This is a genomic window from Flavobacterium sp. FlaQc-52, assembly GCF_044007495.1.
GTDB classification, from domain to species: domain Bacteria; phylum Bacteroidota; class Bacteroidia; order Flavobacteriales; family Flavobacteriaceae; genus Flavobacterium; species Flavobacterium cupriresistens.
The window spans coordinates 288,357-519,042 of the sequence record NZ_JBIPCV010000001.1 but is presented as its reverse complement, the minus strand read 5'-3'; the positions used below and the strand labels follow the sequence as shown (position 1 = coordinate 519,042).

214 protein-coding genes, 2 tRNA genes and 1 pseudogene are annotated in these 230,686 nt (G+C 37.6%); 92 read left to right on the top strand and 125 right to left on the bottom strand.

Features of this window, described 5'->3' with window-relative positions; translation table 11 throughout:
- Positions 1 to 276: 276 nt before the first annotated feature.
- Positions 277 to 1,458, top strand: a complete 1,182-nt coding sequence (locus ACHRV5_RS02335) for a sodium:proton antiporter (RefSeq protein WP_395425593.1) — start codon at positions 277 to 279, stop codon at positions 1,456 to 1,458.
- A 472-nt stretch (positions 1,459 to 1,930) separates the two neighbouring features.
- Here the strand turns inward: ACHRV5_RS02335 and ACHRV5_RS02330 are convergent, their stop codons facing one another.
- Both ACHRV5_RS02330 and ACHRV5_RS02325 read right to left on the bottom strand, forming a co-directional pair.
- Positions 1,931 to 4,297: an AAA family ATPase gene (locus tag ACHRV5_RS02330; RefSeq protein ID WP_395425592.1), complete on the bottom strand. Its 2,367-nt coding sequence runs from the start codon at positions 4,295 to 4,297 to the stop codon at positions 1,931 to 1,933.
- Between the two features lie 633 nt (positions 4,298 to 4,930).
- Positions 4,931 to 5,623: a hypothetical protein gene (locus ACHRV5_RS02325; RefSeq protein ID WP_395425591.1), complete on the bottom strand. Its 693-nt coding sequence runs from the start codon at positions 5,621 to 5,623 to the stop codon at positions 4,931 to 4,933.
- 423 nt (positions 5,624 to 6,046) lie between these two features.
- Between ACHRV5_RS02325 and ACHRV5_RS02320 the strand changes: the two genes are divergently transcribed.
- The 10 genes from ACHRV5_RS02320 (at position 6,047) to ACHRV5_RS02275 (ending at position 20,685) form a co-directional block, all read left to right on the top strand.
- Positions 6,047 to 9,733 carry an HYR domain-containing protein gene (locus tag ACHRV5_RS02320; protein WP_395425590.1) on the top strand — a complete coding sequence of 1,229 codons (3,687 nt, stop codon included), beginning with the start codon at positions 6,047 to 6,049 and terminating at the stop codon, positions 9,731 to 9,733.
- Positions 9,734 to 10,181: 448 nt separating this feature from the next.
- The gene (locus ACHRV5_RS02315; protein WP_395425589.1) at positions 10,182 to 11,606 is read left to right on the top strand and encodes an amino acid permease; all 1,425 of its coding nucleotides are present in this window, start codon (positions 10,182 to 10,184) and stop codon (positions 11,604 to 11,606) included.
- 258 nt (positions 11,607 to 11,864) lie between these two features.
- Positions 11,865 to 13,274 carry a P-loop NTPase fold protein gene (locus tag ACHRV5_RS02310; RefSeq protein WP_395425588.1) on the top strand — a complete coding sequence of 470 codons (1,410 nt, stop codon included), beginning with the start codon at positions 11,865 to 11,867 and terminating at the stop codon, positions 13,272 to 13,274.
- A 539-nt stretch (positions 13,275 to 13,813) separates the two neighbouring features.
- Positions 13,814 to 14,524 (top strand): hypothetical protein, encoded by a 711-nt coding sequence (locus ACHRV5_RS02305; protein ID WP_395425587.1) that lies wholly within the window; start codon positions 13,814 to 13,816, stop codon positions 14,522 to 14,524.
- 264 nt (positions 14,525 to 14,788) lie between these two features.
- Positions 14,789 to 15,274: a hypothetical protein gene (locus tag ACHRV5_RS02300; RefSeq protein ID WP_395425586.1), complete on the top strand. Its 486-nt coding sequence runs from the start codon at positions 14,789 to 14,791 to the stop codon at positions 15,272 to 15,274.
- Between the two features lie 182 nt (positions 15,275 to 15,456).
- The gene (locus tag ACHRV5_RS02295) at positions 15,457 to 16,263 is read left to right on the top strand and encodes a tetratricopeptide repeat protein (protein ID WP_395425585.1); all 807 of its coding nucleotides are present in this window, start codon (positions 15,457 to 15,459) and stop codon (positions 16,261 to 16,263) included.
- Between the two features lie 330 nt (positions 16,264 to 16,593).
- The gene (locus ACHRV5_RS02290; RefSeq protein WP_395425584.1) at positions 16,594 to 16,725 is read left to right on the top strand and encodes a M13-type metalloendopeptidase; all 132 of its coding nucleotides are present in this window, start codon (positions 16,594 to 16,596) and stop codon (positions 16,723 to 16,725) included.
- Between the two features lie 177 nt (positions 16,726 to 16,902).
- Positions 16,903 to 18,033: a DUF3696 domain-containing protein gene (locus ACHRV5_RS02285; RefSeq protein ID WP_395425583.1), complete on the top strand. Its 1,131-nt coding sequence runs from the start codon at positions 16,903 to 16,905 to the stop codon at positions 18,031 to 18,033.
- On the top strand, positions 18,017 to 19,093 hold the full coding sequence (locus tag ACHRV5_RS02280; protein WP_395425582.1) for a hypothetical protein: 1,077 nt from the start codon (positions 18,017 to 18,019) through the stop codon (positions 19,091 to 19,093). Before ACHRV5_RS02285 ends, ACHRV5_RS02280 begins: the two co-directional genes overlap by 17 nt.
- On the top strand, positions 19,090 to 20,685 hold the full coding sequence (locus ACHRV5_RS02275) for a DUF262 domain-containing protein (protein WP_395425581.1): 1,596 nt from the start codon (positions 19,090 to 19,092) through the stop codon (positions 20,683 to 20,685). The genes ACHRV5_RS02280 and ACHRV5_RS02275 overlap by 4 nt, the downstream gene beginning before the upstream one ends.
- Positions 20,686 to 21,141: 456 nt before the next feature.
- On the opposite strand, the gene ACHRV5_RS02270 is transcribed toward ACHRV5_RS02275, so the two are convergent.
- Both ACHRV5_RS02270 and ACHRV5_RS02265 read right to left on the bottom strand, forming a co-directional pair.
- Positions 21,142 to 21,546, bottom strand: coding sequence for a helix-turn-helix domain-containing protein (locus ACHRV5_RS02270; RefSeq protein WP_395425580.1), 405 nt, complete (start codon positions 21,544 to 21,546; stop codon positions 21,142 to 21,144).
- A gap of 117 nt (positions 21,547 to 21,663) precedes the next feature.
- Complete coding sequence (locus tag ACHRV5_RS02265; protein WP_395425579.1) at positions 21,664 to 22,293, bottom strand: nitroreductase family protein; 630 nt, start codon at positions 22,291 to 22,293, stop codon at positions 21,664 to 21,666.
- 268 nt (positions 22,294 to 22,561) lie between these two features.
- Here ACHRV5_RS02265 and ACHRV5_RS02260 point away from each other — a divergent pair, with 268 nt between their 5' ends.
- From ACHRV5_RS02260 to ACHRV5_RS02215, 10 genes are all read left to right on the top strand, one after another.
- Positions 22,562 to 23,614, top strand: coding sequence for a DUF1852 domain-containing protein (locus ACHRV5_RS02260; protein ID WP_395425578.1), 1,053 nt, complete (start codon positions 22,562 to 22,564; stop codon positions 23,612 to 23,614).
- A 30-nt stretch (positions 23,615 to 23,644) separates the two neighbouring features.
- A complete protein-coding gene (locus ACHRV5_RS02255; protein WP_047775357.1) occupies positions 23,645 to 24,676 on the top strand; it encodes a methionine synthase in 1,032 nt (343 codons plus the stop codon).
- Positions 24,677 to 24,842: 166 nt separating this feature from the next.
- Entirely contained in the window at positions 24,843 to 25,835 is a 993-nt protein-coding gene (locus ACHRV5_RS02250) for a bile acid:sodium symporter family protein (RefSeq protein WP_047775356.1), read from the top strand.
- Positions 25,836 to 26,190: 355 nt separating this feature from the next.
- Complete coding sequence (locus tag ACHRV5_RS02245; protein ID WP_047775354.1) at positions 26,191 to 26,643, top strand: Lrp/AsnC family transcriptional regulator; 453 nt, start codon at positions 26,191 to 26,193, stop codon at positions 26,641 to 26,643.
- A 446-nt stretch (positions 26,644 to 27,089) separates the two neighbouring features.
- Positions 27,090 to 27,632, top strand: a complete 543-nt coding sequence (locus ACHRV5_RS02240; protein ID WP_395425577.1) for a cysteine hydrolase family protein — start codon at positions 27,090 to 27,092, stop codon at positions 27,630 to 27,632.
- 174 nt (positions 27,633 to 27,806) lie between these two features.
- Positions 27,807 to 28,679, top strand: a complete 873-nt coding sequence (locus tag ACHRV5_RS02235; RefSeq protein WP_047775339.1) for an AraC family transcriptional regulator — start codon at positions 27,807 to 27,809, stop codon at positions 28,677 to 28,679.
- Positions 28,680 to 28,946: 267 nt separating this feature from the next.
- Positions 28,947 to 29,537, top strand: a complete 591-nt coding sequence (locus ACHRV5_RS02230) for a TetR/AcrR family transcriptional regulator (protein ID WP_230001997.1) — start codon at positions 28,947 to 28,949, stop codon at positions 29,535 to 29,537.
- Between the two features lie 150 nt (positions 29,538 to 29,687).
- A complete protein-coding gene (locus ACHRV5_RS02225) occupies positions 29,688 to 30,389 on the top strand; it encodes an SDR family oxidoreductase (RefSeq protein ID WP_395425576.1) in 702 nt (233 codons plus the stop codon).
- Entirely contained in the window at positions 30,346 to 31,221 is an 876-nt protein-coding gene (locus ACHRV5_RS02220; RefSeq protein WP_395425575.1) for an SDR family oxidoreductase, read from the top strand. The genes ACHRV5_RS02225 and ACHRV5_RS02220 overlap by 44 nt, the downstream gene beginning before the upstream one ends.
- A gap of 17 nt (positions 31,222 to 31,238) precedes the next feature.
- A complete protein-coding gene (locus ACHRV5_RS02215; protein ID WP_395425574.1) occupies positions 31,239 to 32,240 on the top strand; it encodes an NADP-dependent oxidoreductase in 1,002 nt (333 codons plus the stop codon).
- Positions 32,241 to 32,662: 422 nt separating this feature from the next.
- On the opposite strand, the gene ACHRV5_RS02210 is transcribed toward ACHRV5_RS02215, so the two are convergent.
- The 38 genes from ACHRV5_RS02210 to ACHRV5_RS02025 form a co-directional block, all read right to left on the bottom strand.
- On the bottom strand, positions 32,663 to 33,280 hold the full coding sequence (locus ACHRV5_RS02210; RefSeq protein ID WP_395425573.1) for a GNAT family N-acetyltransferase: 618 nt from the start codon (positions 33,278 to 33,280) through the stop codon (positions 32,663 to 32,665).
- Positions 33,281 to 34,194: 914 nt separating this feature from the next.
- Positions 34,195 to 35,391: an alginate export family protein gene (locus ACHRV5_RS02205; RefSeq protein WP_073414691.1), complete on the bottom strand. Its 1,197-nt coding sequence runs from the start codon at positions 35,389 to 35,391 to the stop codon at positions 34,195 to 34,197.
- Between the two features lie 464 nt (positions 35,392 to 35,855).
- Positions 35,856 to 36,644 carry a cation transporter gene (locus ACHRV5_RS02200; RefSeq protein ID WP_035691042.1) on the bottom strand — a complete coding sequence of 263 codons (789 nt, stop codon included), beginning with the start codon at positions 36,642 to 36,644 and terminating at the stop codon, positions 35,856 to 35,858.
- A 4-nt stretch (positions 36,645 to 36,648) separates the two neighbouring features.
- On the bottom strand, positions 36,649 to 38,829 hold the full coding sequence (locus tag ACHRV5_RS02195) for a TonB-dependent receptor plug domain-containing protein (protein ID WP_008463705.1): 2,181 nt from the start codon (positions 38,827 to 38,829) through the stop codon (positions 36,649 to 36,651).
- A gap of 73 nt (positions 38,830 to 38,902) precedes the next feature.
- Positions 38,903 to 39,226, bottom strand: coding sequence for a DUF6660 family protein (locus ACHRV5_RS02190; RefSeq protein ID WP_012025079.1), 324 nt, complete (start codon positions 39,224 to 39,226; stop codon positions 38,903 to 38,905).
- 563 nt (positions 39,227 to 39,789) lie between these two features.
- Complete coding sequence (locus tag ACHRV5_RS02185) at positions 39,790 to 39,996, bottom strand: GDCCVxC domain-containing (seleno)protein (protein WP_012025078.1); 207 nt, start codon at positions 39,994 to 39,996, stop codon at positions 39,790 to 39,792.
- A complete protein-coding gene (merTP, locus tag ACHRV5_RS02180) occupies positions 39,993 to 40,592 on the bottom strand; it encodes a mercuric transport protein MerTP (protein WP_072953533.1) in 600 nt (199 codons plus the stop codon). Before merTP ends, ACHRV5_RS02185 begins: the two co-directional genes overlap by 4 nt.
- Positions 40,589 to 40,963, bottom strand: coding sequence for a metalloregulator ArsR/SmtB family transcription factor (locus ACHRV5_RS02175; protein WP_008463711.1), 375 nt, complete (start codon positions 40,961 to 40,963; stop codon positions 40,589 to 40,591). Before ACHRV5_RS02175 ends, merTP begins: the two co-directional genes overlap by 4 nt.
- Before the next feature lie 384 nt (positions 40,964 to 41,347).
- A complete protein-coding gene (sigZ, locus tag ACHRV5_RS02170) occupies positions 41,348 to 41,911 on the bottom strand; it encodes an RNA polymerase sigma factor SigZ (protein ID WP_072953532.1) in 564 nt (187 codons plus the stop codon).
- 33 nt (positions 41,912 to 41,944) lie between these two features.
- Complete coding sequence (locus tag ACHRV5_RS02165) at positions 41,945 to 42,508, bottom strand: hypothetical protein (protein ID WP_072953530.1); 564 nt, start codon at positions 42,506 to 42,508, stop codon at positions 41,945 to 41,947.
- Between the two features lie 73 nt (positions 42,509 to 42,581).
- Positions 42,582 to 43,154 carry a Crp/Fnr family transcriptional regulator gene (locus tag ACHRV5_RS02160; protein WP_072953528.1) on the bottom strand — a complete coding sequence of 191 codons (573 nt, stop codon included), beginning with the start codon at positions 43,152 to 43,154 and terminating at the stop codon, positions 42,582 to 42,584.
- Between the two features lie 21 nt (positions 43,155 to 43,175).
- Positions 43,176 to 43,910 (bottom strand): metallophosphoesterase, encoded by a 735-nt coding sequence (locus ACHRV5_RS02155; RefSeq protein WP_129053267.1) that lies wholly within the window; start codon positions 43,908 to 43,910, stop codon positions 43,176 to 43,178.
- A 6-nt stretch (positions 43,911 to 43,916) separates the two neighbouring features.
- Positions 43,917 to 45,002 (bottom strand): ACR3 family arsenite efflux transporter, encoded by a 1,086-nt coding sequence (gene arsB / locus ACHRV5_RS02150; protein WP_395425572.1) that lies wholly within the window; start codon positions 45,000 to 45,002, stop codon positions 43,917 to 43,919.
- Between the two features lies 1 nt (position 45,003).
- Positions 45,004 to 45,618 (bottom strand): low molecular weight phosphatase family protein, encoded by a 615-nt coding sequence (locus ACHRV5_RS02145; protein ID WP_395425571.1) that lies wholly within the window; start codon positions 45,616 to 45,618, stop codon positions 45,004 to 45,006.
- Positions 45,619 to 45,660: 42 nt separating this feature from the next.
- Positions 45,661 to 46,134, bottom strand: a complete 474-nt coding sequence (locus tag ACHRV5_RS02140; RefSeq protein ID WP_395425570.1) for a DUF6428 family protein — start codon at positions 46,132 to 46,134, stop codon at positions 45,661 to 45,663.
- A 33-nt stretch (positions 46,135 to 46,167) separates the two neighbouring features.
- Entirely contained in the window at positions 46,168 to 46,674 is a 507-nt protein-coding gene (locus tag ACHRV5_RS02135) for a GNAT family N-acetyltransferase (protein ID WP_395425569.1), read from the bottom strand.
- Positions 46,665 to 46,997: a helix-turn-helix transcriptional regulator gene (locus ACHRV5_RS02130; RefSeq protein ID WP_041515706.1), complete on the bottom strand. Its 333-nt coding sequence runs from the start codon at positions 46,995 to 46,997 to the stop codon at positions 46,665 to 46,667. The genes ACHRV5_RS02135 and ACHRV5_RS02130 overlap by 10 nt, the downstream gene beginning before the upstream one ends.
- Before the next feature lie 465 nt (positions 46,998 to 47,462).
- Entirely contained in the window at positions 47,463 to 49,967 is a 2,505-nt protein-coding gene (locus ACHRV5_RS02125; protein WP_041515707.1) for a multicopper oxidase domain-containing protein, read from the bottom strand.
- A 28-nt stretch (positions 49,968 to 49,995) separates the two neighbouring features.
- Positions 49,996 to 50,490, bottom strand: a complete 495-nt coding sequence (locus tag ACHRV5_RS02120) for a DUF305 domain-containing protein (RefSeq protein ID WP_072953514.1) — start codon at positions 50,488 to 50,490, stop codon at positions 49,996 to 49,998.
- Between the two features lie 149 nt (positions 50,491 to 50,639).
- Complete coding sequence (locus ACHRV5_RS02115; protein WP_041515901.1) at positions 50,640 to 51,512, bottom strand: DUF2911 domain-containing protein; 873 nt, start codon at positions 51,510 to 51,512, stop codon at positions 50,640 to 50,642.
- An 11-nt stretch (positions 51,513 to 51,523) separates the two neighbouring features.
- Positions 51,524 to 52,768, bottom strand: a complete 1,245-nt coding sequence (locus tag ACHRV5_RS02110) for a hypothetical protein (protein WP_041515709.1) — start codon at positions 52,766 to 52,768, stop codon at positions 51,524 to 51,526.
- A gap of 29 nt (positions 52,769 to 52,797) precedes the next feature.
- Positions 52,798 to 55,335, bottom strand: a complete 2,538-nt coding sequence (locus ACHRV5_RS02105) for a heavy metal translocating P-type ATPase (protein ID WP_041515710.1) — start codon at positions 55,333 to 55,335, stop codon at positions 52,798 to 52,800.
- A gap of 178 nt (positions 55,336 to 55,513) precedes the next feature.
- Entirely contained in the window at positions 55,514 to 56,053 is a 540-nt protein-coding gene (locus ACHRV5_RS02100; protein WP_072953512.1) for a DUF3347 domain-containing protein, read from the bottom strand.
- 18 nt (positions 56,054 to 56,071) lie between these two features.
- Positions 56,072 to 57,286 (bottom strand): efflux RND transporter periplasmic adaptor subunit, encoded by a 1,215-nt coding sequence (locus ACHRV5_RS02095; protein WP_041515712.1) that lies wholly within the window; start codon positions 57,284 to 57,286, stop codon positions 56,072 to 56,074.
- Between the two features lie 3 nt (positions 57,287 to 57,289).
- Positions 57,290 to 58,630, bottom strand: coding sequence for an efflux RND transporter periplasmic adaptor subunit (locus tag ACHRV5_RS02090; protein ID WP_041515713.1), 1,341 nt, complete (start codon positions 58,628 to 58,630; stop codon positions 57,290 to 57,292).
- The gene (locus ACHRV5_RS02085; protein WP_041515902.1) at positions 58,608 to 59,855 is read right to left on the bottom strand and encodes a TolC family protein; all 1,248 of its coding nucleotides are present in this window, start codon (positions 59,853 to 59,855) and stop codon (positions 58,608 to 58,610) included. The genes ACHRV5_RS02090 and ACHRV5_RS02085 overlap by 23 nt, the downstream gene beginning before the upstream one ends.
- Entirely contained in the window at positions 59,842 to 61,776 is a 1,935-nt protein-coding gene (locus ACHRV5_RS02080) for an efflux RND transporter permease subunit (protein WP_008463755.1), read from the bottom strand. Before ACHRV5_RS02080 ends, ACHRV5_RS02085 begins: the two co-directional genes overlap by 14 nt.
- Positions 61,763 to 63,073, bottom strand: a complete 1,311-nt coding sequence (locus ACHRV5_RS02075; protein WP_008463756.1) for an efflux RND transporter permease subunit — start codon at positions 63,071 to 63,073, stop codon at positions 61,763 to 61,765. The genes ACHRV5_RS02080 and ACHRV5_RS02075 overlap by 14 nt, the downstream gene beginning before the upstream one ends.
- Positions 63,074 to 63,077: 4 nt before the next feature.
- Positions 63,078 to 63,548: a heme-binding domain-containing protein gene (locus ACHRV5_RS02070; protein WP_008463760.1), complete on the bottom strand. Its 471-nt coding sequence runs from the start codon at positions 63,546 to 63,548 to the stop codon at positions 63,078 to 63,080.
- A gap of 1 nt (position 63,549) precedes the next feature.
- Positions 63,550 to 64,062: a DUF3347 domain-containing protein gene (locus ACHRV5_RS02065; protein ID WP_008463761.1), complete on the bottom strand. Its 513-nt coding sequence runs from the start codon at positions 64,060 to 64,062 to the stop codon at positions 63,550 to 63,552.
- Between the two features lie 239 nt (positions 64,063 to 64,301).
- Complete coding sequence (locus ACHRV5_RS02060; protein WP_008463762.1) at positions 64,302 to 64,994, bottom strand: DUF3347 domain-containing protein; 693 nt, start codon at positions 64,992 to 64,994, stop codon at positions 64,302 to 64,304.
- A gap of 131 nt (positions 64,995 to 65,125) precedes the next feature.
- Entirely contained in the window at positions 65,126 to 66,196 is a 1,071-nt protein-coding gene (locus tag ACHRV5_RS02055; protein WP_008463763.1) for a hypothetical protein, read from the bottom strand.
- 14 nt (positions 66,197 to 66,210) lie between these two features.
- Positions 66,211 to 67,062 (bottom strand): DUF3347 domain-containing protein, encoded by an 852-nt coding sequence (locus tag ACHRV5_RS02050; RefSeq protein ID WP_008463764.1) that lies wholly within the window; start codon positions 67,060 to 67,062, stop codon positions 66,211 to 66,213.
- Between the two features lie 149 nt (positions 67,063 to 67,211).
- The gene (locus ACHRV5_RS02045; protein WP_035690951.1) at positions 67,212 to 67,583 is read right to left on the bottom strand and encodes a hypothetical protein; all 372 of its coding nucleotides are present in this window, start codon (positions 67,581 to 67,583) and stop codon (positions 67,212 to 67,214) included.
- 274 nt (positions 67,584 to 67,857) lie between these two features.
- Positions 67,858 to 69,165: a PcfJ domain-containing protein gene (locus ACHRV5_RS02040; protein ID WP_008463765.1), complete on the bottom strand. Its 1,308-nt coding sequence runs from the start codon at positions 69,163 to 69,165 to the stop codon at positions 67,858 to 67,860.
- Positions 69,162 to 69,545 (bottom strand): PcfK-like family protein, encoded by a 384-nt coding sequence (locus tag ACHRV5_RS02035; RefSeq protein WP_395425568.1) that lies wholly within the window; start codon positions 69,543 to 69,545, stop codon positions 69,162 to 69,164. The genes ACHRV5_RS02040 and ACHRV5_RS02035 overlap by 4 nt, the downstream gene beginning before the upstream one ends.
- A 23-nt stretch (positions 69,546 to 69,568) precedes the next feature.
- A complete protein-coding gene (locus ACHRV5_RS02030; protein WP_395425567.1) occupies positions 69,569 to 69,931 on the bottom strand; it encodes a hypothetical protein in 363 nt (120 codons plus the stop codon).
- A 44-nt stretch (positions 69,932 to 69,975) separates the two neighbouring features.
- Entirely contained in the window at positions 69,976 to 70,368 is a 393-nt protein-coding gene (locus ACHRV5_RS02025) for a single-stranded DNA-binding protein (RefSeq protein ID WP_041515717.1), read from the bottom strand.
- 601 nt (positions 70,369 to 70,969) lie between these two features.
- Between ACHRV5_RS02025 and ACHRV5_RS02020 the strand changes: the two genes are divergently transcribed.
- From ACHRV5_RS02020 to ACHRV5_RS02005, 4 genes are all read left to right on the top strand, one after another.
- On the top strand, positions 70,970 to 72,061 hold the full coding sequence (locus tag ACHRV5_RS02020) for an AAA family ATPase (protein ID WP_008463771.1): 1,092 nt from the start codon (positions 70,970 to 70,972) through the stop codon (positions 72,059 to 72,061).
- Positions 72,062 to 72,068: 7 nt separating this feature from the next.
- Positions 72,069 to 74,441: a S8 family peptidase gene (locus ACHRV5_RS02015; RefSeq protein WP_041515718.1), complete on the top strand. Its 2,373-nt coding sequence runs from the start codon at positions 72,069 to 72,071 to the stop codon at positions 74,439 to 74,441.
- 251 nt (positions 74,442 to 74,692) lie between these two features.
- Positions 74,693 to 75,412, top strand: coding sequence for a multiubiquitin domain-containing protein (locus ACHRV5_RS02010; protein ID WP_008463773.1), 720 nt, complete (start codon positions 74,693 to 74,695; stop codon positions 75,410 to 75,412).
- Positions 75,387 to 76,163 carry a ThiF family adenylyltransferase gene (locus ACHRV5_RS02005; protein WP_395425566.1) on the top strand — a complete coding sequence of 259 codons (777 nt, stop codon included), beginning with the start codon at positions 75,387 to 75,389 and terminating at the stop codon, positions 76,161 to 76,163. Before ACHRV5_RS02010 ends, ACHRV5_RS02005 begins: the two co-directional genes overlap by 26 nt.
- 137 nt (positions 76,164 to 76,300) lie before the next feature.
- Here ACHRV5_RS02005 and istB read toward each other — a convergent pair whose 3' ends face one another.
- From istB to ACHRV5_RS01990, 3 genes are all read right to left on the bottom strand, one after another.
- Positions 76,301 to 77,038, bottom strand: coding sequence for an IS21-like element helper ATPase IstB (gene istB / locus ACHRV5_RS02000; protein WP_041515719.1), 738 nt, complete (start codon positions 77,036 to 77,038; stop codon positions 76,301 to 76,303).
- 12 nt (positions 77,039 to 77,050) lie between these two features.
- Positions 77,051 to 78,370: an IS21 family transposase gene (gene istA, locus ACHRV5_RS01995; protein ID WP_395425834.1), complete on the bottom strand. Its 1,320-nt coding sequence runs from the start codon at positions 78,368 to 78,370 to the stop codon at positions 77,051 to 77,053.
- Between the two features lie 371 nt (positions 78,371 to 78,741).
- A complete protein-coding gene (locus ACHRV5_RS01990; protein ID WP_395425565.1) occupies positions 78,742 to 78,975 on the bottom strand; it encodes a DNA cytosine methyltransferase in 234 nt (77 codons plus the stop codon).
- Between the two features lie 511 nt (positions 78,976 to 79,486).
- On the opposite strand from ACHRV5_RS01990, the gene ACHRV5_RS01985 reads away from it, so the two are divergent.
- Both ACHRV5_RS01985 and ACHRV5_RS01980 read left to right on the top strand, forming a co-directional pair.
- Positions 79,487 to 80,302: a hypothetical protein gene (locus ACHRV5_RS01985; protein ID WP_129022522.1), complete on the top strand. Its 816-nt coding sequence runs from the start codon at positions 79,487 to 79,489 to the stop codon at positions 80,300 to 80,302.
- Between the two features lie 189 nt (positions 80,303 to 80,491).
- On the top strand, positions 80,492 to 81,874 hold the full coding sequence (locus tag ACHRV5_RS01980) for a hypothetical protein (RefSeq protein WP_395425564.1): 1,383 nt from the start codon (positions 80,492 to 80,494) through the stop codon (positions 81,872 to 81,874).
- Between the two features lie 205 nt (positions 81,875 to 82,079).
- On the opposite strand, the gene ACHRV5_RS01975 is transcribed toward ACHRV5_RS01980, so the two are convergent.
- From ACHRV5_RS01975 to ACHRV5_RS01955, 5 genes are all read right to left on the bottom strand, one after another.
- Positions 82,080 to 83,153, bottom strand: coding sequence for a mechanosensitive ion channel family protein (locus ACHRV5_RS01975; RefSeq protein ID WP_395425563.1), 1,074 nt, complete (start codon positions 83,151 to 83,153; stop codon positions 82,080 to 82,082).
- A gap of 109 nt (positions 83,154 to 83,262) precedes the next feature.
- On the bottom strand, positions 83,263 to 84,312 hold the full coding sequence (locus tag ACHRV5_RS01970; RefSeq protein WP_395425562.1) for a succinylglutamate desuccinylase/aspartoacylase family protein: 1,050 nt from the start codon (positions 84,310 to 84,312) through the stop codon (positions 83,263 to 83,265).
- Positions 84,309 to 84,452, bottom strand: a complete 144-nt coding sequence (locus ACHRV5_RS01965; protein ID WP_395425561.1) for a hypothetical protein — start codon at positions 84,450 to 84,452, stop codon at positions 84,309 to 84,311. The genes ACHRV5_RS01970 and ACHRV5_RS01965 overlap by 4 nt, the downstream gene beginning before the upstream one ends.
- 230 nt (positions 84,453 to 84,682) lie before the next feature.
- Positions 84,683 to 85,045 carry a hypothetical protein gene (locus tag ACHRV5_RS01960; RefSeq protein ID WP_129022518.1) on the bottom strand — a complete coding sequence of 121 codons (363 nt, stop codon included), beginning with the start codon at positions 85,043 to 85,045 and terminating at the stop codon, positions 84,683 to 84,685.
- 210 nt (positions 85,046 to 85,255) lie between these two features.
- Positions 85,256 to 85,645, bottom strand: coding sequence for a hypothetical protein (locus ACHRV5_RS01955; protein ID WP_129022517.1), 390 nt, complete (start codon positions 85,643 to 85,645; stop codon positions 85,256 to 85,258).
- A 267-nt stretch (positions 85,646 to 85,912) separates the two neighbouring features.
- Here ACHRV5_RS01955 and ACHRV5_RS01950 point away from each other — a divergent pair, with 267 nt between their 5' ends.
- The 11 genes from ACHRV5_RS01950 (at position 85,913) to ACHRV5_RS01900 (ending at position 99,468) form a co-directional block, all read left to right on the top strand.
- Entirely contained in the window at positions 85,913 to 87,334 is a 1,422-nt protein-coding gene (locus ACHRV5_RS01950; RefSeq protein WP_052480037.1) for a DUF6602 domain-containing protein, read from the top strand.
- Between the two features lie 83 nt (positions 87,335 to 87,417).
- The gene (locus ACHRV5_RS01945; protein ID WP_041515724.1) at positions 87,418 to 87,876 is read left to right on the top strand and encodes a GNAT family N-acetyltransferase; all 459 of its coding nucleotides are present in this window, start codon (positions 87,418 to 87,420) and stop codon (positions 87,874 to 87,876) included.
- A gap of 275 nt (positions 87,877 to 88,151) precedes the next feature.
- The gene (locus ACHRV5_RS01940; RefSeq protein WP_368656264.1) at positions 88,152 to 88,475 is read left to right on the top strand and encodes a DUF6660 family protein; all 324 of its coding nucleotides are present in this window, start codon (positions 88,152 to 88,154) and stop codon (positions 88,473 to 88,475) included.
- A gap of 173 nt (positions 88,476 to 88,648) precedes the next feature.
- Positions 88,649 to 92,965, top strand: coding sequence for a CusA/CzcA family heavy metal efflux RND transporter (locus ACHRV5_RS01935; RefSeq protein WP_041515725.1), 4,317 nt, complete (start codon positions 88,649 to 88,651; stop codon positions 92,963 to 92,965).
- 65 nt (positions 92,966 to 93,030) lie between these two features.
- Positions 93,031 to 94,320, top strand: coding sequence for an efflux RND transporter periplasmic adaptor subunit (locus tag ACHRV5_RS01930; RefSeq protein WP_041515726.1), 1,290 nt, complete (start codon positions 93,031 to 93,033; stop codon positions 94,318 to 94,320).
- 279 nt (positions 94,321 to 94,599) lie between these two features.
- A complete protein-coding gene (locus tag ACHRV5_RS01925; RefSeq protein WP_084607884.1) occupies positions 94,600 to 95,016 on the top strand; it encodes a Fur family transcriptional regulator in 417 nt (138 codons plus the stop codon).
- Between the two features lie 54 nt (positions 95,017 to 95,070).
- Positions 95,071 to 95,952: a bestrophin family protein gene (locus ACHRV5_RS01920; protein WP_041515728.1), complete on the top strand. Its 882-nt coding sequence runs from the start codon at positions 95,071 to 95,073 to the stop codon at positions 95,950 to 95,952.
- Between the two features lie 32 nt (positions 95,953 to 95,984).
- Complete coding sequence (locus ACHRV5_RS01915; protein ID WP_041515729.1) at positions 95,985 to 96,437, top strand: MgtC/SapB family protein; 453 nt, start codon at positions 95,985 to 95,987, stop codon at positions 96,435 to 96,437.
- An 85-nt stretch (positions 96,438 to 96,522) separates the two neighbouring features.
- Positions 96,523 to 98,586: a heavy metal translocating P-type ATPase gene (locus ACHRV5_RS01910; protein WP_041515730.1), complete on the top strand. Its 2,064-nt coding sequence runs from the start codon at positions 96,523 to 96,525 to the stop codon at positions 98,584 to 98,586.
- 215 nt (positions 98,587 to 98,801) lie between these two features.
- On the top strand, positions 98,802 to 99,122 hold the full coding sequence (locus ACHRV5_RS01905) for a hypothetical protein (RefSeq protein WP_395425560.1): 321 nt from the start codon (positions 98,802 to 98,804) through the stop codon (positions 99,120 to 99,122).
- A 121-nt stretch (positions 99,123 to 99,243) separates the two neighbouring features.
- Entirely contained in the window at positions 99,244 to 99,468 is a 225-nt protein-coding gene (locus tag ACHRV5_RS01900) for a hypothetical protein (RefSeq protein WP_041515732.1), read from the top strand.
- Between the two features lie 86 nt (positions 99,469 to 99,554).
- On the opposite strand, the gene ACHRV5_RS01895 is transcribed toward ACHRV5_RS01900, so the two are convergent.
- The 8 genes from ACHRV5_RS01895 to ACHRV5_RS01860 form a co-directional block, all read right to left on the bottom strand.
- A complete protein-coding gene (locus ACHRV5_RS01895; protein ID WP_395425559.1) occupies positions 99,555 to 99,977 on the bottom strand; it encodes a diacylglycerol/lipid kinase family protein in 423 nt (140 codons plus the stop codon).
- Positions 99,934 to 100,434, bottom strand: coding sequence for a diacylglycerol/lipid kinase family protein (locus ACHRV5_RS01890; protein ID WP_395425558.1), 501 nt, complete (start codon positions 100,432 to 100,434; stop codon positions 99,934 to 99,936). Before ACHRV5_RS01890 ends, ACHRV5_RS01895 begins: the two co-directional genes overlap by 44 nt.
- 3 nt (positions 100,435 to 100,437) lie before the next feature.
- Positions 100,438 to 102,396 (bottom strand): LTA synthase family protein, encoded by a 1,959-nt coding sequence (locus tag ACHRV5_RS01885; RefSeq protein WP_395425557.1) that lies wholly within the window; start codon positions 102,394 to 102,396, stop codon positions 100,438 to 100,440.
- A gap of 167 nt (positions 102,397 to 102,563) precedes the next feature.
- Positions 102,564 to 103,829, bottom strand: a complete 1,266-nt coding sequence (locus ACHRV5_RS01880) for a sensor histidine kinase (protein ID WP_395425556.1) — start codon at positions 103,827 to 103,829, stop codon at positions 102,564 to 102,566.
- Positions 103,826 to 104,500, bottom strand: a complete 675-nt coding sequence (locus ACHRV5_RS01875; RefSeq protein WP_041515737.1) for a response regulator transcription factor — start codon at positions 104,498 to 104,500, stop codon at positions 103,826 to 103,828. The genes ACHRV5_RS01880 and ACHRV5_RS01875 overlap by 4 nt, the downstream gene beginning before the upstream one ends.
- 309 nt (positions 104,501 to 104,809) lie before the next feature.
- Positions 104,810 to 105,460, bottom strand: coding sequence for a DUF1345 domain-containing protein (locus ACHRV5_RS01870; RefSeq protein ID WP_084607887.1), 651 nt, complete (start codon positions 105,458 to 105,460; stop codon positions 104,810 to 104,812).
- A gap of 39 nt (positions 105,461 to 105,499) precedes the next feature.
- Positions 105,500 to 107,020, bottom strand: a complete 1,521-nt coding sequence (gene eptA, locus ACHRV5_RS01865; RefSeq protein ID WP_041515739.1) for a phosphoethanolamine--lipid A transferase EptA — start codon at positions 107,018 to 107,020, stop codon at positions 105,500 to 105,502.
- Positions 107,007 to 107,906: a phosphatase PAP2 family protein gene (locus ACHRV5_RS01860; protein ID WP_084607888.1), complete on the bottom strand. Its 900-nt coding sequence runs from the start codon at positions 107,904 to 107,906 to the stop codon at positions 107,007 to 107,009. Before ACHRV5_RS01860 ends, eptA begins: the two co-directional genes overlap by 14 nt.
- A 358-nt stretch (positions 107,907 to 108,264) precedes the next feature.
- Here ACHRV5_RS01860 and ACHRV5_RS01855 point away from each other — a divergent pair, with 358 nt between their 5' ends.
- The 3 genes from ACHRV5_RS01855 to ACHRV5_RS01845 all read left to right on the top strand — a co-directional run bounded on the left by ACHRV5_RS01855 (position 108,265) and on the right by ACHRV5_RS01845 (position 112,123).
- Entirely contained in the window at positions 108,265 to 108,510 is a 246-nt protein-coding gene (locus ACHRV5_RS01855) for a hypothetical protein (RefSeq protein ID WP_041515741.1), read from the top strand.
- A gap of 125 nt (positions 108,511 to 108,635) precedes the next feature.
- Positions 108,636 to 109,682 (top strand): MBL fold metallo-hydrolase, encoded by a 1,047-nt coding sequence (locus ACHRV5_RS01850; RefSeq protein WP_041515742.1) that lies wholly within the window; start codon positions 108,636 to 108,638, stop codon positions 109,680 to 109,682.
- Positions 109,679 to 112,123 (top strand): ATP-binding protein, encoded by a 2,445-nt coding sequence (locus ACHRV5_RS01845; protein ID WP_395425555.1) that lies wholly within the window; start codon positions 109,679 to 109,681, stop codon positions 112,121 to 112,123. Before ACHRV5_RS01850 ends, ACHRV5_RS01845 begins: the two co-directional genes overlap by 4 nt.
- Here ACHRV5_RS01845 and ACHRV5_RS01840 read toward each other — a convergent pair.
- From ACHRV5_RS01840 to ACHRV5_RS01820, 5 genes are all read right to left on the bottom strand, one after another.
- Positions 112,047 to 112,700 carry a hypothetical protein gene (locus tag ACHRV5_RS01840; protein WP_395425554.1) on the bottom strand — a complete coding sequence of 218 codons (654 nt, stop codon included), beginning with the start codon at positions 112,698 to 112,700 and terminating at the stop codon, positions 112,047 to 112,049. The two genes, ACHRV5_RS01845 and ACHRV5_RS01840, sit on opposite strands and share 77 nt — an antisense overlap.
- A gap of 15 nt (positions 112,701 to 112,715) precedes the next feature.
- On the bottom strand, positions 112,716 to 112,934 hold the full coding sequence (locus ACHRV5_RS01835; RefSeq protein WP_395425553.1) for a PRTRC system protein C: 219 nt from the start codon (positions 112,932 to 112,934) through the stop codon (positions 112,716 to 112,718).
- Positions 112,935 to 112,952: 18 nt separating this feature from the next.
- Positions 112,953 to 113,600, bottom strand: coding sequence for a PRTRC system protein E (locus ACHRV5_RS01830; protein ID WP_395425552.1), 648 nt, complete (start codon positions 113,598 to 113,600; stop codon positions 112,953 to 112,955).
- Between the two features lie 90 nt (positions 113,601 to 113,690).
- Entirely contained in the window at positions 113,691 to 114,764 is a 1,074-nt protein-coding gene (locus ACHRV5_RS01825) for a DUF932 domain-containing protein (protein ID WP_395425551.1), read from the bottom strand.
- Positions 114,765 to 114,810: 46 nt separating this feature from the next.
- Positions 114,811 to 115,203 (bottom strand): single-stranded DNA-binding protein, encoded by a 393-nt coding sequence (locus ACHRV5_RS01820; protein ID WP_129022498.1) that lies wholly within the window; start codon positions 115,201 to 115,203, stop codon positions 114,811 to 114,813.
- 622 nt (positions 115,204 to 115,825) lie between these two features.
- Here ACHRV5_RS01820 and ACHRV5_RS01815 point away from each other — a divergent pair.
- Positions 115,826 to 117,421 carry a phospholipase D-like domain-containing protein gene (locus ACHRV5_RS01815; RefSeq protein WP_395425550.1) on the top strand — a complete coding sequence of 532 codons (1,596 nt, stop codon included), beginning with the start codon at positions 115,826 to 115,828 and terminating at the stop codon, positions 117,419 to 117,421.
- A gap of 60 nt (positions 117,422 to 117,481) precedes the next feature.
- Here the strand turns inward: ACHRV5_RS01815 and ACHRV5_RS01810 are convergent, their stop codons facing one another.
- Positions 117,482 to 118,318, bottom strand: coding sequence for a serine protease (locus ACHRV5_RS01810; protein ID WP_089054017.1), 837 nt, complete (start codon positions 118,316 to 118,318; stop codon positions 117,482 to 117,484).
- Positions 118,319 to 118,383: 65 nt separating this feature from the next.
- Complete coding sequence (locus ACHRV5_RS01805) at positions 118,384 to 118,719, bottom strand: hypothetical protein (protein WP_089054018.1); 336 nt, start codon at positions 118,717 to 118,719, stop codon at positions 118,384 to 118,386.
- A 312-nt stretch (positions 118,720 to 119,031) separates the two neighbouring features.
- Here ACHRV5_RS01805 and ACHRV5_RS01800 point away from each other — a divergent pair, with 312 nt between their 5' ends.
- Positions 119,032 to 119,202: a hypothetical protein gene (locus ACHRV5_RS01800; RefSeq protein WP_165765108.1), complete on the top strand. Its 171-nt coding sequence runs from the start codon at positions 119,032 to 119,034 to the stop codon at positions 119,200 to 119,202.
- Positions 119,199 to 120,749, top strand: a complete 1,551-nt coding sequence (locus ACHRV5_RS01795) for a recombinase family protein (protein WP_395425549.1) — start codon at positions 119,199 to 119,201, stop codon at positions 120,747 to 120,749. The genes ACHRV5_RS01800 and ACHRV5_RS01795 overlap by 4 nt, the downstream gene beginning before the upstream one ends.
- On the opposite strand, the gene ACHRV5_RS01790 is transcribed toward ACHRV5_RS01795, so the two are convergent.
- The 6 genes from ACHRV5_RS01790 to ACHRV5_RS01765 form a co-directional block, all read right to left on the bottom strand.
- A tRNA-Arg gene (locus ACHRV5_RS01790) sits at positions 120,715 to 120,788 on the bottom strand. The genes ACHRV5_RS01795 and ACHRV5_RS01790 overlap by 35 nt on opposite strands.
- A 186-nt stretch (positions 120,789 to 120,974) precedes the next feature.
- Positions 120,975 to 121,889: an N-acetylmuramoyl-L-alanine amidase gene (locus ACHRV5_RS01785; RefSeq protein WP_047775332.1), complete on the bottom strand. Its 915-nt coding sequence runs from the start codon at positions 121,887 to 121,889 to the stop codon at positions 120,975 to 120,977.
- Between the two features lie 557 nt (positions 121,890 to 122,446).
- A complete protein-coding gene (locus tag ACHRV5_RS01780; protein WP_395425548.1) occupies positions 122,447 to 123,238 on the bottom strand; it encodes a polysaccharide lyase in 792 nt (263 codons plus the stop codon).
- A gap of 429 nt (positions 123,239 to 123,667) precedes the next feature.
- Positions 123,668 to 124,153, bottom strand: a complete 486-nt coding sequence (locus ACHRV5_RS01775) for a YybH family protein (RefSeq protein WP_395425547.1) — start codon at positions 124,151 to 124,153, stop codon at positions 123,668 to 123,670.
- Between the two features lie 10 nt (positions 124,154 to 124,163).
- The gene (locus ACHRV5_RS01770) at positions 124,164 to 124,835 is read right to left on the bottom strand and encodes an NADPH-dependent F420 reductase (RefSeq protein ID WP_395425546.1); all 672 of its coding nucleotides are present in this window, start codon (positions 124,833 to 124,835) and stop codon (positions 124,164 to 124,166) included.
- A gap of 117 nt (positions 124,836 to 124,952) precedes the next feature.
- Positions 124,953 to 125,528, bottom strand: a complete 576-nt coding sequence (locus tag ACHRV5_RS01765) for a Crp/Fnr family transcriptional regulator (protein WP_047775321.1) — start codon at positions 125,526 to 125,528, stop codon at positions 124,953 to 124,955.
- A gap of 185 nt (positions 125,529 to 125,713) precedes the next feature.
- Here ACHRV5_RS01765 and ACHRV5_RS01760 point away from each other — a divergent pair, with 185 nt between their 5' ends.
- The 6 genes from ACHRV5_RS01760 (at position 125,714) to ACHRV5_RS01735 (ending at position 130,444) form a co-directional block, all read left to right on the top strand.
- Positions 125,714 to 126,412: a DUF1826 domain-containing protein gene (locus ACHRV5_RS01760; protein ID WP_395425545.1), complete on the top strand. Its 699-nt coding sequence runs from the start codon at positions 125,714 to 125,716 to the stop codon at positions 126,410 to 126,412.
- 151 nt (positions 126,413 to 126,563) lie between these two features.
- Complete coding sequence (locus ACHRV5_RS01755) at positions 126,564 to 127,352, top strand: SDR family NAD(P)-dependent oxidoreductase (protein WP_395425544.1); 789 nt, start codon at positions 126,564 to 126,566, stop codon at positions 127,350 to 127,352.
- A gap of 219 nt (positions 127,353 to 127,571) precedes the next feature.
- Entirely contained in the window at positions 127,572 to 128,378 is an 807-nt protein-coding gene (locus ACHRV5_RS01750) for a phytanoyl-CoA dioxygenase family protein (protein ID WP_230001983.1), read from the top strand.
- Positions 128,379 to 128,531: 153 nt separating this feature from the next.
- A complete protein-coding gene (locus ACHRV5_RS01745) occupies positions 128,532 to 129,218 on the top strand; it encodes a CDP-alcohol phosphatidyltransferase family protein (RefSeq protein ID WP_395425543.1) in 687 nt (228 codons plus the stop codon).
- A 1-nt stretch (position 129,219) separates the two neighbouring features.
- Positions 129,220 to 129,651, top strand: coding sequence for a GtrA family protein (locus tag ACHRV5_RS01740; RefSeq protein WP_395425542.1), 432 nt, complete (start codon positions 129,220 to 129,222; stop codon positions 129,649 to 129,651).
- Positions 129,652 to 129,865: 214 nt separating this feature from the next.
- Positions 129,866 to 130,444, top strand: a complete 579-nt coding sequence (locus ACHRV5_RS01735) for a DUF4833 domain-containing protein (RefSeq protein ID WP_395425541.1) — start codon at positions 129,866 to 129,868, stop codon at positions 130,442 to 130,444.
- Positions 130,445 to 130,508: 64 nt separating this feature from the next.
- Here the strand turns inward: ACHRV5_RS01735 and ACHRV5_RS01730 are convergent, their stop codons facing one another.
- The 6 genes from ACHRV5_RS01730 to ACHRV5_RS01705 all read right to left on the bottom strand — a co-directional run bounded on the left by ACHRV5_RS01730 (position 130,509) and on the right by ACHRV5_RS01705 (position 136,288).
- Entirely contained in the window at positions 130,509 to 130,757 is a 249-nt protein-coding gene (locus tag ACHRV5_RS01730) for a type II toxin-antitoxin system ParD family antitoxin (RefSeq protein ID WP_395425540.1), read from the bottom strand.
- A complete protein-coding gene (locus ACHRV5_RS01725; RefSeq protein ID WP_395425539.1) occupies positions 130,754 to 130,879 on the bottom strand; it encodes a hypothetical protein in 126 nt (41 codons plus the stop codon). Before ACHRV5_RS01725 ends, ACHRV5_RS01730 begins: the two co-directional genes overlap by 4 nt.
- Positions 130,880 to 131,184: 305 nt before the next feature.
- Positions 131,185 to 132,219 carry a hypothetical protein gene (locus tag ACHRV5_RS01720; protein WP_395425538.1) on the bottom strand — a complete coding sequence of 345 codons (1,035 nt, stop codon included), beginning with the start codon at positions 132,217 to 132,219 and terminating at the stop codon, positions 131,185 to 131,187.
- Between the two features lie 164 nt (positions 132,220 to 132,383).
- Entirely contained in the window at positions 132,384 to 134,288 is a 1,905-nt protein-coding gene (locus tag ACHRV5_RS01715; RefSeq protein ID WP_395425537.1) for a DUF262 domain-containing protein, read from the bottom strand.
- A gap of 85 nt (positions 134,289 to 134,373) precedes the next feature.
- Positions 134,374 to 135,075 carry a hypothetical protein gene (locus tag ACHRV5_RS01710; protein WP_395425536.1) on the bottom strand — a complete coding sequence of 234 codons (702 nt, stop codon included), beginning with the start codon at positions 135,073 to 135,075 and terminating at the stop codon, positions 134,374 to 134,376.
- 193 nt (positions 135,076 to 135,268) lie between these two features.
- The gene (locus ACHRV5_RS01705) at positions 135,269 to 136,288 is read right to left on the bottom strand and encodes a hypothetical protein (RefSeq protein WP_395425535.1); all 1,020 of its coding nucleotides are present in this window, start codon (positions 136,286 to 136,288) and stop codon (positions 135,269 to 135,271) included.
- 748 nt (positions 136,289 to 137,036) lie between these two features.
- Here ACHRV5_RS01705 and ACHRV5_RS01700 point away from each other — a divergent pair.
- The gene (locus ACHRV5_RS01700; protein WP_395425534.1) at positions 137,037 to 137,795 is read left to right on the top strand and encodes a DUF2971 domain-containing protein; all 759 of its coding nucleotides are present in this window, start codon (positions 137,037 to 137,039) and stop codon (positions 137,793 to 137,795) included.
- Positions 137,796 to 137,956: 161 nt separating this feature from the next.
- On the opposite strand, the gene ACHRV5_RS01695 is transcribed toward ACHRV5_RS01700, so the two are convergent.
- The gene (locus ACHRV5_RS01695; protein ID WP_395425533.1) at positions 137,957 to 138,364 is read right to left on the bottom strand and encodes an XRE family transcriptional regulator; all 408 of its coding nucleotides are present in this window, start codon (positions 138,362 to 138,364) and stop codon (positions 137,957 to 137,959) included.
- Positions 138,365 to 138,546: 182 nt separating this feature from the next.
- Here ACHRV5_RS01695 and ACHRV5_RS01690 point away from each other — a divergent pair, with 182 nt between their 5' ends.
- The 8 genes from ACHRV5_RS01690 to ACHRV5_RS01655 all read left to right on the top strand — a co-directional run bounded on the left by ACHRV5_RS01690 (position 138,547) and on the right by ACHRV5_RS01655 (position 145,931).
- Positions 138,547 to 139,107 carry a hypothetical protein gene (locus ACHRV5_RS01690; RefSeq protein WP_395425532.1) on the top strand — a complete coding sequence of 187 codons (561 nt, stop codon included), beginning with the start codon at positions 138,547 to 138,549 and terminating at the stop codon, positions 139,105 to 139,107.
- Positions 139,108 to 139,432: 325 nt separating this feature from the next.
- A complete protein-coding gene (locus ACHRV5_RS01685) occupies positions 139,433 to 140,737 on the top strand; it encodes a M20/M25/M40 family metallo-hydrolase (RefSeq protein ID WP_395425531.1) in 1,305 nt (434 codons plus the stop codon).
- A 766-nt stretch (positions 140,738 to 141,503) separates the two neighbouring features.
- Positions 141,504 to 141,794 carry a hypothetical protein gene (locus ACHRV5_RS01680; protein ID WP_395425530.1) on the top strand — a complete coding sequence of 97 codons (291 nt, stop codon included), beginning with the start codon at positions 141,504 to 141,506 and terminating at the stop codon, positions 141,792 to 141,794.
- On the top strand, positions 141,745 to 142,311 hold the full coding sequence (locus ACHRV5_RS01675) for a helix-turn-helix domain-containing protein (RefSeq protein WP_395425529.1): 567 nt from the start codon (positions 141,745 to 141,747) through the stop codon (positions 142,309 to 142,311). Before ACHRV5_RS01680 ends, ACHRV5_RS01675 begins: the two co-directional genes overlap by 50 nt.
- Positions 142,312 to 142,378: 67 nt before the next feature.
- The gene (locus ACHRV5_RS01670; protein WP_395425528.1) at positions 142,379 to 143,434 is read left to right on the top strand and encodes a serine hydrolase domain-containing protein; all 1,056 of its coding nucleotides are present in this window, start codon (positions 142,379 to 142,381) and stop codon (positions 143,432 to 143,434) included.
- 53 nt (positions 143,435 to 143,487) lie between these two features.
- On the top strand, positions 143,488 to 144,273 hold the full coding sequence (gene bla / locus ACHRV5_RS01665; RefSeq protein WP_395425527.1) for a subclass B1 metallo-beta-lactamase: 786 nt from the start codon (positions 143,488 to 143,490) through the stop codon (positions 144,271 to 144,273).
- A gap of 38 nt (positions 144,274 to 144,311) precedes the next feature.
- Positions 144,312 to 145,154, top strand: coding sequence for a prolyl oligopeptidase family serine peptidase (locus tag ACHRV5_RS01660; RefSeq protein ID WP_395425526.1), 843 nt, complete (start codon positions 144,312 to 144,314; stop codon positions 145,152 to 145,154).
- A gap of 114 nt (positions 145,155 to 145,268) precedes the next feature.
- Positions 145,269 to 145,931: a dienelactone hydrolase family protein gene (locus ACHRV5_RS01655; RefSeq protein WP_395425525.1), complete on the top strand. Its 663-nt coding sequence runs from the start codon at positions 145,269 to 145,271 to the stop codon at positions 145,929 to 145,931.
- Between the two features lie 619 nt (positions 145,932 to 146,550).
- Here the strand turns inward: ACHRV5_RS01655 and ACHRV5_RS01650 are convergent.
- From ACHRV5_RS01650 to ACHRV5_RS01605, 10 genes are all read right to left on the bottom strand, one after another.
- Positions 146,551 to 147,735, bottom strand: coding sequence for a DUF3570 domain-containing protein (locus ACHRV5_RS01650; RefSeq protein ID WP_395425524.1), 1,185 nt, complete (start codon positions 147,733 to 147,735; stop codon positions 146,551 to 146,553).
- 18 nt (positions 147,736 to 147,753) lie between these two features.
- Entirely contained in the window at positions 147,754 to 147,987 is a 234-nt protein-coding gene (locus tag ACHRV5_RS01645; RefSeq protein ID WP_072965097.1) for a DUF4266 domain-containing protein, read from the bottom strand.
- Complete coding sequence (locus ACHRV5_RS01640; RefSeq protein ID WP_395425523.1) at positions 147,984 to 148,877, bottom strand: FAD:protein FMN transferase; 894 nt, start codon at positions 148,875 to 148,877, stop codon at positions 147,984 to 147,986. Before ACHRV5_RS01640 ends, ACHRV5_RS01645 begins: the two co-directional genes overlap by 4 nt.
- 40 nt (positions 148,878 to 148,917) lie before the next feature.
- Complete coding sequence (locus ACHRV5_RS01635; RefSeq protein ID WP_395425522.1) at positions 148,918 to 149,352, bottom strand: thioredoxin family protein; 435 nt, start codon at positions 149,350 to 149,352, stop codon at positions 148,918 to 148,920.
- A gap of 105 nt (positions 149,353 to 149,457) precedes the next feature.
- A complete protein-coding gene (locus ACHRV5_RS01630; protein ID WP_395425521.1) occupies positions 149,458 to 150,147 on the bottom strand; it encodes a VIT family protein in 690 nt (229 codons plus the stop codon).
- A 9-nt stretch (positions 150,148 to 150,156) separates the two neighbouring features.
- Complete coding sequence (locus ACHRV5_RS01625; protein WP_395425520.1) at positions 150,157 to 150,555, bottom strand: hypothetical protein; 399 nt, start codon at positions 150,553 to 150,555, stop codon at positions 150,157 to 150,159.
- A gap of 224 nt (positions 150,556 to 150,779) precedes the next feature.
- Positions 150,780 to 151,217, bottom strand: coding sequence for a hypothetical protein (locus ACHRV5_RS01620; RefSeq protein WP_395425519.1), 438 nt, complete (start codon positions 151,215 to 151,217; stop codon positions 150,780 to 150,782).
- 26 nt (positions 151,218 to 151,243) lie between these two features.
- The gene (locus ACHRV5_RS01615) at positions 151,244 to 152,371 is read right to left on the bottom strand and encodes an efflux RND transporter periplasmic adaptor subunit (RefSeq protein ID WP_395425518.1); all 1,128 of its coding nucleotides are present in this window, start codon (positions 152,369 to 152,371) and stop codon (positions 151,244 to 151,246) included.
- Positions 152,372 to 152,378: 7 nt separating this feature from the next.
- A complete protein-coding gene (locus ACHRV5_RS01610) occupies positions 152,379 to 156,719 on the bottom strand; it encodes a CusA/CzcA family heavy metal efflux RND transporter (RefSeq protein ID WP_395425517.1) in 4,341 nt (1,446 codons plus the stop codon).
- Positions 156,720 to 156,812: 93 nt separating this feature from the next.
- Positions 156,813 to 157,109 (bottom strand): hypothetical protein, encoded by a 297-nt coding sequence (locus ACHRV5_RS01605; RefSeq protein ID WP_395425516.1) that lies wholly within the window; start codon positions 157,107 to 157,109, stop codon positions 156,813 to 156,815.
- A gap of 445 nt (positions 157,110 to 157,554) precedes the next feature.
- Here ACHRV5_RS01605 and ACHRV5_RS01600 point away from each other — a divergent pair, with 445 nt between their 5' ends.
- The 8 genes from ACHRV5_RS01600 to ACHRV5_RS01565 all read left to right on the top strand — a co-directional run bounded on the left by ACHRV5_RS01600 (position 157,555) and on the right by ACHRV5_RS01565 (position 164,075).
- A complete protein-coding gene (locus tag ACHRV5_RS01600) occupies positions 157,555 to 157,989 on the top strand; it encodes a hypothetical protein (protein ID WP_395425515.1) in 435 nt (144 codons plus the stop codon).
- Positions 157,990 to 158,060: 71 nt separating this feature from the next.
- Positions 158,061 to 158,477, top strand: coding sequence for a hypothetical protein (locus ACHRV5_RS01595; protein WP_395425514.1), 417 nt, complete (start codon positions 158,061 to 158,063; stop codon positions 158,475 to 158,477).
- Positions 158,478 to 158,794: 317 nt separating this feature from the next.
- Positions 158,795 to 159,718, top strand: coding sequence for a hypothetical protein (locus ACHRV5_RS01590; protein ID WP_395425513.1), 924 nt, complete (start codon positions 158,795 to 158,797; stop codon positions 159,716 to 159,718).
- A 4-nt stretch (positions 159,719 to 159,722) separates the two neighbouring features.
- A complete protein-coding gene (locus tag ACHRV5_RS01585; protein WP_395425512.1) occupies positions 159,723 to 161,702 on the top strand; it encodes a TonB-dependent receptor plug domain-containing protein in 1,980 nt (659 codons plus the stop codon).
- A gap of 5 nt (positions 161,703 to 161,707) precedes the next feature.
- Positions 161,708 to 162,070, top strand: coding sequence for a hypothetical protein (locus ACHRV5_RS01580; protein WP_395425511.1), 363 nt, complete (start codon positions 161,708 to 161,710; stop codon positions 162,068 to 162,070).
- Positions 162,071 to 162,128: 58 nt separating this feature from the next.
- Entirely contained in the window at positions 162,129 to 162,350 is a 222-nt protein-coding gene (locus ACHRV5_RS01575) for a hypothetical protein (protein ID WP_395425510.1), read from the top strand.
- On the top strand, positions 162,347 to 162,994 hold the full coding sequence (locus ACHRV5_RS01570) for an MbnP family protein (protein ID WP_395425509.1): 648 nt from the start codon (positions 162,347 to 162,349) through the stop codon (positions 162,992 to 162,994). The genes ACHRV5_RS01575 and ACHRV5_RS01570 overlap by 4 nt, the downstream gene beginning before the upstream one ends.
- 64 nt (positions 162,995 to 163,058) lie before the next feature.
- A complete protein-coding gene (locus ACHRV5_RS01565; RefSeq protein ID WP_395425508.1) occupies positions 163,059 to 164,075 on the top strand; it encodes a cytochrome-c peroxidase in 1,017 nt (338 codons plus the stop codon).
- 861 nt (positions 164,076 to 164,936) lie between these two features.
- Here the strand turns inward: ACHRV5_RS01565 and ACHRV5_RS01560 are convergent.
- The 9 genes from ACHRV5_RS01560 to ACHRV5_RS01520 form a co-directional block, all read right to left on the bottom strand.
- Positions 164,937 to 165,845, bottom strand: coding sequence for a GTP pyrophosphokinase family protein (locus ACHRV5_RS01560; protein ID WP_395425507.1), 909 nt, complete (start codon positions 165,843 to 165,845; stop codon positions 164,937 to 164,939).
- A 50-nt stretch (positions 165,846 to 165,895) separates the two neighbouring features.
- A complete protein-coding gene (locus ACHRV5_RS01555) occupies positions 165,896 to 166,228 on the bottom strand; it encodes a YegP family protein (protein ID WP_395425506.1) in 333 nt (110 codons plus the stop codon).
- Between the two features lie 428 nt (positions 166,229 to 166,656).
- Positions 166,657 to 167,019 carry a hypothetical protein gene (locus ACHRV5_RS01550; RefSeq protein WP_395425505.1) on the bottom strand — a complete coding sequence of 121 codons (363 nt, stop codon included), beginning with the start codon at positions 167,017 to 167,019 and terminating at the stop codon, positions 166,657 to 166,659.
- Positions 167,020 to 167,052: 33 nt separating this feature from the next.
- Positions 167,053 to 168,033, bottom strand: a complete 981-nt coding sequence (locus ACHRV5_RS01545) for a putative phage abortive infection protein (protein WP_395425504.1) — start codon at positions 168,031 to 168,033, stop codon at positions 167,053 to 167,055.
- A gap of 299 nt (positions 168,034 to 168,332) precedes the next feature.
- Positions 168,333 to 169,439 carry a hypothetical protein gene (locus tag ACHRV5_RS01540; protein WP_395425503.1) on the bottom strand — a complete coding sequence of 369 codons (1,107 nt, stop codon included), beginning with the start codon at positions 169,437 to 169,439 and terminating at the stop codon, positions 168,333 to 168,335.
- A 184-nt stretch (positions 169,440 to 169,623) separates the two neighbouring features.
- Complete coding sequence (locus tag ACHRV5_RS01535; RefSeq protein ID WP_395425502.1) at positions 169,624 to 171,534, bottom strand: ATP-binding protein; 1,911 nt, start codon at positions 171,532 to 171,534, stop codon at positions 169,624 to 169,626.
- Between the two features lie 161 nt (positions 171,535 to 171,695).
- Complete coding sequence (locus ACHRV5_RS01530) at positions 171,696 to 172,259, bottom strand: hypothetical protein (RefSeq protein ID WP_395425501.1); 564 nt, start codon at positions 172,257 to 172,259, stop codon at positions 171,696 to 171,698.
- Positions 172,260 to 172,427: 168 nt separating this feature from the next.
- A complete protein-coding gene (locus ACHRV5_RS01525; protein ID WP_395425500.1) occupies positions 172,428 to 172,733 on the bottom strand; it encodes a hypothetical protein in 306 nt (101 codons plus the stop codon).
- A gap of 23 nt (positions 172,734 to 172,756) precedes the next feature.
- Positions 172,757 to 173,104, bottom strand: a complete 348-nt coding sequence (locus ACHRV5_RS01520; RefSeq protein ID WP_395425499.1) for a DUF4160 domain-containing protein — start codon at positions 173,102 to 173,104, stop codon at positions 172,757 to 172,759.
- 679 nt (positions 173,105 to 173,783) lie between these two features.
- Between ACHRV5_RS01520 and ACHRV5_RS01515 the strand changes: the two genes are divergently transcribed.
- From ACHRV5_RS01515 to ACHRV5_RS01480, 8 genes are all read left to right on the top strand, one after another.
- Positions 173,784 to 174,182 (top strand): single-stranded DNA-binding protein, encoded by a 399-nt coding sequence (locus ACHRV5_RS01515; RefSeq protein ID WP_395425498.1) that lies wholly within the window; start codon positions 173,784 to 173,786, stop codon positions 174,180 to 174,182.
- Between the two features lie 56 nt (positions 174,183 to 174,238).
- The gene (locus ACHRV5_RS01510) at positions 174,239 to 175,312 is read left to right on the top strand and encodes a DUF932 domain-containing protein (protein ID WP_395425497.1); all 1,074 of its coding nucleotides are present in this window, start codon (positions 174,239 to 174,241) and stop codon (positions 175,310 to 175,312) included.
- Positions 175,313 to 175,431: 119 nt separating this feature from the next.
- Entirely contained in the window at positions 175,432 to 175,806 is a 375-nt protein-coding gene (locus ACHRV5_RS01505) for a hypothetical protein (RefSeq protein ID WP_395425496.1), read from the top strand.
- Positions 175,790 to 176,470, top strand: coding sequence for a PRTRC system protein E (locus ACHRV5_RS01500; protein WP_395425495.1), 681 nt, complete (start codon positions 175,790 to 175,792; stop codon positions 176,468 to 176,470). Before ACHRV5_RS01505 ends, ACHRV5_RS01500 begins: the two co-directional genes overlap by 17 nt.
- 18 nt (positions 176,471 to 176,488) lie before the next feature.
- Positions 176,489 to 176,707: a PRTRC system protein C gene (locus ACHRV5_RS01495; RefSeq protein ID WP_395425494.1), complete on the top strand. Its 219-nt coding sequence runs from the start codon at positions 176,489 to 176,491 to the stop codon at positions 176,705 to 176,707.
- Positions 176,708 to 176,722: 15 nt separating this feature from the next.
- Entirely contained in the window at positions 176,723 to 177,898 is a 1,176-nt protein-coding gene (locus ACHRV5_RS01490) for a hypothetical protein (RefSeq protein WP_395425493.1), read from the top strand.
- On the top strand, positions 177,891 to 178,619 hold the full coding sequence (locus ACHRV5_RS01485) for a PRTRC system protein B (protein WP_395425492.1): 729 nt from the start codon (positions 177,891 to 177,893) through the stop codon (positions 178,617 to 178,619). The genes ACHRV5_RS01490 and ACHRV5_RS01485 overlap by 8 nt, the downstream gene beginning before the upstream one ends.
- Positions 178,616 to 179,419, top strand: coding sequence for a PRTRC system ThiF family protein (locus tag ACHRV5_RS01480; RefSeq protein WP_395425491.1), 804 nt, complete (start codon positions 178,616 to 178,618; stop codon positions 179,417 to 179,419). The genes ACHRV5_RS01485 and ACHRV5_RS01480 overlap by 4 nt, the downstream gene beginning before the upstream one ends.
- Before the next feature lie 232 nt (positions 179,420 to 179,651).
- Here the strand turns inward: ACHRV5_RS01480 and ACHRV5_RS01475 are convergent, their stop codons facing one another.
- From ACHRV5_RS01475 to ACHRV5_RS01405, 15 genes and pseudogenes are all read right to left on the bottom strand, one after another.
- Positions 179,652 to 180,209, bottom strand: a complete 558-nt coding sequence (locus ACHRV5_RS01475; RefSeq protein ID WP_395425490.1) for a hypothetical protein — start codon at positions 180,207 to 180,209, stop codon at positions 179,652 to 179,654.
- Positions 180,210 to 180,393: 184 nt separating this feature from the next.
- Positions 180,394 to 181,287, bottom strand: a complete 894-nt coding sequence (traN, locus tag ACHRV5_RS01470; RefSeq protein ID WP_395425489.1) for a conjugative transposon protein TraN — start codon at positions 181,285 to 181,287, stop codon at positions 180,394 to 180,396.
- Positions 181,288 to 181,310: 23 nt separating this feature from the next.
- Positions 181,311 to 182,591 (bottom strand): annotated as a pseudogene (traM, locus tag ACHRV5_RS01465) (conjugative transposon protein TraM).
- Positions 182,588 to 182,866, bottom strand: coding sequence for a nitrogen regulatory IIA protein (locus ACHRV5_RS01460; protein ID WP_395425488.1), 279 nt, complete (start codon positions 182,864 to 182,866; stop codon positions 182,588 to 182,590). The pseudogene traM and the gene ACHRV5_RS01460 overlap by 4 nt, the downstream one beginning before the upstream one ends.
- Positions 182,867 to 182,885: 19 nt before the next feature.
- Positions 182,886 to 183,314: a hypothetical protein gene (locus ACHRV5_RS01455; RefSeq protein ID WP_395425487.1), complete on the bottom strand. Its 429-nt coding sequence runs from the start codon at positions 183,312 to 183,314 to the stop codon at positions 182,886 to 182,888.
- Between the two features lie 9 nt (positions 183,315 to 183,323).
- Positions 183,324 to 183,947 carry a conjugative transposon protein TraK gene (gene traK, locus ACHRV5_RS01450; protein ID WP_395425486.1) on the bottom strand — a complete coding sequence of 208 codons (624 nt, stop codon included), beginning with the start codon at positions 183,945 to 183,947 and terminating at the stop codon, positions 183,324 to 183,326.
- Positions 183,948 to 183,966: 19 nt separating this feature from the next.
- The gene (traJ, locus tag ACHRV5_RS01445; protein ID WP_395425485.1) at positions 183,967 to 184,962 is read right to left on the bottom strand and encodes a conjugative transposon protein TraJ; all 996 of its coding nucleotides are present in this window, start codon (positions 184,960 to 184,962) and stop codon (positions 183,967 to 183,969) included.
- Position 184,963: 1 nt separating this feature from the next.
- Complete coding sequence (locus tag ACHRV5_RS01440) at positions 184,964 to 185,596, bottom strand: DUF4141 domain-containing protein (protein WP_395425484.1); 633 nt, start codon at positions 185,594 to 185,596, stop codon at positions 184,964 to 184,966.
- 41 nt (positions 185,597 to 185,637) lie between these two features.
- Positions 185,638 to 188,142, bottom strand: coding sequence for a TraG family conjugative transposon ATPase (locus tag ACHRV5_RS01435; protein WP_395425483.1), 2,505 nt, complete (start codon positions 188,140 to 188,142; stop codon positions 185,638 to 185,640).
- Positions 188,139 to 188,471: a DUF4133 domain-containing protein gene (locus ACHRV5_RS01430; RefSeq protein ID WP_318800609.1), complete on the bottom strand. Its 333-nt coding sequence runs from the start codon at positions 188,469 to 188,471 to the stop codon at positions 188,139 to 188,141. Before ACHRV5_RS01430 ends, ACHRV5_RS01435 begins: the two co-directional genes overlap by 4 nt.
- A gap of 8 nt (positions 188,472 to 188,479) precedes the next feature.
- A complete protein-coding gene (locus tag ACHRV5_RS01425; RefSeq protein WP_071637840.1) occupies positions 188,480 to 188,785 on the bottom strand; it encodes a DUF4134 domain-containing protein in 306 nt (101 codons plus the stop codon).
- 234 nt (positions 188,786 to 189,019) lie between these two features.
- Positions 189,020 to 189,658, bottom strand: coding sequence for a conjugal transfer protein TraD (locus ACHRV5_RS01420; protein WP_395425482.1), 639 nt, complete (start codon positions 189,656 to 189,658; stop codon positions 189,020 to 189,022).
- A 2-nt stretch (positions 189,659 to 189,660) separates the two neighbouring features.
- Positions 189,661 to 189,933 carry a DUF3408 domain-containing protein gene (locus ACHRV5_RS01415; RefSeq protein WP_395340429.1) on the bottom strand — a complete coding sequence of 91 codons (273 nt, stop codon included), beginning with the start codon at positions 189,931 to 189,933 and terminating at the stop codon, positions 189,661 to 189,663.
- 10 nt (positions 189,934 to 189,943) lie between these two features.
- The gene (locus tag ACHRV5_RS01410) at positions 189,944 to 190,381 is read right to left on the bottom strand and encodes a DUF3408 domain-containing protein (protein ID WP_395425481.1); all 438 of its coding nucleotides are present in this window, start codon (positions 190,379 to 190,381) and stop codon (positions 189,944 to 189,946) included.
- A 4-nt stretch (positions 190,382 to 190,385) separates the two neighbouring features.
- Positions 190,386 to 191,153: a ParA family protein gene (locus tag ACHRV5_RS01405; protein WP_121321465.1), complete on the bottom strand. Its 768-nt coding sequence runs from the start codon at positions 191,151 to 191,153 to the stop codon at positions 190,386 to 190,388.
- A 747-nt stretch (positions 191,154 to 191,900) separates the two neighbouring features.
- Between ACHRV5_RS01405 and mobA the strand changes: the two genes are divergently transcribed.
- Positions 191,901 to 192,338 carry a conjugal transfer protein MobA gene (mobA, locus tag ACHRV5_RS01400; protein WP_395425480.1) on the top strand — a complete coding sequence of 146 codons (438 nt, stop codon included), beginning with the start codon at positions 191,901 to 191,903 and terminating at the stop codon, positions 192,336 to 192,338.
- Positions 192,339 to 192,340: 2 nt separating this feature from the next.
- On the top strand, positions 192,341 to 193,627 hold the full coding sequence (mobB, locus tag ACHRV5_RS01395) for a conjugal transfer protein MobB (RefSeq protein WP_395425479.1): 1,287 nt from the start codon (positions 192,341 to 192,343) through the stop codon (positions 193,625 to 193,627).
- Between the two features lie 60 nt (positions 193,628 to 193,687).
- Here the strand turns inward: mobB and ACHRV5_RS01390 are convergent, their stop codons facing one another.
- A complete protein-coding gene (locus tag ACHRV5_RS01390) occupies positions 193,688 to 193,975 on the bottom strand; it encodes a hypothetical protein (protein ID WP_395425478.1) in 288 nt (95 codons plus the stop codon).
- Positions 193,976 to 194,163: 188 nt separating this feature from the next.
- Between ACHRV5_RS01390 and mobC the strand changes: the two genes are divergently transcribed.
- Positions 194,164 to 196,182 carry a conjugal transfer protein MobC gene (mobC, locus tag ACHRV5_RS01385; protein ID WP_395425477.1) on the top strand — a complete coding sequence of 673 codons (2,019 nt, stop codon included), beginning with the start codon at positions 194,164 to 194,166 and terminating at the stop codon, positions 196,180 to 196,182.
- Positions 196,183 to 196,277: 95 nt separating this feature from the next.
- Here mobC and ACHRV5_RS01380 read toward each other — a convergent pair whose 3' ends face one another.
- The 6 genes from ACHRV5_RS01380 to ACHRV5_RS01355 all read right to left on the bottom strand — a co-directional run bounded on the left by ACHRV5_RS01380 (position 196,278) and on the right by ACHRV5_RS01355 (position 204,660).
- Positions 196,278 to 197,156, bottom strand: coding sequence for an ORF6N domain-containing protein (locus ACHRV5_RS01380; protein ID WP_395425476.1), 879 nt, complete (start codon positions 197,154 to 197,156; stop codon positions 196,278 to 196,280).
- Positions 197,146 to 199,239 (bottom strand): DNA topoisomerase, encoded by a 2,094-nt coding sequence (locus ACHRV5_RS01375; protein WP_395425475.1) that lies wholly within the window; start codon positions 199,237 to 199,239, stop codon positions 197,146 to 197,148. Before ACHRV5_RS01375 ends, ACHRV5_RS01380 begins: the two co-directional genes overlap by 11 nt.
- A 6-nt stretch (positions 199,240 to 199,245) precedes the next feature.
- Positions 199,246 to 200,664, bottom strand: a complete 1,419-nt coding sequence (locus tag ACHRV5_RS01370) for a DUF3945 domain-containing protein (RefSeq protein ID WP_395425474.1) — start codon at positions 200,662 to 200,664, stop codon at positions 199,246 to 199,248.
- An 81-nt stretch (positions 200,665 to 200,745) separates the two neighbouring features.
- Complete coding sequence (locus ACHRV5_RS01365) at positions 200,746 to 201,054, bottom strand: helix-turn-helix domain-containing protein (protein WP_281233665.1); 309 nt, start codon at positions 201,052 to 201,054, stop codon at positions 200,746 to 200,748.
- Positions 201,055 to 201,280: 226 nt separating this feature from the next.
- Complete coding sequence (locus tag ACHRV5_RS01360; protein WP_395425833.1) at positions 201,281 to 202,129, bottom strand: RteC domain-containing protein; 849 nt, start codon at positions 202,127 to 202,129, stop codon at positions 201,281 to 201,283.
- Between the two features lie 104 nt (positions 202,130 to 202,233).
- On the bottom strand, positions 202,234 to 204,660 hold the full coding sequence (locus tag ACHRV5_RS01355; protein ID WP_395425473.1) for an aminotransferase class I/II-fold pyridoxal phosphate-dependent enzyme: 2,427 nt from the start codon (positions 204,658 to 204,660) through the stop codon (positions 202,234 to 202,236).
- A gap of 245 nt (positions 204,661 to 204,905) precedes the next feature.
- Between ACHRV5_RS01355 and ACHRV5_RS01350 the strand changes: the two genes are divergently transcribed.
- The 4 genes from ACHRV5_RS01350 (at position 204,906) to ACHRV5_RS01335 (ending at position 208,253) form a co-directional block, all read left to right on the top strand.
- Positions 204,906 to 205,289, top strand: a complete 384-nt coding sequence (locus ACHRV5_RS01350) for a hypothetical protein (RefSeq protein WP_395425472.1) — start codon at positions 204,906 to 204,908, stop codon at positions 205,287 to 205,289.
- 46 nt (positions 205,290 to 205,335) lie between these two features.
- A complete protein-coding gene (locus tag ACHRV5_RS01345; RefSeq protein WP_395425471.1) occupies positions 205,336 to 206,271 on the top strand; it encodes a helix-turn-helix domain-containing protein in 936 nt (311 codons plus the stop codon).
- A 90-nt stretch (positions 206,272 to 206,361) separates the two neighbouring features.
- A complete protein-coding gene (locus ACHRV5_RS01340; protein ID WP_395425470.1) occupies positions 206,362 to 207,900 on the top strand; it encodes a MauE/DoxX family redox-associated membrane protein in 1,539 nt (512 codons plus the stop codon).
- A 92-nt stretch (positions 207,901 to 207,992) separates the two neighbouring features.
- A complete protein-coding gene (locus tag ACHRV5_RS01335) occupies positions 207,993 to 208,253 on the top strand; it encodes a DUF6520 family protein (RefSeq protein ID WP_395425469.1) in 261 nt (86 codons plus the stop codon).
- Positions 208,254 to 208,326: 73 nt separating this feature from the next.
- Here the strand turns inward: ACHRV5_RS01335 and ACHRV5_RS01330 are convergent, their stop codons facing one another.
- The 3 genes from ACHRV5_RS01330 to ACHRV5_RS01320 all read right to left on the bottom strand — a co-directional run bounded on the left by ACHRV5_RS01330 (position 208,327) and on the right by ACHRV5_RS01320 (position 215,396).
- Positions 208,327 to 210,906 (bottom strand): S9 family peptidase, encoded by a 2,580-nt coding sequence (locus ACHRV5_RS01330; protein ID WP_395425468.1) that lies wholly within the window; start codon positions 210,904 to 210,906, stop codon positions 208,327 to 208,329.
- Positions 210,907 to 210,998: 92 nt separating this feature from the next.
- Positions 210,999 to 212,390, bottom strand: coding sequence for a RagB/SusD family nutrient uptake outer membrane protein (locus ACHRV5_RS01325; RefSeq protein ID WP_395425467.1), 1,392 nt, complete (start codon positions 212,388 to 212,390; stop codon positions 210,999 to 211,001).
- Positions 212,391 to 212,402: 12 nt separating this feature from the next.
- Complete coding sequence (locus ACHRV5_RS01320; RefSeq protein ID WP_395425466.1) at positions 212,403 to 215,396, bottom strand: SusC/RagA family TonB-linked outer membrane protein; 2,994 nt, start codon at positions 215,394 to 215,396, stop codon at positions 212,403 to 212,405.
- Positions 215,397 to 216,016: 620 nt separating this feature from the next.
- On the opposite strand from ACHRV5_RS01320, the gene ACHRV5_RS01315 reads away from it, so the two are divergent.
- The 8 genes from ACHRV5_RS01315 (at position 216,017) to ACHRV5_RS01280 (ending at position 227,331) form a co-directional block, all read left to right on the top strand.
- A complete protein-coding gene (locus ACHRV5_RS01315) occupies positions 216,017 to 216,247 on the top strand; it encodes a helix-turn-helix domain-containing protein (protein WP_395425465.1) in 231 nt (76 codons plus the stop codon).
- Positions 216,248 to 216,699: 452 nt separating this feature from the next.
- Positions 216,700 to 219,279, top strand: coding sequence for a type I restriction-modification system subunit M (locus tag ACHRV5_RS01310; protein WP_395425464.1), 2,580 nt, complete (start codon positions 216,700 to 216,702; stop codon positions 219,277 to 219,279).
- Positions 219,272 to 220,504 (top strand): restriction endonuclease subunit S, encoded by a 1,233-nt coding sequence (locus ACHRV5_RS01305; protein ID WP_395425463.1) that lies wholly within the window; start codon positions 219,272 to 219,274, stop codon positions 220,502 to 220,504. The genes ACHRV5_RS01310 and ACHRV5_RS01305 overlap by 8 nt, the downstream gene beginning before the upstream one ends.
- Before the next feature lie 28 nt (positions 220,505 to 220,532).
- A complete protein-coding gene (locus tag ACHRV5_RS01300; protein ID WP_395425462.1) occupies positions 220,533 to 223,664 on the top strand; it encodes a type I restriction endonuclease subunit R in 3,132 nt (1,043 codons plus the stop codon).
- A 39-nt stretch (positions 223,665 to 223,703) separates the two neighbouring features.
- Entirely contained in the window at positions 223,704 to 224,675 is a 972-nt protein-coding gene (locus tag ACHRV5_RS01295) for a hypothetical protein (protein WP_395425461.1), read from the top strand.
- Positions 224,672 to 225,295, top strand: a complete 624-nt coding sequence (locus ACHRV5_RS01290) for a hypothetical protein (protein ID WP_395425460.1) — start codon at positions 224,672 to 224,674, stop codon at positions 225,293 to 225,295. The genes ACHRV5_RS01295 and ACHRV5_RS01290 overlap by 4 nt, the downstream gene beginning before the upstream one ends.
- A 318-nt stretch (positions 225,296 to 225,613) precedes the next feature.
- A complete protein-coding gene (locus tag ACHRV5_RS01285) occupies positions 225,614 to 225,784 on the top strand; it encodes a hypothetical protein (RefSeq protein WP_395425459.1) in 171 nt (56 codons plus the stop codon).
- Positions 225,781 to 227,331 (top strand): recombinase family protein, encoded by a 1,551-nt coding sequence (locus ACHRV5_RS01280; protein WP_395425458.1) that lies wholly within the window; start codon positions 225,781 to 225,783, stop codon positions 227,329 to 227,331. Before ACHRV5_RS01285 ends, ACHRV5_RS01280 begins: the two co-directional genes overlap by 4 nt.
- On the opposite strand, the gene ACHRV5_RS01275 is transcribed toward ACHRV5_RS01280, so the two are convergent.
- Positions 227,297 to 227,370: transfer RNA gene (locus ACHRV5_RS01275), tRNA-Arg, on the bottom strand. The two genes, ACHRV5_RS01280 and ACHRV5_RS01275, sit on opposite strands and share 35 nt — an antisense overlap.
- Positions 227,371 to 227,486: 116 nt before the next feature.
- Here ACHRV5_RS01275 and ACHRV5_RS01270 point away from each other — a divergent pair.
- Positions 227,487 to 227,999, top strand: coding sequence for an adenine phosphoribosyltransferase (locus tag ACHRV5_RS01270; RefSeq protein WP_395425457.1), 513 nt, complete (start codon positions 227,487 to 227,489; stop codon positions 227,997 to 227,999).
- A gap of 27 nt (positions 228,000 to 228,026) precedes the next feature.
- A complete protein-coding gene (locus ACHRV5_RS01265; protein ID WP_395425456.1) occupies positions 228,027 to 228,791 on the top strand; it encodes a hypothetical protein in 765 nt (254 codons plus the stop codon).
- Between the two features lie 3 nt (positions 228,792 to 228,794).
- On the opposite strand, the gene ACHRV5_RS01260 is transcribed toward ACHRV5_RS01265, so the two are convergent.
- Complete coding sequence (locus tag ACHRV5_RS01260) at positions 228,795 to 229,445, bottom strand: response regulator transcription factor (protein ID WP_047775285.1); 651 nt, start codon at positions 229,443 to 229,445, stop codon at positions 228,795 to 228,797.
- Entirely contained in the window at positions 229,429 to 230,220 is a 792-nt protein-coding gene (locus tag ACHRV5_RS01255) for a sensor histidine kinase (RefSeq protein ID WP_047775283.1), read from the bottom strand. The genes ACHRV5_RS01260 and ACHRV5_RS01255 overlap by 17 nt, the downstream gene beginning before the upstream one ends.
- Between the last annotated feature and the right edge of the window lie 466 nt (positions 230,221 to 230,686).

Here is a 230,686-nt window from a genome sequence, read left to right as displayed (position 1 = left end):
TTTGCCGTGGTTTCTTTCTCCTTTTTTATTCTTTGGCAGTATTTATTTATCGCTTTTATAGATTTATTTATCGTAAAACCAAATAGAAATCAAACGATATAACTCTTCAGATTACCACTAAAATGGGCATATCACAGGATTTAAACTGAACTTTACAACAGTGTCCCTCATTTTTTTGTATATTGAATTTTAAAGTTGTGCTGCCGTGTCTTTTTTGCATTTCCTAAAAACGGCAAAATTTTGAATTCCACATCACTGGAAAAATATTTTGTATTTATGATAATCTCCCTTTGTTTACTTGTTTTAGTTGCCTATGCTTTTGACCTAAGTTCAAAGCGAACCAAGATACCAACCGTAATTATATTGTTGCTTATGGGGTATTGTTTGCGTTATGCAGCACTTTTTTTAGAAATAGAAATCCCTAATCTGGAACCCTTATTACCTGCAATAGGAACCCTCGGATTGATTTTAATCGTATTGGAGGCGGGATTGGATTTAGAGCTTAATAAAAATAAAAAAGCGATGATTTCGAAGTCCTTTTTATCTGCTTTAATCCCTTTATTGTTTCTATTTCTGATAATTGGTTTTGGAATCAACTATTTTACGGGTGCCTCCATCATTAATAGTTTTATAAATGCCATTCCGTTTTGTATTATCAGTAGTGCTATCGCGATTCCTAGTGTTCAGAATCTTTCAGACGACAAAAAAGAATTTGTAGTTTACGAAAGCAGTATGTCTGATATCTTAGGGGTTATTATTTTTAATTTCTTCTTATCAAATGACACTATTGGATTAGGGTCATTTATAACTTTTATTGCTCAAGTTGTGGTTATGCTGCTCATATCCTTAATAGCAAGCATCGGTTTAGCTTTTGTGATCAAAAAAATTGACCATCACGTTAAATTCATCCCCATTATGGTCATGATAATTTTGATCTATGAAGTTTCTAAAATTTATCATTTACCGGCTCTTATTTTTATCTTAATCTTCGGTCTCTTTTTGAATAATCTGGATGAGCTAACGCATTTTTCATTTATAAAAAAACTGGAACCCAAACGATTGAATATAGAAGTACACCGATTTAGCAAATTAATCGGTGAAGTTGCTTTTCTGATCCGAACGATATTCTTTTTGCTTTTTGGGTATACTATTACTACTGAAACGGTATTAAATACCAGTACTTTGCCTTTCGCTGTTGGCATTGTAGCAGTCATTATTTCTATTCGGTTTATTCAACTTAAAGTTTCAAAAACACCGATTAGTCCTTTACTTTTTATAGCACCACGAGGTTTGATAACCATTATGCTTTTCTTGTCGATACCACTTTCTAAAAAGGTTGGTTTTATTAGTAACTCCTTGTTGACACAGGTGATTATTTTGAGTGCTATCGTAATGATGTTGGGGTTGATGTTTGCGAAGGAGGATAGGGGTGTGGGGGAATCCTGTAACTCATATTAGACAATTAACGAGTCTTTTTATTTTGAAAAACATTTAAAAATAAATTACGGATCGAGCAGCTTGAAAAGTTTTATTATCCTATGATGTAGATGATAAATGGGGAAACTTTAAAAACATTTTAATTCACGATTATCGGTATTCGGTAGCATTAAGCATGCTTACAAACAGGGTTTGTTCTTTACCAAATACGACCTTATACCGCCAAAATAAAGAAGTTTCGAGAGCAATATAAGATATTGAAGAAGTTTACATAAAACACAATGTTATTCCTCAAAGATCTGTAGCAGTATTAACCTCTGAAATAGCTTATTATAACAACATATCTTTATAAATAAATAAATAAGTCATTTATTTATATGATAATGCCTTATTCAATAGTATCCTATTTTTCAGTTGGCAATGTAGGAAGCTAAATCTATTTAATATATTACATCTTCCGTGTTAACTCCAAGACTAAGTTTGATATCTTTTTTTACTCTATACTTTCAACTAAAGCATCAAACTGATCCGAATCACTCTCTTTTATTTTTTTAATTATTATCTTGGAAATTTTAGAAATTTCATCAATGTCTACCGGTTCCATTCCTCTTTCGAATTGCTCTCCGATGTGTGAATATTCATTAATTACTCGATTTATCAAAGTAATTGAAATATTGTTTTCATTTAAAAATTTGCGTAATCGCTGGTCATTCGATAATTTGTGGCTAGGGTATTTATAAAACAAATAAGCTTCCAGGAATTTGCGCATATTATTACCGAAATTATATTGATATTCATATGATATTGTGGCTGAATTTGATAAAGCACATTCATAAATTTGCTTAAATAAGTAATTGAATTCCGTTATATAATGTTTTAAATAATCGGGTGATGATTTTAATAATGTTCTATCTCTATTTTTCCTGTCAATTATAAAGTGTTTTAGATCTGCTTTATCATTACTATTCTCTTGCGGCTTGTATTTTGGAATTGTTAGTTTTTTCAAATACTTTAAAAAATCAAGATTATGTGTTGAAATAAAAAGCTGGCCATATCTGCCTGGCTTAGCGATAATACTTTCAATTAAACTAAACATGAAGAAAATATGATTACTGTCTAAACTTGATATTGGATCGTCTATGTAAATTATAAGTTTACTACCGTCAGCTTCTTTTAGTTCATCTTCCATTTTTGCTACAAAATAGCAAAAAGAAATTAAGCTAGATTCTCCCTCACTTAAATTACTTGCATCTTTTTCTTCCCTTTGAATTTTAAATCTCACATTTGGCGCTTCACCTTCCGCTTTTAATTTCAATTCATTATGCCCAAAAAAATGAGTTAAATGCTGGTTTACCAGCTCCGCACCTTTACTTTCATCTTTAGCCTGAGTTTCTAAGAATCTTTTCTCTTCAGATAATTTCTCTACACTTTCTCTTATTTCGGACAGTTCCTTTTCTGTTTTTTTATAAGTTGTTTCTGTGTCTTGTATTTTTAATAGTTCTGCATTGTAATTTATATCAGTTAAAAACTGACTGACAGTTGCTTCTCTTAGGGATTGCCTCGCATTATGCTGATCTGTTGATAATGTTTCTGTTTTGATATTATGTTCTTTTATTAAAACATTAAATTCTTTAATACATTCAAGTATATTATGAGAAGTGTCCTGTATATCTGAGATTGAATTTTCAACAAATATATTTTCTTTACGATTGTTGAGTTCAGTGGCAATCTGTTTTAAATTATTGCCGTATAATTTTACTATAGCTTGCCATCTTATGTGAACTTCTTCCAATTTAGAGTGTAGGCTTGGATAAAATTGATCTTTGTTTAGTTTGATAAAAGAGATTAAATTTTCTTCTGCTTTTAATATCTGCTCATTCTGATTTTCTATACCTGTTCGTAATTCCTCAGATTCTTTACTAAAATGAGCATCTAACTTATCCCAAAGATCTTTTGGTAAGGTATTTCCGCAGAAACCGCATGTTGTTCTTTTGCCTTTATGTTTGTCAATTCCGTGTCTGACCCATTCCTGCAGTGTATTGTCCAACAATAGTTCTGTTATCGGTTTATTAGGTTTAATCTTTTTCTCGACGAGTTCTTTAGCGTTATTATAGTAAGACGAGAAATTTGGCTTAGATTCAGAAATAGAATTTATATTAGGCATAAATACTTCTTTCAAAAATTGTTTTTTTTGGTCTGTATCTTCAGGTGAAAGAATATAATTTAAAGGATCTGGGGCGATTTTCGCAATTTCATTTTTAATATCTGTAATGGAATATGTTTTTTTTATCGTAGTGGCGATAAATAAATTAGTATCAACTTTTATAGTGTCATTAGCTTTTTTTCTTAATTTTTCTTCCAGAGCATCGAAGAGCAATTTGTGGTTTGCCATTTCTTTGCTGAGTTGCTTTTCTTTTTCGGTACATTCAAAGAGAAGACCTTTTTCAATAGTAATGTTGCCTAAAAGCGATTCAATATCCTTTATCTGTTTGTCAATTTCAACATTTTTTGCTCCTAGAATAGTAAATGGATTTATAGTTCCGTCGTCGTTGTGCAGCCAGCTTAAATTAGCTTTGACAAAGTCAGAATTGTAAACACGTATTTTAAAATTATTTTCTAAGTTGGTATGTGATGATAAACTTCCGTCAGAAAAACTTACTGTAAAACCACAACCTTTATAATTTTTATGAACTGCATTATCTTCAAGACATTTAAAAACCCTTGATAAAGTTGTTTTTCCTGAGTAATTTCTACCGTATATAATATTTAATTTCTTGAAGGTTTCATTATTTCCAATTTCGGCATTCCAACTATAATTATTATAAAGTCCGAATTTTTGAATATCAACTTTTGTAATCATATTTTTAATATAATTTAAGTTATTATCTATTAATAATATTTATAGAAGCATTCGCATCTCCTAATAAGTGAAGATAATTTATTTTGATATCTAGTACTTTAAAATTATTTGATGAAGATTATGTCAATTGCGAGCTTTTATTTTCTAGATACAAATTTTGCTCTAATTTAATTTTATTCATTATGGTAAACCATATTCTAACTCAAATACATGTTTTATTGAATATCTATGAGTGAGTGAATCTATCATGATTCTTAAAAAGTTCTGTTTTTACAACTTTTTAGCTTTTGGTAGAGTTAATTCTATGTATTTTGATGCTAGTTTATAAAGCAGTTATATATTATTAAGTTTGATCCCAAATTAGTAAATTTTACTCTTCAAATTAATTTTAAAATCAACAGTAATTATATTGGAATGTCTTAAGTTAATTATGAATTTAAAGTAGTTGTTAAATATATGTAGTTTACATTAGTTTATAACCAAGTAGAAATACTGTTTTTTTTATGAGTAATGAATACAGGTTTATTTTAAGATAAATGGATAAGGAACTATTGGGCTAGCAGCAGCCATTTTTTGTTTAAGATGAATTAATCTTTTGAGTATTAATCCAACCTAACAACCCCCAAAATTTCCTTAGATTTTTTCAAGCACTAAATTGCTATGAATTGTTACTAATTCCTGTAGCGCTATTTTTAGCTCAATATTCATTTCTGTGATCAATTTTTGCTTTTTTTCGTATTCAGCGAAATCCTTATATTTTGTAATTGTTACCAAAAGATTTTTATCCTGAAAAACTGGGAGTCTCGGGAAATCATTTTCTTGCATTTCGCTGACCCAAAGGGATAGGTCGCTAATATTCAAAGATTTTAAAAACGGAATGTATGTAGTTTTAAATAGATCAATAACCTTATTTAAAGTGCTATTGCAGATATAAAAATCTATAAGTACTATCCCTTCATTTATGTCTAAAAAGTCAAGAGTGGTGCTTTTTTCTAATGGCTTCAGTAAATGCACGTGATCTGAATTTAGCATCATAGCATTAGCTCCTTGTCCAAAATTTTTCCATGTTGGACTGTTGATATAAAAATCATTTAAGAAGTTTACTCTCGTTTTCATATCTGTAAACCCACGTAGCCAAACAAATCGATCATTTACATTATTAATTTTAAATTGCCCCAGAGTAAAGCCATCCAGTTCAGCCATTGGGGTTACAAAATGATTATTGAAATATTCTTCAAAATCGTTCAGTTTATTGGGCTTTAGTAAATAATTACGAAGTTCTAAAACAGTAATTTGCTTATCGTTTTCTTGTTGTGTATGCTTCATTTCGTTTTTTTATTTTTTAAAATTTATGGAACTTGATTTGAAAGAAAAAAATATTTACCTGATGACAGTCTTTAGCGCAGATTAGAATTCTGTGCACACAAAGTTAGGAAAGAAAGTATAAAAAAAGCGAACAAAAAAGCCTCAGATTTCTTTGAAAATTTTGTCCTTCGCAGTGCTAAAGGGATTAGAACCGTTTTTAAGCAAGTTATAATTTGATTTAACCATTGCGTATCTATAACGGCTGCTAGATTTAAGAAAGAATAAGTTAAAACACTTATCTATCTAATGCAAAATGTTTGTTTTTTAACAAATTATTTATCAATATAAAATCTAAAGAAAAGTTTTTTCTTATGTTTGTTAGTTTTTTAAGATTCATCTTTTGAACCTATTGTTTTAGCTATAACATTTTAAAAACCTATTTAAGTGAAAAAAACTCTACTCTTTTTTTTTATTCTAAAATCTTTAATACTATTTGCTCAAAACGCCGCTGATGTGGAGCACCATTTTGGACCTTCACCCGGATTTGGCGGTTTGGTAGAATGTATCGTAACACAACCTGACGGTAAAATAATCATAAAAGGAGCTGCTGTCTTTAGGAGTAAGAGAACTAATGGATTGGTTCGTATTAACCCTGACGGAAGTCTGGATCCGACTTTTGTTTATAACGAGGATATTACTCGTTTTACTGTAAAATCTATCGCTTTGCAGTCTGATGGAAAATTACTGGTTGGAGGAAACGATAACGTTGAACAATCTCGTGTAATACGTTTAAATGCAGACGGAAGTAAAGATACTTCTTTTCTATTTGGAGGAGGTGTGGGCGAAAGTTCGGTTTCTGTGAATGCTATAACAGTTCAATCTGATGGAAAAATACTTGTAGCTAATAAAAAGATATATTCTACGCCACAGAGACGATTGATTCGTTTGAATGCCGATGGAAGCCTTGATACAGCCTTTAATATAGGCAACGGATTTGATAATGATATTACTGCTGTCGCCGTTCAATCTGATGGAAAAATAGTTGTAAGTGGCAAGTTTAGTACGTTTCAGGATGTGGCTCAGCAATATTTAATTCGTTTGAATGTAGATGGTTCCAAAGACACTTCGTTTAATACAGGAACTGGCTTTGTTGGTAATTACGTATATTCTGTTTTAATACAAAGTGACGGAAAAATAATCGCTAGTGGTGGCTTTAGAACTTATCAGGGAGTGGCTCAGAAATATTTAATTCGTTTAAATCCCGACGGCAGCAATGACACTTCATTTACTAATCCAATTAATTTTGCATATATGAATAATGAATATGCAAGTAATATGTCCCTCCAGCCTGATGGAAAACTAATTGCAAGTTTTTATAAGCCTAATAATTCTTCCGGTGATGATGGTGTCTATCGTTTTAATTCGGACGGAAGTCTAGATAGTACTTTTTCAATCGCTTCTTTTGATGATGGAGCAAATCTTCTTACAGGAAAAGGAAATGCAGACGTTTTGGCTACAGCTATTTTAAATGATGGAAGAATCCTTATTGGCGGTAAATTTAACTATTGCAATAAGATTATTGAGAAAGGTATAGTTTGCTTAAATGCCAATGGAAGCAGAGATTCTTCTTTTAACAAAGACACAGGTTTTGACGCAGCTGTGCAGTGCTCAGCCGTGCAAGGTGACGGAAAAACCTTGATAGGAGGATATTTTGACAATTTTCAGGGAGTTACACAAAAAAAACTGATTCGCATAAACCTTGATGGAAGCAAGGACACTTCATTTAACCCGCCGGCTGAATTCAATGATGAAGTTCAATCGATACTATTACAGGCTGATGGAAAAATATTGATAAGAGGTAAATTTACTAACTTCGGGAATTCAGGCAGAAATGCTCTGGTTAGATTAAATCCTGATGGTTCCCGTGATACTTCTTTCCTTAGATCATCTGAATATGATGTTGACGTTATAGCTTTGCAGCCCAATGGAAAGATTATCATAAGTGCTTTTGTTGATAGTTACCCGTATCTCCCTGTTAGAAGATTATTTCGTTTGAATATTGATGGTACTAACGATGTTTCTTTTACAGCCGGAAATAGTTTTGATTTATCTAAAGGAATAATTTCTTCTATAGTAGCACAACCCGATGGCAAAATACTGGTAGGAGGGTCATTTACTACTCTTAATCCAATTCCTCAAAAATATTTGGTTCGTTTAAATCCGGATGGAAGCCAAGACACTTCGTTTGATATCGGAACGTTATATAATTTGGCGATTAATGTTCAAAAAATAACTTTGCAGCCTGATGGAAAAATACTGGTGGCCGGTCTTTTCTCACCTACTACCGGAAATTATCAAAATTACCTCGTTCGTTTAAATTCAGATGGGAGCAAAGACCCTTCTTTTAATCAGTCCATTGGATCTGAAAGTGTACGAACAGGATATGGTATTGAAATTAGTTCTTTGGTTTTACAACCTGATGGAAAAATAATTGTAGGAGGGGAGTTCGATACTTTTCAAGGAATTACGCAAAGCCGTTTAACCCGTTTAAATTCTGATGGAAGTATAGACGCTTCCTTTGATACAGGAAACCAATTTGTAGCTCCGATTTACTCTATTTCATTATTTCCAGATGGAAAAATTAATGTTAGTGGCGTGTTTTCTTCTTATAAGAGTTTTACTTCCTCTTATTTCATTCGTCTGAAGGGTACCTATTTTACGCCTCTAAACGCAACAACGATCCAAACCAATGTTACTTGCCTTGGTAGTGCTACAGGCTCGGCTTCTATAGTTTCTGTTAATGAAGGAAAAGCACCTTATACCTACCTTTGGTCTAATGGAGCAACAACACCGGAAATTACCGGATTAGTGGCTGGAAATTATTCTTGTAAAATAATAGATAGTGAATCGGCAACGATAACTAAGAACTTTATAATAATCACAGATTCTGATATTGAAAGACCGACTATAACTGCTCCGGCAGCTGTAACAGTCAACGCCAATTTAGATTGTACAGCAACAGCTGTTGTACTGGGAACTCCCATAACATCAGACAACTGTAACGTAGCTTCAGTAACCAATAATGCTCCTGAAGTTTTCCCTGTAGGAAATACAACAGTGATCTGGACCGTAAAAGATGCAAGCGGTAATGTTGCAACAGCTGCTCAGACCATAACGGTAAAAGACGTTACTTTACCTACTATTACAGCTCCAAGTGCTGTAACGGTGAATCTGACTGCTGCAGGTTGCACACTATCAGCAACGGATGTCGTATTAGGAACTCCGGTAACGGCAGATAATTGTTCGGTAGCTTCTGTAACTAGTAATGCTCCAAAATTTTACTCACTAGGAAGCACAATCGTAACCTGGACCGTAAAAGACAAAAGCAATAATAGTGCAACGGCCACCCAAATAGTAACAGTAAAAGATGTAACACCGCCAACAATTACTGCTCCTGCGGCAATAGTATCAAATACCACGTTTAACTGTAAAGCAGCAGGAATCGCATTGGGAAATCCAATAACTGCCGATAATTGCTCAGTTGCTTCAGTTACAAATGATGCACCGGCAAATTTCCCTATAGGAAACACAACTGTAACCTGGACTGTAAAAGACAGAAGCAACAATACAGCCACAGCAACACAACTAGTAACAATAAAAGGTCTTGATGTAACAGTTTCTTACAATGAAGGTAAATTAACTGTTGCCGAAACAGCGGCAACTTATAAGTGGCTGAGCTGTAATAATGGAGTATTTACAGCCATCCCAAACGAAAATAATCCCACTTTTACACCTAAGCAATTAGGAAGCTATGCTGTAGAGGTTACTAAAAACAGCTGTACGGCTACAAGTACCTGTTTTGATGTTGCAGTTCTGGCAACAAAAGATTTTACTTTCCAAGACTCATTCAAATTGTATCCAAATCCGGTTAAAGATTTCATAACAATTGACGTGAATATACTAAATAGCGCAAAATTGGACGTTTTTGATGTAACGGGGAATCTTCTTATTACAAAAGAATTAAAAACGATATCTACCAAATTAAATGTATCTAATTTACCAGTTGGTGTCTATTTATTTCGAGTTTCAAATGATATGGGAACTGTAACGAAAAAAGTGATTAAAGATTAAATAACGGTCTCAGATCAACTGTTTTTGCACAATAGCCATGTAAATCAGTAAAAGAGAAAATAAATTATAATTTTTTAAATAGTATAAAGAGACGATCTGCTGGTCGTCTCTTTTGTTTTTAATACCCACTATTTGAAGTCACCCGACTTCGTAGGAGCAACAGAAGTTAAAGGTCTAAACATGAAATCTTAAATGATTCTCAAGAAAATTTTGCAGGATAATTTATTAAATGTTGACTAGAATTAAAGCAGCATATAAGTACAAATAATCAATTAGTTAGATAGTAAAAAAAAATATTTTAACCATTCTGTAAATGGGCAGTTTGACTTTTTAAAATATTTGATTCTGACAGCTGCGACACAACGATGTTTTGTAGGATTCCTTTTTTAACTTATCTTCGCTTTTTATACATTTCTGAATACATCTAATCCCTTTAAAAATCTAATTTGTGAAAAATAATCAAGATACTGTACAAGAGAATCAACTTAAACGCGGACTAACTAACCGACACATTCAGTTAATTGCCTTAGGCGGATCGATAGGGACAGGTCTTTTCCTCGGTATTGGTCCGGCAGCCGTATTAGCAGGGCCATCTGTCATTTTAGGATATGCTATTGCCGGAATCATTGCTTTTTTTATAATGAGACAACTTGGTGAAATGGTTGTTGAAGAACCGGTATCAGGAAGTTTTAGCTATTTTGCCTATAAATATTGTGGTTCTTTTGCAGGTTTTGCATCGGGTTGGAATTATTGGATTTTGTATATTTTAGTCAGTATGGCTGAACTTACAGCTATTGGAGTTTATGTGCAGTTTTGGTGGCCTGAAATTCCGTTGTGGGCATCCAGTTTATTTTTCTTCCTGATTATTAATGCTTTAAATTTTGCTTCCGTAAAAGTGTATGGAGAAACTGAATTTTGGTTTTCAATCATAAAAGTGGTCGCTATTATAGCCATGATTCTTTTTGGTATTTATCTACTAGTAAGTGGAACAGGAGGAGAGCACGCTACGATTCATAATTTATACAACGATGGAGGTTTCTTTCCAAAAGGTTTCTTTGAAAAAACAGGAACTGGCGATTTTCAAGGTTTATTGGCTGCAATGGCACTGATAATGTTCTCTTTTGGAGGTTTAGAACTAATTGGAATTACCGCTGCAGAGGCCGAAAATCCGGAAAAAAACATTCCAAAAGCAACCAATCAGGTTATTTATAGAATCCTTATATTTTATGTTGGGGCATTGGTCATTTTATTTGCTTTGTCGCCTTGGCAGCAAATTACTACAGACAGTAGCCCGTTTGTAATGGTTTTTCAAAATTTAAACGGAATGGAGTTTGAGCTCTTTGGCAAGAAAATATTTTTCACCAGCCTTATAGCCAATGTGCTTAATTTAATCGTATTAACCGCCGCTTTATCTGTATACAATAGCAGTGTATACAGCAACTCGCGAATGTTATTTGGTTTAGCAGATCAAGGCAATGCGCCAAAATTTTTAAAGAAGCTAAACAAACAATCAGTACCTGTCAATGCCATTTTAATTTCTTCCTGTTTTGCAGCGATCTGTATAGTAGTAAATAAAGTAATTCCAGAAGAGGCTTTTAGCATTCTAATGTCTTTAGTGGTGTCTTGCTTAATTATTAACTGGGTTATGATTTCGTATACCCATCTGCAATTTAGACGCGCGAAAGACAAAGAAAACACAAAAACTAAATTTGCGTCTATATTTTATCCGGTAAGCAATTACATCTGTTTCGTGTTTTTATTAGGTATTTTAGCCATTATGTGGATTACGAATATGAAGATATCTGTAGAATTAATTCCTATTTGGTTGGGGATTTTATTTGTTTTTTATAAGGTTTTTAAAGGGAAAAAATAGGTAGTTTTTACTATATTTCATTAAAAAGTATTAATGCTGGCGCGAGCGGGACGCTCGTGCGCTCGATGCAGAAAATCATGTACATTATTACCCAGAGATAATTATCTTAAATGTATTTCTGAATTCAAACGCATGTTCACTAGCGAGACGCTCGCGCCAACGGAGAAGTTTTAGGAGATTAAATAAACCCTTTTTTGTATAATTGTGACAGTAACAAATGATCATTTTTTGATGTTTGAGTAAAGAAAAAAGTAAACTATGATAAGACACAACGAAATAGATATTGATCCCGCTGATCCTTTTAGGAAATGCCAATTGGATAGAAAGAAATATGCTGATGTTTTAACCAGTATTGTTTCTACTTATTCTAGTGGATTTGTATTGGCTATCAATAATAAATGGGGAGCAGGGAAAACGACATTTGTTAAAATGTGGGAGCAGGATTTAAAAAACAAAAAATATCAAACCGTTTATTTTAATGCGTGGGAAAATGATTTTGAAAATAATCCTTTAACAGCATTAATGGGAGAGTTGAAAACATTAACAAAAAAAGATGTAGATCCTAATTTTGAAAAAGCATTAAAGAATGCAGCTCTTTTTACTAAAAACATTGCACCAGCCTTAATAAAAATATTGGCAAAGAAGTATATAGGCGAAGGTATTGAAGATATAGCTGAGGGAGTTACAAAGGGAGTTACAGATATTTTTGAAAACGATGTAAATGAATATACGTCTAAGAAAAAGAGTATAAAAATTTTTAAGGAAAGCTTGTCTAAGTTCATAGCTGATACTAATGAGGGGCAACCCTTAATTTTTATTGTGGATGAATTAGATAGATGCCGACCTGATTACGCCGTTGCTATATTAGAACAAATAAAACATTTTTTTTCAGTTCCTAATATTGTTTTTGTTTTGTCAATAGACAAAGAACAATTAGGCAATGCTATACGAGGTGTTTATGGTAGTGAATTGATTGATGCTGAAGAATATTTGAGACGTTTTATAGATATGGAATATTCAATTCCGGAACCTGAGGTAGAAAAGTATTGTGGTTATCTTTATAACTATTTTGGATTTAAAGATTTTTTTGAATCTATTTCAAGACTAAATAGCTGGGATTTACGGAAAGATAGTTCAGATTTTATTACAATCGCAAATATTTTATTTAAAAAATCAAATATTTCCTTACGCCAACAAGAAAAAATATTTGCTCATGCGCGTTTAGTTCTGAGGTCATTTTCAGAAAATAGTTATGTAATACCAAGTTTATTTCTTTTGTTAATATATATTAAAGTTAAAGACATCAATCTTTATAATAAGATTAGATTGAAAAAAATATTGATTCAAGATTTACAGGTAGAATATTTTAATATCATAAAGTCAGATAATAATGAAGATGACAATGGAATTGTTCGTTTAGAAGCTTATTTAATGCACTATTATAATAACTATCAAGTGCCTACTTATGAAAGAACTAAACTTTATTATTATGACAATGTTAGTGAAGAAAGAAAATTACTAATATCTTCATTGACTGATAAAACAAAAGACCATGAAGATTTTTTGCAAATACTTATGGAAATGTCATCTGTAAGAGGAAATGGAAGAGAATTAGATATAAGCCATTTGTTAAAGAAAATTGACCTAACGGAAGCTGTTAATTTTTAATAACCTAATCTCACCACGTAGTTTTCTAAATTTTTATTTTACCTTCTTCGTAAAGCATTATTAGCATCAATCCAGAAGCTGTTGCTTGACTATTGGTAAATACTATCAGATTATTGTATTTAACCTCAGAAATAATACTAAATGCAATCATTCTATCTTTACATCGCCTCTTTCTATTATTAACTAAAACTGTTTTTTTAAAAAAATTCGTTAAGATATACTTTGCGGGTAAGGATTAAAAATTCGCGTGATCTAGATATATACAAGAATTATTAGCTCATCAAAGCAACAAGACTGCCGAAATTTACACTCATGTTAGTACGAAAAGTATTAAACAAATAAAAAATTCGTTTAATGATTTATGAAATAAAAATCCTATTTTTGAAAGTGTATAAATACGGATATTTATCAGACATATCGACCCAATTTAGAGTAGATAAGTCGGATATTGTCAGGTATATATACAAGTTACCTGCAATGCGATCGCAGAGTCAAGAATCTAACAATATTAAAAAACAACTAAGAAGAAAAATAAACAAATGGACTTAGATAGAACTTTAGCAAGAGGTATTGGGGGATGGTTGCAGTTTGAGCACGCGTGCCATCGTTCATCAATTTTCTCTGAAAAATATTTGTCTGTTCCTATTGCCCAAATTTTAAATACCAAGTTTGGAAAAAATGTTCACGCTGAAGTGAGGCATCCTATACTTGGTGACTTATCACCTGGACGAGGCAGACCCCCAGAAATAGATTTTGTAGTTACGGATGAAAAACAAAATATGAAAGTTGCCATTGAAACAAAATGGGTAGGTAACACGGTGACAAAACAGACAGTTGAAAGGGTTATATGGGATTTAGTAAGATTAGCAATGATTGGAAACAATGATGATATAGAATGTTACTTTGTTCTCGCAGGGAAGAAAAAAGATTTGTGGAAACTTTTTAATAACAAACATTTCAATGGAGAATTAGATAAAAATAATATAAATAGGCCAATTCTTAAAGTTCGTCCCTCAGATTATATGGATTTTAGAATTGATTCTCCAAGACAAGACCGATTGGAATTACTAAAACCTATTTTTGCATTATGTCAAGATGTTGCTCTTCCGATGAGATTAGGAACAGGACACACAAGAGTTTATCCTGAAAATGCTTTTAACTATGAATATCAAGTTTATGTTTGGGAAGTATTACCTAACAAACAAAAAATAGTTTTTAAACCAAAAAATCATTCTCATTATAAAATATAACATACTTTAAACGATATTAGATTTTTATCTTTGTCTTTTTAAATCTTTTATTTAGGCAAATCTTCCGAGTTAAAGAAGTACTACCGCTAACAGCCGTTAAAAGAGATTCGAGCATTTGACTGAATTTAAAGCTGGTTTTGTACTTGTAGAATTTGTTCATAATGGAAAAATCTCGCATCTTTAATCCCAAACCTATTGTAGCGCCAGGACGTTGATTGCAATGTTGCGTTAAAACGCTAAAAATCTGTAATTTAATTAATTTTAATGAAGTCAAAGCTTAATATAACTGAATTTAGAAATAGACTAAAAGAGAATACGAAAATTGGGAGAGCTGAATTACAATTATCACTTGGAATATTTTCAATTTTTTGTCTAAGTTCAAAAAGTTTTTATGGAACCTTTGACGATTCATCTTTCAGACTAACAGAAAATTATAATTTTACTTCAGGCTTATATTTGCTTAAAGGAAAATATCAAAATATTAACAACAAAGTAAAACTAAATTATACTATTGAACCTATGAGTAAAATAGGAATGATTTGGCTAAAATATTTTCCATTTGTTGCGATAATTGGTTTCAATTCCTTTTTCTTTTTTAATTTTAAAAACGCACCAAATGACATATATATAGTTTTTAATTTATTCTTCGCCTTTATAATATTCCATTCGAGATGGAATATAAAAAGGAAAAAGAAAAACTTGGAACAAAAATTTATTGAAATATTTGAAATAGAAAATATTGATAAATAAAAACACAGCCACCAACAGCCATTACAAGAGATTTGGGCTTTTGGCTGAATTTAAAAATGGTTTTGTACTTGTAAAATTTGTCCATAATGGAAAAATCTCGCATATTTAATCCCAAACCTATTGTAGCGCCAGGACGTTACCAACTATTTTGCCAAAAAATCTCAGAAATTGAATAAATAAAAATGAAAAAAATATTTACAACATTACTTATAATAAGCTTTAACTTAACTTTTTCTCAAAATTATTTTGAAGGTAAAAAATTGTATTGCAAATCTGAAAACACCGAAGCTATGAAGCTTTTTAATTTAGGTATTGAAACATTATATTTAAATAAATCTTTAGACCAAAAATATCTCAAAATAACTTCAAATATTTTCTTTAAAGCATACAAAACTGATACAACATTTTGTGATGCAATTTTTTTTACAGGTTATACTTTGAGTTTATTGAATGACAAAAAAGCTATTGCTTGTTACATAATGGCTGACAGCTTATCAAAAAACACATTAGAGTTTAAAATAAATTTAGCCTCAGAAGGATTAAGAGTTGGTAATGAAGAATCACTTAAAATTGCACGAAAAAAATATAATGAATTAATTAATTTATTTCCTGAAAACCCAGAAGGTTATTATGGATTTGCATTAACCTCTCCTATTTTTGGAGATGTAGATAAAGGATTAGAAAATATAAATATCGCAATTGAAAAATATAAATTATTAAATTTAAAATTGAAAGACGAAGTTATTTTCTTAAAAGGAGTTTTATTATCTAAAAACAAAAAATATGATGAAGGTTTAGAGTATTTAGAAAAATGTTATTCAACATACAAAAAAGACGAAAACTTTAAAATCCATTATTCATTGTGCTTACTCAAAGTTTCTGAAATTAAGAATGACCAAAAAATGAAACAAAAAGCTTTTAAGTTTTATGAACAAATTGAAAACAAAGAGCAAATACCTGAAGACATAAAAGCCTTATTGAAATTCTAAAAAAAAACAGTTGGTAACAGCTGTCACAAAAGATTCGGGCATTTAGCTTAATTTAAAGATAGTTTTGTACTTGAAAAATTTACTTCCTCTCGCTGGCGCGAGCGTCCCGCTCGTGCGCTCGATGCTGAGAAAATCATTTACATTATAACCTAGAGATAATTATCGTAAACGTATTTCTGAATTCAAACGTATGTTCACGAGCGGGACGCTCGCGCCAGCGGGGAAAAAATAGTAGTTTTAAAAAATCCCATTTCGTTTGAAATGGGATTTTGTTTTTTGTAAGTTAGTTAAAAACTGTATTTTCTTTTCTTAAATCTGTTAAAATATACTTTGCTGGCACGGATTACAAATCTGCATGATCGGGTTAACAATAATCCACATTCTCCACCAAATTGTCTTGTTAATGGTCCTCTAATGAATACGCCACCTTTTTATGAAGCATTTAATGTACAGCCTGGATAAAATGTTTTTATCTTAGTACTCAATAAATAATAACTGTCAAATTATTTAATCGAAGGTTTGCAAAATCTTCCTTTGGTGCATAGATTAGAAAAAAAATATTTAATTGAAAAAGGGAATAACAGGAAAAAATAGGAAGCAGTTAAATAAAAAACTAAATTTGTATAAATTGTAATTTAAATGGTATCAAAAATCAGATTTAAAAACTTCAAGTTATTCAAAAACTGGCAAGAGCTAGAAATAAAACCTATAACAGTATTAATTGGAAAGAATAATACAGGTAAAAGTGCTATTCTAAAACTACCAACAATGATCAGCGAAAGTTTGAAAGGGGAGATTCATGAACCAATCTCACTAAATAGCAAAATCAGCGTTGGGAAAAGATATGAGGAATTATTTTATAATAAAGAAATATTCGCTGATACAATTGATTTCGAAATTTCTGACGAAAAGGAAAAATTAAAGATCTCTATCAAAGGAATTAACAGAGGTGAAAATATAGAAATTAAAAATTATAATTTAAACGATGAGGATATTAAAATTACTAAATCAAATGTAAAAGGTTTTAAACATTCGAAAGTAAAATCTTTGAAATTAACCTTTGATTATATAGATGCCTTTAGGGAGTTTCCTAAAGGGGGATATATAACCGATATTAATGGTAAGATTGATAACATTGGAATTTCAGGACTAAATGCCTTTAAACTTTTAGCACAATATCGTAAAGAAAATAATCTGTTACTATCTTCGATTTCTAAATGGTTTGAAGCAAATTTTGAAGGATGGAAAATTGAAATTAATGAGATAGCTGCTTCCATAGAGGGGTTTGATTTTGTATTGTCTAATGATAAAATTAAGAATATAAATATTATCAATACGGGTTCTGGCATCAGACAAGTATTGCCCCTTATCGTAAGAAGCTATATGCCGGTTGAGGAAGAAACTCTTATTATTATAGAAGAACCTGAAAGCCATTTACATCCAGCCGCACATGGAAATTTAGCACAACGATTTGTGGATTCATTTTTGGAAAATAAGAACAAAAGATATTTGATTGAAACTCATTCAAAAAATTTTATTTTACGACTGCAGGCTTTGATTGCTGATCCAAAAGTTAGCTTTTCAAATAAGGATATTGCTGTATATTATGTGGATTATAAGGAGGATCAACAGCTGAGTATATTAGAGCGATTGGAAATAGATGAAGATGGTGAATTCACAAAATGGCCCGAAGAAATTTTTAATGAAAGCTACAGAGAATTATTACTATTAAAGCAAAACCAATCCGATAGAGATGATAGTATCAATTAAAGCTGACATTTTCAATAATGATAAAAATTCCTCTGATTTAAGTGATCTAATGCATTTTTTTAAAAAAGGTAGACACAGGATGAATTTAAGAAAAATTGATGATTTTAGTGCATTTGAAAATTCGCAATGGAAACAGACTTTATCAAGAAGTGATATCGATTTTTTAAAAGAAGGGATGACAATAGTTGATAAAAAAGAAATTATAGTTTCTGAATCTCCTTCTGATAGTGAATTTAGAATTAAAGAAGCATATTGTTATTTACAGCAACCTCTATCAATTGTAGTTGAAAATTATGAATATGAGCCGGTATTTATTAATTGTATTTTCAGAAATTTTGGAAATGAATTAATTACAGCCAAGGACAGACATTGGTTAAAATTTGAAAATGGGGGCGGAGCCAGTGATAACACAATTAAAGGGATGATTAAAGAATTGTTCAATGATACAGTTTTTACAAAAAGCAAGGAAAAGTATTTAAGATGTTATATCATAAAAGACAGTGATAGAGAATACTGCACAATTAATCAAGATGACACAATTAGTATTAAAAAACTGCCAGAAGCGAAATTCCGTTTTTTAAAAGATATGCAGATTCCTTATCATATTCTTTACAAGAGAGAAAAAGAAAATTACATGCCGGATTCAGTTTATAATAATTTTCTTCAGACAGCAAATAAAAATGATAAAAAAAAAGAATTTTCACGAATATATCTGGAGTTTAATGCTCATCAAAAAGATTTTTTTGATATAGAAAAAGGATTTTCCCATAAAGGTAGGCTGAAAAATAGAAAATCCCTGCAGGCAGATGTTCAAACATTATTTGAAAAGCTTAAAGATGGAAAGGATTTAAATGACAGGCAATATACTTTGATAGGGAGTGGATTACCATTTCCAAATTTAAAATCAGATTTTTCAGAAAAATTTAATGCTGTAAACCGGAATGATCTCGAAAAAAGAATAGAACATCAACCTTTACTAAGATCAGAGGTAAATCCGGCAGATCAAAATGAACGTAATGAATTCGAACACATTATCAACGAAATAAAATATCTATTATGAGCCAGGTTTCAGTCTCAACCAGGGTTTTTCGTCTCTTAAGAATTATAAAGGATTTTGAATCGGGAATTATTCGTGTGCCTGCTTTTCAAAGAGACTTTGAATGGGATTATGCTAAAAAAGTACAGCTTTTTGAAAGTATTTTAAAGGGGCTTCCGATTGGAACTATATTTCTGTGGAGACCAGACTTTATTGATAATGAAAATTATAGACTTTTTGAGTCTAATTCCATTGGAGGATATGATTTACCCAATAGAGCTATCGACTACTATTATGTTTTAGATGGATTACAGAGGCTATCGACACTTTTTGGATGTTTAATAGATGAGAATCAAACGCCATTAAAGAAAAATAATAAGCTATGGACAAAACAGGGATTTAATTTAATTTATAATTTAGAGAGTAATCAGATAGAGAAAGGGAAGAGAAATCTACAAATATTTGAAGTTGAATTACACAGATTTATTGATCATGATTCCTATGCTGACTTTATTGATAAAATGCAAAATATCGACATTTTTCCAGAACAAAAACAATTATTTAGAAATCGATATGTTCATTTTCAAAAGCAGATAACTACGTTCGATTTACCAATCGTAGAGTTGACTGGAGCGAATATTGAGGAGGCTGTAGAAATTTTTGATAAATTAAATTCTACTGGTGCAAAAGTGACTTCTGAATGGAAGCTAAATGCACTTTCTTTTAACATTGAAAAGGGGTTCAGATTAGGAAATGAGATTGACAATCTGCTTCTTGACCTTAAAAATTATAATTTTGATAGATTAGATAGAAAGGTAATTTTTAACTCTATAATAAACTCTTTTGGAGTAGTGTTCTTCGATAAAAGTTCTGAAAATGATAATAGGAAAATAGAAAAACTAGCTAATGACTATAGTTTTATTGAAAATACTAGAGATACCATTCAAGCGATACAAAAAGCTGTTAAATTTTTGTATTTTGAGCTTTTGGTAGTAGATAGTAAACTCCTGCCTTATAACAATCAGCTCATTTTTATAACAGATTTTTTTAATAAAGTCGTTAGTCCAACCAAAGAGCAGTTGGAAGAATTGAAGCATTGGTTTTGGATTACCACATATTCCAATTATTTTACAATTTATAATTTAAGTAAACAAAGAAAAGCGTACGATACATTTCAAAATTTTATTCGATTTGATGATGATCCAGTATATTTTGATGATTCAAGGAAAAAATTTACTACCGAGAGATTTCCTAAAAAAATATCCATGGGAAGTGTTAGAGGGAAAGCTTTAGCATTATTTATGCTTAATTTTTCGAACAATTTTAAACCTTTGGATGCGCAAGAAGAAGGAATAGGACTTAGGTTGGAAAAAATCATTTATTCTTCTGATAAAGATGATTCAGAACGCACTTTTATTAATTCGTCTGAAAACACTATAGTTTATTATAAAGTTAACAATCAGAAAAAGGACCCGTTCACTGAGGAAAAAGATTTTATGCTAGGTATCGGTGAATCTCTTGAAATCTTTTTAAAACGAAGAAGAGAGAGCATTGTTGAAAAGGAAATGAATTTTGTTAAATCATTAGGAATCGAATATTACGAAGACATTTTTTAATTACTCAGAATTTGAAATTAGATGGTTTTAAATATTGTTTTGACCATCTATTTTTATAGTAACATTTCAAAATTATTTAGATTGACGTAAAATACTTTATAATGCCTAATTTTTTTAATAACTACGTGAAGAATTTACGAGCACATTCGCAACTTTGAAAGTCGTTCCTCCTAATAAAGTTTCTAAATTGCTCCTCTACTAAATTCCCAAGGGTTTCACTATTTTAAAAACCAATTAATTTAGCCATATTCACAGTTTTTCAATATTGCCAAGTTATTTTTTTTACTAAGAATTTTTATAGTATTACCATAAAGATTAAGTATTTCGGTTTGAATTAGAAGTTAAAATTGTAACATTAAATTTAAGTATAGATAGTTTTTCTAAAAGTGAATAGTGCTTAAAACAAAAAAGAGACTTCGATAGTCTCTTTTTTGTTTTAATATATCTTCTAAATAATTATTTATTTATCAATTTCTCAAGCCTCATCATCATCTCATCTTTCTCTTTCAACATACGCTCGTACAACGCAATTTTTTCTTCGTGCATCTTTAGCACTTGCTCTATAGGATTAAAAGTAGGATTATCATTTTTCTGATATCCAATACTATTATCCCCAAAAGTATTAGAAATAACATTAACCGCCTGTTCCTCATCAAAATTCTGAAAAGCTTCAACAGGAATTTTTAATACCGCCGAAATTTGTTTCAACAGATTATCTTCAATTACATCTTTTTGCTCCAGCATAGAAATTTTCTTTTGGTTCCAGTCTTCGCCCAGATCATAAGCCAATGCTTCCTGCTTTATGTTAAGCATTTCTCTAAAACGTTTTACGTTTCTTCCCTGATGTATTTTCTGTTCCATAACGAATATCTATTTTTCTAAAAGCTCAAAGATAAAGCCATTTGGATTAAAAACCCTGAATTTCAAAGATAAAAAAATATCCCATAAAACATCCTTTTTGTCAGATATCGAATAACATTAATATACTTTCGTTATCATTTCATCTATAGGCAAACGAACTTTTTTCGTAGTTGCCATATAGTCTTTTTCTAAATCACGGTATCCTAAAGCAAGGATAACTGCGGAATGCAGCCCTTTCTCTTGTAAACCCAAAACTTCATCGATAAGAGAAGCATTAAATCCTTCGATAGGAGTGGCATCCACTTTCAATTCTGCCGCAGCAATAAGTGCTGTTCCTAGTGCAATATAAGCCTGTTTGGCCGCCCAAAGTACTTTTTGCTCTGTGTTAATAGCGCTAAAATAGGAATGCAATCCATTTCTAAATCCTGATAAGGCACCAGCTTCAAGACCTCTTTGTTTTTCTGTCATTGCTATGTAATCGTCAATGTAAGTTGGAGTCACGTCATTAAATGCAGCAAAAACCAACAAATGAGAGCAGGAGCTAATCTGTCCATTATACGAGTCAGCGCCTAATTTTTTTTGGATTTCCGGGTTGCTTACAACAAAAATACGGTAAGACTGCAGACCACAAGAAGATGCTGAAAGATTTATAGCTTCTAATATCTGATCAACCTTTTCTTCTGTTACTTTAAGGGCGCTGTACGCTTTTGCGGCGTAACGCCATTTTAAATTTTCTATCAAATTCATTGCAATATCTATCTTAAGTTTTGCCAAAGATAAATTATATTGTTTTCTTTTTCGAGTCTTGAGTTGCTGTAGGAAATTTCAAATCAGTCATATCCTGGTTCTCTAAAGAATAATTATCTGTTTTCCTTCATTATTATATTTACATAAAGATTAATAATCTTCAAAAGTATATTGAAAAAGAATTATTATCTGAATTTTTGGTTTATATAAAATATTAAATCTTTTATTTTCAATTTTGCAGGGTAAAAAAACTAAAAGTTGTCATCAGATGAAAGCGAACATACAAGAAAATAGCGGAATACACGAAAAGCAGGATATTGAAAACACCCAGAATACAATCAAGAATGATTTTGCATTCACACTAGAGAGTACTTGTTTAGATGAAAACTATCACCCCTCAAGTCAAACGCGTTTGACTACCAATTTTGCCAACTTGGCTAGGGGAGCTAATCGTCAACAAAACTTACGCAATGCCTTAAATATGATTAACAATCGATTCAATGCATTGGCTCATCTGGATAATCCAAAAGCGGATCGTTACCTTGTAGAACTTGAAATCATCACAGTAACGATGCGTATTGATGATACTAATGGTATTAACAATCTGCCGTTGATTGAAGTTTTAAAAACGAATATTTTTGACCACAAGACGGGCCAGCAGATCGAAGGTATTGCCGGAAATAATTTTTCTTCTTATGTTCGTGATTATGATTTTAGTATTTTATTGATCGAACACAATAAAGATAAATCTAATTTTTGTATTCCTGAAAATTTTGGTGATTTGCACGGAAAACTTTATAAGTCCTTTGTGAATTCAGCCACTTACAAAGAACACTTTAAGATGTCACCGATCATTTGTCTAAGTGTATCGACTAACAAAACTTATACGCGCACGGAGTATCAGCATCCGGTACTGGGTTTTGAGTATCTGCAGGATCAGTATTCAATCACGGATGAATATTTCTCTAAAATGGGCTTGAAAGTTCGTTTTTTCATGCCTTCGAATAGTGTGGCACCAATGGCTTTTTATCATTCCGGAGATCTACTTGCTGATTATACTGATCTTGGACTAATCAGCTCAATCAGCACGATGGAGACTTTCCAGAAGATTTATCGCGCTGAAATTTACAATGCAAATTCAGTGGCAGGGAAAATCTATCAACCCAGTCTTAAACACGAAGATTATTCACTGACTCGCGTGGTTTATGACCGCGAAGAGCGCAGCCAATTGGCTGTTGAACAGGGTAAATATGCAGAAGAGCATTTCATTAAGCCTTACAAAAATCTCCTGGAACAATGGTCTGCTAATTTTACCCTTTAATTGATTACAACGCATTAAAATTATACTATTATGAAGAAATTATTATTGCCTACCTCTATTGTTGGAAGTTTACCGAAACCTGCCTGGCTTGCACCACCAGAAAAACTTTGGTCACCATGGAAATTAGAAGGTGATCAGCTACTTGAAGGGAAACAAGATGCTTTACGCATTTCTCTGCAGGAACAACAATTGGCAGATCTGGATATCATTTGTGACGGCGAGCAGACACGCCAGCATTTTGTAACGACTTTTATCGAGCATTTAAGCGGTGTGGATTTTGAAAATCGTAAAACAGTAAAAATCCGTAACCGTTATGACGCGAGTGTTCCAGTGGTTGTAGGTGAGATTGCACGTCAAAAAGCAGTTTTTGTTGAAGATGCTAAATTTTTACGTAAACAGACTAATAAGCCTATAAAATGGGCATTGCCAGGCCCGCTGACAATGGTAGACACCTTGTACGACGACCATTATAAAAGCCGGGAAAAATTGGCGTGGGAATTTGCCAAAGCACTCAATGAAGAAGCAAGAGAACTTCAAGACGCAGGGGTGGACATTATCCAGTTTGATGAACCTGCATTTAATGTGTTCTTTGATGAAGTAAACGATTGGGGAATGGCTGCATTAGAAAGAGCCATTGAAGGTTTACATTGTCAAACTGCGGTTCATATTTGCTATGGTTATGGAATACAGGCAAATACGGATTGGAAAAAGACATTAGGTTCAGAGTGGCGACAATACGAAGAAATTTTTCCAAAAATTCAAAAATCTAAAATTGATATAGTGTCTTTAGAATGTCACAACTCCAATGTGCCTTTAGATTTAATGGAACTTGTTCGCGGTAAAAAAGTGATGGTCGGTGCTATTGATGTAGCAACCAACACTATCGAAACACCGGAAGAAGTAGCGGATACCCTGCGTAAAGCGCTTGAGTTTGTAGATGCCGAAAATCTTTACCCTTCAACAAACTGCGGTATGGCCCCGCTATCTCGAAACGTAGCTAGTGGCAAGTTAAGTGCTTTAAGCGCAGGAGCAGAAATTATACGAAAAGAACTTGGGATTTAGTCTCCATGTATTAATTTGAATAGGGTTTCCTTGTTTGAAGCCTGCTGTCCGTATAATTTAACAGAGCGACTCTGCGGACAGACTAATGAATCTGGAGAATCCACGTTTATCTGCGTAAGCTATTTTTGTAACCTTGACTCTACGGAGGAATAATATTTAAAACAAATTGAAGAAATTATTAGAAGTATTAAAAAAAGCAGGTTTCGACGGTTTCCTGTTAATGATAGCCACCATGATTCTGATGGCTTATTTTTTGCCAAAGCCAGGTATGGTCAAAGAACCTGTTTCACTGGAAGAGATTGCCAATGCCGGCGTTTCCTTGATTTTCTTGTTTTATGGCTTACGACTGAGTGTCGAGAAACTAAAAGCCGGACTTTCCAACTGGAAAATGCACATTGTCGTTCAGTTGACAACCTTTTTATTTTTTCCGCTCATTGTTTTGGCATTTCGCCCGTTGTTTGTCAATAACGGCTTCGAACTGCTTTGGCTGGGTGTATTTTTTCTGGCAGCTTTACCGTCTACAGTATCGTCTTCGGTGGTCATGGTTTCCATCGCCAAGGGAAACATTCCCGCAGCCATTTTCAATGCGAGTATTTCCAGTTTGATTGGAGTAGTGGTTACGCCGCTCTGGGTCGGGCTGTTTATAGCTTCTGCAACTGGCGATTTTGATGTCACTCAAATCGGCACAAAGTTGATTCTGCAAGTCTTGCTGCCCGTCATCATTGGCATAAGCCTCAATTCCCGTTTCGGTGCCATTGCCGAAAAATACAAGAAGCAGCTCAAATATTTCGATCAGGCAGTTATTCTAACGATTATTTATACGTCGTTTTGCAAGTCATTTTCCCAACATCTTTTTGAAGGCTTCACCGCCCTTGAACTTGCCGGATTGGCTGCAGGGATGATGGTATTGTTTTTTACCGTATTCTTTTGTGTCGGACTACTAAGCCGCCTGTTTGGTTTTTCAGATGAAGATCGTATTACAGTCTTATTCTGTGGGTCTAAAAAGTCATTGGTACACGGCACTGTTATGTCAAAAGTACTTTTTCAACACAGTACCATCACCGGCATCGTATTGCTGCCACTCATGCTTTATCATGCCTTGCAATTGATTGCCGCTAGTATCATCGCTCAGGGTATGGCTCGCCGAAAAGAAGTATAATTTTATTTATGACGTGACCCTTTATCTTTTTATAAAGTGTGCCTAAGGATAAAGATAGATTTTAAAACGACGTCAAGCGATGACAATTTTAATACAAATAGTATTTGATCATCAAAATCATAGCTGTCATCACGATTAAGATATTTTTAGCTTTGAACAGCTAAAAGGCATCAACTCCATCATTCCCTGTGATAAAATAGTGTATTTTGGATTTTTATACTGTGAAAATAAACTTTGCAGTATGGTATGTTTTTAATTTACACAGAATAAGATTTTTATGTTGTTTTGAGTTATATTTGAAGAATTTTATTCTGTTATTATAAATAAATTAAACTTGTTTAAAGTAAAACATTCAATGGAACAAATAGACGATATTGATCTTCAGTTATTAAATATACTTCACGATAATTCTAAATACACTGTAAAAGAGCTTGCTAAAATGGTAAATCTTTCGGCATCGCCTGTTTTTGAGCGGATTAAAAGATTAGAGAATAATGGTTATATTAAGAAGTATATAGCACTACTGGATGCAGAAAAATTAAACAGAGGATTTATCGTTTTCTGTAACATCAAACTGAAACAGCACGATCGTAATATCGGGAATCAGTTTGTTAGTGATATTATGAAAATAGAAGAAGTTGTGGAATGTTACAATATCTCAGGAGATTACGATTTTTTAATGAAAGTTTCTGCCAAAGACATGAAGCATTATCAGGATTTTGTGTTTAATAAATTGGGATCAGTTGAAAGCATAGGGAGTACCCAAAGTACCTTTGTTATGTCGGAGATAAAAAATATGTATGGATAGTTCCGCGATGGTTTATTTAAATCGAACCATGAAATGTTAGGTTGTAAAGGCTTCATAAATCTACATATTAATGCATAAAAAAAGAGACAACTATTTGCTAGTTGTCTCTTTTTTGTACCCTTAAAGGACAAATTTTGCACCATTTTATGCAGGATTTGAAGAGATTGGCTTACTGGAAGTAGAGGCTGTCTTTGAATGTCTTCAGTATTTTGGTTTGCTTGTCCTTTCGGGGATTGATGTAAAAATGTTATCTAAATTTGAGTTTGTTTAATATAGTTTATCATTCCAAACCAAAACCGTGAGTCACTTTTTATTTTTAATTTCAAATCAGATATTTATAAAAACCTTTACTTATCAAAATGGTATCTATTGAGAGTGCTTTGGTATCTGGTATCATTACTCTAAGTTTTAATTTTGTCAGATATAAATTTTAAAATTAAAATAAAATGAATAAGGCACTATTATTAATTGATATACAGAAAGAATATTTTGAAAATGGGGCATTAGAACTTGTAAATCCTATTGGCGCAAGTAAAAACGCAAAGAAACTATTAGAGCATTTTAGAAAAGAAAATGGGACTATTGTTCATGTTCAGCACCTATCGGGAGAAGGTGTTCCCTTTTTTGTTCCAGGTACAAAAGGGGCGGAAATTCATGAAAATGTAAAACCGCTGGAAGAGGAGAAAGTAATTACGAAACAGTTCCCTAATAGTTTTAGGGATACTGATTTATTGGAATATCTGCAGTCAAAGAAGATAACACATTTGGTAATCGCGGGAATGATGACTCACATGTGCATTGACGCAGGAACAAGAGCTGCTGTTGATTATGGATTTGAATGTACAGTAATTGGAGATGCCTGTGCTACAATGAATCTTCAAATAAATGATCAAGATGTAAAAGCTGCGGATGTTCATAATGCATTTTTGGCGGCATTAGAATTCTTTTACGCAAAAATTACTACAACAGAAGAATATCTGCTTTCGTAAAATTAAAGATAAATAAGAAATTACTTTTATGAAATGGGCCGTAATTAATTACTGCTCATTTTTCTGGTTTGAAGTAATTTGTAAATGAAGTTGTAAATTTGCTTTAATTATAATGTTAGAACAAATCTTAAAAGTAAAAGAAACGGATTTCAATAGGTTAACTAATTAGAAAAAATGAAAACAGTTAAATTTCATAAAACAGAATGTGGTGTTGAAGTGCTTCTCAACGTATTGCACGGCGATATGCTGAGTGAGAGATATTTGGAGCGAGATACTTACAATACTGATTTTTTTGAAATATTACTTTTTAAGACTGCCAAGGGATCCCTGATTTTAAATCAGCAGAAAATCAATATAACTGACAATACAATTGTTTTTATTTCTCCTTTTCAAAAAAGGCAATGGGCTTTGGAAAGAGAGGGATTGGATTATACTGTTCTGGTTTTTCAGGAAAATTTTCTTAATGATTTTTTTTCGGACAAATTCTTTACGTATCGGCTTCTTTATTTTTATCAATTAAATTATCCTTTAAATATTAGTATTGGAAGGGAAGAAGTTCAAAAAGCATTTGACCAGCTTATGGAAATCAAATACGAACTTGTTAATAGCAAAACAGACAGTATTCATATCATACGATCTCTTACTTATTATTTGCTTTTGAAGTTCAACAGAATGTATGCTGGTGCAAATAATCTTTCCATAGATAGGGCAGAAAATAATTTCGCTTACCAGTTTAAACAATTAGTAGAAATACATATCAGGCAAAAGCAACGCATTGACTATTATGCAGATTTATTAAATGTTAGCAGGATTACAATTAACTCTTGTGTGAAAAAGCAGTTTAATGTTACCGCGACAGAGCTCTTAAAACAGAGACTGCTTTTTGAAATAAAGAATGACCTGATACATTCTGGAAAAACTATTGCTGAGATAGCCTACGATCTTCATTTTTCAGAACCTGGACATTTGATGCGATTTTTTAAAACTCAGACAGGAATAACCAGCAGCCAGTTCCTCTCAGATTACCAAAATGGTATATTTTCATAGCATTTTAGTTATCCAAACTATCAAAATGTCATCAAGTTTATTTATTATTTATAACTTTTTACTCCTTAATAAAACCAGCTGCAAATAAAAAAAACTCATTTCGAAAGAAATGAGCTTTAAATTTTGTGACGTCTAGTTTGCAATTTACAAACCATTTTATGAATGATTTAAGGAAATTTGAGAACCTATCGGTTGTATGTTAAAAAAATCTGAAAATGTATTTTAAAATATACTTTTTAGTATATTTGTACTCTAATTAAAAGAGTAATGTTAACTAAAGCGGAAAGAACAAAGCAATTTATACTTGAAACTGCGGCTCCTATTTTTAATCAAAAAGGAATTGCAGGCGCGAGCATTGATGATGTACTTGAAGCTGCTAAGTTGACAAAAGGCTGTCTTTATGGGCATTTTGAAAGTAAAGAAGATTTGTCTATTCAGGTAGTAAATTACATGCTTGATTATAACGGATTGAGATTGGTAGCGGCTATTAATAAAGCTAAAACGGCTAAAACTAAGGTTTTTGCTTATTTGGATTTTTATAAAGATCCATTAGAAACCAATATAAAAGGCGGATGTCCAGTGTTTAATATGGCCGTAGAGTCAGATGATACTTTTCCAATAATCAAAGAAAGAGTGGCTGGCGTGATCAGAAATGGACAGGATTTATTTGTCGAAATTTTAAACAAAGGTATCTTAGATGGTGAGTTTACAAATAAGTTAGAACCCGAAATCTATGCTTTTAAAGCAGTTGCAGCCGTTGAAGGCGCTTTAGTTTTATGCAGAACTATGAATACTGCTAAACCTATGCAAGGCCTTATTAAAAATTTGAAGGAAGAATTAGAGCAGTTTGTAATTTGACTTTTTTTTTGGCTTAAAATAAACTTTTTAGTATATTTTATAGTTTTTAAATGAAGAAAAATTATAGCCTTCAATCTTTTTTTGAGTATAAAATATACTAAAAAGTATAAAATTATAATTTAAATATTTAACAATTAAATAAATAACAAAATGAAAACAACTAATAATACAATATTTATTTCAGGCGGTAGCGCTGGAATTGGATTAGCATTTGCAAAAAAATTAAGTGCCGCAGGAAATAAAGTGATCATCAACGGGCGTAATGAAGAACGTTTACAAAACGCATTGAAAGAATTAGACAATGCTGTTGCAATACAAGGAGATTTATCTGTAGCAGAAGATCGTATTCGAATTGCAAAAGAATTAACAACACAATATCCTGAGGTAAATATTATCATCAATAATGCCGGTGCTGCCTTTATGAATGATTTAAGCGACAGCAAAAACAATGCTGCCGAAAAAGCATTTCAGGAAATTAATACGAATTATTTAAGTGTTATCGATTTTACACAATTGGTATTGCCTCATTTAGTACAGCAAAAAGATGCAGCAATTGTAAATATTACTTCGATTGCAGTTTTTAGAGGAAATAAATACCTGCCAACTTATTCTGCAAGTAAAGCTGCATTACATCTTTATACACAAGGTTTAAGAGATTCATTTGAAGAAAATCCTAATCTAAATGTTTATGAAGTTTATCCACCTTTGGTAAATACAGAATTTTCTGCTGAGATTGGTGGTGCAAACGGGATTCCACCTTCAGAAGTTGCAGATGAATTATTCTTGGCATTAGAGAAAAATCAATTTGATGTTTTGGTTGGAGAATCAAAAAAGTTCGCAGATAAATTATAAAACTGAAAATAACTTAGATCTAAATCTTTCATTAGAGATTGAATTAATAGGAAAATGTAAAATTATGGTACTAAAGGATAAAGTGATATTAATTACCGGCGGAGGTTCTGGAATAGGTCTTGAGGCTGCAAAACAATTCTTGCGGCAAGGCGCAAAAGTTATTATTACGGGTAGAAATCAAGAGAAGCTTGATAGTGCAAAAAAAGCGCATTCAAGTTTAATTACTATAAAAAGTGATGCCGGAAAGGAAGAAGATGCGATTGCTCTTTTCAATCATATAAGAGGATTGGGCGGAATTGATATTTTATATCATAATGCAGGAGTGTTAAGTCCGCTTTTAAATTTAGCTCTTACAGATGAAAGACATAGCAAGAATGCTGCCTATGAAATTGAGGTTAATTATCTTGGCGTAATTCGCTTAAATAATCTTTTTATGGATATGCTCCAATCACGAAGAGAAAGCGCCATTATTACTACAACCTCGCTTCTTCGTTATGTACCTTCAATTGTAGAACCAACGTATTCTGCGAGTAAAGCGGCATTAGCTTTTTATACAGAATCGCTGCGTAAACATTTACAGATTTTAAACAGTCGTGTAAAAGTATTTGAACTTCTTCCTCCAGTTGTTGCTACCGAAATGACTGCAGATAGAACAGGTAAAAAACTAACAACAGAAGAGTTTGTGAAAGAGTTTATTAATGCTTTAAAGAAAGATCATTATACGATTCGAATAGGAGATACAAAAGTTTTGTATTTGTTAAATAGATTCTTTCCTCAATTAGCATATGCTTTAGTTAATCCTAAAAACAGCTATAAATTATTACAAAAATAATCACTTAATAAAATCATATGAAAGCATTTATAATAAAGAGTTATAAACCTAAAGACGGTATGACTCTGGTCGAAGTTCCGGAGCCAAAACTACAAGAAAACGATATTTTGGTTAAAGTAAGTGCAGCCGGAGTTAATCTGCTAGATTCTAAGATTAAAAGTGGTGAATTTAAAGCTATGCTTCCTTACAAAATGCCACTTATTTTAGGTCATGATGTGGCAGGAGTTGTGGTAAAAACAGGTTCTGGAGTAAAGAAGTTTAAAATAGGAGATAAAGTTTATTCGCGTCCAGCCGATTTTAAGATAGGTACTTTTGCTGAATTTATTGCCATTAATGAAAATGATGCTGCACTAAAACCAACAACTATTTCGATGGAAGAAGCGGCCTCAATTCCGTTAGTTGGGTTAACAGCTTGGCAGGCATTAGTTGAAATAGCCGCTTTAAAAAAAGGACAAAAAGTATTTATTCAGGCAGGTTCTGGCGGCGTAGGAACCTTTGCGATTCAGCTGGCCAAACACTTAGGAGCTACAGTTGCCACGACAACCAGCACTACAAATATTGAATTGGTAAAAAGCCTTGGTGCAGATATTGTTATTGATTACAAAAAAGAAGATTTTGAAACCATTCTTAAAAATTATGATGTTGTTTTAAACAGTCAAGATGCTGTCAGTCTGGAAAAATCCCTTCGGATATTAAAACCAGGAGGAAAACTAATATCAATTTCAGGTCCGCCAGATCCGGAATTTGCAAAAGAATTTAGACTCAATGCCGTATTAAAAATAGTGATGTTTTTTCTGAGTTACAGTACTAAGAAAAAAGCAAAACGATTAGGAGTATATTATTCGTTTCTTTTTATGAAAGCAAGCGGGGAGCAACTTCATCAAATTACAGAACTCATCAATTCTGGAATTATACGCCCGGTAGTAGACAAAGTATTTCCATTTAATAAAGCTAACGATGCTATGACTTATGTAGAAAGCGGGCGTACTAAAGGGAAAGTTGTGATTAAGGTTAATTAAAATTGACAACAGTTTATTATAATACATAAAACAAAAGCTCAATTCTTTCGAATTGAGCTTTTGTTTTTGTGACCTCTACGGGACAAATTACAATAAATTTTTTGGAAGATTTGAAGAGATTGGCTTACTACATGTAAAGCCTGTCTTTCATTGGCTTTATAATTTTGGTTTAGATGTACCGTTGAGGATTGATGCAAAAATTGTAAAAACTCAATTGATTTATCGCATTAAACTGATATATAAATTTACAAAATTTATGGAGGATTTTAAAAGAATGTTCTAAGTTAAGGCAGGATTGTCTTTCTTTGGCTCTATGAATTACTTTATGCGATTTAGGATTTGTGTCGCAAAAGTCGTCCCTTTCGCTTATTAAAAATCTATCTTAAGGTTAAAGTAAAAAGGTGAAGATAGTGTTTACCTTTTTACTTACAAATGTTCTTTTTTTTTGGAATTGAATTAAATACTTCATCCTTTTTAATTTTTTCCCATTCATCTTTTAACATGCTGTAAGAAACGGTATTTCGTCTAAATCCGTCAGACATTAGCGTATGGTTCCTTAATATTCCTTCAAATTTTCCTCCTATTTTTTCAATCGCTGTTCGAGATGCTATGTTCCTTTCGTCAGTTTTGAATTCAATTCTTTCAGCTCCAAGGATCTCAAAAGCATATTCTAACAGCAGGAATTTACAATTTCTGTTTAAACCTGTCTTTTGAAATTCTTTGGCATACCATGTGCCTCCAATCTCCAGTCTGTCATCTGCATTGGAAATATTAAGATAACTTGTACAGCCTGCATATTTATTTCTAATTTTATCAAATACGCAAAACGTATAACGATTTTTAGATAATCTATTTTCTAACGCTTTTCCAATATATTTTTCTAATAACTCTTTATTATAAATAGGAGAGGGAGAATATTGCAGTAAAACTGTATCAGCTGTAGCAGCAGCAAAAAGATTTATTAGATCATTTTCCATTAATGGTCTTAGTAGCGCAAAGTCGTTCTCAAGCTGTATATCGTTTTCAAATAAAAAATTCACGGTTTTTGGAATTACAGTTTTGCAAAAATATACAGTAAAAGTATGAATATATAGTGAGATTTTTTAATTTTTCAGATAACCATAATATGAAATAAAAGCTAAAAATACGAATCTTAGCTACTTAGCTTTTGTGTCAAATTATAAGTTAATTAGTTTAATATTTTGGGCTTTATTTTTTTGTTTTAACATTCTTGTTGAAAAATTGTTATCGTTTTTTTATAAACTCCTCTGAGGATAAAATATCAAAAAAAAACTAGGCAATAGTCTTTTTTTTAATCAGAAATAAATCAACTTTTAATCTATGTTGCGCAACAATATTTAATATCAAAAAATTACGATAAACCAAAAGAGAAAAAAATCCTATATCCTTAATGGGATTTCGAACCACCGTTCAGCTTCGATTAAATCTCTGATAGCGCCACTTTAAGACTGTTTATTTCAAACAGACTAAGAATTTCTTGTGAAAAAATCGAACCGCAAATATTAGGCTGTGAAGGCTTGAAAAATCTATATGTTTGGGCATAAAAAAAGAGACAACTATTGTCTAGTTGTCTCCTTAAGTGACCCTTACTGAACAATTTACAAACCATTTTATGAACGATTTAAAGAAATTGGCTTATTTTCAAGTGAATTTGTAAGATAATTTTTTGATTTTTTGTTTTGAAGCGGTTTGCATGTATCGTTAGGGTATGTATTGAAAAACGTTAAATAACTTTATGCTTTTATCTTTTAGCTGTAATAATTATTTGTTGGGTAGATACTTGCATATCCAGATAAAATATAGTGATTAAAAATAAAATATTTATTTAAGAAAATGAATATCAAAATTTGTTGATGATATAATTCAACCTTTCAGATAAAACAAACTTTAGATTTTTTAATTGTGTAAGATTTAATACAGGATATTATTTTATTTAATTTTTATAATGCTTTAAATTGATCGCGTTAAAAGAATATGAAATCATTAAGTAGCTCCAAATAGCAAGTTTATTTTCATCTTGTATTTTTGGCAGATATTGCATTGCGTTTGTTGATTTATAAAAAGAAAAGGCATAATTAATTTCCAGTTCTTTGACAGGTAAGTACTTCAAAGAAAAATCATTTTCATATCCAAGAAACTTTGTCATTTTTTGACCCAAATTATTTAAAAGCGGGTATCGAGTATAAAAAAGGTGAAAATCAGAACGAAGAGATAGTTTACTATTTAAGGGAATTACGGTAAATAGATAAGGATTTACTAAACCTTTTCCGTTAACGTCGGAGGGAAAACGGGTAAAGACATTCATATTTCCATTGAACTTCCATGTCACGCCATATAAGACATCAAAATCTCCCGAACTATTATCTGATAGATTAGGACTGCTGCCACTAATTATTTCTGCACCTAAACGCCAAGTAGATTTCAATAGAGATAATTTAACTTCAGGTTGAAAATAGTAAGCAAATAATTTTTGACCTTTTGAATTACGTCCAAACTGCCAATATGAATTTAAAGTATAATACCATTGTTTCGTTTTAAATTCTATTCTTCCGCCTGCTGTTGCACGAGTATACAATTTCCCTGAACTTGAGTTTTCTAAAAAATCAACAGCATTCAATGAATTAAATGAAAATCCATGATTGTTATTGTAATTGAGACTATTTACCAACAGGTATTTATACCTATTTGATGCAACAGGAGAGTAGGCTGACTCAAATTCAGTGCTGTAGTTTCTGGTAAACAAAAAGAAAAAATCATTAGAGAAATATTTTGAGTATTTCATTATCCGTATTCCTTCATGGGCTCTCCCTTGCTGTGCCCAAGGAGCATCAGAAAATAATCTGCCATTATCTAATAAAACACTTTGCCTTCCCAATCGTACATTTAGAGATTTAATCTTAGTCTCAAAATACAATTGATAAAAATTAATGCTTCCAACTTTGGAAGCTTTGCTGTTTTCATCCCAAAGATGAATTTCCTGTAAATCGGATTTAATAAGCCATTTTTCTCTAGCATACTGCATAGAAATTCTGTTTCTCTGGGTAATAATAAAATAAGGATCAATTGAATCGTTGGGAGGAAGAAAATAATTTGAAGTATATTCGACTCTTGGTCTGATTTCAATATTCATTAGAAACTGTTGGGATAAGCTATTTTTTTGCTGTGCGTATAATTGAAATACACATAAATTAATAAAAAGTAATAAGATTTTTTTACTCGCAAGTATTTTGACTATCATACTTCTAATATCCTATAGAATTAGTGTATAAAAGTAATAATAGTATTCATATTTACAATATTATAATTACGTTTGATAATCCGCATTTATAATTTGTTCTGTTAAATCAGTAATGCGATTAGAGCCGGCACTTCTACCAAAGAATCTATGACAAATGCAAAAGCCTGAACGATGATTATTACCAATACTCCATGCATGCAGCAATGTTAAGCTGGAAAATACTGCCCGTCGCTGTTAAAGAAGATCAAAATCTGTCTCACAATTTGTGTGAAACAGATTTTTTTTGGTTTCTCTATTGGTGCAGCGATAAAAAAAATAATTTTGAAGAACATTCTATACTTTTAAATTACCAAATATCATAACTGTAATATTTTTAATGCTCCTCTAGCGACTATGAAAAACACACAAACACCAATAATAAGATCGGGTACCATTGAATTAGTAAAGTATACTAATATACCAGCAATTATGACTCCCATATTAATTACAATATCATTCGAAGTAAAAATCATACTAGCTTCCATATGTGCCTCTTTACTTTTAGATTTTTGAAGCAGGTAAAGGCATAACGAATTACCTACAAGTGCAAATAATGAAACTATTATCATAGTTCCGTATGCAGGAATATGGTCTGAGTCTACAAATCTTCTTAAAACTTCAATAAGTCCCAAAACTGCAAGACCAATCTGAAAATAACCACTTATTTTTGCTACACTTCCTTTTCTTGAAGCTGTGCTCCCGACAGCAAACAGAGCTAAACCATATACAATGCTATCGGCGAACATATCCAAACTGTCGGCAACCAATCCCATCGAATTGGATATAAAACCTGTAATTATCTCTATTAGAAAGAATGAAAAGTTTACAATGAGAACCTGCCATAATAACTTACTTTGCTGTGAGTCACTGTTTGTCTCTACATGTTCTGATGTATGTTCTGATGCCAGCAGAGTGCTGTCCAGATTAAGAGTATCAATTGCATTTGTTATAAGAGTGTCGTCGTCCGTATGATAGATCTTTAATCTTCTGTTTGCAATGTCAAAATCAAGCTGTTTGATTTGTTCTAAACCAGCGAGCTTCATTCGTATTAATTGTTCCTCACTGGGACAATCCATTTTTCTTATATTATATATACTTTTTTTCATAAGACTATATTTTAATCTTAATACCTGCATTTACAACAAATCCGTCTAACGGTGCATAAATATCTTTGAAAACAGGATTTGAAATTGGTCCTGTGTAGATACTTCCAAATTTTGTCTGTCTGGTATCAGTAAAATTTTCAAAATTGGCAAAAATTGAAAAATTTTCCCAAAGCTTTTCTACCATGAAGCCGAAAATCCAATATTCCCTTCCAGTTGTACCATCACTTAACTTTTGAGGACTGTAATAATAAGCTTCTAAACCAGCTTTCCATTTATCTTCGACTTCATACATCAAAACATTATTTAATCTGTGTTTAGCAGTTAAAGGATTTTGAGATTTTATGCCATTGTTGTCTATCGAAGCATCAGTAAAAGTGTACCCAACAAATAGTTTAAAATCTTTATAGCCTAATTTCACATTTGTTTCTGTTCCTTTTGTATCTAAATATCCATTAATATTTACAAATTGGTAAAGGTCATTAGGAAGCGAAGTTAAAATCAGTGGATTATCAACATTTGTATAAAAGAATAATTGATTCAATGATAATGAAATATCTTCGGTAATTTTAGTTTTATAATTCACATCAAAGTTAAGTCCGTAACTTTTTTCAAGTTTATTGAAATCACTATTAATAGGGAGTACATTTTGATATTGAATACGCTCGCTTTCTTCGGTAAAAATAGTTGGTGTTTTGTAGCCTAAACCGCCACCAAGTCGTGAAGTAAGTTTGGAATTAATTTTAAATAAAGCTGAGATTCTAGGTAATAATGAGAATCCGTAATCAACAACATAATCACCTCGAAGACCAGTCTCGATATCCAGCCATTCTTTAGCTTTGACGGTATTCTGAACAAAAGCACCATAAGTGATCTGATTATAGTTTCTTAATGGAAAAGCTGTCTGGCTGTTTTCAGTAAACTTGTCAGTATATAAATTTCCACCAGCAACCCATTCTGCAATTTCTCCATTTTTAGAATAGCTGATTTCTGAGAAAGTACTGTTCTGCAGGCCATCAAAAATATAGTCAGGAATAGTTATAATGCGGCTGAAATTATTAAAACTGTTTTTAATGGTAATAGATTCCTGATCATTAAATTTATGAGTAAGGGTGAACTGAGTGCTTATTCTCTGCGTTTTATTTTTTTCGAAATAACTGTCAGGGTATTTATTTTCGTCTTTTATATAGTCAATATTCCCGCCGATACGATTTTCAAAAACTGTATTAATGCCAAAATTTAGTTTAGTGTTTTCATTAAAATTGACAAAAAGTTTTGGATTAAAATTAAAGCGTTCGAATTTTGGAATCGCAGTAAGCTGTATATCAGCAGGGTCATAAGGAGCGTTTCGGTCATGAGATGCAAAAACAGTCAATCCAATTTTATCAAACTGCTGGGAATAAAAACCATTAATATTCAAACCAAGAGCGGAAGTCCCATTAATTAGAAATCGCAATTCTCTTTCTTCGGTAGGGGTTTTAGATACAAGATTAACCAAACCTGCAATTGCACCACCTCCGTAAAGGGTAGAGGCAGAACCTTTAATTATCTCAACCTGTTTTAAATCTAACGGAGGAGTCTGCAGCAATCCCAGTCCGCTTGATGCACCTGAGTATACAGGAAAACCATCTTTTAAGATTTGTGTATATCGTCCGTCTAGTCCCTGAATTCTGATTGAAGAATTTCCAGAAGTAGCTGAAGTCTGCTGGGTCTGGATTCCGGTACTTTCATTAAGCATCATACGGATATCCCCCGGTTTCATATTTGCTTTTTCTTCAAGTTCTTCTCCTGCTATAAACTCAACTCTGGTTGGAATATTGCTGATTGTTCTTGTACCTCTTGTAGAAGTTACCACTATTTCTTTCATTTCTTCGGCTTCTTCTTCCATTTCACTTTGCAATGCAATTTCTATAAAATTGACAGCTGCAGGCACTTTAAAAAGTGTTTTATTGGGAGCATAACCCTCTATTGAGATCGATAATGTGTAGTCTCCATTTTTAAGGTTTTCGATAATGATGTTACCATTATTATCTGATGACAAAACTTCATTGGTTTCTTCAATTTTAGCTGAAGCACCTTTTACAGGTTCATTGGTTGATGTATTTTTTATATGGAATGTGATTTTATTCTGTGCCTGTACAGTGCCAATAGATGCTATTGCCACAATCAATAAAATATATTTAAACATTTGTGATTTCTTAATGTTAATAAAGGTGATAAGCCCGCTTAATTGAAGTTAAGCAGGTAAAAGCGGTATTTTATTAAGAAATTTTAGGAGGCTGCCAGATTTTGCAGATGAAAGAAGAATCGACAAATTTATAGTATGATAGTGTCTGTGAAGCTTCTTCAATTGTGAATTCTAATTTTTCGGTAATAATTGAAGAATTAAAGTTTATTGTAAAACCAATACAGGTTCCACAGGAATAAAATGGCGAACATTTTCCATTGCATTCATCACCGCAGTCATGAGACTCACCCTTGCAGTTTTTTTCCACTCTACACTCAGAGTGTTTAGCAAACGCAGAGCAAGGTACTGTCGAAAGAAACAGTACAATGAACGATAATATTGTTACCCATATTTTCACGCGTCAAAATTATAAATATTTTACTTAGTAATTTCATGTAATTGTTTTTCTTTCGGCTAAGTTTTCTGTTTTTTTGTTAATATAAATATAAAATTATTGTGCTAGTCTTATATAACAAGGATTAAAGTGATTTGTATTCTGTCAAGTCACCTTTTAAAATATTCAAACCATATATATTTATAGGTAAAAGTCTGGTTAAATACAATTTAAAAGCATAAAAAAAACGCTAATTCCTCGGAATTAACGTTTTTTTAAGAAGTGACGTTTAGTTCACAATTTACAAATCATTTTATGAACGATTTAAAGAAATTAGCTTATTTTCAAGTGAATTTGTAAGATAATTATTTTAAAAGTTTGTTGATAAGCGGTTTGTATGTATCGTAAGGGTTAAATGTTAAAAATCGTTAATTCAGTAATAGATGTGATTTCTGTCATAATAACTTATAGATTTAAGTTGAAGAGAGCGAAAAAAAATGTCATCAGTAAATTTAAATTATTATTCTTAAAATTTTATAATCAAAATTTGTATATGATAATCTATTGTCCATTAGAAATTATTCAATTTAGCAACATTTTTTATCTTGCTGAATTGGTGGACATGGCACAGTTCCATAACTGCAATATACACAGCAATCACCTTGATTTGGTTTAAGAGTTTGTTTGCAGTTCTCACATTCGTAAAAAAATTGGCATGCATCAGTTGGCATAGTTTCTTCTTTACTGTGGGAGCAAAGGGGGCAGGTTATTATTGATTGTAGAACGATTTTCATTTTAATTTTTTGTTAGTTACTGTATAGCCTGTTGAATTTATTGCTTTTTCAATTTCATTAATAGTAGTTTTGGAATTATCAAATTCTACAATTGCGTTACCATTAGTATAATTTACATTTGAATTTATTATTCCAATCAATTTATTCACTTCGTGATTCACGTGTTTTTCACAGCTGGCACAAGTCATTCCGCTTATTCTAAACTCAGCTTTTTGAGTGCTGGTCTTTTTCACGACCAAGACTTTCTTTTCTGTATTTGGATAAAAAATGCTTGAGTAGTAAGGAAACGAAAGCATGAGGGCTGCAATTACTGTAATTATTCCTAAAAACATTTTTGAATTAACGAATTTCGGATTTTCTTCTCTATCGCAGTTACAGTCTATCAGCTTTTTAGTTTTCAGCTTTTGATACCAAGATAAACCAATAATTATAACAGTCAGGCCGATGAAATAAGGCCTCATTGGTTCAAGCCATGAAAAAGCAGAAGCAATCCCGCTTGTTCCGGCAACTAATGCTAATATGGGAGTAATGCAGCACAATGAAGCAGCTAATGCTGTGAAAAATCCGGCTCCGATCATTTTATTCTCTGTTTTCATATTTTTTCTAAAATTTCATTTTGTGCTAAAATTTCGAAGAAAGGTTTCAGCATTTTTTCATATTCCTTTGTCAATGAATAGAAAATGGTCTGCGCTTCCCGTTTAGTTTCAATAAGTTTTCTGTCTTTTAGTTTCCGTAAGTGCTGTGAAATTGCAGAAATACTCATTTCAAGAATATCACTTATGTCACAGACACAGAGCTGTTTTTCTTCATAAAGTAAAAAGAGAATTCTTAATCTCACATTATTGCCAGCCAATTCAAGCCCACTTGATAAATAGTCAAATGAGGTATTGAGTTCTGATACTCTGTCTTTACAGCGGATTATTTGTTTAATATCTGCTTGCTGTCGTATACAAATTATATCTTCCATAATGCAAATTTATACTTTTTGCTTATTTAAGCAAATGCTAAAATACAAAATAATTGAATTAAAATTTTGAATGATTCCTGCCCATAAAAAAAGACAACTTTTTGAGTTGTCTTTTAAACAGTAAAGCGAAATATTACTTATTGCAATCTTTCGGAGCACAAGTTCCCGAATCGTCACTACAGCAATGCGTAGAACATTTTTCAGTGCAGCAGACAATACCAATGCTGCAAGAGTAATGTACATTTTGTTTTTCATAATTTTAATTTTAATGATTAATACTACTTAAGACGCACTAATCTAAAAATGATGCAGGCTTTGCTGATTTTTTTTTTTTAACAGCCTGAATTTTCTATATATGAAGTTTTCAAAAATGATTCGGTGTTATCAGCATTTTCCTCCGCTGCATGATTTTTTAGAGGTAACGTTCATAATATTTCCACGGCGGTCTAATTCAATACTGCAGCAATCCAGAAGCATTTCCTTTAATTTGGATCTGCCTCTTTGCACTCTAGAACGGATGGAAGGGTAGGCAAGGCTGTATTTTTCTGTTAAGTCTTTCTGTTTAATTCCATGTATTTCGCTATCCATGATAATGTCCCGATAGTCTTCCGGCAGCCGCTCAATGAATTTTATTAAACAGCAGTCCAGACTTTCCGAAGTATCAAAATCTGTTTCATGCATAATCTTTTGCATCATACATTCGGTCAGCTCTGATTTCTTATGATTGGAATCTTTTCGGTAATAATCAATAATGGAATTTCTTGTGATTGTGAAAATCCAGCTTTTTAGTTTGCCTTCGTCGGTAAGTGATCCTAAATTCTCGTTTATCTTTATAAAAACTTCCTGCAAAACATCGGATGCATCGTCGGTATCATTTATACGAGCCTTTATATATCTGCCCAAGATGATATAAAACTGATTGTGAATAGTATTTATTTCCAAATTCATAAAATTTATCTTCTGCTTATGCAATAAGATGGATTAACAACAATTGATTTTACTTCTGAAATTATTCCATAAGTTGGCCGTTTTTGGAATGCATAAGAAAAGATGAAGAATTGCCATTAGGATAGCTCCCGGCAAAAGATTTACAATTAACAGATTAAAGAATCCTGGAGATTGATTTATATTGTAAATCATAATTTCCCCATTTTGAAAAGTAAACCTGATGGAGAGATAAACTGCAATTGACGCAAAATGAAAACCATTTACAAATAAATGGACAATGTATTCCCAGCGGGGAAGCCCTCCCATAAACTGCCTGCTGTCTTTTTCTATAAAAGCATCGTAACCGAGAACCAGTATATCCAGAATGACAATGGTCAAGCCTATTACAAAACTAGTATGATTATCCTGTTTCAAGAACAGAAAATAAAGGATTGCCGGAAAGAAGACAGCTCTCAAAGTATGGGTAATGTGCTCGGTTTTACTTTCTTCTCGATCGTGAAGCTGGTATTTGAAAATATGCAGATAAAAGCCGTCATATAAGGCCAAGACCGCAAATAGGACAAGAAAGAAGGATGAAATGATAATTGCTGTTTCCATTTTATTTTTGATTGATTATAAAAGCAAAACTATTGGAAAGTATAATTAGCAAAAAGGACAAATGTCCTCGAATTTACAGACTAATTTCTTTTCTGATCCTGCTCAGCGTCCTGCGTGTTATTCCAAGATAGCTTGCAATATCATTTACTGAAGCCTTGTTTACAACAGCAGGCTGTTCCTTAAGCATGCGCATGTATTTTTCCTTTGCAGTTTCATTGCACAAAACACTGGCATACTGTTCCATTACCATATACTGCCGTTCGGCAATTGTCCTTCCGATATTCTGCCAGAGAGGGCTCTTTTGATAGAGATTCTGCAGGTCATTGTAACTGATTGTTATAAGTTCCGTATCTTCCACTGCCTGAATGGAAAGTTCCGAATGCTGCTGCGAAATAAAGCTTTTATATGAAGCTGTCAGATTATTTTCTGCACAGAAGCAGGAAGTCACTTCTTCGGATTTTTCATTTATGTAATATGTCCTTAGCAAACCTTTTTTAATAAAAGCCGCTTCATGAGAGGTTTTGCCGATCTCTGCAAAATAACTGTTTCGGGCTAATGTCCTTGTTTTGAAATACTGACTGTACTTTTCAAATTCCTGATCGCTTAGAGGGACAATGCTCTTTAAAAATAATTTAAAACTTTCCATAGCAGGTTTTATTTCAATACATTAATATGCTTTTCTAAGCATAAAGGCGTAAATGTCCGGAAGAGGACTCTCTTCAATAGCGCGGGCTGCTTTTTCAATATCATACGGAACTCTTATGAATTCTACTTTAATGCCGTCTTTTTTGGAAATATTGCTGCTTTTTTCAATTGTTATCACAGCATAACAGCAGTGTGGATTTCTATCTTTAGGTTTTCCAACCGACCCTGCATTAATGGCGTGAAAATAAGTGCCTTTTTTATTTGGATTTTCCAATATGCGATGATACGGCAGATGAGAATGTCCGCAGATAAGAATGTCCGTATTGGAATCAAGAAAGATGTCGGTAAAATCTTTCTCATTTTTATCCTCAAGCAAATATTCCCTGTTGCTGTAAGGACTCCCATGGACCATCAAAATTTTTATAAGTCTGCTGGCCGTCTGGTATTCAAGTTTAATATGGGCAGGAAGAGCAGAAAGATATTTGATCTGCTCTTTGCCCACAATCTGATATGCGTAGCTTTGAATGTCATTTGAACCGTCATTATGTATCTCGACAGCTTTGACATCGTGATTTCCTGCAAGGGTAGGGATATGCTTTTTACGAATCTCATTGATCACGGCATTGGGGCATAAATTGTAGCCTACTAAATCTCCTAAGCAGTAAACGGCATCAATATTCTGCTCTTCAATACTTTTTAGGGTCTGCTCCAATGCGGGGAAGTTCGCATGTATATCCGATATTATTGCAATTCTCATATTTTCTTAAGCAGTTTCTGCAGCTACCTGTTTTGTGAAATACTTCTTTCTGAACCAGAATGCAAGGTTTACCAGTGCTATAAGAGCAGGTACTTCTACCAAAGGGCCTATAACACCTGCAAATGCCTGGCCGCTGTTTATTCCAAACACGCCGATTGCCACAGCAATGGCAAGCTCGAAATTATTGCCGGTGGCTGTAAAAGCTATAGAGGTTGCCTTTGAATAGTCAGCCCCAAAATATTTTCCTGTAAAAAAGCTGATGACAAACATTAAAGTAAAGTATATGACAAGCGGTATTGCAATACGCACGACATCCATAGGGATCTGAACAATAAGTTCCCCTTTCAGACTGAACATTACAATGATCGTAAAGAGCAATGAAATAAGAGTAATTGGCGAGATAAACGGTACGTACTTATTCTCAAACCATTCAGAACCTTTTAAAGCTATCAAAGAATAGCGGCTTATGATTCCCAGAGCAAATGGAATACCTAGATAGATACCGACGCTCTCGGCAATTTGAGCAATGCTGATGTTCACCTCAAAACCATCATATCCAAAATAGGGAGGGAGGATGGTTATAAAAATGTAAGCGTATACACTGTAAAGCAGCACCTGAAAAATACTGTTAAGGGCAATAAGTCCTGCTGCATACTCACGGTTTCCGTCTGCCAGATCGTTCCATACCACAACCATTGCAATACAGCGTGCCAGACCGATCAGGATCACCCCAATCATGTATTCAGGATATCCGTTCAAAAACAGGAGCGCCAGTAAAAACATCAAAACAGGGCCTACGATCCAGTTCAGGAATAAAGAGGCACCTAAGACCTTTGTGTTTTTGAAAACCTGCCCCATCTGCTCGTATTTTACTTTTGCCAGAGGCGGATACATCATAAGGATAAGTCCTATTGCCAATGGAATGTTTGTTGTTCCGCTGGAGAAAGAATTGATAAAATCTCCGCTTGAAGGAATAAAGTATCCTATTGCCACGCCTATAGCCATGGCAAGGAAAATCCAAAGGGTTAAGAAGCGGTCAAGGAAGCTTAACTTTTTGCGTCCGACGGCTGGTGCACAGTTATTTGCTGACATTTTATTTTTTTATTTGTGAGAATACGTAAAACATTTCAGTTCCTATCTGCAGGCTTCGCTCCAGATAAGTTTCTTTCTGCTGAGGCGTTCCGTCAGAGATTTTTGGATCTTCAAAGGTAATCGGGATTCTTTTCTCAGCGCCTGCTATAAACGGGCACCCGCCGTCAGCCTGCGAGCAGGTCATTATTGCTGCGAAACTGCTTTCAGGATTGAAATCATCATCATAGGTTTTGGAAAAACCGATAACAGGAAGCGCGTCAGCTGAATATTTTATGGAATAAACCGGGTTTGAACCCTCTGAAAGTGTTTTGATGTTGAATCCTGAATCCTTCAAAGTCTCCGCTGCCATTGGGAAAAGGGCGGTAGCCTCTGTTCCTCCTGAATAGCATGAAACGTTTTTGATGCCGTAATAGGCGGCCGCAGTCTGCGCCCAAACCTGCGAGAGGTGGCTTCTTCTGGAATTATGTGTGCAGATTAGGTTCAGTCTGGTTTCCAGATTGCTGTCCGCTTTTGTCTGAATGAAGTCGATTAATGGCTGCAGGACTGCTTTGCGATCTTCGGAGATCTGCTTAAAATCAAATGATTTAACGGTATTCTCAATTTGTGGATACAACATAGTTTTTTGGCTGTAAAGGGTTATTGATTATCTGTTTAATGATTAGCAGCATCCTCCGCCCGGAGTGCATGAAGAAGCATTATCAGCATTTAGCTGAGATAATTTTACTTTAAGCTTATCAGATGGGATTCCGCACTGCTCCTGAGCAAGGCACGCTGTCTGTTTATTAAGCAGAGTGAAGTTTTTACCGTTAAAATCCAAATCGTATTTACCGATAGTGGTGTTCTGGTATTCCACTTCAATTTCATGGTCTTCAATTCCCAGGACTTTTTCTGAAAGCTCAATGATGTGGATCAGTTTCTGAGGTTTAAGCCTGTGCTCGTAGTCGTTGGCATCCCAAAGCTGGAAGTTTACAACTGTTTCTTTTCTTACTGTTCCTCCGCAGTCGATGAAGTTTTTGGTAACCAAGCCTACTTCAGTTACGTGAAAATATTCCGGTACAAATGTGCCGTCCGGTAGTTCAAAATTTACAGCTTCCACTGTTTTAAGCACTTCTTTAATTTCTGAAAGTTTCATAATTTTTTATATTTAGTAAAACTATATTTTTTATTAATTAATAACGGAGCTTCTTCTTTCAAGAAGCGCAGTATTTCTCCAGATACCATTCTGTTTTCCGATTTTTTCTCTTGTTCCAAGTATTCGGAAGCCTGCTTTTTCATGGATGCGGAGACTTGCTGTATTCTCAGGAAAGATTCCTGCCTGAAGCGTCCAGATTCCTTCTGTTTCGCTCTGTCGGACAAGTTCATTTAAAAGGGTAAGCCCGACTCCTTTTCCTGAATGTGCTGGATCCACATATACGCTCACCTCTGCAACCCCCGCATAAACGCAGCGTGAAGAAACAGGGGTAAGGGCAGCCCAGCCAATTACATTGCCATCTTCCTGCATTACAACTCGGCAGGACTTAAGATGTGACTGGTCCCAGTCTTCCCATGAAGGGGCGCTGGTCTGGAAAGTGGCATTGCCGGTATCTATCCCTTTTTGGTAAATTATTTTTACCTGATCCCAGTGTTTATCCGAAAGTTTTCTGATTTCCATATTTTTATAGATTAGCAGCATTCACTTCGCTTTTTTGCCAAATGATCTGATATATGCTCAAAGAAACCTTTTATCTTTTCAAGTCCAGGTTCGTTGATGCAGTAGCAGATAGAATTTCCTTCGATGCTTCCTTTAATCAGTCCCGCATTTTTCAATTCTTTCAAATGCTGTGAAACGGTCGGCTGTGAAAGGGGAAGTTCGTTTACAATATCTCCGCAGATGCAAGCATCCACTTTTAATAAATATTCCATAATAGCAATACGCGCAGGATGGCCTAATGCTTTTGCTAAAACAGCCAGCTCGTTCTGGCTTTCTGTAAAGTGATCTGTTTTTGTTGCTCCCATCGTTTTATATTTATATTGCAATATTACGATAATAATTTAAATAAAAAAAAATATAAAGATTTATTTTTATGAAGATGAAGGCATCGGCTAAGAAAAAGATTCGATGCATATGGTTTTATAATATTGTTTGTTACCCGAATGCTAGTTTTATCAAACCAATGTATAAAGCAATAATTACATGGTTTATCGTTAGCTGATATTATATAAATACAATACAAACTGAACAACCCATAATTAGAAAGATGTTCAGCATTTGCAGTTATTTGTTATTAATAATACCAATTTTAAATTTAAAATTGGTATTATTAGATTTTCATACTGGTTCAATTTCGATCATTAATTTGAATGGACTTCCACACCGTTCAAATGAAAGACAATTTAAAAAAATTGATATCCTTCAATATTAACCGATTAATCTTAATTCTAGAATTTGGTCTTACAATAATTTACTATTGTACTTATAAGCTAGTAATTTAAAATAAATCCTGCACCAAAGCCCATATCACTGTCATAGTGTGAAGACAAAGAACCCCATCTGGTAATTATATAGCGTAGTCCTGCCATATATTCCTTGTCTGTATTCCACATCAAATTCATTCTAAGCCGTTTAGAAACGGGAATGTCTTTACGTTCAAATTGTAATCTGACTTTACCATCGGTAAAAACTTCAGCTTGTGCTACTATTAACATAGGTAGGATGTAGTTAACCCCTAGACTTACCACTGCACGTTTATCCTTAGTATTGGTTTGTCCAAAAAGATTATTTTCTTGTATATCTTCTCCCATTCTTCTATATCTCCAGTCAAATCCTATAAAAGGCATTAACCATTGCATTTTTCCAATATATCGACCAATATGTGTTTCTGTTTCATAACCATGCATGTCATTGTATCCTAACCTCCATTCGGTTCCAATGCTCCAGCGTGTACTTTGATACATTGCTTCACCGTCATTTCCATTGGTGGCAAAATCATTTTCTGCCATAAAGTGGAATTTTCTGTCGTCGGCAAAAAGTTTTCGCTGTGCTAGTTTTGGGTTTGGTATTTCAGGATTGGCCGGCTGATTTTCATAAGTAAAAACCCTGCCCATTCCGCTCATCATATGATATAAAATATGGCAGTGAAAAAACCAGTCTCCATCAACATTGGCATTAAATTCCAAAGTATCGGTTTCCATAGGCATTATATCAATCACATTTTTTAATGGTGCATATTCTCCTTGTCCATTAAGAACCCTGAAATCATGTCCATGCAAGTGCATTGGATGGCGCATCATAGAATTATTATGCAAAATTATACGTACATTTTCACCTTTTTTAATTAATATTTTATCAGCTTCTGAAACCACCTTATTGTCCAGACTCCATACATATCGATTCATATTCCCCGTAAGTTCAAATTTTAGTTCTTTAACAGGGGCATTTTCGGGAAGCGTAGTTTTTGTAGGTGATTTAAGCATTGCATAATTTAGTGTTGTAATATCCGAAAGTGCATTGGCATTATATTGCTCAGCATCCATTTTCATTCCTTCCATCTTTGTACTGGTTTTAGGCTTTGTTTCACCTGTAATCTCAGGATACATTACTACATTCATATCCATCTTATTAAGGCTCATGCTCATTCCCATGTCATCCAGATCGCCATTCATTTTCATCATGCCGTTCATCATTTTCATTCCTTCGAAATATTTAAGTTTTGGCAAAGGAGCTACTAATTGCTTAATTCCGCTTCCGATGTAAAGGGACGTAGATTTTGTTCGGTCTTCGGGTGTTGCTAAAAATTCATAAGCTGTTTTATCAGCTGGAATAGTAACAACTATGTCATAGGTTTCAGAAACTGCAATAATTAGTCGATCAACCTCAACGGGTTCTACGTCATTCCCATCATTTGCCACAACCGTAATTTTCCCACCGGCATAGGTTAACCAAAAGTAGGTTGATGCACCTCCATTGGAAACCCGTAATCGGACCTTATCACCTGCTTTAAATTGGGAAAGCTGATTTTCATTTTTCCCATTGATTAAAAATTTGTCGTAATAAACATCACTGACATCCATGGCATTCATTCGCTTCCATTCATTTTTTATTTTGTCGCTGAAATACCCCTGTTTTATAGCTTCTGCATAACTTTGTGTAGTGCCCTTTTTAATAGCAAACCAGTCTGATGCATTGTGCAGTAATCGATGTACATTTTCAGGTTTCATATCTGTCCATTCACTTAGTATTATGGGAACGGAAGGCAAATCATCGATTCCCTTGCGAAAGGTCGGATCATCTGTCCTTTTATTCATAATGAACGAACCGTACATGCCTATCTGTTCCTGAAGTTCCGTATGGCTATGATACCAGTGTGTGCCATGCTGAATAATGGGAAAAGTATACAGATGCGTCGTATGGGGTTTAATTGGCATTTGAGTTAGATTTGGCACACCATCATATTGATTGGGTAAGAATAAGCCATGCCAATGCAAGGAAGTATCTTCATCCAGCTCATTGTGAACATAGATTTCCGCAGTATCTCCTTCTGTAAAGGTCAAAGTAGGCATAGGTATTTGTCCGTTAACGGCAATGGCCCTTTTTGCTTTTCCTGTAAAATTTACAATTGTGTCTCTTATATACAGGTCATATCGGACTACACGCGGTGGCGAAGTATTTTCTTCAGCTCTTTTCTGAGAAATAGAACTACTATTGCCGTCCTGAAGTGTCTTATTACCTTGGTCAGTTTGCTTGGTGGCTTTATTTTCTGCTGTTTTTGTTTGCTTGTCTGACTTTTCCGGAACTAGTTTCATACCGCACTTGGGGCAGTTTCCTGGTTTGGCTTCATGAATTTCGGGATGCATTGGACAAGTATACGTAGTGGGATTTGACTCTTCTTTCGAAGGCTTTTTATCCATTTCCATTGTTTTCATATCCTGAGCATAAATTAGGACAGGAAGCATGATAAAAACTAGTATTGTAAGTATATTTTTCATATTGCTATTTTTATAGAATATTGTTCTGTTATTTTTTTTTCATTTCACCCAACTTGGCTTTCATCTGCGCAATTTCAGCTTCTTGTGCTTTTATAATGTCTTGTGCAAGCTGACTTATTTCTGGATCTTGAAGGGAAGCCTCTTTGGCCATGAGGATTGCCGCTGCATGGTGTGGAATCATTGATTTTAAGAACTCTTTATCGTCAACAGCCGCTTGCAGTCTGATGCAGGAAAAAAAAATAATTGCAGCAAGGCCGCCTATGGCAAGTAATGCCATGTTCCACTTTTTATTCATATACATACTGCCCATTACAATAATCTCAATTATGAGCATCGGCATAGTCATTAGTCCTGCCATGTAAAATTGATTTACATTGGGAATGACATTAGCAAAAACATCTACCATCGAGTACATTAGGATGTACATAGCAATAAATGACAATACGATCATAAATGCTAATTTTTTGTACATTTTTGGGTTTTTCTCTTTTGAATGCTGCTGTGTTGTGTGTTCCATTTTCATGATTTTTTTCCTTTAAAAGTTATTTAGATTAATAAATTTTCCTCCAAAACAAATCTAATGGCACTATAATATAATACAGCATTAGCTTAAGTGGCGGGGATTTTTTCTGCGCTTGTATTTTTCAATGTGATATTGTAATAGCTTAATATTTATTTGCTTTTAAGTAATAATTGTAACTCTTCAAGCTGGTTTTTTAATTTTTCCGTGCCTTTCATTTTTTTCTGTTCTGCAATTGCAAGGGCTTTTTTTGCAGCCTCGATGGCATTGGGATAATCCTTGAGTTCTACTGAGATTTTCTGTCTTAAAGTCGGATAATAAAAATTTTCAGGATCTAATTTTTCAGCTTCAGCTAACCACGATACTGCTTGGTTGTTTGCTCTGCACGTGGCTGAATAATAATTTGCTGCCTGAAACAATAAAGTAGCATTTTGACTTTTTTCTTTAATAATATATTTGTCAATTAGGGCTAAAATTTCTTTGTCAGCTTTGCTTTTCATAGGTATTTTAACCATTGTGTTTTCCCATTCTATTTTAAGGAAGCCTTCTCCTTTACTGTTGATGTCATTTAATTCAATGGTAAAAGTTTCATAAAAACCAATCGTTTTTTCTGTGGGAACGGTAAAACGCATAACATCTTTTTTCTCATCATAACCAGTTTCGCCATGTAAAGTAATATCACTATTGATAATTATAGTCCACTCATTTTCTGAAGGAATTGAGAATACAGAATAAGTTCCTTCTCTTAAAATATTGTTTCCAAAAGCAATATCTTCATTAGTACTTATGGTCGTACAATCGCTGGCGCCTGTTCGCCAGAGTTTACCAAAAGGCACTAATTCGCCAAATATTTTTCGCCCTCTTACTAAGGGTCTGCTATAGGATATTTTGACTGTAGAACTTCCGATTTCTTGTTGAAATGATGCAGAGGGACTTGCAGGGGTAAGTTTAATTTGAATTTTTTCTTGTGCAGAAATTGATAACGATTGCATAATAATGAAGCTTAGCAGAATTATTTTTTTCATAGTTTTTAATTTTAAATTGATTTTGATATTTTTTCCATTATCGAATGGTCGCTGCCAAATTTGCATATAGCATCACAATTGGCTCTTAGTTCAGAAAACAGGATATACTTAATATTCATTTTAGAGTTTTTTATAACAGGTCTATTGAGTTGAAGGACTAAATCCTTTTCCCGATTATTTGGAATTATAATATAAAAAACTTCCTGTCCGTTTGAAATAGTAAAGTATAGGTCAGACAACCGTAGTATGCCCGAATAGATACTAGTGCTCTTTTCTACTTCAAAGGCTCCTATAATTTTGTTTGTGCCTTTTTCGAACCACAACACATCAATTAACTTGATGGTATTTTGAGTGTCCTTGTCAGTAGGCAGCTCAGGGAATTTTCCAAGTGAAATAAAGGAGAAATTCTGCCCATCAAACGATTTGCTTTTATCATTGCTTGCCGGAGTAACATCGAAACCCAATGAAACTCCAATTTTTAATAAATGGTACTGCATTTCACTATGCAGATTTTCTTCTAGTTTTTCGTCAAGTATTTCTTTCTGACGTTTGTGTACGTTTTTTTCGAATCTTGCACGTTCTACTTCGCTTAAATATTCATCATTGCCTATTAGCATTTTCTGAGTTCCAATTTCAAAACACAATCCAGCGATGGCACCCAAATCATTTGAGAGCTGAGATTTATGCAAACTGTTAGTTTCCATTAAAACTTCTCTTATTTTAAGATATTCTGTCCAGCTTCCCAATTTTTTTTTGTCTTTAAAAAGAAAATTAAAACCATTTAGAATAGCAGTGTTGAATGGTGGGAACCAGGTTGGGTGTATGAAATATAGAATACTGGCAACCGCTGGCCCTAAGCCTTTAATTTTTAATTCATCGAGTCTTATGATTTCTTTTACAACCTGTTCTTCAGACTTGGCATTGATACAATTTTCAAGAAACTGACCAAAAGCCAATTTATTGTTTTGATTTTCATAGATATCTGGAATGCGTAATTTGGGTTTCCAGTAAAACGGATGTGAAACTCCGGCAAAGACTTGTTTTTGTTCAGCAATGCAGCTCAGTACAAATTCTAGGCTGCTTTCTTTGAAATCATTAGGAAAGGTTTTGCTTTTAATATCCTCAATGACTTGCAGAACACCGCGTCTTATAGTGCGAAATGCCTTTAATCGTTGATCGTTATATATAAACCAGGTATTGTAGACACTTTCGTTATCAATTTTATACTGCAGAATAATTTGTCCTAGATTGGTCATCTTTGTTTGTATAGTAAATTATTTATTCTTTAGAGTTTTAAACTTCTTAATCGCAATGCATTGACAATAACAGATACAGAACTAAAGCTCATTGCCAGGGCAGCAATCATAGGAGAAAGTAATATTCCGAAAAACGGATATAAAACTCCAGCTGCAACAGGAACCCCTAATACGTTGTATATAAAAGCAAAGAAGAGATTTTGTTTTATATTGCTCATTACAGCATGGCTCAGGTTTTTAGCTTTTACAATTCCTTGCAAATCTCCTTTTACCAATGTAATCTTGGCACTTTCTATTGCAACATCTGTTCCTGTTCCCATCGCAATTCCGATATCCGATTGTGCCAAAGCCGGCGCATCATTTATACCGTCACCCGCCATAGCAACAATTTTTCCTTCAGCTTGTAATTTCTCGATTACTTTTAATTTATCCTCTGGTAAACAGCCTGCTTGAAAAGAAGTCAAATGCAATTCGTCGGCAACAGCCTTGGCAGTATTTATATTATCTCCCGTAAGCATGATTACTTCAACTCCTTGACGCATTAATTCTTTTATAGCAGCAGCACTGGTTTCTTTTATGGCATCGGTTATCGTTACAAATCCCACCACGTTTTTATCTACAGCGATGTAAGAAACCGTCTTTCCTAATTTTTGCTCGGCAATAATTTTCTCTTCTATGACAGCAGAAACAATTGCCCCTGCTTGCTCCATTAATTTTTTATTGCCTAATGCCGTCTTCTTACCAATAGCAGTTCCAATCACTCCTTTACCTGCGATGTTTTCAAAATCATTGACTTTTGTCAAAGAGACATTTTTCGCTTTTGCAAATTTCACTACGGCCTGTGCCAAAGGGTGTTCGCTATATTGATTTAAAGAAGCAATAAATTGTAACAGTTCCTCTTCTGAATACTCGAAAGCAACAATTTTCTCTACAGAAGGTTTTCCTTCGGTAATTGTCCCCGTTTTATCAGTAATCAGAACATTTACTTTGTTCATATTTTCTAAGGCTTCGGCATTTTTTATGAGAATTCCCGATTGTGCTCCTTTACCAACCCCTACCATTACAGACATCGGTGTTGCTAAACCCAGTGCACATGGACAAGCAATTATCAATACGGCAATGGCGTTGATAAATCCGTAAACCATTGCCGGTTCCGGGCCAAATTTTGCCCAAATGAAAAAAGTAAGAACAGAGATAACAACAACAATCGGCACAAAATATTTGGCGATACTATCTGCTAGTTTCTGTATTGGTGCTCTGGAACGGCTTGCATTATTGACCATTTGTATAATTTGCGAAAGCAAAGTTTCCGAACCTACTTTTTCGGCAATCATAACAAATGATCTGTTTCCATTGATGGTTCCTGATGATACCGCATCTCCCATTTTTTTATCCACAGGAATTGGTTCGCCGGTAATCATCGATTCGTCTATTGTGCTTTCACCATCGGTTATCTTCCCATCCACAGGAATTTTGTCTCCGGGTTTTACCCGTAATAAATCACCTTTTTTGATATCATGGATTGAGATTATTTTATCGACTCCTTCAAGAACCAAAGTAGCTTCGGTAGGTGCTAATTTCAATAATTCTTTTATGGCACCACTGGTTTGACTGTGCGCTCTTGCTTCAAGCAATTGTCCTAGTAATACCAGTGTAAGAATTACCGTTGCCGCTTCAAAATAAAGATGAATTGTTCCGTGTTCCGATTTAAACTCCTCCGGAAATACATCCGGAAAAAACATTCCAACAATACTAAACAAAAATGCTACCCCAGTACCAATTGCGATAAGGGTAAACATATTTAAATTCCAAGTTACAATTGATTTCCATCCGCGAACGAAAAACATCCAACCGGCATAAAACATCACGGGGAGTGAGAAAATCAGCTGAACCCAATTCCATTTTTGAACGTCCATTATTTTCAATAATGGATTGTCATGCATCATCTCTATCATAGCAATAAAAAAGATAGGCACCGTAAAGAGTATTGCTATTTTCATTTTTTGCAGCAACTCCTTATATACTTTGTTCTCCTCTGTATCCGTTGGCTCCATAGGCACTAAGTCCATTCCACAAATTGGGCATGAACCAGGCGCATTGGTAATAACTTCCGAATGCATCGGACAGGTATATTGCTGTACTTGAATAGCTGCTGGCTCTTGTATCAAATCCATTCCGCACACAGGACAATCTCCGGCTTTATCATACATTTTATCACCTTCACAATGCATTGGGCAATAGTATTTTCCACCGGCATGATTATGAGGTACCGCTATTTTTTTATGATCCTTGTTGTGTTGATGATCATTAGCAGTACTACAGCATGATTTCTCAGCTGTTTTTTCGTGGGAATGAGTAGCATGAGTCATTTCAATGGTGTACTTTCCAACGGCAGTTAATGCGGCTTGAAGTTCTTCGGTGGCAATATGTTTTTCCATCGTAATGGTTGCCATCGGTGGATCTAATGTGACATTTGCCTTTATTCCTTCGACTGCATTTAATGTTTTTTCTACTTTGGTGCGGCATCCATCGCAAGTCATTCCTGATATTGTATAGGTATGTGTCATAAGGTTGTTTTTTTAGATACGATGTGTTATTTGTTTAGTATATAGAAAGTTAGTGTTTTTTTTTGAAGCTAATATGTATTTTAAACTTGTTTCAAATGGCTTGTTTCTCATCAGCTGTTTCAACCAATTGTTTAACACTAAAAAATAATTACAAACCGTCTTCAATCTTAGATTCTGATTATTTAATTGTTTCTTTCACCTCACCACATTTAAGCATTTTTTCTCCAAAGTAAGGGTTACGCACTTCTTTGGTAGTACTAATCCATACTGCCCCTTTATTATCAAAAGCCATTGGACAATAGTGCACATACAGCTCAGCGTCAGCCATTCCTGCTTTCTTCAGCAAGCCAACCATTTCATTACTTAGTTGAGAATAAGCTACTCGCTGCTTTTCAATATCCGGAGCTGAAACGATTGCCCCAGCACTTGTAACAAGATTACTGTTGGCGCTGATTTTTTGCGCTCCCGCCTCAATCGCATTAGCTGCCAGTTTTGCCTCTGCGATATTACCTTGAGTAAGGGCAACTGTTAAATGAGTATACTGGCTGTAAATTGCGTTTAAAAGATCATCATTTATCTTTACTTCGGATTCCTTAGTAATTGCGACTGACGTTTTCTTATTCTGTGGAATCTCTTTCTTTTTGTTTTCATTATTACCACAGGCAATAAGCAACAAGATTGATAATATGGAGATTCCTGATTTGATTAATTCTTTCATTATTTGCTTGATTAATTATTACATTTTCATTCCTGACATTGGGTTTTTGCCTTTTTTTAATATAAATTCACTGTACAAGAGATAGGCGCCAGTTGCAACCACAATATCACCTTTTGTTAAGCCACTGGTAATTTCGACTTCATCGAAGGTTTCAGAACCAATAGCCACCATTCTAGGCTGATATTTGCCTTTTTCAATTTCAATCCACACATGTGTACCGCTGCCGTCTCTTATTACGGCATCTACAGGTATGGTTAATTTCATTTTTTGTTCTGATGAAGGCAGTAAAACAATTGCCTGTTGACCTGCCTGCCATTGCTTGTTTGGATTGGCAATAGCACCTCGCAGCTGTATGAGCTGTTTGCTTGTCTGCAGGGCAGGATTTATAAAATCTACTGTCATTGTTTGGGGCTGATCTTCATAACCCGAGACTATAACTTTTACTTTTTGGCCTATTTTAACTTTACCAGCATCTGCGGGATAGACATCAGCTTCGACCCATAAACGGGTATAATCTTCCAGTTTCATAATAGAGCCTCCTTCTGCTACATATTGGCCTTCTGTTATGGAAAGTTCTGCAACTATTCCTGAATCCGGGGCATAATAAACAACATAAGGAGAAGCTTTTTGTTTTTTTAATAATTCATTAAGCTGTGCTTCAGATTGTCCATATAATAATAGTTTTTGTTTTGCAGCATTTTTTATTTGGGCAAATCGTTTATCCTCAGTAAAGCTTGCAGCCTGTGCCGTAGCTAGAAGGTACTCCTGCTGCAGGGCTGAAAGCTGCTCTGAATATATTTTGTACAAAGGCTGGCCTTTTCGAACGGGAACACCAGTTTCTTTTACATACAACTCTTCAATCCTTCCTGCCACACGACTTGAAATGTAAATAGTTTGCTCAGGGTCAGTAACCAAACGTCCGTTAAGATGAGAAGAATTTGAAAATTCATTTTCCCCAGCAGTTATTGTAGTCAGATTAGCTAGTGCCTGCTGGCTGGGTCCCAAGGTTAGAAAGTCCTGTGCGTTGTTTTTTTCGAAAGGCACTAAATCCATTCCACAGATCGGGCATGAGCCGGGGCCATCTTTTACAATTTGCGGATGCATGGGGCAGGTATAGGTTTGAGCTTTTTCCTGACTGGTTTTTTTTTCTTCTTTTTGGGCACATGCTGTAAATAGAAGTGGAAAAACCATTGCAATGAGCAAAATAGTACGAATTATTAGTTTATTGTTCATGGCTTAATTTTTTAATTTATTTTCTGAAGCTGTCTTGATAAAACTCTCACTGTCTATCATATAAGCCGCATTACTGGCGATATTCCAATTATTGATGTCTTGGTCTATTAGCACCATTCCATCACCATTATTTTTCGTTTTAACTTCTCTGGGAACAAACACGTCCTGCTCTTTTTTGAAAACGATGGATTTATTTCCTAAATTAAGAACGGCGCTTTGTGGAAGCCACCAGCCTTTACTGACAATAGGAATGGCTGCAGTTACTAATTTTCCGGTCTGAAATTTATTATCCTGCAAATAAATTCGGGCTATGGTAAAGTTGCTTCCCTCTTTAAAGACGGGTTGAATGAGTCCGATAGTACCAGTATACACGGTTTGCTTATCTGAGGGTTCATAAAACACCAACTTTTGTCCTTTTTTAATCTGGGATGATACCGATGGATCAAAAGCAAACTCAGCGATAAGGTTTTTGTTGGTATATATTGTAAAAAGAGATTGTCCTGCACCAACATATTGTCCTTCTCTTAGCATAATAGCAGAGGAAGCAGGGGCAGATGCGCTGCTATTTGATGCTGCACTGCTACTTGAACCCATTGCGCCCATACCATCATCTGACGGTGCGCTTTGAGGCGAAGCCGCAGGAGCTGTTGCAGAAGCATTTGCCGCTCCCGTGTTGTCTAAGATGTACCCGGTGGCATTACTGTAAACAGGAATGCGATAGGAGATTTTACCTGTTTTTAATACCTGTTGAATTTGCCCCTGTTGCATACCCAGCAGAGAGAGTCTGTCTTTTGCTTTTTGAAGCATCGGATTGTTTGGGTCAGATTGATAAATAAATAACAACTCTCTTTGCGCGGCAGCCAGATCAGGGGAATAGATTTCCATGATTAACTGTCCTTTTTTTACGGGCTGATAATTGTACTTAATCAGCAGACGCTCAATCCTTCCGCTTACCCTGCTGGAGATACTGGTCTGCTCGCGGGTATCGTAGGTAATAATTCCCTGTACCTGCATAGAGAATATTTTAGTACCCTCGTCAGGTTTTATGACAGATATGTTTGAAACAACTTGTTCGTTAACTGGTTTTAAAAGGTGTTTCAGGCTGCTGTCTATAGCTGTTTCCGTTCCAGGAGTGTGTCTTGCAACCAATTCCATCCCGCATATTGGGCAGCTACCGGGCTTATCCTGAATAACTTCGGGATGCATTGGACAAGTATATTCCTGATTTGTACTATGCTGATGTGCGGGCTTACTGTTATGCTCTGTTTTCTTGTTACAGGCTGTCAATACTAATATCGAAACGAATAACAATCCGACTAACTTAGCGATAGAGTTCTTTTTCATAATCGACAATCATTTGATATAGTTTTAATTTTTCATCTAATAAGTTATTCTGCAGCATATTTAAAGCTTCCCAGGAGTCAATTACTACAGGAATCTGCAGTTTGTTTTCCTGATAGTTCAGAAAGTTTACATCCAGCGATTTTTGCATTGAAGGGATTATTTTTGTTTCGAGTCCCTGGATTCTTTTTTGCATGGTCAGTATTTCATATTGCATACCATATAACATACCCTGGGTTTCCTGCAGCATGGCGGATTTCTCTTTCTCCATTGCCTGTACATTATATTGCATTGCTTTAACATCTGATTTATACATTTTTGATGACCATGGAGCAATAGGAATAGACATCATTGCCATTACCGAATAGGCTTTGGGCATCATTTTATCGAAAGAATTCATGTGGTCAAACTGGATTTTAAAAGAGGGATTTTTCTCCGCTTTCATCGCCTGAATACTGAGCTGCATCGATTCAATTCCCGCATCCATCTTTTTAATATCTCCCCGCACAGCAGCAAGACTTGTGGTGTCGTGCAAAGCAGGGTTGAAGACAGGAATAATACTTGTGTCGATTGAAAAATCAGCATTGCCAGGCTGGTTCATCAAGCTGTTGAGCCATGCTCTTGCTTTTGCGATTTCACCTTCCTGCATGCGGATCATATTTTTGTTCTCTTCAATCCTTGCGTCAATCTTGTATACATTACCCAATTGCGACTGATTGTAAGGATAGCGTACTTCCTCAATCTTTTTCATGGTCAACATTATCTTTTCGTTCTGATCCAAAACTTTCATTCGCTCTTCGGCTACCATCCAGCTGTAGTAGAGCTGTTTGGCCTGCGCTTTATAGTCGTTAAGGGTAACGGTCCGCGTAGCGTTCTCAATATTTCCTTGGGACTGGATAAATTTTTTCTTCTTGTTTAGCTTTCCTATATTGGGGATATCTTGTTCAACTCTGAACATTAAAGATCCTTTGTCGCGGTCATCCATAACTTCCTGAAAAGGATAGGGTGTCATAAATGTCCCAACACCCACCATTGGTGCCATCCATGCCGTTGCGGCATCAGCACTATATTTGTACCCTTCAGCCTTTAGGCTATAGCTTTGCAGGAGCACGTTTTTTTTATCAATCCTGTGAAGGATTGTATCAAGAGACAAGACCTGTTGGGTCTGGCTCAATAGCTGTAATGGCAGTAAAAGCAATAGTACTGCCAGTATTTTAATGTTTGACATCATGTACTTCAAGTTTGCCATATTTTCGTAATTCATATTCTTTAGACATTAGGAAAATAAGCGGGGTTACTAATAAGATATGTACGGCAGAGGTAAATACGCCGCCAATCATAGGCAATACGATTGGTTTCATTACATCCATTCCGACACCATTGGACCAAAGGACAGGCACTAATCCAAATAATGAGACACAGACGGTCATTAGTTTTGGGCGTAATCTCTTTGCGGCGCCGTGTACCACATATTCTCTGAGATCGTCTTTAGTAATGGTTTCTCTTGAATTACCTTTGGCCTTGATAAGCTGCTCCATTGCATCATTGAGATAGATAACCATCACAATTCCGGTTTCCACGGCAATACCAAACAAGGCTATAAAACCTACAGCTACTGCCACTGATAGATTGACATCCCAGAAAAAAATTATATAGGCACCTCCAATCAAAGCAAAAGGCACTGTTATAAGACTTAAGAAGGCTTCTCTAAGGGAATTAAAGGCAAAATAGAGGGAGAAGAAAATAATAAGCAATACTATCGGTGCAATGATTTTAAGGGTCTTTTCTCCGCTGATCAGGTTCTCATATTGTCCGCTCCATTCTATAAAGTACCCTTCGGGAAGTATATTTTTGGCACTTTCTAATTTTTTCATAGCTTCCTGTACGGTTCCCCCCATATCACGATCACGTATGTTGAACATGACTGCCCCGCGAAGGAGTGCATTTTCTGAACTAATCATTGGAGGGCCATCTACGAATTTAATATCGGCAACAGAAGATAGGGGCACCTCTCCAAAGGTTGGAGACTGCAGGGGAATGCGTTTAATGCGTTCTACGCTATTTCTATAGTCCTGTGCCATACGAACGCTTATTGAAAATCGTCTTCGTCCTTCAACGGTATTGCCGATGGACGCTCCTCCTAAGGCAAATTCCACGGTTTGGTTTACGTCATCTACAGTGAGTCCATAACGGGCCAGTTCGGAACGATTGACATCAACATCCAGGTATTTGCCACCAGTAATAGGATCCACAAATAAGTCAGACACTCCAGGGGTTCCCTCTAAAGCCATTTTTACTCTTTCTGATACTCGCGCAATGGTATCGAGATTTTGACCGTAGACTTTAATACCCACGTCGGTACGAATTCCTGTAGCGAGCATATTGATACGGTTGATGATAGGCTGTGTCCAACCGTTTACCACACCCGGGATCTGCAGTTTGGTATCGAGTTCCTTAATAATGTCTTTTTTGTCTATTCCTTTACGCCATTCTGATTTTGGTTTTAGCATGATAATGGTCTCAATCATGCTCATTGGGGAATTATCGGTAGCTGTATTAGCCCGTCCGGCTTTGCCTAAAACACTTTCTACTTCGGGAACTGATTTTATTATTTTATCCTGTACCTGCAAGATGCGTTTGATTTCTCCATTGGATACATCAGGCAGGGTAACAGGCATAAATAAAATGCTCTGCTCATCCAGTGGGGGCATGAACTCTGTTCCCAGCCGCATCAATAATGGAATGGAAATCAATAACGCCAAAATATTAACCGTAAGGGTTGTTTTTCTCCATTTTAGGACCCAGCGTATGATAGGCTCATAACCTTTTTCCAAAAAACGATTTACGGGATGTGCATCAGTTGGACGGAATTTCCCTTTCATAAAAAAAGAGATCAGTACCGGAGCTAATGTAAGTACCAACAAGGCATCCACAATCAGTATGAAAGTTTTTGTATAAGCCAAGGGATGGAATAGCTTTCCTTCCTGTCCGGTAAGCATAAATACAGGCAGGAAAGAAGTAATTATAATTATGGTGGCAAAGAATACCCCGCGAGAAACCTGCTTGCTGCTTTTCTCAATTACTTTAAGCCTTTCCTCTTCGGATATCCACTGTGTTTTTTTGCGAAATATATTTTTAATTCTTTTCATCAGAGTTTGTTTCAGTTTTTTGTTCGGATTCCCATTGTGCATACCGTTGTGAGAGATGCTGGTAGGCATTTTCACTCATAATAATACCGTTGTCAACTATTACCCCAATGGCAAGTGCGATACCGGTAAGGGACATGATATTGGAGGATATTCCAAAGGCATTTAGAAGTATGAAACTCGCGGCAATTGTAATTGGGATCTGGATTATGATACTTAATGCGCTGCGCCAATGGAAAAGAAAAATAATAACGATAAGCGAAACCACAATCATCTCTTCAATTAAGGTGCGCTTAACCGAATCAATAGACTCTTTGATCAGATGCCCTCGGTCATATACAATATTGAATTTTACCCCTTTAGGAAGCCCTTTTGCGACTTCTTTCATCTTTTCTTTCACATTATCAATAACGGCATCGGCGTTTTCACCGTAACGCATCACGACGATGCCTCCAACAGCTTCGCCTGTACCATTATGATCAAAGATTCCCAATCGGGTTTCTCCGCTCATCTGGACTGTTCCTATATCGCTGACTTTTATAGGGATACCATTCTGGTTTTTCAGTGGAATATCCTCAATTTCTTTTATGGATTTCAGATAACCGGATGTCTTAATGATATAGCCAATATCACTCATGTCGAATTTTCTTCCGCCGCTTTCGTTATTATTGGCTCGTACGGCGCTTATAACCTCAGGGACAGACAGCTTATAATATAGCAGTTTGTTTGGATCAATGGTAACCTGGTATTCTTTTTGAAATCCTCCAAAAGAAGCAATTTCACTTACTCCGGGGACATTTTGCAAAGCAAATTTGACATACCAGTCCTGCAGTGCCCTTTGTTCGCCAAGGTCAATGCCGGGAGCGTCCAAAGTATACCAGAGTATATGGCCAACTCCGGTTCCATCGGGTCCCAATTGCGGTGCAACTCCTTTGGGCAGGGTGCTGCTAATTGTACTGAGCCTTTCCAGTACTCTTGATCTTGCCCAGTATACATCAACATCATCCTCAAAAATGACATAGATAAAACTCATTCCAAACATGGAAGCAGCCCTTACATATTTAATTTTAGGCAATCCCTGAAGGTTGGTAACCAAGGGATAGGTGATCTGGTCTTCAACGAGCTGTGGAGCACGTCCCATCCATTCTGTAAAAACGATTACCTGATTTTCAGATAGATCTGGAATAGCATCAATAGGATTTTTTTGAATAGAGATAATACCCCAAACAAATATTCCTGCTGATAATAGTAATATGATGAAACGGTTGCGCAGGGACCATTCTATTAATTTGTGTACCATAGATTTAATTTATTTTTGAAAGACTATCACTTACTTTTTCAATCCAATTGAGTAGCTGTTCTTTCTGAACAGTATTCAGTACTGCATCTTTATGGATCAGCGTATAGGAAGCCAAAGGCATTTGATTGGCTTTTATCTGCTTGGCAATTCGGTCTAATTTATTTTCCTGTTTTCGTTTCGAATAACTTCCCCATTGGCTGAAATTCAAATTTTCTTTTCCTTCCTTGATATGTCCTTCCATAAAGGTACGTGCCGGCTGGATGTAGGAGTACCATGGATATTGCGTGTTGCTGCTGTGACAATCGTAACAAGAAGTCTTAAGAATCGTTTGTATATTTTTGGGAATGGGATAGACTTTTGAAATGTGAATTGGTAAAACCTGCCCGTAATCGGAATTGCGGGCAGGCTGATACAATTGCATCAGTAGAAAAATAATTAACCCAATAAAAAGAATCTTTCTGATGAACCGTTTCATTTTACAATTGTTTTTTCATTGAACCGCAGGTAAGCATTTTAGAACCATAGTAAGGGTTTTTTATCTCTTTTGTTTCACTGATCCAGATAGCTCCTTTTCCACCATCATACATAGGGCAAGAATCCTGATATAGTGTTTTTGCAGCTCCAAAAGTTTTGATCAAATCATTTATGTCTTTACTCAATAGAGCGAAATGCTCTCTTTGATGCTCAATATTACCGCCATTGGCCCCAATATGTTCTGCATGCTCTTTGGCATCGTCAGCTATATCAAGATATTCAGCTTTGGATTTTGGATTTATCGATTTTACATTTGTGGTTTTGAAAGCCGAATACAGTGCCTTGCCAGCTTTAGCGGCCCCGTTGCTGTCATCTTTTGCGAGTGCATTTTTTAACGCTAAATAATCTGCAACAATTTGCTGAGTTGAAAATTTTGCTTCTGTTTTTTTGCTTTGCGCATTGCCAGAAACCATTACGCATACCATTAATATGGCTGAAAGAATTGTATTTTTCATTTTAATTATATTTTAAATTGTTTAAAAAATAGGTTGCTATTGATTTTTTTTCTAAATATCTATTGGACTGTCTACACAATAAACACATGGGAAATAAGTGAATATTCAGCAAAGAGTATCGCACGGCGTAGTCTAAAAAAATTAGATACATTTCAATAAATTATGAACATCATTAGTCACGAGAAAATTGAGTGGTCATTATGTAAACAGCCCGATAAATTTATTAGTACTTAGCTGTACTATAGTTCTTTTTTCATAGAACCACAGGTTAACATTTTTTTTCCTTGATATGGGTTTTTGATCTCCTTGGTTTCGCTTATCCAAATAGCTCCTTTTCCGCCATCATACATAGGACAAAAGTCCTGATACAATTTTTGTTCTGATTTGAAAGATTTTATCAAATCATTCATGTCTTTACTTAACACGGCAAAATGCTCTCTCTGGTGTTCAATATTTCCGCCGTTAGCTCCAATATGTTCTGCGTGTTCTTTGGCATCATCAGCAATATCAAGATATTCTGCTTTTAATTTCGCATCTATCGAATTGGGATTTACACTGTTAAAAACTGCATATAATGCCTTGCCTGCATCTGCAGCTCCTTTTGTATCATCTTTGGTTAATGCATTTTTTAGGGACAGATAATTACTCACGATTTCGTTTATAGAAAATGTTCCTTGAGCAGTCTGGGCTGTTTCTACTTCTGCACTTTTTCCGGCCGTTTCCTTTACTGGCTCGGTTAATTCCATTCCGCATTTGGAACATTTGTCTCCTTTTTTTCCTGTAATTTCAGGATGCATGGAACAGGCATACAATTGCGAGTCATTCTGAGCTGTCCCGGAAGCCGCTTCAGGAGCTGCAGTTTCTTTGTTTTTTGAATTACAAGCTGTAAGTACAATTGCCATTACAAGGGTTGAGAAAATTAGTTTTTTCATTTTTTTTAGTTTTTATCTCTAATGAATGTTTTTTTGTCTAACATTCCTTTGTTTGAGTGTTATAAGAATTATTCTTTTTTTGATTGCAAATCCAATCTCTATTTTGCCTTTTAAATGCCTTTATATCAGATTTATATTTTCAGCACCAATCCGTTGGGTTTTCTACCGACATTAATCGTTTTAGAGACCGTATGGTTTGATACATTAACAACAGAGACCGTATTGGCGGTCTGATTGGTCACATAGGCAGTATTTCCATCTGCTGTAAATGTTATAGCATGTGCACCGGCACCAGTAGTGAATACACCTCCATGAACCCACATCATCTTAGTCTGGTCCCAGGTCCAATAATGGACTTTTGCATTGACAGGATCACTTACCCAAAGTTCTTTCTTATTTCCATTGTGAGACGCTATTCCAGGCATAAATCCTAGATCAATGGTTTGGCCTACGGCATCGGTTGCCACATTGATTACCGAGATAGATTGCCCGTCTTCATTATCAACATACATTCTGGCGTCAGTTCCTGTCCAGGCACCCACAGGGTTTTTTCCCACAGCAACTGTGGCTGTAACCTGCTTGGTTGCGGTATTTATAACTGACACAGTATTGTCATCTCCATTAGCAATATAAGCCTTAGTCCCATCAGAAGAAAAGGTAAGCTCAGCGGGCATCATGCCAACTGCAATGGTGCTTTTCAATGCGTATGTTAAGGCGTCATAAACCAGAACTTTTCCATTGATGTCCATTTGCGGCACCCAGATTTCTGAACCATTTGGGCTGTATATTGTGTTGTGGTTCATCATTGGCAGGCTGATATTTTTTACTGTTGCCCCACTGGCTGGGTCAATTACAAGGAGTTTACCTGTCATTCCTCCCATACCTGCGGTATGGCCTGCAGAGAAGTCCATTCCGGGTACACCGATAGCCAGATGATTGGAATGTAAAGAAATGTGGTGCGGCCACATGATCATATCGTTGCCGCTGCCCATTAGGCTTAAGGTTTCTGTAACTTCATTAGTTTCCAATTTGATTACTGAAATTGTGCCGTCCTGACCATTGACCACATAAGCGGCAGGATAGTTTATATTCAGTTTTGGATCGGACATATTCATATCATCCATTTTACTGCAAGAAAACAGCGAAACGGTCCCTAAAATTAAAACTCCAAGCATTGAACTAACGGTTATTATATTTTTCATTTTTTGATTTGGGATTATTTGATTGTTTCTATAGTTGATCCACAGCTTAACATCTGTGAACCGTAATACGGATTCTTGATGCCGCTTTCTTTGCTGAGCCAATTCGCATCAACCATTGGACAATGATTATAATAAACCGGCTGCGGCTGATCAGCAGTTTTTATAAGATCGTACGTGTTTTTGGAAAGGCTTTTAAAGGATTCCCTTTGCTTTTTTACATCTTGGTTTTCAGAAATATTTGTGGCATCTGAAGCTAAACTTTTCATTGCATTCATCCATGCAGTATGTTCTTTTGGCTTTAGGTTCTCCATTTTAATAGCATTGATTGCAGTAAGGAGCTCTTTAGATTTCAATGCGGCAGTTTTAGCATCTGTTTTCACCAAAGCATCTTTTACATCAAAGTAGCTGTCGAAAATTGCTTTAAAAGGACTGTTTTCTTGTGCATCTGCAGGAACTGCGGCTGTATGCTGTGAATGATCCATTTTACCCATATCCATTTCGGATTTTTTTATTGGAGCCGCCATATTTGTTCTTTCATATTGGCAGCATTGTGGAAGTTTTGCATAGGCGTCACCAGGAGCTAAGAACTGGTCGCTGTCATATCCTGCTAAGGCAATTCTTTTCAGGACTTCATCCTGATTTGTTTTCTTCTCATCATAGGTAATAGCCGCTATTTTGGTGTTTTCATTCCAGTTTACCGAAGCGATATTTTTGATGTTTCCTGCTTTTTCAATAGCAGTTTTGCACATTAAACAATTACCATAAATTTTTGCATTTATGTTTTTTGCATTTTTTATAGGTGCGCCAAACACTATGACTGACAGCAATAGAGTGATTGCCATCAATCCTTTTTGAATTGATTTCATTTTAAAATGTATTTGAAGTGAATATTGCTTTTGAGAAATAATTGCATACAAGAACTGTATAGAGAATTATTCTACAAAAAGCGAAAAATAAAAAAATGAAGCAGTTAGGCTTCCTTTTTTGACACACGTATGGCTGTCAAAAAAGGTATTTAGCTTATTTTAGGGATAAGCCAGATAGTATAGAAACCAGAGAGAATGGAGGTTTCTGAACTGTGGAATTTTTGTTTTTTAGAAAAAACACTTATAGTGATGTTTTTAAAGTCAAGTTGGTTAAAGAAAGTAATTCCTCCGTTACAGATTGAGACACAACCGCATGACTTGTGCCCACATTTATGACCGCAGCAGCCATCATTATTTTTTTTGGAATGACTGCCATCTTTCGAGCAGCAATCATTGTCATGATTTTTGGAAGCTTCTTTAGTATAAGAAATCTTTCCAGAAAGTTTTCCACAAGCAAAAGTAGCCATTGGCATCAAGAAGAAACCTAAGGTAATAATTACTATGATGTGGAATCTTTTCATAAGACATGTAAAATCGTAAACAAAGATAATTATAAAAATATCTCTGTTTATAAATGAAATGTTAAAATTGTTATTTTTTCATAGTTTATTTAGAAATGGATTTTTCTTCCCCTGTTTAATAGTCTGCATTGAAGGCAGTACGCTATTGAACAGTAATTATTTTTTTTTGATTTGAACAATCTAAGAGGAAGATTGCTATAAATCAGCAAGGAAAATTTCAGTGTCTGAAATGTTATAAAGCGGAAAAACCGAAAGTTCTTCGGTTTTTCCGCTTTTAGCATTGTTCTGCTTTCTTCTTTTTCATTCGGGAGCGAATCTGATAAAGGTTTTTTTTCATCAAACTGAAAATAGCTTTATGATGTTTTGAATTGTGATTCCTCAAACCACGGCACTGTGCTATTTCCATTTTAGAAAGAGAAACCTCTATAGTTTCGATTGGTTTGTTGTCAATGCGTGCAGAGAAGAGCAGGGAATCTATCTTTTTGAAATACTCATTGGTAAAAACACAGTGTCTCAGGCTGTCGCCTTCGGTCATAAATTCAGAAACATTCTCCAATACTGAAATAGTAATTCCTGCCCCTGAAAAGCATAACCCGAAAAACTGTTTTTTCTCCTCAGCATACAGACCTTGCGCTTTTTCTATTTCCGCACGCATTTTCACAAGATATTTTTTTCTCAGCAACTGCTGTTTTTTCTCCACCAATCTGTCATGCTCCAAGTGTAAATCAGCAGGACAGACGAGCAGGGCGGAGGTTATGTCTTTTTTAAACCAACGCAAAAGTTCGATATAATCCTCCCAAATTCCAAAATCGGAAACTGTATAATTCTTTTTAAGACATATTTTTACGGCCTGCCAGTTGCGCAGGACATGCTGATGGGGAGATTCAAGGTAATAGCGGAGCCATGAAATCTGCCTAGTTTTCAGCAGAGTTTCAGCACAGTGGTCTTTTAATAATGATGAAAGCAACACCTGAGGTGCTACCTCATAAAAACTTGTCTTAAAGCCATTTCGTTTCAATACGGGAAGCACTTTCAAGCGTGGATAAAACCTGTAGGGGTTGATTCGGTACTTGGGAGAGTTCTGAAAATCCTTTGGGCGGATTTCAAGGGGCGAATAGTACTGCCATGCATCGTATGCGTGCGAAAAAACATTTGTACTGCGTGACATGGTGCGCACTTCGCCTTTTGGGTTTATCCAATGCTGCATCACTTCGGTATGGGAATAGGAGGGCAGACAGTTCTTCTTCATCTGTTTGGTCGAACAAATGATGCGCACTATTTGAAAATCCGAAAGACAAGTTACTACTGCGCTGTATTCTATTTCCTTGAAATGCACTTGATTGCAACCGTGCATTTTAAGTTTTCCTTTACAGGCTAAGCAAGCCGTAAATTTCGCAGACTGTTTTTCGGATTCGGGTTTCCAAGCGTTTCCACAGTCCAGACAGTGAAATTTTCCACGTGATAAAACGCCCCATTTCAGAAAAATGGTCTTTTCTGCCCATGAGTGTATTTCGGGGGTAATGGGCGCAAGGGATTCGCTTAATGCGACTATCTGTTTTTCTATGGCGGTATGCGGTTTCATAAGTCAAAAAGTGTTAAGGTTTGCTGTACGGGTTTCGCTGTATGCAACACTACAGTTTCAGGTCTTGCGACCTGCGGAGTCATTTCAGGAGTAGAGCTGAATAAATCAGCCTTTACAGGCTGATTTACCACCACTTTACAGTTGATTGGTGCAGGCGCACCAATACTGTCATCGTTATAATATTTGAGTGCCATATCAAAGATTTCCTGATTGTCAAAGGCGCACAATCCTGTTTTTTTGACCTCGCCAAAAATGTAACTGCAACAGCTCTCGATGTTTTTGGTTTCTTTGGCAAGGCTTTGGGCAAAGGCTGAATCGCCCTGCGCAGTTGTATTGAGATAATTCTCTATAGCAGTTTTAAAGTCTTCAGATGGTTTCATGATGGAAAAAGTTTGATTAATAGCTATTGTTCAAAGACATCTCTGTAAATGCCGTAGCAGTACTCCTCAAAGCAGAGCCAGCATAAAAAAGTATAGTGGGGCAGTTTATAGCGGTTGGCTACAGGCTCTCCGAATGCTTCTTCCAAGTCCTCTTTGATGCCTTCCAAATCTTCAATGTGTTTGATGTAAAAAGCTTTGCAGTCGTTGTGGTAGATAAATTCCCCTATCATACCGCTGATACAGCCCCCTTTCTGTAAGTCTTCGAGGAAAGACTTCAACTGCTGTTTTTTCTTTCCGTTATAGCTATCCAAATGGCTTAAAATGATTTCGTTGAATACATGGCTTACATCGTAGTCCGTATACTTGTTTTTGTCTAAGGCTTTCATAATGTGATTTTTTGGCGTTTATAAATACAATCCTAGTATCTGCCTTAGAAAGGCAGGTCATCGGGATCGTCTGAGGAATTTTGTTTTTTAGGTGCAGAAACTGCGCTCGCAGATGTGTCCTCTTTTTTGGCAAAAGCCAAAATCTTAAGGCTGTTGATGTGAAAGGTTAAAGACCCCATAGCCGAGCCGTCGTGACCGATATAAGTACTCAGCCCCACACGCCCGAAGAGCTGAACTAGCGCCCCTTTTTTAAGCCATTCGGCAAGTTTGGCATTGAGCCAATACGAGCAGTCGATAAAAGTTGTAATCTGTTTGTACTCGGTGCTTCCTTTGGGTTTGTAGCTATCATTGATGGCAATGGAGAAGTTAACGACCTGTTTTTTATTTCCCACTTTACGGGCTAATGCATCTTTTGTAATACGTCCTGTGATTTCCATGATTTTAAATTTTAGCGTTACTGTTATTTAAAATTTCTTTCTCCCTGCACTCCCAAAAATTGTTTTCAAAAGAAAAAACGGGAAAAAAGAAAGCAAGAATCAAGTGACCGGTTATGAGGATGCGGAGTGCTATAAGTCCCGAAGGGTGGCAAGCGAAAGCGGCGCCATTATGCGCATGCAGCATACGGCGGGCACTATCTTGGCTGCCTTTTTATGCCGTTTCGAATGAAAATGAATACTTATCTATTTGCTGATTTTTAAAGTTTTATGCAGTTGGTTTTACTACAACAAATGTGGCAGGACTTGAATTCTCATCTTTAGGGTACTGGCTGGATTCGTTATTAGGATGGGTTATGGTCAGCTAGCTATATGGGAGTTATTTTGAAAGAGAATTGATTGTAATCTTTAAGTAAATTTTTTAGATATGCTCTGAATACTGCTGAAGTCCAATATTAGCGAGGTTTTATAGGTTTGTTTGTGTGGTAATATTACGGTTAACCGTAAAAAAAATACGATTTTTTAAAAAAATATTACACTTTTTGTGTTTTGAATATCAAAATTTATTAAATTTGTACCATAACCTACAATAAAAAAACAGAAAATGTACACTGAAATATTAAGAATCATAGAAGGAGGATTGTCGAAAGACTCTAGCAAAGTTTATAGTTATGCTAAGCTTCTTGCTGATAAAGTCATGAAAGACGGTGATGAAAAGATGTCAAAAATGATTTTAAAAGTAATCGAGAAAAAAGAGCCCAGTGTGGCTGTGACTATGGATGAGTTATTGACTGTGCCTGTAGATCATGAAAGCAGAATGAGTATTGTTGATATTGAGATTCCAAATAAAAACGCCAGTCCAATTGTGCTGCCCCCATTGATGCACAATAAAATTTTGGATTTTATAAGTGCAGTTAAGCATCAGAATAAGTTAATTGGACACGGAATCGAAACTTCTAATACTTTGTTGTTGTATGGTATGCCTGGAGGCGGAAAGACAACTCTTGCGAGATATATTTCTCAGCAGACAGGCCTGCCTTTAGTTATTGCAAGATTTGATGCAATTGTATCTTCTCTACTTGGGAATACCGGAAAAAATATCAGAAAAATATTTGATTTTGCTGATAATAAACCCTGTATTTTGTTTTTAGATGAATTTGATGCAATTGCAAAAGCACGAGACGACCAGCATGAACTTGGTGAGTTAAAAAGGGTAATAAATAGTTTATTACAGAATATTGATAGTTTTTCATCAAGTAACATACTTATTGCGGCAACAAATCATCCTGAATTATTAGATAAAGCGATTTGGAGAAGATTTAATCATGTAATAGAGGTCGGAATGCCAAAGGAAAATGAAATCAGTGAATTATTAAAAGAGTTTGTAAACGATTTTAAAACTGATTTTTTTGATGATAAAAAGAAATACGACAGACTAATAAAATTATTGGAGGGTAAATCCCCATCAGATATAAAAACAATAGTTAATAATTCAAAGTCACAGGTTATTATTCATGAGAAAGAGGTACTAACTTATGATGAGCTACTTTTTGAAATTTTTGAATTTAATAATCACGGATCTTTTTCTTATGACAAAATGATTGAATTTTTAAATGATAATGGTATTTCACAAACAGCAATTGCAGATAAAATGAATGTTTCATTAAGACAGGTAAGAAATTATCTAAATAAATAATTAAGATATGGCAACCGAAAGAAATTTACCAATTAAGTTTTTCCAGAAAAGAGAAAAAGATGAATCCGGAACTGAAGGTGCCGGAGGAGGTCCTATGCCTAAATGGGTAAATAAGGACAACATCGCTGGAAAATCTATAATTTTTAGAGAGAAATTGATTGAGGTTGACCAGCTTTTGAAACGAAAAGTAAGTTCGGATAATTATACTCCAACTGTTTTAAGACTTAAAGTCAACGAAGACGCACTTGCCAAGAGATTTCGTAAAGAAATAGCTTTGATCTTCAATGTGGATAAAAAACTTAATTTAATAGGTTTCAATTCAGAAAGTGAATTACTGGTTAAAGTGGACAATGCACGTGATGTTAAGAAGATGATCGATAATTTTGCAAAAGCAGATCAGAATTTTATTTCAGATTCAATTATAATGGGTATCGATGCTATTGAGAATATTGAAGTTTATCATCCATTAATTAATGTTAATCCAAATACCGAATCTAAGATAAAAGTTAAGCTGTTTAATTATGGAGACAGTGAATTAAATAGAATTCTTATCCAGAACTTTGAATCTTTCTGCCAAAACAATGATATTGATGCAGAACAAACTGTTTATTCTGCAGACCTCAACATATATAGTATCGCTTCTATTACTGAAGATGCTCTTGATTTGCTGCAGGATTTCGATGGAATACAAATGATAACAGAAATGCCTACTTATGACATTACTTTTGATGAAATGATCGGTGAAGACGAAATTCCCATAAAATATCCAAAAGCTGGAAAAGAATATCCGATAGTAGGGATACTGGATTCGGGTGTGGCAAACATTCCGCATTTCGAGCCATGGTTGGAGAATGACCGCAGCACTTATTTTATTGATGATGTTATTAATAAGGGGCATGGAACTTTTGTTGCAGGCGTACTGTTGTATGGAGATGATTTCCAGGGTAATAAATATACCGGTCTTGAAGGGTGCAAAATTTATGAGGCTATCGTTATTGCAGATAAAAACAAACAGGCTATTTCTGAAGATGAGCTCATTGAAAACATCAGGGATGCGGTAAGCAGAAATAATCATATAAAAATTTGGAATCTCTCACTTGGTACTGCTACAGAAGCAGATTTATATGAGTTTTCAGATTTTGGAAAAGCATTGGATGAAATTCAGGATCACAACGATGTGCTGATTTGCAAATCGGCAGGAAATTGTGAAAATTTTAAATTCAAAGCACCAAAATCAAGAATCGCTAATTCAGCTGATACGGTTAGAGGGCTGGTAGTGGGATCGATTTCACATGATCAGAATGCAACGGATCAGGTAGGAAAGCATAATCCTTCGCCTTTTTCCAGAAAAGGTCCCGGGCCTTCCTATACGATAAAGCCTGATCTTACTCATATTGGAGGAAATGCAGGTTTGAATTCTAGAAATACTGCAATTTACAATACTGTTAAGTCATTTTCGACCTCTGGAGGGGTAGCTCATAATGTCGGTACAAGTTTTTCGACACCGCGTATTACAGCTATTGCTGCGGGTTTAAATTTTAAGCTAAACGAAGTGTTTAGCCCAACGCTGCTTAAGGGCTTAATCATACATTCTGCGAAATATCCAGATGAGATGAAGATGGAGCTTGCGGAAAAATTAAATCATGCCGGATTTGGTCTGCCTACCAATATTGATGATATCTTGTATAATGAACCAAATGAGATTACATTAATTCTGCAGGATAACTTAGAAAAGGGAAGCTTTATTGATATTTTGGATTTTCCATTTCCTCAGAGTATGATTGATGAGGATGGATATTATTATGGAGAAGTTACAGTTACGCTGGTAACTTCTCCAATTCTCGAAGTTTCACAAGGAGTAGAATACTGCCAAAGTAATATAGATGTTATGTTTGGCAGTTATGATACTAAAGTAGCCAGGGACATTACCCAGAAAACGATTAAAAACCCAATTGGAGCAGATAATCGACAAAATCTTTTGGCGCCTAATCTTTATTCACGAAAAACGCATAAATCTGTAACGGATAAATTTTCAACAGAGCGTATGCTTATTTCTTACGGAAATAAATTTCAGCCGGTCAAAAAGTGGTGCGTTAATTTTGATGATTTCACTCCTGCCAATAAAGAGCATTATTTAAAAGGCCCTAAAAACTGGTATTTAAAACTCGAAGGTTTGTTCAGACATTATACCGAGGCGAAGGCAGAAGCTCAGAATTTTACACCTAGTCAGGAATTTTGCTGCATAATAACAATAAAAGACACAAAGAAGCGCGGTAATATTTATAATGAAGTTACTCAGCTATTGAATAGTTTTAGCTTTATCCATGGCAATGTTAAAATTAGACAAGAAGTTGAAGTGAGAGTTGATAATAAAAATTAATAAAATGAGATAATTGATAAACATAAAAAAACCCAATCAGAACTTGGCGGTGCGGATTGGGTTAGGGAATAAGTTTGTTCGACTTCTATATAGAGGCTTATCACCTCTGTATCCCTGCATTTGTTGTGTAAAACTAAGTTGTTTTTTTATCAAAAACAAAATTTTAACAACAAAAGTCTGGTTCTTCCACCTCTTGGAAGTTCTTAAAGTCTTTAGAGGAAATTTTATATAAATAATAAAACACAAGTACAATGGAAAACTCCAATAATAAAAGCGGTCATGTAGAACCAAATAAGCATGAGGATAAAAACTCAGGCTCTGTCCTTAAATATGTAATTGAAGGAAAAGACTATTTCACAAAAGACCAGTATAAGACCGGTAAGGAATTAAAAGCAGAAGCAGGTATTCCTCTTGAAACAGAACTTTACCTGTCCATACGCAAGCCTTACAGTGATGAATTAATTGATAACGATACGAAGGTCAATCTTGCCAGACCAGAAACAGAGTATTTTTTTGTGAAGAAGAAATTGCATTTCACCATAAACAAAATACCCTTTATTTGGTATAAGCAATTTATCAATGGTGCCAAGATTAGGGAATTAGGCAATATTGATCCCAATGACGATTTGTATCTCGACATCAAAGAAGGCTATGAAGATGATTTTATTACTGATGATGAGATTGTAGATCTTGCGCGCCCTGGTGAGGAACATTTTTTTTCCAAGCCAGCAAAGGCTGATTTCATAATTATTGTAAATGCAGCTCCAAAAGAATGGAAAAAAAGAACCATATCCTTTCAGGAAGTTGTTGTGCTGGCATTTGGATTGTATGATGATAATCCAAATAAGGGATACACGGTTACTTACAGTAGAGGTCATGATCCTAAACCAGAGGGAACGATGGTTAAGAATTCGGTGGTTAGGGTTAAACATAAAATGATTTTCGATGTCACAGCAACTGATAAGTCATAGTGTAGATCTGAAGCGTCTTAGAGACGAAGGATATGAAATTGAAGTAAATGGTGGATTTTTATTAGTCCACCATATACCTTATTTGAATGATAAGAGGGAACATCTTTTAGGAATATTGGTAAGTACATTGACCTTAAAGAACAATGAGACTACTGGCGTGCCTGATAATCATGTGATTTACTTCATTGGTGAGAACCCATGTAATGAAGACGGCTCCCTAATAACGGCTATTCAGCACAGTAACGTTGATGCAACGCTCCGTGATGGAATAACGGTGAATCGTTCTTTTTCTAATAAGCCTGCCGCAGGTTATCCTAATTACTATGAGAAGGTAAAACGTTATGCGGATATTATTTCGGCGCCAGCTAAATTTTTAAACCCCTCGCTTACCGAGAAGACATTTAAAGTTATAACTGATCATGATAATCAGGGTGTATTTCATTATTTGGATACTAATTCAAGCAGAGCAAATATAGATATGCTTAATAATACATTCTCTAACCAAAAGATAGCCATTATTGGTTTAGGCGGTACCGGAGCGTATATTTTAGATTTGGTAGCCAAAACACCAGTAGCCGAAGTGCATATCTATGATGGTGACAGTTTTGATCAGCATAATGCTTTCCGCTCGCCTGGTGCAAGCTCCATTGAAGATCTTCGTGCAAATTTGAAGAAGGCAGAGTTTTATGGTACAACCTATTCTAAAATGCACAGGAGAATAATTTCTCACCCTTACTGTAAAACTCAGTGATATTGACCACTGTTTTCCAATTTAAAGTGACCACTTCGTTTCGGTTTAAAGTGACCATCTAATTTCGGTGCAAAGTGAGCACCTAAAAAACTACTTTTTTTCGTGTGTTAATTATTGTTTCAAATATAAATAAATAATTATTCCTTGATTATGCTTTTTTTCTTTCTCATTGATTCCCCATGCAGCTCAACCCTGTGGGCTTGATGTATTAATCTGTCCAGGATTGCATCTGCTATGGTTTTCTCGCCTATTATGTCATACCATCCCTGAACGGGGATCTGCGAGGTTACAATAATAGAACCATTGTTGTGCCTGTCCTCGATGATCTCTAAAAGTGTGATTCTGTTCTGGCTGTCCAATGCCTGGAGTCCAAAGTCATCTAGTATGATAACATCCTGCCTTTGTATTTTCATCAGTTCTCTCAGGTATGTGCCATCTGCCTTGGCCATTTTCAGCTTTGCAAATAATTTTGCAGTATTAAAATAACTTACTTTATACCCTTCGATACAGGCCTGATAACCAAGTGCTGTTCCTAAAAAACTTTTACCAACCCCTGTGCTTCCTGTGATTAGTATATTTTCATTCTTTTCTACAAAACTGCATTCTGCAAGCCGGAGTATAAGATTTCTGTCAATGTTCCGGGACTGGTCAAAATTGATGCTTTCAATATTTGATTTGTAATGGAAGCGTGCATTGGCAATACTGCGTTCAATACGCCTGTTGTGGCGTTCATCCCATTCGGCATCTATTATCATTGACATAAACTGGTCAATGGTATAATGATCGGTTTTACCGCTTTCGATAGCTGTCATGAAGGCGTTATGCATTCCATGAAGCTTCATCTGTTTCATTTTTGCTACAGTAGATTCATTCATTGTAAATTGATTTTAGTTATAATAATTTTTTCCTCTGATATTGCCGTGGTCGGGAAGATCCTGATCTTCTTCCTTTTCGTGTTCCATGGGTATCTTATCCAGACTGTTTTCTAAGATGTTCTGTATGGTTTTAAAATTATAAATCTTAAAATCCAGAGCACGTTTGCAGGCATTTGCTAATCTTTCTGCACCTACTTTCTTATCAAAAGACAATATGCCTAAACAGCTTTTATAGGCCTGTTCGGGGTGGTTCCTGCTTTCTATTATCTGCATGATATATTCTCCTACTGCCGGATCAATACTATTGGCCCAGTCAATAAACCTTAAGGCATTCCACTGTGCTACAAACTGATGTGTGCTTGCCATATGTTCGGGATTTGTGGTATAGATATAGGGCTTGGGATTTCTGATATGAGTGGCTATACGGTTGTATTTGAAGTATATTTCAACAGTAGAGCTTGTGTAGAGCAGCTTTACTTTTTTCTTTAAATATTGATAGGGCACGCTGTAGTAGTTTTTATCCTGGCTTAACTGGACGTGCCCATTCTGCATTACTGTTGCCAGAGACTGGTATTTAATCTCAAAGCGTTCCAGAGGAAGAGGCTGCAGTTCATGTCTTTCATCTTCCATAAAGAGTTCAAAACGAGAGTATGGTCTTCCGGTAAGTTTCTTGTTGTTATGTGCATCGAGCAGATTCCATATTTCCTGGTTCAGTTCTTCTATGCTGAAGTATTTAGAGTCTTTCAGATTTGCATAAATTCTTCTGTAAAGTATCTTAACCGCACCCTCAACTAAAGATTTGTCTCTGGGTCTGTATGCTCTTGCAGGCAGAATAGTAGTTTCATAATGTTCAGCTAAATCAGCCAGAGTTTCATTAATGGTGGGTTCGAAGCGGCTGGTTCTGACTACGGCAGATTTTAAGTTGTCAGGCACAATTGCGGCAGGTGTTCCTTGAAAAAAACGCATTGCATTTTCTACCGAAGCTACAAAATCTTCCTTCTGCTGGCTCATTGAAGCTTCTGCGTAAGTATACTGGCTGGCACCGAGTATGGCAACAAAAAACTGTACTTCCTGAACCTCGGATGTGCTTTTGTCTATGATTGAAAGCGTCTTTCCAGCATAGTCAACATACATTTTATCGCCAGCCTTGTGATTCATATGCATCACAGGGTTTACCTTGTTGCTCCAGTCTCGGAAGCGATGCCTGAACTGTGTTACTCTAAGACCGTCAGGATGGGTTTCAATATATCTTTCCCACATAGTCTGTATGGTGATGCCTACCTTTTTTAATTCACGTTCCATCTGAGGAAAATAAGCATACAGATCTTCGATTCTTGAGGAAATAACTTCTGTTGGACCCTGAGAAAACAGTTCGTCTAATTAGGTGTCAGTTTTCTTGTTTACGGTTTCCAGGCTTAATCCAAGAACTTCAAATAAAGAGATATATTTTTTTACAGTATTTCTGGATAAAGATAAATATCGGCTTATAAACAGCTTGCTTTTGCCGTTGCAGTGCAACTTAATGACTTTTCTAATTTTGTTCATGTCTAGTTTGTTATTTGCCATAGTCTGTAGTTTTTATACAGATCCATGGTTTAACAACATGAAAAGAAGTAGTGTTTGGTGGTCAATTTAAACCGAGACAAGGTGGTCAGTTTAAATTGAAAAGTGGTGGTCAGTTTGATCCGAAAGCGGTGGTCACTTTATATTGAAAAAGCGTGGTCAATTTGACCGTTTTTTCCAGCCTTGTCCCATTCGCTGGAATACACGCATCTTCCGCCAGCAGACTGCATTGCCATTCGGAAACCTCCAATGCCTGCAAATAGGTCTATAAAGGTAAAAGAGGTTTTCTCAGATGACGAAAAGGGAAAAGACTTTACCTCAATTGATTGTTTTGGTAAGGCATTATTTTTACCAGCGGAATTAGAGTATATCATATCTGCATTTTTTTCAACACTTCGTTGTCAATTATGAATTAGACGATGATTCAAACTTATTTTGTTTTATGGCTCAAACGATATGATGTCTTTAATTGTCTCTAATTTCCGCCATTTGGCGGCAATAGAGTTCGACCGCAAGAATTGCAGTAAATTTAATGGTAAATTTGAAAATAATGTATTGGATATTCTGCGGGCATCCTAAAGGAATAATTATTATAACCTGTTAAATGCAGCAAGCACTGCCGATACCTCGAGCAGAGAAATTTCTGTAGGCTGTTTAGTTAGACGAACTGCTTTGCAGGCAGCCGATGCCGCTCATTTGTTCTGGAAATTTTATTAACGCAGCTGACAGCGTAAAAAAGAACGAGAGCCAATTTATTTTTTTTATTTTTATTATTTTTATTGAATTGGCTGCACAAAGCATTTGAGCATAAGGGTTTCAACGAAAGTTAAAAATCATCAATCAGATCTAGTATGATAATTTTTTTTTTAGTTAATTTTTTGCGATATGAAAACACCGGAAGAATTATATAGAGAGCTTCAATTAATGAGTCTGGGTTCAATGAGGAACTACACATGCATTCTTCTCACTGATACCTCCAACTATAAAGTTCATGGGACAGGTGTGTTTATACAGATTCAAGAGCATTATTTTCTTGTATCAGCCGCTCATGTTTTTGACAGGTACAGGGATTTATTTATTTTCTTATCGGAAGATTATGAAACGATCAGGCCAGGCGGGACAACTTTTTATATTGGTCCTGCAAATAGGGAGAGAGATGGAGTAGATGTGGCGGTCTTGAAACTCAATGATAATTGCGTCCAGCATATTTTAAGAAGATACAGTTTTGTCCAGGCAGATGATCTTGCAATCAACCACACATTCAAAGACGGGGAGTGCTACACTTTTCTTGGTTACCCTGCAACAAAGTCTAAAGTTTTGTACAAGACCGATATTTTTGATGCCACCACGTTTTTTCATTTTACTTCGCCGGCGAAACTCGACCAGTATTCTAATTTAAATCGAAATCCGGCAGTTAATGTAGTTGCCCACTATAATAAAAAATCTGCGTATAACAGCAGGAATGGTACCTTTGGAACTGGACCAGACCTTCACGGAATCAGCGGGTGCGGCTTGTGGTATACGGATCCTTCGCATTTGATTTCGGGAACTGTAAAGCCAAAATTAACTGCAATAATGACCGATTGGCCTGTCAAAAACCGATCTGTGATTATCGGGACCCGCATTGATGTTATAACCGGAATCATAAAGAAATATCTTGACGTCGATTTTCCCGAATCTTCGGTTGTAAGGGTACATTAAAATGTGGTGTAAAATATTGATTTTAGCAAAAATCTTTAGATTGATTGGCTCTCCAGAAATAAGAGAAATTGAGATATCAGGTAATTCTACCTGCGTTTTTTTCTGTTTTATTTTAATAAATTTGGCTGGCTGCATATTTTATTCTGCGCCGTCTAAACTTAAATAATGCTTTAATTATAATTTATAATAATGAAAGACTACTTTCAAAATGATGTGCCCATACTGCTAAAGCTGTCAGAGCATAAAGAACTGCTGGACGGCTTTCCCGGTGAAAGCGGAGATTCGCAGTTTGATGCGAGACTGATATATAACCAGAGAAGACCTGAAGAGGCGCAGCTGATTATTTATTATAAGCCCTCTGATCATCTGTACGAGAAATTCAGAGCACTTGCAGAAGCAGGAACCAGCATCCTGGACTTGGTAAATCCTGCATTATCGCCATATAAATGGGTGAACCCGGAGTTTTTTGAGTTTTCTGAAAGCTCTCTGATAGATTTTCATGGAACTAATTATTTCGATCATGACAAGAAATCCGTCATACTGGTTATTCGAAATTTCTGTCTTTTCCAGAATGGAAGGTATGCCGCTGACGCAAGATTCAGCCTGGCAGACAATGCCATTTCCCATCTCACAGGATATATCCAGTACGGCCAGCTTGGAACTTATGATTCAGATGACAAATTCATTGAACGGAACCATAACAGATGGACCAGGTTTGGTCCTGTCGAATTTATGCTTTCATTAAGCCATTCCTATAAACAGGGCGAACCAAAAAAGGATTTTGTAATAACCAGAGATGCACAGCTGGCTCTAAGGGATGACAGCGAAAAAGTTAAAGATCTGGAGCTGCTTTCCCTCGGAGAAGACTTATGCTTGCTGATGTCCCTGTACTGGGAGAAGAACATTGATTTTTTCAATGCCCTGCTCAGGGTGAATGATAGGGATAATTTTGGCACCAGAGAAGTCTTTAAGCTTTCCGGCGAAAACTTTGATTCCTCGCAGGAATTTCATTTGAAGGACAAATATCAGAATATTTACGATTTTGCAGATTCGGTAAATTTTGAGAAATTCCAAACTTTCAGGGAGCTTATACAGGAGGCTGTTCCCAGACTCGTAAGGATAAAGCACCTTGATGATATTTCAGCTTTCATGGTCCTTTACAACATCGTTGAAAAGTTCAGAAACTATTTCTTAAATGAGCCCTTGGACGGCAGTGCTTTCACTGTCAAGGAAGAATATGCTTTTACAGGATCAGAAAGCTCTATTAATAAGTTCATAAAAAAGAAGATAAAAGAAATCGGTGAAATAGTCGCGGACGCAGATAAACAGGAATTTGATTCTAAAGCTTTTGAGAAAGTATCCTTTATTAAAAAGACCGGCCTTATCGATCAGTTTGAGGGTTTTATAAAATATCTCCATCTGGATCCGGACGATTATGATGTGGAATTTGGCCAGCTTATTAAAGTCAGGAACCTGATTTATCATGGAAATCCGCCCGACAGGGATTTATCGCTCTGTAATAAGGAGCTTAAAGCGCTTGTCTATGATATCATACTTGCCATTATTGCCTGATACTTTTTAGCATTCCGCTTGTGATGCCTTGGGAGCTTATTTTAAATATCGGAGCAGCCAAAATGGACGGGAAAACGATTATTGACCATCAAAACCATTCGCCTGCGCTTTATGTCAGCAGAAAAAGAGACAATTATTGGTTAATTGTCTCTTTAATAAATGTCTAGATTTTTCAGCGAAAGAATATCGCCTAGTATGTTGTTATTTAGTTCCTTGCAACTGAGAATACCGGAAGGCTTTCAATCTGTATGGTCTGCGTTGGATATGCAAGCTCAATTCCTTTTTCTGTAAAGGCACTGAAAATTTCAAGATAGACGGCCTGCTGGGCGTCCATATAGAAATTGTAATCCGGGTCATCGACGTAGTAGACGAATTCAAAGTTAAGGCTGAAATCTCCAAAACCTGAAAAATGCCCCCTGTCATAGCTCAGTTTATCTTTCGAGGCTATTATTTCTCCAACAATACCGGGAATGTCCCTAAGCTGTCTGTTAGTGGTCTGGTAGGTGACACGGATTGCGAAAACAATCCTTCTTCTTTCCATCCGCTTGAAGTTGCGCAGCCTGGAGTTGGTCAGGTCTGTATTGGAACAGACAAGCTGTTCTCCGTTCAGGGTTCTGATTCGGGTGGTCTTAATCCCGATATATTCGATAACGCCGCTGTCTGTGCCCACCGTTACAAAATCTCCGATTTCAAATGGACGGTCAAAGAAGATGACAAAATAGCTGAAGAGATCTCCAAGCACGGTCTGTGCCGCAAGCGCGATAGCGATACCTCCGACACCCAGACCCGCTACAATGGTTGTCACATTGTAGCCCATATTATCAATCAGAAATACGGCGCCTAATAGCCAGATGATGATATTGACTATGGCGATAAGCCCGCCTGCCTGCTTTTCTTTGCTTTCGCTGTCCTGGTCGCGTTTGATAAAGGACAGCACGAATTTTTTGAAAGCGGCAATTATTATTTTGATTACAAAAAAAGTGATGGCAATCATATATGCCGTATGAAGAATATTTTTTGCCCTTAGGCCCAAGGCCAAAGTCTGCAGGGCAAAATAAACGGTGCTTATGTACAGCAGGGGAAGAATGTTCTTCTCAATGACTTCCATTGCGAATTCATCCCAGGATGTGGCGGTTGCAGCTGCCCATTTTTTGAGCCGCTTGAAAATGTACACTTTGAATATTTTTATAATCGCGAAAAGGACAATTATAATTATCAGTGCTGTGAGCCATTTATATATTGTGTTTCCCCAAAGTGGGGTGCTTAAAATCTCATTCATGATCTTTGATTTAATTGTGTTAAAGAAATGGATATATGCATGCAGTGCGCAGCGTAGTTATCTGTCTTGGCAGAAACTGCTCCAAATCGAAATCCAGCAGATATTTCTGCTATTGGATCCTGTATCCGATGCAGATTACAGTTTCGTCAGCATTTACAGCATCTGCATCTGTTTTGTAAAGTACGGTGCCCGACTCGGGCGCTCTGAGAGTTTTTTTCCTGTTGCCGAAAATATCGGTCAGATAGCCTATCTTCTGGCTTTCTTTGATTTTATCCTCTGGCTTAATGGAGCTGCAGAATATGCCCTGAAATGGAACCTTTATACAGGCCTTTCTGTTATACCTGGATTTCTTTGTGCGGGAAGGCTTTGTTGTGCCATTATTGTAGATTTCCAATTTTGCCATAATCCTGTAAAGCGCTTCTTCATCCGATGGCTGGCTGGAGGATCCCTGTTTTTCATATCCGCCTAATGTCATGCTCAATGAGGGAATTCCCAGCCTGACCGCCTGCTTCACGGCGCATTTTGAAGGCTCTCCTGATGAGAGCGGGTACGGATGGCTCAGGATGGTGCCGAGTCCGCTTGCTTCGCTCAGGCGGTACGCCAGCATTGTCTGCTGCATGAATTCCGCATTGTCGTAGTAGCACATAAAAGCTATCGGATCACTGCCGGAATAGCAGCCGTTCAGCTCCAGAAATACATCAGTTGCATCAAAGACATCAGTCGAAATAAAATCGGCGATCAATTCTGCCGCGGTTCTCTTGGCGCTGCCCGGAAAAGCATCGGAAAGATGGGACATTCGGATGTTGTCGGATTGGGAGCTGCGGCCGCTGTAGCGCTGTACATCAGCGTCGGGAATTATAATGAGGTTTCCCTTGAGCTTTTCAGGCATTATCTCACGGCGAAGCTGCAGCAGGGAAGCGGCGGCGGAAAATCCGCCTTCGCGGATTCCGGCGGCTAGGGTAAGGGTTGGACCTTTTTCACGCCCCCTGATTAGGGTCACGGGAAGATCAGCCCAGACCGAATCCGAGGATTTCAAACAGATGACCGTATCGGTTGTGGAAGCATCCTGTTTTTCGAGGTATCTCTTAAGCGCGTTTTTTTGTGACTGGGCGCTATGGACTGCCAAAAGCGATATAAAAGAAAGAATTAAATTTTTCATTGCATTAAATAATCGATGATTATTCCGGCTGAATACAGAATAGCCATACTGATTTGCAGACCGTCGGCGGGTCTGGTTTTAATTGGTTTAAACAGGTTTTCAGCTGTATTGGAAAGCGCAGCGGGAGTGCGGGCTGCCATAGTTTTACAGGGCATTTCAGACTCTTGAAGCCGAATGCTAAATAATGGGCTTTTCTCGTAAGCCGGCACTTTTTATATATGGTCTTGCAGCTGGATAGGTCGCTGTTTTACAGGCTGGCAATCGCAGGTGGCAGCAGAGAACATAAAAAACGGCCTTCTTTTACGATGTGATGAGCGTACTATCGATAGTTAAGCCAGCGAATCGGTAAATTTGAAACTGAATTTTGAGTCTAAAAGAAATGGAGTCTGTAGAGGGAGTTTTTTGAAGCGTCTGCAAATGCAGTGTTCAGCTTAAAATAGGCGGTGCTTTTGCTGTGAGGGAGCGATAGCGCTTCATCAGTAAATTTTTCTGATAGCGATTTTAATAGCGCAGGGGTTTTATGCTTTTCTTTTTTGTCCTGGGAAGAAGCGCTTATGCGGATTTTCTTTTTGCTATGGGGCGCATCTACGGCGCACTGGTGGGCTTTCCTGCCTGAAATATTCTGCATCTCGGCGCAATCGGCAAGCACGGAAGAGACGCTGTGGATTTCAACGCCGTAAAGCATTCGCATGGCAAGGAGCGCCATTATCAATATGCCTTTAAAATGCTTCATGCGTAAGGGGAAATGCTGATTTAATTGTTTGTTCCGGCCAAATATAACGCATTTTAAAGAAAATCAGCCGGCATAAAAACAAATATAGCAAAGATTTAACTTCGTCCATTTGTGCAGTAATGCCTATCCAATATTTAAATGCAGTGTCCGCAGCAGAGTGCAAAAATAATGCTGCGGACCGATAAAGGAAAATGCTTTTTCGTCCTTTTTCTATTCTATGGCTAAAATGGCGCGCTCTTCGGGTTTGCTTGACCACTGCACCTGCCAGACACGGCCGTCAAGCTGGTCCAGCAGAATGAAATTGTATATATTGGTGGTGGGGCTGAGGACAAATCTGCTGTTTTTTTCCTGATCGGGTGCGGCGAGCGCCTTGAGCGAAAGGGGAGACTCGAACCTGTTTTTTCCAGTGTCCCACTGGACCTGCCACATCTGTCCGTTTCGGGTGTTGAGTTTGATATAGGTCCACATATTGTTTGTGCTGTAAAGCCTGTATGCAGCATCGATGCAGGGAAATGCATTTGTGCCGGAAGAAGGCTGGTTCTGGGCGGATGCGCTTATAGCCATTGCGAAGAACAGAAGAGAAAATAAAGTTGTTTTCATAATTTTCAGATTAGTTAATCAGCGGTAAATTAATGTTTTATAAAAAAAAAACAAATAACGTGCCGAAATTTGAGTGATCTCCAAATGCAAGAGGCTCAGGTGCGCTTTACGGTCTGAGCCGATAATTAGCGGCAGTATCTGGCCTGGGGCGAGAAATGCTAAGAAAAAAAATGGTAAATTCGCCTTGCACTGCAGCATTCACTAGTGTATAAACTTGAAGAAAAACTGTAATGTCCAGTTTTAAATATTAACCTAAAAAACATCACATTGCCGACAAAAGATTATTTAAAGTTTTTATTGGAAGGGAAACATCTTATTGTAAATAAGAACGACCATTATAACACTGCCATGCTTGGGCAGATTTCGGAAATAGAGGAAAATGCAGTAAAATTTTTGTGGCACTCAATAGCTCCGGACGCCATGGCAAAAGGAACGGTCAGATATACAATAGAGGAGTTTGAGCAGCAGGTCGATCCGTTTTTAATTGTTGACAGGCGCCGTTCATTCGATTCGGGTCCATATCTTGATCTGCAGAAGAAGATCAGAAAAAATTGGCATATATTTATCAATACGCTGCATTTCTCTGACCAGTACCGATTAAAGACCGCTGACTGCATCAATGTATTGGTTAAAGAACTAGGGGTTTCCGTGTCGGATGCAGAGGGAATAATTAAATCGCATATCGCACTCAATTCATTAAGATATGTCAAATTGAAGAGGGATGAGTATATTGCTTTGAGTCCCGACAGGATCGAACTAGAAAACAAGAAAAGATATCTTTCCTCCATCTCAAATGAAATAAAGAGCCAGAGCGACAGGATCAATTATGTAATAAGCCACGGACAGACTGTTGGAAATTATAGAGAGCAGCTTTTTATTTCCGTACTTCGAAAATATGTGCCAAAAAAGTTTCATGTGGCTACAGGATTCATCGAGGGCAGCAGCAAGCAGATCGATATCATAATTTACGACCAGCATAATTATATTCCGGTTTTTAGAGAGGATGATCTGGTCGTGGTCAAAAAGGAGGCCGTGATTGCCGTAATCGAAATTAAGACGACCCTTGATTCCGGTACACTGGCAGATTCGCTGGAGGGAATAGATAAAATATTCGACTCAGGTATGAGCTCCGTACCTTTCTTTAAAGGCATATTTGCATTTAACACTGATTTGACAAATAAATCGGCGGCTGTAACTATAGGCAATTTCTACAAAAAAAATGAAATCGCTGCTATCCATCATCATCTGGATGTGGTGTGCGTTCCCAATGCAGTTTGCGCGTATATTGATTACAGCGGGATCGATGCAGAGCAGTGTTCTTCTCCAGTATTATATACAGTTGAAGATACAAAAGGATTCAGCGTTGGGGAATCTTTTTTCCTCCAAAGGCTTTTTGCCTTTCTTGAAGTTGAGAATTCGGCAAAAAAAATCAACGGATTATACTTTAGCGAACTTCGCGAGACCGCGGAGTCATCTCCATACGGAAGGCTGACGGAGGAGAATTGGCTGCCGTACAAGACTTTTTTTACAGAAGACAGGAGCACCGCTCATCTGGATCTCGATGACAGTGAAATAATGGAGATCCAAATCAAAAACGTTAAAGAGCGCATCAGAGATGTCAGGAAATGGATGGAAGGAGCCGTTGACAGGGAGTATTTGATTGAAAAATATAATAACATTGCTTACTAGCTTTGCAGGCGTATTGTGGGAACTACTGCACTTAAAAGGCAGTTTAATCTCCTAAGAAGTTTATTTTAAATCAATTAAGCAGTATGAGTTTAAAGTTTAGAAGAGCAGAAGCGCACGATCTGCCCGAAATCATCAGGCTACTGGCGGATGATGCCCTTGGCCAGAACAGGGAGGACTACCAGATCCCCCTACCTGAAGCTTACTTAAGCGCGTTTGAAAATATATGCGCTGATTCCTCGCAGGAGCTGGTCGCCGTCACTAATAAGGCTGGAGATCTGGTCGGAACCATGCAGCTGAGCTATATCCAGTATCTTACCTATCAGGGCGGAGTAAGGGCGCAGATAGAGGCGGTCAGGATAAGGAGGGAAGACCGAGGAAAGGGATTCGGAAAGCTTATGTTCGAGTGGGCCATAAAGCGTTCAAAGCAGAAAGGGGCACATGTGGTCCAGCTGACCACAGACAAGAAAAGGCCAGAGGCTTTGAAGTTTTACGAGAGCCTGGGCTTTATGCCGACACATGAGGGAATGAAGCTTCATATATAAATATTGCATTGCCGGCATGAAGGCAATTATGTCTTCATTAAGCGGAAGAAAAGAAGAAAAGCAATTTTTTTTTACCTAATCTGTCGAAAATTCAGAATGTCTACAATATTGGGTTGTTACTTTGCGTAACATAAAATTATGAAGGAATTAATCCTTGCCTTGCAATCTATATATACGGCAGCGGGTAAGTTTTTAGTTTGCTTACAATGAGTATTTTACAGTGTAGCGGGTCACTTTGCAATCGGATTGCATAAACTATTTTATACATTTGTCCCATGAGATGGAAAACAACAATATTATTACTTTACATTCTAGGGCTGCTTGCAGTTCCATGCAGTGATGTATACAATAGCTGTATTTCCTCTAAAACTGCGCAGAAGGAGCTGTCGCATAATCACAGCAGTGATAATGACGACCACTGCTCGCCATTCTGCCAGTGTTCGTGCTGCAGTGTTTCGGTAATAAAGTTCAGCTTTAAGATGCCGGACTTTAATCTTCCCCAGCAGCCTATCAGTTCAAGGAATACTTTCCTAAAAGAATGCCAGGTAAATTCAAGCTATACCGGCAGCATCTGGCAGCCGCCTAAATTTTCCGTTTAGATTTTTTCGTAGTGCGCATACCGCGTAAAGTGATTTCCGGCAGGCATCTAATGTCCTGCAGGGATTGACAGTGCTTTTCCGTAACCATTCGGAATGCCCGTGCGCACTTCATACTTTCCCCATACAGCTATGGGTGAACAGTCTATTTTCTAAACGTTAAAATTAAATGCATAGTGTTAGATAGTATAATTAAATTCAGTATTAAAAACAAAATCATTATTGGCCTAATGACTTTGGTCCTCATATTATGGGGCTCATGGAGCGCAACCAAACTGCCCATAGATGCCGTTCCTGACATCACAAACAATCAGGTTCAGATTTTCACAAGCTGTCCTACGCTTGCAGGCCAGGAGGTTGAGCAGCTGGTGACATTTCCAATTGAGCAGAGCATTGCCACTGTTCCAAAAATCCAGGAAATCAGAAGCATATCAAGATTCGGGCTTTCGGTAATTACCGTTGTGTTCGATGATGAAACGGATATCTACTTTGCCAGACAGCTTATCAGCGAAAGATTAAAGGAGGCAACCGACAGAATCCCCCAGGGGATAGGAACTCCGGAAATGGCTCCCGTGAGCACGGGTCTGGGCGAGGTGTACCAGTATATAATCCATCCTAAAAAAGGAAGCAAGAATAAGTATAATGCCAAAGACCTGCGCACGATGCAGGACTGGATTGTGGCAAGACAGCTCTACGGAACACCCGGCATTGCAGAGGTAAACAGTTTCGGCGGCGAGCTGAAGCAGTACGAGGTTGCCGTTAACCCGGAAAGGCTCCGCGCCATGGGGGTAAGCATCCCGGACATCTTTACGGCACTTCAGAAAAACAACCAGAATACCGGAGGAGCATATATCGATAAAAAACCAAATGCCTACTTTATCAGAGGCATAGGTCTTGTGACTTCGTTGGACGACGTCAAAAAGATCGTGGTTAAAAATACAGGAGCCGCTCCGATCTATGTGAGCGATGTTGCCGAAGTGAGATTCGGAAAAGCTGTGCGCTACGGTGCCCTGACCTATAATGGGGAGGTTGATGCCGTTGGGGGCGTTGTGATGATGCTGAAGGGAGAAAACAGCAATGAGGTGGTGAAACGCATCAAAGAGAAACTGCCTACGATCCAGAAATCGCTTCCTGCCGATATTGTAATCGAGCCGTATCTTGACCGTACGGATCTTGTGGGCCGTGCGATCAGCACCGTTGAGAAGAACCTTGTTGAGGGAGCCCTGATCGTAATTTTTGTACTGGTTTTATTCCTTGGAAATTTCCGTGCCGGGCTTATCGTGGCATCTGCCATCCCTCTGGCCATGCTTTTTGCTCTCGGGCTTATGAATGTATTCGGGGTGAGCGCCAATCTGATGTCGCTTGGAGCAATTGATTTTGGTCTGATTGTCGACGGTGCGGTCATCGTTGTGGAAGCTACGCTGCATCATCTGGCCATGCGCAAGTCGCTGAACAGCCTGACGCAGGAGGAGATGGACGACGAAGTTTTCGAGTCGGCATCCAAAATACGTACAAGCGCGGCCTTTGGAGAAATTATCATTTTAATTGTATATATCCCGATTCTTACCCTTGTGGGCGTTGAGGGGAAAATGTTCCGTCCGATGGCACAGACCGTAGGATTCGCAATCTTTGGAGCCCTGATATTGTCTCTGACCTACATCCCGATGATGTGCGCGCTGTTCTTGTCTAAAAAGCCGCAGCACAAGGAGACCTTCAGCGATAAGATGATGAACAGAATCCAGAATATCTACCAGCCGCTGCTTGCCAAAGTAATTGAAATTAAATATGTTATTGTTGGAGCAACTGGCGTTGTATTCCTTGCCGCTATATTCTGCTTTACAAGAATGGGAGGAGAGTTCATCCCGCAGCTGCAGGAAGGGGATTATGCATTCCACTGCATCCTGCCGCAGGGAAGTTCGCTGAACCAGAGCATCGAGACCTCAATGCAGGCTTCTAGGATCATCAAGCAGTTTGACGAAGTCAAAATGGTGGTCGGAAAAACCGGTGCTGCAGAGGTTCCCACAGACCCGATGCCACCTGAGGCTACCGATCTGATGGTTGTGCTAAAACCTCAGAAAGAATGGAAATCGGGCAGGAATTATGCCGAACTAGCAGATGCGATAATGGAAAAGCTTGAAGTGATTCCCGGGGTTTTCTTTGAGAAGAACCAGCCGATCCAGATGCGTTTCAACGAGCTTATGACCGGTATCAGGCAGGATGTTGCCGTAAAGATATTCGGGGAGAATCTCGATACGCTTTCACAGTATGCCAAGGAGGTCGGACAGGTTATCCAGAGCGTCCCGGGAGCAACCTCGCCGCAGATTGAAAGGGTGAGCGGCCTTCCGCAGATCAATATAGAATATGACAGGACCAGAATTGCCAATTACGGGCTTACCATCGAAGATGTAAATGACGTTGTCAGCACCGCATTTGCAGGAAAAAGCACCGGACAGGTTTATGAAAACGAAAGACGTTTCGACCTTGTTGTGCGTCTTGACAGCGTGCACAGAAGCAGCATAGACGATGTCAGCAACCTTATGATTCCAACCAACACGGGAGTCCAGGTGCCTTTGTCGCAGGTTGCTAAAATCGACTATAAACTTGGGCCTGCACAGATCAGCAGGGAAGCCGGCAAGAGAAGGATTGTGATCGGATTCAATGTCAAGGGCCGAGATGTGCAGAGCGTAGTGCAGGACATCCAGAAAAAGCTTTCTGAAAAAGTGCAGCTGCCTCCGGGGTATTACTTTACCTATGGAGGACAGTTCGAGAACCTTCAGGCGGCCAGCGCAAGGCTTATGATTGCGGTGCCGGTGTCGCTTCTATTGATTTTTGGGCTGCTTTATTTCACATTCCGTTCATTTAAGCAGGCTATGCTGATCTTTACTGCAATACCTATGAGTGCAATTGGGGGGATTTTTGCCCTAATGCTCAGAGGGATGCCGTTCAGCATCAGTGCCGGAATCGGGTTTATTGCATTGTTCGGGGTGGCGGTTCTGAATGGAATCGTGCTTATCGGAACATTCAACCAGCTTGAAAAAGAGGGTATGAGCAACATTTTTGAAAGGGTAAAAGAGGGCACCATCACAAGGCTTCGTCCCGTGCTTATGACCGCTATGGTGGCATCGCTGGGATTCCTGCCGATGGCTATCAGCAGCAGCGCCGGAGCAGAGGTGCAGAAGCCGCTTGCCACCGTTGTAATCGGAGGTCTGGTAACTGCCACGTTCCTAACGCTTTTTGTCCTTCCCCTTCTTTATATCATTTTTAATACAAAGTTTGACTTTAAAGGAAAATTTAAATTGAGAAACACAACTGCCATTATTATATTGTTTATCGCGGGTCTCGGCTCTGCAAATGCGCAGCAGAGAATCCCGATTGAGAGGGCTGTCGAAACCGCACTGCAGAGCAACCAGCAGCTGGACATCAATAAATCTGAAATCCAGGCTGCCGGGCTGAATGTAAAAACGGCCGTTGATATCCCTAAAACAGGCGTTTTCGCTGAGAATGAGGATTTGAGGCCGTCGGACAGGACAGGGATTCTGAAAATCGGAATCTCACAGAGTTTTGCGTGGCCGGGCCTATATGCAGCCAGAAAAAGCTATTTCAAGAACCAGCTGCAGTACAGCCAGCTTAATACAGCGCTTTTGAACGCAACGATCAAAAGGGATGTGCGCACTGCCTATTACAAGCTCTGGTACCTTCAGGACAAACAGCTGCTGTACAAGCGTCTGGACAGCATCTATACGCAGCTTTCCAAAACTGCCGAGGTGCGTCTTAAGGCCGGTGATGTGGCGCAGCTGGACAAGATTGCGGCCGAGGCCAAACTTCTGGAACTAAAGGCCTTTTCGGACCAGAACAGGAAAGACATGAGCGTGCAGCAGCAGCAGCTGATGATGCTCATGAACCTGAACGAATGGCTGCTTCCGGTGGAAGCTCCGCTGGGCAAAGCGGAAGTCAGCTTGTCTGAGGGCGGGGGACTGCATCCTCTGCTTACCCTTCAGGAGCAGAATGTGAAGATTGCCTCGTCAAATATTTCGGTAATCAGAAACAGCAACATGCCTGAGCTGTCGGGAAGAGTCTTCAGCCAGAGGCTTTATGGGCTGGATGATCCATATACGGGATTTTCGGCCACTGCATCATTTCCGCTTTTCGGAGCCGTATCTGCCCATAACAAGGTAAAGGCGGCAAAGGCGGAAAAGGAAGTGCAGGAAAAGAATCTTGCCTACCAGACCCAGCTTCTGGCTACGCAGAAGAATTCTTCTGCCGCAGAGATTGAAAAAAACCTGTCGTTGCTTAATTTCTATGAGACTTCAGGGCTTAAGCAGGCAGAGGACATCATCAAAGCTTCGACACTGAGCTACCGCTCGGGGGAGATCAGTTTTGCCGAGCTTGGTCAGTTTCTGACCCAGGCAGTGGGAATCCGCCAGAATTATCTTGATGTATTGAACCAGTATAACCTTTCTGCAGTGCAGTTTGACTATTTCAACAATAAATAAATAATATAACAGCCTGTGGGACAGGTACATTCTTCCCACAGGATAATTTTAAATATAGAGCATAGATGAAACTCAAAATCCAATTATTAATCGCGGCCGCTGCAATCTTCTCGCTTGCAGGCTGCGGACAAAAAAGCAATGAAAGCGAAACTGGAGCTAAAACCGAAAAGGCCGAGGGAGCAAAAGAAGAGGAGCACGGCGAGGAGGAAGCTGCCACAATTGCGGTGCTGACCAAGGAGCAGATGAACTCTGTAGGGGTTGAGCTGGGCACTATCGAGAACAAGAACCTGACCGCAGCCATTAAAGTCAACGGCGCGTTAAGGGTTCCCAACAATAACAAGGCCAATGCCACCTCTCTGTACGGAGGCGTGATCAAGACCCTTAAAGTGCAGCTGGGCGACCAGGTGCGCAAGGGCCAGGTGATTGCCACTATCGAGAACCCGCAGTTTGTGCAGCAGCAGGAGGAGTATATCACCATCAACAGCCGCATCACCAATGCGGAGCAGGAGCTGCAGCGCCAGAAAGACCTTCAGGCGGGCAATGCCGGAGCCTTAAAAAATCTTCAGAATGCCACTGCCGAGGTAAGTGCGCTGCGCGCCCGCAAGGCTTCGCTGGCCAAGCAGATCCAGCTTATGGGGATCAATCCGGCAGCGATCACCCCTTCGAATTTAAGAGCGGCATTAACGGTTACAAGTCCGGTTACCGGCACGGTAAGTGCGGAATTTGCGAAGATCGGAAGCTATGTTGACGTTTCATCTCCTGTTGTGGAGATAGTGGACAACCAGCTGATCCATCTTGACCTTCAGGTTTTCGAGAAGGATCTTCCCAAGGTAAAGGTGGGGCAGAGCGTAAGCTTCACCCTGACCAATAACCCGGCGGTTTCCTACACGGCTAAGGTGTTCAATATAGGGTCATCTTTTGAGAACCAGAGCAAGAGCGTTGCAGTGCACTGTACGGTTACGGGCAGCAAGACCGGGCTTATCGACGGAATGAATATCACTGCCCTTGTAGGGGTGGGCACTGCACTTACAGCAGCAGTTCCCAATGATGCCATTGCTGAGGCGGACGGTAAATTCTACATTTTCGTGAAAACGGACAAGAAACCCGAGGAGCATGAGGAGTCGGAAGCTGAGGGAGGCGCCGACGAGGGGGAAAAGCACAGTGCCGAAGAGGAGAAGAAAATCGATGCGGCAAGCATGAATTTTGAAAAAGTGGAGGTCACCAAAGGGGTTTCAGAAGTGGGCTATACGGCAGTTACGCCGGTTAAGGAAATACCTGCCGGATCGCAGATTGTGACCAAAGGAACCTTTTTTGTAAATGCCAAACTGAGCAATTCGGGAGGCCACGAGCATTAAGAAATTGAAGGATTTAATGCAGGTTCCTGTTCGACAGCGTGTGTTTGCCTGTGATTAACCCGGATAATTGGAGACCCTCCCCCTTGGTCTTTAATTGATGGTCTCGAACGGGGAAACCTGCATTAATTTAAAAAATGCCGGCAGTCAGGGCCGATTATCAAGTATCTGCCTGCTGAAAAGTGAATCCGAATGCTGAATTTAAAAATAAGCTTCGTAAATTTACTGTAACTGCCCAGCCGATAGGCCTTGCTGCCGGTTTATTTTTAATGTAAAAATTATATGAAGAAAACAACGGAAGAAGCCTTTAACAGCAAGAACATACGCCTGACCACGATGCGTATCCTGATCTATGAGTACATGCAGACGCTGAGTGAGGCTCTGTCTCTGGCCGATATCGAGAAATATTTCCATAAGGCCGACAAGGTGACCATCTACAGGACGCTCCAGACTTTTCTGGAAAAAGGCCTCGTGCATAAGATCATGGATGAAAACCAGGCCAGGTACCGCTTATGCGCAGATTCATGCGAGCAGGAAGAGCATAACGACAGGCATCTGCATTTCTACTGCAGGAAGTGCGGGCAGACCACCTGCAGGGAGGAGATCATTCTTCCCGAAAGCCTGACAGGCAGCCTTCGGATCGACGAGATCCAGATTCTGGCCAAAGGAATCTGCGAGAAGTGCCTCACTGCATCATAATTCAAATCAGATAATTGTGAACAAAGGATAATTGTAAAATTTTAATTTTAAGCTATGCTGTTAAACCGCAGAATATCAGTGCTGTACTTTGTGAGGGAAATAAGATCCCAGATTATTCTCATTGTCATTTTTGCCGCTGCAATCGGCATGCTGGATATGCTTCCCGTTTTCAGGAAAGTATCCCTTCCGCTCAGCATTCCGGCTCTTGTCGGAACCGCAGTCTCGCTGCTGCTGGCCTTCAGGACTGCGCAGTCCTACGAGAGGTGGTGGGAAGCCAGAATGGTATGGGGTGCGATTGTAAACGATTCGCGCACCCTTGTCAGACAGGTGATGCAGGCCGCATCCAAAGAAAACAGCCAGATTGCAGACCAGTTTGCCGAAAGGCAGATCATATGGGTGTATGCCCTTGGAGAAGCGCTGCGCCGCCAGCCCTTCAGCCCGAAGGTGGAGGCCTATCTGAAGTTCCATAAAATTACCGGGACAAACATCCCCAATGCCCTGCTGGACAGGCATTCGCAGGGCGCTGCCGAAATGGAGCAGAAAGGGATCATAACGGATTTCAAGACCGTGCAGCTCAATGAAACCATTTCACGGCTCTGCGACCATATGGGAAAATGCGAACGGATCAAAAATACGGTCTTTCCAAAGTCATACAGCCTTCTGGTGCACACGCTGATCTATGTTTTTGCGGCCATACTGCCCTTCGGGCTCGAGGATTCCCAGCTGGCGGTTGAACTGCTGCTTACCATCCTGATTCCGCTGCTGTTCATTGCGATCGAATCAACTGCCATCATCATGCAGGATCCTTTTGAGAACACGCCTGTGGATACGCCGATGACTTCGCTGGCACAGACCATTGAGATCAATCTCCTTGAGATGACCGGCGCGAAGGATATTCCCGTAAAACCTAAGAACAGCCTTTATTATGAAATGTAGCAATTGGGCTTTCTGCCAAAAATCAGAATCCAATGGATATCGGGGTTGAACTTTATATGTCAGCCAAGCTGCTGCTGGCTGCTGCCCTGGGCGGCCTGATCGGGCTTGAAAGGGAAAGGGAACAGCAGAATACGGGCGTGAGGACTTTTGCATGCATCTGCGCGGCCTCCTGCCTGTTTGTTTCCATTGCGGCCCATCTTACGGAAGATGTCTCGGCTGTGGCCCGAATGCTTGCCGCCATTGCGACCGGGCTGGGATTCATAGGGGCGGGAATAATTTTCAGGGACCAGAGGAACCTGCCCAAAGGCATCACAACCGCCGCGGGCCTTTGGACCACATCAGCGGTTGGAATGGCCATAGCACTGGATATGCTTGTAATTGCCGTTTCGGCGACACTCATCATACTGCTAATTTTCAGCGTGAACCATTTTTCTTGGTACAGAAGACTGGTAGATAGATTAATTAAGAGCAAAAAAAAGGACTAACTAAACCAATGGACTGCCTTTTATCGGCACCGGGACACTTCAGGGAGAATGGTGCCGAATTTTTTAACCTTATAAATTATATATCATGGAACACAAACATAAATACGATAAGAACGGGAAACAGATCTGCTGCACGCAGACCGAGAAGGTGTATGTGCAGGCCGGCGCAAAGGAACTTCTGAAGGGGCACACTCCCGGTGACGGCCACAACCATGCGCACAGCAGCGACGACGGGCACAGCCATGCCCACACCGATGATGACGGCCATAACCACAGCACTGCCGAAGGCGGAGCGTTTAAGATGTTCCTTCCTTCGATAATTTCACTGGTGCTGCTGCTTCTTGCCATTTCTTTTGACAACTGGATCAAGCTGCCGTGGTTTTCTGGCACCCTGCGGTTCGTGTGGTACCTGGTGGCCTATCTGATCGTCGGATTTCCGGTTATCAGGGATGCCTTCAAAAGCATCACCAAAGGGGAGATATTTTCCGAGTTCCTTCTGATGAGCATAGCCACAGTCGGCGCCTTCATCATTAAGGAATATCCCGAAGGGGTTGCGGTAATGCTTTTTTACGCCGTAGGGGAAGTTTTCCAGACCCTTGCCGTATCAAGGGCACAGCGCAACATCAAAAGCCTTCTGGACCAGAGGCCCGATGAAGTGACCATCGTCGCAGACGGAAAGACCAAAACAATCAAAGCCGAACAGGCCCAGATTGGGGATATCATCCAGCTGAAACCAGGAGAAAAGCTTGGGCTTGACGGGGAGCTTCTAACCGACAGCGCCTCATTCAATACGGCGGCCCTTACAGGGGAAAGCAAACCGGACACCAAATCCAAAGGCGAGGCGGTCCTGGCGGGAATGATAAATCTCAACGTGGCGGCACAGGTGAAAGTCACCGCGGCCTTTACCGACAGCAAGCTCAGCAGAATACTGGAACTTGTACAGAATGCGACCTCGCAGAAGGCTCCGACAGAACTGTTCATACGCAGGTTCGCCAAGATCTACACGCCTATTGTGGTTTTTCTGGCTATCGGAATCTGCCTTCTGCCTTATTTCTTTGTGGACAATTATGATTTCAGCAGCTGGCTTTACAGGGCTCTTGTCTTTCTGGTAATTTCCTGTCCGTGTGCGCTTGTCATTTCCATACCGCTGGGCTATTTCGGCGGAATCGGTGCGGCCAGCCGCAACGGGATACTGTTCAAAGGGAGCAATTTCCTTGACGTGATGGCCTCGATCCAGAACGTGGTGATGGACAAGACCGGAACGATGACAGAAGGGGTTTTCAAAGTGCAGGAGACTGTCTTCAAGCCGGAGTTTGACAAGGATGAGATCCTGAAAATGGTCAATGCGGTGGAGAGCCAGAGCTCGCATCCTGTTGCTACGGCAATCCATGAATACGTGGGTGAGGTGGACAGTTCGATAAAACTGGAAAGCACCGAAGAAATTGCGGGCCACGGACTGAAGGCATTAATCGGCGGAAAGGAGCTGCTTGCGGGGAACTTCAAGCTGATGGACAAGTTCGGCATTTCTTATGATGTCGATCCGGCTTCGATAGTATACACGACCATCGCGGTAAGCTATGACAAAAAATATGTCGGGTATATCACCATAGCGGACAGCATCAAGGAAGACTCGCAGCTGACCATCGACCTGCTGCACAAGATGAATATAAAAGCGACGATGCTCAGCGGGGACAAGGGAAGCGTAGTGAAATTTGTAGCAGACAAACTGGGGATTGACAATGCCTACGGAGATCTTCTGCCGGAAGACAAAGTAAACAAAGTGAAGGAGATCAAGGCGCAGTATGGAACGGTTGCCTTTGTCGGTGACGGAGTGAACGATGCGCCTGTGGTAGCGCTCAGCGATGCGGGCATCGCAATGGGCGGGCTGGGAAGCGATGCGACCATCGAAACGGCCGATGTCGTGATACAGGACGACAAGCCTTCAAAAATACCCATGGCCATCAATATCGGCAGGCAGACCAAGAAGATCGTATGGCAGAACATCACCCTGGCTTTCGTAGTCAAGGGCGTAGTGCTCGTTCTTGGAGCAGGCGGGCTGGCCACGATGTGGGAAGCCGTATTTGCCGATGTCGGCGTATCGCTGATTGCGATTCTGAATGCGGTGCGCATCCAGAAAATGAAATTCTAAATTGGATAATTCAAAGATTCTAAAGGCTTAAATCCAAAAGATTTAATGCTGCTGTTTAGCTGCCGGCCAGATGATATCCGCTTACGGATAATCATCTGGCTCAGACGGCAGGGATTCTTTGTGCCCTTATCCAATCGTAATATCCATCAGAAATGCCTGCCGCAACCGCACAGGCAGAAATATCAAACGTGCAGTTTTACCGGCAGTTACTGGTAATGCAATGCCGTATCTGCAGGTATAGCGCATTGAATCGAATTTTATGCGAAATGAAAAAACGAAAGAAGAAATACTATCCCAACATACAGAAGACCTCCAGGGGACAGAAGGGCAGGCCGGTTAGAAAGAAGAACAGGTATTCGGCTGTCAATATCGGAAAAACGATCATACTGGCAATTCTGGGAATTGTGATTGTACTTGGAATTTTTGCAAGGGCAAGACATTTTATCCTGTACCACGTGCAGGACAGGCCGCATGAGCAGGCCAATGGGAAATTGACCAATGAAGGCGCAGGACGCCTTCCTGAATCCCCGAAATGAAATATATAAAAAAAAATATAAAAGGCGATTGTTAATTCAAAACCGCAGGCTTTTTCTAAGGTTCTGCGGTTTATTCTATAAAAAAATAAACCGGGCATTTAAACCAAATGATTAGCAGAATATGAAAAAGTATGCCAATATTTCCAATGTAATCCTTACCATTCTAAGGGACAATCCTGATCGTGATTTTGCTCTGGAGGAGCTTTCGGGCTTAATTTTTCCGACAGATCCGATACAAGAGGAGAAGCATAACCAGGCTGCCGTTCTGGATGTGCTGATTTTTCTGGACGACCAGAAAATGATCCTTCTGGATTTTGAGACGGACCGCTCAAGGCTTGCCAAATAGAACTGATAAGATCAAGCGCGGCAGCCCGTATTTCCGGAGAGCCTTCCCCGAAGGGAAGGCAGTTCCGGAAAAGCCTAATTAAGCGTTCAGACCAGCACGCTGAGTGCGGCAGGCTCTGCCGAAATTCTGCAGGTGTTGGTCCTTAATTTATAATGCTCCCCGTCGATCTGCGCATCGGTGAATATATTCGTGGGCATTTCGATCTGCAGGCTCTGCACCAGATGGTGCTGGGCCTTCTTGAATCTGCTGACTGAGCGGGTGAGAATATGGTATCCAAGGGCTATCTTTTCGAAAAAGGAAAGCTCGGGAATGAGAACCAGATCCAGTTTTCCATCCGTCAGCAGTGCGCCTGGGGTAAGGCTCATGCTGTAGCCCATTTCATTTGAATTGGAAACAAAGACCATAAATGGCTTTATTGGTATGACCCTGTCGTCGAAATATACTATGGCGGGCTTCGCCTTATACTCAAAGGCTGCCACAACTGCAGCCTTGATATAGGCAAAAAGCATCCTTTTTTCCCGAATTCTCATACTTTTTTACAATCATCGCGTCAATTCCGATGCCGGTGTTGCTGAAAAAGTAATGCTGGTTGATTCTTCCGGCATCGATCCGCAATTTTCTTCCTTCCCTGATAATTTCAAGAGATTTTCCGATATCGCGCGGAATGTTCAGATGCGATGCCAGTCCGTTTCCCGATCCCACGGGGATGATTCCAAGCTTCACATCGGTTCCGATCAGACGCGAAGCCACCTCATTGATGGTTCCGTCGCCTCCGCATGCCACGATGATGTCGGGATTCTGCTCCAGCGCTTTTTCGGTGAGGATCAGGGCGTGCTTTCTGCTCATGGTGTAATCAGTGCTGATCTTATACCGGTCAGCGGGAAAGAACTGCCTGATGTAAAAATCCGGCAGGCTGTGGCGCCCTGCGCCGGAGACAGGGTTAATGATGAAATGTATATAGGTCATTGCTTATTTTAAAAGTTTGTTTGTAAAAAGGTAGTCAGCGGTCTGGTACCATGCGATGGTCTCTTCAAGAAAGGGCCTGTCCATCGGAAGGGGCGTGAGGCTGTTGTCTGATTTTTTCCAGCTGTAGAAGGCCTGCTTCTTCTGGTCGGAAAGTATCATAACCCGGCTGCCTTTCATGAGCGCGAGCTTGCGGTATGTCCCCAGAAACGCCCGCTGCTCGAAATCCGGGTCAAGGATGTCCCTGCCGAAGAAATCGGATTCGTAGTGCCATTTGAACATCGAAAATACGGTAGGCCAGAGATCGATCTGCGAGCACTGCTTATCCACCTTGCGGCTGGCCGTTTCGGGCATATTGACGATAAAGGAGGGGATATGGTAGTTGGCAATGTCTATCTCATCCTTTCCTGCGCTGCTGGCGCAGTGGTCGGCAACGACAATGAAGACGGTATTCTTGTACCAGGGCTTTTTAGACGCTTGGGCAAAGAGCCTTTTCAGGGCATAGTCGGCATACTTGACAGCCCCCTCGCGTCCCGTTCCCGACGGGATGTCTATCCGGCCCGAAGGATAGGTGTAGGGCCTATGGTTGGAGGTGGTCATCACGAAATTCAGGAACGGCTTTCCTTGCTTATGCTTCTGGTCGGCAGTGCTTAGCATTTTATTGAATATGTCCTCATCGCAGATTCCCCATGCATTTTCAAATGTGACCTCGCTGTCTGCGATATTATGCCTCACTGTGCTGATGCGGTCGCTGAGCACGCTTCCGCGCCCGCGGTCATAAATGCTGAAGCCGTTGCCTCCGAAGTAGGAGTTCATGTTGTCGAAATAGCCGTCGCCGCCGTAAAAAAAGCTGCAGTCATAGTTCTTGGACCTGAAGACATTGCTGATGGTGTAGAGGTCCCGGTTTTCAGGCCTTTTGACAATCGACTGTCCCGGGGTGGGAGGTATGCACAGTGTCAGCGCCTCCATGCCGCGCACGGTTCTGGTTCCGGTGGCGTACATGCCGGTGAAAAAGACGCTTTTCTGGGCAAGGCTGTCCAGGAAAGGGGTCAGGTTCTGCCTGTTTCCGAATTGGGCCATAAAATCCGCACTGAAGCTTTCCATGAGGATAAAGACCACGTTGCTGCGCTGCAGCGGCGACTGGACGTCCTTTATGCTGCGGTGGATCGAGTAGCCTGTAGTGGCAAAGGATACCGTGCTGTCTGCCAGTTTTGATTTGACGATGCTGAACGCGCGGTCATTGCCGATGGAGGTGTAAAACTGCTCGTACTTCATCTGGTTATTGCGAAAAGCGGCAAAAAAGGAATAGATGCCCGATTTGGAAATTTCGGAATTGTAGCGGTTGGGCGACCATTCGGCCAGGCTGCTGGAGATAAAAGTGATATAAAAGGATGCCGCGGCCGTGAAGAGCAGCAATATGGAAACCCTCTTCACTATGTCCGTGTTGTGGGCGAATGCGGCGGCAAAGGCTCTTGATCTGTAAAAGGCAAAAAGCACAAGTGCGGTAACTATCACGACAGCTGACACGAGAAGCGGCAGAGGATAGGACTCCTGTATATTGGCAATGACCTCGTAGGTGTAGATCAGGTAGTCCACCGCAATGAAATTGAAGCGGGTCCTGAATTCCTCCCAGAAGGTGATTTCGGCCAGAAAGGTGAAAACCAGTATGAAAACATTCAGCGCCGTAAAGAACCAGATTACGATCCTGTCGGCCATCGAGCCGGTCCATCTTCCCGCAAATACGGTATAGTATAGAACGGCAGGATAAGAAATCAGCGCGATGGTTCCGATATCAAAAAAAAGCCCTGTAAGGAGCGTGCGGATGACATCAAAAATGCTTTGCGAGACCTGGCCATGCTGCCAGATAAAAAGGATGATGCGCAGCAGCTGCGAAAACAGCAGAAACCATGCAATAAAATGAACCAGCAGTGCGTATCTGCCGGTTCTGATAGACAATTTACCCATAACTCAATAATAACTCAGCAAAGTTTACATTGCAATGTTGTAGTCATTCTGAATTTTTGGTTTTTATTAAGAAATATTAACCCTGTTTATGAAAAAAAAGCGCATTGCAGCCTGGCGCAGCTATGCTGGATCCGAGCGGAAGCTTCCTGCGCGATCAGGTGCCGCCGCTAGAACTTTACGCTGAAGCAGTGGAAATCATTATAATAGGAGTAGGAGATCTTCCATCCGCTTATCTCGGTTATCTTTTTGATGATGGCCAGACCCAGCCCGCTGCCGTTTGCCGAGGTGCCGCCGCTGAAGAAACGTCCGAAGAGCTTCTCGATGGGAAGCGGTTCGGCCGTACCAGTGTTGAGGACCATCAGCTCGCGATCCAGGGTCCTGATTATGATATTTCCCTCGGTGCGGTTATGGCGGATGGCGTTAAGCACCAGGTTGTTGATAAGGATTTCGGCAAGGACAGGGTTGGCTTCTATTTCAAGCTTTTCGGACAGCTGCACATTAATGGCGACCCATTTCTGGCCGGCCTGCTCGGTAAAGAAGTCCAGATGCTTTTCTATCTGCTCATTAACCGAGATGCAGGTTTTTTCCAGATAGATCTCATGCTCTATTTTGGAGAGCAGCAGCAGATTTTTGTTGAGCCTGTTGAGTTTTGCGACATCCCTACTCAAGGCGCCCAGCACCCGAGTCTGGTCCTTGTCGAGCCGCATCTGGAAAAGGGTGTCGATCTTGTTCTGGAACAGCGCGAGGGGCGTCTGGAGCTCATGTGCGGCGTTTTCCACAAACTCGCGCTGGCTTTTGTAGATGGCCGTATTTTTTTCGATCAGCGCCTCAAGGCTTCTGTTCAGGCGTTCAAATTCATCGATTCCAGACTGGATAAAGTGCGGGGGCTTGCTTTTGTCGATCTCAAACTCATGGATCTGGTCCAGGGTATTGTAAAAGGGCTTCCATCGTTTGGATGCCGTTTTCTTGGACAGCCAGACTATGCCGATAAAAAGCACCAGAAGGATAAAGGTGAACATGCCAGCTATGGTGAACACCATCCTTTCCATTTCCAGCAGGTGGATCTTTTCGGTGTAGGTGTATTTTCTGCCGGCAATTTCCACTGGGGCGTAAATGATGCGGAAAGGCTCTTTTTCCTCAGCCGTGGAGTCTTCGATCATGGTGCCGACTATGGAATCTTTTTTTACGCCCATATCGGGCATAATGGTGAAATGCAGGTTGTACCTGTTCCAGGTCTTGATGTCTTCGGGAGTGAAATTGCGGCTGGATTGGTTAATGAATGCATTTTTATGCTGCACGAGCACCTCTTCGGTTTCGTAGATAAAAAGCCACTGGCTCACAAAGTAGAATATCGGAGCGCAGATTGTGAGAATTACGGCAGCGAGGATAAGAAAATCGCGCGTGGTTTTGCTGAGCAGTTTTTTGGTATTCATTTTTCCCATTTGTATCCTTCGCCGTAAACGGTTTTAATATAATCTCCCGAACCTGCTTTTGAAAGCTTCTTTTTCAGGTTTTTGATGTGTGCGTATATGAAATCGTGGCTGTCGAGCATATCGGCCATGTCGCCCGATAGGTGTTCGGCGATGGCGGCCTTTGACAGGACCTTGTCATTGTTGCCGATTAGGAACAGAAGAAGGTTGAGCTCCTTTCTGGTCAGCTCGATTTTCTGTTCATTTACAAGGACCGTTTTGGTGAACACCTCGATCCTGATCTCCTGGAACACCACGCTGTTGCTTCCCCTGAAGTTCCTGCGTCTTACCAGTGCCTGCATCCTTACCAGCAGTTCGGCAAGATGGAAGGGTTTTGTGAGGTAGTCGTCGGCTCCCAGACTGAAGCCCTCCAGCCTTGTTTCCAGGGTCTCTTTTGCCGATATGATTATCACCCCGTCGGTTTTGTCCTTGCTTCTCAGCTCCCTGAGGATGTCAAAACCGTTGCCGTCGGGAAGGCTAAGGTCAAGCAGTATGCAGTCGTAATCGTAATTATCGATCTTATGCACGGCCTGCGCATAATTGTGCGCCGTTTCGCATTTTACGCCATTGTCCTTGAAATAGCTCTGTATGCTTTGAGCGATATCCTGTTCGTCTTCTATGATTAAAATTTTCATGATGCCATTTTCTTACCGCCCCATGACAGTGCATATGCCCACTAAATTTAAGAATTTATGGCAATATATGCGCTGCGGGGCATCATTTTTATAAAACGGCTGTGCCGTTTATATTACAGTCTGTAATAATACGGCTCAATTTTGAATTAATTCTGAATTTTTGCCTGCAGCACGTTTTTTTAGCAAAATCTGCCTTAAGATTTCGGGGCTTTGATAAAGATTCCCCCAGCCATGAAAACTGGATGCCGGGAGAATCACATCAAAAAAAAGAGTCTGGGAGCGTATAAATGCCCTATAGGGTTTAATTGCTCAGCGCTGCACCATGCTGGAAATAATATTGATGCTCAATGCCAGTATGGTGGTGTTGAACATAAAGGAAAGCACCCCGTGCACCAGCGCGGTCCTCCTTATCTTCCTGTCCAGTATGGCGACATCGGACACCTGAAAGGTTGTGCCGATCACAAATGAGAAATAGACAAAGTCGAGATAGTCAGGTTCGCCTTTTCCGGGAAAATCAAGGCCGTTGAGCGAATAATGGAGATTGGCGTATTTGAAGGCGAACGTGGTATGGACCACCGCCCAGGCCGTTCCCACCGATGAGAGGGTCATCACCACATGCAGCGCCAGCTCGGAACCGGTCTTCTGATCGGCTGAAACATACAGCAGCAAGATGCCCAGAAGGCTTACGGCCGTTGTAAGGAGCATGAACAGGGACAGCACAGCGCGTCCCGAGTCCTGGTCTTTGGCACTTTTCTTGAGCTCATCCACGCGGCAGGTCAGGATGGTGAACCAGGAGAAGAACAGCTGGGTTAGGGAAAAAGCCAGCCATACCGCCATGATGTGCACCGAGGGCCTGCTGGTTCCGATCTCAAGGACAACGGCGGTGAGCAGTCCCGCCGAAGCGGAAATTGCCAGCCTTGACCTGTTGCTGAGCCGGTTTATAAATACTGTTCCATTCATAAGAAATTATTTTTATGGCTTGTGCCGGTTGTTTGAATGCTATTGGTAAATGTTCATATTTTCATCATAGATGGGACTTTCTATATTCAGAAAGTTCAGCACACTGTGGAAGACATGGTACTGGGATGCGGTTTTATCGGCTTTCAGTTTTTTTGAGCCGGGCGAAACCCAGACAATAAAAGGAATCTCAAACTGCTCCCTTGAAGCAATGCTCATCGGCAGGCCGTGCATGTAGAGATTTTTTTCGCCGAGCGACTCTCCGTGGTCCGAAACAAAAATCATAGTGCTGTCAAATTCCTTGAGCTCTTTCAGGTTCTGGATCACGCGGCTGAGCAGGTAATCGGTATAAACTATCGTATTGTCGTAGGCGTTCATCAGTTCCTGCTTTGAGCAGTCAGCAAGCTCGACGCTGGTGCAGACCGGATTGAAATACTGGAACGCCGGAGGGTACTTTTTGCTGTAGCTGGGGCCGTGGCTGGTGCTGGTATGCAGCACCAGAAATATCTTGTCCCTGCTGCTGGCCAGGATCTGCTCCCGGAAAAGGTTAAGCAGGACCTCGTCGTATGCGCATTCCCTGCCCGGACATGCAGCGCCTAGGTATTTCCGGTCCTGGTAATTTTTGATATGAAGCGGCGGCTCTCCCCAGTTGGCGGTCCTCCAGATGACCTCGACATCGTTACGGTACAGGTAGTTGGGCAGAATCTCATAAAGCTCATCGGTCTTTTTATGGTCCAGTATCGCCTTCACGCCGCCGGTGGTATAGGTTGCCGAGGAGACAGCATTGAAGATATGCAGGTTTTCAGTTTTGGAAAGCAGCGGATTGGTGTTCTTCGGATAGCCGTACAGCGAGAAATTGGCCCTTCTTGCGGATTCCCCGATGACCAGCACCACAATGGATTTCTTCCTGTCCCTGATGCGGGCATCGGGAAGCAGGATTTCCTTCTGGTTTTTATTGTACTGGTGCACGTAAAACAGGGAGGTGTTGACCGCATAAGACCATGGCATTGCAAGCCCTCCCAGCTTTTTGGAATTCTTGTCGATCCAAAGCCAGCCGGCTGAATTGATAAATACCAGCGCCAGCGCAATGAGCAGGCTGCCTGAGCAGAGCGCCGCAAACCTTTTAAGAGGCTCCTTTATGATCTTTATCCTCAAGAGCGCGGCCGAGGGAACTATCCCGAGCACGAGCACATAAAGCGCCAGCCTGATCGAAAAATAGGCGCTTGATTCAGCATAATTGGTGTTGAGGATATTCCCCACCATGCTTTCGTCTATGATCACGCTGTAGGAATTGATGAAATACAGGGCTGCCGCGCTGAGGGCAAAAAAGAGCGAAATGAGAATTCTGCCGAAAATTCCGGTAAGGTAAAGCAGCAGGTAAAAGACCAGGAAATCCAGCACCAGCATCAGCGCGATGAGGCTGGCGATGGTCATAATGCCGCTGAAACCCGCGTAATTCAGGTTCCCGACCACAAAAGAGAAGAAGGGGATATGGAAGAACAGGCAGTTGGCCAGGCTGATTAAGGCTGCCATGCGGGCTGCCGGTAGTTTACCTTTTAACATATGCGGCGGTAATTTTATATAGTGATATGGTCAAAACGAATAAAGACAGGCAGAATATGAAAAGGTGCTCCTGCATGATCCTGAAGGCCAGCGCAAGCCAGCATCCCGTGAAGGCAATGATGAAAAAGGGGTGGTATTTCCTGTTTCCGATCCATTTCCAGATGCGGTACCTTGTTGAGATAAATATGCCGGCAAGGGCGCAGAAGTAGCCTATGATGCCCCCGACAAGAACATCAATGGGGTAATGCGCTCCTAGGGCAACCCTTGTGAGGACAAGCGCGAGACCTGCTGACACAAAAAGTGTGCACCAAAAGATCCTGTTTATCAGCCTGGCAGGCATAAAGGCAAACATAAGGATGGAAAGCGCCGTAAAAATGGTGATGGAATGCCCTGAGGGCAGGCTGTTGTGCCCTGAGAGGGTTCTTCCGATTATGATAAAGCTGCCGTTGTCAAAAAAAGCTGCCGGCCTTGGGACATGAAAGAGCTTTTTCAGCACGCTGGAAAACAGGCAGGAAACCAGAAGGGCAGAGGCAAGAGACTCCCATATCTTAGGCGCGTGCAGCACAAAAATGCTCAGCAGCGACGCCACCACCAGCGTATTTCCGGTTTCGGTGAGATTGTACTGCATTTCAGGATATTGGGACAGGGTGGCATTCAGCATAAAGAAATATTCCCTCTGGATCAGGATATACGATTCGGCGCGCAGCGCATCGAGCATGAAAAGGAACGCGGCGATTAGCAGCAGCAGCACCGCAGGCAGGAAAAAAAGGGTAGGCCGCAGCCTTGAGAAGTTGAATGAAACATAAAGATCCAAAAGGGGATTGGCCTTTTCGGACGTGATTTTTTCGATGCCCCCATCGGCATTTTCGAGGAATAATTGGCGCATTTTCTAGGACTTTGTTAATCATTGTTTTACACTGGCTTAACCAGGGCAAAACATATCGATTCTTTTTTCCCGAAAGTTTACAATCCAATTTTGTAATCATCCTGAATTTTCATTTCACAGACTTTTATTTTGGATAATTTTAGTGTTTATTTGTTTGTATATCAGATTATTAAAAATATTTTAAAATTTTCAGAAGAGCAGCAAGTCTCTCAATGCGAGCAGTTTTTTTTCTGCCGATCCAATGCGTTTTAACATTCGCCGGCGCATTATTTTAACACTGAAATTTTGCATGCGCCGAATGTAAATAGGTATATTTGGATTTAGAATCCACCCAAGACCAACGGTCAGATCTTTCAAAATGGAAAAAGCGATACGACTAAAAGTGAGAAAAGATTTGGATGCCCGCCAGCAGCATACCATCCTTAGGCTCAAGGGCAGCCTGATTTCCAAAGGCTATACCGAGATTATCCACATCCTGGACAAGGATGAGGAGTTTCATATCAATACCTTTGAAACGCCATCTGAAAAGCAAGTCGAAGTTAAGCAGTATATCGCTGCATTTATAAATCAGGAAAACATCCTGGATACTGTAACGATCGAATAGGTTCAATTTTCAAATAAAAGCTGCTTCGGTTGTGAAGGCAGAAGCACTTTTTGGTTTTAAGGTTGCACATGCTGCAAATAATTGTAATTTTATAAAAAATCTTACTAAAAACTTTTGGCGCATTGATGAACATTGATTTTCTGGATGCAGGCTGTGCGGATGCCATCCATATTAATTTTAAAGGCACTGATGATAAAACGCACAACATCATAATTGACGGCGGCAGCGAGAAGAGCCGCCTTTATGAGTCAGGGCTCAGAAAGAGATTGCATGAAATAGCCAACGTCAGAAAAGAAATAATTGATATATGGATCATCACCCACATTGATGATGATCATATAGGCGGAATTCTCCGTCTTCTTAAAGATGCTGACCTTCTGAAAGCCGTGGATCTCTCCAGAACCACTTTCTGGTTCAATTATTCCAACTGGGACTATGACACCGGCATCCGGAGCAATAACTTAAAAAATGTCAAGCAGGGCATTACCCTTAGGGAGTACCTTGCAGCCCATTCACATGTAAAACAGGACATAACCGACAGCCACCCCCTGATTGATTTATGGGGAGCCAAATTGATTATCCTGTCTCCCGACAATGCAAAATACAATTCGCTTCTCAAGCTGTGGAAAAATGAGGAAGTGAAAATGAGGGATAAGGAGCCTTCATCTTTAAAAAGCATTAGAAATAATGACTACGGCAGGAGGATTGAAGATTTCGACACTTCCAGGGAAGTGAAGGATGTTTCGGTGGAAAACGGATCAAGCATAAGTTTTATGCTGCAGTTCAACGGCGAATCATTTCTGTTTACTGCCGACAGCCATCCTGATGTACTTGTCTCGGCTATCAGGAGAAAATTCGGAGGGCAGAAGATCAAGCTAAAGCATATGCAGATTCCCCATCACGGAAGCAGGTATAATACAAGCAATGCTCTACTGGAGCTGGTTGACTGCGAAAATTACATTATTTCAGCAGATGGATATAACCGTTCAAATCTGCCCAACAAGGAAACTTTAGTGAAAGTGCTTCGCGCCAATCCCGATAAAAACATCAATTTTTTTATCACGCAGGAAAATGAACTTACAAGGAACATTTTTAAAGCAGATCCAGAATTTAATACTAATCTAATATTTCCCCAGCCGGGAAACAGCCACCTTCACTTTGAAATAGGATGACAGCAGAGAAAGATTTTATAGTAAGAATTGAAAATCCCCAGGGATTCAGCAGCGGACTTATATATTCGCCGGCCGGCCAATCAGAAGAGGCCTATGTTTTTACGGCAAGACATGCTCTGGTTGGGGATAATGGGATTGCATGGGATTGCAATGAGCTGTCAGTCGGATTTCTTACTGATAATGGATGGTCTGAGTATAAGCTGCATGATGGGGATGTAATATTATTTGGCGAAAACAATGCAAGTGAAGATATAGGAGTACTGATAGTCAAAAAGCAATTCCTTCCCGTATCGCTTAACTATGATAAATGCCCTGAAATCTGCCTGGTGCCGGCTAAAGTCCATGAGCTTGAGATAACAGGTTTTCCTAAAGTGGTTCTTAATCAATTAAAAAGAACGCTGCACCATTTGATGCCCCTTAAGGATAGAGATTACGAAAGGCAGATACAGATTGAAGTATCAGATCCCCTGACCGGGGAGTACAATGACGACAACCTTGTGGAAGGCTATTCGGGAAGTCCGGTATTTGTTAAAGTGAATGACAGATATTTCTGCTGCGGCCTATTTCTTGCCTATGAGACAAAAAATAAAAGAATATTGGGGATCGATCTTTCTCTGGTAAATGATCTTCTGGCGTCAAGATCGCTGCCCCTTTTATCATTGCTGCAGATAGAGACAGACCCTACTGTGCTTGAAGCAGCTGAAAAGCTTAATGAAAATTCTTTCAGGGTGCTTTCAAGAATACGAGACAGCGTTGGAAAAGTCAACCTGCCGAGGACCGAAATTTCAGCCGCTGCTTTGGAAGTTATAAAAAACGGCAAGCTGGCAATATTTACAGGAAAGCCGGGAAGCGGAAAATCGGCGATGGTTAAGAAGATTTTGGATGGACTAAAAAGCGATTTTGAAATATTTGCTTTTCAGGGCGAGCAGCTGGACAAAAAAAGCATCGAGGAGATATTTGCAGATAAGCCCTTCTGCTTTGGCATATCCCTTTCAGAGGTTCTTGATTCCCCGCAATTCGGTAAAAAGAAAATTTTCCTTATAGATAGCATCGAAAAAATACTTGAAACGGATAATGCTGAGACAATATTGGATTTTTTTGAACTGCTTTTTAAAAGAGAGAATATTACATTAGTGTTTACCTGCAGGAGCTATGCGGCCGAGCATTTAAAAATCCGTTTTTTAAGGCAGTTTCCCGCTTTTCCCGATTTTGATGTGCCTGCGCTTGATGCAGCGGAGCTGGAATGCATCGCTGAGAGCTATCCGATGCTGAGAACGTTAGCAAAAAATAAATCCCTTTTGAAAGTTCTCCAGATTCCCTTTAATCTGGATAAGGCAGTGTCTTTACCTCAGAATTCGGTAAAAGATGATATTGATACTGAAGCAAGGTTCAAACAGATCATGTGGGAATATGTGATTGAAGGGCGCGAAAAGGAATCAGATCCCCGAAAAAGACAGCTGCGCGGTGAGACATTTATGGAAATTGCCCTGAAGAGGGCATCGGCAATGAGCGCATATGCAACTGTTGAGCACGCACGTGCTGACATACTTCACGAGCTGACCGCTGACCATATTATTGATCCCGAACCGGTATACAGAAGAAGCTTTGCGGCAGCTCATGACATCTATGAGGACTGGGCATTGACAAGGCATATTGACAGCAATTATCTGCAGTACATTGCTGAAGAGGACAATTACGGCGCTTTTTATGATGCAATAGGAACCGCTCCGGCAGTCCGGCGAGCCTTCAGAATCTGGATATCAGAAAAAATACAGGCAATGGACGGATCTGCAGGCCAGCTCGTAAAATCAACCCTCAACGATTCGGCAATCCAAAACTACTGGAAGGATGAAATATTAGTTGCTGTCATGCAGTCGCATTACAGCAGTGATTTTCTGCGGGAAAACAAGGATTTTCTATTTTTAGATCAGTTTAAATATTTCATAAGGATAATTTTTTTAGTTCGGGTTTCTTGCCAGAAGCCGGATTTTTCCCTCCTGAACGCATTGGATGTGGACAAAAGGACTCAGGTATATCACAATATCAATCTGGTTCCCTACGGTGAAGTATGGGCCAATCTCATTGAATTTATTTTCTTAAACCTGAATCTGCTGCAGCCACAGATGAGATTGATACTATCAATGCTGCTGCAGTGGGAGAAAGGCCTGAAAAAAAACGGACCGTTTCCTGCCGAGGCCGAGCATGCGGCTAAAATTTTAATATGGTTTTACAGTAATTTTACATCAGGTGTCCCATCTGGCCAGGGAAGGGCTAAAACTGAGAATCTTGAAAATGGAATATTAATGCTTTTCCGTCTGTCTGACTTTGTCAAAGATGAATTGAAATCATTAATAGAGGATGCGTTTAGAAATAAAAACAGGGATGCTGATTTTGAAAGTACAGATAGCTGTCCTGCTGTCTGTGGTATGGGACGTCCGTGATATGGTAGAGGTAGGAAAACACGCTATAAAGCAGTTTTGCATTTCTTTTGTACTTCGCATCGTGGCTCATCCAATAAAGCGGTTCGACGGGTATGTAATACAGGGTCGTGCCTGTATCGTGGGTCTCCTCGCTGACAAGGCAGGTTTCCGCCCCTTCCTGCATCAGACTGATTTCGGGGCAGTCCGTGAACTGCATTTTCAGCTTTCGCTCTGCATCCCACAACGACAGTGCTAAATTGTAAGGGTATTCAAAGTATTCGGTCTGCATGGGAATGATGCCGTAATGGCTTGTGAGATGCGCAAGGGATTTGTAGAACTGCGGCTGCATTTTGCTGAGTTCCGTACGCGGCTGTACAGTTTTGGTCTGCTCCAGTTTGGGCAGGAATGTAACTCTCAGAAAATTATCGGAAGCATTCCGATAGGGACTGATTTTGCTCTGTCTTTCTGAATTTCGCCCGCATCTTTGGGTCTGTGCATCCAAGCCATGAAATTTCCCAGCTGTTCGTGCAGCTGTCTTTGTCTTTTCTGCCGTGGAAGGCTTATTGTGCCTGCTATCGTTTTTTTCTGCATGGTTCATTGTCTTTAATTTAGGTTATCCTTTTGTTCCCATTACGGTTTCGAATCTGTATTCCACCGCATCGTCCCTGATGACTGGCGCTGAAATTTTGCAGGTTGTCAGGATAGGGTATGTCGGGGCGTAGAAATTCAGCACCGCCTCGACGCTCCATCTAGGTTCGGGGTCGCTCAGCCTTATCTGCTGACCCTTTTCGATGATTATAAAAACCCGCTGTAAGTGTGTTGCTAGTAACATATCGCTGTATTTTTAGTATTAGTATTGCTCTTGGTCTTCTTCGTCTTCCTCATATTCCTGCTCCTCAAAGGACATTTCCTCATCGGGCTGAATCTCTGCATGTTCTGGATAGAGCGCCTCTTTGGGCGGTTCAGGCTTTTCCTGCCCAGCCTCGAAGAGGCTTGGAGTTGAGAACCTGTCGGACAGGGAGGTTCTCTTTCTGCGTATCTCGTCGGCTTTGTCGGGAAACTCCGCCGCTTCGGGAACTTTCATCCATGCCTCACGGAATCTTCCCTGCTTCTCGAGTTCCTCTGCCTTTGCCATTGCATCGCTGAACTTTTTGTCTTTTGCTTGGTGCTGTTTTCTCTCCGCATCGGCTTTTTCCTTCTCCTTTGCAGAATGCTTTTTTGCCTGCTCCAATTGTTTCATAAAGGATTCCATATCGGTCATCAGTCCCGAAGCGCTCTGCATCGGGGCGGTGATGGTCTGAAAGAAACCGCTGTCGAGTTCTTCCGCTGTTCCCCTCAGGTTGAGCGGGGGGATGATGTTTTTAGCATTGTCCCCGCAGGCTTCGTTTTTAAGCATGACCGATACGACAAGGATGCCGTCGGTCGATTTTGCGATGGTCAGGTGCAGATCCCCTGCAATGTCCATCTGTCTTATCTGATTGAAAAAATTGCTGTTCATGGCTGTAGATTTTTAATGTCCGTATTTTGTCGGCTTCACATATTGAGAAACTGTAAGGCGACTGCTTTGCAGACAGTCGCCCATCTTTTTTTAATTCAGCATCAGCGCCTTATCGCCGTCCACGGCAAAAGAGGTGCATAGTTCGAAGGCTTTCTGCGATTTCAGCTGTGCCGTTCCGCCCATCATGATGGACTGCAGTTTGGCTTCATCGTCCTTGTAGGTGCGCACGTTCTGATAATATCCCGTCACGGCATTGTAAGCACCGTAGAGCGTGCCTTTTGCGGTTTCCATCTGTTGGGTGTCGCTTGCCATGGCATAGGCAAAAGCATTTTCCACGGTGTTTCTGAAAATGGCGGAGACGGCATCATCTGCGCCAGTTTTAAGCATTTCCAGAGTTTCCCTGTTCGGGCATAATGCCAACTGAATCAGCTTTTTGACCTCTGAATCCGTAACTTTTACTTTAGCCCAATGGTTGAAGATGTCCTGCAGCTGAATGCTTAGCGTGTTTGCCAGTCCCATGACCTTGTGCGCATCATCAAGGCGCTGTTTTGCTCCCGAAGTGTGTCGGATGCGCACCACGTTGCTCATGTTGCGGAGCGAGGCGTTAAGGGTGTTTTGGCATACGATTCGTATAGGCGTGAAGGCTGCGGTAATGCTTCCGCTTCCATCGTGGGAGGTGGTCAGGAAAATATACTTTTCTGTCACATCATCCCCGCTGCCGACCCTTATGTAATCGGGAAGCTTTGCAGTTATGAAAATGCGTTCCCCGTTGCCCAAAGCTCCTGCGGTCTCGTACAGGATGCCTTCGCTGCCGCCGACTATGGCGTCAAAGAAGCTGAACGCTTCACGGTTCTGTACGATATGGTAGTCTTTGCCGACTACACCCAAAACCGTATTGCTGTCGGTGCGGATGGTGGAAAAATAATCGGGAACGTGCAGTTCTGCGCGTGCCGTCACAGTACCGTCCTGCATTTCCTCCTTTGCCAAGGCTTTGGTGTATAAAGGCGTTTTGGCGACCTCGTAATCCAATTGGGCGTGTCTGATGGCTTCTGCGCTTGTCGGATATTCCTGCACCGTCTTTCCGAGATTGTGCCATGCTTTCTGCTTTACGCTGAAAAATGAATAATTCCCTGTGCTGCTGTTGTAATTGATATTGTGTGCCATGATAATTGATTTAAAGTTAAACTTGATATTAATTCCTATGTGCGCCTTAAAATGGAAGGTCTTCCTCAGGCTCCTGCACCGTAGGTTTACTGCTTTGGGTCTGCGTTGTCGTTTCCGCGGTCTGCGCTTTTTTTACTCCTCCGTGCAGTTTAATCTGCGAGGTGTTGAAATTCAGACCCGCATGCAGTTCCCCGTCGCTTCCTTTCCACGCTCTTGCGCTTACCCTGCCTGACAGTTCTACAAGCGTGCCTTTCGTCAGGATGTCCGCTACCTTCGGGCTAATCCAGTAGGCGCAGTCGAAGTAGGTGGTCTGTTCCACTCGTTCGCCCTCCTTGCTTCTGTAGCTCTCGTTGGTTGCTATTGAAAAATTCACGACCTGTCTGTTTCCTGACAATGTTCTTACCTCTGCGTCTTTTGTTAATCTTCCGATGATGTTCATGATTTCTAATTTTTAAGGATTATTTTTTTTAAATTTTATTTATTCGGCAATGACGAGGTGGAGCTGTTTTGTTTCATTTTCCGCTTTCAATATTTTATTTCTCATTGCTGACATTTTTTTTATTCGTTTAAAGAGCCGGTGTATGCTATGTTTTGTTTCATGAGCATAAAAAGGTTAGTGTTTAGCAGAAGCAAGGCTTTGATGAAAAATACGACCCGCACGGGTGGAGATTTTATATCAAATCCGCTGGACATGGCCTTGCTTCTGGGTTAAGAACACGGAGATACCTTTGCTCCTGAAATAAGACAGAAGCATACGGGCTTTTGAAAAAAAAATAGAAGGGAAGCCATGAGGTTTGGATGTTGAATGGGGATTTAATGCTGTTTACTATTTATAATTAAATTATGTATGGTATCGTTTTGAAAAACAAGTATTTATACCTGTTGTCTGTTTGTTGTTTTCTCTATATTTATTGTGTGTTTTGCGTTTGCCATTTTTCTTGATTTAGAATTATTAATAATTGGGCGCAGATTTGAATTCCTAGAGATTCGATACCTGAATTAACCTACAGATGAATATTGGTTGCATCATAAATTTTAAGTGTCTTTTAATCTGATTTGTTATGGGAGAAAATTATAAAATAGAACTGGCGGAAGCTGTTGAGATGGCTAAACATGAACTTTATGGTATTCCTGGAGTCATAAATATTGAGCAGGGCTTTAGATTTAAAAATGGATGGATTACGGACGAAGAGGTGATTTCTGTGGAAGTTGCGGAAAAAATCAATGAAAAGACGCTGCTTGAACTGGCAGTGAAACCTCTGCCTGCAGAGTTCAAGGGATACGGAATTGATGTGGTGGAGGCTGGATTCGAACAGCAGCTTAAATATCTGGGTGTGGATGTAAGCTTTTGGGCTGCGCCAAAGCCAGGCAATTATCGTGAGCCTGTAAATGTTACGCTGCCCCGCGTTGTTGAGTATATGGAAGCGGTTTTTCATGTTAGTCCTGATTCCGGATGGCCAAATCTGAAGAATTTTCTTAAAAGAGTAAGCAGCAGGCTTACTGCAACCATGTACGAGTGGGATGCTGACCACATTACTTCGGCAATTTTTGAGGCTGTGCAAAACTGCAACGGGACCCTTAGAATGGTTACCCAAAATGATGGCACTGATAAAGCTGTGAATAATATGAAGAGCCGTCTAGGGAGTAAATTTGAGCATGTTTGGTCATCTGTAGGAAGCGGCAAATTAATTGCGAGCGACTATCATATAAAAGTAGCCGCGCGAGATGATGAGGAGTTCTGGCTGAGCAGCGGAAATTGGAAGAATTCGAACCAGGCAGATATTGATCCGGCAGGCAAGGGCGTGACCATTCCCGGACCGCTTTCCAAACATAACCGGGAGTGGAATGTGGTAATAAAAAATTCCACACTGGCTACCATTTTCAGAAAGTACATAGATTGGGATTATCAGGAAGCGCTGCGTGTTCCTTTCGATGTAAAAGAAAAGCTCGCAAATTCCTATGTCTTTATCCCTAAAGGGCTCTGTCCTCCTGTACCGCCAGTAGTAAGATATTTTAATCCGTTGACAGTTAAGCGTGTACTTGATGTGCAGCCTTTACTGACTCCGGATAAGAATTCTGAGGGCCAGCGCATGTTCCTCTATCATGCGACAGAAATGGTTAAAAGCGCAAAGATTAGCATTGATATTGAAAACCAATCTTTTTCATTATTGGAGAACAACGATCCAGTTTATGAAAGCTTTTACAGGGCGGTTGTCGAAAAGCAGAACAGTGGTGTGGCTGTGAGGATAATTTTCAGGGATCCGCGGGAATTTGGTCCTAAAGGCCAGGCTGGTCTGGTTAAAACGCTTACAAGGCTTAAAAAATTTGGCTTTAATACTGATAATATAAAAGTACAGTGCCGATGCCATACCAAAGCAATAATTGTTGATTCTTCTGACGAGGCCAATGCTCAGGTTTTGTTCGGAAGCCATAATTTAACCACTACGGGAGCCATGTACAACAGGGACGCCAGCCTATTGATAAGAGACAAGGCAGTGGCGTTCTATTTTCAGGAGATTTTTGATTTCGACTGGAGTACTTTAGCGGTTCAGCAAACTGGCGAAAGCCTGACTGCTGTAAATCTTGCTTTAGCATCAGAAGCGGCGCCGGAAGGATTTAGAAAGGTTCTGCTTTCTGAAATTTTAGGAGAAGCTTAGGTAAATTAAGCAGATTTATGATTTTTCAAAATCTAAAACTTCGCAAGACGATTACCTTTACTATAAAAGCCTGGCAAAATCCAGGATCTTGCCGCCGTTTATAGCTGCTCCAAGGTTAATTGGCAACTGCGTCTTTACAATCTTTTTCTTTTTGATCGGCACTCTTTCTATTTCTCCTTCAGCGGTGTATTGCGGTCCCTCGTATAAAATCCCAAGCAGGATTACCCGATATTTTAGAAGATAATGGTTTTCATTTCGATCCATATATTGGCCGATATTGTAGATAATGATTGGCGAACCGCTTGAACCAGGAAAGCACGCTGCGTCAATTAAAAATTCATCACAGCCAAGATAAGGGAGTCTGGGGCTGGTTGCAGTAATTCCTTTTCTGACAATGGGTTTATTGTTATGGTCATCCCAAATGTTTTCAGGATATCCTACCATAATTATTTCTTCGATGGCGCATAAGTTTTCAATTTCCTGTTTAGAGGGGATATGGCTGGAGTCGAAAGCTCCGTAAAAAAAATCTTCTTTTAATAAGTGTTTGATTGATTTTATCGGCAGTATGCATAAATCGACCTCAGGGTCGGGATGGGCAATCCAGTGCGATTGGAAGTCTTCAAGGAAAATTGTCAAATGTTCAGTGTTAATTGGATCTCCATTTTGGTCTTTTTTGGTTAAGGTAAACTGACCGTTCTGGACTCCATCTACCACATGCCAGTTGGTTACTATTGCCAGGCTGTCCAGTGTTTCTGGAGTTTGCGGATCGAAATCAAAGAAAAAACCGGTACCGGTTCCGCCATTTTGGTCAAAAGTTTCTATTCTGACAGTTGCAGACGTGATTAGATCGGCAACTGAAAGATCGTTGGAATTCTTGTTTGAAGTTTCTTTTGTCATTTATTTTAAAATTTCATAGGGATTGGTTATTTGCAAAACCGCTGAAGCGATCAGCTGTAAGCAAGCTAGTTGTGGCTGGAATATTTAATGTAGGCTTCAACTTCATGATGGAGCCTAATTATATCTGCGATGAATTTGGATGCTGTTGAATTCCGCTTTCCGAGCAGTGATCTGGCTATTGAACCTTCCGCAGCGCCTCCTTCACCTTGTCCGCTGTAAAGCAGATTCTTTTTTATCTTATTTTTCAAAGATATTAATTCATCTGGAACAGGAGCGCGCAGAGCGCACCTTATCTCAAGTTCAGATTCAATTAATCTTTCCTTTGCGTTGCCTTTTCCAATGCAGATTTTATAAATTGCTGCGGAGCTTTTGCCAATAAAATAATTAAAACTCGGATTCATAATACCATAGCTATTCCGTTTAAAAAAATAAATTGCTGATTATTGTGTTTTTAGAATCGTTTAAAGATATTAAGCAACAATTCGGGCCTGCATTATGTATTGATCATGAGCCGCAGCTTGGCCAAAACTCAAGAGGCTGTTTATCTGCTGGATTCTATTGTAAATATACTTTTTATAAATTACAAAAACAGCTATCTCTCGTTCATAGACAAGAACTTCCGTATTATGCCAGAGAAAGCCGCAATAGGCATCATCTCATTTTATTAAAATAAATTTCTTCCTAGTGTATTTATAATCTAAACGGATAGGAAGATGGAAAATGAGACTGGTTACAATGAATCGAAAATTACAACAGAAAAAGCACTACAAATGCTTAAATCTGAAGGCTTGGAGGTGACTTTTGAACAGGCGGAGGAAATCTTGTATTTCTTGAGAAAAATTGCTAATATCGCTGTGTTGAAACATTTAAATAAAACAGAATGAGTAAGATAGCAGATTTATATATCAGAGTGAGCACCGATGAGCAGGCTGAGAAAGGCTTCTCGCAGCGCAATCAGGAAGAGATGCTTAGAAAGTACTGCAGCATCAACAGAATTCAGATACGCAATGTGATCTACGAAGACCATTCGGCAAAAACTTTCAACAGGCCGCAATGGAAAAAATTTCTCGCCGACATAAAAAAGCACAAAAATAAAATAAGCCTGGTTCTTTTTATGAAATGGGACAGGTTCAGCCGCAATGCGGGCGATGCTTATCAGATGATAAATCAATTAAGGGTTTTAGGGGTCGAACCGCAGGCAATTGAACAGCCGTTAGATTTAAGCGTTCCGGAAAACAAAATGATGCTCGCCTTTTATCTCGCTGCGCCTGAGGTTGAAAACGACCGCAGGGCATTAAATACGTTTCAGGGGCTAAGAAGAGGAAAAAAAGAGGGCAGGCATATGGGGATGGCGCCTTACGGTTATACAAATAAGGTAACCGAAGATGGAAAAAAGTACATTGCAGTTGTGGCGGAAAAAGCTGCGAACGTAGTTTGGGTATATGAACAGATTGCTAAGAATATTTTCAGTACCGAATCAATATATCAGACTGCCAAAGAAAAGGGCATGGGAATCTCCAAGAATAACATGTGGCTGATTATAAGAAATCCGCTGTACTGCGGAATGATAGTAGTTCCAAAGTATCGCGATGAGGAGGAAAGGCTTGTTAAGGGGCAGCATGATGCAATAATCAGCCAAGATCTGTTCTATAAAGTTCAGGATATACTCAACAGTAAAGCACGGACCTACAGGCCAAAAATCAAGACAATTGAGAATTTTCCGCTCAGGGGCTTTTTTGTCTGTCCTGAATGCGGGCAGAAATTGGGAGGCAGCAAGTGCAGGGGGAGAAGCAGAGACTACTACTATTACCACTGCGATAAATTATGCAAGTGGAGGGTAAATTCCGAAATGGCCAATAGTGTATTTAAAGGGCATTTAAATAAGTTCAAGCCTTTGGTCGAAGTAAGAAAATTATACAGTGCAGTTCTGCTTGAAGCATACAGAGAACATACAGGATTAGTTATAAATGAGAAAAAGAAATCCTTGGAACAGATTGGGGTTTACGAAAAAAAACTGGCTGTTGCCAGAAACCTGCTGGTTACCGAGAAGATAGATGCCGATGACTATCATTTAATGAAGACAGAATACAATGCTGAGATCAGCAGGCTTGAAAATGAGATTGGAAATGTGGATGAAGACAGAGCCAATATTGAATCTTTAATGAACACAGGACTGCAAAACCTAATAAAACTCGGCGAGGCCTTTGGTGACGGGTCTTTAGTGGATTCCAGAGAGATAATCGGTTTAATTTTTCCTGAAAATTTCACATTTCAAAACAATAAAATCCAAACCGGTAGGGTCAACGAAATGTTCAAGTGTATCTATCTGGTAAACAATAGATTACGGGCAAAAAAAAACGGAACAAAAGATGATATTTTTCTTTTGTCCCGAGTAGTGACCTCGACTGGATTCAAACCAGTAACCTCTTGAGCCGTAATCAAGTGCGCTATTCAGTTGCGCCACGAGGCCTTTTTTCTCAGTTAAACTACATTTAGTAGCTTTACTTGAGCGCTTATCGCGGCTGCAAAGATAGACATAAATGTGAGATAAACAAGGAAAACAGCCCTGATAGGACAGATTTTTTTTATGTGGTTTTGAAACAGGATTTTCTATAAACGTTTATCATGATTAATGCTTTGAAAAGCAGATAAATAGCTAAATATCCTTTAAAACCAATAAGGAGTTATGTATCCATCCAATTTCTTTTTTACTGCCACCATCCGAATTAACGACGTCTTTTTTATCATTTACCAGATAAACTTTGTTCCAGGAACCGTTGGTTTCAATGAGGCCTACCTCATAATCCTTTTTCAGACTTTTTATAGGCGTATTTTCTTTTGAGGGACCACTTCTAAAATTAGTTCCGTTTTCTGTGACCTTAAAGATTTTTCCAACAGTATCTGTTTTTCCAAATACGGCAATTTTAAAGTCGTCCCATGGGAATGCCGGTCCCGGATCGGGTTTTCGAGCCGGTGAAATATCATCGTGACCAATAGCCGTAGTGAGTTCATATTGACTGATCAGTAAGCCGGATAGTTTGTATACGGCATCTAATTGTGCTTTGGGGAATTTAAACCAAAGATGATTGTCAGGATCGGTCCAAAATTTGTGTTTATGGTTACCCACATGCAGTTTTGATGCAATAGTAGCGGGGTAGGTCTTGTAAACCGGTTTTTTATTTTTGTCTGTCCCAACACGTCGGCGGTAGCTGCCGTCGGTTAATTTTTCTAAGTAGCCGGGATTAACAATTTCGATCCCTATGGAATGATCATTAAATCCGGATACTTTATCCCACACGCTGTAACCGGCATGATTGGCTCTTCGGTTAAAGGGAACCAATTGTGTAATACTACCATCAACATCTACCACAATATGCGCTGCAATTCGGTCCGGATTTCCTTTGTCTTGCGGGGTCATAAACCAATTTAAAGCAGATTCTGCAGTATCGCCGGCAGTATAATGAATAACCAAAAACTTAGGAACAATAGTATAACGGGCGTTTGGAGAAACCAGTTTTTTTATTTTATCTGTGACTGTATCGGGAACCAGCCAATCTTTTTTTATTTCCATGATCACTTTCATTTTTAAAATTAATACTGTTTTATTTGTCTAACATTCAGTTCAGGGTATAAAAAATAGAATATGAGTATTTCTAATCAGCATATTTGAATAGTTGTATTAGCAGTTTAGGGTAGGGGCGTGCAGCTTTTACGTTTTACTTTTTCATTAAAACTTTACGATTTTGCAACTCTTAGAGATTTTTACTTCTCCACAACTTTTGGACTTGGTCCACAAAAGACTCAAAAGGAAGGCGTATAGTGTATTTTCTTTCTCTTTATAATACGAAAGAAAAAAGATTCAAAGAAGAATTTACAGTTTACAGATTGCGATCGAGCCATCTGTAACTTATTCAAAAATAACACTATACAAGAAATTATAAAAGGGGGTTTATACCCTTTTTAACTTACTTCATTCAAAAAGAGGCAAAAAAAAGGAACATCTTTTAGAATGTTCCTTTATAAAATGCCTTTTTCTCAATAAAGCCAGACCGATGTTAGTGGTAGCAGCCTTGTTTGTATTTGAGATTTTTATTTATTTTGGCTAAAATGACTTAAAGCCTATAACTACTATTGCGCATCCCAAGACGCACTAGGATAAGAAATAGAGCTCGTCACAGGAGCTGTCCAGTAACTCTGGCTACCACCACGGAAGGTGTGAAGACTTACTGCATTAACATTTCGTTTAGCGTCGCTAGTTACCCAGCGAATGCTTTGATTCAACACCTCCGTACCATTTACATAATATTTGACGTATCCGTTAGTATTGGATCCGGTATTCAACTTAACTGATATTTGACAGTTGTATGTCACGCCTTCTTGGATGTAATATTTTTTCCCAAAATCATTCCCAAATTGTCCGGGTTGATCTTTATAGTAAACGTAAGGCTGAAGATAAGCCCCACTTCCCTTAGCAGTGTTCGATCCGCTAGGGCAGTACCACATAAATCGGGCACTACCGCCATTCCCGTCCCAGCCTGGGTCACCACCTGTATTCTGATCCCCAATTAGGATACCGTATCCGCATTTACCGCCTCTGCTCCAATAAAATCCGGAATTAAATTTCATTGTAAACCACACCGAGTAAACATCACCCGACCAAACACCATACGAGGTACACAAACCACCGGGACATGATAGTGTATTGGTTTGCAAGGTAATCGTTCTGGCTCCTGCAGAACCTTGCAATACTGCGCCATCTGTGGCATCTTTGCTAACAATTTCCGGTTCGCTTTTGTTACCGTTTCGCGACATCTCCTTGTTAGTACTTTGAGGCTCACTTGAATCTTGTTCCTTTTCGCAGGAAGTAAAAACTACTGCTGTAATAAATAATAAACTTGTCAATTTTAAGATTTTTTTCATTTTTAAAGGTTTAAGGTTAGTAAATAATTAATGGTTAATAGGTTAATTTTATGCTTGTTACGTATCACATTTACGCTCATCACGCAATGAAGTGATGTTGCAAAGTTGCTTAATAATAGTTCTCAGGGGGAGCAATAAAGTACGATTCTGGGTACAGAAAAATCCTATTTATATATTTGTAGTATACTTTTTAAGTGCTAAAGAAGTATTGCTAAAAAAAAGCATAAAAAAAAACGCAAAATTCTAATAATTAAAAAAATTTGCGTGTTATTGTTGGTCGGATAAACTTGATTGAAAATACAAACCTCTCTTATGCAGAGGTTAAAGCAGGTTAAATTGCATAAAAAAGAGTATTTAAGTTGATATATCTTCACGCCAAAGGGAGTAGAATTGTCCTTTTGGCGTAAAGATGTTAGTATTGGACTCTTATTATTTTATTTTATTGAACATATAGCGAGCAATCTTCCATTGTCCGTTTACTTTTTCAAATACAAATAACTCTCGATTCTCCTCTGGAACCGTTTGTGCATTGGCGTGAATTAAAGTGGTTCCTCTTGATGTTGTTTGAGCAAAAGCAAAGTCACCATTGACTTGGATTTCGTCAATGTAAAACTGAATGTTTAGTTGAATTGTCTTGAAAACGAACTCATAAGAACTTTTTATTTGTTCCTGTCCAATTGCCGATGGTGCGCCTGAAGGCATAAAAACGCCATCATTAGTATAAAGCGGTAACACCTTATTAACATCTGATGCATTCAGCGCATCACGATAAGAGAAAAGCACTTTCTCAATTGCTGATTTTTCTATTTGAGTATTCATGGTAATTTTATTTAAATTGTTTGAATTATTTTTTACTTTGTTTTCACAGGCTACGAGCGCTACCAAAAGCACTACACTAATTGCAATTTTCTTCATTATATTATTTTTATAGTTGTGATTTTGTAACTGCTACTTTTGCTTCTTCAAGTGAAATAGTTTTCCCTAATGCCCCAAACTGATGCAGATCACCAAAGACTTCAATGCGTATGCTTTGGTCAATTCCACCAATATGCAGAGGTTCAAAACCGGCACTTGAAATGAGTTCTTCAATTTGAGAATTACTGTTTGTGTTGTCTGAAGCATAAAATAAAGTCATTTTCAAAGGATCTTTAAATGCATCGTTCTTAAGTGACCCAGCACCCAGCGTTCCGAATGCTTTTACCAGTTTGGCATTTGCAGGTAATAAAGCAGAAAGAATTTTTGCCGCCGATTCATTCTCATCAATAATTTTTTTGAAACCACCATTTCCATCTGGCGCAATAGGATTCGAAACGTCGATAATTATTTTTCCTGAAAGCGCATCATTATAGTTTTTAAGAAACTCTTTAATGAGATTGAAACCGATTGAAGGAATAATTACATCGGCTTCATTAATGGCTTCAGTAATCGTTTTGGCAGTAGCGGTAGCTCCAAGAGTAGTGGCAATTTTTTTAGCTTTTTCGAATTCTCTTGATGCTAAAATTACATTGTGATTGCCTTTAGTAAGGTTTGTTGCAAGAGCTATGCCTATGTTTCCAAGTCCAATTATAGCTACTTTAGTTGGTGATGAATTTTTCATTTTATCTTTGTATTAAATTGTTATGTCATTATTAACAATACAAAGATGCGATGATGTATTCGCTCATGTCTATGAACTACTTTAAGAAATAGTCTTAATGTAGCTTAAGGGTAAGTGTTATTTCCCCGCTCTATCGTTTCTGATTTTGCTTAGAAATTCAGGTGTTACTCCAAGATAGGATGCTATTTGCGTGTTGGGCAATCGCATAGAAAGTTTTGGATATTGCTCCAGGAAAAATTCATATCGTTCATAGGCTGTTGAACTAAAAGTCTGCAACAATCGATTCTGAAGTTCAATGTATTTGTCTTCAATAATTACGCGAAAGTTTCTATCAAACTTAGGATAGTTGGTATAGAGATACCAAAGATCTCCTTTCGATATTTGGAGAATTGTAGAAGGTTCAATCGCTTCAATATAAAGTTTAGAAGGTTTTTCTTTATGCAGACTATCAATATCAGCAATCCAGTCGTTTTCAGTCGCAAACAAGAGATTGTGTTCCTTGCCTGTTTTGTCAACGCCGTACATTTTAAAACAACCTTCAACAACATAAGTAAAATATTTGCAGGTATCACTTTCTTGTAAAATAAACTGTCTGCGTTTTATTTTACGCTCCACCAAGCGGCTCAGCAAGGCCTCTTTCTCGTTTTCATCCAAAGAAAGATATTTGTCAAAGTGTCTAACTATATTTTCCATTAGTCTTATGTCTTGTAGGATTGCCTGTAAAATTCGGGTTCATGGCAATTTTAAAGATTAAAGATGCGAGTTTTTTCGATTAGGTACAAATTTTATGAATATAAAAAACAATTTAAAAAGCAACAAGTGACTACTATTACATAATTTTGCAAAACATAAAGCAACTACCTTCCTAATATCATACCATGAGCAAAACATTATTCAACAACAACCAAATTGGATTAGTATCAACTTTCTCCGAGCTTGTACAAACCGATTTCAAGGGAGAAATGAATGCATTGTGCTGGCACAGAAATTCGGATGGTGATTTTAACGATGTTGTAGCGCAGTTGAGTATAAAAGGAAATATAACAGAAGTTTGTGCTGAAGATCTGATTGCGCTCCAACTCTCAGAAAAGGGGAATATCGCACGGGAAATGATCTTAAATGATTTACAATTACTAACTGATTTTGGTGCTTCGCCCTCCCTTAATTTACTGAAGTGTTACGAACGCGATGATGAATTTGATTTCATATCAACTGATGTGTATTCGTTTCATGTTGATCGTTCGCCAATTGCGACAGATACTTTTTTATGTACCTATCATGGTGCGGCAAGTGATATTATTTCTAATTCACAAGCAGAGCAGAAAGTACTAATTCCGGAAGTCCGAGCAAAGTTAAAAGAGCTGCATGATGGACCGCCAGAAGAATTCGAAGACTTTTTGAAGGAAAACTATTTTGATTTGCATTATCAGGCACATGCAGACGTGAAGCCAACTAATTTAGGATTAGTACATCTTTGGCGATTGGCCGTAGATCATCCGGAGCAGCAAGTGTTACCTTGTATTCACAGAGCACCAATAGAAAAGGAAGGGGAGTATAGGTTGTTGTTAATTTGTTAGCGATTTTTTTAATTCTTTATTAGTTTAACAACTTGATTTTGACTGTTTTCATTTTCTAATTAAAAACAGAGAGATAGGAGGGAACCATTATGTACGTTGCACCCTTAACAGTTTGCAATTAATCTTTATATTTGATCATTAAATTAATCAAATGAACGAAAAAACGAAACCGTATGCCTTAATTACGGGCGCCAGCAAAGGGATTGGAAAAGCTATTGCTTATGAATTGGCCAAACAAGGTTATCCACTATTACTTGTCGCAAGAAGTGAGGAGGATTTAAAAGCACTATCTGATGATCTTCAAGTTAAATACGGCATCAACGCTCCTGTTTTATCAATTGATCTGTCGATAAATAATGCATCGTTAAAAGTCACCAATTGGATAAAAGAGAATAACTATCGGGTTGGTTTTTTAGTTAACAATGCCGGTTATGGTGTGTGGGGCAATTTTAGTGAGTCTTCTCTAACCGATCAGCTTGGGATGATGCAACTTAACATGAATGTAGTTGTAGAACTTTCACATTTATTAGTACCCATCCTTTCACAAGAAAAACAAGCCTACATTTTAAATATAGCGAGTACTGCTGCCTACCAAGCTGTACCAACGCTAGCCGTTTATTCAGCTACAAAGGCTTTTGTTTTATCGTTTACCCGTGCCTTGCGTTTCGAACTTGCCCCAACTTCAATTTCAGTAAGCTGCTTTAGTCCAGGACCGGTTGATACAGGTTTTGCTGCCAGAGCTGGTTTAAATGCTTTTAGCAAAATGGCGGAAAAGTTCAATATGCAACCCGATGAAGTTGCTAAAATTGCCGTAAAAGCCATGTTCAACAGAAAATCGGAAGTTATTCCCGGTTTTACAAATATCATTTCGGTTTATGCCAACCGCATACTACCAAAGGCTTTCATCGAAAAAACTGCAGCCGGGATTTATAAAATTTAACTTTTTCAAAAAAAAATAAAAAAAATATTCTTTGCGTAAGTGAAATTATATTACATTTGCTTAATATCTACTAATTCTATAGAACATGTGTAATAAAAGAAATTTGTTTAATTTATCTGAAAACCGAATGTACGCCAACATGCGAATGTGTTGTTGCTGTTGCAACTCTTTTAGATAAAATTTCAAACGTTATTCTTTCATTTATTAAATCTATATATTATGGTATCTTCTTATAAAACCTTTACTCTTACTGAGCAATTAACTGACGAGCAAATTAACTTTTTTAACCATTATGGTTTTATCCACTTCAAAAAATTCATAAATCCGGAAACTGTTTCATCAATCATTGATGCCTCGAAACAAGTGGAGCAAGAATGGATTGACAACGATCTTAAAAAGGTAAACGGTGTTCCAATTAAATTTGGAAAAGATTTAGATGGTTCACCTATTGTACAACGTTTTGCTTTTATCAATCAACATCATCAAACCTTAAGCGGTCTTTTACTTGATCCAAGATTCAATAGTTTATTAGAATTGGCAGGTGATGGCGCAAGATTAGGTACGGAAGAAAAAGACGGAATGGTTTTCAATCATTATATCAATGGACCGGAAAGCAAGTTTACTAAAATGGGCTGGCATACAGATGGTTTGAGAGATATTTTTTATGGCGGAAAATTAAACCCGATGTTAAATGTAGGGATTCACTTAAGCACTTTACAACCCGAAAATGGCGGTCTTAAAATCATTCCGGGTACTCACAAACAAAGTGTTTATCAAATGCTTTTCCGTAAAAAGTACTTCTTAGACAATAAACCCGATCCACAGGAAATTTCCATCAATCCGGAAGCCGGTGATTTAACCATTCACGATGGCCGTTTGTGGCACAGAGTTGCAGAATCATCTATCCGTGGCGAAGAAAGTAGGAGGAGAGTGGTTTATATTCCGATTATAGCAGGAAAGTACGCTCCTAAAAACGAAAATAGCCCAACGGTTTTCTATCAACGTTTTGCAGGTATTGTTAAATAATATGCTGATTGTACTCGCATTTAGTTATCTGGTTAGATCAGGTAAGCTAAAAAGAACCACCGACTTTTTTAAAAATACCCAAAGAAAAATAAAACTAAAAATTGTAAAACTAGAAGTGCCTATACTAGCAGGCGTATTAATATTAGGCTATTAATGGGGAAAGAAACACAGATTGAAGCGTATAGTGCAATTGTACAAAGAACATTTTCGGACCGTAAGCGAACTAATATTTTAAAAAGAGCAGAACAGTTAACGATCGTTTTTTTGCTTCCAAAGGTGCCTGAATTCATTTCGCCAAACGCACTCACCTTAATTGGTACACTTGGTTCAGGGTTAATTTTTTTAGCTTTTGCTTTAGGTACTTATTTCACCAATTGGTATTTGCTTTTTGGTATTATTGGCTTGGCTATAAATTGGTTAGGTGATTCTTTAGACGGAAGATTGGCTTATTATAGAAATATTCCACGTCGTTGGTACGGTTTTGCACTCGATATTATTGCCGATTGGATTGGTATTGTACTGATAGGATTTGGCTACTACATTTATGCTGAAAACGGCACACAAATAGTAGCCTTTGCTTTTGTCGCATTGTATGGATGGTCGATCATCATCAGTCAGTTGCGCTACAAAATTACAAATGAATACCGTATAGATTCCGGTTTTGTTGGTCCAACAGAACTTAGATTTATTATTGCTTTAATTTTAATTATAGAAGTTTTATTTCACGGATCCATTACCTATTTGGCTGGTTTAATCTCTATTATACTGCTTATAATAAATACTATTGATAGCATAAAACTTTTAAAGTTAGGTGATTTAAGGGATAAAGCTCAAGACTAATATGTTCAAGAGAAAATCTATTTTCATTTTTCTGCAAGCGCAAGTTGCGGCATTTTTAGGCGGCATTACTGATTATGGCTTAATGATTTTATTGACAGAAGTATTTAAATTGCATTTTACCTTTTCTATTCTAATCTCCGGAACCGTTGGCGCAATTGTCAATTTCAGCATCAATAGATTTTGGGTATTTAAAAACCAATCCGGTTATAGTAACCACATCAACAGTCAGCTTTTTAAATTTGCCTTGGTTGTATTGGGAAGTATCTCCTTAAAGTCATTTGGTACGTTTGTTTTACAAAAAGTATTTCAAATCGATTATAGAATCGGAAGATTAATCACGGATAGTTTTGTCTCTTATGGATTTAATTATCCACTGATTAAATATTGGGTTTTTAAGACCAACAAAAAACAGAATGTAACTGAACAGAATTAGCCTATAAATAATCCATTGGTCGCAACTAAACTACATGTTTTTTGACACATAGAAAGATAGATTCTGATTTACAATTTGAGTGTTTTAAGAAAATTATAATTTTTACACATAGCTTATGTGATTTATTTTAAATGTAACGCCTTTTTAAGCTTTGTGAACTATGTCTCTATGTGTTAAATTAATTGTACCCAACAGGTCATATAAACATTTTGCTATGAACAAATTATCATTTAAATATTTTAGAAAATTACTAATCGTTATATCGATCTTAGTAAATATACTTTCTAATGATCTGATGGCACAAGCCAAAAATCCATCGCCGTTACATTTTCCAACGCCTAAAAATATAGATAATATGCTATTTTACATTCAGCGGGATCCTAATACAAACACTGCTATTTATGCCATAAACTACCAGGAAAATGGAAAAATAAACAAAAGCGATCCCATAAAAGCGTATTGGATTCGATATGCTGAGAAAGGAGACAAAAAAGACTTCAGTTACATACAACGCAAATTTGCATACGGAATAGAAAGCAAAACGGTAAATAATGAGGAGTTTGAGCTTCAATTTGTATCGTACAAAAAGTTGCCTTTAACCTTAAAAAAGATAGAGTCAGATCAAAAATACCATGTTTTTGTAAGTGTAAATCAGAAAAAAATACAGGTAGAAAAAATATTTGTACGCATTGAAGGAGGCTCTTTTTGGTTGCCCAATGTAAAGTACGCCGAAGTTACCGGAATTGATGCTTCTTCCAATAAAACAATTACGGAAAGGATGTTGTTGAAATGAGACAACCATGTACTTGGATGTAGTAGGGGGTAGGAAATCTTTGGCTTCGCTACTTAAATAATAGCTATACATTATTTGGTAAATCTTTTTTAAATTCGGCTAACATTTCTTCTCTGGTTTGTTTTTTAGCAAAACCACTTTTTTCTCCCTTCTCAATTTTCGCTCTCACAAACTCATAGTATTCTTCTTGTGAATGCGCTTGCTTAATCAAATAGTTAATAGCTTCACTTTTACTGCTAAATTCTTCCGTATTAACCTGATTTTTCAACCACTCGTCATTAGGGGCAGTTAATGATATACTTTGTCGTGTCATAAATAATATAATTTTAATAATCCTAAACTATCTAATTTCTCAATTTTCAGTTGTTGATTATTCTTGAATTTTTTCTCAATTGCAAGATTTTTTTTCATCGCTTCTTCAATGTCTTTTTTCATTTATAAATTTACTTTAAAATAACCATTAAGGTTACCTGATAACAAGCTGTTTAGGTACAAATCGACCCAATATTCGGATTTGTCAAAATCATCACAAATACAAAATCAATTCAAATTAAGCTTAATACCCAAATAGCTTATAGCGCGTGTTAGTATCAGGACTTATAAATTTTTATATTCTTTTATAATCGATTCGGATCTTTTCTCATTTTGAAACCATCCAAGTTGTGCTGATAGTGCTTTTAAATATTTCTCTCCAGCAGGGTTAATTTGGGTTGATTGAAATAGCCCAAATTTCCATTGTTTCAAGCCACTGATGCTGCGAGTAAAACAATTTGATCTGCATTTTTATAGTATGCATATAATTGTTGCGCATACAAAAGAATTTGGTCAATTTCTTTTTGAGGTCGTTCAATTGGATAATATACGAAAAGAAAAGCAACACCATTAAAAACTGTAAAGCGACGAGCAAGAAAATCATTTTCATTTTCGTATTTACCAACTAACGAGTATAAATTATTTGCTAATATTCTTCGCTCGAATCGACTCATCGTCATAAATTTTTTAGCCAGCAATTCTCCGTCTTGCATTGGTAAAATATCGGTTTTGACCATTCTATCAATGAAGTAGCTGTTTTCATCCTCAAGTTTTTTTAAAATTACTTCGCGATTCTCAGTGTAATTTTCCCATCTACCTTTAAGAATTTTCGACTCGTCACTGAAATTATTTATAAGTTTTGTATCAAATTCACGCGCATTAGTAACAAAATAAGCAACTAAATCTTTTTCACTGCAGTGACATACACTTTTAATATTTTGCTGTAAAAGTACTTCCCTTGCTTTTAAATATTCAACAAGATCTTTGATAGTATCTAGTTCATTGAATATAATTCCTGCTGTTTCTCTATTAAAAATATTTACAATTCCTTTTTCATTATGATAATCCATAAAATCATAGTGTTCAAAATCTTCTCCAACACTAATAGTTATTTTGAAAACATTTTCAAATGTATAAGTATCAAATTCAACTTCACCTTGAATTTCATGTTTTAGTTTAATTTTACCACGTTGTTTAAATTTTCTTTGCGCACCAAATAATTGTTTAGTAGATTTTCCGATGACCTTTTTTATAAAGCGATCGTAATTTCCATTTAGATTATAGTTTTTAACTGAAATAATGATTGCAGTATCGTAGAAGAGTATTAATAAGTCGCAAATTTCTTTTCCGTCTCCATCTAAATCCATAGGATTTGCAAAGCACCAATATTTTAAATATGCTTTTTCAGTTAAAAATTTGACGAAATCTTCTCCTTCTTTTCCTTTATCAATTGATTCATTCATATTCGTATTGTTGGCGTTTTGATGTTAACGTTCTGATACGACAGCAGATTTGGGGTTAAATTAAACCCTGTTTTCAAATTTGCAAAACCATAACAAATCCAAGACCATTTTCCCATTAAGTTAATTGGCTAAAACCGTTGTAGTCGCTGTTATATTCTTTTTTTTTAAGCGGTCCATATCTTTTTAATTTGGTCGTAGAGATATTGACTTCTGTTTTTAATTTGCTCTTCATTCCAAATTGGTTTATCTTGAAAGTAAGTATTCAATATAACTGTCGATTGAAGCCCTATTTCTTGCTTTTTAATGTCAAATGAAGAGTTACTAACACTTGGATTTAAGGAACTTGTTAGAATTGTCAAATTGCCAATTGTATGCAACATTTTGTTTCTGTTTTCAATTTTATGATACTTACCATCTTTATCAGTTTCGGTCATTACAGCGTGAACTGAAATTTTAAAATCGTCGTCAGATATTGTGTAGCCATCCAATGGCCAATATTCAAACCAATTTTGTGGTAATAAATGTTCTATTGTCAAGCCTGTATTTAAGAATACAACTTGTTCTTGTTTACTCCCACGGATATATTTTTCAACCTCTAATAAGATATTTGAAATGCTCCTAGTTTTATTTTTTTCTTCTCTATATAAAGGTCGATCAAGAAGTTTTTCCAAAAGTATGTTGTCAGTTGGCCAAAGATTCGTTTCAGATGTCTTTGAATTTAATAGTTCTTTAAAAGTATCTGCGTCTTTGTTTTTGGTTAAAAATTTCAAATATTCCAAAAATACATTATTGTAATTCTTGGTGGTGAAACCACACAAGAATCTTCTGGTGATGTACGAATCCAAATAAGAATAAATTTTATTTTTATTGTCTTTGATAATTTCAGAATCGCCCTCAATGTATAATATAAGAGGATATATAGTTGAAATACTCATATCTATTAACCTCGATGCTAAACGGTCGAAAGGTGTATTTCCATCTGGCCTTACAAGTCTTTTGAAAATCTTACTGTATCTATTTAGCTCTTCCAATTCTTGTTCAACATTTATAAAGTTTGCTTGGTTGATTACAAATAGTTTGTAGAAATAAAATACTTGGTCATATCTAATTTCTGTTTGAAGTTTTAGTGTCAAGTAGTCAATAACAAAAAACTGCAAGTTGCTTTCAAAATATCTTCCTCGACTTGTCTTCTCGTGCCACTTAAATTTTGATTCAGGGTCGTCAAACTCATCCCAATAGTTTTCATAAATTTTGTCAAGATTCTCTTGATTACTATTTGCCCGCATAAAAATGTAGTTTCTTATCAGGTCTGTTTCTGTTAATGAAGCTCCACGACCATTCATTGTCTCAAAAATCATTTGAGGATCGTCATTTTGTGTCAAACCGATTTCTACGAATTGAAAATCCCTTTTCAATACCAATAAAAATTGAGTTATGAGCTCGGTTAAGTCACCTTCGTTTTCTGAAACTAAATTGTCCAATTGGTCATAGAAAAATAAATATGCCCCTAAAAGTTTATTTCGGTTTTTGGCAACTTGTCTATAAGTTTTGTGTCCTATACCATACTCCGATAACACTGGTAGCACAAGTAATTCATCAACTTTTTCATATGAATTGGAAATAATGGTGTTAAATATTTCTTTATTGAATTTTGTTGGTTCTAATTTATACTTCTGCATTTCGTAATCTTTGTCGCCAAAGGATTTTTCATTAAAAAGAAATTTGTCCAATTCTTTAATAAGGCTTTCGTCTCCAAGATATTTTCTGCTAACTTCTCGAAATGAAGCAATAAAAATTTGAAATGTTGTAAGTCGTTGCTGTCCATCAATAACGCTGTATGACGAAAGAGTACTTGTCGTTGTATTTTCATGAAAAAGAACAATTGATCCAGTATAATGCGGGTGGATTTTCTTTTTACTTAGTCTTTCGTTATACTTGTTTAAAAAGTCCTCCCATAAAGGCATTAATTGGTCTTGTTCATTCCAAACATAATGTCTTTGAAAAACTGGTATTCTAAACCTAATTTGCTTATTGAAGAGTTCTTCTAAAATGGGTTTTCCTAAATTCATATTTTATTGTTTTTATGGAATGTTTATTATTTGCAGAGTCGTCATAAAATTCCCAAATCTCTCGTAGCTGTTGGCAGCTGCACTTTTATTCATTCAGTGTTATTTCTGTTTCAAAGTCTTTAGGAATTAATAGACTTTTAAATAAAATCAAAATTTTTTCGTGCAATTTAGCTAAATCCATTATTCCAAAAATTCCATTTCTTTTAGTTAATCCTTTTTCAATTAAATCATCAATTCCATAATTATATTCAAATGTTATTTCAAAAGACCTTATTTCAAGACAAACTTCACTAATATTTGAGATTGTTTTCTCATCAATATGTAACGAATGAATTTCAATTATCTTTTCCAATTTCTCTCTCAATAACATTATTCTATTTTTTTCATTTTTAATTAACTCAAATCCATCATCAATAGGTAATCCTTGAATTTTTTCAGCCACAACAAGTACAATTTTAGGAAATGTAATCTGATTAAAAACGTTTAAATTGATAAGTCCAATAAAACGATAATTTTTCAAGTCCTCTTTGGATGTATATATAGCAAGCTGATGTTTATTTAACTCTTTGTCCTTGAAAGGTGAAGCATTCAGAAATTCACAAATTTCTTGAATTACAGAAGAAACTTTCCTAACTATAAATTTTTTGTTTTTTCTTTTTAGTCGCCTAATTGTATAATAAGGAATTATTATAATTGCTAAAGGAATACTTAAAATAAAAAAAAATCCACCTACAAGAATATTCAGCCAAAAAGCATCCAAATCAATATTGTTAAAAAATTCTGTCATTCGTTGTTTTTAATTTATTAAATCTCCTTGCTTGGTTTTAGTCTTGCTGCCAACGTCCTAGCGCTACAAGAGGTTTGGTATTAAAGATGCAAGTTTTTTCATTATGCACAAATTTCCAAGTACAAAAACATTTTTAAATTCAGTCAAATGACCAAATCTCTTGTAACGGCTCCTAACAGTAGCTTTTTTGTTTTTAGAAGTCAGCCTTCTCCATAATTTTAGGTTTTTCTGGTAATGGATATTGTTCTAAAAGTTTCTCTATTCGATTATCATTTATATAATTGCCTGGTTGAATAGATTTTATTTTAAAGTCAGCGAAAGAGTTATCAAATAGTTTTAGCTTTATAAATTTAATATCACCTTGCTCACCGTAGTTGTGTTTAGTAAAATTGAATTTGTAATCATCGGTAGATTCTTTAATTAGAAGTCTTGTTTCATTTTCCGTGTCAAAGTCACCTTGCAAATAAAATCCACCAATTTTTGAAATACCTGACAAAGTAAAATTTCTATTGTATTTACTTTGTACTTCTGATGTTATTTTGTTTATCAGTAAATCAGTCTTAGGAACGCCATCTTGTTTATAAAATACATTCCTGAAGTCGGCATATTTTGGATTTATTTCAAACTCAAGCCTTACGCCAAGTCCTCCTTCTCCAAATGAATTCCATAAACTTTCTTCGTCTTCAAGTCTAATGGTAGATGATTTAGCAAAGGACGTATAAAAAGTTTGCTTCATTAAAGATTTTTCCATTATTTCACCATTATAATCTCTATTTGTTTGATATCCTGTTATTCCGTGATCTATGTAAAAAAGTCTGAATTCACCTTCTTGAAATCTCTTTGCTAAGTTAAATAACCATAATTCTTGGTTTTTAATGATGCTAATGAAGTTAGCATAAGTTGTAAAATGATAGAAAGTTGTTTCAGTTGGTTTTGGATAGTAATGATCAAAAATAATTTCACTTAATTTTAGTTTTCTGAGAATAATATTACTATCAAGTTTTTTGTCCCAAACTATGTAAGGCTTATTCCATAAAAAAGAATTACTAAATTCAATATCATTAGATGAAATTCTGTCTTGAATATTAAAACTCTGAAATATATTGTTTATGGTTGTAGAAGCGTCAGTAATATTAATATTTGAATTTAATTTATCTGTTTCTTCAAACAATTTCATTTGCTTTTTTACATTATTGAAATATTCATCATTCATTTAGTTATTTTTTTAAAGTTACTGCAAACTAATTTACACCAGCCATAAAAATGCCACCAATACGGCATTTATAGAAGGCTTTTTGCTATTAGTAAGATTTTTAAGCGAATATAAGAATAATATACTAAATCTTTTTAGCTGTAAAGCAATAGTTGTCATTAAGTATTTTTGACTCGTATCCTTTACAATACTTCGCAGGTTCAGCGTCTAGCTCTTGGAATTTACTCCCAAGCTGTCTGCTTTTTATCTTAATGCTCTTCATCCATACTATTCCAACTGCTTCCCTTTTGCTTCTATCAAATACCTCACTCCGAAGTGTTTTAATTAAAAGCTGCGCGAATATCTCTGACTTTGCGCAATTTTTTTGTTCCTTAGAAATTATAAACTTGATAGAAATCTCCCGACTTTTTACGGTTAGTTCTTATTATTGTCATGGATTTTTTAGATTCAAGAGAAATACTCTAAGAAAATTAGTTTTAAAGTTATAGACTTTATGAAATCTCTGTTTTTCAATTATATTTGCTTAAAATGACGCAAAGTCAGAGATATTTGCGCAGCGTAAAGAAGAGCACTTCGTATAGCGGGGTAATTAATGGGTCATACAGGTGAACGATTGAAGCTCAATATAATGAAGAAAACATAGCGATAACGGAAGACAGAAGAGCTATCAAGGAATTTGCAGAAAGGCTTATATCGATTAAAAAAGCAACGTTACTAATACTTTACTTTCAATAAACAAAACCTAACTATGATATTATACAAGTATTTACCTTTCGACAGAAATAGTTATTTCGAAAATGAATTGTTGCGATTTACTCAACCGGAAGATTTGAACGATCCTTTTGAATGTTTGCCACAGAAACCAAAGAAAGGTGAATTTACTGATGCCATAAGATTGTTAACGCAAATGATATCTAATGGTAACCAAAAGTTTGAAGAATTTGGTGTACAAAAATTTAATGATGAATTTATAGAAAATCTTTTCGAACAAGCTTATCAAGAGATAAATAATGAAGTCGGAATATTATCTTTAACTAAAAATTGGAATAACTCTTTGATGTGGGCACATTATACAAACTCACATAAAGGTTTTTGTGTTGGATTTGATTCTAACCATGATTTTTTCAAAGATTATTTAAGTGAGGATAAAAAATACTCCCGAAATACTAAGGATGTTGTCTATTCTGAAAGGAGAGTTAAAATTCCAATAACTTTAACGGAACCAGAACTAAGTTTTGAACCATTTTTAACCAAAAGTGTTGACTGGAGATATGAAGAAGAAGTTAGAGTGATTTCAACATTTAACTTATCGGAAAAGACAATTCATAAAATCCCTAATAGTATTCACCTTTTTAAAGTGCCACATAGTGCAATTTCTGAAATTATACTAGGAATTAATATAGACAAAGATATAGAAACTAAAATAAGAGCTTTTGCGGTAAAAAAGAAAATCACTATTTATAAAACTAAAATTTCAGATACAGAATTTGATATGGAAAGAGTATAAATATAATACTTCCTCTATCGGAAGAGTTCTTTTTGGAAAACTGTAACGAATGTATCCTGACTTCGCACCCGTAAGCTTGATCAGAGGATAAATTGAACCAATAATTTCAAAACTATAAAGAGACTTTCGAGTCTCTTTATAGTTTTAATATATCTTTATAATTACTTATTAATCAATTTCTCAAGCCTCACCATCATTTCATCTTTCTCCTTCAACATACGCTCGTACAAGGCAATCTTTTCTTCATGAAGTTGGATCAATTTGTCAATAGGATTAACATTAAATGTTGCAGTATGACCTGTATTTAAAAAAGCTCCATTATCAAAAGTATTAGAAATAATATTAATCGCCTGTTCCTCATCAAAATTTTGAAAAGCTTCAACAGGAATTTTTAATACAGCTGAAATTTGTTTCAACAAATTGTCTTCAATTACATCTTTCTGCTCCAGCATAGAAATTTTCTTTTGGTTCCAGTCTTCTCCCAGATCATAAGCCAATGCTTCTTGCTTTATGTTAAGCATTTCTCTGAAACGTTTTATGTTTCTTCCCTGATGTATTTTCTGTTCCATAACGAATATTAATTTTTCTAAAAGCTCAAAGATAAAGCCAATTGGATTAAAAACCCTGAATTTCAAAGATAAAAAAATATCCTGTAAAACATCCTTTTTACCAGATATTATATCCAATTTTCGAATAGATTATCCTTTTGAATGAATCGAACTTCACTTCTTAATTTTTAAATCTATTGAATATGAAAAAGAAGAAATCATCCTTCGAAACCAGCTTTTGGGCGGGATATGCGGCAGGAAATCCCCTTAAGGCAATTAACGCTTTTTTTGATTTTGCAGATCTGGATTATTATAAACAGAGTTTAAATGAAGCGGTAATTTACAGCTATAAAACAAAAATCTACAGAGAGGACAATCCTTCTGATGTTTTTGTTTTGTATACCGTTTTGAGCTCCTTTGTCAAAGTCTGCTATTGTCTGCATGAGAAAAGCAAAAAACGAAAAGTGAAAGAATCTTTGCGCTGTGAAACGGTTTCCCATCTTTCTTCTCTCACGAAAGAAGAATACGATAATCCCTTTATTGTATTTCAAAAAGCATTTGATGAAAAAACACTGGAAGAATTTGAATTATTTCTATGTCAAATCCTGGAGCTTTCATTGTCTCCGCATCCCGGAGATTCGGATTCTGACCTGACGACGCCCTATATTCATTTAATCAAAATGTTAGATGCAGTAGAACTAATGAGAGAAAGAGGCGTTGAGAAAATAAAGAAAAGGGATAAGATTGTTGCTGTAACGGAATAAATTATCCGGTATTCGAATTTTAAAATACTATATTATGAAAAATTCAACATAGATTTTCTTTAGGTTATCCGTTATAAAAGCAAAAAAAGCCACAAAAAGAAGAAGCCGTCTCAAGTTAGTATTGAAACGGCTTCTTCTTTTTGCTTATGGAATTTTACGTCGTTAAAAAAAACTAAACTTTTCTGTTTAACGTTTTTAAATTGTTCACGTAATAAATTTAGCAATGTCGTCAGTTTTTTCATTTAAAAACTTCTACGAGCGCTAAGTTTCGCAAATAATTAACGTAATTTTGGTTTAATTAAAATGTTATTTATAAAAGTAAAATATGAAAAAAATTATTGTAAGTATGTTTGTTCTAAGTCAATGTTTTAATATACATGGACAATCGATTGATAAAATTATTACGACCAAGGAAGTAACTCGTATAGAGAAAATACTTTCGGCTGATGATATGCAGGGTAGAAGAACTTTTACTCCCGGTATTGAGAAAGCATCTGCTTTTATAGAATCAGAGTTTAAAGAAATTGGTTTGAAAACTTTCAATACAGCAACAAATTATAGACAAGAATTTTCAATAACGGTCTCTAAAGGAGTTTCTTCAAAAATTACTATTGATGGCAAAGAAATAAATAATAATCAAGTTGCAATATTCTCGTACCTTCCTCAAGTTTCTTTAACTGAAAAAAGCGATATTTCTATTGTAAAAATCAATAAAGGGGATAACATTGGGGATAAATTTAATGAATATTATAAAAGTTCGAAAAATCTTTTGGTACTAGTTGACCCTTCATTTGATAGTGTTTTACCAAATATTCAACATATTGATCGAGTAAATTCTAATCCCGGAAACAATACAATTATGTTTGTTTTTGGCACCACAGAAGCGACCACTTTCTCTGTTGAATTAACGAATGTAATCTCAAAAAAAACATTGAATAATGTTGTTGGAATATTACCGGGAAAAACTAAACCAAATGAGTATGTGATTTTTTCAGGGCATTATGATCATTTAGGAATAGGCTCTCCCCAAGAAGGTGCTCCACATCCTGCAACAGATTCTATTTATAATGGCGCTAATGATGATGCTGCTGGAACAACCGCAGTAATTATGCTTGCTAAATATTTTAAAAAACAAAATAACAACGAACGTACTATTATTTTTACCACATTTACAGCTGAAGAAATAGGTGGTTATGGAGCCAAATATTTTTCTAAACAGCTTGCACCGGAAAAAGTGATTGCGATGTTTAATATTGAAATGATCGGAACAGAATCTAAATGGGGTAAAAACTCAGCTTACATTACAGGCTACGAAAAGTCGAATATGGGAGAGATTTTGCAAACTAATTTAAAAGGATCAAGTTTTACATTTTATTCAGATCCTTATCCGGAACAACAATTATTTTACCGCTCAGACAACGCTACGTTAGCCAAGCTTGGAGTTCCTGCTCATACCATTTCTACTTCAAAAATGGATAATGAGCTAACGTACCACACAGCCGATGATGAATTTGAAACGTTAGATATTGATAACATGACCCAAATAATAAAATCAATTGCATTAAGTTCTTCTTCGATTATTAGTGGAAAAGATACGCCAACAAGAGTAAATACTACTCAACTGAAATAACAGAAGTAAATTACACAGAATAGAAAAAGCACTGAAAATGATTGGTTTTCAGTGCTTTTTTTATTTGTCTAGTTGTGATATAGGTTGACTATTTTTGTTTTATTTATATCAAAAATATTTAATTGTAGACCCAAACCTAACAGGTTTTAAAAACCTGTTAGGTTTAATTCACAACGTTTTTGGAAGTAAAAAACCATTAAATTCGATTGGAAAAATACAAAAAAAAGCCCATTTCGTTAAAAATGGGCTTTTCAGCTGTGACAGGAACAGGACAAATTTCAACATCATTTTTGGATGATTTGAAGCTTTTGGCTTACTATATGTAGTTTCTGTCTTCCATTGGCTTGGTAAATTTGGTTTAGATGTCCTGTTGGGGATTGATGCAAAAAATATAAGAACTCAATTGGTTTATGGCGGTAAACTGATATACAATTCTACAAATATTATGAAGAATTTGAACAGATTATTATAGTTAACGTAGAATTGTCTTTCATTGTCTCTATGAATTACTGTTTCGGATTTAAGAATAAAGCTATTTGATTTTTTTTGGTTAGATAAGTCTTTCGTAATTTTTGTGGTAAAAATATCAGGGTTAATCATTCGAATATGTTACTTTCCTAAAAAATACGAAAAATCCTGTTTTAATATTAGCAGTTTATTATCTTTGTTTTAAGCAACAGAAGTTTTTTCACAGACTAAAGTCGATAACAATCTCATTGAACCAATAGTAATTAAAACAACTCTTCGAAATTATAATAGCAAGTTAATGAAAATAGTTTTTCACCAACCTAAAAATAGCATTCTTAAAAAATATATGGAAGGTTACTATTTTATGACTCCTGATGATTCTCATCAACCATTTCACTACCTCACTTTTCCAAATAATTTTTTTATTCTTTCTGTAGCAATCGGCAGTCAGATTATGACTGATGATAACCAAATTATCATAACGCATTCCGCTGAAAGCGAGATAATAGCAGATTTTCTGGCTCGTTATACAAGACCAATTGAAATTCTATATAAAGATCCCGTACCAGAAATCACCATTTTATTTTAAGCCATCGGGCATCAATCATTTTATTGATAAAGCTTATCTGCTTTTCGAGCAGAAAACGGCAATCAACTTCAATCCCTTTGATGATTTTTATGAAAAAATGAAGGGTATATTGGAACTGAAGGATAGAACACTCCAAATAGATCTGCTTGAAGAATACTGGCTTTCTAAATTTGTACAAAAAGACCAGCAATTGGTAGAGGAAATTTTACTTGATATAGAATCAGATCTGAAAATTTCAGACATTGCTTCAAAGCATCATATGTCAAGACAGCATCTTAATACTCTATTCACAAAAACAGTCGGAAAACCCTGTTCTGAATATAGAAAAATCTATCGTTTCAGATCGACAATTGAAAAAAAGAAGGACACAAAAAAACTGACACAGCTTACATATGACAATCTATTTTATGATCAATCTCATATGATAAAAGATTTTAAAGACCTTACCAAGGTAAGTCCTCTATCTTTCTTTAAAAAAATAGATATAGACAAAAAAAATATTTGGCTTTACATATAGACTTTACATTTTTACAATTTTCGGTGTCGTGATAAGACTACTTTCGTAATCTTATAGCGAAAAAAAAATGAAACAAAATTTCAAGCTTGCATTTTTTGCAATCATCATTTTATTTGCAAGTTGCAACTTATCGGCACAGCAAAAAGACAATTACTCAACAAAAATCGACAGTTTACTGAAAACCAAAAATCCAAGAGATTTTAACGGAGTGGTTTTTATTCAACAAAACGGAAAATTAAAATATGCAAAAGCGTTTGGATTTGACGATTTCAATAAAAAAACTTTGCTGAAAGTCGACGATAAATTCTCTACAATGTCGTTGGCAAAACAATTTACAGCAACACTTATTTTACAGCAAGTAGAAAAAGGAACGATTGATTTGCAAACACCTATTCGTAAATATTTGCCAGATTTTAAATATTCCTGGGCAGATACGGTTACCGTTCATCAGCTGCTGAATAACACTTCGGGTTTGTACAGCGAAAGTTTGGACAAACCCCTAAAGTTTAAGCCTGGAACGGCCTTTAATTATTCAAACGTTGGTTATTATGTGGCTGGATTGGTTTTGGAAAAGCAAAGCGGGAAAAAGTTTGAAACATTAGTAACAGCGCTATTCAAAGCATGCAAAATGAGGAACAGCTATTATCCGAATGAAACCAGCAGCCAATTTTTGACGAAAGGGCACTTAATAAAGAAAGATGGAACGATAAGTCAATTTGATAAAATAAGCTTTACAACTGATCATTATTGGGGAAGTCATTTAATTGTATCGGCACAAGATCTGGCAAAATGGAATGAATGTTTACACAACGGTAAATTACTAAAGTCAACTACTTATAAAATGATGACCGGTTATTCAATAACCAATACCCATACACTTTTTAGTGATAAACCAATTGGGTATGGTTACGGATTACGCATAAATGATAAAGAAAATATACTTGAATTTGGACATACAGGCTTTCATCCAAGTGAAGGATTTACAGCGGTCAATTTATATTATCCTAAAACAGATACAAGTATTATTGTTATGGAGAATCAGGCGAACGAAAATTTTGAGATTGCCTACTATTTTGAACATCAAATTAGAAAAATTATAAAAAACAGTCAGCTTTTAAAATAAAACTTAGATATGACACGAGACAACTTTTACAATCAATAATCTTAAGAACAAATATGAATCAAATTTGTAGATTACCATTTCTTGGAATATCACTTCTATTTTTAAGCTGCAATTCAACATCAGTTGTTAGAAAACAAAATGGAAATCTATCAGCTGATACTTATTTGCCTAAAGTGGTTTATAAATCAGGAGATTTTGTCATAACGCAATTAACTGAAAATGCATTTGAACATAAATCTTTTCTGCAAACAAAGAGTTCCGGGAAAGTGCCTTGCAATGGAATGATAGTTAGAAACAGTGGTGAAGCAATTATCTTTGATACAACATCCGACAGTCTTTCCTCTGCGAAATTGATTACATGGGTGAAGGAAAAACTGAACTGCAAGATAAACGCTGTTGTGCCAACCCATTTTCATATTGATAATCTGGGTGGGTTGAAAGCATTTGAACAAGCCGGAATTCAGTCATATGCTAATTTTAAAACCATTGAATTTGCAAAAGAACGAAACGAAAATTTACCACAAAATGGTTTTACGGATTCGCTTGTAATAAAAGTTGGAAACAAGAAAGTCATAGCAAAATTTTTTGGAGAAGGTCATACACGTGATAATACTGTTGGATATTTTCCTGATGAAGAAATATTATTCGGAGGCTGTTTAATAAAAGAGATGGATGCCACCAAAGGCAACCTTGCAGATGCAAATGAAAATGAATGGTCAAATACGGTAGCAAAAATAAAAAAATCATATCCCAATATTAAATACTTGATTCCAGGGCACGGACAATATGGTAATCAAAAATTATTAGATTATACTATCGAATTATTTAAAAAACATTAAGAATATTCCACAATAAGACAACCTCATAAAAAAACACAATGGCAAAGAACTTTTTTATTTTATTCATTTCTACAATTTTATTAATAGGCTGTTCGACAAATAAAGAACAATTCGGAGAAAGTACTATTGAAAATGCTACCGGCACAGCTTTATCGAAAGATGAGTTTTCTAAAATCAGGAGTTTAAACAATGAGACTTTCGATACGGTAAATTTTGTAAGTAGAGAGCAAGTAGGTCTAAAGTACCGTTTATATAAACCCAAACAGCAAAAAACAAGTAAATCATTCCCATTAGTAATCGTGTATCATGGTTCCGGAAGGCCCATTGGAACTGATAATAGTTCTCAATTGGGGGTTTTACCAAAACTATTTGCAAGTGCAGAAATACAAAATAAATATCCAGCATATGTTTTAGCGCCGCAATTCTCTGAGCGGTCTTCAGACTATGAAACCGACAATAAAAGAAATCTGCTGTATTCAAAACCTAGAGCTTCCCTAAATTCAGTAATGCAGCTTATAGACTCGCTAAAATCAAATTTAAATATTGACAGTAAAAGAATTTACGCAGTTGGATATTCTATGGGCGGTTCGACTGCAATTAATTCATTGGCATCAAGACCGGATCTTTTTGCAGCAGGAATTAGTATTTCTGGCATACCGCAGTTTGATAAAACAGAAAAGCTGAAAACAATTCCCATTTGGCTTATTCATGGTCTTGATGACACAGAAAACCCGATCAGCAGTGATGAGCAATTTTATAAAGAAATGAGCGCTAATATCCGTTTTTGGAAATTAAAGGGAACAACCCACGATAATGTATTTACCACTACGATTTTAGGAGAAACATTACCGGAATGGTTGTTCAAACAGCATAAGAAATAAAACTGCTGCTGATACCGATTTTGCAAAAATAAAAATTTCAAAAAATACCAGATATGATGTAGTTACGAATTTTAATAAAAAGATTTTATAAAACAAATTAAACAAAACTTACCTATGAAACAATTACCAAAGTTATTCTTTACCTTTTTACTTATTATGTTTTTTGGTTGTACTGGTTTTAGCCAAGAAAAAGCAATTGCCAGTGACCAACGTTATATTTTCTTTTTTCATAATGGTTTTATTGAACAAAATGATCTTAGTGTAGCACATCCTGAATATGGAAAAGCAGAATACAATGAAATTTTAGATTCCTATAGAAAGGATAATTTTATTGTTTTCAGCGAAATTAGAAAGAAAGATACTGATGTTCATAAATATGCAAAAAAGGTAGTCAAACAAATTAAAGGATTACTAAAAAAAGGTGTTTCGCCAGAAAAAATAACCGTAATAGGAACTTCGAAAGGGGGGTACATTGCACAATACGTATCAACTTATCTGGCAAATCCAGAGGTGAATTTTGTTTTTATCGGATGTTTCAGGGATGTCGATATTGAAGAATGGCCTGATATTAATTTTTGTGGAAACATTCTAACTATATACGAACAATCAGATGTATTGGGCGTTTCAGCTATTAGAAGAAAAGAAACTTCTAAACTTAAAGTAAATCATTTTAAGGAAGTAGAGTTATATACTAATCTTAAGCATGGCTTTTTATATAAAGCCTCAGACGGATGGATTGCACCTTCTAAAAAATGGGCAAATGGGAACTATGAGTAGTGCACATAATTTGACAAACCTGTGGAAAAAAGTAAACAATTTTGGACTCAGTTGATCCGTAATTAATTAGGTACAAGTAGGAGAGTGGTTTGTAAGATTATAGACCACTTTGTAAATTGTCTTTTATAATTAGACCTTGAAAATTAGTTCAGCAAAATTTAGAAAAATGTTAGTCTTTGTTTTAACTCATTCAATGTTTTCGAATGCTGTTAAGTTATCTTATTTAAACGGAAAAATGATTTAAAGGTAATTTCTTTAGTGGTCAAAATAAAAAAATGGCGCCAATTGTCTTCAATTGGCGCCATTTGGCTTTGTAGTGACCGCAACGGGACAAATTTCTATAAATTTTATGGAAGATTTGAAGAGATTGGCTTACTACTGGTAGGGCATGACTTTCAGTGGCTTTACGAATTTGGTTTGGATGTCCTGTTGGGGATTGATGTAAATTTGTTTCTAACTTTATTTTTTTTATATGAGAGTAGCATTAAAATCGTCTTAGCTTTTTATGGTAAGAAAGGTATCCCTTCCAATTTCCTAATTTATCTAAAATTATAAACCACCATCGTCAAAACGACTTTGGTGGTTTTTTAATCAATGTAATTTTGAATTAAGTTTTTAACTATTTGTATTTAATGTTGATACTTATAATATCAGATGTCATATTAGTAGTCCTTGTATAATGTCCATAACGTATCTCTAAGGTATTCCAGTGTTTAAGACCAAAAATTCCATTAAGAGGAGTAAATTTCATTCCCATTCCAAAGAAACTGCTGTCAAACTTAGACAAATCATAGTTGCTGGTGTAGTATTCATCGGCTGCCGTATGTTCTCCGTAGGGTTTAAAATACTTCGTTCCTGTCTGGGTATAATATCTGTAAAACGGACTCACTGAATACGCCTGCGTTAATTTCACCGGAATTTCAAGATCAGCAGTATGGGCTTTTAAGCTCCAATCATCTGAATAATATCTGTAATAGGCACGAATAATTACATTATCTCCGAAAAAATAACTGGCTCTGATTCCCAGTGGAATTTTGAGTCTTGTATCGGGCATTTTTTCCTGATGCACTGATCCGTCTGCAAAATAAACCCTGTGAAACGGAAGGCTTAAATATCCGTTTTGGCTGATAACATCACCTACAAGCATTACCTGCAGATTTTTGTTTACAACCTGAGAATAACTTAAAGTTCCTGCAAAAGTATTTCGGTTCGCACTTCCGTAACCTTCCTGACCGGGAGGACGAAGTTCAATGGGTTCAATTAGCTTTAACTGATCGAGAAAGGTCTGGAATTTAGCGGTAAATTCTCCGTTTCTGTCTCTGTTTTTTTGCGAGAAACTAATATTTCCTCCAAAAGACTGGTAATCAAATTCGGTCGATGATGAAACGCCAATTCCCAGTGTTCTTCCTTTTTCTTCGTTTTCTCTCAGATAAGTTAGAGAAGGGTAGAAGCGGTTGTCTGAAGAGGATGCAGATGAATTGGCACTCAAATCAATCATATCTGATGAGGCAGAAGTATAATGATCAATACCGGCTTCAATATCAAAAGTATGCTTGATTCCGGTTTCGCCATATTTTATCAATTTAACATCAATGGTATTGGCAATATCGGTAAGATGCTCAGAACCAATCCCCCCGGTAACAGCTGAATTGTTTCCGTCCTGCTTGTAATAGCTGGAAACCAGATTGACCTCCTCTAGTTTTAATTTTCTGCTTTTGTAAGCTGTGGAATCTGTAGGGACATTTTGTGCTCTTACCTGAAATAATGCCAGTAAAGCAAATCCTGTAATGAATATTCTTTTCATTTTTTGATCGTATGAAAATTAATTACAACCACAGCCGCCGCCGCTTTTTCCTGAATTTGCTCCGGAAGCTCCTTCACGGTAGGATTGAAAACTGAGTTCTGTCTTTTCGATTTTTCTATTGGAAAGCACCATTTCAGAATCGTTGATTTTTCCTTTCTGGTATTCTTTTACAGATGTGCAGGAGGTGAGTAGAATGCCCGTAAAAGCAATGCTGCAGAATAGTACGAGCGCTTTTTGTTTTGGCTTTTTCATTTTAGGCGAATGTTTTTAGAAGTGTGAATTTTGTTGTTGTCGTCAATGATAATACAATATAGATCTGCTATTTGATCTATTAAAAACAAGCCTGCTTTAATCCCCATAACCGCTATTGGTGTTGCCATTGCATCTGCAAATTCAGCGTTTGACGCCATAATGGTCACACTTTTTATTCCGGTTATCGGGAGTCCTGTTTTTGGGTCAATGGTATGCGAATATTTTTTGCCTTTAATAGTTACGAACTTTTCATAATTCCCGGATGTTGCCACCGCTTTATTGGAAATTTCCATGTATGAAAATGCAGCATTTGGAGCGTCAGGATCTGCTACGCCAATGGTCCATTTTCTACCGTCGGGCTGTAATCCCCAGGCCGAAAGATCGCCGCTGGCATTAATAATTCCGCTTTCAACATTATGATTTAAAAGTATTTGCTTTGCCATTTCAGCAGCATATCCTTTTCCGATACCACCAAAACCAATTCGCATTCCTTTTTCTTTTAAAAATACGGTCGTATTTTCCGGGTCTAAAATGATATTTCTGTAATCAATAAGATGTACCATTTTTAAAGCCGTTTCGGCATCTGGTAATTCAGTCATTTTTTTATCAAAATTCCATAGACTTTTGTCGATACTTCCATAAGAAATATCAAAGGCACCTTGCGTAATTCTTGAAATTCCAATGCATCTTTCAATAAGATGAAAAACTTCAGGATCTACTTTTACAGGTTTAATTCCCGCATTTTCATTAATGAGATTGGTTTGGCTGTCCTCTTTATAAGTAGTCAAAAGTTTTTCGATGCGTTTGATTTCTTCAATAGCAAGATTAATATTCTTATTTCCGATATGCTCATTTTCAGCCACAACAGTAATAGTAAAGTTGTTTCCCATGAGTTTAAGGGACTCGGAATACTTTTGTTTTTTTAGTATGTTACTTTTTGCTATCACAGATCGCTTTTATTTCGGCAGTCCACCCTTCAGGAGTAGTTTCCGGTTTTCCGTGCCAGGTTTTAAGAACTTTACCATCAGCATCCAAAAGCAGGGTTAAAGGGAAACTTCCTTCTTTATTATAAATCTCGGCTAAATCTTCATTTCGCTTTACCTGCTGGGGCGTTCCTATGTTTTTCTTTTTTCTTGGAAAATCAGCATTAACCAGTACCAGATTCTCATTGGCCATCTCTGTGAATGCCGGACTTTCAAGATAGTCTCTGCGCGTCACGATACAAGGCCCGCACCAGTCTGAACCGGAGAAGTTCAATAGAATTAATTCGTGCTTTTCCTTTGCCACTTTTTTGGCATTAGTAAAGTCAGGTTCCCAGTTGATGGGAAGCACTGTCATTAAAAGGAACATTGTAATTAGTTTCATTTTACGGAGTTGTTTTAAGTATATACGAAATAACGAATTGTCGGGTATCTTATTTTTTTTGCTTGCTTAAGATTCGATTAAATTTTAAATCAAAAAAACTATTCCCTAAGCAGTCTGAACACCAAAAATATAACCCACGAGTGCTGACATTACCATGGCAAAAGTGCCCCAGATACAAATACGCACTACAGCTTTTAAAGTATGTGATCCGCCGGCTTTTGCTGCCAGTATTCCTGATAGTGCTAAAAAGAGTATCGAAAAACCATACTGATAAAATACCATTTCTTTGATAGGTGCAAAAATAGCCACCAAAAGAGGCAATAAACCACCAATAATAAAGGATATGGCCGATGCAAAAGCTGCTGTAAGCGGGTTGGCCTGTGTGATTTCATTAATTCCGAGTTCATCCCGCGCATGGGCTTCAAGCGCATCATGAGCCGTTAATTCGACAGCAACCTGTCTGGCCAGTTCTTTATTTAAACCTCTTTGAATATAAATGCCAGTTAATTCTTCCAGTTCTTCTTCCGGCAGGGTTTCAAGAGCAATTTTTTCTCTTTTCAAATCTGCAATTTCTACATCGGACTGGGAACTTACCGAAACATATTCACCTGCTGCCATGGAAAGTGCACCGGCTACTAAACCTGCTACGGCAGCCAGTAAAATAGGCTCCCTGGTTACACTCGCTGCCGCAACACCAATGGCTAAACTGGTAGTGGATAAGATTCCGTCGTTTGCCCCCAGGACAGCTGCCCTGAGCCACCCGCTTCTATTGATATAATGGTTTTCAACGTGCATAATTTTAATTTATAGTAGTTTAATCCAATCCGGATCTTCAGAGGTTTTTGGAACGCCTCCAAAATTAGTTTTTAGAAACTGTCTTATTTGTAATGCTGTTTTGTTTTGTGTAGCACTTTTCCAGTCATTGATATCATAAATATGAATCTGCTTTGCATTTGTGTTTGTAACAAATGAAATTCGGGATATCGAATCCTTATATTTTTTTATTTCATTTAACATCTCGCGATTTGGCACCACAACAAGAATGTTTTCCCAATCAAGAAAATTCTTAGGGATATCCTCACGGTCTTTCAATCCTAAAAATTCAATAAAGGCTTTTATTTTTTGATCATTAAGCCTATGTATAGCTAAGTCAACCTTTTTTAGAATAATGTGGAGATTTCTATCATCTCTAATTATACCCATATTTAAAATATTTTTTTCATATTATAAAATTACATCAACCTGTTGTAAAAGAATGGTTTAAGATCTGTAGAATGATTCTAAATTTTAGAATACAATTTTTGGTTAGTGTTTCAATGAAACTTTTTAAAGCTTTTTTATTAACGATATCCACAGCAGAAATTTTTTAGACCACTGTGGATTATAATTTTTTTAAACAGTTGTTTTAATGAAATGATCAAAGTATATTACCTGATTTCAGAATGTCTGATTTCTCCGCCTGTAGTGCCAGTTTGCTGACCAAAGTATAAAACTGCCAGACAGTATACCAGTATAGCTAAAGCAATATAATTAGCATACGATTTCTTTTTCCAATTGCTCCACAAAGCAACTATCGAACCTATGCCCAGTACATAGGATAGTAGAGCAAATACTTCTGCTTTTTCTTCATGTTCATGGATTAAACTTTTAGAGATTCCGTCAATTTGTTTTACCACATGCTCGGCGCCTTCGCCTGTTGCTATTGCCGCAAATGCTGTTATTGCTCCCAGTATAAAAATACAGTAAGCCGTTCTTTTTACAATTTCAGATTTTACTATAAATCCGCCAATGAGTACCAATAAACCTACAATGGGTATGATAATAGGCAAGTGGTTCAATACTAAGTGATAATGTGCTCCGTTCATAATGTTTTGTTTTAAATTATTAATTTTTATTCTTCTTTATTTTTCATTTTCATAAGTAGGGTATAAGCTCCATTGGTAACAATTTTTTTATTTCTGAATTTTTCAGGGTTTAAAATCTCCAAATAGCCGTTTTCTTTGGCTCCCACGGTAACTTCTGTCATTTCATATTGTTGCTTTCCGGTTTGGGTAAAAACATAGTCTTTACTCTCAAAGGTCACAATACTTAATTCAGGTAATGCATTGGCTAAGCCCGATGTTGTTTCTACTTCGGCATTCATGTACATGCCGGGTAAAAGGTATTTGTCATACTTTACAAAATGGCAATGTACCTCTGTGTTTCCGTTAGAGTTAATGTCTTTGTTGATGAGTATGATTTTGCATTCGTACTTTTTATTGGGCGCTGCATTACTGTAGGCAATCACTTTTTGCCCTATGGCAAGCTGTGCAATATTGGTATCATAAACGTTAAGGTTTAAGTGAATGTCGCTGGGATCTATCAGCTCAAACATTACTTCACCCGGAGCGATATATTTGCCTATATTAATGTTGACCTTGCTTACAAAACCTGTTATAGTACTCAAAATGCTTATACTTTTAGAAATTTTATTGGCTGACAAATGATTCGGATTGATATTAATCAGTTTGAGTTTTTCTGATAAAGCGTTTACTGTTATACGAAGGCTGCTTGCTTCAGATTCTGCTAATTGAGTTGTTTTATCACTGCTGGCTTTAGATTGATTAAGATCTTTTTGACGTGCGAATTCCATCTCAGCAAAATGCAGTTTAGATTTTGCCATCAGATAATCTTGCTGTAACTGAACATATTGCTGATCTTGCAAGGTAGCTATTACTTCCCCTTTTTTTACCTGCATTCCGGGTAAGAGTTTACTGTTTATCAAATATCCTCCAAGCGGAGCATTTACAGATACTAAATTTTGTGGCGGAACATCTATTTTTCCATTTAATTTTATAACCGTGGCAATATTTTTCTGTGTTAATTGGGCAGTTGCGATACTTGCATTTTTGAATTGCGCATCAGTAAGTATTACACTATTTTCGTTTACATGTTTTTCTGTTACTGTTTGTTCTTCGGTTGTGTTTTTGCATGCATTTAGTATAAAAAGCATACTTATAAACAAGGATATATTTTTCATTTAAGTGTTAATTTGAAGTGATAAAATTAAGTTCTATACTGCTCTCGTTTAGTGCTCTTACAGCTTCTAGGTAATTGCTTTGTATGGCAATTGCCTGATTGATTACCATTACAAAATCCAGGAAATTAATTTCACCGTTACTAAATTGTTTATTAGCCGTTTCTTTAATCAGCGTGGCATTTTTCATGCCTGTATCTTCAAAATATGCTGTTATTTTGGTATTGCTTTTATGAGCAGCCATTAATTGTTTATAGCGATTCTGCAAAAGTTGTAATTGCATTTGATATTCATTTTCTGCAATGCTTTCTCCAACTTTAGATGCTTTTATTTTGGCACTCTGGCTTCCTGCAAAAATGGGTATTCCCAGTCCCGCCTGTACAGAGCTAAAGCGGTTACTTCCGTGATAATAGTTATTATCAGGTCCCATACCTTTAAAACTATTATTGAAGTAGCCTATAGTAAGATCCGGCAAGTATTTTGATTTTTCTAATTGCGTTTGTGCAGCAGCATTATTTTTTTGTTGCTGCGACAGTTTTAAAAGAATATTATTCTCAACTCCATCATTCATGGAAACAAGAGGACATTTGAGACTTTTTTCTAAAGGAGTAACAGTATTCTCTGAATTCAAAAGTACCTGAAGCTCTAATAAGGTAGTCTGCATCTCCTGTTGTAGCTGCATCAATTGTATGGCAATGGCAGCTCTTTGGTTTTCGGCAGTAGTTTTTTCCAGAATATTACTTTCTCCTTTTTGCAACCGAAGATTTGCTTTGTCATAAAAGCCATTAAAAAGTGTATCTGCTTGTTGTAATAGTTTTTCTTTTTCTTTATAATAAAGGAAGGTATAAAAAACTTGTGTTACAGCCTTTTTTATTTCGTGCTCTTTTAATGTAGTACTTAATACCGAAGTTTTCCATTGTTCTGATAACAGCTGTTTTTGTTTTTTATAAATGGTAGGAAATGCTATAGTTTGTGAAATACCAAATCTCGTATCATCATAAGCACTATTTATTTGTCCTGCTTCTGCAAAAACGGTTGTTTTAGGAATATCAGATCCTGATTTAATAAGTGCTTGCGTGTAAGCCGTTCTCAGTTTTTCGTTTTTTATACTATTGTTTTTCTCAGTTGCCATTTTTAATGCCGTTTCAAGACTTATTTTTTCCTGTGCATGTGCAGCTGAAAAAACAGAAAAGAAAACCAGAACAAACGCTGCTTTTTGAGTTAAACTTTTTATTTTAAAGCCTTTTTCAAACAAGATATAGAGCAGGGGCAATACAAACAAGGTCAAAAAGGTAGCGACTAACAAACCACCTATTACTACTGTTGCCAGAGGGCGTTGTACCTCGGCACCTGCGCCGTTGCTTAAAGCCATTGGCAAAAAGCCCAACGAAGCGACAAAAGCAGTCATTAACACAGGACGAAGTCTTGATTTTGTTCCTGTTAAAACAATTTGAGCGAGATTTTTCATTCCGTTATTTTTAAGTCGGTTAAATTCAGCGATTAGTACAATTCCGTTTAAAACAGCTACTCCAAACAAAGCAATAAAACCTACACCGGCACTAATGCTAAAAGGCATACCGCGCAAGGCCAGGAAGAATATTCCCCCAATTGCAGATAACGGAATTGCGTTATAAATAAGCAGTCCATGCTTAACGGAATTGAACGCGAAGAAGAGCAAAATAAAAATTAGTACCAGCGAAACAGGAACGGCAATCATAAGGCGGTCTTTTGCCTGGTTTAAATTCTCGAATGCACCACCATAAGTAACATAATATCCGGTAGGCAATTTTAGTTCTTTGTCGACTTTGGCCTGTAATTCATTTACGATACTTTGTACATCTCTGCCTTTTACGTTAAAGCCTACAACAATTCTGCGTTTTGTGTCCTCACGCTGTATTTGGTTAGGACCGTTTTTAATTTCTACCCTGGCAAGTTGCGATAAAGGGATCTGACTTCCGTCTGATGAGGGAATGAGCAGATCTCGAATGTCCTGGATATCTTTTCTTTCATTGGCGTTCAGGCGCACCACCAGATCAAACCTTTTTTCCTGTTCAAACACTAAGCCCGTGCTTTGTCCTGCAAAAGCGGTATTGATCACTTTGTTAATATCACCTATTGATAAATGATGTTGGGCAATTGCAGGTCGGTTATACGATATAATTACTTGTGGCATACCGGCAACGGGTTCTATGAATAAATTGGCAGTTCCCTCTACCTTGCTAATGATTTTGCCCAGTTTGTTTGCCGTCAGTGCTAATGTATCTAAGTTTTCTCCAAATATTTTAAGCACAACATCTTGTCTGGCTCCTGTCATGAGTTCGTTAAAGCGCATTTGTACCGGAAATTGAAATCCTGTCGTAATTCCGGGAACATCTTCCAGGGCTTTGCTCATTTTAGCCGATAATTCATTAAAAGTTCTAGCCGATGTCCATTCTTTTTTATCTTTTAAAATTACCATCATATCACTGGCTTCCATTGGCATTGGATCTGTAGGAACTTCGCCGCTGCCTATTTTGGTCACTACTTTTAATACTTCCGGAAACTGGCTTTTGAGTATATGTGCCGCTTTTTGGGTACTTTCTATAGTGGTATTTAAGTTACTGCCTGTAAGCACTCGTGTGTCTACTGCAAAATCACCTTCTTCCAGCGCTGGTATAAATTCGCCTCCCAGAGTGGTCAGTGTTAGTACCGCCAATACAAAAAGCAGTAAGACAGAACCCAACACGGTTTTAGGAAAACGAAGTATCCTTTTTAGTCTATTTTGATAGCTGTTTTCAAGGCGTTTCATTACCCGGTCTGAAAGATTTTCTTTGTGTTTTGTTTTTTTACTTAGAAAAAAAGCGCTCATCATCGGAATATAAGTCAGAGACAAAATAAAAGCGCCCAGCAAAGCAAAAGCAACGGTTTGTGCCATAGGTTTAAACATTTTACCTTCGATACCCTGCAGGGTAAAAATGGGCAGGTAAACGATCAATATGATGATTTGCCCGAATACGGCACTGTTCATCATTTTACTGGCTGAACTTGTAACGGTTTTATCCATTTGATCAGCAGTAAGTGAAGCGTGTTCCTTATGTTTAGCAGTACTGGCGAGATGATGCATAATGGCTTCGACAATTATGACCGCACCGTCTACAATTAATCCGAAATCGAGCGCTCCAAGACTCATTAAATTCCCGCTTACACCAAAGAGATTCATCATGCAAATAGCAAAGAGCATCGCGAGCGGAATTACCGATGCCACGAGTAAACCTGCCCTGAAATTCCCCAGAAACAGTACCAAAACAAACACTACAATTAAAGCTCCTTCAAGTAAGTTTTTCTCGACTGTACCAATGGCATTATTGACCATTTTTGTTCGGTCCAGAAAAGGTTCAATTTCGACACCTTCAGGTAGTGTTTTTTGTATTTGGGCAATTTTTTCCTTTACATTTTTAATCACCTCACTACTATTCGCCCCTTTAAGCATCATGACGATCGCTCCTGAAACTTCGCCCTGGTCATTATAGCACATAGCGCCGTAACGTGTTGCAAACCCCGTTTTTACCTGGGCTACATCTCTTATAAACAATGGAGTGTCACTGTTTTTATTGACAATGGCGATATTCTCTATATCGGCAATAGTGCCAATGAGGCCTTCGCTGCGGATATAAAGCACGGTTGGTCCTTTTTCTATATACGAACCACCTGTGTTTTGATTATTGTCCTGAACTGCTGCAAAGACGTCATTAATAGTTATCCCATAAGCATTTAGTTTATCAGGACTAATGCTGATTTCATATTGCTTAAGTTTACCACCAAAACTGCTCACTTCAGCCACTCCTTTAACACCAAGTAGTTGTCGTCTGACAATCCAGTCCTGAATCGTTCTTAAGTCTGTTACATTGAATTTTTGTTCATACCCTTTTTTTGGTTTAACCACATATTGATAAATTTCACCAAGTCCTGTTGATATTGGCCCTAATGTAGGGGTACCAATACCTTGTGGAATCTCATTTTGTACCTGCTGCAAGCGTTCTGCAACTTGCTGTCTTGCCCAGTACACATCAACATCATCATCAAAAACGATAGTAACCAGTGACAATCCAAATCTGGAAAAGCTTCGGATTTCTTTCATTCCAGAGATATTGCTATTGGCCTGTTCTATAGGAAAAGTGACCAATCGCTCAATATCAGTCGCGCCAAATGAAGGTGCTATGGTTATAATTTGTACCTGGTTGTTTGTGATATCCGGAACGGCATCAATAGGCAGGCGAGTGGCCTCGTATGAGCCATAGCCAATCAGGGCAATTATAAAAAGCCCTACAATGAGTTTATTCCTTACGGAAAACTCAATTATTTTAGTAAGCATAAGTTTGTTTTGTTAATCGTCGTTATAAAAAAATAAGGAATAGCAAAAACACACGCCATTAGCCGTGAAAGTTTTTAAGCCAGTAAAAAACGATTAACAGTTTCTGGGCGGCTGCCAGATAGAGGAAAGGGAAATAGATGAATAGGAGAAAGAATACGTATCTAAATTTTGTTTTTTATACGTAAAATTCACTTTTTGTATTGTTTTGTATTCTTGTATTAAAGGATAAAATACAATAGAACTTATATTGGTGTGTGATTTAAAAGGCAGTTTCATATCCTTATCATAATCATCATCATACACATCTGGTCCCTGATAGTGAATGCATAGAAACTCAAGAATAGTTAAGCCAGGGTTTTGTTCTTTATGTTCCACATAATGTTCTACCATTATAGGTAGTTTTATGAGTTCGCTCAACTGAGTTATAGACAGTAGATAAACAGATAAAAATAATATGGACAGGTGTTTTTTCACAATTCAAAGATAACTAATATTCTTATGATATTTTGAGGTAACTGGTTGTTTAGAAATGTTGTAAATAGTTAAGTCTTGCCAAAATACTTTTAAGTTTTACCTGCACAAAGATAAAAGGCTGTTTAAAAACAAAGAGCGATGAAGCTATTACTGGAAGTTTATTCCTACTCACTAGAATGGTTCTAAATGTTAAATTTGATTGTTTTTTTACTTCAATTCACACTAAATTAGCCATTGCATAAAAACAACTGTTAAAAAAATGTCTTATTTTTATTTATCAGCTGTTAATAGGATTACATGTCCAATTGTAGAGCATTACCAATAAACTTATCCTGTAGTAATTTAATTAGAAATATTATCCATGTATACTATAAATACGCAGCTGGCTTATTTTAAATACAACTTAGATTCTAAAAAGTTAATTGTAAATATTAAATGGTTTAAACTTGATAAGTTTAGCAATTTAAATTTACAAGCGCTTTCTTTTAACAAATCAGACCTTGAACTTTTTAAGAGTTTTATAGCTAAGAATCAACCTAACTTTCCTGGTTCTTATTTTGTTGAAGAAACCAGAAAAGAAGGATTTGATATGCTGATCAATAATGAATTATCTCAAAGTGCATTGCCCTATTATCTTATTTTATCCAAAAATCCAAAGTTGAATTTGGGTAATTCGATTTATCAGGCTGAAATGATAATCTTGATGAATGAAAATTATGAATCAACTATTGACTACACACTAGATTTTAATATTATCGGCAAAATTGAAATTTATAAAGAGTTAAAAATAAAATAAAGCCTTGTAAATGAGTATAGAATGTTTTTTTGTTTAATAAAACAAAAGGTTTTATTAAAATAAATGTAAAAATGACGTATTTTTGCGCCAATAAACAAGTAAATGAGCAATTGAAAAGGTTAATTATTATAGCACTTTCCATTTTAATTTTATCGCCATCATTTGGCAGCATGTTCGTTTATGCTTCATTCAAACTCAATCAGAAAGAAATAGCCAAAACTATTTGTGTACAGCGCAAATTGGTATTCAATAGCTGTAATGGTCGATGTGAACTTCAAAAAAGCATCAAAAAATATTCTGATAACCAAAGAAAAATGCAGGACAGCCTAAAAGATAAATTAGAGCTTGTTTATGTTCAAAGCACTGCTGAAATCAGCTTTGATATTGTTGCTGCTATTGAATCAAAACAAAACACTTCTGCTTTATTTGAAAAGAAACCTTTAAGAGCTTCTAATCTTACTTTTCACCCTCCGCTCTGGTTGGTATAGATCAATATTTCAGTTTTAGTTGTTTTAAAAAATTTGATGTCATTGTAAATATTCAATGATACATAAAAAGTGTGCTGTATTTTCATATTATTATAAATGTGAATTTATTACAGAAAATGAGGTTATAAAAACTTTATTATTTCTATTCACCCTTTCTTTTTTACAACAGAAACTGTTGATCGTCTTCAATAATTGAAAATCTGCTTTGATTTAGTATTTCAATTAAAAACATCCATTTTAATCTCACGGCACTTTGGCTTTCAAAATCTGATCGCTTTCTGGTGCATTTTAAACCGTTTTTCAAACATTTATTATCAATGAAATCTTTTAAATTTTTAGTCATTGCAGTCTTTTGTGTGATTACTTCCTGCACCATCGACAAAACCGATTACCAGGCTGAAACAGGCTCTGAAGTCCCGGAATATTACGAGTTTAAAGAAGCTGTTTCCTTTACCAGCGGTACTTATAAAATAAGCATTGAAGCTTTAAACGGAACATTTTATAAAGGGTATAACGAACTTCATTTAAAAATTACAAATACGCAGACCAATCAGAGTGTAAGTTCCTCAGAGGTAACTTTTTTACCCATTTTGAGCGCTGCTGATGGAAGTAAAACATCTTGTCCGCACGATTTCACACTTCAATATGATGCGGCTAACAAATATTTCGCCGGCTATGCTGTATTTACAAGTGAAAGCGCTGCAGCAAACAGCTGGAAATTATATGTGGGTTTTACAGCTGACAATCAAAAATATGACATTAGTAAAGATATTTCGGTTGAAAAGCAAAGCAACAAAAATTTGAATATGACAGCCTTTACCGGAAAGGATGACCAGCAATATATTATTGCACTTCTTTCCCCTCAAAAACCGACAGTCTCCGAAAATAAGTTAGTTGCCGGTATTTACAAATACAATACACCAACTGCTCCTGCAGGCGTTTTTCCGGATCCTTCCCAGTACTCTTATTCACAGGTGAGCGGTTATACTTTAAAATTAGACCCAAGAATGCCAGAGCCTTCAATGGGAAATCATTCTTCGCCGAATAATCAGGATCTCACACAGCAAAATGATGGTTTGTATCACGGCGTGGTCAATTATACAATGACAGGAAACTGGACCTTGAATTTAATTATGATGAATCAAAATGGGCTGATCATAAAAGGAACCGTTGTTCCAACAGATTTTACACCCGGAGTTGAAGGAGTGAAAAGTGAACTTTATATTGATACATTATTCTAAGAGCATGAGATATTTAAAAATGTTATTTTTTTTGGGAATGTCTGTAACTGCCCAAAATACACATGTACATCACGACACTATAAAAAACTTAGAAGAAGTGCAGGTAAAAAATGCCGCTAAAAAGAAAATCGAAACCGAAATGAAAATGGCAGTTTCTGTTGATGAATTTTTGTCGTCATCAGATAATATCAGCTTTATCAAACGCGGCGCTTATGCATGGGAACCGCTGCTAAATAATATGAGTACCGAACGTTCTACCGTTACCATTGACGGGATGCACATTTTTGGGGCTTGTACCGATAAAATGGACCCGGTAACCTCTTATGTGGAGAGCAATAATCTTTCGACTATTGATATAAAATCAGGGCAGCAGGGAAGCCTTCACGGTGCAACTGTTGCGGGAAGCATTGATTTAAAAAGAAAAAGCACACCGTTTGGTCTGGAAAAAAAATGGAACGGAGCCTATCAAAGCGGGTTTGAGTTTAATAACAAACAGTTTTTCAATCTGGGAAATGTGGCGTATTCAGGTGAAAAATTTGTAGCCGAGGGGAGTATTTCCTACCGAAAAGCAGACGATTATTATGATGGAAACAACGAGGAAGTAAAACACTCGCAATATAAAAAATTCAACACTTCATTGGGTTTTGCCTATAAAACGACTGATTTATCAGCTGTAAGAGTGGATGCAATTTTTGATATGGCAAAAGATGTTGGTTATCCGGCACTGCCAATGGATTTATCGCTTTCAAGAGCACTTATTACATCGGCTTCTTATAAGCAGTTATTTGAAGAAGGAGTAGTAAAAGTGGTCGATACAAAAGTTTATTTTAATGCCATTGAACATTATATGGATGATACTACACGTCCTGAAAATCTGGTTCACATGGACATGCCGGGCTGGAGCACCACTTATGGACTGGTTTCTAAAGCCAACTTGAAAAAGAACCGTTATTCATCTGAAATACAGTTAAATGCTTATGATAATCTCTCTATTGCTGAAATGAGAATGTATCCGCAGGATAGAAGCAAAAGAACCATGTTTGCCTACAGCTGGCCTTGGGTAACAACTCGTTACGCAGGACTTTCGATGAATAATTCTTGGGATCTTTCAGAGAAAAGCCAGGTAAATTTGGGCGGTTCTTTGGGGGTAAATTACAATTATTCCAAATATGTAGAGTTCAACTGGATTTTCCATCCCGGGGCGCCGCAGGAAAAAACAAGGTTTTTACCGAGCCTTCACGCAGGTTATACTTTGGATATTGATCATTTTAATTTCTCTGTTGGAACAGGTTACGGGCACAGGGCACCTTCGGTTTCTGAAGGGTACGGGTATTATATCTACAATAGTTTTGACCGTTACGATTATATCGGGAATCCTGATCTGAAAAATGAAATTTCGTATGAAGCAAATGCCAGTGCAGGATTTAAAAACGAAAGGTTCAGCCTTCAGGGAAAAATCAATTACTTCTACATTGAGAATTATATCATTGGAAGGATTTTGAGCATGGGAAGCCCGATGAACTATCAGTCCGTTGGAGTGAAAGGCTATACGTCATTAGATTATGCCACACTTTTGAATATGTCTATGAATGTGAGTTACGATATTCTGGAGCATTTGCACTGGAATGGAACGCTTACTTATGCGCGCGGAATGGATGATCAGGGAGGGAATCTTCCTTTTATACGTCCTCTTAGTTATCAGACTTCGCTTCATTTTATGCACAAAAATTTCGGCATCCAGACTTCTGTAAATGGTGATTTTGAGCAGATCAATTACAGTCCGGAATACGGGGAAGACCTTACATCGGCTTATAAAATCTGGAATATTTCAGCCGATTATAATTTTAAAATCAATAAAGTGAGAACTGTTGTTCAGGTTGGTGCCGAGAATTTATTAAATGAATATTACAGCACTTATGCTGACTGGGGAAATATCCCAAGAATGGGACGCAATATTTTCACGTCTTTAAAATTGAATTTCTAATCAAAATGAGAAAAGTTTTTAGTATCACAATGACAATGCTCTTTCTGCTGGTTTCTTTCCAGCAGGCACTCATTATTGTGCACTTTAAACTCGATCAAAAAAATATAGAACAGGAGTTTTGCGTCAACAAAGCCATGCCGGAACTGCAATGCCATGGTAAATGCCACTTAAAAAAAGAATTAGAAAAATCAGATAACACGGATTTGGAACTGACTAGTATTGGCAAAAAAATAGACATGACTTTGATGTCGAATATTGATTTTAAAGTTCTTGTTCTAAAAGCCATAAATTCTAATAAAGAAATTTTTTATAAGGAATTTGGGCAACTAGAACCCTGTTTGGAAATTTTTGTTCCGCCGCCTGTTTAAAATGATCGTTACCCCGTCTGAACTAATAAGTAGAATAACAAAAATTAAATCAAAAGAAATGCAAAATTTAAAAAAATACCTTTTATTATCCATTGCCTCATTGGCATTCGTATCGTGTTCAAGTGATGATGATAATCCCGCAGCAAACAATGTAACGTTAGAATTCAACAATACTTTCAAGAATAACACTATTGTTCTGGGCAATGCAGCTTCAGCATCAGCAACAGCAAATACATCAGCTGCAGGGCAGGTGCATCATTTTTCAGAACCAAATATGTGATCAGCAACATCCGCCTGGTTAAGGATAACGGCGATGAAGTGCCGTACAATGTAAATGATCTGGATAAAGGAGCAACCGTAATCGATCAGGCCAAAACGGCGACACTTAGTTATGTTTTGAGCAATGTACCGTCTGCCACTTACAAGCAGATTAAATTTGGTTTGGGTATCAAACCAGAACAAAACACTTTAGATCAGGTAAGATTTCCTAATTTCTATGCTGCGGCCGGAGCTAACGATACAGAAATGATGTGGGAATGGGGAAGTGGCTACCGTTTTACAAAAGTGGAAGGGTTTTATGATGCTGATAATAAAGCCATGTCAATCCATACTGGAAGCACAGTGGAAGGAACTGCGCCAAACTACACCCAGGGTGTGAATGCGTACAGGGATATTACTTTGAACCTGACAACCAATGCAGTTGTGGGCAGCAAAGCGCCGAAAATTAAGATTAAAGCTGATTTTGATAAATTATTAAGCGGAAAAGCAAATACAATTACCTTGTCAACAGGAACAGGGATGAATGATAATGCAACGCCAAATATTCATACTGCTGCCCAAATGGTAAAGTTTGTGGATAATCTGGCAGGAAACGGATCAAGTGACATCTCAGGAATGTTTTCTGTAACAAGTGTAGAAAACTAAATTCATATTCCAGAACCGTCTGATTTTCAGAAGTCAGGCGGTTCTGTTTTTAAACTCATTTATAATGAAAAAAATAATCGGTATCTTATTACTTTCCTTTTTGTTTGTATCGTGCAGCAATGATGAATCTGATATGATTGCTGTTGATAATCCCGAAATTTCACTCAGTATTCCATCAGGATTTCCAGAGCTTAATGCTTTTGTAAGCCAAAACAGGCCCACTAAATACGGCGTGGAATTAGGAGGGAAACTATTTTCGGAAAAAAGGTTTAGTGCAGATAATACTATTTCCTGTTCTACTTGTCATATCCGGGCAAATGCTTTTACAGACCATAATGCCCAGGCTATCGGTATTGAAGGCAGAGTAGGGCTTCGTAATACGCCATCGCTTCAAAATCTGGCTTTTTTGAAATTTTACAATTGGGACGGAAGCAAACTGCAGCTCGAAACACAGCCTCTGGTTCCTATTATCACCCATGAAGAAATGGACTCTTCGATTTTGGAAGTGATCGGGAAAATCAAAGGTGATGCATCTTACAAAGATTTGTTTAAAAAAGCCTTTGGGGATGCCAATATCACGCCTGAGAGGATCTATAAAAGTATTGCACAATTTGAGTATACCTTAATTTCTGCCGGCAGCAAATACGATAAGGTAAAACAAAACTCGGCCTCTTTTACACAAAGTGAACGGCAGGGCTATCAAACCTTTGAGCAAAAATGTGCCAGCTGTCACGCAACGGAATTGTTTACCGATCAGAGTTTTAGAAATATTGGTTTTCCAATAAACACCAATACCAATGAAGCAGGGCGCGGCAGGGTTACCGGTATTGCTTCTGATTTTATGAGTTTTCGCGTTCCTACTTTAAGAAACATAGAACACACGGCCCCTTATGGAAGTTTTGGGCAGTTTGCTGATTTAAGGTCTGTTTTGGATTATTTTGATAATGGTGTTCTGGATGCCGATAACCTTGATCCGATTTTTAAAAATAACGGCAAGCGGATTCCGCTCACCGAAGAAGAAAAAAATAACCTTATTGCGTTTATGAAAACTTTAAGTGACAGTGCGTTCGTAGGGAATTAATATTTACGTATTGTTGTATAAAGCTACGCAAGCGTTCAAAGTGTTCACTAGTTTGAAATTGGTCACTTTCATCCTCATCGCTCTTGTGAATATCAATATCAGTTTGGGACCCCTTTAAAGGGGCATTCTCTATAAGGTCCTTTTCTATGTCCTTCCCCCTTATGTCTTTGGGGCCGCTTTGGGGTTCCTTATAAGGGTGCTGCGGGTCATAGGGGCTGGGTGTTTTTGGCTGCGCGTTTTGGGGCTTTGATTTGGTTTTGAGAATTACGGTCTTGATGATCGTAATTTTTTGTTGTATGGGAATTTGTCGTTTTACTTGCTGATCACTGATTTTTTTTGGTTTTATCTTATTTTTTAGGAGCTTTTTCCCGCTATCCGTTGCAATCTTTTGTGCCGAACCCCGGCACAAAAGGATTTCCACTGCTATCGGGGCTAGGGCTGCCGGAGCGCCCTATTTTGTTTTGGAGAAAGTAATTTGAACCCAATTGTTGTGTATCTAATTTACGGGCGGTGCAATAAATAAAGTATTTTTTCGTAAAATATTTTTCTGATTATGCTTTATAAAAAAGGAAACGACAACAAAAAAAACACTACTGTATTGATTAAAAGTTTTTTAAGCAAAATAAGGCGACACTTGTCTTTAACTGGCACTATTTAGACCCGTAAGGGACACATCTCGCACAAGTTTCTGCTCCATAATACAAAGATCTCCATTAAGGAGATCGCCTAAAAGCTAAGTTGTTCGAAATCAAATTATTTAGGGCAGTATTTTAAAAATTTTAAGGAGCTTACTCCTATACTTTATAGAAAACAGCTGCTAATTTAGCAGCTGTAGGGTATTCAAATATTATTTAAATTGATTTATTTTTGCTTATCCTTATCCTGCTGTGACTTGTTTATTCCCTCTTTATACTGTTCCAACAAGGATATGACCTTATCGACATATTGAGAGCTGTTTAGGCCACTAATGTCAATATTGCCAGCAATTAAAGTGTCTAACAAATTAATGTTTACGATATTATAATCATGTTCAACACGGGAGCTTAATTCTTTGTTTTTATAGTCTGAGTAATCGTAAATATCATTTGAATTTTTGAGCATTACCCTTCTGAAGGTTTCTGAATTCAAATCCATTTTTAAAATTTCCTCGTAGCTCAATTGTTTAACATTATTGAAGTGCTCTTCTACCTGTTGTTTTAAACTCTGCAACTTTTCATCAACTACTTCCAATAATGCCGAAACCCTTGATAAATCTCTTTTAATTATGTTGGGTATATTTTCTTCCCTTTTATAAAATAGGGCGTGTGATGTTTCTGCCCAGATATGTTCTGATACCGTTCTAATTTGAATTTCAATTTTTTTGCCCGCATGTCCTTCCCAATCTGGTGTTGATGCCCATTGCTCTTTAATTCCTAAGATTAAATGAATAGAGCTGTAGCCGAAACTATCAGGCTTCTGTTGAGTTTTGGAGGGATCGTTTAAAAGCTTAAACTCGTGACACAGTAACTCGACCACTTTCTCTTTGAACTCCGGAAATAGTAAAACTATCCGTAGCCCGACGATATCGTGGAAATCAGTAATGCTTTTTTTAAGATCAACCCTTTGCGCTTTTTCGATAATAGATTCCAGGGATTTAGTTCTCCCCAGAACATCGAAGGCAATCGGAATCTGATTTCTGGTTAGTAATTTTCCGACCGTACGCATGACTTCATTTAAGAAATCATCGTAATCACTTTTTATTTTGAGATATTCATTTGGGATGTCGATCATAAAAAAAACACAAGGATTAAAAGTATGAGTTATTAAAATTAACCACGCATTTATACAGTATAATCAATGATCCCGGCATCTGGCGCATTAACTTTTACAGAGGCAATTCCATTGTCTCTGGCCGAAGTGCTTTCATACATTTCACTGCTGCCCACAATCTGTCCGTTGGATGCTTTCAAATTAAAATAAGGTTTTCCGCTGCTGGATTCCTTTTTGTCAAACCTACTGTCGTCCTGCGAATTCATTCTTACGGATTCAATACCATTCGAACAGCCTGCTTTAGTGCTGTAGCCTTCACTTGTCAAAATCGTCTGTCCGTTACCGGCTTTTAGATTGAATTGAAATTCTCCGTTTGCTCGTTTTGTAATAACAAATGTTCCCATAAAATTGGTTTAATAACTGCTGAGTAGTTTAAGTACTGGATAAAAATACAAAAGATACCCTTACAAATAAGACTTATAAAAAATTAAAAATAATAAAGGTGATTCAGGGCGCCATTATCACAAAACAGGAGTAGTTTTCCGGTGTGATAATCGGATTATCTTTAAAACGATATTTAGTAAAGAAAGATACCTTTGGGAAAGTATAATTTTATTATTTTACCACTAGTGTTTGCCGCATAGGGGCTTTAATTTATAGGCGATTATTTTTTCAATTGTATTTAAGTAATCATTTGGCAGATCGGTAAACTGGACTATATTTAGATTTACTTTGCAATCTAGATTATTACTCCAATGAATTAATTGCAATCCTTGAGTGGAACCTTTGACATAATAACCCAGATGAATGGCTATTCTCCCTGCAATATTTGTTAACTGGTCTCTTTTCCGAATACCTCCACGTCTAATTCCCACATATAAGACATTACTATTAGCATTATTTTTTTGGGCGGGCACCTACGTAAGTTCGACTTTAATAGTTCACGGTTTTGATCCAGTAAGTTCTGTAAATTACTGCAGTGTTCAAGGGTTTCTACTTCAAACCAATATAGGCAGCTGCTTAATTTTTTATTAAGAGCTACAAACATAAGACTAAAATTTAAATCATTTCGGATGTCTGTTTCATAGTTGTTTACATGTGGAAGATCCTTAATATTAAAACTGTATGTTTCAGCTTTATTGATTACTTCCTGAGCTAGTGAGTCAAATTTTTCAATTAAAATAGTAATGTCCATTTATTATCTAACGATAGAGATTAATTTTCATTTTTAATTTAGGTCGTGAATGCTTTTAAGTTTGATACCTTCGATATTGTTGTGTTCTATATCAATTAGATCTTCTTGAAGTAAATTGTCAAGTATTTTATACTTGATCAGTGCTTTTTGGATCTTAGCAAAAAAAAGGGAATTGTAAAATAAAAGAAATAGTTCAGGTGTAGCCATTTGCGCTTGTACAAAGTTAGCATATCGTTGAAATTCTTTTTTTATTTCCTTTGTTTCACTCTCGGGTCTCTTATTTATTTTGTCTGTTTCGGTTTCTTCCAAAAATAAAAGAATATGGTACATATGTCTAAAATAATGACCTATTGCAAATTGAAATTTCTTAAAAAACAGTTTGTAACAAAAAAGAGCAAATTGAACAGGCTCAAGCGTTTTTGAATGTTCCCATTGAACTTTGCTAATCCCATAATATTGATTAGTGTACGTAGCTTTCCTTCTCTTGAGTAAATTTGCACCTTCTTCATCATCTATTGGAGCTCCACGTTGGTCAAGATAATCTTCCCAGTCCGAAAATGTCATATACGCATCTTGTTTTAGGGCGAATTTTATTCGGCTAAGTTCTATTTTAGCATTTACAAAAAATTCACGTCCTTTTACAGTCCGGTTTTCATATTCATTAAAATCCTTTAAATCAGAAATAGTTACATTAATATCGTTTGGAATTTGCTGTTGTGTTTTAAGTAAATTAAAGAAAGTGGTCTGAAAATTTTGATCTTTAAATTCTTCGCGTGTTTCAGATAATTCTTTTCTCTGCAGACTGAGCTCGGCTTGTTGCAGGCGTATCGAATAAATAATCACAGCAAGTGCTAATCCTGAAAAAAGCGAATTGATAAAACCGAATTTATTCCCAAAATCTGATTGTTTGTCCAGTGGGACCATCGTTTCTACATAAATCCATCCTAAGACCCAGAATAAGGTCACAGCGAGTAATATTGCAATAAATCTTAAGTTGTCGTTATCTACTTTCATTGAGTAATAAGTTTTGTTTAAGGTCTGTAAAAATTTGATGGAAGGTAATTAAGTGAATTTGTGATGTCAATTTATTAAAGCAATTTTTTCTTAAAGATGAAGTTCTGTTGACTTGCATTTTAAAAAATGATGGTCTGTAAAGCCCAAGTGTCGCAATTAATTGTTCCTTCATTTGAATTCAGTCTGTTTTTTTAACATTGCCGCCTACGTTTGGCGCTTGGTTGGGGACTAAAGATGCGAGATTTTTCGGTTAAACACAAATTTTCCAAATCTTGCCAAACGACTGTTAGTAATAGTGATTATATTTCCCCAGTTCCTCTATTTAATAGACGGTATTCTATTTTACCAAAAGATGTTCTGGAATATTTACTTTTTATTCCATTTATCAATTCGATTTCTCGTCCATCATGTATTGGACCTGAAGAATGAGATATGCCAATTGGATTATTAATTATTTCTTCTAACTCTAATGACGTTGGTTCTGTACAATGGAATGTTTTACTTAAAACTTTGCAAAATCCAGTTTTAGCAACTGTTTTAACTGGGAAAACATAATTGTAACCTTTGATCTGAGATAATTTTGAATAATCAATTCGTGTTGATGGAAATTTTAATCCATCGATTTTAGGGTTTTTACTTATATATTGTAAAAGTAGTTGAGGAATAATATATTCGGGTTTAAAGTTTGCAAATGGAAATTGTACTTTTATAGAACATGCTATTGTTAATGGGAAGAGAACAAAATAGCTTAGAATGTTCAAAATATTTTGATTTTCATTTCCTCCTTCTAATTTTTCAAGTAAATCTTCAATTTTTTCTATTTGAATAATCTTTAATTCCTTAGTGTTTATAAATCTTGAGAAAAATAAATCTCGCAATTTATGCTGACCAAACTCCTCCCAACAAGTATATGTACAATCTCCTAAATATAATGCAGGAAATCCAGGAACGCTATATCTATTAGTTGAGACAATATGTCTAAGCTCAAATTTGATATGAAATAAATCTTCCTTTTTAAACATTCTATTTTCATTTTTCCGAGCCCTATAAAAAGAAGTATTGATATCCAATGTATTTAAAGCATTTATGTCATGAAAAAAAATTTCATCCATAGTTCTATTAAAGGTTGAAGTTGCTTCAAGAATATTACCTTCATAATAATTATTAATCGTCTCTAAAAGACCACTTGAAAAACTTTCGATTTTAGAAATTATTACATTGGGTAGACCTCCTTCGAACGGAATTGTTTCGTCAACATTGGCAAGAAGTTCTTTTCTATAAAAAGCAATATATTCATCAAACTTTACTTTTAAAAAATCTGGAAAGTAATCACTTCCTGTTTGCAGAATTGGAATGCTGAAATTTTGTAAAATAATTTTGGCTCGTATATTTTCGTAATTACTCATTGAAGTTCTTTTGTTAAGAAGGTGTGTTGTGATTAATGCTAACGTTCTCGCGGCACAAGCAATTTGAAGTTAAATCAGCGTGTGATCTTTGAGCTTTAACAAATCTTTCAAATAGAAACAAATTTTTCCAGTAAGCCAATTCCCAAATTGCTTGTAGCGTGTATTTAGGCAGTGGCTTTTACACTTAAAATAATTCAACCTGTTCTTTCTCTCTCAAATATTCTTTGATACGAGTATCCTCTAAATAAGGTGCATTTTTTACTTTATCAAAAAGATTCAACAATCTGCTCTTTGCTCGTCTCATAACAGTATCATAATCTAAAGGTTGTATGATTACCGCGCCATCCATTTTGGTTGTTTTCTCAGCTTCAAATGGAACAAGTTCTGAACCAAGAACGAAACAATTCACTTTTGAATATTTTTTCAATAATCCTTTGTCTAAAAGTTCCTTTACATATTTCCATGACTGATTTACTTCCTCATTTCCTAACGGTACTCCTGGTCTTTTTAGTTCGACAATTGTTAATCGGTCGATTCCAACTTCTCCGCCTTCATCATCGTATTTAGGATAACTATACAAGCCTACCGAACTATCTTTAAGGATTGCGAAATCAGGACGTTTTGAACTTCCTTTTTGCTCAACTCCGAAAATAGTTTGTATAACTTTTGTCATTCCTTGATTGGAAGTAAAGTCAATTGTTTCATATTCTGGACCAAAAATCCAAAGTCCTCGGTGGAATAGTGGTTGTAAATCGTGAACTTCATCTGAATTATTATTAAGAACCCGGCTTTGAAGTTTTTCGATAAGATTCATTCTATATTCAACTTCATCAAGTACCAATTTTGCTAAATTGATATCCCATTTTTTCAGCACAGTGTTTAACCCTTCTAAATCTTCAATTGATGATGTAGAAAGTATTGAAAGTAAATCATATTTGGATTCAGTTCTTTCTAGTGTAGCTAATAGCTTCCCTAATTTTTCTAAATCGTTTTGTGAAATCGATGGGCATTCTTCCTGAACGTTTGTCATAAATGTCTCCCATTTCTCTCGACTTACCAATCCAATCTTCTTTAAAAGTGGTCTAGTAGATTCTTCAATTTCTTTGAATGTTTCTTCTCTATTTACTTTATTTAAATCTAACAAATAGTCTTTGATTCTTTCCTGAACTAGTGGAAAAATAATTTTATATTTCGGGTCAGTATGATAAAAGGTTGTCCAATCGGGTGAGACTGCATCTTCCAAGCAATCCGCTTTAATTATGAAAATATATCGTTTAGCAACCATTCTTCTACCATCTATTAAATGTTCGTTACTACTACCTTTCCAAGTACATTCTCCAACTAAACGATTTTTGACGTGCCAAGCTATACCGTGTTGTTGAGTTGACCTGTCAGTATCTTTGACGTCAATTATGGTAATTTGAATCTCTCCAATATTTTCAATTGGTATTTTTATTATATCAATATTATCTTCTGGAATGTCTAAAAATGTTATTTTTTCCCCATTTATTATTACTTCAAAATGTGGGTCAGTCATAAATCTCATGCCAATTTCGATTTTTATGCTTTCAAAATCAATATTTGGCTTTAGTGCATTCTTAACGTAGACTTCTGTTCCATGACCTTCTCTATCTTTTTCATCTAGCTTTCTAAATGCAAGTATGTTTGTGTTGTCGGGGAATACTTTATAGGTTACTTCCTTTTTATTTTTCCAAGTTCTAACCTGAAAAAATTCTCCAAATGCAAAGCCAGATAACCTTCCTTTACCATTTCTGCCAAATGTTGGTCGCTTACCAACCAAAAATTTATGGTCTAGAGGTATTTGGGCGTACGAGCCCTGTTCTCTATGTCTATTGTAAGCTAATGTTCTAAATCTGGTATTGAACTCACTTTCCGTCATTCCGTGACCATTATCGGTAATTGAAAAATTATCTCCATTATCAATTGGCCAAATAATTTCAACTTTAGTGGCTCCTGCATCCCACGAATTAGCAATTAGTTCAATAATTGCAATTTTTGAATCTGAAATTATTCCTTTTCCAACAAATGATTCTAAAAACCTATCGTCGAATAATGCAGTCTGTTTTTGGTTCATATTCTGTTTTTTTTAATCTTGTGCCTAACGTTCTCGTGGTACAAGAGGTTGGGGGAATAAATAGGGGAGATTTTTCCATTAAACACAAATTTTACAAGTACAAAACTATCTTTAAATTTAGCCTAAAAACCCCATTTTCTTGTAACGGCTGTTAACAGTAGTTACTTTTCTTCAAATTCATATATTTTTTTCCATTCTGCAATTTCTTTTATACAGTTTTCGTTTGAATCCATATCTTTCCAATAATCAGTTTTTTTCTTTTCAAATTCAGCCAACTGACGATGAGCATTTGAGCGCGAAGGTTTTGGGGGATATCTAAAGGTTAGTTTGTGCTCGTCCCTTTCCTTTTTTAATAAATCCAAAAACTTTAAGAAGTCTAATTTTGGTTTCCACAATTCATCCAAAAACTCTTGGTATTTGTCTTTTATCCGAGATTTTTCAAAAATTTCTTTCTCATCATTGGTCAGTTGATTAAATTCTGAAATGAATCTAATCAACAATGGTAAAATTTTCTTTTTTTGTTCATAGCAGAAATAATTATGGAATGGATTGGTTAGCCATTCGTCAAAATGGAACATTCTATGGTTAATTACAGAATGTGGACTAGATACGTCTTTGTTTGAACCTGCTACTTTGTTAAATTCCTCTTTTTGCTTTTCAAATAAAGTTACTTCATCAGTATATACTTTTAAGAGATTGTCATAATGTTGTAAAATTCTGCTCATCGTCATTTTTTATGTAATTACTGCTTACGTTCTGGTACTTCAGCGGTTAGGGACTAAATTAAGCCATTCTTAGAATTTGCCAAATCTTCCAAATACAAAACCAACTTTCCATTAAGCCAATTGCCCAAATATGTTGTAGGTGTTAGTGGTGGTTTTTATTCTGATTAATTACATTTCGTATTTCTTATATCTATCATCATTTTCTTCATCTTCGATATATCCAAATCCATCTTTTTTAATATCCTCTATTAATTTTTTTCTTTGTTCATTATATTTATCTAATTCTGTATCAAGTTCTTCATCTTGAATTCCTTTTCGTTTGATTTTACCGAGATATCCAAATTTTAGAGTACGCAATTGTCCAATAGATAATTCTCTTTTTAGTTCTGCATTATCGTCTAAAGCGGATTTGAATTTGTTCTCTTTTGCAACTTTCAAAGATTTAAGTAATTCTTTTTTATCTTGGTCTTTCATACTGTTGTTTGATTTAATTTCGGTTAATTTTGATATTTCTTCCAAATAATTTCCATTAAAATTTTCCCTTTTGGACTTTGGTGGAATGCTTTAATTTTTTTGATGTCTTTTGAACCAATTGTCCCTTTGTAAAATTCGCCTGTTTCTATTAGGAATTTAGCATCAATTTTTAAATCCTTTGATTTTACATGAAAATGAGGTGGATTATGGTCGTTGGGAAATATAATAACTTCGAGATGTTCAATCGTTTCAATTCGCTGTTTATCTACAATATTCGGATTTTCTAAAAGAAATTCAATGAAAGAATCATCATAGCTTAAGTAGGTGCGAAGTGTATGTGTTATTGCGCTAAGTATAATTTCATCTGACATATTTTGATTTTTAACGTTTTTGCTCTGGAAAATCACCACTAACTTAATCTACACCGGTCATAAAATGGTGCCAATACGACTTTTTATAGTTGGCTTTTTGCCATTAGTAAGATTTTTAAGCGAATATAAGAATAATATACGAAATCTTTTTAGCTGTGACGAAATAGCTGTCACTAAGTATTTTTAGCCCATGTCGTTCACAATACTTCATAGGTTCCGGAGTCAACGTTTAGAATTCACACTAGTGCTGGCTGCTTTTTTTCTTAATACTCTTTATCCATAGCATCACAATTGCTTCCCTTTTACTTTTTATCAAAAAACCTGTATGCTTTTGTTTTATTTCAGGAGCAAAGGTAGTCCGTGTCCTTGAGCAAAAGCAAGGCCGGGCCTTTCAGGTCTGGGAAAAAATCTCCACCCATCCGGGTTGTATTTTTTCCCAGAGCCTTGCTTTTGCCGGACACTTACCTTTTTATGCTCATGAAACAAAACATAGCATACTGCGGCTCTTTAGACGAATAAAAAAAAATGTCAGAAATGAGAATTGAAATATTGAAAACGGTACTAATGAAACAAAACAGCGCCTGCTCTCATTGCCGAATAAAATTTAAAAAAAAATAAAAAGTATAAAGTAAAAATGCGGGGCGGCAAAAAGAAAGTAACAATTTAAAAACTAGAAATCATGAACATTACAGGAAGAGTGACAAAAGATGCGAAAGTAAGCACATTGTCAGACAGCAGACAGGTCGTAAATTTTTCAGTAGCCATAAACGAGAGCTACAAAAACAAAAAGGGCGACAGGGTAGAGCAGACCACCTTTTTTGAGTGCGCCTACTGGATAAGCCCAAGGGTTGCCGAGTGGCTCACAAAAGGCACGGTGGTGGAACTTACAGGGATGGTAAGTGCAAGGGCGTGGACAGGAAATGACGGGGAACCGCGCGCGGGGCTGAATTTCAACACGTCCAATATCAAACTGCACGGGGGCGGGAAGAAGTCCGAAGGGGCACAGGCGGTGAAAACTGGACAGGGAGAAGACAAAAAGGTCACCGCAAAAGAGCCTGAGGACGACATCCCGTTTTGAGCAGGCAATAAAGGGTTCTAAACAATCTTAATTTCAAACTTTTAAAATCAAATATCATGGCACATAATATCAATTATAACAGTAATACAGGAAAATATTCTTTTTTCAGCGTAAAGGAAAAAGCATGGCACGGGCTCGGGCAGATCGTGGAGCAATACCCGACAAGCGCCGAAGCCATCAGGCATGCAGGGCTTGATTATGAGGTAGCTAAAAGCCCTTTATACACAAAAGCATCGGGCATTATCCAAACTGCGGGCGGTATTGAAATGGGCAGTACGGAACTGGCAGTACCTGACTGCTTTGCCACCATCCGCACCGACAGCAATGCCGTTTTAGGCGTTGTTGGGAAAGACTACCAAATCGTGCAGAACCGTGAAGCGTTCAGCTTTTTTGATGCCATTGTAGGCGGGGGCGACGGTATACTGTACGAAACGGCAGGGGCGCTCGGACAAGGCGAGCGTATTTTTATTACGGCAAAACTCCCTGACTATATTCGTGTTGGAAACGGGGATGATGTGACCGAAAAGTACATTTTCCTGACCACCTCCCACGATGGTAGCGGAAGCATCACAGCGGCTTTTACCCCAATCCGTATCGTATGTCAAAATACCCTTAACGCTTCGCTTAGAAATATGAGCAACGTTGTGCGCATCCGACATACTTCGGGGGCAAAACAGCGCCTTGACGATGCCCATAAAGTAATGGGACTGGCGGACAGGCTGAGCAGTCAGCTAGAAGACATTTTCAATGAGTGGGCTCAAGTGAAGGTAACAGACAAGGAAGTTAAAAAACTGATTCAGTTGGCACTATGTCCCAATACTGAAACACTCGCTTTAATTAAAAAAGGGGCTGAGGATGAAGTTTCAACCGTGTTTAAAAATACCGTAGAGGATGCTTTTGCGTACGCAATAACTAGCGAATCTCAGCAGATGGATACCACCAAAGGCACGCTTTTCGGGGCATACAATAGCGTGACGGGCTACTATCAGAATGTACGCAAATACAAAGACAATGAAGCCAAACTGCAGTCCATTGTAATGGGAGGCACAGCTCAGGGAAAAGCCCAAAAGGCATTTGAACTGTGCACGGCTTTTCAGGCAGATGGAGCAGAAATCCTAAACCTGAATTAGGAAGACAGATAAACCAAAGGCTGTTGCCGAACCGTGACAGCCTTTAAAATCAGGTTTTAGTGATGCGAGAGCAGGGTTGAACATTTGCACAATTGAAATAACACAATAAAGTAAGAATTATGGCAAAGAAGTATCCAAACCATTTTGAGTTTACGCTGTATCTCTATAATGAATTTGTCAGCAAACACCGTAGTACAGGCAAGGAAGCCCGTATGTATTGGCATATTTTGGACAAGTATATAGAAGTGGGGCTTTCAAAAAAAAGCCAGACAGCCGAAAAAAAATACGCCCAAAAGCTTACAGCCATCATAAGGGAAGCCGTCGGGGAATGGAACACCCATCTGCTTATCTTAAAAGGGGAAGAGGGAGAAAAGGAATATCAGGAAAATATGAAAAGCTACATCGAACGCCTCTACAAGTTAGGGCATGATGAGCAGAGCGTCATAGAGTCAATCATTAAAAAATTAAAATTAAATTATGGAAACGACAACTAATTTTTTCAATCAGATAGCGCAGTTGCAGATCATAGGCGATTTGCACATTACCATTGCCAAAGGGGCAGAGGACAGGCTTATCGTACTGGTTATGCTCCAAAACGAGACGTGCGGGGACAATGCCAAACACAGCATACCGCCATTAAACCTGCGGGGAACAGCCGAGGAACTCGACAGCGGTTTTTTTGAGAATATCACTACGCCCATGGAGTCGGCTTCGGGTCTTATGGTAGACATGGAAGGCTATATGAAACAGCTTGAAGACACCAAAAAGCACTCGGCTATGGAAAAAGAGAAAGACGACAAGCAGAAAAAAGAGCAGGAAGCCAAAGACAAAAAATTCAGCGATGCTATGGCAAAAGCCGACGAACTGGAAAAAGAGGGGAAATTTCGTGAGGCATGGATAAAAGTGCCCGAAATACACGAGTTTCCACTAAAGGCGGAAGAAATACGCAGACGAAAATCTGAATTATCAGCCCAATTTGCGCCCGATCTGTTCGGCAGTACAACAGAAACCGCAAAGACCGAACCACCCCGAGAGGCGCTTTTTCCCGAGTATGCTAATGATAGTAGTGATGCGCAGGAGCATGAAACGGACGAGGAAGAAACAGACGCAGAGGACATGGAAAACTGGGAAGAAGACCCCGAAGAGCAGGGTTATTAATTTTAAAATACGAAAATCATGTTAGTAGCAACACAATTACAGCGGGTTTTTATACTCAAAGACAAAGGGCAGGAAATCAGGCTTTCCGACCCCGAGCCAAGATGGAGCACCGAAGCGGTACTTAATTTTTATGCCCCGACCTATCCGATACTGACCACCGCCAAAATATCAGCCCCTGCCATCAGGGACGATGCGGTCGAGTACCGATTTGAAACGGTAATGGGAACAAAAGGCTAACCAAAATTTAAAGCCATGAATTATGCAACAGACAATCATATCGGGAACAGTGCAACTGCCCGAGCGAAAAAGACAAAAACAGCTTCACGCACAGCTCACAGGGTTTATGCATTGGATGCAGAGACCAAAAGATGCAGGCGAGGTACAGAAAGACAAACCAAGGTCAGTGCCTTCGGGGATGCTACCGATGGTTTTCTAAAGATTTCTTTTCTGCCCAGACTGCAAGAGAATAAAACGCTACAGGCTTGTCAGGATATTTCCAAAATGGAAAATGATTTTTATAGCTCTCTTGACAGTCTAGCTGAGCATTACCATATTGTGCCGATGCCGACCCGTTATTTTGAATATCCCTATAATATGGCATTGGCTCTATGGGATTTGGAAGAGAAACTGAAAAAAAGTGTGGGGAACTTTTCCGAACTGCGGTTATTGCAGGATAGCCACAGAACGTATCTGCTAAGCGAGGAAAAATACAGCACAGGCACAACGCTGTATTATATCCCCATAGAACCGATTTATCAAATGTTCAGAAAACCGAAGCACAAACAGAATGCTCACCTGCTTTTATCGGTCTGCTCGTATCTTTATCATAGTGCCGATGTACCGTATTTCAGACAGCAGGGCAGTTATCTGTACTGGCTCTATGAAATGCACAGGGAATGGACAGAACAGGATGAGGACAGGGAGGAAAACGAGATATATGTGCGGGAGTTCGATAAGGCAGAACTTATTGGGGACTGTATCGAAAAGAAGATTTTCAACCCCATAAATTTAGCCGTGTTTGAACATCGTTTAAAAGGTTTTAAAAGCAGTGATGCCTTTGATAAGCAGTGTTTGGATATAGGCAAAAAAGCTTTTGCCATATACACCAATTATCCCAACGAGAGCATTTTTCGAAATGCACCAACACGTGACGAGGAGCAAGACGAAGAAACGGAAAACGAGAGTATCGGTATGGAAAAGTACATTTCCTTTATTTCCGATACCAAAGGATGGCTGTATGAAAGCATAGAGGAGAGCATCAACAACGAGTTTAACGAGTACGGTGCAATGGACGAACCGACGATTTTAAAATGCTTTGATGGTAGTGAATTGACGGAGAACAGCCTTGATTTTGAAAGCCGTCTGTTTAACCTTTTGGACGATATGTGCACTTTACTGTATAACTATAAACAGAACGAAAATGAATAATGCAATGGATAGAACAGAGGATTTCGGGACGCTTTACCACCCGAAATCCGCCCTTGTTTTCTATGAAAGTAAAGGTTTAGATAAAGATATGTATGTAGAGCATTTCGATATGGATAAAAACGGTACGCCTATTAATCCGCACCCACTTACTGAGCGTGAAGCAGGAGTGCTCGCAAAAGCCCTTACGACTGAAAAGCAGAAGCAGTCTGCTTTTTTAAAACCCGTCGGGATTCTGCCAACAAATATACTGCATATCAATCCAAGCAGGGACAAAGGCGCTGTGATATGGTACACCAAATCACAAAAAAGACCGCTTTATTTTATAGAGGGTCTAGGGATTCCGAGCGGTCAGGGGTTTGTGCCTCCCATGGTCTGGCAGGCGAGCAAAAACAGCCTGCGGGTATTTGCCGTTTTAAGTAACAGCAGACCTACGGAAAAAACACCGCTGTACTATGCACCATTTTTTAACATTTATGAGGACGGCAGGGTATGTATGGGTTCAGTCAGTATCAATATTAAAAAATCTGCATCGGTGGAGGAATTTACATGGGCGTGGGAGGACTATTTTTTCAACAGCTATTTCAGTCATCTAATGGGAGAGAACAGCCCTGTAAAGGGCAATTGCGTCAGCCTGTGGAAAGATCTTACCGCAACAGGCAGGCCTTTTCCCATAACAGTATTGAAAAAGAATAACAAAATACTTAAAAATCTATTGTCATGAATACCGAGAAAATCAAAATGCATTTTACAGACCCGTATCTGATTAGCCCCACCAATCCCATTGCTGTTAACCTGATAGGGGCAGGCGGTACAGGCTCAAAGGTATTGACCGCCCTAATGGAAATGAACCATAGCCTTACAGCGCTCGGGCATGCAGGGCTCTCTGTGCGCCTGTGGGATGATGATATTATCACAAATGCCAACCTTGGCAGACAGCGTTTTGCACCAAGCGAGGTAGGATTGTACAAATCCGTGGCACTTATCAACAGAGCGAATCGTTTTACGGGTACAAACTGGAAAGCGGAAACCGTAAAATTTGAAAGGGATAATTTTGGAAAACTGCCGAGTAATGCAAAGGCATCTATTTATATCACGTGCACTGACAGCGTACGCTCCCGTTTTGATATTGCCGAAATATTAAAATACAGCAACGAAAGGCATCACAGGGACGACCCGAAATACTGGATGGATTTTGGCAACAGCCAGTATACTGGGCAGGTCATCCTGTCCACTATTGGGGAAATCCCACAGCCCAAGTCCGAAAAATTTGAAACTGTGGAGCACCTGCCTTTTGTGACAGAGGAATTTGGGGAGCTTTTACAGGAATCTGAAACGAAGGACGACACGCCGAGCTGTTCACTTGCCGAGGCACTAGAGAAACAGGATTTGTTTATTAATTCTGCTTTGGCGCAGATGGGATGCTCGCTATTGTGGAATTTGTTTCGTGAGGGCATGACAGCAAACAGGGGATTTTTCCTGAATTTAAAAGATTTCCGGTCACAGCCCATTTCAGTTGAATAAGCGCGAAATCGCGCGGCAAAAAGACACTCCTTCCTCTCGGGCGGAGCATCTTTTTGCGTTTAAAACGGTGGAGCGCATTTGCCAAAATGCAGTGCCCGCTATTTTACCAAACCCGCTGCGTTTTTTTTAAGGGATGCTTATCATCCCTTTTGCTGTTTTTGGGCGGGCTTCTTTTCTTTCCGAGGGCGGCCAAAGAAAAGAAGCAAAAGAAGACCGCCTTTTTTTATGGCTTTTATTTTAATTGTATAATCGGCGCTTTTTTCCAGCGGGAAAAGCCTTTGAAAAGATACGCTATGTTTTCAAACTCGATAAAGGCTATGAGTTCTTCTTTGCACTTTATTTTAAATCCCCTGAAATGCTGGAAATCCTTTAGCGGAATATTGGCCAGATCTCCAAAGGTTCTCACATCTAAAACACCGAACATGCTGTACATTCTTCTGCTGAAAGGAAATTGGCTGTCGTAAAGCAGTTTCTGCCGATCTTTTTCCTTTTTTTCTTTTCTGATCTGAGCAGGGCTGGGATTTGGATTTAATTCGCGCTTTAATGCCTGAAGTTTTTTCTGGTAATGTTCGATTTCACACATCAGTTCGGTTGCTGCTTTTACTTTACTTAAGGTTCTCTCGTAAAGCTCCTCCACATATTCGGATGTAACCCCGTATTGTTCTGCCGCCTTGGTCAGGGGCATCTTTTCAATGAGTAGTTTCTGAAGTAAATCATATTCCTTTTCAGAAAGTACCTGCTTGGACATTTCGATATAAAACCTGTTGGTGCGGTCAATAACATTATGCATAACAATACAAGTTAAGTCCTTATTGCCAAAATAGGTTTTGGCTCTTGCAGTTCAATGCTAAGATACTAACGTTGATTGAGTTATGCAATGTATTTGCAGGAAAGGCTTAAGCTCAGGAAACAAAACAGCCCAAAGCAATGCTTCGGGCTGTAATACTTTTTAATTTCTAATTTTTTAATAGTTATTAAAATTTAAGGTGCATACTGTTTATCACCTTGGCTTTTACCAGATCTGAATTTTTAATCTTGAGTGTCTGGTGTCTGCCTCCGTTTTTCTCAAAAATCTCAATTAGCAGCAGTTTGTCATCCGCTATTGTAAATTGGTCCAAGAGAAATACATTCTGGTCTGTAGCTTCTCCGGGAATCTCATCAAGGGTTTTGTAAATGCGGAGCGGCACAATCTGCCTTTGCTGCGAGGCAGTTCGTCTGGCTGTTTTTTTATCTATCACCTTGAAACTCATAAAGTCAATGCTGAAAGGTACATTGGTTTGGTTTTCAAGCTGCGTATGGAAATAATACTTGCCGTTGTGGATATAGATACCCTTTAAGCTGAACTGAATGCCGAAACTCTCCGATGCAATGTGCTTTACGATTCGCTTGTTGTTTTTGTAAATAGTTTCCAGGATCAAACCTGCCAGTGAGGGCGGTGTTTTTCCAAGCTCCTCAAAAAGAACATCGCTTGCACTGACTTTGTCGAAGTTCTTCTGCATCGCCATAAGATCATAGCTGAGGGTAGGCGGGTTGGCGCTGTACTGCACGTTAAAATTGTAAAAACAACCGTCATCGGTAATCACCGAAAAGTTGGTTTCCTCTTCAAAAGTTTTTACCGATGCCTTGATGCGAAGCACGTTTTCAGCATCCTCGGCTTTTGAGGCAATCAGGTATTCACTTCCAAGATCCACGTATCGGATAGCGGACGGGAAAATAAGATGGGAAGTTTTGTCATAAGTAACCTGCATATGGTACGGCGGTATCGTTCCTAAATCAAGGCTAGTGGCTTCGTTTTCCTGCGCAGATGAGGCTAATGAATATGTTATTAAAAGGGCTGTTGCCCAAAATAGTTTAAATTGATTTTTCATAATTAATTTATTTTAGATTGCTGTTATTTTTTGGAAACCAGATACACCTGATGTCCTGCTTTTAGGGTCACCTTAGGCGTCCTCACTTTTTTGGCGAAATAGCCCGAGATGCCCTGAACCACCCCGCGGCTCAGGTCAGCGGCCACCTGCTGTCCTGCAGACTGTGTCATCATAAGGCTCGTGCCGGACTGTTGGCTCATGTTGCCCGCCATTTCACTTAGGGCACTTCTTTCGGCAGAATAGGGAACTGGCACTCCCTGCTGGCCGTCAAGGTCATAAATAGTAATGTCCACCGGAATAATGAATCCCTCAAGTTCGATGGAAGTGACTTTCAACTGAAGGCGGCCTGCCTGAATCTTGGCGTTTGCGGTCACTATTGTGCCCGTTGCTATGATACGACCTGAAATCCTTGCAGGTTCTACAAGACGAAGGGAAACACCTGCCTCGCCAATAATAGTTTGTGTTTGGTGCACGCAGGCCCTGATGCTGTTTTTTGGCGGAAGCGTTTCTTTCATTGAACCTGCAGAATTAAACCCTCTGCCCGTGTTCCATTATGCCATAAAAGTGCTGTCTGACGGACGTTGATACAGCGAGGATACCCTGCTTTTTTTTGAAGGGACCAGTGCGGAAAAATTCTTTTCTTCTGATTCCGCCTTTGCTACTGTAGTGTTTTTGCCTGCAGGCTCGACAGAACCGGAGCCTGAGGGAAGGTATTTAGCGGCCATCTGATAGGATTTTTCCATAAGTGCCAGCTGGTCATCAACCGTGGCCGCTTTGGGAATTTCCTTTTGCGCGAGTTCCTGTTTCAGTTCCTCGAGCTGCCTGCGCAGTTCCTTGGTTTCTCCGTTGTCCTGCTGATAGAAAGAACCCAGCGTGCTTTGGGCAGTACGGTACGTGTTCAGCGCCGGATTGTTAGTTTCTTCCGCGTCATCGGGCAGTGATTGTTTCTGTTCAGCGTTATCCTCATTCCAGTAATCGGACAGCGTGGTTAAAGCGTTCTTTTTTTGCTCTTCTTTATCTTCGAGTATTTCCTGCTCATACGCTTTCTGTTTGTCTGCCTGCAGTACAGATCCGCTTGCCTGTGGCACGCTGTCATTCAGACCAATGTTTTCGATCTGCTTTTTATCCTTCGACGGCTTAAAGATCAAATACATACAGCCGATACATACAATTCCCATCAGTGTGAAAATTAGCGGTTTTTTAATACGCTCGACAGTTGTCTTTTTTTTATTAGGCAGAAACGAGGTACTGCTCTGAACAGTCCCTTCTGAGAGAAGGCTGACCTTTTTTTTATTTTCTTTCATAATCCTATTTTTTTTTTAATTGGCTTCAGGGAGTCCTGTAGAGACGCCGGACTTTCTTTCACTGCGGAGACAGGGTTTTCGATATGTTCTACAGCCATATTGTTTCTCGCGTATGCCGTATCGCGGCATACGTTGAAAATGACAACTGCGGTCAGCAGCACGTATGCTGCAAAAAAGTACAGTATTACCTGATGTTGCCTTTTTATTGGCATTGCTTCCCAGTTCCTGTCAAGCCCTTCCAGCCATTGGTTTATATTTGCTCTTAATTTATTCATAACCTTGTTATTTTTGTTCTCAAAGCTTAAAACGCTTTGGACATTTATCTGTTTTTTGGTGCTGTTCATCAATGACCAAGGCGACTGCCTGCGAAGCGTTGGGCGCGGATATAACAGACAGGTTTGTCAGTTCTGTTTTTTTCTGCAGCTGTCCAAATTGGTCCTTCCTTGCCATCTGCATTCTGTTGAGAGAAAATTTACCGTTCAGGTATTTTACCAGCATAATGCATCGTACACTGGGCTTGTCTTCACCTGACCATTGCAGGTAGCCTGTCAGCAGCAAGTCCTCTTTAGGCAAACTGTCTTTTCCATTTTTGCAGTTTTCAAGGTATTCGCTGATGCTGTCTTTTAACTTTCCGGCATGCGCACCCTGCGTATGGAAATAGCCGTTAAATCCTTTTTCAGTCAGGATTCTCGCAAATGTGTCTAAATCTAATAATGCTTCCATAAGATTTTTTTAGCGTTCGATGACTTCTATATCCCTGTTTTCAACCACCGCAAACTTTTCAATATTAAAGCCTTGCGGATTATTGTCCGAGCGCACCGAGTTTACCAGAAGGCAGGATGTAACCAGGCTGCGTCTGGTTACATTACTCGAGCGTATGATAATTTGCCTTGCATAGCTCCGCACCACATAAGGGTAAGTATCGAAATTGCAGGCCACGCTGTCCATTTCGATACGCTGCTGTACATTGCCCGATATGATCCGGTTGTAATAACCTTTTTCCAAAAGATCCTTGTAGTAGTTAAAGGCACTTTTATCGGCAAGGCTAAATGCCCTTTTCATATTGCTTTCAATGGCATTTTTGTCGGGCGCCAGGGTAAAGAACAGCTCGTGAAAACGCCTTACGTGCTCTCGGGCTTCCACAGGACGGTTGATCGAGGCGTCCTGAGCAAGTGCGAGCATGAGCGATTTGCCATTGTCCAACACATAAATTTTCTGGCGTTGCTGCTCGGCGAAACCATACGATTTCCAAAGCGCGTATCCGGTCACTAATGCACAGAGCACGGCAAATACAATGGCATACAGCCTGATCTGATGAAAACTGTTTTCTATATTTCTGAGTGTTTTAAATTCCATTTTAATGAATGTTTATTGATTACTTATTGACAAGCCTTCCGGCAATGTTGCCTGCGGCCGAACCAGCGCCTGCGCCTGCTATATTTCCGGATTTCATGGCAGTCTGGTGGATGTTGCGTGAAAAATTCCCTGCGCCGCCTGCCTGGATAATCCAGCCTGTCACAGTTGGAATGGTAAAATATCCCACTATGCCGATAATCATAAAAATGATGTATACGGTGTTTGAGGTGTCGGGAATGAAAGTGGGATCGGCAAGCATTTCTATGTCCCTTGCAATAATCAGGGACTGGATCCTGGCCAGCATCGAGCTGAACAGGTCTGCTACGGGAAGCCAGAGATAAACGCTGACATACCGTGTAATCCACTGCGTAAGAGTTGACTGGAATCCGTCCCAGACTGATATGGCAAATGCGATAGGCCCCAGGATGGACAGCACTATAAGAAAGAAAGTGCGTATGGTGTCGATCACCAGCGCTGCAGCCTGAAATAGTATTTCGAGCAGGTTGCGAAACCACTCTTTTATTATTTTTTCTATCTGATAGGTCTGCCTGTCCATATACATTCCGGCCATAGTCCCGATGTCCGAAGGCGACCAGCCCAGCTCGTCCAGTTTCTTGTCGAACTCCGCATCCGATACCATATAGGCGGTTTCGGGATTGCGGATCATCGCTTCATGCTCCAGTAGGTCTTTTTTTTTCTGCAGATTGTTCAGGTCCAATACCTGATCTTCCAGAATGCTATGTGTTCCCTGAACTATCGGGCTTAATACGGCATTGATTGTGCCCAGTACGATCGTCGGGAAAAACATGATGCAGAAACCCAGTGCAAAAGGGCGCAGAAGCGGGTAGACATCAATAGGTTCAGCGCGGCTGAGTGCCTGCCAGACTTTCAAGGCCACAAAAAACAGCGCCCCAAGTCCTGCTAGTCCTTTGGCCACCGCCGCCATATCGGCGGACAGTGGCAGCATCTCATCATACAGCGAGCGAAGGACCTCATGAAGATTATTGAATTCCATATTACCAGTATTTTTGGTTTGGGGTGCCGTAAAGCTCAAGAACCCTTTTGGTGCTGTTCTGCTTTTTAGCTCGCAGGATACTCACCGATATATTCTTATTGGTGTAGTAGCGCACCAGGCTGTGGTATTGTTTTACCTCTTTGTATACACGGTCGATAATTTCCATTCGTTCCTTATCACTGAGTGACAGGCTCGAGGAGGTGACAATCTGTTTGAGTTCTTTCAAAAGCTCGGTACTCTCTCCCAGCAGCGCCGAATATCCCTTGGCAATGGCGGTGAGTTCTCTTGCCGAAAAGTTTGGATCATTAAGCATCCTTCCGAAATTTTGCACATACATTTCCGATACATCACCCACCAAAAGGACGGTCTGCTGAACCTTGCGGGCGTCCTTTACCAGATTGTTAATCGCCTGTAGCTTATCGTAATATTCTTTGCCCTGCTTGTATACCTTTTCGACTTCTTTGAAATTTTTGACCACATTGCTGACTGTAGAGGAAGTCTGTATGATCTCGTTGGCGCTGTTGAGAATCCCCGAGGCAAGATTGGCCGGATCGGTAACCACAAACTGGGCTTTTGCTGATGGCGCCGAGGCAAGCATAATTGCCGCAGACACCATAAATAGTATTTTTTTCATTGTTATCGATTTTTTAATTGTTATTGATTATTGTTTATTGATTATTGATTTTTCTTTTCGCGGTGCCTACTGGCGATCTGCTTGATGGCAAGTTCTACATTGCCGCCAAGTTCAGCGGCAAGCTGCATCACCTCCATTTTTTCTGTTTCTTCTGTCGTGTACGCGAGATATTCCTCAGCGGACACTTCTGTGGCATAGACAGCCGAATTCGTCCCTCCAAGCCCGATCCATACTTCTTTGTAAAGACGTGATGCATCGTTGTTCATATTAATGGATAATACCTGCGCTTTTTCTTTGTCTGTCAGCCCGAGCATTGCCTGTATTTCATCAAACTTGTTCATGTATTTGCGCTGATCCAGAAGTATCTTGCAGTCCGAATTATTGATGATGCTTTCCTTAACAATAGGAGACTGGATAATGTCATCAACTTCTTGGGTCACCACAATGGCCTCGCCAAAGAACTTCCGGACAGTCTTAAATAAATACTTTATATAATTTGCCATACCTTCCTTTGCAATAGCTTTCCAGGCCTCTTCAATCAGGATAAGTTTTCGGATGCCCTTAAGCCTTCGCATCTTGTTGATGAACACTTCCATAATGATGATTGTGACGATTGGAAAGAGGATTTTATGCTCCTTGATCGCATCAATCTCAAAGACGATAAAACGCTTGGAAAGCAGATCCAGCTGCTTGTCGGAATTCAGCAGGTAATCATACTCGCCTCCTTTGTAATATGGCTCCAGTACATTAAGAAAATTGGCAATGTCAAAGTCTTTTTCCCTTACCTGTTTTTCTATCAGCACGCTTCGGTAATCTCCCTGAACATACTTGTAAAAGCCATTGAAAGACGGAAAGGCGTCATCGCGCTTGATTTTTTCGATATAGCCGCTTACGGCATTGGACAGTGCCACTTCCTCGGAGCGGGTGGGAGGCTCGTCATCACGTTTCCATAATGTCAGTATGAGCGTCTTAATACTTTCTCTTTTTTCAATATCGAAAACCCCGTCATCGGTATAGAAAGGGTTAAAGGCAATGGGATTGTCCTCGGTATAAGTAAAATACACCCCGTCTTCGCCTTTGGTTTTTCCATTGATCAGCCCGCACAATCCCTGATAGGAGTTACCGGTATCTACCAGCAGGACATGGGCGCCTTGTTCATAATACTGCCTCACCATATGATTGGTAAAAAAAGACTTGCCACTTCCCGAGGGACCGAGTATGAACTTGTTGCGGTTGGTAATGATACCGCGTTTCATCGGCAAGTCGGAAATGTCCAGATGGATAGGTTTTCCCGTCAGCCTGTCTGCCATCTTGATGCCAAATGGCGATGGGGAATCATGGTAATTGGTTTCTTCTGTGAAGAAGCACAATGCCGGTTCAATGAAGGTGTAAAAGCTTTCCTCGCTTGGAAAATCTCCTGCATTGCCGGGCATACCCGCCCAGTACAGCGCCGCCGTATCAGTAGTATTGTGCCTTGGCTTGCATTCCATAAGGGCCAGTGCGCTCCCGCAGTCGTTCTTTAACTGCTTGAGTTCGGACGGGTCGTCCGACCATGCCATGATATTGAAGTGCGCTCGGATTGACGATAGTCCAAAGGAATGCGCCTCATTCAGATAGCGTTCAATCCACTCTTTGTTGATCTGGTTGGCGCGGCTGTAGCGAGCGAGCGAGTGCATGTTTCGGGCGGATTTTTCAAACTTCTGCAGGTTCTCCTCACTGTTGTCCAAAAACAGGTACTGGTTGTAAATGTGATTGCAGTTCAGCATTAGCCCCACAGGAGCTGCAAAAGATAAACGGCAGTCGCTGCGGTCTGTGGAGAGTTTTTCATATCGCGTATCAGCTGATACCGATGAGGGCATGTCGTCGGTGTCAGAAAGGGTATGTAGGCACAGCCTTTTGTTACCCACACGTACCTCTTCGCTGCCGAGCGCAATATCCTGCAGTGAGGTTCCGGTTTCTCTTGACAGGGTCAGGTATTGTTCCAGCAGTCCCTGCCTTCCTTCGGATCCGATAATGTCTTCTTCGCTCATGCGGCTGATCTTGATAAATCCGCAGTCGTTTATAATGCGCTCAAACTGCCCGACTGCTTCCATAAAACGGTGAACTGTTTCTTTATCCCTGATTTCTTTTGGTATCAGTACACCTTTGCACAGTGAGGAGAAATTGCTCTGCATCCGCATGCGCTCTTTGGTGGTCTTGGTAAGAAACAGATAACAGTAATGGTTCAGAAACGGGCGCTCATTAAAGTGCCGCTGATAAGACCTGGCCAGAAAACTCTGCACATCCTTGTCCATTTCAGGATCGTAGTTCTCCCTGATGTACCAATCCTGTTTATGGACAATCGTAAAATCGGGTAGGGTCTTAATAGCCTTATGCCAGGCAGAATGAATTGCTTCATATTCGGCCGAAGCCACTGTGAAGAGTTCAGGCAGACGGACTTCAAAGCAGGCGGTAATATCCGCATCCTTTGAAAGTATGCAGTTATTTTCCACTGCCAGCAGCGGAAATCTGCTTTCCAATGTAGTGCTCTTGGCTGTATTTCTCATACGTCACTGGATTTAGGAATTGACTGTAAATAGCGTCGTACTGGCTTGCGGCAGATGATGTAGCGTGGATGTCTTTTTTTTGCCCCGATTTTCATAAGTCCGTGTTCCCCGTACTTTCTGTTCAGCGAGAAGGTCTGCCAGACAATTAGCGAGCTGCCGCCTGCGCCCAGAAAAAGACAGATATAGGAACTCGTCCCGGCCATATATAAAATCATGACCAGGATAAGTATTCCAAGCAGCCCTCCTGCGAAAATGAACAGGTACTGTGCCTTGAGTCCCCTGAACTCGACTGTTCTTCCTATGCCTTTGTTGATGTTGTAAGTATTCATAGGGAAGGTTAAAGGAAGAAGGAGCGAAGTATGGTAGCCGCGACAATAAGGAAGATACAGGCGCCGAACCAGCTCGCCGCGGTTTTTGAGGTGTCGGGATCTCCGCTGCTGAATTTATTGTACACCTTAACCCCGCCGATCAGACCGACTACAGCTCCAATGGCGTAGATGAGTTGTGTGGCGGGATCAAAATAGGACGTAACCATTTGGGTGGCTTCCGTGATGCCTGCTGTTCCGTTTCCCTGCGCCGATAACTTTAAGGATGACAGCATTATGATTACTGCCGGCAGGAATTTTTTTCTTTGTTTTTTCATAATGAAACACTTTAGATTGTTACTGTACTTCCGCATTATGCGGGCTCTGGCAACAAAAGTGTGATGAAAATCGAGTTCCTGCCGTAAAGTGGCTGTCTGTGGAATTAGTTGACTAGCTGTGGCGTTATTCTTAATGTTTGAGCATAAAAAACGTCAAACATTTTAAGTTTGACGTATAAATTTTCATGCAGAATTATACGGTGTTTATTAAATGAGAAAGGGGAGTATGCCCTTTCAGACATACTCCCCAATATCAAATTCATTCAAATCAATTTTCCGCAGATAGGAAGAGCCGGAATGCTTTTCAGAAGAAAGGCTCCCGTCCAACAGCTCAGCTATTTTTCGGGAGGCACTTTCTATGGAATTTTCCAGCAGGCTGAATAATTCGGTTCCATGTATTTTCTGAACTAACGCTATCGCTGTTTCCTGTTGAGAGGGCTCCAATTTATCTTTTTGAAGCAGCATCTGCACGGAGCTTAGTTCCTCGAAGGTAACCCCTTGGGCAAAACCGTCATCTGTGCCGGATATTCCGTACCTGTTCCATTCTTCTTCTTCCTGTTCAAAATCAGGCATATTACTGAAAACTTCATCCAGCTCTTCCTGCGGAATTTGAACACTTACGTTTTCATTTTCGTCGTATTCAATGTCAAAATTATCGGGATCCACCTCTGTTTCCTCGATTTGGCTTTCATTGGCATTGTTTGGGACTGAAAGGCTTCTTACAGGCTTGGGCTGACCCATAATATCCGGCAGGTTTGGGTTAACTTTTTCCTTTTTTGGCTGCTGTTGCCTTAGCCTATTTTGAATGACGATCTTGTCCTGCATAAGAACGACTATGACTATTAGCAGGCATATCACAATAACTGTTTCCATAATCAAAGAATTGGTTTTTGTTTTTCAATATGCAGCGTCTTTATATCCTCTCCAAAATCCTGAAAATGCTGCTTCAGCACATTGTACATGTAATCTGAGATTGTGATTTTTCCATCGCCGAGGATAAAAACAATACGTGATATCTTCCTGTGAAAATCCTCACTGATATATACCGACTTGCCGTTTCTAGCTATAAATTCTGTTGGTTGTAAAAAATTGTTTTTGTATTGCCCAGTTTGTACAGGCAGCTTGGTTTTCTTAAATAAATTTTTCATAATCATAATATTAAAAAATGGGTTTAAACTTATCATTAAAATCTTCAGTAATTGCTATCTCAAATATTTCAAAATGATGTTCGAGAATATTGTCGAGATAGGCATACAGCGGTATCTGATCTTTCCCTATTACCTGTACAATTCGGGACAAACGCTCGTGATATTCCTGACGGATATAAATACTCTTATCTCCACGCTTGGTCATTGAGTGGGTTTTCAAAAAGTGGCCGCCATAACTTCCGTCAAGACCTTTCTTTGTTCGGTTCTTTTCCCTTTGTGCAGGTTTAATCGGCAGTAACTCTTCCTGTTTTACATCTTCCTTTTCCTTCTCTTCGATTGGTTCAGGCGGAAACTGTATCCCTTCTTTTTTAACGCCGTCAACCATCAGGTCCATCATCAGTTCTTCATTAATGTCCGGCGGGGTTTTTCTCTTATTTTCCTTTTCCATAAATCTACAATTGTGTAATTTTTAAAAATTCGTGTATGAACAGGTCTAATTGACACGCTTTCATCAAGCGTTCATCTGGAGGCAATATGGTGGAACGGAAAACGGTTTTACTGTCCACTTCACTTTCTTTGCGAAAACGTGTGCTGTTCTTGATTTGGCTTTGCATAAGGCTTAAACCTAATTGTTCAATAAGTTGGTTATACACTTCATACAAAGGCGTGCTTTCCCTGCCGTCAACCTGGTTCCAGAACAGGTTAATAGTTTCGATGGAAGTTTCCCCTTTTTTCATAATCACATCCTGCAAAAGCTGTGTGAAGATCAGTGTACTTTCCATTACCACACGGTCAGCTGTGATCGGGCTAAAAATGTGGTGCATTCCTGCCAATGCTTTCAGGATACCGGGCGTGTTAACGGTTCCGGGCAGGTCAAAGAATACAACATCAACAGGCGTGAGAGAATCATTTACAAACTCTTTAGCTGCTTCCAGTACGCTGTCTGCTTTGTACGGCATAATGGGATAGGCTTTTTTGTTGATGGTAGTAAACTGTCTATACGCCAGCTTTTTCAAAGCTTCGTTTTCCATTACCATTGCCAAATCCCTTGTCTTCATTTTCACAAGGCTGTGCTGCGGAAAATCCGCATCAAATACGGCTACGTTGTAGCCCAAGCGATAGTGCAGCACACTTGCTAGAAGGGTTGTAAATGTACTTTTGCCAACACCGCCTTTTTGAGAAGAAAAGGCGATAAACAGAGGTTTCTTTTTTGTGTTCATATTTGATAATTTAAAGTTTATATATCCTAGCAAATCAGTTTTGGAGGCTACACTGATTTCAAGCTTACTATTTAGGACCGGGTAGCTATCAGGGATGCCGGCCGGCATTTCTGATCGCCTAGTTTTTTAAAGTACAGCATCACTGCATTCATTCCTGTATCTAGTCAGGCGGGAATTCCATCTTACTTATATTCTTTCAACCACTCCATCAGGAATTCAGGATAGTCTCACGGCATGCTGTCACGCTTTCCGACATTTCCGCATTGTTGTGATCTTGCACTCTAGCAATCATGAATACCAGATAATATGCAATCTGGAATGGGCCCAATACACTTGTCCTGAAGTACGGGCTGATTGTCCTCCTGCCAACATTCAAACACAAAGGACTAATCATTTTCCTTGCACTCTATGGATGTGGCATTGCTTGTCGCTTAAAGGAAGTGTTTGGTACTTCTTCATACTACAATCCTTTTGTAAACAGGAATTTACTTTGTAAAATGAATTTTTAATAAAGGATTTATGCAAGGACTACTAAAAAAACGGAGAATAGAAGAACGGCCTCGAGCCGTTTTCCCTGTTACATTTAATCCGTCCCGAAGGGCGGATTTTTGTGTTCACCAGAACACGGCAAGTTGTGTTTTGAGGCACTCGAAACCGAGTTAGTGCCTCAAAACAACTTGCCTTGCCGGGGGCTGAAAAAACCTTCCGAAGTCAGGTTTTTATAAAAAATTTAATTATGGATAAATAATGAAGGAGAACAATAACAACAAAAAACACAAGGGTGGACGCAAGCCCAAAAGCGACCCGAGCATCCACCGCCATGTATTTCGTCTGACGGATACGGAAAATGCCAAACTTTTATCGCTTTTTGAAACATCGGGAATTCCTAATAAAGCAAAATTTATCACCTCGATGCTGTTCAGCAAGGAGATGAAATCGATTAAAATTGATAAAGGAACAGTTGATTTTTATATGCGGTTGACTTCGTTTCATAGTCAATTCCGCTCCGTAGGGGTGAATTATAACCAGATTGTAAAGCTATTGTACCGTCATTTTTCCGAGAAAAAGGCGGCGGCTTTTCTCTATAAATTGGAAAAACACACGGCTGAAATGGCGGCACTATGCCAAAAAATCATACAGATAACTGAAGAATTTGACGCAAAATATCTGAAAAAACAGCCTTAGAAATGATAGCAAAAATCGGGAGAAGCGCAAATTTATACGGAGCTTTAGCCTACAACCAGCTCAAAGTTGAGAATGAAAAAGGGGAAATATTGTTTGGTAATAAGATTATTGAAACCGCTAGCGGTAATTATTCCGTTGCACAATTAGCCCAATCTTTTACTCCTTATCTCATTGCCAACTGTAATACAGAGAAACATACGTTGCATATCTCGCTTAATCCCGATCCTAAAGACAAAGTAAGTAACGACAGGTACAGGGAAATGGCAGATGCGTATATGCAGGAAATGGGTTATGGACAGCAGCCTTATGTGGTGTTCAAACATACTGATATTGACCGTAGCCATATTCATATTGTATCGGTGTGCGTTGATGAACAGGGTAAAAAGATTTCGGATAGCTATGAGAAAATGCGCTCTATGAACGTCTGCCGTGAACTTGAAAGGAAATATGGATTGATACCTGCAACAGATAAAGAGCATAAACAGATAGACAAGGTTTTCCGTCCCGTAGATTATAAGGAAGGTGATGTTAAAAGTCAGATAGCTTCCGTAGTTCGTCACCTGGCTAACTATTATCAATTCCAAACTTTAGGAGAATTCAATGCCTTGCTTTCTCTTTTTAATATTACCACCGAAAAAGTGCAGGGCGAGCTGAAGGGAAAAATGCAGGAGGGTTTACTATATATTCCTTTAAATGAAAAAGGCGAAAGAGCCGGACATCCTTTCAAGGCTTCTTTATTTGGAAAGAATGCTGGACTGCCGGCTCTGGAATTGAATTATGCAAAATACAAAGAAACTTTAAAAAACCACCCGGCAAAGCCAACCATTAAAGCTGCCGTTACCATTGCCCTGCAATTAACAAGTGATGAGGAGGCTTTTAAAAAACAGTTAGTGGAGCAAGGAATTAATGTGGTGGCACGTAGAAATGACAAAGGACGTATTTACGGAATTACCTTTATAGACCATAATTCTAAAACAGTGTGGAACGGCTCCAGATTGGGAAAAGAACTATCTGCCAACACATTTAATGATTATTGGAACAAAAATATCACACCTGAAATTAAAGATTCGGTTAAATTGCAATCGAAAATATCCCCAGCAAATAATGCAGATCTTCCGCCAGATGAACCTTATCATTTGTTCGACTTCCTTAATATTGCGCAAAAGCAAGAAGGCGATTTAATTGATGCATTTGGTACCTTATTGCCAGAAGCCAATGGAGAAGATTATCAGGAACAAGATTTTGCTAATAGAATGAAGAAGAGAAGAAAAAAGAGGGAAGGCAGATAAGGATAGAATCAAAGCTATCCGAAAAGCCGACGGTTTTATCGGATAGCTTAGTTAAAAAGGCTAGAGTAAATTCCAGTTTTGAGCCACAAAATTATTTAGCTGGTCTCTCATTACAATGCTGCTGGCTTGAGATAGCCTTATTATTCTCTCGACCTTTTGAAAGCTTGCTTTTGTTTTCGGAACCTGATAGTTCTTTACAAAAGCATCGCAAAAATAGACGACTTCATAGCGTTCTTTTTTATTTACACGTTCTCTGTCACGAATAGCCGTGTAATTGGGATTGTCACCATTGGTGGTCGTGTTTATATAATCACGATTGACTAAGTCATTTTCATCAAATTCTACCATAATTTATTAATTTAAAATTTCCTAAAATTAAGAGCTTTTAAAAATCAGTTATTACGGTTTTCCGTAACCTTAAAATTTAAATTTTAAGAAATCAGTCAAACACTGCCGCTTGCCGCCATTTTCAACCACTTTAATACAAGCAGTTCTTATCGTATTTAAATTCATGAAACAACATTAAATGTTTTGAGATGCAGGGAGAAGATGATTTAAGAGGATTAGCCAAAATTATGGCTTTTATGCGGTCAGTAAGTATTCTATTGGTACTGATGCACCTTTATTGGTTTTGCTACGGTTATTTTATAGATCGGGGCTGGACACTAGAGGTAATCAACAAAATATTAGGCAATTTTCAGCGTACCGTGGGATTGTTCTCGCATACTCTTTATACCAAAGTATTTGCCCTGGTGTTATTAGCATTAAGCTGCCTGGGTTCAAAGGGTGTTAAGAACCAGAAGATAACCTGGACTAAAATTTATATTGCTTTGGCAATTGGGTTTTTTCTGTTTTTTCTGAACACAGCTTTATTAAAGCTATCAATCAATACCGCTACAATTTCTTATATCGTTACAACTGGTTTAGGATATATCGCTTTAATGGTTGCCGGAGTCTGGATGAGCCGACTGCTTCGTAACAATCTCATGGACGATGTTTTCAATAACGAGAACGAAAGTTTTATGCAGGAAACTACATTGATGGAAAATGAATATTCTATCAATCTACCCACGAAGTTTTATTACAAAGGGAAATGGAACAATGGGTGGATTAACATAGTCAATCCTTTTCGAGCAACGATTGTCTTAGGTACTCCGGGCTCAGGAAAATCATATGCAATCGTAAACAATTATATCAAACAGCAGATTGAGAAAGGTTTCTCAATGTACATCTACGATTTCAAATTTGATGACCTTTCTACCATTGCATATAATCATTTATTGAAGCACAGCGATAAATACAAAGTACAACCAAAATTCTATGTAATCAACTTTGATGACCCCCGAAAGAGCCACCGTTGCAATCCGCTTAATCCCGATTTCATGACGGATATCTCGGATGCTTACGAAGCAGCTTATACGATAATGCTGAACCTCAATCGTAGCTGGATACAGAAGCAGGGCGATTTTTTCGTCGAAAGCCCGATTATCCTTTTGGCTGCAATCATATGGTACCTGAAAATTTATGGCGAAGGTAAATATTGCACATTCCCACACGCGATAGAACTCTTGAATAAAAAATACTCAGACGTATTTACGATTTTAACCTCATATCCCGATTTGGAAAACTATCTGTCGCCTTTTATGGACGCGTGGCAGGGAGGAGCACAGGATCAACTGCAGGGACAGATAGCCTCTGCAAAAATTCCTCTGTCAAGAATGATTTCGCCGCAACTGTACTGGGTTATGACAGGCGATGATTTTTCATTGGACATCAACAATCCCAAAGAACCTAAGATATTATGCGTAGGCAATAATCCTGACCGCCAAAATATCTATTCTGCTGCGCTGGGATTATACAATTCACGTATCGTTAAACTTATAAACAAAAAGGGTCAGCTAAAGAGTTCGGTTATCATAGACGAGCTGCCCACTATATACTTTAGGGGACTGGATAACCTTATTGCAACTGCCAGAAGTAATAAGGTGGCTGTTTGTTTGGGCTTTCAGGATTATTCCCAGCTGACAAGGGATTATGGCGACAAAGAGAGCAAGGTAATTCAGAACACCGTAGGTAATATTTTTAGCGGCCAAGTGGTCGGAGAAACTGCAAAAAGCCTTTCGGAAAGATTCGGGAAAGTATTGCAGAAAAGGCAGAGCATGAGCATCAACCGCAACGATACATCAACTTCAATATCAACTCAATTGGACAGTCTTATACCGGCTTCCAAAATATCCACACTGACACAAGGTTTTTTTGTTGGTTCTGTATCGGACAATTTTGATGAACGCATCGAGCAGAAAATCTTTCATGCTGAAATTGTCGTGGATAATGTAAAAGTTACTTCAGAAACTAAAGGATATCAACAGATACCGGAAATCTTATCTTTTATTGACAAAAACGGGAAAGACAATATGAAACAGGCAATAGAGGAAAATTACAGGCAGATAAAAACGGATATTGTATTAGTTATAGAAACCGAATTGGAACGTATAAAGAATGATCCCAATTTAAAGCATTTGATACAAAAGGACAGGACTATGAAGAGCGAGTAAATTAGATGCTAAGTTAAAGTTTTGACCAGGGCCAGGCTTTTCTGTAAGTCCAAAATATAGCAAAACCCTCGAAATTATTCAGAGGGTTAATTTATTTAATTGTTCAAAATTTGCAGCATTTTGCCAACTTCAATATCCATTCTCGAAAAGGCAAACCATTTTTTACCCAAATCCTTGAGCGAGGCTCCAATGTGATAGAGTTCTGTATCGTCAATTATCAAAAACCGGTCGTGAGCATCAGGGAAAAGTTCGATTTCTATCCGTGGATATTGACTGTTGTATCGCTGAACATCCAGCCGCAGCTGATTGCTGATACTTTTGGTATAAATAGTTGCGGTGACATCATCGCTGCGTTTACCCAGTAAAGTTAGTACCGTGTCATCAACATAATTATCCAGTATGATAATGGAGTTTTTGGCATTTCGGATAATATCGGAAACAAAGGCATAGGCATCAAAAATCTGCCCGTTATAGAAAATCCCTTTTTCGCTATGGAGCTTATCGCTTTCCAAAGCCTTAAAAATTTCTTCAAATTTTTGGTTCGCTTCTAATTGTTTGAATTCAATTTTATCCAATCGTTGAAAAAGAGAGGCGTTGCTCATAAGTATTCTACGCATTTCTACAAAGGCTTCCATAATTTCTACACTGACCTTAACGGCAATGTGAGAACGGAGTATGGCAGATGCCATTGCGACACCCTGTTCGGTAAAAACATAAGGTAAATAGCGTCTTCCACCATAACTCAAACCTGAGGTTCCAATTTGGAACCTCAAGTTTTCAGCATCCTCTTCATTCAATTGAAAACAAAAGGATTCAGGAAACCTTTCTATATTCCTTTTTACGGCTTTGTTGAGGTTCTTTGTTTCCACCTGGTATAAAGAAGCGAGGTTGCTATCCAGCATCACTTGCTTTCCGCGTATGGAATAAATCAGATTCCTGATTTCCATAGTGCTAAGGGTAGGTTTATTTTCCATTACTTGGGAAGCTTTTGTTTTTGGCAAATTCAAAGGTAGTTTCGGCATTATCGTTCAGTACGATGTACGCATCGAATTTCTTTCCTGACCTGCTTTTCATTCCTTTAATGAGTGAAGTTGTACCCTTGCTGACAAGACTTTTAATATTGTCTATACTGATTTGCGCACCGCAGACATTGCGGAACTGTATCCAGTTGCAAGTCTCTTCAGTACACTTTACTATTTTGTCACGTATGATAAGTTGTTGGCTTTTACATTTAGGGCAGATGAGGTCAGGCAAGTTGTTTTTGGCAATTGGGGTCTGCAACAATTCATTGGCAATAGATGCAGCGTAATTTTCCGTTTGCTTTTGAAATTTTCCTGCATCTGATTCGTTGTTTTCGATTTTTTCCAATGCAAGTTCCCATTGGGCAGTCATCGCCACATCTGCTATTTTTTTTTCTTTGACCAATTCGTATACCAATAATCCCTTTTCGGTTGGTACCAGAGATTTCTTTTCCCTATTTATGTAATTACGGGTAAACAATATTTCGATAATTGATGCTCTTGTAGCTACAGTGCCGATACCTAAATTTTGCAAAACCTTTCGCTCACCTTGATTTTCGATATCATTTCCGGCACTTTCCATAGCTGACAAAAGGCCTGCTTCAGTGTAAAGCACAGGCGGTTTGGTTTTCTTTTCCAGAACGGAAGCTTCTTTTATTTTAAGTTCATCGTCCTTTTTCAGCTCAGGCAAATCCATTACATGTTCTGTATCATCATCGAGGAAACTGCCTCTAATGGAACGCCACCCGGATTCTATAATTTTACAGCCTTTTGATGTAAAATCATAATGCAGTACCTGTAAGTCGACATCAGTTATCTCTTTCATACAGGGTTGTGAAACGGCTTCGAGTAATCGAAAGGCAATCATATTATAAATCGCATTTTCCTTTGGATTCAGGGCTGATGGCATTTTATCAGTAGTTAATAATCCATGATGGTCAGTGACACGCAAATCGTTCACGATATGTTTATTAAAACGGCGCCATTTCATTTGAGATAGGTTTTGTTTAATATTTTCCCTCCTTTGTAAAGCTCTTACAAGGTTGGGAATCTCTGCCCACATATCTTCAGGAATGTATTTGCTTGCGGTACGTGGGTATGTGATAAACTTCTGTTCGTAAAGGCTCTGGGAAATGTTGAGGGTTTCTTCCGCAGAAAGGTTTAATTTTTTATTGGCTTCTTTTTGCAGGCCGGTAAGGTCGAACAATAAAGGCGGTTGCTCTGTAACGCTTTTGGTCACTTGGGATGTAATTATTGCCGTTTGATTTCGCGCAATGGCTTTCAACACATCAGCGGCTAGTTTTTTGTCTTCCCATTTGATTTTTGAGATACTTTTAAAATCTATCATTTCTTTGTTATGGGACAACTGTATCTGCCAGTAATTTTTTACTTTGAAACTCCTGTTTTCCAGATAGCGTTTGCATATTAAAGCCAATGTAGGTGTCTGCACTCTTCCGAGTGAATAAACCCCGTTTGCTAATGCAATGGAGAGCGCTTGTGTGGCATTGATACCCACTAGCCAGTCGGCACGGCTCCTGGCTTGTGCTGCCTGATATAATCCGTCAAATTCTTTTCCGTCTTTGAGATTATCAAAACCTACTTTAATGGCTTTTTCAGTAAGGGAGCTTATCCAAAGTCGCTTGAAGGGTTTATTGCACTTCAAGTATTCGTATATGTACCTAAAAATGAGTTCGCCCTCACGTCCTGCATCGGTGGCGACAATAATATTATCGCTGTTATCAAAGAGCTCTCTAATGATTCTTAGTTGTTTTAGCGCTCCTGTATCTACAGAATCCCCTTGATTTTTACTGACCTTTCTGACAGTCAGTAAAAAAGGGTTTGGAAGTATCGGCAGTGATGCTTTGTCAAATCCTGTGATGCCATAATCTTCGGGCATCCCTAATCCTACAAGATGGCCCAGTGCCCATGTAACAAAATAGCCGTTACCTGTCAGGTAGCCATCTTTTTTTTCGGTGGCACTGATTATAACGGCTATTTCCCTTGCTACACTAGGCTTTTCTGCAATAATTGTTATCATATTTTATTACATTTTATGCCCTTTTGATTTAGCAGTTGAGTTAGATTCTTCTTGTTGTTCCTGTTGTTTCTTGTCATCAGGATTTGTCTGACCTGGTTTTAATGGCTCCTTTATGTTCTTAGTAGCTTCATTAGTTTCGCCTTCGGAATTGACAGCGGTCTGCGTTTTATGGGCTTCAGAAGGTTTTATCTGTTCTTTGATTTTATCTGTATTTTGAAATGAAAAATCTGTTTTATTGGTTTCTTTGTTGTAGGTGATATATCCATTGTATTCTTTTCCTTTTTTATCCACTAAGCCGCTGATATAAACAGTGTGACCATCTTTGAGTTTTTGGTATTGTTCATTATCGAGTTCTTTATCTCTAAAGTTTTTTGGTGCTCCCTGCGTCTGGTTCTGCTTGTTAGGATCATTTCTGTCAAAGAGAAATTCAACAAAACGTTTGTCCGCATTAAATTGCACAGATGCATCAAATGCAGTACCTTTCTTTGAAACCATACCTTCTAATGTTAGCGGTTTACCTTCAAATAAAGTTTGTTTTTGCTCTTCGCTTAGTTTTACACCTTTAATTTCATCGGGAATTTTAATGAAATCCGTACGCAGTGCGATTACCTCATTGGTCAGCCTGTCTATACTGATAATGGAAGGCATGATCTCATTGTTTTTCGGATTGGTGAGATCCACTACGCGTCCCATATTACCCGTTTTCATCAGATTGTCTTTATCTTCCTTGCTGAACTCGTGACCGAAAAAAGGATAATTCAGATTAGGCTCTTTTCGGATGCCATGAATGGCCAACACGACCTGTCCTTCGTCGTTTTGTTTAAGCGACAAACGGGCATCCATCCTTGTAACTGCAGTACCGAGATTAAGACTAACCGGTACAAGCTCATTTGTTTTGTATCCTTTGAGCAGGGGATCAAGCAGGCTCATTTTTTCAAGTTTTTCTTTACTTAAACCCAAATGGTTTAATGTTTCCCAATCGATCTCTTCCGGTTTGTATTTGTATTCACTTGTTTCCGGATTTGTTTGTGCTGTTTCCATATTAATTTCATTTTTTTGATTATTCTGTTTAATTTCATGCTGTTTCATTAATTGTTCACCTTCAGGTGTCGGACGATCAATCTGTTTCTGCATCTCTTTTGAAGTATCTACAGCCAGAAGAGCAGGGATTTTGAAGAACGAAAAATTCGTTGGGTCCTTCAGCTGGCTGAAAAAATTGGAAAAGAAATTTGAAAACAAATCTCCTTGTTTATCTACCCGCATGAACTGGTTCTGATTTTTGCGGGTAGGGTCAACGGTTTTCAGATTGCCATTTTGGTCAATGCCTTTTACCGCCAGGATTTTCTTCTTTTCTTTATCGAATACCAACAGTATATCCGATAATTCTTCGGAAGTGTTAAATGCATCTTTAATTTTTTCGCTCATAATTTTAAATTTTAGGTTCATGTGCGAAATTAAAAGGTGAAAAGTAGCTCACTAAAAGCTGGAATCTATTGGCCTTATTTTTCACTCCTTGGCGTATGTTTTTGGCATTCGGACATTAATACTTTCTCTGATAAACTGGTGTACGTCTGATAGCTTATAATATATTTTTCCACTGATGGTATAGTAGGGGAGCTTGCCGATTGATCGGTAGCGCTGGAGTGATCTCCCACTTATTTTAAGCATCTGTAATATATCCTGATTATCCAATAACTCTTCGCCGTCAACACTTCCGCGTTTTTTTTCAAGTTCACTGATATGCGCGCTCAAAAGATCGAAACGTTCTATGATTCGTTCCATCCAGGAAATGAATTCCATTCTGTCTATATTCATGGCTGTGTGTTTTACATTAGTGATGCAAAATTGCCACCAGCAAAAGTTTTTCATTGCCAATATCAGCCAATGTAAAATGCTGTTTTATGAAAATTTTAACGGAATAAAAATTAGGATGTGTTGCTGATTTACTGGGATAATTGAGCATATAGAAGTAATTATATGCCAGTAGCCATTTGATGCCAATTGCACCTCATTGGCAATAAAATTGCAATTTTTAAAAAAATTAAACCTCTTTTTCCATGTGTTGTTTAAGCGATAATTTCAGCTGATCCAGAAAAATACTTTTGCTATCAGCCCTGTCTTTCATCCTATGGTAGGCATGATGGACATCGCCGAGCTGGATCCTAAAAAGCAACTGGAAAACCATACTGATTTTACGGATGCCGGCTTTTCCATGAGAAATACTGCCCGACGCGTGAAGTGCGTAAATTAATTCGATCAGAGCATTCTTTGAATCTGTCCAGAAAAAATCTCTGTTAGCTGCATTTCCGTCTGAAAAAATGGTGGACTGCTGGGTGTCAGGTTCAATTTTAGAAACGAGGTAACTGTTAAGCAGTTCGTTAGCAATTATACGAGCTACCTTATAATCATAATACGTAGAAAATTGAGTGTCAATTTCAAAAACAAAACTATTAACTCCTTCATGAAGGTCTATTTTTCCCCGACAAAAGAAATGATGGTCCCATTCGGTTCTTCCCGTGCGATAATAGCGATAAAAATCAGTGTTATAAAAGTGTTCTTTATATTCCTGCTTGAGGATATTAAGCTCATTGGAAAAATATTTATGATGCATTTTACCGGTTACAACCGGACAGGATGCTTCAATTCGAAAAACTTTATTATAGAAAATCAGTTTTCCCAGTATTTGGGGTTTGATACTTTTAAAAAAATTAATCTCTTCATTTTCATCGGAGAATCCTTTTTCTAAAACTTTTTTTTTAACCGTACAAAGCAAGTTTCGAAGAACGGTAGTCATGTGGTAGGATTTTTCAATTATATGTTCAGGATCTAAGCTGAATTCCTGTTCTGCTTTTCGGATAACCTGAAGTGCGTTCTCACATGTAGATCTTATCATGACAACAGAATTTAGATTTATTTGAACAAGGAAAAGTGAGGGCATTTCTGCCCAGATACATTATGAGGTTACTTTTCGTTGGAGAATTTAAATATATTATATCAGCGCGCGGTATTGGTTTCATTCTGCAGTGTCTGCATCAGTTCCATAGCGTAGTTGTCCTTGGCTTGTACGTAAGCGACCTTCGTTATGATGGAAGCGCCAAGTTTTTTCTTCTCAAAGCTTGCCGATATACCGAAATCAATTCGCTCAATTTCAAGCTCTCGCGCTCTTTTGATTGTTTGGTATAAAAGCTGTCTGTATAGATTGAAACCTTCTGCTGCAATATAGTCCATGCCGATAAGTTCAGGCACATATACATTTCCTGAATTTTTATAGCAAAACATTATTCCAACGAAATTCTTTTCAACTGCATTTTTAAGGGTCAGAATTAAGAACTCCCAGTTTGGAGAGCTGTTCATATTTTCAAATACTTGTCTGTTGTATGTGAAGGTATTTATGGCTAGGTTGCGATCCTTTACATTGCAGTATAGCTCGTAAGCCCTGTTTATTTCTTCTTGATTGAGGCAATCCTTTATTTCAACATCGTAGAATTTTTCGTATGGCAATATTTCCCTGTTGTAATGCTGGCGTGAACGGGTTGAAAGCAGGGAACCATAATTCTCAATTGTGGGCCAGTTTTTATTTTCAATAATACAGGATTCTGGCATATCAATCCTGAAATACCCTTGGTTTCTAACCATTTCATCCCACTTGAATCCATTTTCAAAATCACGCAGAACGACCATATCAGCCCCTAAAGAATTGTATGTTTCTTCCATCTTATTCAAAAGCATTCGAAATGATTGCTCTGCCAGAGGATGACTTTGGTCAATATAACAATGCATTCCCTCAGTAAACAACGAGCCAGTACTTAGTACTTTGGAAGTCATATGCATGAGGTCTGTTTTTCGAATTTCTTCAAGGTATCTTGAAACTGATTCTGTAGAGAGCATATCATCTTTCCAAATCCCGAATGTGCAGAACGTTATTAAAACAACTTGCATGTTTTGGTCCCTGATTATATAATAGAAGAAATCCCATTTGGTGGCGGAATCCTCGTTACCGGAGAAAGTTTGTTCAAGATAATTCATTCCGTCCCAATCCAGGATATTATGAGTGCCCAAATATTTATTCCATTCCTGCTTGTCGATATTCTCTATTGTAGTTCTCTCTTCAATATGCAGAAGTTCTGTTTGCTGTTTTTGAGCAGGTAGTTTTGTTTTAATATCCATTCTAAAAGCCTGTCGTATCTTTTCATCACTGCTTCCGGTTTCTTCCACGGCTTTCTGGTAGTGGTAATCCATTGCACGGGCAAGTTCTGAAATATCTTCAGTTTTATTATGCGCCGATATCGTGATACGGATTCCGGTATTTTTAATAGGTACTGCAGGATAGATGCCAAGGTTTAGGTAAAAGCCCTCTGAGAAAAGGCGCTTGGTAAAATTATAAGCGGTAGCAGGTGTCCCCATTCCAAGAAAGAAAACTGGAGAATCATTATCAGAGACTAGAGGCAGGCTGGTGTTTGAAAGCAGCGTGCTGAAATGTGCTGTTTTTTTGGCAAGTTGAGTCTGGTGCTCGTAGATTTCTGCAGAAAGATGTATGTCACAGGATGCGATTGCAGCGGCAACCGATGCAGGTTCAAGCTGAGCCGAGAAGGTAAGAGGACCGCCAAAAGTTTTAATCTTCTCGCGTAATTTAAGATCGCTACAGAAAAATGTAGCACCGCTGGCACCAAAAGTTTTGCTCAGCGTGCTGACAACAACAATATTTTCTTCCAGTGTTCCAATGGCATCGAAGATAAAACCAGTACCATTTTTACCTTTCCAACTCATTCCATGTACATCATCAAAATAGAGGTGAAGCTGCGGATATTTTCGAGCAAGGTTCAAAAGATCCTGTACTGGTGAATAATCACCGTACATAGAATAAACACCGTCCGCCATGTACCAGATTTTGCCCGATTTACCACTGAGCATCCGAATTTTGTCTTCAAGCATTTCCAGATTGTTATGGCGTATCATCTCTACGGGTATTCCCCTAAGCTTTAGCACCTGACAGGCATTCTGCACACTCCAGTGCGCTTGATGGTCCAGAATTACTGCATCTTCATCTCTTATCAGGGTTGGAATAATAGCCATATGTCCAAGGGTACTGTTCTTCGTTATGATTGGAGGTACACCGTACATCTGTTCTATTTTGCTTTCCAATTCAGCATATAAAGGATGCGAAAGATAAGTTTTAGAAAGAGGGAACTGCGTCCCGTAATTTCTTATAGCATTTATTGCAGCCTCTTTTAACCTTTCATCCTGTTCAAGTCCCAAATATCCCGTAGTGCCAAAATGGAGCATTTCGTTTCCGTTAATTTTTATGGTTCGGCCATTTAAATATTCGCCTTCTGCGTATAGGTGCAAAATGCCTTTTTCCTTTGCACTAGAAAAAACAGTGTCTACCGTATCGATAAAATTGTTGTGTTTTATTTTTGCCATTTCTATAAAATTTTTAGGTTTAGATTTGTGTTTTTTATAAATGTCTGAAAATTAGACATCTAAAATTCAATATAAAAATTGAAAGCGTTTTTACTTGCAGATATTATATTCCCAATTTGGCAAGGGTAATTCCCGATTTGACAACAAATCGGAGTGTTTTGCAAGAAATAATCCACATTTGACAATGACAATGTTTCTAAATCTTTATAATTTTGTTAAATTTCAAGTTTTTAAATTAAATGATCATGATCGCCTCACATGAATCTTTTGAGAATCAAAATGCAAGGTTTTGGATTGAAAAAGGAATCCTCTTTTTCGAATATAAACCTAATACAGTACTTGATTTACAAGTAGCAATGTGCGTAGTTGCAGACAGGATTGCATTTCAGAATGAAAGGCACCTTCCTGTATTTTGTGATACCAGGGGTATAGCCTCAATTGACAAAGCTGCAAGGGACTATCTTGCCAAATCCGGGTCACTGCTTGCAAAAGCAGTCGCTCTGATCGGTAGTGAAAATGTTTCCATGACTATGAGCACTTTCTACCTGGAGATTAACAAACCTTCCGTGCCTACTCGAATATTTACAGTAGAGCAGGAGGCATTGGATTATCTAAAGGCCTTCGTTTAAAACTGGTCGTAACCGGTCGATATATAGTATATATAAAGCAACACAGATGAAAAGCCCTCACAACCGCCAGCGGATGGTATTCATGCATAAAATGTTATTTGAAATGGCAAGGGGCAATTTCAATAACCAAATCCCTTTGAGCAGCTATGACGACGAAATTGAAACTTTGGTCGTCCTGGTCAATATGGTAGCGGAAGAACTCAAAGAATCCGCTTTTCATTCAGGTTTTGTCAATCCCTACATTACTCATAGGATGGTGACACCTGCAACTTTTATCCTAGATGAAAATCATTCAATTAAAGATGTGAACCAAGGCGCGTTACAAATTCTGGGTTATGATTCGATAGAGATGCTTAGCAGGCCAATACAAGAATTCTTACTGGATGATTTCTCTGATATGTCAGAGGTTGAGAGAAAGGAGTTGGAGGAAATGCTTCTATCAGGTGAAATTATTACGCTGAATTTCATAACATATAAAAAGCTGATAGTAAGTGCTGAATGCTCGGTATCGAGATTGTCGGATGGTAAGTTTACGGTGCTCAGTTTCATAGCTCCCTTTCTCCATCTTGATGATGCTGTTCCGGAATTATATGAAACAAAGGAGCAAAGGCAGCATAATTTTAGAAAGGCCGATGCGCGCCTAATACAGCGGGTGTATGATTACGTACTCGCGAATTTGGGGGAGCCATTGCCGTCGATAAAAGAACTTGCAAGACATTTTGGTACAAATGATTTCAAACTCAAAGACGGATTTCGGTATTTTTTTCATACAAGTGTCTACAAGTTTTATACTGAACAGCGACTTAAAAGGGCTTACCTAATGATAGAGCAGACCGATATTCCTTTGAAAAATATTTCGTTTATGAACGGTTTTAACAGCTATCCTAATTTTTCAAAATCATTCAAAAAACAATTTGGACTCTCCCCAAAAGAAATAGGCCGAAACAAAACAGGTAATCTTTTTTCAAGTGAAAAAGATTAATCCTTTCTGAGTAATACTCGCTCCCGATAGTATAAGTGTTATTGATTTGTAATTCAGAATTTTACATTGTGTAATTCAAAGATCGTAGTTATGGCACTTACTTTAAATAAGAAACTTAAGCTATATATTGTTGAGGTTATCTGCCTTTTATATGTCCTGCTGTTTGTTTATGCGGCAGTGAGCAAACTGCTCGATTTTGAAAATTTTCAGGTGCAGCTTGGACAGTCTCCCATATTAAGTGTCTATGCAATGTTACTTTCATGGATGGTTCCGTTACTAGAGCTTATTATAGCCTTATTGCTTATTGTGCCAAAGCTTAGAAATCCGGGTCTTTTTTTAGCCATAAGTTTAATGACAATGTTTAGTGTTTATATCTATGTAATATTGTATTACAGTTCTTTTGTTCCCTGTTCCTGCGGTGGTGTTTTAGAGAAAATGACATGGAATGCTCACCTTGTTTTTAATCTGATTTTTATGGCATTGGGATGTTTGGCTTTTATTATTAATTATAAATCAATTCGTGATCCTTCATTAATTAGAATCCCAATTCGGCCTATAAAGAGTATACCAATAAATATTATTCTGAGCACCTTATCTATTATTGTCTTGTTTTTTTCTTCTGAGGATAAGATGCAGCATAAAAATCCTTTCATTCGGCGTTATCCCCAGCATCCTATAATGCGTGAAAGAAGTACGGATCTAAAGTTCAACTCTTATTATTTTGCAGGGTACAATAATAATAGAATTTATCTTGGAAATTATACCGATCCCTTGCATGTTCTATCGATGGATGCAACGCTGGGAGAGAGAAGGACCGAAAAAATAATTTTTGATCCTAAAAATATTCATTTCAAAATGGTTAAAATAATTGTTCGAGGCTCTGATTTTTATTTAATGGATGGAAGTGTCCCTGCTGTTTTTAAGGGAAAAACAATTAATTGGAAGATTGATAAAGAATTCAAGGACCTGCCTTTTTTTACCAGGGCAGAACCGGTGGACACCGCAGCATTGGTTTTTAGATCTAATAAAGGCCAAAAAGGAGAGCAGATCATTGGAGCTTACAATGAGGATAGAGTTCCTACGACCGTCTATAATTCTTCTTTTTTACAAAAACAGATTGACGGTATTTTTGATACTGACGGTCAGTTGGTATTCAGCGAAAAACTAAATCAAGTGATTTATGTTTACTATTATCGCAACCAATATATTGTTGCTGATCCTAATGCTGTTGTTGCTTATAGAGGTCGTACCATTGATACTATTTCTAAGGCAAAAATAAAAGTTGCTTACCTTGAGGACCGTAAGGAGAGAAAAATGGCAGCGCCCCCTTTACTTGTCAATGAGCATGTAGTAGCCTGTGAGAATCTTTTGTTTGTCCATTCCACAATACAGGGAAAATTTGAGGATGAAAAAATTTGGCAGCAGGCTTATATTATTGACGTTTACGATCTGAAAAAGAAAGCTTATATAATGAGTTTTGCCCTTTATAAAATTAGAGACAAAAAGTTTAGATCCTTTTTTGTGACGGCATCAAATTTATATGCCATTATGGATGATGAGCTAATTGTTTACCAACTTCAGGATATTTTAAAAAAAGAAATACTGAGCAACAGAAATAAGAGTTTCTAATGCCTAAAGATATATCGGCCGATATCAGGAAAAAAGATCGAATACCTGTAAAAAAAAGTAGATCAAAAAAGTCTAATTTAATATTTATTATCATGAAAACTTTAAATTTTAAAAACATGATTCCATTAGGAGTTATTGCACTGGGGATATCAGGTGCGTTTGCCACTGTCTCGATGCAGAGTGCTCCTAAAACCACAGCTTCGGTGGATGGGTATACCCTTCAGAACGGTGCCTGTAACATCAAGAGAACATGCAGCGACACACCAGGAGCTTTATGTAAAGTAGCAGGTAATCAAGCGTTTGGTATAAATGAAGATACCAATAATTGTAGCGTTGAGGTTTATCAACCCTAATTTTTAATTTTTTATTAAAGAGCAATGCAGTTCCCGATAAGAACTGCATTGTTTTTTTGTTTTGAAATAGTTGCTATTGCATCCCGGCGGTAATCCACTCATTGGTTAAATCGCCCTTTAGATAGTAGTCGAACCATTGCAGGGTGCGCATTGTTAAATCTTGTTGGTTTTCAGGTTTTTGCAGTACATGTCCTTCACTAGGATATATGAGCATTATATTTTTTTTTCCCAGACGTCGAAGGGCGAGATAATACTCCATGCTTTGATTGGGATCGACCTGCCGATCATTTTTCCCTGTCCAGGTCAAAAGGGGCGTTTTTGTTTTTTCCACGTGATCAATCGGTGAATTCTGCCAGTAAGGCAAAGGCGCTTCAAAAGGGGTTTTTCCCATCATCCATTGTGAAGTTTCAAAGCGCCACATGTCGGGTTTTCCGGTATTTCGATTCAGGGTTAGATAAAAACTTTTCAGATCCGTAATTCCGCCGCCGGCTATGGCCGCCACGAAAAGGTTTGTCTGGGTACTAATAAAAAAAGATTCATAGCCGCCGAAGGAATGACCGATAAGCCCAATTTTCATTGGATTTATGAGTCTTTTCCCTATTACTTTTTTTACTGCCGATACTGTACAGTCTAAAGCAGATATGCCTGGGTTTTGATGTGCAAGGGTAATATCGGGAAGCAGCACAAAGTATCCGTTCAGCGTAAATAAAGAGGGATTAAATCCCGTTTCATTGTAAAGGCTGGGACTAACAAACTGATGGAGATTTTTTGACTGCAGTTCATAGATATGAACGACCATCGGGTATTTTTTGTTAGGATCATAGTTTGCAGGATAAAGCAATACTGCTTTGAGGCTCTCGCCTTTCGCATTTTGGTATCGGATCAATTCTGAGGCGCCCCAATGATATTTCTGAAACTGAGGATTGCTTTGAAAAACTACTTTAGTTTTGGATTTATTATGCTGCATGATCAACTGGATAGGCAGATCAAATCTCTGTTTCAGGTAAAAGAATTTTTCTTTTTTTTGTGTATAATAGAGGTCAGAAATAAGCGCATCTTCATGCACTAAAGGAATCGCTCCAGAGTGATTTTTCCATTTAAAAAAACCGGTTTTTCCATCGTCTGCCACAGCGCTCAGGTACAGCTCTTTTTGCAGATCATAATTTTCAACTTTGATTTCATCCGATAATGAGATGGTGGTATATTTATCAGGGCTCTCCGCGATGCGGTACTTTACCTTTGATTCCCTGCCATGGGTGAGTCTTCGAGGAGATTTGCCGTCGGGTTTAATGGCCCAGATGTCATATTGATCGTATAGCAGAATTTCTTTATCATTAAGGCTCCATCCCGGATTACCACAAACAGATTCCGGGTTTAAGATCTCTTCCTTTGCAGAAAAATTTGTTTCTATATTTTTTGTAATGTTAGTGTGCGTTTTATCGATGATATTGTAAATCCACCAGTTTTTATCTTTAAAGTAAGCAATATATTTTCCCATTGGAGAGGGAATTATGCTATTAGTATAGGCAGATTGCTTTTTCAAGAACAGCGTTTTTTCCAGGGTCTGAAGATTCATAATATAGAAATCCCTGGCGCCATCCTGATCAAACTGAGGTTCATACTCTTTGGGGTTTGAGAGCAAGGCATAATCTTGATTGCCGGTGAGCATCAATTTGGGAAGCTTTTCAGTAGTGATTGGTACAATAGTACTAGTGAGCGGAAACCATAGGGCAATTTTAGACCTCCTATGAAAGTTTCCATAGATCTGTTCTTGCGCGTACACCCATTGATCATTACCATTCCAAATTTCAACATCCGAATCTGGTTTGTTTTCTGAAACATTTCCCGTGTCTTTAAAAGCAAAAAACACCTTCCGCATATCATCCGAGACCAGTAGTTTCATCCTATTATCATCGGCTAATGATGCTTTGTCCGGGAAGCCTGAATCAGCCAGAGTTTCGGATTTCAATTCGAAAAGCTGGTCTTGCTCCACCAAGTAATAGAAAAGGGAAGCTTCTGATGTTAGCTCTGTCTTGGCAATAAATGCCAGAGATTTACCATAACGCTGCCAGGTAACTCCCGCGTAATTATGACGCCCCTCCACTAAGAGCTGCTTTTCTCTTTGCGTTTTGAGATTTAAAAGGATAATACTGGATTTATTATCTACTTTGGTAGTGTATAGGAGTTGCTGGTCATCAGGACTTAATGAAAAACCTGTAAGATTGGAAATTACCTTTTTTATCCTTCCATCAGGGTTGCGGATTACCATTTTCTGCTGGTTTGTTGCTTCATAATCTATAATCAGATAATTAGTGAGAGCCGAGTAATTGTAGTGGTTAACGGATTTGATAATTTCCTGTTTTCCGGTTTTTAAATTTAGGATATAGAGATTTTTTTCAAAAAGAGTTGTAAATGAATTGTTATTAATAAATGCTGTTTTATCTCCATAGGGAAGGTTATAGGTTTTGTTTGTGATGGTGTTTTGAACAAAAAGACTGTCAATGCCGTTTTCATATCTCATTTTATAGGAGACCCACTCCTGGTCGGCAGATATTTTATCCAAGCCTAGTACACCCCATAAATGATTATCAGAAGCCTCTACTATTTTTTTTTGCACCACCTGTCCCCATAAGGGACAGGCTACTAATGGCAAAATATAAAAAACAAATAAAAGCTGTGTTAGCCGTTTTATAAAGGCCGTGTAAACGTTTTTTTTAGTATTATGGCTTCGCATGTTTTTGTTGTTTAATATCCCGGATTTTGAGGATCCAGATAGGGGTTGGCGCTCAGTTCATTCTGCGGGATCGGAAAAAGAGCATCAGTAGTATTCCATCCTGGTTTTGTAGGAGAAAGAATTAGATCACTTTTATTAAATCGCTTTAAATCAAAAAAACGATGTCCGTATTCGCTGAAGAGTTCCCATTTCCTTTCCTGTAGGACAGCCTCCAGAATTTCATCTTTGCTAACAGCAGGCGCATCTGTAAGCCCGGCCCTGTTTCTAATTACATTAAGATCTTCCTTGGCGCCTATTAAATCGCCTTGACGCGCTCTTGCCTCGGCACGGATTAAATATTGTTCAGCAAGACGAAAAACAACAGAATACTCCGTAGATGTAGCGGCAGCATTTCTTTGTTTGTATTTAAAAGGAAAAAACCAGGTAGTCGTTCCATTAGTCACGGATTTAATCCAATTGGATCTGCGAAGGTCAGAACTGTTGAAAGAATCGGCAAGGCTGGTACGCATGGCTGTAAGGGAAGGGGGAGTATAGGTAAGTATAAATGTTGCTCCTTCTTTGGTATTTTGTCCTGTCCCTGCAGCCTTAAGCTGCCAGATAGTTTCCTTGGAGTTTATCAAAAAAACCGCATCGATGTTTTTTATCAGCTGATATGTATCGGCCTGATTCAACACAGAAGAGGCTTCATTTGAGGCCTCCGGATAGGCGCCACTATAGAGATAGACTCTGGCCAGCAATGCCTTCGCGGTATAACGATTGGGACGGATTCTTTCATTCGTGTTATACGAAACTGGTAGAAAATTTGCTGCATTTTGCAAATCAGCTATAATGTTTAAATAAACCTCACTGGCAGGAATTCTTTTTGCCTCTCTGTTTTTCTTGTAATCTGTGGAGATAATATATGGGATGTCTCCAAAGAGATTAACCAGATAAAAATGCTCGAGCGCTCTTATGAAAAGTGCCTCTCCCTGCAGTTGCTTCTTATTCTCCGCGGTCAATGCTGAACTGGCCTGTGATCCTTCAATGATGGAATTGGCGGCGTAGATCTGGTTATATGCTGTATTCCAGTAATCAGTAATAGTAATGTTTGTGGGCAGTAATGAATTGTTATAAAAATTCAGGGCCTGGTTGGACGGTGTCCCGTACGCTACCATCTCATCGGTATAGTTTCCCAGTGTATTTGACAATCCTGAGTTTGTTCCGGCAATCATTCCCTTGTCCCGGATTGCCCCGTATATATTGGTAAGGGCAGCCTCTGCAATAGGATAGCTTTCAAATACAGCTGAGCTTGTCAATTGGGATTTAGGCATATCGACATCGACAAATGATTCACAAGCATTCATTGTAAAGAAGAGGATAATGAGAGTTGTGAGTTTTTGAGTATTTCTATTGATTATTTTCATTTTTTTCCTGATTTAAAATGTTAACTGTACAGCGGCAGAGATTACCTTAAGAGGCGGCAGATAGCCGTACGAGATAAACTCAGGATCTCCGTCTTTATATTTGGTGAAGGTCAAAAGATTCTGCCCCTGAAGCATAATGCGGCATTGCGTTTCCTTTAGATTCAGAGGGACATCATAGGATAAGGCAATATTTTTCAAACGTATAAAAGAGGTATCCTCAAAAGCCGCTGTACTACCACTAAATAAATAATCACCATTGAGCGCCGCGTCGTTTGTACCTGTGGTATAAATTTGGTATTTTGCGTTGTCTCCCGGGGTTTTCCAGCTGTCTATCATTCTTGAGGGCTGATTTAACATCATACCTGCATTTTCCATTGCAACAGCCCTGTTTTTTTGACTTACAAATTGAAAAAGGAAATCAAGTTTCCATTTCTTATAGGTCAGCTGATTTTGAAGCCCTCCAAAATATTTAGGATTAAGATCAGTGACCACTTGCTGGTCTTCAGGAAAAGAGATCCTTCCATCGGCATTCAGATCTTCAAAGGTGTGCAGGCCAGTCTGGGGATCGATTCCTTTATACTGATAGAGCAGTGCAATATTTAAGGGTTTTCCGATACGGTACTTCTGACTATAAGGAGAGCTTTCCAGTCCGGGAAACTTCAGAAGCTTATTACGGGCAAAGGTCAAATTAAGGCTGGTTGTCCAATTAAAGTTTCCAGTATTTACGTTAACTGTACGCAGAGTCAGTTCCGTCCCTTTATTTTCAACTGTAGCATCAAGATTGGCCTGGAGTGTAGTAAATCCTGTGGTGCCCGGCAGAGGGATGCCTGTCAATTGATTCGAGGAACGGTTCTGATACCATGCGGCAGTCAGGAATATGCGATCGCGCAGAAATCCAAGCTCTGCCGCAATTTCAAATTTCTTATTGGTTTCCCATCCAAAGTTTGGATTATAGAGTCTTGAAGGCTGGAGCCCGATCACGCCATTGTAATTTACTCCGGATGTAGTGTACGTATTTAAAAACTGATAATCGCCAATTTGGTCATTTCCTGTGATTCCGTAACTGCTGCGAATTTTTCCAAAACTCAGCCATGAGCTGTTTTTAAGAATTTCCTCACTAGAAAACAGCCAAGCGGCTCCGACGGCTCCAAAATTGGAGAACCTGTTCTCAGGGCTGAAGCGGCTTGATCCGTCGCGTCTAAAGGTAAAGTTAAGGATGTAGCGCTGCTGGTAATTGTAATTGAGCCTTGCGAAGAAGGCCTGATATTTATATTGGGTTTCATCGTTAAGATTAATTTTTATATAAGTGGCTGCTGCCAGATTATAAATCAGGGAGTTGGAACTGAATCCTTCAGCGTATTGATACAGCCTCTCTGTGGTCTGGCTTTGAAATGTTGATCCCAGAAGAACTCCGAGCTTTCCACCCAGAAGGTCTTTGTCCCAGCTGATCTGAGGTTCAGCTATCCATGAAGACCGTTTGGTATTATTGTAATATATCCCTGATCGTGAACTCGGAACATTTGCTGCGGGATTAAAAGCAGAGGAAGGCCAGGTTCTTGTTTCGGTGGTGCTGAGGTTTGTATACCCCAAACTGCTTTTTAGGACAAGACCCGGAAGCAGTTCATAAGAAAGTACCGTATTGGCTACAAGATCATTTGTTTTGGATTTTACTTTAGGAAAAAGATTTCCAAGGGGATTCTCCCATGTTCCCTCGGCCCAGTTCAGGGTGCCGTCCTGATTGTAAAGCGCCGGGGCATTTGGTGCGAGTATCCGTGATACGGAAGTAAAGTCGGATGCCGGCATATCATTGTCCTGCAGTGTATAGCCAGCTGAAAAAGCTAATCGAAATTTGCTGTCATCAGAGCGGTGGTTCAGGCTAAAATGGCTTCCTCCTTTTTTATAGAGAAAGTCGCCGATGAATACTGTTGATTCTGTGCGATAGCTGCCGCTTAGGAGAAATTGTGTTTTCTCCGAACCGCCGGTTATGGTTCCCTGAAGGTCATTTATCTGTGCTGTATTTCCTATCAAGGTTTTCTGCCAGTTGGTATAGCGGTTTTGATCCCAAGTGCCGTTGATGTCGTAATCCGATGGGTTATAATTAACAAGACCGTCATTTATGAAAGCCTGTTTTCGCATAGCCAAGTACTGCTGGGTATTCATAAGATCCATGAATTTGGTCACTTTTCCTGCGCCCGTAGAGGCAGTAAGGGTGAACCTGGTCTTGCCTTCTTTCCCTTTTTTTGTTGTTATAAGTACAACGCCGTTGGCTCCTCTGGAGCCATAAATAGCAGTGGCATCCGCATCTTTAAGAATCTCAATGCTTTCGATATTATCGGGATTAATGTTGTTGAGTGGACTCGACAGACCAGGATAGGTTGTATTGGTCTGGTTATAACCAATGGGCTCAGAAGAGAAAGGAACTCCATCTATGATATATAGGGGAGCATTGGCATCAGTTCTAAGACTATTTTGTCCTCTGATTTTAATATCAAAACCTCCACCGGGAACTCCAGTGGTTTGGGTAATACTAACACCTACCATTCGCCCTTGCATGGTTGCCAATACATTTGTTACGGGCTGGGTTTCTATATCTTTAGAAGTTATACGTGCGATACTTCCGGTACGTTCGCTTTCTTTAACTGAATAATATCCCGCATTGACACGGACTTCTTGAAGAGTAGTGGTATCGTAGGAAAGGACTATGTCTACAAGTGAACGTCCCTGAATAGAAATAAGTGCGGTTTTAAAGCCTATATATGAAACTATAAGAGTGTCATTAGGAGAGCAGGTGAGCGAGAACTGACCGTTGTAGTCGGAAATTACGGCGTTATTTTTTTTGTTTTTAATGGCAATGGTTACACCGGGCAGGGGATTAGTACCATCTGTTACAGTACCCTGAACCTTATGCTGTTGGGAAAATGAATTGCTTTGCTGAGATTGATTTTTGGCAGACAATGGTGAAACAGACAGTAGAAAACCTAGAAAAATTAGGCAATAGAGATCCATTCCACCCTTGGAAAATGAATAATTATTCATAATTTTGGGATTGGTTAGTTAAATATGATTTGATTGGCTACGGTCCTCTATACTAGTTTAGTCGCTGTGGTAGAGGGCCATTTTTTTGTTTAATAGCCTGTGCTTTTAATACTAATTCAAATTAGAAAAAACACAGGCATTAATTAAATTCTAAATTGGTTTAAATCATAAGCAAGATTATTTGGCGGTTAGAATAGTTAGTAATTAACTGCAAGTCTATAAATAATAAGAAGATTAGCCTGGAATCAAGTGAGTTTTGAGCATAAAAAAGGCGCGGAACTCAGCTTATCGTTTTCAAGGTACTGGCGGCACCTTACCACAAATAAGTGAGCCCACGCCATAAGACGTGAGCATCTTACTTATCCTCTCGTGGTTAATAAAAACGCCAGTTTTTGAAAACGAGATTCAAAGCGAATGCTTCAAATATTTTTATGAAGAATCGCAAAATTATTTAATTATCTGCTTAATGCAAATTTTATTGAATGTTAATTCAAATATTAACCAAATATAACAAAAAATATTTATTTGTTATAAGTTCTTATAACATTTTTATGAAAAAATATAACGCCTTTTGTTTAAAACAATAAAATATGGATAAGCAAAGGGAAGTAAAACTTAAAAAATTTGGCAAACATATTAAGAATCTAAGAAAAGATTTGAATCTTAGTCAAGATGAAGTTGTTTTAAATAGTGATAAACTTATTAAAGCTACGGTTAGTGATATTGAGAACGGAAAACGAAATTTGTCATTTAGTACACTTTTGGATTTAGCAAAAGGTCTAGGTAAACACCCTAAAGATCTATTAGATTATGATATATAAAAGTCATTGTAAATCTATCATTTATTAAGATGCTTAGGCATCTTTTTTTATTTAATGTACAAAACTATATTATTCCATAATCTCAGATTGTAATATTTTTCCTAACTCTATAAAAATATAGGTTTGATTATTAATCAAAATTATATTAATAGAGTGGTATAAAATATTTAGAGCATTTGTTATATGGGTTGTTGGGTTTTGATTGAGGGGAAAGTTTTACGAGAGGTTGAGAACGAGAGGAGTTAATTGGAGTTGGGAAACAAGAAGGAAGAAACAGAATGATGCATTTGTTATTTGTCATTTCTAAGCAATACTTATTTTAAATAATATTAAATTGTTTATGACTTTCCTCTCCTTTATTTTGTTTGCTTTTTTGTATTATTGTACATTACAATGTGGGCATATTATATAATTTAATAGAAGCTAACAATTGTTTCAAACAAAAAAAAAACATGAATAAACAACAGCTTGCAGCCAAAATTTGGGAATCAGCAAACCAAATGCGATCTAAAATCGAGGCAAATGAATATAAAGATTACATTTTAGGTTTTATTTTCTACAAATACCTATCAGACAAAGAACTACAATATTGTAAAGATCAGGATTTTACTGAAAGTGATGTAAAAGCTCTTAGGGAAATTGATATTGAAACAGTTGACCATATCAAACAAAATATTGGCTATTTTATTGCTTATGAAAATTTATTCTCTACTTGGATTAGTAAAGGCAAAGACTTTGACGTTTCTAATGTAAGGGAAGGACTTTCTGCTTTTAGTCGTTTAATTAGTCCAGCACACAAAAAGTTATTCGACGGAATTTTTGAAACCTTGGAAACGGGATTAAGCAAGCTCGGAGATAGTGCACAAAAACAAACCAAAGCCATTAGTGATCTTTTGCATTTGATTAAAGATATTCCCATGGATGGAAATCAAGGTTATGATGTACTGGGTTTTATCTATGAGTATCTCATTGAGAAATTTGCCGCTAATGCAGGTAAAAAAGCGGGTGAATTCTATACACCTCATGAAGTTTCCGTTTTATTATCCGAAATTATCTCCAATCATTTAAAGGATCGAAAAGAAATTCAAATTTATGATTCTTGTAGTGGCTCAGGCTCTTTGCTTATCAATATTGGGGCAAGTGTTGCCAAACACATGGATAATAAAAACAACATTAAGTATTATGCCCAAGAATTAAAAAAGAATACCTATAACCTGACTCGTATGAACTTGATAATGCGAGACATCAATGTCAATAATATTGTTACCCGTAATGGAGACACACTAGAAGACGATTGGCCTTATTTTGATGAAAATGATGCAATTCACTCCTACAGTGCATTGTATGTGGATGCTGTAGTTTCCAATCCGCCGTATTCGCAAAAATGGGATCCTACCTACAAGGATTCCGATGCGCGTTATGCACGCTTTGGCTTGGCTCCAAAATCAAAAGCAGATTTCGCTTTCTTGCTACACGATTTATTTCACATCAAGCCTGACGGAATTATGACCATTGTATTACCACACGGGGTTTTGTTCCGTGGTGGTGAAGAAGGTACTATTCGTAAAAAACTAATTGAAGCCAATCATATTGACGCCATTATTGGTTTGCCTCCAAGTATTTTCTTTGGTACTGGTATTCCAACGGTGGTTATTGTCCTAAAGCAAGTACGACAAAACAACGATGTGCTCATTATTGATGCCTCAAAGGGATTCATTAAAGACGGAAAAAACAACAAACTAAGAGCTTCAGATATCAAACGAATTGCCGATGCCTTGCGTGACAGAAAACAAATTCCAAAGTTTGCTCAAGTAGTAAAACGCGATACCATCAGACAAAACGAGTACAACTTGAATATTCCTAGATATGTAGATTCATCAGCAAATGCCGAAAGTTGGGATATTTACGCGTCTATGTTTGGCGGTATTCCGGTGAATGAAATAGACGCACTAAATAAATACTGGGAAGCTTTCCCAAATTTGAGAGAAACCTTGTTTGCTACAACTTCCGAAGTCAATGCCAATTTAAAGGTAGAAGACATCAACAAATCAATTCACGAACATCCAAGCGTTACCGAATATATTGAAAAATTCTCTGCATCATTTAATAACTTTGATGCATTCTTAAAAAAAGAACTCTTAGACAATATGCTCACCGTACACGTTCCTAGACAAGAAGAAATACTAGGTAATAATATGTTTAAAAGATTAGAACCTATTGCACTCATCGACAAATATGAAGCTTACCAATTACTAGACAACCAATGGGAAGCCATAAAAGTAGATTTAGAAATCATACAAACCGAAGGTTTTGAAGCTACCACAGTGGTTGACCCTAACATGGTACTGAAAAAGAAAGATGGTAAAGAGATAGAAGTGCAAGAAGGTTGGAAAGGTCGCATTATGCCTTTTGAGCTTGTACAAGAAACCTACCTAAAAGAACAACTACAAAGTGTACAGAAAAAAGAAAATCGACTTATTGAAATTACAGCAACATTCGAAGAACTCTTAGATTTATTAACCGAAGAAGAAAAGGAAGAAGACACTGTAAACGAAGCCAAAGACGGTTTTGTAAATGCCGAAGTGATAAAACTAGCCAAACAAATTAAAGCCGAAAATAAGAAAGAAGGGGCGATAGAAAAAGATTCGTACGAAGCCAACATACTAAAAGCAGATGCTTTAATTACGGAAGAAAAAGAAACTAAAAAAACAGTTAAGGAAGAACAAGCCAAATTACAATTACAAACCAAAGCCACTATTGAAGCACTTACCGAGAAACAGGTAAATGAGTTACTGGAGCTAAAATGGATACACCCTGTAGTAACTTCATTAAATAATTTACCAAAAACCACTATAGAAGAATTGACTACCAAAATAAAAACCTTGGTAGACAAATATAGTACCACATACGCTGAAGTTGCTAATCAAATAGATGAAGCAGAAAATGCTTTATCTAAACTAATTAATGAATTAGACGGTAACGAATTTGACATGAAAGGGTTAAACGAATTTAAAACTTTGTTACATGGATAAGAAGAATAAAAATCCAGCAATTCGGTTTAAAGGTTTTACGGAGGATTGGGTACACCAAGAATTAGGTGATTTTTTAACTGAACGTAAAGAAATGCAAAAAATATCTGAAGATGCTCCTATTTTAGCATTTGCTTCAGGACAAGGAGTCATTGATAGAAGCGAAAGAAAATCAAACAATAGAGATCATTTAACTTTAGATCAAGAAAATAAGGTTTATAAACTAACAGAATTTAATGACATTGTTTATAATCCTTCTAATCTTAAGTATGGAGCAATAGATAGAAACAAACATAAAAAAGGTGTAATTTCTCCAATTTATATAACTTTTACAACAAAAGAAGAACCATCTTTTATGGAGCTAATTGTAAAAAGTGAAAAGTTCAAATTAAGAGCATTGCAATATGAAGAAGGTACAGTCGTAAAGCGTCAATCTGTAAAACCAGAAAACCTTTTGTCTTTAAAAATTGTACTTTCTTCTTCATTAAATGAACAAAAACAAATAGGTACTTTCTTTCAAAACTTAGACAACCTTATTAGTCTGAATCAAAAAAAACATGATAAGTTGGTTGTACTGAAAAAAGCCATGTTGGTTAAAATGTTCCCTAAAAAAGATGCTGTTGTACCTGAAATTCGTTTTAAAGGGTTTACTGAGGATTGGAAGGTGAAAGAAATACGAGAATTAGCATCAGTTTCAACGGGATACCCGTTTGATAGTAAAACTTTTACTGATAAAGGGGAGTATCTTGTAATTACAAATGGAAACATCCAAAATAACTCCTCAACAGTTGATAATTCCAAAGGAAACAGAATAAATATTTATGAAGCTACAAGGCATTATGTGTTGGATATAAATGAAGTACTTGTTACTATGGATGGTACAGTTGGAAGAACAGCTAAAGTAATTAACAATAAACAAGTTTTAGCTCAAAGGGTTGGGAGATTAAAAGCATTTTTTGATTCAGAATTTTTATATCAGTTTCTAAATACTGGTAAGTTTTTTAATGAAATGAAAATTAAATCTCATGGAGGAACAATAAAACACATATCCTTAACAGAAATAGCTGATTATAAAAGTTATGTTCCACAAAGTGAAACTGAACAATCTAAAATAGGACAATATTTCAAAAATCTAGACATTCAAATAGAACTACTCCAAACGCAAATTGATAAACTCAACAACATCAAAAAAGCCTGTTTTACCAAAATGTTTGTGGCACAAGACTAAATTAGTAGATTTCTAAAAAATATAAAAAATGACATTTACCAAAGAATCTGATTTTGAAGAAGCATTGATACTGGCACTTTCCTCCCAAAAAGGGTGGAACAGTCAAGTGATAAAAAACCCAACCGAAGCCGACTTGCTTCAAAATTGGGCAAACATCCTTTTTGAGAATAATAGAGATATAGACCGTTTAAACAACACACCGCTTACTGAAGGCGAAATGCAACAAATATTGGAGCAAATCACCACACTACGCACACCTCTTAAATTAAACGGTTTTATAAACGGTAAAACGGTAGCCATAAAACGCGATAATCCAGCAGATGAATTACATTTTGGTAAAGAAATAAGTTTAAAAATATACGACCGTCACGAAATTGCAGGCGGACAAAGTCGGTATCAAATTGTACAACAACCGCAATTTAAGAGCAAATCTAAAATACTCAATGACAGGCGTGGCGATGTATTGTTATTAATAAACGGTATGCCCTTAATTCATATCGAATTAAAAAGAAGTGGAGTTGCCGTAAGTCAAGCCTGCCACCAAATAGAAAATTACGCACGTTCGGGCAATTTTACAGGCTTGTTTGCCTTAGTACAGGTTTTTGTAGCCATGCAACCCGAAGAAACCGTATATTTTGCTAATCCAGGCCCTGATGGAAAATTTAATAAAGATTTTTATTTTCATTGGGCAGATTTTAATAACGAACCTATAAATCAATGGGCAGACATTGCTTCTAAATTACTCTCTATTCCTATGGCGCACCAACTTATTGGTTTCTATACTGTGCCAGACGATACCGATGGGGTGTTAAAAGTAATGCGTAGTTATCAATACTATGCATCAAATGCCATTTCCGACAAAGTAGCCAAAACCGATTGGAAGAGCAAACACGCTTTAGGTGGTTATATTTGGCACACAACTGGTTCGGGTAAAACTATGACCAGCTTCAAATCGGCACAATTAATAGCCAACTCTCAAGATGCAGACAAAGTGATTTTCTTGATGGATCGAATTGAGTTGGGTACGCAATCCTTAAAAGAATATCGTGGTTTTTCGGATGAAAATGAGGAAGTACAAGCTACAGAAAACACAGGGGTTTTAGTAAATAAATTAAAGAGTATTGACCCTGCAAACAACTTAATTGTTACTTCCATTCAAAAAATGAGTAACATCAAAAATGAAGAAGAAGGTTTAAATACGCAAGACATCGAACTCATCAATAACAAAAGATTGGTTTTTATTGTAGATGAAGCACACCGTTCTACTTTTGGGGATATGCTTATCGATATTAAAAACACCTTTACTTCGGCTATCTTTTTTGGGTTTACTGGAACGCCTATTTTAGACGAAAACCAAAAGAAACTAAACACTACTTCGACCATTTTTGGCGATGAATTGCACCGTTATAGTATTGGCGATGGTATTAGAGACAAAAATGTTTTGGGATTTGATCCCTACAAAATGTTGACTTACAAAGACCGTGATTTGCGAAAATTTGTAGCTTTAGAAAAAGCCAAGGCAATTGATGAAACCGAAGCAATGGCAGATCCTAAAAAAAGAGAAATTTTTAATACTTTTATGACTATTGTGAGAATGGCTGGTCATACCGAAACTACAGGGAATTATATTAAAGGCATAGAAGATTTTATACCAAAATCGCAATACGAACGAATACAACACCAAGAAAAAGTTGCGGAAGATATTTTGGAAAATTGGTTAGTATTGAGTCAAAATAATAAATTTCACGCCATTTTTGCAACCAGCAGTATCAATGAAGCCATTGATTATTACCGATTGATAAAAAGACTACAGCCAAGCTTAAAAACGACAGCACTTTTTGATCCCAATATCGAAAATGTAGGTGGTGCTGTTTTTAAAGAAGATGGATTGGTAGAAATACTCGAAGATTACAACGCAAGATACGAGAGAGACTATACGTTAGCAACCCATTCAAAATTTAAAAAAGATATTGCATCACGTTTGGCACATAAACAACCCTATCTTAGAATAGAAAATAGTCGTGAAAAACAAATTGATTTATTAATTGTAGTCGATCAAATGCTAACGGGTTTTGACTCCAAATGGATTAATACCTTGTACTTAGATAAAATGCTAAAATATGAGAATATAATTCAGGCATTTTCTCGAACCAATCGTCTTTTTGGTCCAGAAAAACCATTTGGAACCATACGGTATTACCGATTTCCGCATACTATGGAACGCAATATTAAGGATGCAATAAAATTATATTCAGGAGACAGACCAGTAGATTTATTTGTAGAAAAATTGGACCAAAATCTAAATTCATTAAATTATACTTATAATGAAATAGCACAACTTTTTAATTTGGCAGGAATTCAAAATTTCGAAAGAGTACCCGACAGTATTCCAGAACGAGGTCGATTTGCGGAACTATTTAAACTGTTGAACCATTTTCTAGAAGCAGCAAAAATACAAGGCTTTAAATGGAGTAAATTACAATACGATTTCGGTAAAGGAAAAGAAAAGCGCGAAATTAAAATAGATTTTGACGAAAACACCTATTTGATTTTAGCACTGCGTTATAAGGAATTATTTAATGGAGCAGGCGGTGGTATGCGAATTTCTGAAGTACCCTATGAAATTGAAGGGCATTTGACGGAAATAGATACCGATAAAATTGATGCTGATTACATGAACTCTCGTTTCGATAAATATTTAAAAGTATTAAGAAAAGAAGGTGTAAATGCAATAGAATTACAAAAGACACTCGATGAGCTTCATAAATCCTTTGCTTCACTCACACAAGAAGAACAGAAGTATGCTAACATTTTCATACACGATGTTCAAAGCGGTGTTATACGTATTGAAAGTGGTAAAACATTTAGAGAATATATTACAGAGTATCGATATAATGCCAAGAATGATCAAATAAAAAAAATAGCTACCCTACTTGGTCTAGACGAAGTAAAACTTCGCAACTTAATGGATTCTGGTCTAAATGAGCTGAATATCAATGAGTATGTTCGTTTTGATGAACTAAAAAATACAATAGATAAAACTAAAGCCAAAGCCTACTTTGAAAAAGTGGAAGGTGTAACCATTCCCGCATTTAGAGTAAATATAAAAACGCATAATCTGCTTCAAAAATTTATTATAACGGGTGGTTTTGAAATTTAGTATTGTAGTAATCACTATTAAAAATAAAACTAAAAATATATGAATAATCCAGAAAGTGTTAAACTAGAAGTTTTTACTATCGCTTTAAAACCATTATCCAATAACCTAAATAATACTTTAAAAGACGTATTATTAAATACTTCAGGTATAAATCCAGTAAATGATCTATTTAGTGAATTTGTTCAAGTTTTCATAAACCATATCGACTCGGGGTATACTGAATTACGAAATAAAGCTTTTACGTTATCTACAGATATATCGGAGTATGGTTTTGATATAACTGATGAAAATGTTTGGGGTGTTTTAAAAGGTGGTTCTAAAGGTTCAGGTAAAACAAAATCACCCATCACAAATAGGGAAGAGGAAGAAGATCTAGAAGGAACTGTTATTAATGATAAATACTTTTTTTACTTACATTTTCCATTAGAGAGTAATGTAGGATATCTGTTTTTTCAAATCTATGGTGGGGCTAGTATTAGAGGAGAATTCATACAGCATATCACTGATTTATTTAAAATATCAGGTAAATATAATAAGGCAGTCCCGCACCCTATATTACCGAATTGTATCAGAGATGAATTTAGAGGAAATAGTAAAGTTATTGAGATGAATTACATTACAAATGTGTTATCTTCATCTTTAACGGAAGAAACTGCTTTTTCGAATTTATGCGATAAGTATCATATTGAAATTAGTATAAAACCAACTGGTAGTAATACTATCACTCCTGACAAAGTTCCAGTTTTGAATAGAATATTTTCTAGTTTAGCATTGAAAAATGCTAGATTATCAGATTCTGTAAAGAAAAAAGTAGTCTTACAAAATTTAGCAACAAAAAAAACATCTAAATTTGAATTAGATACTCATGATGTTATGCCACGAATTTATTTAAATGGTAGAGTCAATTTTGACGATAATGGCATTCCTGATTTTTCGGAGTTAAAATCTTTTTGTGACAGTTTATTGCGTGAATTAATCGAAGGTCATTATTCTAAAATTGAAAGGCAATGATAAAAAAAGTTTGGAATATTTATATTAACGCTATGCAGAGTGTTTGTAAAAACGAAGATAATACTACCAACAAACTTGAATTGATTTTGGTATATCTCACAATGTTCGGACTCAGTATTTTTCTTGTTTATTATAAGAATGAAAAATTTATTGAAGACTCAAAGATTTTAGCAATGCTTTTATCATTGTTTTCAGGATTGATGTATAGTGTTTTGTTGAAAATTCCTGATAAATTATCTAAACTAGAAACTATAAAGCAAAAAGAAAATGAAAATATTTCTGAATTGAAGATTAGAACAGAAACTAATACATTAAACAATAGAACATTCAATTATCTCAAAAATTTTTCTTTTACATTGTCATATTCGATTATTGTTGCAATTCTTTGTATATTTTTTGTAATTGCAAGTTCTTTTTTTACTTCTTTACTAAACTTTCATTTATCAACTGTTGAGTTTAATTTTGATAATATTGATTATTGGTTAACTTTTAAAGTTGCTGTAGTAATATTATATCGTTTTTTGTTCGTTTTTTTTATGTTTCAATTTTTATATTTTATAACTAAATCAGTTATTTATTTGACAGATTTTACTTTATACGAATTTAATAATTTAAAGTAAAAATCGCTGTCCGAAGTGTTCTCTTATAACGCTTCGCACTTTATGATAAATGTCCGCAAAGTAATTCTCTTAGCTGGCGCTATCTTCTATCTTGTGCTTATTCCAAAATAAGCACAATAATATATTTCTTCTGAAAATTGAACATCGGGACTTCCGATTGACTTAAACTTGTGAACTCATTTTGATATCTTAATATTATAACTTAATTCAAGATTGAAGAAGGAAATAGACTTCCACCGAGTGACAAGTTGACCTATCATGTGGATTAAAGTATTTCTATATTTAAATTACATTTTTATGAATTTTAAAAGTGTGATTATGGAGAAAGATATCGACTACAGTAATTCAAAGTTGACCCCCGAAAAAGCTTTACAGATGCTTCGATCTGAGAGGCTTGATGTTACTATTGAACAGGCAGAGGAAATCTTGTATTTCTTAAGAATAATTGCTAATATCGCTGTGTTGAAACATTTAAATAAAACAAAATGAGCAAGATAGCGGACTTATACATCAGAGTAAGTACTGACGAGCAGGCTGAGAAGGGCTTCTCCCAGCGTAATCAGGAAGAAATGCTAAGGAAATATTGCAGCATAAACCAAATACAAATACGTAATGTAATTTATGAAGATCATTCAGCAAAGACTTTTAACAGACCGCAATGGAAAAAATTTCTTGCTGATGTAAAAAAAAATAAAAATAAAATTAATTTGGTTCTTTTTATGAAGTGGGATAGGTTCAGCCGTAACGCGGGTGATGCTTACCAAATGATCAATGTATTAAGAAAATTGGGTATAGAGCCGCAGGCAATAGAACAGCCACTTGATCTTAGTGTTCCGGAAAACAAAATGATGCTGGCTTTTTACCTGGCTGCGCCCGAGGTTGAAAACGACCGAAGGGCATTGAATACCTTTCAGGGGCTTAGAAGGGGTAAGAAGGAGGGGAGGCATATGGGTATGGCTCCTTATGGCTATGCAAATAAAGTTACAGAAGATGGAAAAAAATATATTGCCATTGTACCGGAGAAAGCCGTAAAACTTGTTTGGATATTCGAACAGGTAGCAAGAAATGTTTTTAGTACCGAATCTATTTACCAGATGGCTAAAGATAAAGGGCTTGTTTTATCTAAAAGCAACTTGTGGGTAATTCTTAGAAATCCACTTTACTGCGGAAAAATAGTAGTTCCTAAATATAGAGATGAAGAAGAAAGATGGGTAACTGGCCAACATGATCCCATTATTAGCGAGGGCTTGTTTTATCGCGTACAAGACGTTCTTGACAGTAAAGCCAGAACATACAGGCCAAAGATCAAGACTATCGAAAATTTTCCTTTAAGAGGCTTTTTTTTATGCCCTCAATGTGGGCAGAAGTTAACAGGCAGCAAATGTAAAGGAAGGAATAAACATTACTACTACTATCATTGTCACAAAGATTGTAAATGGAGAGTAAACTCGGAGATTGCCAATAAGATATTTAAAGAGCATTTAAATAAATTTAAACCTTTACCGGAGGTGAAAAAATTATATGCGGCAGTTCTGCTTGAAGGATATCGAGAACACACAGGAGTAGTAGCTAATGAAAAAAATAAATCGCTGGAACAAATTGCAGCTTACGAAAAGAAATTATCTGTTGCCAGAAATCTGTTAGTAAGTGAGAAAATTGATGCTGAGGATTATAATCTCATGAAGATTGAATACAATGAAATTATCAGTAATCTGGAAAAAGAGATGGGTAATATCGAGGACGACAGAGGAAATATAGAGTATTTAACGAACTCAGGATTGGAAAACCTTTTAAAACTCGGAGAAGCCTTTGATAATGCGAGTTTAGCAGATTCGAGGGAGATAATTGGTTTAATTTTTCCTGAAAATTTCACATTTCGAGAAAACAAAATCCAAACCGCTAAGATCAACGAAATGGTCAACTGTATCTACTTGGTAAACAACAGATTACGAGCAAAAAAAAACGGGACAAAAGATGATATTTTTCTTTTGTCCCGAGTAGTGACCTCGACTGGATTCAAACCAGTAACCTCTTGAGCCGTAATCAAGTGCGCTATTCAGTTGCGCCACGAGGCCTTTTTATTTCTCAATTTAGCTAAAATTCTGTAGCTTTGTTGAGCGCTTATTGCGGGTGCAAAGATAGCTATAAATGTGAGATAAACAAGGAAAAAATAATATAAAAACAAAAAAAAATGAAGTTCGAAAGTTATATACGTGATATTCAAGATTTTCCCAAAGAAGGAATTTTATTTAAAGATATTACCCCGTTATTAAATGATCCGGTTGCCCGGAAAGAATGCCTATCTATTCTGCTAGCATCGCTAAACGGACAGGTTATCGACAAAGTTATAGGTGCTGAAAGTCGTGGGTTTTTCTTCGGTATGTTGTTGGCTCAGGAATTGAATGCGGGTTTTGTACCGGTTCGTAAACCTAAAAAACTGCCTTACACAACTATTTCCGCTTCTTATGACTTAGAATATGGCACAGATACCTTAGAAATTCACACAGATGCCATCAAAAAAGGAGACAGGGTCTTGATACATGATGATGTTTTAGCAACGGGAGGAACAGCTAAAGCGCTTGGAGAATTGGTAAAGAAATTGGGTGGAGAAATTGTACAGTTTAATTTTCTAATGGAGCTTTCATTTTTAAACGGTAGAGATAAAATAGCCGAAAACTCTATTTTTTCGGCAATAACCTACTAATCCAAAGACTTTAACCCAAATCTGAAAATGAAATATATTTCTCTACTAGCAGCACTGTTCTTATTTTCCTGTAATGACCAAAAAACAACATCCTCTGAAATATCGGTAAAAACAGCAGCGAATAAAGAAAAGAAAATCCCAAAGGCCTCCCAAGAAGAGGCCTTTTTTAGTGCTATACGCCCAGGAGAGCGATTGAATAAAGGAAAAGAATACTCAGATGAAGTGGAATATGTGGAATACGATGACAACGGCGATTATAACCTGTTTACCATAAAAAAAGGCAAGGAAACTATAGCATTGAACACTAATTTTGAAGGAACTGCTGCCTTTCTGAGAGGCGACATTTTAGAAATAACATGGAAAATAGATACAACATACAGTGCAGGCGATGGAGAGAAACTCGATTTCACACCTTGGCTGATAAAAGCTAAAAAAGTAAAAGACGGTAGCCTAAGTCTATTTAAAAGAAAATACAAAAAACCAATTAAATATTATTCTACAGGCGAGGAGCAGTATACAAATTCTTTTGTGGAATACCTCAATGTTTTGGTCGAGTACTACCTCGCAAATTCTAAAAGAGAGCTCGTAAAAGCAAACCTCCAAAATCCGGATACCAATTTGGTTTATTCGATAGAAAATGGAGATAAAGACGGTCGCTCTTATGTTATTGTTGGGATTTCAAACGAATTCGAAAATCATACCAGTATAATTCAATGGTTGTATTTGGATAACGAAACCAGAAAATTATATGAGTATGATTTGGCAAATGATACATTAATCGAATTTAAGTAGTCTTTAAACCAAAACGATTTTATGTTTGATCGCATATAAAACTAAACCTATTCGGGTTTTGATTTCGAGTTTATCAAACAGGGACTCTCTGTAGCCATCAATTGTTTTGGGACTCAGACACATTTCTGAAGCAATTTCCTTATAGGTTTTTTCACTGCAGGCATGTCTTATAAAAACAATTTCTTTTTCTTTTAAACTGACTTTTTTAGAATCGTCATTGGCTTTTTTTACGAGCATTCCTGAAACCAATTCGGTAAAATAGAACCCTTTATCGATCACGCATGACATGGCTTCTTTGAATATTTCGGGCGAAGTGTCTTTTAGTAAATAACCTCTGGCACCATTAGTAATCATTTTGATGATAATTTCTTCATCATCGTTCACCGATAGCGCTATAATTTTTAACGAAGGTCTGTTTTCTTTGACCCATTTCATTGTTTCAAGGCCGTCTAAAACAGGCATATTGACATCTAAAAGAATCAAATCTACCTCTAAGTCTGTATTCTCCTGAAGATAGGTTATAAAAACTTTGCCGTTTTCAAAGCGATTGACCACGTCAAATTCTTTAAAACTATTGATCAAAAGCTGCAAGGATTGTGAGAACAACTGGTGATCATCGACAACAATAATTTTATTTTTAACTTTTGTTTTCATCGGGTGTGGTTAAGGGATATTCTAAAGTTATACTTGTTCCGGATGTATTGGATTCCATAATTAGTTTAGCACCAATTAGTTTAGCTCTCAATTTCATATTGTTTAAACCAATTCCGGACGTGACTTTTTTGGTGTCATAACCAATTCCGAAATCCTTCATTTTTAACTGAAAAAGGTCTGCTGTTGTCGTAATATCCACCTCGTATAAATCGCTGAGAGAATGTTTTAAACTATTGTGCAAAGCTTCCTGAAAAATGCGGTAAATAAACAAATCATGCTCTTCGTTAATCTCAGGTATTTCTCCTGTAAATTTATAATTATAATGAATGTGCTTCAGTTTTTTTATGCGTTCCAAATCCTGTTTTATCGCTTCTATAAAATTGGATTGCAATAAGTTATCCTTGTTTATAATGCGGGATAAAATCCGAATCTCGTCGAGCGATTTGGCTAAAACATGCTTAAGATCGGTCAGTTCTTTGCTTTTAATTGATTTTCCGGTTTGTATGTACATATTAAGCTGCATAATTCCCACTGAAACAATCTGGCCAATATTGTCATGCAGTTCTTTGCTGATTTCGGAGAGCGTCTGATCTTTAATCTCAATCCTGGTTTTGACTAACTCTGATTGAAAGTACATTTCAGATTCCATTTTCTCAACCAGATAATTGTTCTTTTTCTTCAAAAAATAGAAAAAAAGCACAAGTAACGTGATGAGTAGAGTAAAAAAAACAATACCTAATGAAATGACTAATAATTGTATTTCTTTTCGCTCCATATAAATCCGATTATAAAACAACTGTGTGCCAGAAAATTTAAAATAAAAACAACTAAACTAAAAATAGAGTCGTCTTGTTTGATTAAAAACCAGTTTATCGCTAGCATAAAAGGCAGAAAAGGAACGTGAAAGACCAATATGCCTAAGATATACCAAAAAAAAACAGATTTTTTAAAGTTTAATATTTTGTCTGAATTAAAGATCTCTACCAAATAGAGACAGGCAAGTATCATCACTACTATAACTCCTATTGCAAAACTGTATGTAAACGAGTGATTCATATCTTCTTTGAAATATAAAATATTCAAAAAAAAGGAAACCACGAACAGCCCTAAAAATAGTACCGCAGAAATTCTGTTATCCCGCTTCAATAAAAGGCTTCTGAGTAATAGTATATAGGCCGAGAAACTAACGAACATGTAAAAATTATAAACATAATAATTTAACAAACCTGTCCATTGTGTAA

What these genes read in the sequence shown, in the direction of transcription:
- ACHRV5_RS01740 (WP_395425542.1), top strand. Translation starts at nt 129,220, where the DNA reads ATGTTCAAGAGAAAATCTATTTTCATTTTTCTGCAAGCGCAAGTTGCG.
- ACHRV5_RS02050 (WP_008463764.1), bottom strand. Translation starts at nt 67,062, where the DNA reads ATGAAATCAATTCAAAAAGGATTGATGGCAATCACTCTATTGCTGTCA.
- ACHRV5_RS02175 (WP_008463711.1), bottom strand. Translation starts at nt 40,963, where the DNA reads ATGGAAGATATAATTTGTATACGACAGCAAGCAGATATTAAACAAATA.
- mobC (WP_395425477.1), top strand. Translation starts at nt 194,164, where the DNA reads ATGCAGGGAGAAGATGATTTAAGAGGATTAGCCAAAATTATGGCTTTT.
- ACHRV5_RS01280 (WP_395425458.1), top strand. Translation starts at nt 225,781, where the DNA reads ATGAGCAAGATAGCGGACTTATACATCAGAGTAAGTACTGACGAGCAG.
- ACHRV5_RS01485 (WP_395425492.1), top strand. Translation starts at nt 177,891, where the DNA reads ATGAATAATGCAATGGATAGAACAGAGGATTTCGGGACGCTTTACCAC.
- ACHRV5_RS02185 (WP_012025078.1), bottom strand. Translation starts at nt 39,996, where the DNA reads ATGAAAATCGTTCTACAATCAATAATAACCTGCCCCCTTTGCTCCCAC.
- ACHRV5_RS01440 (WP_395425484.1), bottom strand. Translation starts at nt 185,596, where the DNA reads ATGAAAAAAATACTATTTATGGTGTCTGCGGCAATTATGCTTGCCTCG.
- ACHRV5_RS01715 (WP_395425537.1), bottom strand. Translation starts at nt 134,288, where the DNA reads ATGAATTTAGGAAAACCCATTTTAGAAGAACTCTTCAATAAGCAAATT.
- ACHRV5_RS01795 (WP_395425549.1), top strand. Translation starts at nt 119,199, where the DNA reads ATGAGTAAGATAGCAGATTTATATATCAGAGTGAGCACCGATGAGCAG.
- ACHRV5_RS01690 (WP_395425532.1), top strand. Translation starts at nt 138,547, where the DNA reads ATGAAAAAGAAGAAATCATCCTTCGAAACCAGCTTTTGGGCGGGATAT.
- ACHRV5_RS02220 (WP_395425575.1), top strand. Translation starts at nt 30,346, where the DNA reads ATGTTTTGGTTGGAGAATCAAAAAAGTTCGCAGATAAATTATAAAACT.
- ACHRV5_RS01940 (WP_368656264.1), top strand. Translation starts at nt 88,152, where the DNA reads ATGAGATGGAAAACAACAATATTATTACTTTACATTCTAGGGCTGCTT.
- ACHRV5_RS01560 (WP_395425507.1), bottom strand. Translation starts at nt 165,845, where the DNA reads ATGATCGACATCCCAAATGAATATCTCAAAATAAAAAGTGATTACGAT.
- ACHRV5_RS02130 (WP_041515706.1), bottom strand. Translation starts at nt 46,997, where the DNA reads ATGGGAGCAACAAAAACAGATCACTTTACAGAAAGCCAGAACGAGCTG.
- ACHRV5_RS02040 (WP_008463765.1), bottom strand. Translation starts at nt 69,165, where the DNA reads ATGAAACCGCATACCGCCATAGAAAAACAGATAGTCGCATTAAGCGAA.
- ACHRV5_RS01605 (WP_395425516.1), bottom strand. Translation starts at nt 157,109, where the DNA reads ATGGTAGAACATTATGTGGAACATAAAGAACAAAACCCTGGCTTAACT.
- ACHRV5_RS01255 (WP_047775283.1), bottom strand. Translation starts at nt 230,220, where the DNA reads ATGGAGCGAAAAGAAATACAATTATTAGTCATTTCATTAGGTATTGTT.
- ACHRV5_RS01635 (WP_395425522.1), bottom strand. Translation starts at nt 149,352, where the DNA reads ATGAAACTAATTACAATGTTCCTTTTAATGACAGTGCTTCCCATCAAC.
- ACHRV5_RS02075 (WP_008463756.1), bottom strand. Translation starts at nt 63,073, where the DNA reads ATGGTACACAAATTAATAGAATGGTCCCTGCGCAACCGTTTCATCATA.
- ACHRV5_RS01420 (WP_395425482.1), bottom strand. Translation starts at nt 189,658, where the DNA reads ATGGAAACAGTTATTGTGATATGCCTGCTAATAGTCATAGTCGTTCTT.
- ACHRV5_RS01705 (WP_395425535.1), bottom strand. Translation starts at nt 136,288, where the DNA reads ATGAATGATGAATATTTCAATAATGTAAAAAAGCAAATGAAATTGTTT.
- traJ (WP_395425485.1), bottom strand. Translation starts at nt 184,962, where the DNA reads ATGGAATTCAATAATCTTCATGAGGTCCTTCGCTCGCTGTATGATGAG.
- ACHRV5_RS01620 (WP_395425519.1), bottom strand. Translation starts at nt 151,217, where the DNA reads ATGAACGGAGCACATTATCACTTAGTATTGAACCACTTGCCTATTATC.
- ACHRV5_RS01880 (WP_395425556.1), bottom strand. Translation starts at nt 103,829, where the DNA reads ATGAATACCAAAAAACTGCTCAGCAAAACCACGCGCGATTTTCTTATC.
- ACHRV5_RS01390 (WP_395425478.1), bottom strand. Translation starts at nt 193,975, where the DNA reads ATGGTAGAATTTGATGAAAATGACTTAGTCAATCGTGATTATATAAAC.
- ACHRV5_RS02085 (WP_041515902.1), bottom strand. Translation starts at nt 59,855, where the DNA reads ATGTCAAACATTAAAATACTGGCAGTACTATTGCTTTTACTGCCATTA.
- sigZ (WP_072953532.1), bottom strand. Translation starts at nt 41,911, where the DNA reads ATGAATTTGGAAATAAATACTATTCACAATCAGTTTTATATCATCTTG.
- ACHRV5_RS01270 (WP_395425457.1), top strand. Translation starts at nt 227,487, where the DNA reads ATGAAGTTCGAAAGTTATATACGTGATATTCAAGATTTTCCCAAAGAA.
- ACHRV5_RS01555 (WP_395425506.1), bottom strand. Translation starts at nt 166,228, where the DNA reads ATGGGAACATTTGTTATTACAAAACGAGCAAACGGAGAATTTCAATTC.
- ACHRV5_RS02140 (WP_395425570.1), bottom strand. Translation starts at nt 46,134, where the DNA reads ATGAAACTTTCAGAAATTAAAGAAGTGCTTAAAACAGTGGAAGCTGTA.
- ACHRV5_RS02335 (WP_395425593.1), top strand. Translation starts at nt 277, where the DNA reads ATGATAATCTCCCTTTGTTTACTTGTTTTAGTTGCCTATGCTTTTGAC.
- ACHRV5_RS01900 (WP_041515732.1), top strand. Translation starts at nt 99,244, where the DNA reads ATGAAAAAGTATGCCAATATTTCCAATGTAATCCTTACCATTCTAAGG.
- ACHRV5_RS02310 (WP_395425588.1), top strand. Translation starts at nt 11,865, where the DNA reads ATGATAAGACACAACGAAATAGATATTGATCCCGCTGATCCTTTTAGG.
- ACHRV5_RS01455 (WP_395425487.1), bottom strand. Translation starts at nt 183,314, where the DNA reads ATGGAAGCATTATTAGATTTAGACACATTTGCGAGAATCCTGACTGAA.
- ACHRV5_RS01290 (WP_395425460.1), top strand. Translation starts at nt 224,672, where the DNA reads ATGATAAAAAAAGTTTGGAATATTTATATTAACGCTATGCAGAGTGTT.
- ACHRV5_RS01985 (WP_129022522.1), top strand. Translation starts at nt 79,487, where the DNA reads ATGAAAACACCGGAAGAATTATATAGAGAGCTTCAATTAATGAGTCTG.
- ACHRV5_RS01480 (WP_395425491.1), top strand. Translation starts at nt 178,616, where the DNA reads ATGAATACCGAGAAAATCAAAATGCATTTTACAGACCCGTATCTGATT.
- ACHRV5_RS01820 (WP_129022498.1), bottom strand. Translation starts at nt 115,203, where the DNA reads ATGAACATCATCGGAAGATTAACAAAAGACGCAGAGGTAAGAACATTG.
- ACHRV5_RS02300 (WP_395425586.1), top strand. Translation starts at nt 14,789, where the DNA reads ATGAAGTCAAAGCTTAATATAACTGAATTTAGAAATAGACTAAAAGAG.
- ACHRV5_RS02055 (WP_008463763.1), bottom strand. Translation starts at nt 66,196, where the DNA reads ATGAAAAATATAATAACCGTTAGTTCAATGCTTGGAGTTTTAATTTTA.
- ACHRV5_RS01745 (WP_395425543.1), top strand. Translation starts at nt 128,532, where the DNA reads ATGGGGAAAGAAACACAGATTGAAGCGTATAGTGCAATTGTACAAAGA.
- ACHRV5_RS01260 (WP_047775285.1), bottom strand. Translation starts at nt 229,445, where the DNA reads ATGAAAACAAAAGTTAAAAATAAAATTATTGTTGTCGATGATCACCAG.
- ACHRV5_RS01775 (WP_395425547.1), bottom strand. Translation starts at nt 124,153, where the DNA reads ATGAAGAAAATTGCAATTAGTGTAGTGCTTTTGGTAGCGCTCGTAGCC.
- ACHRV5_RS02095 (WP_041515712.1), bottom strand. Translation starts at nt 57,286, where the DNA reads ATGAACAATAAACTAATAATTCGTACTATTTTGCTCATTGCAATGGTT.
- ACHRV5_RS01765 (WP_047775321.1), bottom strand. Translation starts at nt 125,528, where the DNA reads ATGGAAAATATAGTTAGACACTTTGACAAATATCTTTCTTTGGATGAA.
- ACHRV5_RS02070 (WP_008463760.1), bottom strand. Translation starts at nt 63,548, where the DNA reads ATGAAACGGTTCATCAGAAAGATTCTTTTTATTGGGTTAATTATTTTT.
- merTP (WP_072953533.1), bottom strand. Translation starts at nt 40,592, where the DNA reads ATGAAAACAGAGAATAAAATGATCGGAGCCGGATTTTTCACAGCATTA.
- ACHRV5_RS01345 (WP_395425471.1), top strand. Translation starts at nt 205,336, where the DNA reads ATGAAAAGCCCTCACAACCGCCAGCGGATGGTATTCATGCATAAAATG.
- ACHRV5_RS01965 (WP_395425561.1), bottom strand. Translation starts at nt 84,452, where the DNA reads ATGGCAGCCCGCACTCCCGCTGCGCTTTCCAATACAGCTGAAAACCTG.
- ACHRV5_RS01370 (WP_395425474.1), bottom strand. Translation starts at nt 200,664, where the DNA reads ATGAGCGAAAAAATTAAAGATGCATTTAACACTTCCGAAGAATTATCG.
- ACHRV5_RS01340 (WP_395425470.1), top strand. Translation starts at nt 206,362, where the DNA reads ATGGCACTTACTTTAAATAAGAAACTTAAGCTATATATTGTTGAGGTT.
- ACHRV5_RS01955 (WP_129022517.1), bottom strand. Translation starts at nt 85,645, where the DNA reads ATGAAAACAACTTTATTTTCTCTTCTGTTCTTCGCAATGGCTATAAGC.
- ACHRV5_RS01640 (WP_395425523.1), bottom strand. Translation starts at nt 148,877, where the DNA reads ATGGGAAACAACTTTACTATTACTGTTGTGGCTGAAAATGAGCATATC.
- ACHRV5_RS01975 (WP_395425563.1), bottom strand. Translation starts at nt 83,153, where the DNA reads ATGAATGAGATTTTAAGCACCCCACTTTGGGGAAACACAATATATAAA.
- bla (WP_395425527.1), top strand. Translation starts at nt 143,488, where the DNA reads ATGAATCAAATTTGTAGATTACCATTTCTTGGAATATCACTTCTATTT.
- traK (WP_395425486.1), bottom strand. Translation starts at nt 183,947, where the DNA reads ATGGAATTTAAAACACTCAGAAATATAGAAAACAGTTTTCATCAGATC.
- ACHRV5_RS01295 (WP_395425461.1), top strand. Translation starts at nt 223,704, where the DNA reads ATGAATAATCCAGAAAGTGTTAAACTAGAAGTTTTTACTATCGCTTTA.
- ACHRV5_RS01785 (WP_047775332.1), bottom strand. Translation starts at nt 121,889, where the DNA reads ATGGAAATAAAAAAAGATTGGCTGGTTCCCGATACAGTCACAGATAAA.
- ACHRV5_RS01655 (WP_395425525.1), top strand. Translation starts at nt 145,269, where the DNA reads ATGAAACAATTACCAAAGTTATTCTTTACCTTTTTACTTATTATGTTT.
- ACHRV5_RS01710 (WP_395425536.1), bottom strand. Translation starts at nt 135,075, where the DNA reads ATGACAGAATTTTTTAACAATATTGATTTGGATGCTTTTTGGCTGAAT.
- ACHRV5_RS02285 (WP_395425583.1), top strand. Translation starts at nt 16,903, where the DNA reads ATGGTATCAAAAATCAGATTTAAAAACTTCAAGTTATTCAAAAACTGG.
- ACHRV5_RS02035 (WP_395425568.1), bottom strand. Translation starts at nt 69,545, where the DNA reads ATGAAACCATCTGAAGACTTTAAAACTGCTATAGAGAATTATCTCAAT.
- ACHRV5_RS02240 (WP_395425577.1), top strand. Translation starts at nt 27,090, where the DNA reads ATGAATAAGGCACTATTATTAATTGATATACAGAAAGAATATTTTGAA.
- ACHRV5_RS01590 (WP_395425513.1), top strand. Translation starts at nt 158,795, where the DNA reads ATGAAATCTTTTAAATTTTTAGTCATTGCAGTCTTTTGTGTGATTACT.
- ACHRV5_RS01860 (WP_084607888.1), bottom strand. Translation starts at nt 107,906, where the DNA reads ATGCGCCAATTATTCCTCGAAAATGCCGATGGGGGCATCGAAAAAATC.
- ACHRV5_RS01350 (WP_395425472.1), top strand. Translation starts at nt 204,906, where the DNA reads ATGATCGCCTCACATGAATCTTTTGAGAATCAAAATGCAAGGTTTTGG.
- ACHRV5_RS01800 (WP_165765108.1), top strand. Translation starts at nt 119,032, where the DNA reads ATGGAAAATGAGACTGGTTACAATGAATCGAAAATTACAACAGAAAAA.
- ACHRV5_RS01575 (WP_395425510.1), top strand. Translation starts at nt 162,129, where the DNA reads ATGCAAAATTTAAAAAAATACCTTTTATTATCCATTGCCTCATTGGCA.
- ACHRV5_RS01930 (WP_041515726.1), top strand. Translation starts at nt 93,031, where the DNA reads ATGAAACTCAAAATCCAATTATTAATCGCGGCCGCTGCAATCTTCTCG.
- ACHRV5_RS02265 (WP_395425579.1), bottom strand. Translation starts at nt 22,293, where the DNA reads ATGAATTTGATAGAAAATTTAAAATGGCGTTACGCCGCAAAAGCGTAC.
- ACHRV5_RS01310 (WP_395425464.1), top strand. Translation starts at nt 216,700, where the DNA reads ATGAATAAACAACAGCTTGCAGCCAAAATTTGGGAATCAGCAAACCAA.
- ACHRV5_RS01595 (WP_395425514.1), top strand. Translation starts at nt 158,061, where the DNA reads ATGACGTATTTTTGCGCCAATAAACAAGTAAATGAGCAATTGAAAAGG.
- ACHRV5_RS01365 (WP_281233665.1), bottom strand. Translation starts at nt 201,054, where the DNA reads ATGAATATAGACAGAATGGAATTCATTTCCTGGATGGAACGAATCATA.
- ACHRV5_RS01540 (WP_395425503.1), bottom strand. Translation starts at nt 169,439, where the DNA reads ATGAGTAATTACGAAAATATACGAGCCAAAATTATTTTACAAAATTTC.
- mobA (WP_395425480.1), top strand. Translation starts at nt 191,901, where the DNA reads ATGAAGGAGAACAATAACAACAAAAAACACAAGGGTGGACGCAAGCCC.
- ACHRV5_RS02090 (WP_041515713.1), bottom strand. Translation starts at nt 58,630, where the DNA reads ATGAAAAAGAACTCTATCGCTAAGTTAGTCGGATTGTTATTCGTTTCG.
- ACHRV5_RS01835 (WP_395425553.1), bottom strand. Translation starts at nt 112,934, where the DNA reads ATGTTACTAGCAACACACTTACAGCGGGTTTTTATAATCATCGAAAAG.
- ACHRV5_RS01510 (WP_395425497.1), top strand. Translation starts at nt 174,239, where the DNA reads ATGGCACATAATATCAATTATAACAGTAATACAGGAAAATATTCTTTT.
- ACHRV5_RS01700 (WP_395425534.1), top strand. Translation starts at nt 137,037, where the DNA reads ATGATATTATACAAGTATTTACCTTTCGACAGAAATAGTTATTTCGAA.
- ACHRV5_RS02195 (WP_008463705.1), bottom strand. Translation starts at nt 38,829, where the DNA reads ATGTTTAAATATATTTTATTGATTGTGGCAATAGCATCTATTGGCACT.
- ACHRV5_RS01565 (WP_395425508.1), top strand. Translation starts at nt 163,059, where the DNA reads ATGAAAAAAATAATCGGTATCTTATTACTTTCCTTTTTGTTTGTATCG.
- ACHRV5_RS02270 (WP_395425580.1), bottom strand. Translation starts at nt 21,546, where the DNA reads ATGGAACAGAAAATACATCAGGGAAGAAACGTAAAACGTTTTAGAGAA.
- ACHRV5_RS01830 (WP_395425552.1), bottom strand. Translation starts at nt 113,600, where the DNA reads ATGAACAGCAATTTTTTCAATCAGATAAGACAGATGGACATTGCAGGG.
- ACHRV5_RS01855 (WP_041515741.1), top strand. Translation starts at nt 108,265, where the DNA reads ATGGAAAAAGCGATACGACTAAAAGTGAGAAAAGATTTGGATGCCCGC.
- ACHRV5_RS01910 (WP_041515730.1), top strand. Translation starts at nt 96,523, where the DNA reads ATGGAACACAAACATAAATACGATAAGAACGGGAAACAGATCTGCTGC.
- ACHRV5_RS01530 (WP_395425501.1), bottom strand. Translation starts at nt 172,259, where the DNA reads ATGAGCAGAATTTTACAACATTATGACAATCTCTTAAAAGTATATACT.
- traN (WP_395425489.1), bottom strand. Translation starts at nt 181,287, where the DNA reads ATGAAAAATCAATTTAAACTATTTTGGGCAACAGCCCTTTTAATAACA.
- ACHRV5_RS01435 (WP_395425483.1), bottom strand. Translation starts at nt 188,142, where the DNA reads ATGAGAAATACAGCCAAGAGCACTACATTGGAAAGCAGATTTCCGCTG.
- ACHRV5_RS01315 (WP_395425465.1), top strand. Translation starts at nt 216,017, where the DNA reads ATGGATAAGCAAAGGGAAGTAAAACTTAAAAAATTTGGCAAACATATT.
- ACHRV5_RS02205 (WP_073414691.1), bottom strand. Translation starts at nt 35,391, where the DNA reads ATGAATATTGAAATCAGACCAAGAGTCGAATATACTTCAAATTATTTT.
- ACHRV5_RS01810 (WP_089054017.1), bottom strand. Translation starts at nt 118,318, where the DNA reads ATGACAAAAGAAACTTCAAACAAGAATTCCAACGATCTTTCAGTTGCC.
- ACHRV5_RS01265 (WP_395425456.1), top strand. Translation starts at nt 228,027, where the DNA reads ATGAAATATATTTCTCTACTAGCAGCACTGTTCTTATTTTCCTGTAAT.
- ACHRV5_RS01905 (WP_395425560.1), top strand. Translation starts at nt 98,802, where the DNA reads ATGCAATGCCGTATCTGCAGGTATAGCGCATTGAATCGAATTTTATGC.
- ACHRV5_RS01890 (WP_395425558.1), bottom strand. Translation starts at nt 100,434, where the DNA reads ATGACCTATATACATTTCATCATTAACCCTGTCTCCGGCGCAGGGCGC.
- ACHRV5_RS02115 (WP_041515901.1), bottom strand. Translation starts at nt 51,512, where the DNA reads ATGAAAAAAATAATTCTGCTAAGCTTCATTATTATGCAATCGTTATCA.
- ACHRV5_RS02060 (WP_008463762.1), bottom strand. Translation starts at nt 64,994, where the DNA reads ATGAAAAAACTAATTTTCTCAACCCTTGTAATGGCAATTGTACTTACA.
- ACHRV5_RS02280 (WP_395425582.1), top strand. Translation starts at nt 18,017, where the DNA reads ATGATAGTATCAATTAAAGCTGACATTTTCAATAATGATAAAAATTCC.
- arsB (WP_395425572.1), bottom strand. Translation starts at nt 45,002, where the DNA reads ATGTCAGCAAATAACTGTGCACCAGCCGTCGGACGCAAAAAGTTAAGC.
- ACHRV5_RS02100 (WP_072953512.1), bottom strand. Translation starts at nt 56,053, where the DNA reads ATGAAAGAATTAATCAAATCAGGAATCTCCATATTATCAATCTTGTTG.
- ACHRV5_RS02135 (WP_395425569.1), bottom strand. Translation starts at nt 46,674, where the DNA reads ATGCTGCTAATCTATAAAAATATGGAAATCAGAAAACTTTCGGATAAA.
- ACHRV5_RS01915 (WP_041515729.1), top strand. Translation starts at nt 95,985, where the DNA reads ATGGATATCGGGGTTGAACTTTATATGTCAGCCAAGCTGCTGCTGGCT.
- ACHRV5_RS02025 (WP_041515717.1), bottom strand. Translation starts at nt 70,368, where the DNA reads ATGGAAATCACAGGACGTATTACAAAAGATGCATTAGCCCGTAAAGTG.
- ACHRV5_RS01650 (WP_395425524.1), bottom strand. Translation starts at nt 147,735, where the DNA reads ATGAAAAGAATATTCATTACAGGATTTGCTTTACTGGCATTATTTCAG.
- ACHRV5_RS02155 (WP_129053267.1), bottom strand. Translation starts at nt 43,910, where the DNA reads ATGAGAATTGCAATAATATCGGATATACATGCGAACTTCCCCGCATTG.
- ACHRV5_RS02235 (WP_047775339.1), top strand. Translation starts at nt 27,807, where the DNA reads ATGAAAACAGTTAAATTTCATAAAACAGAATGTGGTGTTGAAGTGCTT.
- ACHRV5_RS01300 (WP_395425462.1), top strand. Translation starts at nt 220,533, where the DNA reads ATGACATTTACCAAAGAATCTGATTTTGAAGAAGCATTGATACTGGCA.
- ACHRV5_RS01645 (WP_072965097.1), bottom strand. Translation starts at nt 147,987, where the DNA reads ATGAAAAAGCCAAAACAAAAAGCGCTCGTACTATTCTGCAGCATTGCT.
- ACHRV5_RS01375 (WP_395425475.1), bottom strand. Translation starts at nt 199,239, where the DNA reads ATGATAACAATTATTGCAGAAAAGCCTAGTGTAGCAAGGGAAATAGCC.
- ACHRV5_RS02065 (WP_008463761.1), bottom strand. Translation starts at nt 64,062, where the DNA reads ATGAAAAATACAATTCTTTCAGCCATATTAATGGTATGCGTAATGGTT.
- ACHRV5_RS01430 (WP_318800609.1), bottom strand. Translation starts at nt 188,471, where the DNA reads ATGAATACTTACAACATCAACAAAGGCATAGGAAGAACAGTCGAGTTC.
- ACHRV5_RS01750 (WP_230001983.1), top strand. Translation starts at nt 127,572, where the DNA reads ATGGTATCTTCTTATAAAACCTTTACTCTTACTGAGCAATTAACTGAC.
- ACHRV5_RS01770 (WP_395425546.1), bottom strand. Translation starts at nt 124,835, where the DNA reads ATGAAAAATTCATCACCAACTAAAGTAGCTATAATTGGACTTGGAAAC.
- ACHRV5_RS01490 (WP_395425493.1), top strand. Translation starts at nt 176,723, where the DNA reads ATGAATTATGCAACAGACAATCATATCGGGAACAGTGCAACTGCCCGA.
- ACHRV5_RS02330 (WP_395425592.1), bottom strand. Translation starts at nt 4,297, where the DNA reads ATGATTACAAAAGTTGATATTCAAAAATTCGGACTTTATAATAATTAT.
- ACHRV5_RS01425 (WP_071637840.1), bottom strand. Translation starts at nt 188,785, where the DNA reads ATGAAAAAACAAAGAAAAAAATTCCTGCCGGCAGTAATCATAATGCTG.
- ACHRV5_RS01335 (WP_395425469.1), top strand. Translation starts at nt 207,993, where the DNA reads ATGAAAACTTTAAATTTTAAAAACATGATTCCATTAGGAGTTATTGCA.
- ACHRV5_RS01305 (WP_395425463.1), top strand. Translation starts at nt 219,272, where the DNA reads ATGGATAAGAAGAATAAAAATCCAGCAATTCGGTTTAAAGGTTTTACG.
- ACHRV5_RS01845 (WP_395425555.1), top strand. Translation starts at nt 109,679, where the DNA reads ATGACAGCAGAGAAAGATTTTATAGTAAGAATTGAAAATCCCCAGGGA.
- ACHRV5_RS01725 (WP_395425539.1), bottom strand. Translation starts at nt 130,879, where the DNA reads ATGAAAAAAGACATTGAAGAAGCGATGAAAAAAAATCTTGCAATTGAG.
- ACHRV5_RS01585 (WP_395425512.1), top strand. Translation starts at nt 159,723, where the DNA reads ATGAGATATTTAAAAATGTTATTTTTTTTGGGAATGTCTGTAACTGCC.
- ACHRV5_RS02125 (WP_041515707.1), bottom strand. Translation starts at nt 49,967, where the DNA reads ATGAAAAATATACTTACAATACTAGTTTTTATCATGCTTCCTGTCCTA.
- ACHRV5_RS01755 (WP_395425544.1), top strand. Translation starts at nt 126,564, where the DNA reads ATGAACGAAAAAACGAAACCGTATGCCTTAATTACGGGCGCCAGCAAA.
- ACHRV5_RS02325 (WP_395425591.1), bottom strand. Translation starts at nt 5,623, where the DNA reads ATGAAGCATACACAACAAGAAAACGATAAGCAAATTACTGTTTTAGAA.
- ACHRV5_RS01355 (WP_395425473.1), bottom strand. Translation starts at nt 204,660, where the DNA reads ATGGCAAAAATAAAACACAACAATTTTATCGATACGGTAGACACTGTT.
- ACHRV5_RS01670 (WP_395425528.1), top strand. Translation starts at nt 142,379, where the DNA reads ATGAAACAAAATTTCAAGCTTGCATTTTTTGCAATCATCATTTTATTT.
- ACHRV5_RS01610 (WP_395425517.1), bottom strand. Translation starts at nt 156,719, where the DNA reads ATGCTTACTAAAATAATTGAGTTTTCCGTAAGGAATAAACTCATTGTA.
- ACHRV5_RS01825 (WP_395425551.1), bottom strand. Translation starts at nt 114,764, where the DNA reads ATGGCACACAATATCAATTACAACAGCAGCACAGGGAATTATTCATTT.
- ACHRV5_RS01410 (WP_395425481.1), bottom strand. Translation starts at nt 190,381, where the DNA reads ATGGAAAAGGAAAATAAGAGAAAAACCCCGCCGGACATTAATGAAGAA.
- ACHRV5_RS02145 (WP_395425571.1), bottom strand. Translation starts at nt 45,618, where the DNA reads ATGTTGTATCCACAAATTGAGAATACCGTTAAATCATTTGATTTTAAG.
- ACHRV5_RS01380 (WP_395425476.1), bottom strand. Translation starts at nt 197,156, where the DNA reads ATGGAAAATAAACCTACCCTTAGCACTATGGAAATCAGGAATCTGATT.
- ACHRV5_RS02110 (WP_041515709.1), bottom strand. Translation starts at nt 52,768, where the DNA reads ATGACCAATCTAGGACAAATTATTCTGCAGTATAAAATTGATAACGAA.
- ACHRV5_RS01325 (WP_395425467.1), bottom strand. Translation starts at nt 212,390, where the DNA reads ATGAAAATAATCAATAGAAATACTCAAAAACTCACAACTCTCATTATC.
- ACHRV5_RS01945 (WP_041515724.1), top strand. Translation starts at nt 87,418, where the DNA reads ATGAGTTTAAAGTTTAGAAGAGCAGAAGCGCACGATCTGCCCGAAATC.
- ACHRV5_RS02015 (WP_041515718.1), top strand. Translation starts at nt 72,069, where the DNA reads ATGGCAACCGAAAGAAATTTACCAATTAAGTTTTTCCAGAAAAGAGAA.
- ACHRV5_RS01980 (WP_395425564.1), top strand. Translation starts at nt 80,492, where the DNA reads ATGAAAGACTACTTTCAAAATGATGTGCCCATACTGCTAAAGCTGTCA.
- ACHRV5_RS01525 (WP_395425500.1), bottom strand. Translation starts at nt 172,733, where the DNA reads ATGAAAGACCAAGATAAAAAAGAATTACTTAAATCTTTGAAAGTTGCA.
- ACHRV5_RS02165 (WP_072953530.1), bottom strand. Translation starts at nt 42,508, where the DNA reads ATGGAAACAGCAATTATCATTTCATCCTTCTTTCTTGTCCTATTTGCG.
- mobB (WP_395425479.1), top strand. Translation starts at nt 192,341, where the DNA reads ATGATAGCAAAAATCGGGAGAAGCGCAAATTTATACGGAGCTTTAGCC.
- ACHRV5_RS01805 (WP_089054018.1), bottom strand. Translation starts at nt 118,719, where the DNA reads ATGAATCCGAGTTTTAATTATTTTATTGGCAAAAGCTCCGCAGCAATT.
- ACHRV5_RS01960 (WP_129022518.1), bottom strand. Translation starts at nt 85,045, where the DNA reads ATGAAGCATTTTAAAGGCATATTGATAATGGCGCTCCTTGCCATGCGA.
- ACHRV5_RS01695 (WP_395425533.1), bottom strand. Translation starts at nt 138,364, where the DNA reads ATGGAACAGAAAATACATCAGGGAAGAAACATAAAACGTTTCAGAGAA.
- ACHRV5_RS01415 (WP_395340429.1), bottom strand. Translation starts at nt 189,933, where the DNA reads ATGAAAAATTTATTTAAGAAAACCAAGCTGCCTGTACAAACTGGGCAA.
- ACHRV5_RS02200 (WP_035691042.1), bottom strand. Translation starts at nt 36,644, where the DNA reads ATGAAAAAAAGTATATATAATATAAGAAAAATGGATTGTCCCAGTGAG.
- ACHRV5_RS01630 (WP_395425521.1), bottom strand. Translation starts at nt 150,147, where the DNA reads ATGCACGTTGAAAACCATTATATCAATAGAAGCGGGTGGCTCAGGGCA.
- eptA (WP_041515739.1), bottom strand. Translation starts at nt 107,020, where the DNA reads ATGTTAAAAGGTAAACTACCGGCAGCCCGCATGGCAGCCTTAATCAGC.
- ACHRV5_RS01320 (WP_395425466.1), bottom strand. Translation starts at nt 215,396, where the DNA reads ATGGATCTCTATTGCCTAATTTTTCTAGGTTTTCTACTGTCTGTTTCA.
- ACHRV5_RS02160 (WP_072953528.1), bottom strand. Translation starts at nt 43,154, where the DNA reads ATGGAAAGTTTTAAATTATTTTTAAAGAGCATTGTCCCTCTAAGCGAT.
- ACHRV5_RS01515 (WP_395425498.1), top strand. Translation starts at nt 173,784, where the DNA reads ATGAACATTACAGGAAGAGTGACAAAAGATGCGAAAGTAAGCACATTG.
- ACHRV5_RS01735 (WP_395425541.1), top strand. Translation starts at nt 129,866, where the DNA reads ATGAACAAATTATCATTTAAATATTTTAGAAAATTACTAATCGTTATA.
- ACHRV5_RS02010 (WP_008463773.1), top strand. Translation starts at nt 74,693, where the DNA reads ATGGAAAACTCCAATAATAAAAGCGGTCATGTAGAACCAAATAAGCAT.
- ACHRV5_RS02275 (WP_395425581.1), top strand. Translation starts at nt 19,090, where the DNA reads ATGAGCCAGGTTTCAGTCTCAACCAGGGTTTTTCGTCTCTTAAGAATT.
- ACHRV5_RS02305 (WP_395425587.1), top strand. Translation starts at nt 13,814, where the DNA reads ATGGACTTAGATAGAACTTTAGCAAGAGGTATTGGGGGATGGTTGCAG.
- ACHRV5_RS01550 (WP_395425505.1), bottom strand. Translation starts at nt 167,019, where the DNA reads ATGGACATTACTATTTTAATTGAAAAATTTGACTCACTAGCTCAGGAA.
- ACHRV5_RS02030 (WP_395425567.1), bottom strand. Translation starts at nt 69,931, where the DNA reads ATGAAAGCCTTAGACAAAAACAAGTATACGGACTACGATGTAAGCCAT.
- ACHRV5_RS02215 (WP_395425574.1), top strand. Translation starts at nt 31,239, where the DNA reads ATGAAAGCATTTATAATAAAGAGTTATAAACCTAAAGACGGTATGACT.
- ACHRV5_RS01405 (WP_121321465.1), bottom strand. Translation starts at nt 191,153, where the DNA reads ATGAACACAAAAAAGAAACCTCTGTTTATCGCCTTTTCTTCTCAAAAA.
- ACHRV5_RS01535 (WP_395425502.1), bottom strand. Translation starts at nt 171,534, where the DNA reads ATGAACCAAAAACAGACTGCATTATTCGACGATAGGTTTTTAGAATCA.
- ACHRV5_RS01460 (WP_395425488.1), bottom strand. Translation starts at nt 182,866, where the DNA reads ATGAATAAATTAAGAGCAAATATAAACCAATGGCTGGAAGGGCTTGAC.
- ACHRV5_RS02260 (WP_395425578.1), top strand. Translation starts at nt 22,562, where the DNA reads ATGAAAGCGAACATACAAGAAAATAGCGGAATACACGAAAAGCAGGAT.
- ACHRV5_RS01660 (WP_395425526.1), top strand. Translation starts at nt 144,312, where the DNA reads ATGGCAAAGAACTTTTTTATTTTATTCATTTCTACAATTTTATTAATA.
- ACHRV5_RS02045 (WP_035690951.1), bottom strand. Translation starts at nt 67,583, where the DNA reads ATGAAAAGATTCCACATCATAGTAATTATTACCTTAGGTTTCTTCTTG.
- ACHRV5_RS02120 (WP_072953514.1), bottom strand. Translation starts at nt 50,490, where the DNA reads ATGAAAATGGAACACACAACACAGCAGCATTCAAAAGAGAAAAACCCA.
- ACHRV5_RS01680 (WP_395425530.1), top strand. Translation starts at nt 141,504, where the DNA reads ATGAAAATAGTTTTTCACCAACCTAAAAATAGCATTCTTAAAAAATAT.
- istB (WP_041515719.1), bottom strand. Translation starts at nt 77,038, where the DNA reads ATGAATGAATCTACTGTAGCAAAAATGAAACAGATGAAGCTTCATGGA.
- ACHRV5_RS02105 (WP_041515710.1), bottom strand. Translation starts at nt 55,335, where the DNA reads ATGACACATACCTATACAATATCAGGAATGACTTGCGATGGATGCCGC.
- ACHRV5_RS01870 (WP_084607887.1), bottom strand. Translation starts at nt 105,460, where the DNA reads ATGAATGGAACAGTATTTATAAACCGGCTCAGCAACAGGTCAAGGCTG.
- ACHRV5_RS01520 (WP_395425499.1), bottom strand. Translation starts at nt 173,104, where the DNA reads ATGTCAGATGAAATTATACTTAGCGCAATAACACATACACTTCGCACC.
- ACHRV5_RS01850 (WP_041515742.1), top strand. Translation starts at nt 108,636, where the DNA reads ATGAACATTGATTTTCTGGATGCAGGCTGTGCGGATGCCATCCATATT.
- ACHRV5_RS01970 (WP_395425562.1), bottom strand. Translation starts at nt 84,312, where the DNA reads ATGAAAAATTTAATTCTTTCTTTTATATCGCTTTTGGCAGTCCATAGC.
- ACHRV5_RS01760 (WP_395425545.1), top strand. Translation starts at nt 125,714, where the DNA reads ATGAGCAAAACATTATTCAACAACAACCAAATTGGATTAGTATCAACT.
- ACHRV5_RS01840 (WP_395425554.1), bottom strand. Translation starts at nt 112,700, where the DNA reads ATGAACCATGCAGAAAAAAACGATAGCAGGCACAATAAGCCTTCCACG.
- ACHRV5_RS01545 (WP_395425504.1), bottom strand. Translation starts at nt 168,033, where the DNA reads ATGAAAGTAGATAACGACAACTTAAGATTTATTGCAATATTACTCGCT.
- ACHRV5_RS02225 (WP_395425576.1), top strand. Translation starts at nt 29,688, where the DNA reads ATGAAAACAACTAATAATACAATATTTATTTCAGGCGGTAGCGCTGGA.
- ACHRV5_RS02255 (WP_047775357.1), top strand. Translation starts at nt 23,645, where the DNA reads ATGAAGAAATTATTATTGCCTACCTCTATTGTTGGAAGTTTACCGAAA.
- ACHRV5_RS01495 (WP_395425494.1), top strand. Translation starts at nt 176,489, where the DNA reads ATGTTAGTAGCAACACAATTACAGCGGGTTTTTATACTCAAAGACAAA.
- ACHRV5_RS01780 (WP_395425548.1), bottom strand. Translation starts at nt 123,238, where the DNA reads ATGAAAAAAATCTTAAAATTGACAAGTTTATTATTTATTACAGCAGTA.
- ACHRV5_RS02245 (WP_047775354.1), top strand. Translation starts at nt 26,191, where the DNA reads ATGGAACAAATAGACGATATTGATCTTCAGTTATTAAATATACTTCAC.
- ACHRV5_RS01720 (WP_395425538.1), bottom strand. Translation starts at nt 132,219, where the DNA reads ATGAATGAATCAATTGATAAAGGAAAAGAAGGAGAAGATTTCGTCAAA.
- ACHRV5_RS01580 (WP_395425511.1), top strand. Translation starts at nt 161,708, where the DNA reads ATGAGAAAAGTTTTTAGTATCACAATGACAATGCTCTTTCTGCTGGTT.
- ACHRV5_RS01815 (WP_395425550.1), top strand. Translation starts at nt 115,826, where the DNA reads ATGGGAGAAAATTATAAAATAGAACTGGCGGAAGCTGTTGAGATGGCT.
- ACHRV5_RS01285 (WP_395425459.1), top strand. Translation starts at nt 225,614, where the DNA reads ATGGAGAAAGATATCGACTACAGTAATTCAAAGTTGACCCCCGAAAAA.
- ACHRV5_RS02230 (WP_230001997.1), top strand. Translation starts at nt 28,947, where the DNA reads ATGTTAACTAAAGCGGAAAGAACAAAGCAATTTATACTTGAAACTGCG.
- ACHRV5_RS01730 (WP_395425540.1), bottom strand. Translation starts at nt 130,757, where the DNA reads ATGACACGACAAAGTATATCATTAACTGCCCCTAATGACGAGTGGTTG.
- ACHRV5_RS01885 (WP_395425557.1), bottom strand. Translation starts at nt 102,396, where the DNA reads ATGGGTAAATTGTCTATCAGAACCGGCAGATACGCACTGCTGGTTCAT.
- ACHRV5_RS02020 (WP_008463771.1), top strand. Translation starts at nt 70,970, where the DNA reads ATGTACACTGAAATATTAAGAATCATAGAAGGAGGATTGTCGAAAGAC.
- ACHRV5_RS01875 (WP_041515737.1), bottom strand. Translation starts at nt 104,500, where the DNA reads ATGAAAATTTTAATCATAGAAGACGAACAGGATATCGCTCAAAGCATA.
- ACHRV5_RS02005 (WP_395425566.1), top strand. Translation starts at nt 75,387, where the DNA reads ATGTCACAGCAACTGATAAGTCATAGTGTAGATCTGAAGCGTCTTAGA.
- ACHRV5_RS01505 (WP_395425496.1), top strand. Translation starts at nt 175,432, where the DNA reads ATGGCAAAGAAGTATCCAAACCATTTTGAGTTTACGCTGTATCTCTAT.
- ACHRV5_RS01895 (WP_395425559.1), bottom strand. Translation starts at nt 99,977, where the DNA reads ATGCTTTTTGCCTATATCAAGGCTGCAGTTGTGGCAGCCTTTGAGTAT.
- ACHRV5_RS01475 (WP_395425490.1), bottom strand. Translation starts at nt 180,209, where the DNA reads ATGCATAATGTTATTGACCGCACCAACAGGTTTTATATCGAAATGTCC.
- ACHRV5_RS01925 (WP_084607884.1), top strand. Translation starts at nt 94,600, where the DNA reads ATGAAGAAAACAACGGAAGAAGCCTTTAACAGCAAGAACATACGCCTG.
- ACHRV5_RS01990 (WP_395425565.1), bottom strand. Translation starts at nt 78,975, where the DNA reads ATGATATACTCTAATTCCGCTGGTAAAAATAATGCCTTACCAAAACAA.
- ACHRV5_RS01685 (WP_395425531.1), top strand. Translation starts at nt 139,433, where the DNA reads ATGAAAAAAATTATTGTAAGTATGTTTGTTCTAAGTCAATGTTTTAAT.
- ACHRV5_RS01600 (WP_395425515.1), top strand. Translation starts at nt 157,555, where the DNA reads ATGTATACTATAAATACGCAGCTGGCTTATTTTAAATACAACTTAGAT.
- ACHRV5_RS02080 (WP_008463755.1), bottom strand. Translation starts at nt 61,776, where the DNA reads ATGAAAAGAATTAAAAATATATTTCGCAAAAAAACACAGTGGATATCC.
- ACHRV5_RS01615 (WP_395425518.1), bottom strand. Translation starts at nt 152,371, where the DNA reads ATGAAAAATATATCCTTGTTTATAAGTATGCTTTTTATACTAAATGCA.
- ACHRV5_RS02295 (WP_395425585.1), top strand. Translation starts at nt 15,457, where the DNA reads ATGAAAAAAATATTTACAACATTACTTATAATAAGCTTTAACTTAACT.
- ACHRV5_RS01920 (WP_041515728.1), top strand. Translation starts at nt 95,071, where the DNA reads ATGCTGTTAAACCGCAGAATATCAGTGCTGTACTTTGTGAGGGAAATA.
- ACHRV5_RS01500 (WP_395425495.1), top strand. Translation starts at nt 175,790, where the DNA reads ATGGAAACGACAACTAATTTTTTCAATCAGATAGCGCAGTTGCAGATC.
- ACHRV5_RS01625 (WP_395425520.1), bottom strand. Translation starts at nt 150,555, where the DNA reads ATGGGTATAATTAGAGATGATAGAAATCTCCACATTATTCTAAAAAAG.